Raw genomic sequence first — 230,686 nt, forward strand, 5'->3', positions numbered from 1 at the left:
TTACGGCTTTCGCTACTTGATTTCCTGGCGTCCGTTCTACTATCTGTCCTACCTGAGCCTGCTGAGTGAGCGTCACACCTAATTTTTGCTGAAATTCACTAACTGTGATGGTTTTCTTATTTTGAAATTTTGGCGATTTTTCGTCCCATTTACTTGAGACACTTTTCAAATATGGGATTTCGTTTTTCCAATAAGCTTCGGCATTTTCCGTTTTTCCGTTACTTGTTGAAAAGAATGAGGCATCAATTGGTTTCTCATCATAAGTCAGCACTTTTCCTTGTGTGCTGGCGACAGCTTCTGTGACTTTTTTTAACTTCCAATTGTACGCTTTCCCCCAAATTTTCTTGAGTTCCTGCTTGTTTTTATAAACTTGGAACATTTGGGTGTCATCTACAAGAGAGCCCTTTGGTGATTTGACAGTCTTATCGATGATCATTTGTCTGACGATATACGTTCTTGCAGCGAGTGCCTGTGCCTTGAGTGCTTCCATTTCAAAATCAGCTGGCATTTCAGACGCTACGACACCGATCACATACTCTTCTAAGGGGATGTTTTCTACCTGCTGATGAGCTGAACGATAGACGGGGATAGCGACGGGTGATTGCTTCAATTTGACTGTACCCTTCACTTCTTTTTTAACTGATGGCTCCGCTGATACATGCTGGCTTACCTCCGGTTTCCCTTGAAACGTCGGCAACACAAGTAAAGTTGGAATCATTAAAATAATGATGCATATTCCTGCGATTGTCCATATCATTGGTTTCATATTTGGCTGCCCCCATTTGTCATTGAATCTCTTTTATCCTATGGGCGGGGACAAGCTAATATGACAGCTTCTTTCATTCAGTGGACAAGTCTTTTGATGAAGATATGAGGCTGTTTATCAACTGATTTTACTGTTCGTCTTTATGAATAAAATTTAAGATGGTTGGATACACTAATGATAAGCTTTAAAAATAAAGCATTCTATGATTCTAAAAAAAATCAGCATGCCCCATGGACACACTGATTTCTTTATGATTACGCGTTCAGATCTGATACAACTTGTTCTTGTGTCACATCTGCTGTTTCATCGTTTACTCTTTCAATATCTGCACCGATTGCTGCAAGCTTCTGGTGGAAGTTCACATAACCACGATCGATATGCTTCAACTCAGTGACACGTGTATGACCTTCTGCTACTAATCCAGCAAGTACAAGTGCTGCTCCTGCTCTTAAATCAGTCGCTGATACTTCAGCACCTTGAAGTTGAACCGGCCCGTTGATAATCACAGAGCGACCCTCAATTTTAATATCGCCATTCATGCGGCGGAATTCTTCAGCATGCATAAAGCGGTTTTCAAACACCGTTTCTGTAATCATGCTTGTTCCGTTCGCACGAAGCAATAGCGCCATCATCTGAGATTGCATATCCGTTGGGAAACCAGGATGTGGCATTGTTTTTAGATCGATTGGCTTGAGCTCAGATGGTCCAATGACTCTTAAACCTTCTTCTTCTTCAATGATCTGAATACCCATTTCTTCCATTTTTGCTACAAGTGATGTCATGTGCTCTGGCACTGCGCCCTTTACAAGAACATTTCCTTCTGTAATAGCTGCTGCCACCATGAAAGTACCTGCTTCAATTCTGTCAGGGATGATGTTGTGTTTTGCACCGTGAAGTGTTTCCACACCTTCGATTTTGATTGTACCAGTACCAGCTCCGCGAACCTTACCGCCCATGGCATTGATGTAGTTTGCCAAATCAACAATTTCAGGTTCTTTTGCTACGTTTTCTAAAATCGTTGTTCCTTCAGCTAATGCTGCTGCCATGATGATGTTTTCAGTTGCACCGACACTTGGGAAATCCAAATAGATTTTCGCACCTTTTAAACGGCCTTTTACTTCAGCCTCGATGAAACCATTTCCTACTTGAATTTTAGCTCCCATTGCTTCAAAGCCTTTTAAATGCTGGTCAATTGGTCTTGAACCAATCGCACAGCCTCCAGGTAATGCAACTCTTGCATGACCTGTTCTTGCTAAAAGTGGTCCCATGACGAGCACAGACGCTCGCATTTTACGGACATACTCAAACGGAGCCTCAGTTTCTAGTGCATGAGATGCATCCACTGATACTTCGTTATTTTCAAAATGTACTTCTGCTCCTAAATGACGTAACACTTCATTGATTGTATATACATCGGAGAGCGTAGGTACATCACAAATTACGCTTTTTTCTGTACTTGCTAACAAAGATGCAGCGATAACTGGTAAAACGGCATTTTTTGCGCCTTCTACTTTAACTGTGCCGTTTAACTTTTGACCGCCGCGGACGATGATTTTTTCCAAGGTCTTCCCCTCCGCGTCCCAAATTCTCTATATTAATATTCAGTCGTTACGATTGGTGTGCCAACCGTAATCGTATGATTTTCGTTCATTTCCGAACTTCTGATGGCAATTTGAACATTCATTTTATCATTTGAAGTCATAATGAACTGTTCCCACTTATCTGTGTAAGCGGAAAGCGACACAAAATTAGACTCAACGAGATACTCAACTGGTTTTGCTTGAAATTCATTTGCTAACGTTTCAGCTTTTTTTTGCAAAACAACATCCATCATACCATTTACATGACCATCGAGACAAGTAAAAATTACAAATTTCTCTTGTAATATGCTTTTTGCATGACGTACGAACTGATCATATGTATGCTCCCAGGTATTCAGTGGGCGAGCACCTTTTTGCTCATATAATAAATACGACTTTTGATTGGATTTTGTGTCGGTCTTCACGAGTAAAATTTTCGATAAAGTATCATTTTTTTCATCTTTGTAAATTCCTGTGACTTTGGTGACATGTTTCTCTTCTTTTTCGGTCCACTCATACTGTCGTAGTTCGTCTTTCAAACGTTGCACTTTTTTTGAAAATTGTTCGGATGAAATGTCTACATTTGTTTTGGCGTGAAGGGACCATCCATCTACTTCAATTTGCTGGTTTTTCAGACCTTCTGCTATTTGGGCGAGCGGAGAAGATTCTTCCGCACGAACACCTTGAATCATCAGAACAAAAAAAAGAATAAACGCAAATAATGGCCAACCTTTTACATACTTTCTCACTTGTCATTCCCCCTTGCTACAAGTGTTGCCGCAAGGAGGTCTATGCATACGTGGAAAAGTCATCAAAGACCATACTTTTGACGCTTCTTTTTACGTTCCCGCATAAGGCAGTGACCAAACCTTTTATGTTAGAACATATAAGGAATTTGTCTAGAGAAATTTAAGTAATCAAGGAAGAAATTGCTGACTGCAGATGCGATGGCAATGGTAATGAGCATCATCAGCAATCTTGCCTGAACGATTTTCCCTTTTTTAATCAGTGGATCAATATTTACGGCAAGCAATGCCCACCATGTTACCGCAATAAAAAACAGGTGGATCACAATACTCACGATGGCTTGTTGTCCTACGTCTTCCATACAGTTGAATCCTCCTTTTATTTATTTCTGTAAAGGAAAACTCCCTTTCATTATATCCTCGAAAATCGGAAAGATGAATCATTTGGAAAAAAGAGCTATATTTAGAGTGAATCCCCTCTTATCCTGGTGCCAGGGAGATGATATACTGCGTGTGGAAGGAGCTGAACACATTGAAAGATTCTTTTCCTGACTTTGTTGATTTGTACGGAGAACTGGTTCCCTCATTTGATCATGAATGGGAGGCCATTGCTTTCTACTTTGATTATAGACAGACACAGCTAGAAGAATTAGCGCAATTGTGTCATTTTCATAACATTTCTTTGGATTATTCTGAGGAAAGCCTGTATCAGTTAGAATCACTATACTTTGATGCATTTACCAAGCAGCTGTTTGCTGAGTGGAAAATGCCAATAGATGCATTAGAAGCGATGATGAGTGTGTATATGGGAGAGGTTGTCCTCCGTCATCATTCAGATGCTGACTGGGTAGTACGGCCTTATATGGACTCTCCGCATCAATATACGCTTGGTTTGCGCCGGCACAATAAAACGTGGCATAGTACGCAGTTTTGCGAGCACTTATATCTTGAAAAACAGGATTCTCACCCGTATGTGTCGATGTACCAATCTCTCATGTCATTCTAAAAAAATCCTTCTTATCACAATGATAAGAAGGATTTTCTGTTTTATTTCCCTGCTACATTTAAACGGTTTAACGCCCGTTTTAATGCGAGTTCCGCCCGGCGTACATCACTTTCATTCGGGTGGTTCAAATGCTCTTCAGCACGCTGTTTCGCTGATTTAGCACGATCGACATCAACTTTATCTGATGTTTCAGCGGCCTGAGCAAGAATGGTTACTTGTTCAGGGCGAACTTCAACAAATCCGCCACTTACTGCAACCAATTCAGTTGATCCACTATGTTTTAAGCGAACTGCACCGATTTTTAGCGGAGCAACCATTGGAACGTGGCCAGCTAAAATACCAAGCTCACCGCTTTCTGCTCTGACACTGACCATTTCCACATCCGCTTCATACACTGGGCCGTCGGGAGTAACGATATTGACTTGAACGGTCTTCATGCTTTTACCCTCCTAAGGACCAGATTAGGCCTCTACACCCATCTCTTTGGCTTTTTCAACCACTTCTTCAATGCGTCCAACTAAGCGGAATGCATCTTCTGGAAGGTGATCGTATTTACCAGATAAGATTTCCTTGAAGCCTTTAACAGTTTCTTTCAATGGCACATAAGAACCCTTTTGGCCAGTGAACTGCTCTGCTACGTGGAAGTTTTGAGATAGGAAGAATTGAACACGACGTGCTCTGTGTACCACAAGCTTATCGTCCTCAGATAATTCATCCATACCTAAAATGGCAATGATATCTTGTAGTTCTTTATAACGCTGCAATGTTTGCTGCACTTCACGCGCAATGGCATAATGCTCTTCGCCAACGATCTCAGGTGCAAGTGCACGAGATGTTGAAGCAAGAGGATCAACCGCTGGGTAAATACCCATTTCAGTCAGCTTACGCTCAAGGTTTGTCGTTGCATCAAGGTGAGCGAACGTTGTTGCTGGAGCTGGATCCGTATAGTCATCCGCAGGTACATAGATCGCTTGAATCGATGTAACCGATCCTACGTTTGTAGACGTGATACGCTCTTGCAGCTGACCCATTTCTGTTGCAAGTGTCGGCTGATAACCTACCGCTGAAGGCATACGTCCAAGAAGGGCTGATACTTCAGAACCTGCTTGGGTAAAACGATAGATGTTATCGATGAAGAACAATACGTCTTGACCTAGTTCATCACGGAAATGCTCTGCCATTGTCAAACCAGTTAGGGCAACACGCATACGCGCACCTGGCGGCTCGTTCATTTGGCCGAAGACCATGGCTGTTTTTTCGATAACGCCAGAATCTTTCATTTCGTAGTAAAGGTCGTTTCCTTCACGTGTACGCTCTCCAACACCAGCGAATACAGAAATACCGCCGTGTTCTTGTGCGATGTTGTTGATCAATTCTTGAATCAGAACGGTTTTACCTACACCGGCTCCACCGAATAGACCGATCTTTCCACCCTTGATGTAAGGAGCAAGAAGGTCAACAACTTTAATACCCGTTTCAAGAATTTCAACTTCTGTAGAAAGTTGATCAAAAGAAGGCGCTTGTCTGTGGATTGGATCTCTTTGAGCTTCCACACCAAGTGGCTCATCTAAGTCAATGTTATCTCCCAGTACGTTGAATACACGTCCAAGTGTTACGTTACCAACTGGTACTGAAATTGGTTTTCCAAGGTCTACAGCTTCCATACCGCGCTTCACACCGTCTGTTGATGCCATTGCGATGGTTCTGACTGTATTATCACCTAAATGTAGTGCTACTTCTAAAGTTAAGTCGATAGTAACTTCACTTTCGCTTTCCGCTTTATGCGAAACTCTGATCGCATTATAAATCTCAGGCAAGTGACCGTCTTCAAAATGAACGTCTACGACTGGTCCCATGATCTGACTGATGCGTCCTGTTTTCATTGCATTCCCTCCTGACAATTATTTCTATTCTAAGGCAGCTGCTCCGCCGACAATTTCTGTAATCTCTTGTGTAATCGCTGCTTGACGAGCACGGTTATAAGAGAGTGTCAGGTTGTCGATCAATTCTTTTGCGTTGTCTGTTGCACTCTTCATTGCTGTCATCCTTGCAGCATGTTCACTTGCTTTGCTGTCAAGAAGCGCACCGAAAATCAAACTCTCTGCATATTGAGGAAGGAGAACTTCAAGAATTTCTTCTTCAGAAGGCTCAAACTCATAAGATGCGGAACGTTTATTTGGTGTCGCTGCGGCCGAAAGGTCCGTTAGCGGCAATAATTTCTTCTCTGTTACTTCTTGTGAAATGGCACTGACAAAGTGGTTGTAGAACATGTAAAGTTCGTCAAACGCTTCATCAGAGAACATTTGAACTGTACTGCTTGCTAATTCTTTAATATCAGCAAACGCTACTTCGTCTCCAAGCCCTGTTACTTCAGAAATAACTGGAATACCGCGCTTTTTGAAGAAGTCGCGTCCGATTTTACCAATCACAATCACCGCATATTCATCAGCGGATTGATGACGAGATTGAATGGTTTGGTAAGCGGCACGCAAAATCGAGCTGTTAAAAGGTCCTGCAAGCCCCCGATCAGATGTAATGACGAGATACCCTGTTTTCTTGACAGGTCTTGAAAGAAGCATTGGGTGCTTAGCACTTGTTCCAGTTGCGATTGCAGCAACCACTTCCTGGATTTTCTCCATGTAAGGAACAAAAGACTTCGCATTGTTTTCAGCACGATTCAGTTTCGCAGCTGATACCATTTGCATCGCTTTTGTGATCTGACTCGATTTTTTCGTTGACGTGATCCTTGACTTTATATCGCGTAATGAGGCCAAAGATTTCACCACCTTTTTTCAGGAATCCGTGTTCATTTACGTGAAAAGAGAGAAAAAGAGAATCTTTTTCTCTCGGAAAGATTACTAATTAGTTGCTTGGTGCAAACGTACGTTTAAAGCCTTCGATTGCTGTATTCCACTCTTCATCAGCAGGCATGTTTCCTGTTTGAGAGATGGTGTCAAACAAGTCTTTATGGTTTTCTTCAATGTACATGAATAACTCAGCTTCAAAACGTTTGACATCAGCAATCGCGACATCGTCTAAGTATCCTCTTGTAAGTGCATAAAGAATCGCTACTTGTTTTTCAACTTTAAGCGGTTTGTTCAAGTCTTGTTTTAAGACTTCAACTGTTCTAGCACCACGGTTTAATTTTGCTTGAGTCGCTTGGTCTAGATCAGATCCAAACTGAGCGAATGCTTCAAGCTCACGATAAGAAGCAAGATCCAGACGAAGTGTACCTGCTACCTTTTTCATCGCTTTGATTTGTGCAGAACCACCTACACGAGATACAGACAATCCTGCGTTTACTGCTGGACGTACGCCTGAGAAGAAGAGATCAGATTGTAAGAAAATCTGTCCATCTGTGATTGAAATAACGTTTGTTGGGATATATGCAGAGATATCGCCAGCTTGCGTTTCTACGAAAGGCAATGCTGTGATAGAACCGCCACCCTTTTCGTCACTAAGCTTCGCTGCACGCTCTAATAAACGAGAGTGAAGATAGAAAACATCACCAGGGAATGCCTCACGACCTGGAGGACGGCGAAGCAATAATGAAAGCTCACGGTAAGCTGCCGCTTGTTTAGAAAGGTCATCATATACAACAAGTACGTGCTTGCCGTTATACATGAATTCCTCACCCATCGTTACACCTGCATAAGGAGCAAGGTAAAGAAGCGGGGCTGGCTGTGATGCAGAAGCTGTGACTACGATTGTGTAATCAAGCGCACCATGCTTACGAAGTGTTTCAACAACACCACGAACCGTTGATTCTTTTTGTCCGATCGCTACATAAATACAGATCATGTCTTGATCTTTTTGGTTTAGGATCGTATCAATTGCAACAGATGTTTTACCTGTTTGACGGTCACCAATGATCAATTCACGCTGTCCGCGTCCGATTGGAATCAAGGCATCAATTGCTTTAATCCCTGTTTGAAGCGGCTCATGTACAGATTTACGATCCATAACGCCTGGTGCTTCACTTTCGATTGGACGAGTTTTGCTCGTTAAGATTGGACCTAGTCCATCAACAGGCTGACCAAGTGGGTTCACAATACGTCCGATTAATTCTTCACCTACTGGAACCTCCATGATACGACCTGTACGTTTTACATCGTCACCTTCACGGATATCTTTGTAAGGTCCTAAAATCACGATACCTACGTTAGACTCCTCAAGGTTTTGAGCCATACCCATTACACCATTAGAGAACTCAACCAGCTCTCCTGCCATAATGTTGTCAAGGCCATGTACACGCGCGATACCGTCCCCTACTTGAATGACTGTACCGACATCTTTTACTTCAATTTCAGATTGATAGTTTTGGATTTGCTGCTTTATCAGCGCGCTAATCTCTTCAGCTTTGATACTCACTAAGGTTTCACCCCTTCTAACGATTTTCGCCTGCAAGCTGACGTTCAATGCGGGAAAGCTTTCCGCTGACACTGCCGTCATAAATGCGGTTTCCGATACGGATTTTCACTCCGCCTATTAGATCCTTGTCAATCACATTTTCAACACGCAGTGATGTGACTCCGGCTTTTTTGGCAAATACTTCAGATAAAGATTGAATTTCAGCGCCGCTCAGCGGTTTCACTGAATACACGACCGCATCGTCTATTTGTTTCGTGCGGTTTGCAAGTTTCACAAACTCAGACGTCATTTCAGAGAAAATATTCGTGCGTCCGCGGTCAATCAATAAATACATTGTGTGCAATACATGTGTCGAAACACCTTTGAAAGCTTCTGCAATCAAATGTTTCTTTTTATCTGCCGTAATCTTTGGATGAACAAGAAAGTCATTCAATTCTTGGTCAGCCTTTAGAACTTTTTTGATCTCATTCAGCTCTTTTTCAGTTTCGTCTACTGCCGAAGAAGCAAGAACGATGTCAAAAAGAGCAGAAGCGTAACGCTTAGAGACAATAGTCACGCTCATCGGCTTTCGCCTGCCTCTTTAAGATACTCTTGAATCAATTTCTCTTGTGCTTGCTCATCAAGTTCTCTTTCAATCACTTTAGATGCAATGAGTACAGATAGTGATGCAACCTGCTCGCGCAGTGCAGCCACAGCTTGTTCTTTTTCTTTCACGATTTCAGTTCTAGCAGACTCTTTCAAGCGCTCTGACTCTTGACGTGCTGCTTGAATGATCTCTTCTTTTTGTTTCTCACCAATCTTTTTCGCATTTTCGATGAGTGTATGTGATTCTTCGCGTGCTTCTTTCAATAAGACACGTTGTTCTTCAAGAAGCTTTTCAGCTTGAACGTGCTTTTGTTCAGCACTTGAAATTTCATTTCCTATATAATCTTCACGCTGCTTCATAATACCTAATAAAGGTTTAAGCGCAAATTTCTTTAAAAGTGCAAGCAGGATGAGCATAGCGATAAGCTGGAATAACATATCCCCGGCGTTGAAACTTAAGCCACCTGCTCCTAAAACCACTGGTAACTGAGACATTTAGTACGGCAACTCCCTTCTTTAAATAATATGTTAAGAAACAAAACATAAAGGAATGGCGAAGTTTCGAACTAATCTGATCTTCGCCATTAAAATTCATATTAGAACGCTTCTCACATATTAACCAAAGAATGCCAAGAATGCGATAACGACAGCGATAATTGGAAGTGCCTCAACTAAAGCGACCCCGATGAACATAAGTGTTCTTAGTTCTCTACCAGCTTCTGGCTGACGAGCGATTCCTTCAACTGTTTTAGATACGATTAGACCGTTACCAATACCTGCTCCTAGTGCTCCCAAACCGATTGCAATTGCTGCTGCTATTAAATTCATTAAAAAGCTCCTCCTTTAAAATAACGTCCTTTTTGGACTCTCAATTTTTTAGTGTTCATCGCTGACTTTATGGGAAATGTACACCATTGTCAGCATGGTGAAGATAAATGCTTGGATTGTTCCGACAAACAAACTGAATGCCTGCCATACAATCATCGGCACGATGGCACCTAATGTACCAACGATACCAAGCGCAATGTTTTGCGTGTAGAAATTGGTCGCAAGTCCTGCAAGCAAACCAAGAAGAATCTCTCCAGCAAAAATGTTTCCATAAAGACGCAAACCAAGTGTTAGCGTGTTTGCAAATTCTTCAATAAGTTTCAATGGTACTAAAAGCGGAATTGGTCTAAAGTAGTCTTTCGTATATTCCTTGACTCCTTTTGCCTTGACACCGTAGTAATGTGTCAATCCCATGACCATAATCGCTAGTGTCATTGTGATTGCAGGGTCTGCTGTTGGTGATTTCCACCACAAGTTGTGATCGACCGTAATCGAGAATGGCAGTCCAAGCATGTTTGAAACAAATATGTACATGAGTAATGTAACGCCAAGCGCTAGAAATGGGGCTCCTGTTTTCATGTCCATCGAACTACCTATGATATTTCGAACAAAATCAACAATCCATTCCATGAAGTTCTGCGCCTTTGTCGGACGAATAGACAGAACACGAGTAGTCAGCACCGCTATGAGAAGAACGATGATACTAGCAATCGTAATCATGAGAACATTGGATAAGTTGAACGTTAACCCTAAAAATTCTGTAGTTTTTGAACTGTGACCCAAAGAGTATTCACCTCTCTTCCATAGTAGAACGTTTAAGTTGAATGAAGGAATCTATCATAATGACAGGATATATTGTCATTAATCCTATAACAACACCTGCCAGATGAACTTCATTAGGGTAACGCCAAGCAATCGCTACTGCGAGAATTGCGTTGGCCCACCTGGCTGTACTTCCCATTGAACGAATGGATTTTCCTTTTTTAACCGCTCGATCAAAAGCGTGCATTCTCCGTATAAGTAGGAATAAATTAAAGAAAGCAAAAATTGTGCCGATAATGAAACCAAGAAACAGTGGTTTAAAACCAGGCATGGCATAGCCAAACACAAAAATTGCCAATAGATAGAACATATATTTACTCTGTCTGCGGAAAATCGCGTTTGGATCGTTCATTCATCTGACTCCCGATGAAAAATATTGTAAAAAAGGTGATAAATGGTGATGAAAACTGCGTAGAAGACGCTTATGATAAGCAGTCCTGTTCGAAAAAAATCAATCACCCATCGGTCTAATTGCACAATCAGACTTGAAATCTAAAGATCTATGGGATGCTGCTTCATTCGCTGATACAAACCCTGATAATTAAAGGGTTCACAATGAGGATTAGTAGAGTGCTATAGGCTATGAAAACCTTACCATAATACCCTCGTTTAGCATACAATAGCGTCTATGATGTGTCAATCCGTTGAAAGTTAAAAAACTTTTCTATAGTGATAGAGCACACAAAATGTTCACAATTTCATCAAACTTTAGGAGACACGTGACATTCATTCAAAAAAACAGCTAATGTTCAGTATACATTGATTTTTCTAAGAACGATATCAACCGTTTGTCATATATTTCAAAAAGCCCACATGCACGTTTGCATGTGGGCTTTTATTAAAACATGTTATTTCGTTCCATACATGCGGTCACCAGCATCACCAAGACCTGGGATAATGTAGCCTTTTTCGTTCAATTTCTCATCTAATGCTGCAATGTAGATATCAACGTCAGGATGATGCTTTTGCATTTCTTCTACACCTTCAGGGGCAGCAATCAGACACATGAAGCGAATGTTTTTCGCCCCGCGTTTTTTCAAGCTGTTCAATGCTTCGACTGCTGAACCGCCAGTTGCAAGCATTGGATCTACTACGATAAATTCACGCTCTTCCACATCAGATGGAAGCTTCACATAATATTCAACAGGCTTTAATGTTTTCGGATCACGGTATAAACCGACATGTCCCACTTTAGCAGCTGGAATGAGTTTCAAAATCCCGTCCACCATTCCAAGACCTGCTCTTAAAATTGGCACAACACCGAGTTTCTTCCCAGAGATCACGTTTGATTTCGCTACTTGTACAGGTGTTTCTACATCCACCTCTTCAAGCGGTAAGTCTCTTGTGATTTCAAATGCCATTAATGTTGCGACTTCATCCACTAGCTCTCTAAATTCTTTTGTTCCTGTATGAACGTCACGAATATATGTAAGTTTGTGCTGAATAAGCGGGTGATCAAATACATAAACCTTTGCCATTGCTTGCTACAACTCCTTTTCTGTCATCTTCCGGTGAACTTTGCACACTTCCTACAATTCTACATAAAAAGACGTCATCTTTCAATATGATTCGCAAATCCTACAAAAAAAAACCCACATGCCAATAATAGGCAAATGGGTCTGCTTTTTAATAATCTAATTCGTTATATAGAGGGAAGCGGGCAGTTAGATCAGATACACGCTTTTTCGCTTCTTCTAATTTCGCTTCATCTTCATGATGTTTTAGAGCAAGCGCAATAATGGAACCGACTTCTTTCATCGCCTCTTGATCGAAACCGCGGCTTGTCACTGCTGCTGTACCAACACGTACACCACTTGTGACAAAAGGTTTTTCTGGATCATAAGGAATCGCATTTTTGTTCACTGTAATACCGATTTCATCAAGAACATTTTCTGCAATTTTTCCTGTGATGCCAAGAGAACGCAAGTCGATGAGAACAAGATGGTTATCCGTTCCACCAGATACAAGCTGAATATTTTCAGATAACAGAGTTTCAGCTAGCTGCTTTGCATTATCAATAACGTTTTGTGCATAAGTTTTGAAATCTCCGTTCAATACTTCACCGAAAGAAACAGCTTTTGCAGAGATGACATGCATCAGTGGTCCACCTTGAATACCAGGGAAGATCGATTTGTCGATCTTTTTACCAAACTCTTCACGGCATAGGATCATTCCGCCGCGAGGTCCACGCAATGTTTTGTGAGTTGTCGTTGTCACAAAATCTGCATAAGGAACTGGATTTGGATGAAGACCTACTGCAACAAGACCCGCAATGTGAGCCATGTCGACCATAAAGTAAGCACCGACTTCATCCGCAATCTCACGGAACTTTTTGAAATCAATTTGACGTGGGTATGCACTTGCACCCGCTACAATTAGCTTTGGCTTATGTTCACGTGCTTTTTCAAGTACATCTTGGTAGTCGATATGCTGCGTTTCTTTATCGACACCATATTCTACAAAGTTGTACTGTACACCACTAAAGTTGACAGGGCTTCCATGCGTTAAATGCCCGCCATGTGATAAGTTCATGCCTAGCACTGTATCGCCATGCTCAAGAATGGTAAAGTATACGGCCATATTCGCTTGAGCACCTGAGTGAGGCTGTACGTTCACATACTCAGCGCCAAAAATTTCTTTTGCGCGGTCACGTGCGATATCTTCTACAACGTCTACATGTTCACAGCCGCCATAGTAGCGTTTACCAGGGTAGCCCTCTGCATATTTGTTTGTTAATACAGAGCCCTGTGCTTCCATGACTGCTTCGCTTACAAAGTTTTCTGATGCAATTAATTCGATTTTGTCCTGCTGGCGTTTCCGCTCTAGTTGAATTGCCTTGAATACTTGTGCGTCTTGCTCAGGTAAATGTTTCATCAGCGAAATCCTCTCCAATCTATTTCCATTCGATGTTTTCACCATCTCATTGTACACGGTTTTTGAGTGAAATGTAAAAGTTTTTTTGGGAAATCGACTTCTTTTTTTACGAAAAACCGAATATTCAAGCGGTGAAGCGTCTTCATCATTCAACATTATATTAGAAATATGTCTAAGCTATGATCTTGTATAAACCGCTCGTTCTCCGCCAATCAGCTTCGGACGCGTTTTCGCAAAAGTCACATGTGCATGTCCTAATTGATGACGACTGAGGCGAACAGGTACAGCGACTCTCTTTAGATGCATCCCAATTAATGTATCACCGATATCGATTCCAGCATGCGCCTTGATGGATTCAACTAACACAGGATGTTCCATGTGCTGATACGCATGAGCCGCCATCGAACCACCCGCCTTTCGGACAGGTACTGCCGCTACAATCTCTAGGTTAAGCCGGAAAGCCACTTCTTCTTCCACAACAAGAGCACGATTCAGATGCTCACAGCACTGGAAAGCGAGCTCAATGCCAGTCTCTCGTCTTAGCTGATCCAATTCTTGATAGATAGACGCAGCTATTTGCTCACTTCCTGCTGTCCCAATATGCTCACCAGCCACTTCTGATGTACTGCAGCCGATCACTAAGATTTGCCCAGCACGCAGTTCGACCATTTGATGAAACTCTTTTAACATTTCAAGCCAATCTTGACCAATGTTCATGTTAAGCGCTCCTTATAGGTGCTTTTCTTCGTAATCAGCGATCTTACCAATCCGTACAGCATGTCGTCCTGCCGTAAATTCTGTTGTCAGCCAAATGTGCGCAATCTCACGTGCTAATCCAGGGCCAATGACTCGCTCTCCCATCGCAAGGACGTTTGTATCATTATGTTCTCTAGTCGCTTTCGCACTAAATGTATCATGCACCAGCGCACAGCGAATTCCTTTCACTTTGTTTGCTGAGATGCTCATACCGATGCCTGTCCCGCAAATTAAAATGCCGCGGTCGACTTCTCCGTTTGCCACCATGTTAGCTACAGGAAAAGCATAATCTGGGTAGTCTACAGAACCTGATCCACATTCACAACCCATATCAATGTATTCAATCTTCAATTCATCCATCAGTTGTTTGATTTCTTCACGAATATTCGTTCCGCCGTGATCGGATGCAATGGCTACTTTCATCGGGCAATTCCTCCTAAGGGTGAGTTGATCTGTCATGCCTTACATTTATTCTTTATTTATAGTTATATTTTAACCTCTGCCTAGTCATTTGCAAACAAAAGCAGAAAAACCGTTGACGCAACGGTTTTACAGGTTGTCCATTATGAGCATGTCTGATCTTTTTTCAATCTCTCAGCCAGTTGATAGAGCAATGCTTCAAGTTCATCACGTGTTTCCTGATAAACAGACAGACTTCCTCCAAACGGATCGGATACATCGCCTTCTGTTCCTGTCGCAAATTCCTTTAGAGTGAAGATCTTGTCTTTTGCATGCGCATATTGCTCCACAATCAACTGTTTATGCTGCATGGTCATGGTGAAGACGTAATCTGCTTCTCGCAGAAGATCCTCTGTCAGTTTTGAAGAAGAGTGATTCAGTGGAATGCTTTTCTCAAATAATGCTTCGACCGCTTGAGGAGAAGCCTTCCCAGCATCTGAGGCAAAAATGCCCGCTGATTTAACAGTGACCTCTAAACCTTTATCATGTGCAATTGAAGCAAAAAGGGCTTGAGCCATCGGACTTCTGCATGTATTTCCCGTACAAACAAATAAGATTTTCATCTTTCGCCCTCCTTTTCTTCTATTATATAGCATTTCATTCTACATGTTATGTAAGGAGACTGACTAGAGCGGAAATAATAATTTGATACCAAAGGCTAGTAAAATGATTCCGCCAAGCGCCCCGCTATATGATCCAACCCATGATCGAACCTGTTTACCGAGTAATAATCCAAGCCATGTGAGGATCATACTAAAAATACCAAACAATAAAATGGTCATCCACACGTGAGAACCGTAAATTCCGAGACTTAAACCAACGGAAAAACTGTCTAAGCTGACACTTGTTGCAAAAAGAACGAGACCAGCCCCAACAGGTGCGATAAATGGTTTATCCTCTTTGCGAATAGACGCAACGATCATTTGCAGCCCGAGCACCAAAAGCAGCGCCCCGCCGATATAGGTGGCAAGGAGACCGAGCCAGCCTGATAGGAGCTGACCTGTCAGCATACCAAAAAGCGGCATAAACATATGAAATATCCCAATGACAAGTCCAATATAAATGATCTGGCGGAACCTCAGCTGAACCATCCCCATGCCAAGTCCAACCGAAAAAGCATCCATTCCCAGTGCAAAAGCCATGATGCTGAGCGTCAGCAATTCGCCAGCTAGTTCGTACATGTAAATCCCCCTTGGACACGCATTCTCCTTTAACCTATGTTTGTCCAAGAAGGGTTAGAACTATTTGAATGAAGAGAGGGTACGCCCTCCTGCCGCTTTTTGCAGACGGTTCATGATCGCTGAACCCACTCCCTGCTCTGAAAAGGCTTCTGAAATAATGACATCTACATCTGTCTCATCAAATTGTCTCAGTACACGATATAAGTTTGCCGCAATCGTTTCAGGTTTCCCTCTCCATCCACAGCTGAAAACAACATCTGCCGCAAACAACGATTTCTTTTCTTCTGTTGTCAGCACGCCCACTTTTAGACCTTCTGCCTGGTATGTTTGAATGTGATGCTGCATCTCTTCATCACTTCCAGAAAAAAGATACATTTGAGCTTCAGGTGCATAGTGTGTGTATTTCATTCCTGGCGATACAGGCGCTTCGTCCTTTTTTGTCAGCCCCGGGTCGATACTGACCGTTCCAACTACCTCTTCTAAAGCTTCTTTTGTAATCCCGCCAGGCCTTAAGATCACTGGAATCTCGTCGACACAGGATACAACCGTTGACTCAACGCCAATTCCAGTTGAACCGCCATCGACAATTCCAGCGATTCTTCCATCGAGATCACTCGCTACATGGTCAGCTTGTGTCGGTGAAGGTTTCCCTGAACGGTTGGCACTTGGTGCGGCAATCGGCAGACCAGCTGCTCGGATGAGCTCAAGCGCAATCGGATGGTCAGGCATTCTCACACCGACCGTGGATAAACCTGCTGTGACCTGCTTTGATAAAGCACCCGGCTTACATGGAAGAACAATGGTTAAAGCGCCCGGCCAAAAGGCTTCCATCAGCGCCTTTGCTTTTTCACTTTCTATTTGCGCAAATTCGTGAAGCTGCTGAACCTCCGCAATGTGGACAATCAATGGATTATCACTTGGACGCCCTTTCGCTTCATATATTTTCATGACAGCTTCTGTCTCTTTCGCATTTGCCCCTAGTCCGTAAACAGTCTCAGTCGGAAAAGCGACCACTTCGTTTTGCTGCAATAACACAGCTGCCTGTTCAATTTGTGGATAGTATGTGGATAAACTCTTTTCTAAATCCACAGACCACCTTTTTGTATTTAACATCATACAAACTCCTTTTAAAAAAGATAAAACTGTTGATATATCTCAATTATCCTTTTGAAAGTATAAAAGATGATGATCAATAAAACAAGCGTTGTCCACAATTTGTGGATAACGCTTGTTTAACAGTGGATAAGTATGTGTATAAGTCCAGTATGTTGTGATTAACTTCCTTTTTTATGAAGAACCACAGCTTGTTCTTTCGCCAATATCTCTTTTGCATGTGCAGATACCCACATGCTTTCTGGAATGTCCTCTAATGGCGTGAAGCCCATCAATGCCAAAAAGTCATGTGAGGAGGAGTGGTTTGCGACGACATAAAAAGTATCCACACCTATTTTTCCTCCGAGCGTTTGAACACTTTGGAACAAAGACACGATGTGTCCCTGACCTAGTTTATCTGATATGACAAGGGACCGCAGCAAGCCCTCTTGTTCACTAAGCTGTTCAAGACCTAAACACCCCGCCAGCTGACCGTCCGCATCTTCCATGACAACAAATGTCGTACGCTCTGCAAGCGTGACGCCGCCTTTCGCTTGTCCCTTTTCAAGAAAAGCATTGATCGCTGGGGCATCTTCTTCTGTGGCTATTCTTAATTGATAATACATGCTTTCACCTCTTTTTGATCTCTTACTTCAACTCTATGAGGCAAAAACAGATTTATACCTTTTTTAGGAGAAAAGACTAGAGACCCATTCGAATAAAAAGAATTTCACTTCACCGGACTCTTCTTTCTCTTCTTTCACCACTTCATTAACAGACTCATCTGTTTGCTGCGCTGTCACTTGGTTATCCTCATCCCCCTCTGGCGATGCGATGGCTTCTCCATTTGAAAAATCGATAAAGCAGAGCGGCGGGAATAACACACACCACCAATTGGCTCCATCCCCTTCTCCAAGTGTAATTAAAATGGCTTCATATTCCCCTGCAGGATAGACGAAATTCCCATATAGCTTTGTTGGAAATGAGGCTTTTTGAAAGCTGACTGAGACGGATTGATCAATGTGCTGTTCCTTCAATTTCGCTTTGGCAATACGATTGATTTCTGGCAGCTTGGTCCGAATTACACGTCTTGCTTCTTCAATGGATGTGAGGTCTTTAACCCACTCTGTCATATTGGCATTGACCTCGTCACGAATGCTTCTTTTCACATCCTGATCCGCTGAACGATCACTATTTGCTAAAATGCGTAAACGGATCGCTTCGTCTGGTATTACAACAGGCTGATTTGCAGAAGCAGCCGCTGTCTCCTCCCTTCCAAGGTTTGCAAAAGCACCGCATAATAATAGAAACATATAAAGACAAATCATCATTTTACTTTTAAACATGATGTGTTCCCCCCACTTTTTCTCTTCGCTACAAACATTGTGTCCAGGAAACCCATCTCATAAACAGACAAAATGATTTTTTTAATAGATTATAAGTCAAATCAAAAAAGCCGTCTCATTAAGAACGGCTTTGAAGTGAGGATTGGTAATCGGAAGGGTACAGTCTCCCATCCCAATCTCGGCTGATTTTTAACCCTGATTCTGTTTTGATGACAGTCATTGCTCCTTTTTTCTTGATTTCTTTTTTAACCTTTCCTTTTTGATCAATAAATTGAATCATCATTTCATAGTCAAATTCAATTCTGTCATCGCTTTCATCTGAAGGCGTAAACGTAATTTTCTTCAGCTTAATTTGACAATCTTGATCCTTTGCTGCTTCTAACACGCTCGGGAACATGCTGTCTTGTGTATATTCTTGATATTCATGCTCAGTTAAATAAAACTTCAGCTTCTCCTTCATGTCAGTTAGGTCATCTGTTCGATTCACTGTGTATTGTGCTTTTTTATAGCTTTCTCCAAATGCTGCTGCTTCTTTTTTAAAGCTCGGTTTACCACAAGCACTCACAATCAATAGTACACTGACGATGACCAACACCATCGCATACCTTCTGTTCACACCATTCGCTCCTTCAAAACAAATTTATGTAAAAAAATCATGATCAGAATGTTCATTCTTCTATATATACGTTTCTCTTTTACCATAAGTTTCATCTTTACATAATAAAATAGTCCGACTTTTTTCAGCCGGACTTTCCGTTTTGAATGTGTGCGCAAACAGCTCGGTCTTTCCCGTTTATGTCCTTGACGATGCGGACATCTGCCGCGGGAAATGACTGCAAGAGATGTGCTTTTACATCTTGCCCTTGCGTATGTCCAATTTCAAAGACAACGACCGCCTGCTCATGAAGTACACAGTGAAGATCACGAATGAGACGCTTGTAAAACCACAGACCATCACGTCCATCTGTCAGCGCATTCACTGGCTCATGCTTTGTAACCACCTCTGACAAACTGTCCATTTCTTCTGCTGCAATATAAGGTGGATTGGAAATAAACAGATCCACTTTGATGCCTTGATCCATGACTGGTTCAAGTAAATCTCCTTGTAAAAAATCAACGTCTGCACCAAGCGCTTGTTGATTCCGCTTTGCTACGGCAAGTGCTTCATGAGAAATATCCGTTGCTGTGACAGATAATGTTTCTTTTTCAAGAGCCAGCGTAATCGCAATTGCCCCGCTTCCTGTGCCAACGTCCACTGCTTTGAGCGGCTGATCGTGCGGGAAGACGTCACTCACCAGATTCAGCGCCGCCAAAACGACCTCTTCCGTTTCAGGACGAGGAATGAGAACATGTTTGTTCACCTCGAAGGGACGGCCGTAAAAGAATTCAATACCCGTTAGATGCTGAACAGGCACGCCTTTCTTATGCTGCGTGACAAACTCGCTGAACAACCGATCTTGCTCCTCTGGCAGCAGATCATGAAAACGTGCAAGAAGTTCACTTCTGCTTAGGCCCATTACATGCATCAAAAGGAGCTCTGCTGCGTTTTGGTCTCTACCGGCTTCCGTTAACAAAGAAGAAGCCCATTTAAGGGCTTCAAAGATGGTTCGCTGATTATTTTGCATTTTGAAGCTTTCTTGCTTGGTCTTCCATAATTAATGCATCTATGACCTCGTCAAGTTTTCCTTCTAAAATTTGATCAAGCTTTTGAATCGTCAATCCGATGCGGTGGTCCGTTACACGGTTTTGCGGGAAATTGTACGTACGGATACGCTCTGAACGATCCCCTGTTCCAACAGCAGATTTACGCGTTTGATCATATTCAGCCTGTGCTTCACGCTGGAATTTATCATAAATTCTCGCACGTAACACTTTCATGGCTTTTTCTTTGTTTTTGATTTGCGACTTCTCATCCTGACAGGATACAACCACACCTGTTGGAAGGTGAGTTAATCGAACAGCAGACATGGTCGTATTGACACTTTGTCCGCCAGGTCCGCTTGATGTGAAAGTATCTACACGGATGTCTTTTTCATGGATATCAATTTCAACTTCTTCAGCCTCAGGCAAGACAGCAACTGTCGCTGTTGATGTATGAATCCGTCCGCCTGATTCTGTTTCCGGAACACGCTGCACGCGGTGTGCGCCGTTTTCAAACTTTAGTTTGGAGTATGCGCCTTTCCCGCTGATCATAAAGATAATCTCTTTATAACCGCCAGTTCCAGTCACGCTCGCTTCCATCACTTCCGTTTTCCAGCCTTGCATTTCAGCATAACGGCTGTACATACGGTAAAGATTTCCAGCAAAAAGCGCGGCCTCTTCTCCTCCCGCTGCACCACGAACCTCCACAATAACGTTTTTGTTGTCATTTGGATCTTTCGGGATCAGCAAGATTTTCAGCTCGTCTTCTAAACGTTCCGTTTCCTCTGTGAGCTCTGAAATTTCTTCTTTGACCATGTCGCGCATCTCGGCATCCAGCTTCTCTTCCAGCATTGCTTTCGCTTCGCTCAACTGGTCGTATGCCGCACGATATTGTCTATATACCTCAACAGTTTCTTGAATATCAGATTGTTCCTTCGAATATTCACGAAGCTTCTTAGGGTCATTCACCACTTCAGGGTCACTTAAATATTCATTTAGCTTTTCATAGCGTTCTTCAATTGATTTTAAACGGTCTAACATGGTCTTCACCTCTGTTTTGTGCGTAACAGTCTAATTATAGTATAGCGGGGTATGACAGTCAAAAAAATTTCCAAAACAATTGATTTTCTGCAATTTTTCGCTAGAAAACACGATCTTTGGCGATTGGTTACTTGTTTTGTCTAACGTGAAGGAACAGTTCCTCCTTGAAGAGAATGGTACTTATAATTGAAAAAAGGGAGGGCATTTGGTTTGAATACAAATGAGGTTGCAAAAGAAATTGGCGTTTCTTCAAAAACGATTCAGCGTTGGGTCAAACAGCTCAACATCCCTGTCGCCCGGAATGAACTTGGACATTATGAATTTCATGAAGATATTGTACAGCTGCTCAAAGAAGTCAAACACCAAATGAGTGAGGGTGTGATTCTTCAAGACATTCGACTGCCAATCCACACAGAAACCGTTCAACAGTTATCACCTGCTGTAGAATCAGATGCCTCCACAAAGCGGATTGAAGCATTAGAAAAGCAAGTGAATCAGCTCATTCAGCAGCAATTGCGCAGCACTGATGTAGAAAAACGACTGCAAGAACTCGAACGGAAACTGGCTAAAAAAGCGGATGAAGGTGTATCATACCAGCTGCTCCAGCACCGGAGAGAAATTGAAGATCTGACCACTAAACTTGAGCTTCTTACCGAAAGATTAAAACAACCCTCTCAAATAGAAGAAAAAAAGGAAATCACGCACCCTGACATCAAAAAAAAGCGTGTGCTCTTCCCTCTGTTTCATTCATTTCGCTAAGAAAGGCTGCCTCAAGAGGCAGCCTTCTACTATATTATACGGTAAGCGCAATAATGATCGGTAATGTAATGAGTGACATGATGGCACTGATCACAAATGCGGATGCAGTTTCTGCCTCTTGTTTCTCAAATCGTGTGGCGATCATCGCTGCAACAGCTGAACCTGGGAAGGCAACAAGCAATACAGCTTTTGTAATTTCATCCGCCGAAAGGCCCATAAGAATGGCGATAAGATACATAAGAAGCGGTTGTACAGCTACTTTTAATAGTGCAATACTAAATGCTGGTAAGCTCAGTTTAATTTTTCGAATACCTACAGTGACACCGACTGCGAATAGTGCAACCCCTGATGTCACACTTCCGATTTCCTCTAACATTTCATGTCCGATTTCAGGAAGTTTAAATCCTAAAAGTACAAGAATGATACTTGCTAGCGGTGCAAGTGCAAGCGGCTCTGATAAACCGTGCAAAATCGCTTTTGTTGTCATTTTTAGGAAACTTTCGCCGTCTTTGGCTTTTCCTTTTGTTTTTTCACCGACAGTTGACACAATAATGGCAATTGGATCAAGCAATGCATTTACAACTATTCCGGTAATAGCAATCGGAATTGCAACTTCTTGAGCCCCAAATAAACTGCCCAAGACCGGAATCCCCATAAATGCAAAGGTCGGTTGTGCTGAGTTTAACGAGAAAACAGATGAATCTGTTAAATCATATTTAAAAGCAAATTTCGTAACTAAAAGGATAATGATATAAAAACCAACGATTCCGAAAATCAATGCAATGAAAAATGGAATTTGACTATAGAATTTATCTTTTGGTGTTGACAGAATGCTGGCGATAAAGTGCGCTGGCAAAGCATACTTTGTAACAAGTGTACTTACACCTTTTGCAGATTTAGCGTCATAGCTGCCGAAGTTCCCTGCGAACCAACCCAGCGCGATAACGAAAAAAATCGGTGCTAGGAGGATCAAAATATTTAAAAAGTCCATCTTACTATTCCTCCTTGAATCTTTTACATGTCTCTTATTTTATTTATTGCGGCATTGCTTAGATTACTCGAAACAATGCCGCGTTACACTTTTTATTATGCTCTTACAATTTTTTTATATTCAGGAATCCACATTGCATCTTTCACAGCTTGTTCGATGTTGTCAGGCGTTTTTCTTGCGACACCATCTTCAATAGCTGCTTTCGCTACTTCAACAGCCACATGGATTGACACTTCTTGCAATTTATCAATGCTTGGCAGTAGACCAGCACCTGGTTTCTCATGATCAACCATTTCAGCAATTGCATTCGCAGAAGCGACGAACATGGCTTTTGTGATGATTTTTGATTCTGTTACGATCGAACCAAGACCAAGTCCAGGGAAAACGAACGCATTGTTTGATTGTCCGATTTCATATTCGATTCCGTTATACTCAACGTTTTCGAACGGGCTTCCTGTCGCAATCAGTGCACGGCCGTCTGTCCATTTGAATAGATCCTCTGGCACTGCTTCAGCAAGTGGTGTTGGATTAGACATTGGCATGATCACTGGACGCTCTGTATGAGCTGCCATTTCTTTAATGATTTGTTCAGTGAATGCACCGCCTTGACCTGATGTACCGATAAGGATTGTTGGCTTCGCTTGGCGAACAGTTTCAGCAAATGAGATTTGTCCTTTTTCATCGCGTGCCCAGCCTTCTACTTCAGCAGAAGAACGAAGGTATGGTTTTTGGAAATCAAGCACTTCATCTTCAAATTGATCTGTTAGCAAACCTCTGTAGTCTAATGTCCAGAATGCATTGTTTGCTTCTTCTTCCGTTAGACCTTCAAGGACCATTGCGTCACGAACTTGATCTGCGATTCCGATACCAGCTGATCCAGCTCCGAAAATGACAACACGGTGATCTTTCAATTGAGTACCAGTTTTCTTGACAGCTGCAAGAACACCCGCTAAAGTAATGGCACCAGTACCTTGAATATCATCATTGAACGTTAAGATGTTATCATTGTATTTTTTCATGATGTTACGCGCATTTTTGTTTCCAAGGTCTTCCCAGTGAAGTAAGGCTTTCGGGAAGAATTTAAGCGCTGCTTTTACATAAGCATCAATGAATTCTTCGTATTTTTCACCTTGTACACGTTTGTGATGGTTTCCGATGTATAATGGATCATTCAATAATTTTTCATTGTTTGTGCCAACATCTAATACGACTGGAATCACGCGGCTTGGATCAATACCTGCTGCAGCCGTGTAAACAGCTAATTTACCGATTGCGATGTTGATACCACCAACACCCCAGTCACCAATTCCAAGAATGCTCTCAGAGTCAGTTGCAACGATAAGGTCAATATCTCCTGCTGTTGCATGTAAGTTTTCAAATGCTTTCTCAATGCCGTCAATGTTGTCGATTGAAAGATAGACACCATGAGGTCTTCTGTATTCATGGCTGTATTCTTGAATCGCTTCACCAACAGTTGGTGTGTACACAACAGGAAGCATTTCACGAAGCTTGTCTGTTAGAAGCTTATAGAACAATACTTCGTTACGGTTTTGCAAATCACTTAAGTATACGTTTTGACGAAGACGATCTGGCTGTGCCAGAAATTGCTTGTACGCTCTCTCCGCTTGTTGTTCTAAAGTGAGAACAGTTGGAGGAAGTAAGCCTTCTAGACCAAGCTCTTGTCTTTCTTCTTCAGAGAAAGCAACGCCTTTGTTCAACGTTGGAATCGATAATACATCTTTACCTGTCAAAGTGGTTTCGAGGTACCCTTCTTTTGTTTTCTTCACGTTGTTCATCAAAAACTACCCTCTTTCTAAAATATAAATAAAGTGAACTATTAATTTAAAGAACGATTAAGGAGAAAAATCCTTAATCAAAAAAATTATGACAAGAAATCGAACTTTTCGTTAAAATGCTTTACACTACAGTTAGTCATTTTATGCCTGCTTATGCTAAAACGCAAGCGTTGAAAATTAGATAATTTTTTCGTAGCGTTATTTAATTTATTTAAGTACAAATGATGGGTGTTCAGCCAAAATCTCGAAAAACGAAACACAGCGGCATTTGCTATTTTTTTAATTGTCAAGTGTTGTACCAACGTCAAGTCTTGGTACTTCATGGTGATGTCTGCATCGTGCTTCGTATGATTCCTGCGCACCTACTAAAATAATGGGATCATCATAGGATGCGGGTTTACCGTCGATCAAGCGTTGTGTTCTACTCGCTGGGGAGCCGCATACCGAACAAACTGCTTGAAGTTTTGTTACAAGCTCTGCACATGCCATTAAATGCGGAACAACACCAAATGGCTCTCCTCTGAAATCTTGATCAAGGCCTGCAACAATGACTCGGTAACCTTTATCAGCCAATTGAGTGACAATGTCAATGATTGTCTCATCAAAAAATTGCACCTCATCAATGCCAATGACATCGGTTCTTTCTGATATGTGCGTTATTATGTCTTTTGGTGAGGCTACTGCAATCCCATCGACTGATGAACCGTTATGTGAGACAACTGAGCTTGTACTATATCGGTTATCAATCGCTGGTTTGAATATTTTTACTTCTTGTTTGGCAAAGGTGGCTCTTTTGGCTCTCCGAATCAATTCTTCCGACTTTCCAGAAAACATACTTCCGCAGATGACTTCAAGCCAACCGCTTTGTTTCATCACATACATAAGGTCTTCTCCCCCGTTTTAAAGTTCCATCAATCCACGTAAAAAAACAGGCAAGAACGGATTCCTGCCTGTTTATTGTATCTATTATTACTTAAGACCGTATTTTTTGTTAAAGCGGTCAACACGTCCATCAGCAGAAGCGAATTTTTGACGGCCTGTATAGAAAGGATGGCACTCAGAGCAAATCTCGATGCGTACCTCTTCTTTTACTGATCCAGTTTCAAACTCATTTCCACAAGCGCATTTGACTGTAGCTTTTTTGTAGTTAGGATGAATTCCTGTTTTCATCTACTGTCATCTCCTTCCGCCCTGAATCCAATTCGGAAACAGAGTTAATATCTCAGAATAAATTCTGAAACGCACATGATGAAATTATAACAGTGTGAGTCTATGATTGCAAATTTATTTTTTCAACAAGCTATCTTCTTGATGCAGACATGTTCGCTTGTTTCCATTCTTGCGTTAAAATATCGAAAAATTCTTGGTTTGTCTTTGTTTTTCTCATTTTGCGCATGAACTTCTCAGCAAAGTCAGGTGTATCTGACATTGATTTTCTCATCGCCCATAGACGGTCAAGATGCTCTTTTGGTACAAGCAGTTCTTCTTTTCTCGTACCAGAACGACGAATGTCGATCGCTGGGAAAATTCTTCTTTCTGCAAGAGATCGGTCCAAATGAAGCTCCATGTTCCCCGTTCCCTTAAACTCCTCATAAATCACATCATCCATACGTGATCCCGTATCCACAAGCGCAGTGGCTAAAATCGTCAAGCTTCCTCCTTCTTCAATGTTACGCGCAGCACCAAAGAAGCGTTTTGGACGGTGGAAAGCCGCTGGATCAATACCGCCGGAAAGCGTTCGGCCGCTTGGCGGGATGACAAGGTTGTATGCACGAGCAAGCCTTGTGATGCTGTCCATTAAGATGATGACATCTTTCTTATGTTCAACAAGACGCATGGCACGCTCTAATACAAGCTCTGCTACTTTAATGTGGTTTTCCGGTACTTCGTCAAAGGTTGAACTAACAACATCCCCTGCAACAGAACGTTCGATATCTGTTACTTCCTCCGGGCGTTCGTCAATCAAAAGGACAATCAGCTCTGACTCTGGGTGATTTTCAGAAATGCTGTTGGCAATTTCTTTGAGCAAAATGGTTTTCCCAGCCTTAGGCGGTGCAACAATTAAACCACGCTGCCCAAATCCAACTGGCGCCATCATATCCATAATTCTAGTAGACAGGTGATTAGGCTGTGTTTCAAGAATCATTTGACGATCAGGGAATAGCGGCGTGAGTGCAGGAAAGTGAACACGTTCCTTAGCTGATTCTGGGTCGTCCCCATTTACCGCTTCTACATGAAGGAGGCCATAGTAGCGTTCATTCTCTTTTGGAGGTCGTACCTTTCCAGACACCTTATCTCCGTTTCGTAAATCAAAGCGTCTGATTTGTGAAGCTGAAATATAAATGTCTTCAGAACTTGGAGAGTAGTTAATTGGTCTTAAGAAACCAAATCCCTCAGACTGAATAATTTCAAGAACCCCTTCCATAAATAAGAGATCCTCTTGCTCAGCGTTCGCCTTTAAGATGGCAAAAATTAATTCTTTTTTTGTTAGTTTGCTGTAATAAGAGATTTTGTATTTTTTTGCTAACTCATACAGCTCTTTTAATTTCATATTTTCCAAAGATGAAATCGAAACATCTTTCAATATGGACACCACACTTTTCTAGTCAATGTATTTCATTACAAATGCATGACCAATGTATTTGATTAGCTTTTAATTCCGTTTTTGTTGGAATGACCTCGCTCTCATGGTAACGCTCCCACTCGTTTTATCTTAAAAGATAGGAACAATGTGAAATTGAGCTTTGTCAACATAGAGAAGGATAATGAGTATATCGTCATGATGCGGCAGTTTTAAACTTGTTGAAGCTTAAAAGAAGTAAATTCGCAGAAAATTTCGCAGCACTCTTTAGTTTTACCTCATTTGCAGAGAATATTCAACTTTAAAAAGAAAATGATATACATTTGACACCTATATGAAAAGCGGGTAATGAATACCCGCTTTCAGATTACGGACGAATGACAAGATTCGGTTTTTTCTTTAAGCTGTGTCTGCCGTCTACGAAACGAACTGTACCCGATTTCGCACGCATAACAACACTATGTGTTGTTCCAACAGAGCCTTTGAATTGAACACCTTTTAATAGCTCGCCGTCTGTTACACCAGTCGCTGCAAAAATGGCATCATCACCTTTTACAAGGTCTTCCATTCTTAGGACTTTGCCAACATCCAGCCCCATTTTCTCACAGCGTCTTAGTTCTTCTTCACTTTGAGGAAGAAGCTTTCCGTGGATTTCACCACCAAGTGCCTTTAACGCAACAGCAGAAAGGACACCTTCTGGCGCTCCGCCTGAACCAAATAGAATATCAACACCTGTGTGATCAAATGCTGTATTAATAGCTCCTGCAACGTCACCATCATCGATCAGTTTAATTCTTGCTCCTGCTTCTCTCAGTTCAGCAATAATTTTCTCATGTCGATCTCTGTTTAAAATCGTTGCAACGACATCTTCAATATCTTTGTTTTTTGCTTTTGCCACAGCGCGAAGATTATCAATGACAGGCGCTTCGATGTCGATGCAGCCTACCGCTTCTGGACCTACTGCGATCTTATCCATGTACATATCAGGTGCATTCAGCAGGTTGCCATGATCTGCAACCGCAATAACAGCTAAGGCATTCCAGCCGCCGCTTGCCACAATATTTGTTCCTTCTAACGGATCAACAGCAACATCCACGCGGGGTCCGTATCCGTTCCCAAGCTTTTCCCCAATATAAAGCATTGGTGCTTCGTCCATTTCTCCCTCGCCAATGACCACTGTTCCTTTCATCGGAATGGTATCAAATACATCACGCATTGCACTTGTTGCAGCATCATCTGCTTCGTCTTTTAATCCTCTTCCCATCCAACGGGCAGATTTTAATGCGGCTGCTTCTGTCACCCGTACTAGTTCCATCGATAAACTTCTTTCCATTTTTGTCCAAATCTCCTCTCACAGTCAAAGCCTTACGAATTTTGAAGTTCTTCTATTTCTTGGTCATTCAGCTTTTCACGCCAGATGGTTGCACCCAAGCCTTCAAGCTTCTTCTCAAGCAAACTATATCCTCTGTCTATATGTTCAAGCCCTGTGATTTCGGTCACACCGTCTGCCATTAACCCTGCAACGACGAGACAAGCACCTGCACGAAGGTCACTTGCTTTGACCTTTGCTCCTTGAAGCTGCGTTTGCCCAGTTATAATGGCAGATCTACCTTCGACCTTCATGTTTGCACCCATTCGACGCAATTCGTCAATGTGTTTAAAGCGGGCTGAGTAGATCGTATCTGTGACCACACTCGTGCCTTTCGCCTTTGTTAAGAGCGCCGTCATCGGCTGCTGAAGGTCAGTCGGAAAGCCCGGATACACAAGGGTTTTGATATCGACAGGCTTGAGTCCTTCGTTTCTGCCAACGATCAGCATCTGATCGTTGCTCGTTTCAATGGTGAACCCCATTTCTCTAAGTTTCGCCGTAATTGATTCTAAATGAGTTGGGATCACATTATCAAGAACAACTTCATCTCCCATCGCAGCACCAGCAATTAAAAATGTGCCTGCTTCTATGCGGTCAGGGATGATGGAATGCTTACAGCCATGAAGAGATTCTACACCTTCGATTCGAATCACATCAGTACCCGCACCTTTGATTTTGGCTCCCATGCTTGCAAGCAGTGTCGCTACATCAATAATTTCGGGTTCTTTTGCGGCATTTTCAATCACCGTTTTTCCTTCAGCCAGTACGGCTGCCAGCATGATATTGATGGTCGCACCTACACTGACAACATCAAGGTAAATACGAGCTCCGACTAATTTTTCAGCGCGCAAATAAATCGCACCCTGCTCGTTTGTCACCTCGGCACCAAGTGCTTCAAAGCCTTTGATATGCTGATCGATCGGCCTAGGTCCTAAGTGACATCCTCCTGGCAGTCCGATGACAGCCTGCTTGAACCTGCCGAGCATGGCTCCCATTAAATAATAGGATGCACGCAGTTTCTTCACCTTTCCATTAGGAAGCGGCATACTGATCATGGAAGAAGGATTGACGATCATTTCACCTTTTTCAAACGTAACCTTTCCGCCAATCTCTTCTAACAGATCTCGTAATGTGTCAATATCTGAAATATGCGGAAGGCCCTCAATGGTTACTGGAGAATCAGCGAGAATCGTGGCAGGAATCAGTGCCACTGCACTATTTTTCGCACCACTAATATGTACGGTCCCGCGCAAAGGGTCACCGCCGGCAATGTTTAACTTTTCCATATTTGTCTCCCTTCTTAAAGAAGATCACTGTTGGAGTTATACTGTTTGTGGATGTCGCGCTTTAAAAGGTCTTGTCCAAAATTTAGCCAATATCAAGAGAAAGAATACAGGTTAAACGAAATTTGTCGGAAGAAAAATAATCGAAGCTTTGCGAGGCTGTGATGTTCTCTTCTTTGCACAAAACATTTCTTAGCGTTTTTAAGGAAAACTGCGGCAAACGGGAGACAATCCCGCCTGCCACAATCACTTATTTATTCCAGTCTGCTAAAAATTGCTCAATGCCTGCATCCGTTAACGGGTGTTTTGTCAGCTGCTTGATGACTTTCAGCGGCATTGTGCCGATATGAGCACCTCTAAGCGCAGCTTCTGTCACGTGCTGCGGGTGACGAATGGATGCAGCAATGATTTGTGTATCTAATCCGTGAACATCAAAAATGGTTTTCACTTCGCTGATGAGATCGAGACCATTTTGGCCAATGTCATCTAAGCGGCCGAGGAATGGAGAGACATACGTTGCACCAGCTCTAGCTGCAAGCAATGCCTGGTTTGCACTAAAAATCAAAGTGACGTTTGTTTTAATACCAAGGTCTGTTAACGCTTTGACAGCTTTAAGGCCATCTGTTGTCATCGGTACTTTGACCGTGATATTTGGTGCGATGGCAGCAAGCTCTTTTCCTTCTTCAATCATTTCCTCTGCTTTAAGGGAAATCACTTCTGCACTGACAGAACCTGATACGACGTCAGTGATTTCGCGAAGACGGTCGTGGAATGATACGTCCTTTTCTTTCGCTACTAAACTAGGGTTTGTTGTGACGCCTGCTAAAATGCCAAGCTCGTGCGCCTCTTTGATGTCTGCGATATTCGCTGTATCTACGAAAAATAACATAACCGTGCCACTCTCCTATCAATAAATTGTCTGAAATGTAAATTTTGATTGCGCTTTCTCAAGATATGGAGAAAACCGCCTGTGACTCAGGCGGCTTTCGGTTCTCATCAAATTATGCTTGGTTAGAAGAACCAAATTCGCGCATTTTGCCGATAACAGTCGCTTTAATTGCGTCACGAGCTGGTCCAAGATATTTACGTGGATCATACTCTTCTGTTTTTGCAGCAAGTGTTTCGCGTACTGCTTTCGCAGAAGCAATTTGGTTTTCAGTGTTTACATTTATTTTTGCTGTACCAAGTGAAATTGAACGCTTGATGTCAGCAGTTGGGATACCTGTTCCGCCATGAAGAACAAGTGGAAGGCCTGTCATTTTACCAATTTCTTCCATTTCAGCGAAACCAAGGTTTGGTTCACCTTTGTATGGACCATGAACTGAACCTAGTGCAGGTGCAAGGCAGTCAATGCCAGTGCGTTCTACAAGCTCTTGGCATTCTTTTGGATCAGCATAAATAACGCCCTCAGCGATGACGTCGTCTTCTTGTCCGCCAACAGTCCCAAGCTCAGCTTCTACAGATACACCATGGAAATGTGCAAGCTCAACTACTTTCGCAGTTGTTGCTACGTTCTCATCGAATGGGTGGTGAGAAGCGTCGATCATGACAGAAGTAAATCCTGCATGGATTGCTTTTGCACAAGATTCAAAGCTTGAACCGTGATCTAAATGAATCGCAACAGGAACTGTTACATTATATTCTTCGATTAACGCTTTAACCATTGCGACAACTGTTTTGAAGCCGCCCATGTAGCGTCCTGCCCCTTCAGATACTCCTAAGATAACTGGAGATTTCTCTTCTTCAGCAGCTTGTAAAATCGCTTGCGTGAATTCTAAATTATTTAAGTTAAACTGTCCAACAGCGTAACCTTTTTCCTTTGCGTCTTTCAACATTTCTGTCATTGAAACTAAAGGCATGATGAAAAATCCTCCCTATGTAGCTAATTTGCTTACTAAAAAAAGCTCTCCACCCTAGCATGACCAGAATTTCTCGCCATATGTAAACTTTCAAAGTCAGATCGCTTTCTTCTTCTTATCTAGGATACCAATTATTCGACAAATCGGCAACAGAATGACTCGATTCAATCATTTCCATCTAACCATTTGTTTCGAGCGGCAAGTATTCTTTGACAGCATCTCGGATTTCATCAATATCAAATGGTTTCGCAAAGTGAGTCAATGCACCGAGTTCTTTTGATTCTTGGATCATGTCTAATTCGCCATAGGCTGTCATAATGATGACACGGATGTCTTCATCAATTAATTTCATGCGTTTTAAAATTTCAATACCATCCATTCCGGGAATCTTCATATCAAGCAGGACAAGGTTTGGTCTATGATTTTTCACAATATCTAACGCCTGAAGTCCATTGGCTGCTTGGAAGGTTTGATAGCCTTCTTTATGAAACACTTCATTCAATAATATTCTAATACCGTATTGATCATCGACAATTAAAATTTTCTCATTCATCTGTTACACCCCATTGCTTTCATTTTTCGCCATAAAAAGAGCTGTTGTTAAATAATTCTGTTTGATTTTCACATTTCCTTTATTTATAATAGTTTACTTTACGACATTTTCTGAGCATTTTTCCTAATATTCTCTTTATATTCTATTATAAAATGATCTGACCGAAGGAGGAAATCAGTCTTGTTAAAAATTTTCACGACCCAGTTATCAGGTATTTTTTCACGTATTGGAGAAAAGCAGGCTGAAGCGATCGAGGATGGTGCACGCCTTCTTGCACAAGCCGTTGTCAGTGGACATGCTGTTTATTTTCACGGAAAGAATGAACTGGCTGCTGTAGCCCTAGAGGCAACTGAAAGCAAGGAGCCATTTCCAGGTGCGAAAGTACTGCCGCTTGATCAAACGGAGCGCAGCTTGCTTCATCCAAGTGACAGGGTGCTGCTATTTTATTCAGACCCAGAAGACGAGGAGATTCAATCTCTTGTAAAAGAGCTGCACGCTCAAGGTACGCCCATTGTTGGTGTCGGTCCAGCACAAAAGGAGCCGTCCATGATTGAAGAGCATTGTGATGTCCACATTGATTTTCAGCTCAAGAAACCGCTTGTGCCCGCTGATGACGGAACAAGGTTCGGTTATCCTGCTTTAATGACATGCTTATACGTCTACCACGCTCTATCGTTTACTGTGAAAGAAATCGTTGAGGAATATGAATAAAAAAACTGCCGAGAAGATCATATTCTCGGCAGTTTTTGATTTATTTTGATTCAGATGCTTGCAGTGAAGCACCAACGAAATCTCTAAATAATGGCTGTGGTCTTGTCGGTCTTGAGACGAATTCTGGGTGGAACTGAGAAGCAAGGAACCAAGGATGATCCTTCAGCTCGATAATTTCAACAAGACGTCCGTCTGGGCTTGTACCAGAGAAGACAAAGCCTGCGGCTTCCATTTGCTGTCTGAATTCATTATTAAACTCATAGCGATGACGGTGGCGTTCGTAGACCACTTCGTCATTGTATGCAGCAAATGCTTTTGAGTCTTCATTTAATTTACATGGATACAGACCAAGACGAAGTGTTCCGCCTAGATCATCTACATCCTTCTGTTCTGGGAGAAGGTCAATGATTGGGAATGCTGTTTCAGGATCAATTTCCGCTGAATGAGCTCCCTCAAGGCCTAGTACGTTTCTCGCATATTCGATCGACGCAACTTGCATTCCTAAGCAGATTCCGAAGAATGGCACTTTGTTTTCACGGGCATATTGTGTAGCAATGATTTTCCCTTCCACTCCGCGGTCTCCGAAGCCTCCAGGAACGATGATGCCGTCTACATCTTGCGCGAAATCAGCCATATTTTCTGCTGTCACTTCTTCTGCATTGATCCATTTGATTTGAACGTCTGCATCAAATGCATAACCAGCATGGCGAAGTGATTCAACGACAGAAATGTATGCATCTTGCAGTTCAACATATTTTCCTACTAGACCAATTGTGACTTGTTTTGAGAGATTTTGTACTTTATCGACTAGCGCTGTCCACTCCGTCATGTCTGCATCTTGGCAGTCAAGTTTCATATGTTCACATACAAGCTTGTCTAGTCCTTGTTTTTGTAAATCAAGCGGAATAGAGTACAGCGTGTCTGCATCCTGACATTCGATAACAGCTTTTGTATCAATATCACAGAATAACGCAATTTTGTCCTTCATGTCTTGGGTCATTGGCATTTCAGTTCTGACCACAATAACGTTTGGCTGGATACCAAGGCTGCGGAGTTCTTTTACACTATGCTGTGTTGGTTTTGTTTTCAGTTCACCTGCTGCTCGGATGTAAGGAACAAGGGTACAATGAATGTACATCACGTTTTCACGGCCAATGTCACTCTTCATTTGACGAATCGCTTCAAGGAAAGGAAGGGATTCGATGTCTCCTACTGTTCCGCCGATTTCTGTAATGACCACATCTGCACCTGTTTCTTTTCCGGCACGGTACACGCGATCTTTGATTTCATTTGTAATATGAGGAATAACCTGTACGGTTCCGCCTAAATAGTCGCCTCGGCGCTCTTTCTTCAGAACAGTAGAGTAGATTTTACCCGTTGTGACGTTGCTGTACTTATTTAAGTTAATATCAATGAAGCGCTCGTAGTGACCTAAGTCAAGGTCTGTTTCAGCACCGTCATCTGTGACGAAGACCTCACCGTGCTGATATGGACTCATCGTCCCTGGGTCTACGTTGATATATGGATCGAATTTTTGAATGGTGACATCCATCCCTCTATTTTTCAGAAGGCGGCCTAACGATGCAGCCGTGATCCCTTTTCCAAGTGAGGAAACAACTCCTCCTGTTACAAAAATATACTTTGTCATTTCGTATGCTCCTCTCTTTTTTACCCTTGCATGACTAGACATGCACAGCTTCATCCTTTTTAGAGTGTATCCCTAAATCTCTTGAAAAATAAGAAAGCTCCCTTTCAAATAAATGAAAGGGAGCGTAAATGAACGTATCTTTACGTACTCTTTTTAGAGAGCCCAAAATACATACTACATAGTTCGCTCTCGAAAGTCAAGACGGTTTTGTCCTGTTTTGAGGACCGGTTTGTGAGGGTTATTTTTCTTCCTTATTATCGTCTAAATCGTCTTCGTCAATTTCTGTTAAGCCGTCATCATCTTCGTCGTCATCGTCTTCGTCGAAGTCTTCTATATCTTCGTCAATTTCCTCATCATCGTCTAGGTCGAGATCATCGTCGTCTTCAACAAGATCAAGATCTTCTTCAAGCTCTTCGATTTCTTCTTCCTCTTCAATTTCATCGAAGTCTTCTTCAACGACAGCTGCTTTTGTTTTTTTCTTTTTCGCTTTTGTTTTCACAGCTGGCTGAACTTCTTCTTCGATTTGATCAACTGGATACCAGCTGCGAAGTCCCCATCTCTGATCACCTAACGAAATAAAGCGGCCATCTATATTTAAGTCTGTATAAAATTGAGCAAGTCGATCATCAAGATCAGATTTTTGTATCCCTTGTAAACGGACCATTTCATCTATTAACTCGGAAAACGTAATCGGTGTTTTGCTGTCTCTGAAAATTTCATATGCAAGTTCAACTAAAGACATGTGCTTGAGCTGCTCCTGTGAGTATTCTTTCAAACTCAAGGTCAGACACTCCCTTTCTATTACATGTATGTATCCATTTATCAGTGAAATAATAAGTGTTTATCCCTTATTTTTACGACAAACCATACCTCTCATTATAAACAAATTAGAGGAGTTTATGCCACCTTTAATCATGTTAATTTTTGATTTTTTCTCATGGGGCGCACCATCTGCGTGAAATTGGTCTGGCTTTTGTGTACGGTATGCTTTTTGTCTTTTAGTTTGTCCATCTCTATTTTAAAACTGGATTCTCTGAATGAATAAGATAACGATAGCAATCGTACATACCATTCCCGCAGGCATGAGGACAAATAGTTTTCTGCGGCTGTTTTCTTTTTCTTCCTTCTTTTTTGGAGACTTTGAAAGCTCTGTGGAGACCATAATCCATATGATCATCGTGACTAATCCTAAAATACCCATAAATGTTGTGTTCATTATGATAACCTCCATATTGATACTTTTGCACATTTTATCATATTGATAAGGTAGCATGGGACAATATTGGAAATGATTTCACATTTAAGAACTGATTATCGCACCAAAACAGACCACCTCACGTCAGGTGGTCTTTGCTTGGTTTCTACATATCTAGCAGTTTGCGCGAGATGACTAGGCGCTGGATTTCTTGTGTGCCTTCATAAATTTGAGTGATTTTCGCATCTCGCATGTATCGTTCGACTGGGTAATCCTTTGTATAACCGTAGCCGCCGAAGATTTGAACGGCTTCTGTTGTTACTTTCATGGCTGTATCTCCAGCAAAGAGCTTTGACATAGCTGATTCCTTTCCATACGGAAACCCTTTCGTTTCAAGCCATGCTGCCTGATAAGTAAGCAGCCTGGAGGCTTCAATTGCAGTTGCCATATCTGCCAGCTTAAAAGCGATCCCTTGCTGCTGTATGATTGGTTTGCCAAATTGCTTGCGCTCCTTCGCATAATGGACCGCCGCATCAAGAGCGCCTTGTGCAATCCCAACAGCCTGAGCAGCAATACCGTTTCTACCGCCATCGAGCGTCATCATGGCTATTTTGAATCCTTCTCCTTCTTGTCCGAGCCGGTTCCTTTCATGAATCCGGCAATCTTCAAATCGAATTTCAGTCGTTGGCGATGAGCGGATGCCCAGTTTGCTTTCCTTTTTGCCAACCGAGAACCCGGGGGTCTCTTTTTCTACAATAAAGGCGGTTGTATTTCGAGATGCAGCTTCTTGGTCTGTCACGGCAAACACAATATAATAATCCGCAATGCCGCCATTTGTAATAAAGATTTTCGCACCGTTCAGGACGTATTCACTGCCTGCCTTTACTGCCGTTGTCTTCATTCCACCGGCATCTGAACCTGAACCGCTCTCAGTGAGTGCATATGCCCCTACCTTCTGTCCTTCTGCAAGCGGCTTTAAATAGGTCTCCTTTTGTTCATCTGTTCCGAAAGTATAGATGGGCCACGAGGCGAGAGAGGTGTGAGCGGAGAGGGTGACACCTGTAGAGGCGCACACTCTTGAAAGCTCCTCAACTGCGATGACGTATGCTAAATAGTCACTGCCGATCCCGCCTACCTCTTCCGGCCAAGGGATACCCGTTAAACCGAGCTCCGCCATCTGGCGAAAAATAGCTGGATCATACGTTTCTGTCTCGTCCCGCTCTGCTGCTGTTGGCTCTACTTCATTTTTCGCAAAATCTCTCACCATTTTTCGGATCATTTCATGTTCATCACTTAATTGAAACTGCATCATGAGCCACCTCGTTTCATATTAGCTGTTTACAAATGACCAGCCTTTGAATTTCACTTGTTCCTTCGTAGATTTCACAAACTTTCGCATCACGAAAGTAACGTTCTGTTTGATAGCGATTCGTATAACCGTCCATGCCGAGCAATTGGATCGCTTCTGTACTGATCTCAACTGCCGTTTTAGACGCAAATAGCTTTGCCATTGATGCTTCCTTTGTGACCGGACGATTCGCCTCTTTATAAGAAGCCGCTTGATAAACGAGCAGCTTGGCTGCTTCAAGCTTCGCCGCCAAATCACCCAGCCGAATGGTCGTTTCTAGACCTGCTGGGTGCTGCTTTAAATACGTCACTGCTTCAGTTAAAGCGGCTTCTGCAATGCCGAGGCTTTGAGCCGAGATACCGATTCTCCCCGCATTTAAACTAGACATGGCTATGTGAAAGCCCTCTCCTTCTGCACCGAGCAGCTGCTGCTTTGGAATCCGCACACCATCAAAATGAAGCGTTACTGTTTTTGACCCGTGCAGTCCCATCTTTTTCTCATCTTTTCCGATCGTAAATCCTGGTGTATCTTTTTCGACAATGAACGCCGATATATTTTTTTTCGCAGAGGCAGGGTCTGTCACTGCAAAGACAAGATACAGTTCTGCTTCCCCGCCGCTTGTAATAAACATTTTCGTACCATTTAACACATAGTGGTCATCTGCCCGCTCCGCTCTTAACTGAATACTGGAGGCATCTGAGCCAGCCTTGGGTTCAGTCAGGCAAAATGCCCCCAGTTTCTGCCCGGATGCAAGCAGCGGAACATAGGATTTTTTTTGCTCATTCGTTCCAAAAACCAAAATAGGCATCGTCACAACAGATGTATGAACGGACACAATGACACCGATAGTCGCACTCACTTTGGATAATTCATGAATCGCAATGATATATGTTGTAAAATCTGCTCCTAAGCCTTGATACGAAGCTGGTATTGGAATTCCTAGAAAGCCTTGGCGTCCCATTTCAGCTAAAAGTGTTCTTGGGAACTGACCTTGTTCCATGGCTTCCACTTCAGGGAATACACGCTGTCTTGCAAATTCTGCTGCCTGTTCTCTCCAGAGACGCTGTTGATCCGTAAGCAAAACATCCATCTTGACTCCCCCTATGAGTGGTCGTGGTATGTGTAAAAACCTCTCATTGTCTTTTTGCCCAGCCAGCCTGCATTTACGTATTTTTTCAAAAGAGGACAAGGTCGGTATTTGCTATCCCCAAGTCCTTCATGAAGGGTATTCATAATAAATAAACATGTATCTAGTCCGATGAAATCAGCGAGACGAAGCGGCCCCATTGGGTGATTCATTCCAAGCGTCATGACCCCGTCAATGCTCTCTGCATCTGCCACGCCTTCATAAAGGGTGTAAATGGCTTCATTGATCATTGGCATCAATATGCGATTTGATACAAACCCTGGGAAGTCTTCCACTTCAATTGGGGTTTTATTTAATGTCTTTGCTGTTTCATAAACGATTTGATACGTGTCGTCACTTGTTTGCAGCGCTCGAATGACCTCAACCAGTTTCATGACAGGCACCGGATTCATAAAATGCATGCCAATCACTTGCTCCGGTCTCCCCGTAACAGCTGCTAATTCTGTGATTGACAAGGAAGATGTGTTTGTTGCAAATATCGTCTTCGCCTCTGCAAATTGATCAAGTGTTTCAAAGATTTGTTTCTTCACACTCATTTGTTCAGATACAGCTTCAATCACTAAATGAGCCTGCTGCACGTCCTTTAAATCTGTGGAAACGGCAAGCCGCTGCGTAATATCTCGGACTGCCTGATGGGCCAGCTTTCCTTTTTCTGCTCGTTTCGTCAGTTGTTTGGTCATGGAGGAAATGGCTCGATGAATCTGCTTTTCAGATGCATCATGCAGCAGGACTGTGTAGCCTGACTGAGCAAAAACTTGGGCAATGCCTGATCCCATTTGACCTGCTCCAACGACCATGACGGTCTCTTCTGTACTCATGACGATGAACGCCTCCCTTTTAATCTACCTTTATCATGATGGCATCTCCTTGACCGCCTCCACTGCAAATCGCCGCGATGCCAATGCCTCCGCCTCTTTGTTTCAATGCATGAATCAAGGTCAAGATGATACGTGTTCCGCTTGCCCCAATGGGATGACCAAGCGCAACTGCACCACCGTTGATATTCATTTTCCGCCGGTCCAGCCCGGTTATTTTTTCACATGCCAGCGCAACTGCTGAGAAGGCTTCATTGATTTCAAATAGATCGATATCTTCTAGACGCTTGCCTGTTTTCTGTAAAATTTTCTCGATGGCAAAGGCTGGTGTTTTCGGAAAATCCTTTGCCTCTACGGCTACCTGCGTATGCCCAAGCACGACTGCCATTGGCTTTACGTCATGCTGCTCCGCATATGTGTCTTTCATTAAAAGAAGCGTACTTGCTCCATCATTGACACCTGGTGCATTTCCAGCGGTAATGGTACCCGTTTGATCAAAAACAGGCATGAGCTTTGACAGTCGTTCATATGACGTATCACGCCGCGGGGATTCATCTTCTGTGATCAGCCGCTCTCCCGTTTTCGTCTTGACGGTGACTGGGGTGATTTCCTGTTGAAAAAAGCCGTTTTTCTGCGCTTCGATGGCCCGTTCATGACTTCTTAGTGCCCAAAGGTCTTGCTCTTCCCGCGTGATACCAAGCTCCTTTGCAGCCATGCTCCCATACTCACCCATATGAACGCCTGTAAATGAACAGGTTAATCCATCTAAAATCATCGCATCTTGTACCGCACCATCTCCCATTTTGTAGCCCCATCGCGCTTTTTTTAGCAAATAAGGTGCGTGTGACATGGACTCCATACCGCCTGCTACGATGACCTCAGCATCTCCAGCTCGAATGATTTGATCTGCTGTGCTCACACTGCGCATTCCTGATGCACAGACTTTATTGATAGTTTGCGTCGGAACGGACCATGGAAGATCAGCATTTCTTGCTGCTTGCCTTGAAGGAATCTGACCTTGTCCTCCCTGCAAAACACTTCCCATGATGACCTCATCCACAAAATGTGAATCCCGTACTCTTTCCAGCGCAGCTTTGATCGCTATTCCGCCTAGTTCTGCGGCAGTCAACCCACTGAAAGCACCGCCTAGTTTTCCAAATGGTGTTCTTGCTCCAGATACAATGACCGTCTTACTCATGTATGTCCCCTCCCGTTTGTTACCGCTTACATATTATCTAGGCAGCTGATGTACAGCGCCATGTATAAGCCGATGAATATCCTATTCATCGGCCTGTTTTGTTTACGAAACCTGCTTTCCAGCCTCACCAAACACTGATTTTTCAAGAAGTTCTGCGACATCAAATGTGCCTACCTGCTCCTCTACTTCCTTCGCCTTCGTGCCATCTCCCAGCATGGTGAGGCAATAAGGGCATCCTGAGCTGATGATGGACGGCTGCACCTGTAACGCCTGCTCCGTTCGGGCAGTGTTAATCCGGGTACCTGTCTCTTCTTCCATCCACATTAAGCCCCCGCCTGCACCGCAGCACATACCGGTTTCACGATGACGCTTCATTTCTCTCAGCGTCACACCAGGGATGGCTTTTAAAATGTCTCTCGGCGGATCATACACTTCGTTATATCTGCCTAGGTAGCAAGAGTCGTGGAAGGTAATCACTTCGTTCACTTCATGTACAGGCGTTATTTTCCCTTCTTTCACTAGCTCTGCCAGTAATTCTGTATGATGGTACACTTCTGCCTCAAGTCCGAAGTCTGGATACTCATTTTTAAATAAATTGTAGGCGTGCGGATCAATCGTGACGATCTTTGTGACCCCGTTTTTCTGGAATTCTTCAATATTTTTTGCAGCAAGCTCTTGGAATAAAAATTCGTTTCCAAGTCTTCTTGGTGTATCGCCTGAGTTTTTCTCTTTATTGCCTAGGATGGCAAAGGAGACCCCTGCTTCGTTGAGGAGCTTTGCAAAGGCAAGCGCAATTTTTTGGCTTCGATTGTCATATGCCCCCATTGAACCAACCCAGAATAAATAATCGAAGGTTTGATCTGCTTTTTTCAGCTCTTTTACTGTCGGCACATGCACATCTTCTCTCAGTTCACGCCAATTTTCTCTTTCTTTCCGGTTCAATCCCCACGGGTTCCCTTGGCGCTCAATGCTTGTCATGGCACGCTGTGCATCTGCATCCATTTTCCCTTCGGTCAGCACAAGATATCTGCGCATATCAATAATCTTGTCGACGTGTTCATTCATGACAGGGCATTGGTCTTCACAGTTTCGGCACGTCGTACATGCCCAAATTTCTTCTTCTGTAATGACCTCACCAATGAGAGAAGGATGATACATTGAGCTGGCCGCCGATTCCTCTGCACCTGCTCCTCTCGCCTGCAGCGCCAGCTGATTTCCTGTTGTCTGCCTGAAGGCAAGCTGCGGGACCCATGGTGTCTTCGATGTAATGGCGGCCCCTTTATTTGTTAAATGATCTCTTAACCTTAAAATTAAATCCATTGGAGACAGCATCTTCCCTGTTCCTGTTGCCGGGCACATATTTGTGCAGCGCCCGCATTCCACACAGGCGTAAAGGTCGATCAGCTGTGACTGACGGAAGTCTTCAATTTTTCCCACACCGAAGGTCTCTTGTGTCTCATCTTCAAAATCAATTTTTTGCAGCTTGCCTGGCGGGTCTAATCTGCTGGCAAATACATTCACCGGTCCTGCAATGAGGTGAGCGTGCTTTGACTGCGGGACATATACTAAGAATGTCAGCAAAATAAGGAGATGCACCCACCATGCGACATAAAAAACGACCGTTGCTGCAAGAGGTGAAATTCCGCCCAGCAAGAAAGCAATACTGGAGGCGATTGGCTCAGTTGGTGATAGAGAGTGTCCATGCCAAATGATGTTCATCCCGTTCCCCAGTAAGACTGTCAGCATCAAGCCGCCAATAAATAAAAGCACTAGACCTGATTTAAAGCCTCGTTTTAAACGGACAAGCTTCTCCACATACCTTCTATGGAATGCCCAAACAACAGCTACTAAAATGAGAAGTGTGACCACCTCTTGGAAAAAGGTAAAGACACCGTAAAGCGGACCTAAAGGGAGTCCGCTGCCCGGAACGAGTCCCTTCATAATAAAATCAAGGGCTCCGAACTGTACAAGAATAAACCCGTAGAAAAACAGCACATGAATGATGCCGCTCTTCTTGTCCTTTAACAGCTTCTTTTGCCCAAACACATTGACCCAAACACGCTCTAAGCGTCTCTTCATGTCTTGTTGAAATTCTTCTTTTTTACCAAGACGAATATACGCCGCTCGTGTTCGAATGAGATAAATAAACAAATACACAGCGTAAGCGGTCACCGCCGCAAATGCGATCAAGTTCATTATTAAAAGGCTATTCATCTTGCTCCCCCTTTCATTCCCCAAAAACCACTTTGTTCCGTTTCTATGTTGTACCTCTATCATAAATAATGAATGAGCATTCAGTCAATATTTTTTACACGTTTGGGTACACTATTGAAATATGCAAAAAAGGAGGAAGCTTCATGATCGCATTGATCATCCTACTCGTACTCATTGCCATCGTTTTTCTCGTGATGGTAGACCTTTATATGGGAAAGAAATATTTTTCTACCCGCGCTTTTGAACGGTCTTTTGATAAAACAAGCGGTGATGCAGCTTTTTATCATGATGGCGAACCATTTTTTGATCAGCTGCTCGCGGATATTCAACAGGCCTCTTCTTCTATTCATATGATGTTCTTTATTGTAAAGAACGACAAGATTGGCCAAAGGGTCTTACAAGCACTGAAAGCCAAAGCGGAACAAGGGGTTTCAGTCTTTTTGCTGACCGATCGACTAGGGTCCTATCCGTTTGATCAAAAGTCCATTGATATGCTAGAAAAAAGCGGCATCCAATTTTACTTTTTAAATAAGCCTCGTTTCCCTTTTTTGATTTATCGGTTAAACATGAGAAATCATCGTAAAATTACGGTGATTGATGGAAAGATTGGCTATATTGGCGGGTTTAATATTGGCGATGAATATGTTGGAAAAAATGGCCAGTTTGGCATTTGGAAAGATTATCATTTGCGCATGACAGGGCAAGTTGTCGCAGATCTCCAGCATGTGTTTTTGAATGATTTATACCGGTCATCTGGCATTCATCAGCTGCAATATGAGGTTTTTCCTGCTTTGGAACCGGGAACACTACAATGCACAACACGCGCGACTGCTGGTTTTTCTTTAGAAGCTTTGTTTCTCAAAGATATTCAGCAGGCGAGAAAGCAGATCATCATCTGTACGCCTTACTTTATTCCATCTGCCCCTCTTCTGAGTGCACTGCTTGATGCACGAGAGCGAGGTGTCACGGTTGAAATCATCATCCCAATGAAAGCGGATCATCCACTTGTCAAAGAGGCTGGATTTCATTATTTGAAGGACCTCATTGCCTCTGGCTGCCTTGTGTATCGTTTTTATAAAGGATTTTATCATGCGAAAGCCATTCTAATTGACCAGAGACGCTGTATGATTAGCACGGCAAATTTTGATAAACGCAGCTTGTTTCTAAATGAGGAAGTAGACGTGGCCATTGATGATGCCGGCTTTACTGCACACGTAGAGGAAAAAATTCGAGAGCACATGGAAGTGTCTGAGCTTATGACAGAGGAGAAATTGACCCAGCGTCCGCTTTTGTCACGTCCGCTGGAATGGGTTGGCGCCATGTTCTCGTACTTTTTATAAAGGAGATGACCTATGCGTTATCGATTTGGTTATGTATCCAATGCCGTCACCTTGTGGGAAGCTTCTCCTGCCAAGTCGCTGACCTTTGCAAGATACAGTAAGCTCTCAAAGGAAGAGAGAGAAGAGGCTTTATTGCGAATAACGAAAGCCAATCTCGTGAATACATTAAGAACGCTCTATTTCGCCATTGCCCATGATATCCCGCTTTACCGTTTTTCAAGTTCGATCGTCCCGCTCGCGACCCATCCCGATGTGCGCTGGGACTTTGTGACACCTTTTCAAAAGGAGTTTCTTGAAATTGGCGAGTTGGTGAAACGGCATGGGCTACGTGTGAGCTTTCACCCTAATCAATTTACCTTGTTTACTAGCCCAAAGCCTTCAATCACAGAAAATGCCGTGATCGATATGGCGTACCATTATCAAATGCTTGAAGCGATGAAGCTCGAAAAGGAAGGCTATATGAACATTCATGTGGGCGGTGCGTACGGTGATAAAGAATCGGCGCTTCAACGTTTTGATGACAATATCCAAAAGCTTCCGGCGCATATCAAGGCGAGAATGACGCTTGAGAATGATGACAAAACGTATACGTCGTTAGAAACCCTTGGTGTATGTGAAAAGCACGGTATTCCATTTGTTTTTGATTACCATCATCACGTTGCCAATAAAGATGACGATGCCGCGCTTGAAGACATCCTGCCAAGAATGTTCGACACTTGGACGAGCACTGGCATTCCGCCTAAAATCCATTTATCCTCACCTAAATCAGAAAAAGCCATACGCAGTCATGCAGATGGTGTAGATATGTCCTTTGTCTTACCGCTTTTTCATGCATTAAAACCGTATGGGCGTGATGTAGATTTTATGATTGAGGCGAAGTTAAAGGATCAGGCACTGCTCCGACTTGTCGAAGAGCTGTCTGCGATAAGAGGCAATAAGCGAACGGGCGGAGGAACCTTTGAGTGGAAATCATAGAGAAAGGTTTATCCCTGTGCAAACAGGGGTAACAAAGCTATTGTGAGAAAGTAATTAACAGGAGGATATGAAGATGTCTCAAATCTATTCAATCCAAATCGCTGCGAAAGCATTGAATTTACATAAGCTTATTTCTCTTTATCAAAAATGCCACCAGGCTCAACATCGTCTATATGTGTATTCTAAAAAAACAATGTGCAACATCAAGAACATCGTAGAGCTTGAAACCTTCAGGCTCACTCATTTAGAGTCTGACTACTTAATTGTCGTAGAGGGAAAAAAAGCGCAAGATCTCTTGCAGCCATTTGAAAAAGAGCAGGTTTCATAAAAAAGAGCAGCCCTCAGGCCGCTCTTTTGTTATATCCACTCTTTTGTCAACCAAACTTGTTTTGAAGCTGCATCCATTTTCACTTGTGCCCCGATTGGCATCGTAAGCATCGGGTGTGTATGGGCACAGTCAAAATCTGCGATGAGCGGTCTCTTTGTCTCTCCAAGCACCTCAAGTAAAATCTCGTAAGGTTCTTTTCCCGTTCCCTCATCATCAAACAGCTCATGTTTTCCCAAAAGAATACCTGATACCCGCTCAAACACTCCATTTACTTTCAATAAAGAGAAGTTTTTTTCTACAACCGAAGCGGTTTTCATGCAATCTTCAATAAGGAGGACGTCTCCGTTTTGAATGGCTGGCATGAACTCACTTCCCCATATGCCGTACATGGCATTCAGATTCCCGCCGATCAATCTGCCTTCTGCCTGTCCCTCTATGACGCACAGCCAATCGTTTGGACGCTGCTTTTTATCACGCGTCTTTTCTTCCCAATTGATTCGTTCATCCGTCCAAAAAGGTGGTTTTTTGACCTGATAAGGAATGGTTTGAGGCTGCATCAGGATGTCTTCGAACGACTGATATGTATAAGCGGCGAACGGTTCAAACTCTCCAAAAGATGGGACAAGCGCCGGTCCGTAGAATACAGGCAGTCCCGTTTTTTCGTAAGCGGCTAAAAGAATTGCTGTCGCATCTGAATAACCGATCATGATTTTCGGATGTTGCTTCAGCAGCGCAAAATCAAGATAAGGCAGCAAACTATTTGAATTTGTCCCGCCAATCATTGACATGACACACGCCAAGTCCTCTCTAGCCATTAGCTCATTCAGCTCATCGGCTCGTTCTTTAATTGTACCTGAACGGTAGTGATCCTCTTTCCCTGTTAATGATCCTGGTACCACAATGAATCCTTTTTGCTCAAGCCACTTCTTCGCCCGCTGATACCTAAGAGGCGAGGTCGCTGATGCAGGACTTGAAGGTGAAAAAATACCGATCTTATCTCCCTTTTGTAATCGCCGAAGCCCCTTCATTCCATCAGATCCTTCCTACACGAGTTTTTTCTATCCTAACAAAAAAAGCCCTTTATCAAAAGGGCTTTCAGATTTTTGACAAAGGGCTATAATGATCTTTATTTTAGTCCTTTATCTTTTTTCAGCGTGATAGAAAACCTTTGCAGTCTAGGAAGGACGAGCACTGGAGCGGAGCGAATTGAACATTCGTGAGCACCAGAGCGCAGGATTGACAACGAATGCGAGGGTTTGTCTACACGCTGAAAGCCCTTTATCAAAAGGGCTTTCTCTTTCTTCTTAATGACCAAACTGCGCTTCGTGCAGTCTGCTGTATACGCCGCCCATTTGGATTAAGTCTTGGTGGCGGCCTTGTTCTTGAATGCCTTCCTCTGTCACGACGATGATACGGTCGGCGTGTTTAATTGTCGCAAGGCGGTGGGCAATGACGAGCGTTGTCCGTCCGACAGCTAGTTCGCTCAGTGCATCCTGTATGGCTTTTTCTGTTTCTGTATCAAGTGCTGATGTGGCTTCATCTAGAATGAGAATGGACGGGTTTTTCAGGAACATCCGCGCAATCGACAGACGCTGCTTTTGACCACCTGACAGTTTGACGCCGCGCTCACCTATCACGGTATTTAACCCTTCTGGGAAACGCTGAACGAGTTCCTCTAAATGCGCACTTCTTACAGCCTCCCAAATCTCTGCATCACTGGCTTCTAGGTTACCGTACGCAATGTTTTCACGAATGGTGCCCGAGAATAAAAAGACATCCTGCTGCACAATACCGATCTGCTGCCTTAAAGAAGACAATGTCATAGACTTTGTGCTTACACCATCAATCGTGATCTCCCCTTCATCCACATCATAAAAACGAGGCAGCAGACTGCAAATGGTCGATTTCCCCGCTCCTGAAGGCCCGACAAACGCAACCGTTTCTCCTTGTTTGATCTTTAAATCGATATCCTTTAGCACATGGCTGTGTTCATCGTAGCCAAATGTCACGTTTCGATATTCAATTTCACCTTTCAGTCCGTATACATCACGTGCTCCCTCTGTATCCTTCACATCCGGCTCTGTTTCTAGTAAATCGACATAGCTTTTAAAGCCCGCAATGCCTTTTGGATACATTTCAATGACCGTGTTGATTTTATCAATCGGTCTAAATAAAACATTTGTGATCAGAACAAACGCGATAAAGCCACCTGCCGTTAATTGACCTTGCAGGACAAACCATGTACCTGCGAGAAGGACAAACAGTGTCACAAGACGTGTGAGAATGTAACTGATCGATCCATTGACCGACATAATTTTATAAGAAAGAAGCTTCGCTTTCCGAAAACGGTTGTTGTTTTCAGCAAAACGCTTTTTCTCGAAATGTTCATTGGCAAAGGCTTGAACAAGTCGAATGCCCCCGATATTGTTTTCAACCCTTGCATGAAAGTCTCCAATGTCATTATTGAGCTGTGTAATCGCCTTCGTCATCTTCTTATTAAAATGAAGGGCGAGCCAAATGATGACAGGCATGATGAGAAAGGTTAAAATGGCCAGCTGCCAGTTAATCATCAGCATGACTGCAAAGGCACCGAGAATCGTCATAATCGCTATAAACAAATCTTCAGGACCATGATGCGCCACTTCTCCAATGTACATGAGGTCGTTTGTCATCCGTGACATGAGCTTACCTGTTTTGTTGTTGTCAAAGAATTTAAAGGATAGGCGCTGGAAGTGATCAAACAGCTTCTTCCTCATATCTGTTTCAATATTAATGCCAAGCATATGCCCCCAATACGACACAATAAATTGCATAACTGAGCTGAGGGCATAAATGACAAACAGTGCAAGTGCCGTCCAGACAATGACTGTCCAGTTCCCTGTTGGCAACAAAGTATCAATGAAGTAGTTCACGATAAGCGGGAATCCCAGTTCCATCAATCCAACGGCAACAGCGCAAAAGAAATCTAAAAAGAACAGACCTCGATAGGGCCTGTAATAGGCGAAAAAGCGTTTTAGCATATGTAAAAGAACCTCATTTCCTCTATAATTGATAACCATTTTCAATTATAGAGGAATCCTCTTCAAAATACTAGATTAGGAAATGATTTCTTCGACTGGAAAGCCTCATAGCACACCAGAAAACAACCGAGCAAATGATTCCTTTAATCGCTCTTTTAAGCCTCTTTTATAAAAATGAACAGGCCCCATTTGCTCACATTCTTTCATATCTTCTTCATAATGGGCCATCAGCTGCTCAATGGGCTTTTTCGCGGCTGTAAAGACATTGACCTCAAAATTGAGCTGAAAGCTTCTCATATCCACATTTGCGGTACCGACAGAGGCAAGTTCTCCATCTGCGATCATCACTTTTTGATGCATGAAGCCCTTTTGATAGTGATACACTTTGATGCCCTCTTTTAGGAGCTCAGAAAAATAGGATCGTGTGGCGTATTGTGTGAGAAAGCCGTCATTGATCTCCGGAACCATCACCCGGACATCCACTCCTCTTGTCGCAGCAATTTTTAATGCTGTACGAAGGGATTCATTTGGGACAAAATAAGGTGTCGCAATCCAGACAAATTGTTTCGCATTTGAGATGAGTGCATCATATAAATCACTCATACTTTCTTTCATATCGGGTCCAGTCGGTACAACCTGAATGACATCCTCTCCCGTCACAGAGTGCGGCGTATGATACTTCGGATCATCAATTAATACTTCATCTGATACATACTCCCAGTCGAGCATAAAAACAGAGTGAAGGGTTTGAACAGCCTCACCCTTTAACATGGTATGCGTATCACGCCAAAAACCGATATTTTCATCACGTCCGACATATTCTTTTCCGACATTTAACCCGCCGACAAACCCTGTCTTCCCATCAATGATCACGATTTTGCGGTGATTTCGGAAATTGAATTTTTGATTAAAAAAACCATATTTTAAAGGCAGAAAAGGAGCGACCTTTACTCCTTCCTGCTTCAAGCGTTTAATATCTTTTCGGGAGAAGCGAATGCTGCCAGCCGCATCATAGATGAAGCGAACCTCTACCCCTTCTTTCGCTTTTTCTATCAGAATCTCCATCATCCGGTGCCCGAGGAAATCTGATTTGAACATGTAGTATTCTATATGGATGAACGATTTTGCCTTTTTTAATTCTTCAAATATACGGGGAAAAGTCTCCTCCCCATTCTTTAAAATGTCCATATCACTATTTGTGTTCACATGCATGCCTGTTGCTTTTTCTGTGTAATGAAAAAAAGTCCGCTGATTTTCGGTTAGACGCGATTCATCCGGCTTGCTCTCAAGCTCAGATATTCTGCGTAACTTTTCACGGTTGTACATTCTCTTTGATTTGAATAAATGACCTTTCACATAGAGCTGTCCTGAGAACAAATAAAACATATAGCCAATGATCGGGAAAAAGATCAGCACATACATCCATAACAACGTGTGCTGTGATGTACGGTTTTCTAGCATGAGTGAGATGATACTAAATAAAATAATGGCGATATAAACTGCCGCGTACAGCTGAATGCTCCACGCTGGCACAGGCCACCAATATACCACATATGCCCCGAATATCATAAAATATAAAAATAAAAATTCCAGTCTCCTCTTTTTCACATTCTCCGCCCTCATTCGTTTCTGTCTTTTTCTCTTCCATACCCTTTGCACAGCTTGTATGAAACGCACGGCCTATGCCTTTCTCCTAGCTTTTACAGACTTGGACCATTTGATCCGATATAATGGAGAAATATGTGATGGAAAGGAAGATTTGTTTATGCATACACCCTCTCCTTTAAAAAAGGGCGATCATATTCGTGTCATTGCTCCAAGCCGAAGTGCCAGCATTTTATCAGAAGATGGAATCTCTCAATCAAAAAAACGTTTAGAGACCTTAGGTTTCACTGTCTCTTTTGGAAAACACGCGTTTGAATGTGATCTTCATTCCTCGTTATCCATTGAACACCGCTTGTCTGATCTGCATGAGGCGTTCACAGATGATGAAGTCGACGGTATTTTGACAGCCATCGGAGGCTTCAATTGCAATGAACTCTTGCCTTACATTGATTACGACTTAATTCGTCAGCATCCTAAAGTTCTTTGCGGCTACAGTGATATCACCGCACTCGCAAGCGCCATTACCGCCAAATGTGATATGGTGACATACTCTGGACCCCATTTCTCCAGCTTCCAAATGGAGCAGGGGCAAGAGGAGCAGTCCGCTATGTTTCAAGCCTGCTTGATGAGCGGCGGTGAGCCATTTGATGTGATCCCTTCGACAAAGTGGAGTGATGATGCGTGGTATCTCGATCAAGCGAACAGGCAGTTTCATCCGACGAAATGGGGAATATATCAGGAAGGAACAGCTGAAGGCACCTTGTTTGGCGGAAACCTTTGTACACTGAACTTACTGCAAGGGACATCGTTTATGCCTCAAATCAAGGATGCCATCTTATTTGTAGAGGATGATGAGTTGGTCTTCCCTGAAATGTTCGCCAGAGACCTCACCTCCCTCATGCAGCATGCAGAATCAATCAAAGGGTTGATCATCGGACGCTTCCAAAAGAAATCCGAGATGACAGAGGAACATTTGAGGTTCATTTTAGATAAACATCCAATGCTCAAACACATCCCAGTGATCTACGATGTCGATATCGGACATACGCAGCCGGTCTTCACCTTACCGATTGGCGGAGACGTGAAGCTAGCGTGTAAAGATGGAGCCGTGCAGCTGCGCATTCTATCATAAAACAGAGCCAAAAAAGCACCCAAATAAACGGTGCTTTTTTCTATGCCACGATCTTTTATAAAATTTTTTCAGAAAAAAGTGATCCAACCCTCCATCCCCTTCGTTAAGTAGATGTAAAAAGAAAAGAGAGGAGGCAAAAACATGTTTTCTGATGTACTTAGTCAATTATTCGATTCTATTTCTAACATTATTAATACGCTTGGGTAATGTTCAACACCTGCTGTCCTTAGAAGATAGCGGGTGTTTTCTTATAAAAAAGCCCCACTCCTATAGTAGAGCGGGGCTTTTTTGTATTACATCTTTTCCGGTGCAGATACGCCAATTAGTTTTAATGCATTAGCAAGCGTGATTTGTGTTGCTTTCATGAGTGAAAGACGTGCTGTTGTTTTTGTTTCGTTTTCTACATCAATAACCTTCTCGGCATTGTAGAAGCTGTGAAGGGCTGATGCAAGGTCATAAATATAGTTCGTCACGCGGTGCGGAATGCGCTTTTCAGCTGCTTCTGCTACAACTTCTGGGAAGCTGCCAATGATTTTGAGAAGATCGTATTCTTTTTCCGATTGAATGTGAGAGAAATCTGCTTTTTCAAGGCTCGGCTTGTAGCCTTTTTCTTCACCTTGACGCAGCATGCTGCAAATTCTCGCATGCGCATATTGTGCGTAGTACACAGGGTTTTCGTTAGACGTAGAAATCGCTAAGTCTAGGTCAAAGTCCATGTGTGTCGCCGCACTTCTCATCGCAAAGAAATAACGAGTGGCATCTAGGCCTACTTCTTCAATCAGGTCACGCATGGTGACAGCTTTTCCTGTACGCTTACTCATTTTCATCTTTTCACCGTTTTTGTAAAGGTGAACGAGTTGAATGATTTCTACTTCGAGCTTGCCAGCTGGATATCCAAGTGCTTGAATCGCCGCTTTCATTCGGGGGATATAGCCGTGATGGTCCGCTCCCCAAATGTTAATGAGCTGGTCAAAGCCTCTGTCTAGTTTGTCTTTATGGTATGCGATGTCTGGAAGCAGGTAAGTGAAGCTGCCGTCTTTTTTAATCAGCACACGGTCCTTGTCATCACCAAAATCAGTTGAACGCAGCCATGTTGCACCGTCTTCTTCAAAGACATAGCCTTTTTCACGAAGTGTTTCCAGCGCTGGTTCGATTTTTCCGTTTTCATATAAAGAGGTTTCTGAATACCATACATCAAATGGAACACGGAAATTCTCAAGGTCTACACGCAATTTCTCTAATTCGTATTTTAATCCGTATTCACGGAAGAACTTCATCCGCTCTTCTTCTGGCTCATGCACGAAACGGTCACCAAATTCATACGCAAGCTTTTGCCCGATGCCTTTGATGTCTTCTCCTCTGTAGCCGTCTTCAGGCATCTCTTTTTCAAGACCGAGTGCCTCAAAGTAACGTACTTCTACAGATAAAGCGAGATTATTGATTTGATTCCCTGCATCGTTGATATAGTATTCACGGCTCACATCGAACCCTGCTTTATCAAGGATGTTGCAAAGGGAATCACCTACAGCTGCTCCGCGGGCATGTCCAAGGTGAAGGTCACCTGTTGGGTTGGCTGAGACGAATTCGACTTGCACCTTTTGACCGCCGCCTGTATTCGTTTCGCCATATGCCTCTTTTGCTTCAAGGACAGCTGGGATGAGCTTTGTTAAATACTGATTGTTCATATAAAAGTTAATGAATCCTGGACCTGCGATATCCACTTTTTCAATAGAAGCTTTCCCTTTATCAAACGCTTTGACAATGTCCTCTGCGATTTGGCGAGGTGCTTTTTTCGCAATGCGGGCAAGCTGCATCGCCATGTTGGTGGAGTAATCACCGTGAGTTTTGTCTTTCGGCACTTCTAAAAGGACATCTGGTACCTGGCTTTCATCAGCAAGTCCTGCTTTGACGACTGCCGCAATGATTTCTTCTTTTAACGCATCTTTGACCTGTTCTGCGATATTCATGAACGTAAATCCTCCTTATACGAAATCGATAATGTATGTAAATGCTTTTGATCTTCCCCTGTCAGCATATCGTACGTAATGTGCAGCAGTCCCTTGTCCACATCTAGATCAATGCCATGTGTGTGTACATCAAGCTGTAGTGTACCGAAGGGCATCGTGTAATGTGTGACGGTCGTTTCTCCGATGAGAAAGCGCTGCTTCATTTGAATGGCACCTGATCTCATGACAAAAATTTCTTTTTCACTCATTTTCACAACGGTTTTTACTTGACCCATTTCATGTTCTTCATGGTAAGTGAGATACGTTTTGTCATCCTTCTCTTGATACGTTCCAGTCGTGCGGAATTCGATCGTTTCAGCCGGCTCCGTCTCTGGTTTCATCACTGACTTGACATGAATTGAAATTTGGTTTTGTGTCATTTTGCACTTCCTTTGCTAAGACCCGTTTAACTAAAATAGTATACCATATTCATGATCGCCTATCATACCATCATTTCTCTTCTTCACGGCGATTAAACTTCGTTTTTGATCTTCCGCCATCCCTTTAGAAAAAAAGAAACAGGACACTCACTAATACCACCAATCCAGCCTTTACGCCCAAGTCTTTTCTGTTGATTAAATAAAAAAGAGCTTGTACGCCTGAACTTGCCAAAAATACCTGAAAAAAATCAAATGGCACGATTTGCGTCTGCTTACATACCACCTGCATGAATAACGCAATGGCCGTCAGATAGAAAAAGCCTCGATCCTGAAACAGCCCCATCATCTCTTCCTTTGCTTCCTTTTTCGAAGCAAAAACGGGCGGCTCAGCTTTGAGCTCTCGTTTCAGCGTGAGAATGCCTGCCGCTAACACACATAAAGCGAGAAGCACCATCAATATAGAAGAAAACATGAACTGCCTCCTTTTCCATGTAAAAAAAGAGCTTGTCCACATGAGATGACAAGCTCCTCTATCAAGGTGTTATTTCACAAATCCAAGCAGCATTTCGCGTAAAAGCTTGCTCGCTGTATTCGCTGTTTGGTCAGAATGATCATATACAGGTGCTACCTCAACAAGGTCTGCACCGACTACTTGGACATCAGAACCTGCAATCGCATGAATAGATGCAAGCAGCTCTTTTGATGTAATACCGCCAGCATCCACCGTGCCTGTACCAGGTGCATGAGCCGGGTCTAATACATCAATGTCGATCGTCACATAAACTGGACGCCCCTTCAGCTTTGGCAATACTTGCTTCAATGGCTCCAGCACTTCAAATTTAGAAATGTGCATGCCCGCTTCTTTTGCCCATTCAAATTCTTCCTTCATCCCAGAACGAATCCCGAAAGAGAACACATTCTCAGGTCCAATAAGTCCTGCTACTTTACGAATCGGTGTTGAATGAGACAGAGGCTCACCCTCATATTCCTCACGAAGATCCGTATGTGCGTCCATATGAATAATCGCCAAATCAGGGTATTTCTTATGCATCGCACGGAAAACCGGCCAAGACACAAGATGCTCACCGCCCATTCCTAATGGAAACTTCCCTTTTTCTAAAATGCTGTCGACATACTCTTCAATTAAGTCTAAGCTTTTCTGTGCATTTCCAAAAGGAAGCGGAATGTCACCGGCATCAAAGAATGGTACCTCGTGCAGTTCACGATCTAAATAAGGGCTGTATTCCTCTAATCCAATCGAAACTTCACGAATACGGTTTGGGCCAAAACGTGAGCCCGGTCTATAACTGACGGTCCAATCCATCGGCATACCGTATAAAATGACTTTTGCATCTTCCCATGTCGGATGACTTCCAATAAACACTTTTCCTGAATAAGCCTCGTCGAATCTCAAACAAGATTCCTCCTTTTACGCTTCAAAAAATGCGCAAACTGTCATTTGCGCATTTCCACTTCGCTTGATTTATTTGATTAAGTCACTCACAAATTTCGGCAGAACGAATGCCGCTTTGTGCAATTCTTTTGTGTAATATTTAGTCTCAATATCAAAGAAACGGCTGTCTTCTACAGCAAGTGGATCATATTTTTTTGAACCGATGGTAAATGTCCAAAGACCACTTGGATACGTTGGAATATTCGCTGTGTAAAGCTTCGTGATTGGGAAAATTTCTTTCACATCACGCTGTACATTTGTAATCAGCTCAGGTGTGAACCAAGGGTTGTCCGTTTGTGCCACGAAAATACCGTCTTCTTTAAGTGCTTTTGAGATTCCTGCGTAAAATCCTTTAGAGAACAGATTCACAGCTGGACCAACTGGTTCAGTTGAGTCCACCATGATGACATCATATTCGTTGTCAGCTTCGGCAATGTGCATAAAGCCGTCTCCGACTTTGACATCCACACGAGGATCGTCTAGTTTTCCAGCAATAGAAGGAAGGAATTTCTTCGAGTATTCGATGACTTTTCCATCAATATCAACAAGTGTCGCTTTCTTCACACTTGGGTGTTTGAGGATTTCACGAATGACACCGCCGTCTCCTCCGCCTACGACAAGAACATTTTCCGGGTTTGGATGAGTGAAAAGAGGAACATGTGCCACCATTTCGTGGTATACAAACTCATCTTTCTCAGATGTCATCACCATACCGTCTAAAAACAGCATATTGCCAAACTCTTCTGTTTCCACCATTTCTAAATGCTGAAAATCTGTTTGTTCTGTGTGAAGGGTTTTGTTCACCTTCAATGTAATACCAAAATTCTTCGTTTGCTTCTCTGTATACCAAAGTTCGCTCATTGTCCATCTTCCTCTCATCCAATAATAAACAAACATCTATTGTTAGCGCCTTTATCGGCTATGACTATATCGATTGTCCAAGAAAAAAGTATAGTGGATTCATATCAAATTGTAAAGAACCGCATGAGTTCTCTTCAATTTTAATGCACGCTCTTGCAATCATTTGTTTAAAACGGTTTTCTTTGTTCCATACTGATAAAAAACCGTCAAAATGGGGGCTTTGCATGGACACAATCATGAGTAATAAAAAAATCCGCATGACCGTGAAAACGATTCGAGCCTGTTTTTTTATCGGCTTGCTCGCTTTTCTATTTGCAGGCACTGTCTTTTTGACGATTCTTTTACTTGCCAAATGGCAAGGTGCCCCTTCCGTTCAAGTTCCCCAATCCACGACCATTTATGCAGCCGATGGTTCAAAGCTTGGAGAATCCAACTTTGGAGAAAAGAGATATTGGGTGCCATTAAAGGACATGTCCCCTCATATCAGGCAGGCAGCTGTAGCTGTAGAGGATAAAACCTTTTATGAGCATCATGGTTTTGATGTGAAACGGATGGCGGGTGCTGCAGTGGCTGATATTCGTGCCATGGCTAAGGTACAAGGAGCCAGCACGATCACCCAGCAATATGCACGAAACCTGTATTTAGATCATGATAAAACGTGGAAGCGGAAGTGGAATGAAGCCTTTTACACGATCCGCTTAGAGCAAAACTATACAAAAGATGAGATTTTAGAAGGATACTTGAACACCATTTATTATGGTCACGGAGCGTATGGCGTGGAAGCGGCGTCCCGTCTGTATTTCGGGAAAAAAGCGAAGAATTTGACCCTCGCCGAATCTGCCTTACTTGCCGGTATCCCAAAGGGCCCTTCTCTCTATTCGCCTTATGTGAATGAAGAGAAAGCCGGTGCAAGAAAGAATATGATTCTGAGGCAAATGCAAGATGACGGCATGATTACGAAAAAGGCAGCCGCTGAAGCTTCGAAAGAAAAACTGTCCTATCGCCCTTTGCAGCAGAAGCAGCTGCAAGCAAAGCAAGCCCCGTATTTTTATGATGATGTGATTCGTGAGTTGAAACAAAGCTTGGGGTTAACTGAGGAACAGATTGAAACCTATGGACTTCATATCCAAACGACTTTAAATCCAGAGTTACAGAAAATCGCAGAGAAGACGTTAAAAAACACGATGTATTCGAAATCAGACATCCAAATCGGCTTTACCGCTATCCATCCCCAAACAGGTCATGTACTCGCCCTCATCGGGGGAAGAGATTATGAGAAAAGTCCATTCAATCGGGTGACACAAGCGAAAAGACAGCCCGGTTCAACAATGAAACCTCTCCTCTATTACATTGCCTTGCAGAATGGGTTTACACCAGCAACCGTCATGCGCAGTGAAGAAACGGTTTTTGAGCTCGATGATCAAGGAAGCGGTGCTGCTTATTCACCAAGCAATTATCATGGCTATTACGCCAATGACGGCATTACCATGCTTCAAGCCTTGGCGCTGTCTGATAATATTTATGCCGTGAAAACCCATCTATTTTTAGGAATGGAGCAGCTTGTACGTGCTGGCAAAACATTTGGAATCAACGAAAAACTAGATCAAGTGCCATCACTTGCCCTTGGCACGTCCCCTGTCAAACCAATTGAAATGACCAATGCTTACGCCATGCTGGTCAACGGCGGAAAACGTGTCAAACCAACCTTTATTACGAAAGTAACGGACGCAAAAGGCAACGTGCTTTATGAAGAAAAACAAAAACGAGAGCAAGTCCTAGATGAAAAAGCAGCATTTATTACCACCGATATGATGTCAGGAATGTTCAATGATCAGTTAAACGGCTATACGAGTGTCACTGGCCGCACCATTATGAAGGATCTAACGCGAACATACGGAGGAAAATCGGGAACGACAGGAGCCGACAGCTGGATGATCGGCTTCTCTCCCCAGCTCGTCGCGGGTGTGTGGACGGGCTATGATAAAGGGCGCACCATTGACTCGGTCGAAGAAACAGCCTATGCAAAAAAGATATGGGCATCCTTTATGGAATCAGCCCTCTCGAAGCAGCCAGCCTCCTCCTTCATGCCGCCAGACGGTGTAAAAGGTGTGTATATCAATCCAAAAACCGGCGATCTCGCAGGCCCAGGATGTGAATCAAAGGTATTCACCTATTTTATAGAAGGAACGGAGCCGACAGGTGTCTGCTACGGTGCTGAGGACAAAGCCTCTGAACAAGATCCGGTTCAAGATCAAAAACCAAAGAAATGGTGGGAAAAGTGGCTGAAACGTTAAAAAAGGACATGAAAAACCCCGAGATCTGCATCTCGGGATTCTCCATGTCCTAGCTTTAACACCAGTTTACTCAAAAAACAGCTGGAATTGGTAGCGATCCGCCATTCTTCACAAAAATTTCACAATTATTCAGAGACAGACAATCCTTCTTTTAATTCATCTGTGGATGCTTCCCATAGTGCTTTATTATGACTCTTCAAGAAATCAGCCAGCACCTTTTTCGATACGTCATCCATATGACTGACGACGATTTTTCGCTTCATCGATTTATCCATTAAATTCACATGCTCTGGAAGCGACTTATACCCGCGGCGGATTGAACGGTCGACGGTCATTTCACAAGCCGTCACACCCGCATAATAAGGGCCATCTTCTCTGCGGTCAATGGTCACCCATACGAGCCAATACGGCTTTCCGTTCGGCACCTCTTCTTTGCTTTTCAAGAATTTAATTCCTTTTTCCACGGCACTTCTTGCATGCATCGCACCAATATCAATGACAGCTTCCTTTTCCTCTACGTCAATGATCACTGGCGAAATGTTATCAAGGCTGAGCGCACCCGCTCCAAAGCCCCCGTGTCCGTCGGTTGCATCTGTTTTTTTAATGATGTTAAAACCAATTGGTTTCTTTTTTTTACCTTCCATTCATTAGACCTCCTAAAGCAGCGGTTTCAAAATAAGATTAAACCAGTATATGATTTGATCCCGCATTCCGATCAATGGACCAAAAACAAACTGTCCTAGCGGCGTAATCACGAATATGAGAAAAATAATGATCCCATATTGTTCGAATTGCGTCATTTTCGCCCGGATACGGGGACTGACGACGTCCTCAATAATACGATACCCATCCAGCGGCGGAAGTGGCAATAGGTTAAATAGGAACAAAATGACATTCAAGTTAATAAAGATTAAGAAAAAATTATCGACGCCCGGCTCAAAGCGCATGAGCGACTCCCCGCCAAATTTCTGAAGAAGCACGTACACGAAAAAGCCTAGAAACGCCAACACCAAGTTACTTAATGGGCCAGCAATCGAGACGCAGATTCCTGCTAAGCGCGGTTTTTTAAAATGGTATCGATTCACCGGCACAGGTTTCGCCCAGCCAAACCCAGCGACAAAGATTAAAATCGTCCCGAATATATCGAGATGCTTCAGTGGATTTAGCGTGAGTCTCCCTTGGTTCTTAGCTGTCGGGTCTCCGAAACGATACGCAACATATGCATGCGCCAGCTCGTGCATCGTAAATGCAACAACAAGCGTAATAGCGACATATGGAATAAGTTCTAATGGATACACAAGAAATTGGTCCAAAGGCATGAATCCCTCTTTCTTTCTATACAATGATTTACTCCATTCAGTATACTATAAGAAGTCCCTTAAACTAAAGGGAAGCGTAGCACGAAAAGGAAAAAGGAGGTTTTCGCATTGCCGATTGTCACCGTTCAAATGCTAGAAGGAAGAACAGACGAGCAGAAAAGAGCTCTTGTGGAGAAAGTCACTGATGCTGTTGTTGAAACAACAGGCGCAGGTGCAGAAAAAGTCTCTGTCATTATTGAAGAAATGAAAAAAGAACACTATGCCGTAGCAGGAAAACGCATCAGCGACCTGTAAGCATAAAAAAGGACAAGCACATAGGTGTTTGTCCTTTTGTCTCTTATTTTATCTGTACCACGCTTTGTTACGGTTCACTTGATTTTTATGAGCCGCATCAAAGAAATCGACTGTGTAGGAATAATCATAGTTCATTAAGCAGACAATGCCGCTGCCTTGAGGGTCATGCGGTAAGCCAAAGTTATGACCGTATTCATGCGTAGCCGCTTTTGCGGTGTTCGCTGTTCCTTGATCAAGGTTAACGGCGAATGCACTTCCGCTCGGTGCACTATTGTATACATAAGCGATTCCGCCCGCATCAAAGTTTGGATTTGCTGTAAATCCAGTGACAAAATCGTATCCTCTGCCATCAAAGCTGCGCGAAAGGTTAGATAAAATTTGCTCTGCATTTGATCCTGAAGACGTCCAAGATCCTACGGCTTGTACGACAAAGTCCACATCATGATCACGGTTAAAGGTCACGTCCGCTTGCTCAATGATGCTGACAATCCGCGTCTGCCAGTCACTATATTTCGCACGATACTGCGCATCTGCTACAGCATAGACCGTTACTTTCTGACTGCCTGTACTTGCCTTTGTTGAAATAGAATCTCCTGTATTCGCCTTAAAGGTTCTAGAGCCTACCTGCTTACCAGACTCATCTAATACCTTTGTTTTCACATCTCGTTCAATTGGAGGTGCTTTCGTCAAATCTTTAAAATCGTTTGCCTTTGGCAACCCCTCACTAATATGTGTTTCGAACGGCGCATGACCATGATCATGCCCATGACCAGCACTCGCGACTGGTGCTGAAGCTGAACTTACTCCCGGTAACAAACTACCTACCAATAAAAATGACAAAAAGACTGAACGCTTTTTCATTCCTATCCCTCCTTTGATTTTCACAAGGTTATATATTCACTGAAAATTCACCATTTTCCTTCTATTCAGTCAAAAACAGGGAATTGGATACACAGAAAAAAAGTCGAAATACGTCATATTCACTAATTTTCCGGATATTTCAGCACACATTTCATCGGAAAATAGCGCTTTTGGTCTGGGTCTTACAAAACAAAAAAAGCCCTAAATGCTGGGCTTTTGCGAAACTAGTTCAATTCCTTCAATTGTTCAATATAAGCAAGAGCATCCTCAAATTCTTCGTCCGTATAGCGCTGCTTGCTTTTAATAGTGAAGACCTTTTCCTTTACCTCATCTTCTGGCAGGTCATCAAAGTATAAAATTGTGGAGACGAGCTCTAGGAAACGAGACGACTGCTCGTTCATCTGCTGCGTCAGTACTTTGAGGTCAGGCATGTCCACTTCACACTGATCGAGAAACTCTTTCCCATTGTCCGTCAGCGAATAGCGATATTGATAGTATCCGCCCTTTTTTTCCTTCATTTCGTCCAAGAATCCAAGGTTGCACAGCTCTTCAATTCTGAGTGTCAACTCCTCTGAATAGGGGCCATAAAAATGAAAATCGTATTTCTCATAAAAAGGCAAATCTAGCTTTTTTGCTATGTAAATCATCTTTTGCAGCTTCTTCCGTCCAACGATTTCCCCTGATTCAGAGAATACCTTCATCAACTTTGCATGCTCTTTCAACAAATTCCCGACATCTCCTTTTTCAGTACTTCCTTATCCCAATCCAAGCAGCTTCATGATCGCCTTCTTTTCTTCAGCTTTTTCCGACATATCTACAATTAAGTCCATCGGGAAATAAAGTTTATGATCGGTTCTTCGTTTACCGGAAATGGCGTCAACAATATCTGATTGTCTCGACAGCTCTTTAATATGACCACTTTGCGTCAAAAGGTGGATCGGCAGTCTCTCTTCTTCCTCCCCTGGTCTGTAGAAGTCGTAGGGCAAGTCAGAGGAAGAGTCGACGACTAAATAATAGTCAGGATCAATGCCTGCCTCCTTGAACAAGGCGGTCAGCTTGAAATATTTCGTCATTTCTTCATTCGGATTAAACTCTGTATATTGGAACAATCGGCGGTTCATAAAACGGCGGCACAAATCAGCCAGCACGTGATCTTCTTCGTCTTCCCACGCCTGAAAATAAAATAAGACAATGGATTCATCCAGCTTAATATAGTCCTCTGTGGTGACATTCCCCTCAAAGATCGAATAAAAATGAACAGGGGCATGTGTGAAAATATAGCCCGTTTCATGCAGCTCTTTTGCACGATGGAGAATTTTCGTTAAAATGACTTCCGCACTGCGTGTCACTGGGTGGAAATAAACTTGCCAGTACATTTGATAGCGGCTCATAATATAATCCTCGACCGCATGCATCCCGCTCTGCTTCATCACAATCTGATCTTCTCTCGGACGCATCACGCGCAAAATACGTTCCATATCAAAATGGCCGTAGCTGACGCCTGTATAGTAGGCATCACGCTGCAAATAGTCCATACGGTCGGCATCAATTTGACTTGAGATCAAACTGACCACCTGCTTGTTTTGATACGTTTTGGCAATCACTTCTGCCACATGCTTCGGGAAATCATCACTAACCCGGCGAAGCACTTCATTGACTTCGGTTTGCCCTAAAATAATATCTCTTGTAAACGATTCATGGTCTAAGTGGAAGACCTTTTCAAAGGAATGAGAAAATGGACCATGTCCGAGGTCATGAAGCAAGGCTGCACTCAGTACCAGCTCGCGTTCTCCCTCATCCCATTCCGGCCGACCTTTGAATACATCATCCACAATCCGTCTCACAATCTCGTATACACCGAGTGAATGATTGAAACGGCTGTGTTCTGCACCATGAAACGTCAAGTAAGTGGTTCCTAGCTGTTTAATTCGTCGCAGGCGCTGAAATTCTCTTGTTCCTATTAAATCCCATATTAATGCGTCCCGTACGTGAACATAACGGTGCACAGGATCTTTAAATACCTTTTCCTCAGATAATTTCCCTTTTGGATACGCCATCGTTTCGTCCCTCTTTTTTTAAGACGTGTTTCTATTATATCGGGTAACTTTCCCCGAAAACATCCTTGAATTTGCTGGTGAATGTGTTCTCAAAGATTGCACGGACGTAAAAAGCCCGACCTGACAGGGACGGACCTCTTTTTAGGTCGACTGAACACATTCAGTGACATTTATTTGACTTTTTTTTGAACCTTTTCGAGTAACTCATCTTCTGTTGGTGCGGATAATGGGCGATTGTTTACAAACGCAAAAGCCTTTTTTCGTCCTGGACCACAATAGGATTGACAGCCAATCTCAATTTTTGCATCAGGGTCAACCGATTTGAGTCGAGGCAGCAACGTCTTTAGGTTCGTCGCATCACAATCGTCACATACGCGAAACTCATTAGCCATGGTCTTACGCTTCCTTTCAATGATGAACTTCATTCTATATGAAACAGTTGGACAACCAAGAGTCATAATATACCACCCAACATTGTACATCGAAGCGGCTGGACTTGCAAGACGCATTGTAACCGCCGATACGCGCTTACATAAAAGCTAGTATTTTCCACTATCCTTTTAGCAAACTTGTATAAACTTTCTTGAACTTGGCTAATCTAATACCATCAAATCATATGGGGGTTTAAACATGTCAAAACAAAGACAAGATGCTTGGTCAGAGGAAGATGATCTCCTTTTGGCAGAAACCGTCTTACGTCACGTCAGAGAGGGCAGCACACAGCTGAATGCGTTTGAAGAAGTAGGAGACAAGCTGAACCGTACCTCAGCGGCATGCGGTTTTAGATGGAATGCTGTTGTGAGGCATCAATATGAAAAAGCGTTAGCCCTTGCCAAAAAGCAGCGAAAACAACGGATGCGCGCACTCGGCAATGGCCAGCCTGCAAAGAAACGATTACTCTATCAGCCGCAAGTAGAAGAAACGGTCACGCAAGAGGAATTCTCACAGGAGCTGGAACCAGCGCAGGAAGAAACGTTTGCACCAGCATCTGAAACAGCCGAGCAGCTTCAGTTTGTGGATCAAAGCTACAATGAAGAGTTAGCTAGTTTATCACATTTATTGTCACAAGCTTCTCATGTCGTAGAGAAAAAGCCAGAAGCCAATCCTTTTAGGCAGCAACAGGATTTAACCATCGAAGATGTCATTGATTTCTTGCGCCGCTATGAAGGTGATGGCCAGCAATCGTCTGCCTTACGCATGGAAAACAGCCGGTTAAAACGAGAAAACAACGAACTTTCACATAAAGTCACACAGCTAGAAGCGGAAGTGAAAAAGCTTGAAAAGGATCAGCTCACCATTCAAGAAGATTATGAAACACTTGTCAAAATCATGAACCGTGCAAGAAAACTAGTTTTGTTTGAAGAGGACGACACTGCCGCTCCAACCTTTAAAATGGACCGGAACGGCAACCTCGAAAAAATGGCAGAATAACAAAAAGTGCTCCCCATCTGCGGGAAGCACTTTTTTAAATGCCCAAAAATAGCATCACACTAAAAAGGACATTAATCAAAAAGACGAACATAAAAATATACCTGACTTGTCTCACCTGAAAATCACCAAATATAAAAAGATAAAGACCTGCGATGCCAAGTGTCAGTACAGGCTGAAGAAACGGCACCAAAAGCGAAATGCCGTAGCCGGCTCCCATGATGACAGGAAGCCATAGTAAATAGAGGTAACCGCCGTTTTTGGATTTCACCAGAACCCTTCCTTTCTTTTTACGAAAACACCTTTTCATTCCGCTCAATCATCCGCGTCATGTTTTTCTCAAATTCCAGTTGTTCTTCTGCGTTCAGTCCTGACGCTGTCAGCTGATCACTGAGCTTTTGAAGCTCTTCTAGTAAAAGACGCATAAGAAGCGCGCAATCAATTGGTTCTCCAGTTAATTCTGATAAAGACGCCATCGTATCTGGCTGTATATCAGGAAATACGGCCTTCACTTCTTCTCGTTTGTCTTTTAAGGCGGCGTCATAAAAACGGCGGATCAAGTCGGCACGTTCCCGCCCGCTTCCATCTGCACACAAATAAATTTGCACAGCGACTCCACCGCGTAATCTACGCTGAGAAATGCCTGCAAATTTCTTTCCATTGATGCTTAGATCATAACTGCCCGGACAATAAGAGCCGACAATCTCATAAGCTTCAATGTCCACCTCATACTTAGACAGCATCCGGCGGACCAATTCCACCATCGCATCATACCCGCGGTCAATATCAATGCCCTTCTTTTGTTCTGCAAAGATTAATGACACATTCAAGACACCTTCATCCAGCACCACAGCAAGGCCGCCTGAATTGCGTACAATGACGCGATAGCCCTCTTCCTCAAGCAGTTTCACGCCATCTTGCAGAAATGGAAGTCTTGTATCCTGAATCCCAAGCACAATCGTATTGTGATGTACCCAAGAACGCGCTGTCGCTGGTGAGAGACCCTTCCCAACCGACGCACAAAGCGTATCATCCATCGCAAAGGATTGCTTCGGGTCCACATAAAGACCGAGGCTCGATTGATCTATGATTCGCCATTTCGGCTGTGTCAGTAACTCAATAGGTTCATTTTTCATGTCCTGCATATCCTCTCGTTCATAAACTGTGTTTATTATAACATGGGATGAATGGAGGGAGAATGAGAGAGATATCATCAAAATAGCTCCATGACATTTGGCGTCACAGAGCGTTTCAGTTGGATGATTTGGTTTTACTTTTCAGTGATTCATGCATTCAAGCAGTGTGATCATTCAATGATACATCCCTCACTCACCCATTTCAGCAAGTTTCCAGTCATCAACTCAGCATGCTGAGGGTCCATTACACCAGCATCAACAATCCATACCTTTTTCTCATCTTCAACCAGCCGCATGAGAAGTACTTGTCCGCCGCCATCGTCGCCAATCGCCACATAGCCGCTTGCATATTGCTGGACTTCCCACGTTGCATTGCGTTCCGTAATGTCTTCAGTGCCGTATAGTAGGACATCGCCGCCAACGGAACATCCATTTGTCTGTTTCAGCAAGTTCTTATAAGCATCGGGCAGCACCATGTTTAGTTGGGATTCTGCCTCTTTGATGTGTTTTTCACTTGCTGGTTCGTTCATGTGCAGATGTGGGATTTGAGGTAAATTGATCATGTTGAAGAGCCTCCTCTATTTTAAGCTGCTGATTTTTCCATCACCCTTTTATACAAACGAAGGAGCATTTTTAAAAGAAAATAGAAAATGACCACATCAAGTATAAAACCCAACCATAGAAATTCAAAAGTATGATGTCCGTGCAGGACTAGCCAATCAATAGGGAAACCTCGATAATCAGCATCTGAGAAACAAACTCCTCTCATCAAAGCTGTTCCCATAACAATAAGAATACTGATACTTAATAACCAATTGGATGTTTTTATTTTTTCTAGTCTGTACACCCTTTCTATACAAAATTTGTAGATTATATCCTACCAATTAGTTAGTTTTTGTTCTTAAAAATTCTATGCTAATTCTATCAACTTTTATTTCAACAGTTTTATTCATTAATTCAGGGAAATCGATGAAATACTCATCTTCGTCAGTAAAAATTAAACCCGCATCAATTTTATCCTCTTTTAGCAAACCTCTTAAATAATATTCATATCCCGAATCAATACGTTCAATCTCTTTCTTCTCTATCGGAATTTCATGAATATTAAGCTCGTCTAATATAGTAAATCCTATTGAAACTGGATAACTTTTTCCTACTTCAATTTCATACGGACAAACATCAGCAAATCCTGTAAATTCTATTCCATTAATCTCAATTGTTGTTTCCTCCTCAATCTGAGGATCGAGTCTTTTAACAAAACAGTCGTATACCATAATAGCCCTCACTCTCTACTCTGATGGATTGATGACTGGAATATTTTCACCATTTATTGTCTTCCATATCTTTTTTCCACTTTGGGTATGGTAAGTCGTAATTTCATTTTTATTATTTGTACCTACAAATTCAAACTTAGCCTTACCACTTTTATTATTCCCCATAAATTTGACATACCCTGTCCTTATTTCACCTTTATATTGATACTTAACTTTGATGCCACTATTAATGACCACTTTTGCACCTTCAAGGTACTCGTTAGCATTTCTATATAGTCCTGAGAACTCTTTTCCATGTTTATCAAAATGCCCTTCTAATTTAGCACGATCCGCAAAAGCTGAAGGCAGCTTTTTTATATCCTTAGCCGTCTTTTCAACCCTCTTCACCGCATTCTTCCCTTGATCTATCTTAAAAACATATTTCCCAACCTTCACTATTTTCGTGATTGGGATAATAGAAGCTGCGGACAGAGCTTGGTCTGTGCTGCTGATGTTTTGGCTGGTTTCGGGGTCTTTGCCGGTGAAGGCTCGATAACCGTCGTAGATTCCGCTGTATTCTAGGATGATGTTTTCGGTGGTTGAGACGACTTCACCGTCTAATATGCGTTTGGCGTTTCCGCAGCTGCGGATTTGATTTTTTCTGTATCAGTTCCTTCAAAATATCCAATCACTTTATCGATTTGTATTGTGCCATCATAAAACTAACTTAGATAGAAAAAAGATGAGCGACATCTCTGTAAACTCACCTTTTCTATCACTTATTCTCATTTATTTTGAAAAGAATCTGGTCTGTCCAACTCATATTAGAGGTTTATTTAACGATACATTCAGGTGAAAATTTCACAAAAACAGAGTTTGAACCATCATCCATCATTCTTTTCAATTCCTTACCTAATGAATAATTAGAATTTGGTTCTGTTTGCAATATACAAACAATATTTCCACCCTCCCCTTGAGTTAGGCAGGTTAATTGTAAATATTCATTGTTATCATAAATAAAAGAAACGATGTAATCATAGAAATTATCTTCTATGTTGTCCTTATTTATTTCCTCCTTAAAAACTCTGATTATAGTTCCAGCCCAAATTCGAGTATCGTCTTCAATTTCACGAACAGATATCCAATCATTCCCAATCATTTCTATTACATCCTCTCTACTTAATTTTTAAATTATGACCACCAGATGCATCAGCAGGTTTAGTTTGTTTGAAATCAAAATCAACTTCTCCTTGATGCTTCCCCTTGTTATTTGTTTTTTCAAAACGACCATGCTGCGTATCTACTGAATATAAATCTCCAGTTTTAGGGTCTTTATATACATCCCTACTATTAATCTTACTTAATTTTGAATCTTTTATTAAGCCATTACTTTTAGCAACTTCTTGTACTTTTATTTTTACAGCTGCAACGCGCTCTGCTGGAGGCAATTTCACTAACGACTTTTCAAAATCTTTAGCCCCATTCCTCGCACTTCCAGCACTCTTCTCAACCCTCTTAGCTACCTTCTCCCCTTTAATAATTTTAAAAACATATTTCCCCACTTTAACAATGTTGGCACTTGGAACCATGTACACCCCGGATACTAAACGATCCATATCAGCGACTTTATCACCTGTTACAGGATCTCTTCCTGTAATCGCTCGAATGGCGTCGTTTATTCCTGTAAATTCAACCGCTGTATTTAAGATGTTTTGGGGTTGATCGCCTGTTTTTACATCTGACATCGGTTTAACGCTCTCAATTGTTACTTTGTTCTTTTCAGATATTCGTAACCGATACAGCATTCCGTCTCGCATGACCTCAACCGTTTTGGCATTTTCGAAGTTGATCTTTTTGTACTCATTTATATGATATACTTTTCCATTTAAGGTCACGGTCGTTTGATTGATTTTACTAGACGGCTTTTCGTGGACAACCGTCTCCACATTCGCCCGTTCTTTCTCACTCAGTTTCTTCAGCATGATCATCATCGGATTGTCTTTCGGGTTATCTATTTTGTCATTCAATCCACTGATGGTGCTGCTCACTTTTTCTTCTTTTCCATCTTTGAAAATAGACCCCTTTTGATAGGTGGTGATATCGATTTTTGGGCCGGTGAACATGGTGCTCAAGGTGTTTATGTATTGTTTTATTGTTTGAAGGGAGCTTTTTGTTTCTTGTAAAGCGCTTGTCTGCTCTCTGTCAAATGCATGAAGCAGGCCAATGGTTCTTGAGGTCTCGAGCCATGCTTTTTGATAGTTTTGCTGAAAAGCTGATTCTTCTACATTTGGCAAATGAACAATATGACCAATTCTGCCGATGGCATGGTTTACATCCGTTACAATCTCAGATATCGTGCCTCCGCTTTTTTTAGTCCTTGATCTAGTTCGTGTTCAATAAATGATTGTGAGATCAAGCCGTGCTGATTTGATTCAAGCGCATGAAGCGCCTGTTTTGTGCTTTTCAGCGCAGTGCTGTATTCCTCAATGACGACCTGAAAAAATTGCAGGAAGGGAATATGACATTCTGTATAAAAGGTGCGGATGGCTTGTCCCGCCTCTCCCTTTAGTGCACCATCGAGTGAAATGATATGATGAATTTGTTTTTCTAAAGAGCTGATTTGTTGTGACTGCTGCTTTAATATATTCAGCGTTTGGTCAATTCCGTTTATTAGCGCAAAGACGTCAAGGGTTTTCATTGCGTTCTCCTTTATTTTCTTTTACTGCTGGAGGCAAGCGCCTTGTCCGTTTCAATCATGGTGTTCACCGCTTGTTCTGTTTGTACAAGCTGTTTCTGAAGAATGCCTATGTAGGATGTACTTAATTCGTTCAACTGTTGGTTGATTTTTTCTAATGTGTCTGCTGCCAGGAGCTGGTTTCTCCCTTTGATGGTTGTTGGAAGTTTTGCATTCATTTGAGCGCCTGATTGTTTGGCCTGTTGTAAAACTCGATTGATTTCACTGGCATCTATTTTGATTTCTCTACTCATGTGACTTCCCTCTTTTTTCTTCCAATTGTTTCTGCTTTTCTTTCTCTATTTTTCTTTCAACAGAATGAATCTCATGTTCTAACGAATGGATCTCCGATTTTAGGTCACTGATTTTCTCATCAATTCGATTCACTAAATTGGTCAGCTGTACACTTTTTATCTCTTGACTGGCGGATGCCATCTCGTCTCGAATGTCATCAAACGTATCTGCAAGACGGCCAAACCATGTATGTGATGTCAGATCAGGATGAGTGATTTTCTTGTTAGCATCTGCCAGAACCGATTTTGCTTCTTTTATTTCTTTTCGACACATGTTGAGTTCGATGATTTGTTCTTTTTTTATGGATATGTCTGCCTTTAACGAATACAAGGCTGTTGTATAACCGATGACAGCTCCAGACATCGTCAAACACCTCTATTCCTCAAATAGTCCTCCGTTATGTTACCATTTCCTAGCACAAGAGGCATATGATTGAAAACGAATTCAACGAAAAATGAATCGTAGGTATTGGGTTTTTATACCTATTTCACACGCGCAAAAAAAGCTAGCTTCGTGTGAAAACGAAACTAGCTTTTTTGATCGTTACTATTATCGTGCTTGAGCTGCTGTGATAAGCGCAAGGTTGTAAACGTCTTCGGCATTACAGCCTCTTGAAAGATCGTTTACTGGCTGGTTTAAGCCTTGTAAGATTGGACCTACAGCTTCAAAGTTACCTAAGCGCTGTGCAATTTTGTAGCCGATGTTTCCAGCTTCTAGGCTAGGGAAAACAAATACGCTCGCATCACCTTTGATGACGGAATCTGGCGCTTTTTTCGCTGCTACTGAAGGAACGAAAGCTGCATCGAATTGAAATTCTCCATCAAGTACAAGCTCAGGTGCCTTTTCTTTTGCAATGCGAACTGCTTCAGATACTTTTTCTGTTTCGTCTGATTTTGCTGAGCCTTTTGTAGAGAAGCTAAGCATTGCCACACGTGGTTCGATGTCAAACATTTTGGCTGTGTTTGCACTTTCGATCGCAATTTCAGCTAGATCTTGGCTGTCTGGTGCAATGTTGATCGCACAATCAGCAAACACATATTGCTCTTCGCCGCGAGCCATGATGAAGACGCCAGATGTTTTCTTTACGCCTTCTTTTGTTTTAATGATTTGAAGTGCTGGGCGCACTGTGTCAGCAGTTGAGTGTGCTGCACCGCTCACAAGTCCGTCTGCAAGACCTTTGTACACAAGCATTGTACCGAAGTAGTTTTCATCTAGTAATGCTTTTCTTGCCTGCTCTTCTGTTGCTTTGCCTTTACGTCTTTCTACGAAAGCTTGTACAAGCTCTTCAAAACCTTCATATGTATGAGGATCATACACGTCAACACCATCAAGTGTAAGACCTAATTCTTTTGCTTTTGCTTCAACTTCTTGTTTTTTACCTACAACAATTGGCTGCAATACTTTGCCATCTGCTAGTTTTTGAACGGCTGTTAGAATGCGTTCGTCCATTCCCTCAGGAAAAACGATCTTTACTCCTTTACCTGCAACCTTTTCCTGAACTGTTGAAAAAATATCTGCCACTTATATACCCTCCTTGATTTTACAAAAAAAGCGTTCTCTTTTAAGCATACTCTTCTTCTACATAAATTCAAACTACCAACTTACATTATAGCGCTTACAAATTAAATTCTTATTTTTCAAACTAATTTAATCAATTTCCATAATAGCTGTTTTCGTCGTTCAAGTTTTGATCACATCTTCATTTGGACAAACTATGTTATAGTTGGAACAGATGGAAAACTGTAAATAGGAGTGAAATAAATGAGCGAACAACATACAACCAATGAAGCAGCTCAAACACTAGACGGCTGGTATGCACTGCATGATTTTAGAACCTTTGACTGGACAGCTTGGAAGCTGCTGACAAGTGATGAGCGCCAAGCGATTCTTCATGAGTTCACAGGTCTATTAGAAAAATGGAAAACAGCTGAGCACGATAAGGCTGGAAGCCAAACAATCTATAGTATTGTCGGCCAAAAAGCAGATATTATGCTCATGATTTTGCGTCCAACCATGGAAGAACTGGGTGAAATTGAACTTGAATTCAATAAAACACGACTAGCAGAGTTTACAATCCCAGCTTATTCGTACGTTTCAGTTGTGGAACTCAGCAACTACTTAGCTGGAGGCGGAGATGGCGGAGATCCTTACGAGAACCCGCATGTACGTGCGCGTCTATACCCAGAGCTCCCTTCTTCTCAATACGTGTGCTTCTATCCAATGGATAAAAGACGTTCTGGCAATGACAACTGGTACATGCTCTCCATGGATGAGCGTAAATCACTCATGAGAAGCCACGGCTTAATTGGCCGCAGTTATGCTGGGAAAGTAAAGCAGATCATTACAGGCTCCGTCGGTTTTGATGATTATGAGTGGGGCGTCACTCTTTTCGCTGACGATGTGCTTCAATTTAAAAAATTGGTTTATGAAATGCGCTTTGATGAAGTCAGTGCACGCTACGGCGAATTTGGTTCCTTCTTTGTCGGAAACCGATTAGCAAACGAGCAGCTGGCGTCTTATTTTCATGTATGATAAACTCTTAAGGCTTCGGATCTTTCCGAAGCCTTTTTATGTATTTTTTTTTAGAAAGGTGATCACATCATGAAAAACTTCCCCATCGCTATTTTCGCTTTAACGCTCGGTGCGTTTTCGATTGGCATGACTGAATTTGTCATTATGGGACTTTTGCCAAACGTCGCAAATGATCTCCATGTATCTATTTCTGCTTCAGGGCAGCTGATTACTGGATATGCACTTGGTGTCGCAGTTGGCGGACCTATTATAACATTATCAACTGGGAAAATGTTGAGGAAACGTCTTCTCATTCTATTAATGATCCTGTTCGTGGCGGGAAATGCTGTTGCCGCTGTATCGACCACTTACGGTCTATTAATGGCCTCACGTATTTTGACGTCATTTGCTCATGGAACCTTCTTTGGCGTCGGAGCCATAATGGCTGCGCGGCTTGTGCCTAAGGAGAAAAGTGCAAGTGCGATCAGCTTCATGTTTACAGGACTGACGGTCGCCAATGTACTGGGTGTGCCGTTTGGTACCTTCATCGGAAATCAATTTGGCTGGCGTATGTCGTTTCTTGTCATTGCCGTCATTGGTCTCATTTCCTTAATCGGTATCATCAGCTTAGTACCCAATCAATCGAAGGAAGAAGTACTGGATATTCGAAATGAAGTGTCTGTTTTGAAAAAGCCACAGGTACTCGTTTCTTTTGCAATGACGATCTTTGGTTTTGCAGGTGTGTTTACCGCCTTTACGTATATCAGCCCGATCCTGCTGCAAGTGACTGGTTTTCAGGAAAATGGGGTGACGCTCATCCTTGTTCTCTTCGGGCTTGGGGTCACTATTGGAAATTTAGTTGGCGGAAAGCTTGCCGATTGGAAGCTGATGCCGAGTATTATGGTGACACTGATCCTGCTGATGGCTGTCCTGTTATTGTTTACAATCACTTCCGAATTCAAAGTACCTGCTGTGCTGACCATTTTTGTTTGGGGAATCATTTCATTTATTCTTGTTCCTACCTTGCAATACCGCACGATGAACATGGCACATGAAGCACCGACACTCGCATCGACGCTTAGTCATTCTGCCTTTAATATTGGGAATGCTGGCGGTGCAGCGCTTGGCGGTCTCGCCATCGAACTTACACATTTACAGCTTGTACCGTTATTTGCTGCAGCTGTAACCTTCATTGGGCTCATCATCACGATCATGAGCTATCAGTCAGATAGACGAACAAAAAGGACCTGAGTTAGGTCCTTTTAGCGTGCAGACAAATCCTCACATTCGTTGTCAGGTCCTTTTTTATTTCATCACGGTCATTTCTGGCTCTTCTATTTGTTTCACACGTTCCTGTACTGGATGAGAAAAGGCGTGCTCGGACAAGACGATATGAGATACGGTTTTTGTAAACCCAGACACTGCCTGAATAAAGGCTTCAATTTCTTCAAGAGAAGCGACTGACAGCTTAATGAAAAAGCATGACTGTCCTGCCACTCGATAAGCAAAAAAAGCGCGTGGGTGCTGATTCATAAAAGCCACAAAACGTTGATACTCCCCGTTTAGCACTGTGACTTCCAGCAGGCAGTCAATCATAAGCCCTAATTTTTTATAATTGACCTGAACCGAATACCCTTCGATAATCCCTGCATCCTCTAATTTACGCACTCTTTCTGCTACCGCAGGTGCGGATAAATTGACTCGTTTGGACAATTCCCTCATAGACAAGCGGGCATCTTCTTTCAATTCATTTAAAATATGCACATCAACATCGGTGATTTTCATTCGTACCTCTCCTATCCGAAAGTCGTTCCATTTGAAAAGTATTTTATGATAATACTTATGATTCGAAATGTAAAATAAAACTAAATAATGGTAGAATTTATTTTAACGGAATTGAATGAAAAAGCAAGTATGGAGGGATCACCTGATGAAAGAATCTTTAGACAGCAAGGCTTCTAAAACGTTTCCCATCACACTTGCCATCGCGCTCACACTTGGCGTCTTTGCGGCGGGATCGGAAGAACTGGTGATTTCACCACTGCTGCCTGATTTATCAAACTCCTTTCAGCACTCTCTTGATATTCTCGCCCTTTCCATCAGCATTTATGGGTTAGCTGTGCTGGTTGGAGCCCCGCTGCTCGTTCCTTTAGGGGACCGGTATTCAAGGGAACTGTGTTTGATCATCGGGCTTTCTTTCTTTTTGATTGGAACCGTGATGTGTGCGGCTGCCCCGAATTTGGCAGTGTTTTTTGCTGGCCGTGCCATTTCTGGGCTGGCGACCGGTGTATTTGTGCCAACAGCCTATGCTCTTGTAGGCGACCGGGTTCCTTACGAATATCGAGGCAAGGTGATGGGACTCATTGTGTCGAGCTGGTCTCTTTCTCTTGTCCTTGGTGTACCAATTGGCGCCTTTATCGGTCAGAGTTTGAACTGGCGCTGGACATTTTGGATCTTCGCCATCATGAGTCTCGTTGTCCTGCTGCTCGTCATCCTTGAATCACGCAAACAAACCGCCACAGCGAATACAGGAACACCTCAAGCTAGGGAGAAAACTGGCTCTTTATGGGGAGCTTTGAAAATTGATCGTGTCCCCGCCTATTTGACCGTGACATTTTGTAATATGCTTGGATTTTATGGCATGTACTCGTTCTTAGGAGCTTATCTGCAAAGTTTGTTTTCTGGAGGACAATCGACGGCAGGACTTCTGATCATGGCTTACGGCGTCGGTTTTTCCATGAGTGTATTTACAGGAAAATTAGCTGACTGGTTTGGCAAAACTCGTTCTCTTTTCTTAGTGCTGGGCGGCATTACGCTCGTTCTCGCCTTACTTCCTTATGCTCCTTTCTCATGGACATTGCTGATTTTTGCCCTATTTATTTGGGGTGCCATGCAAAGTTTATCCGTCACGCTTTTGAGCACTGTTCTAAGTGACTGCTCCCAAACCCACCGAGGCAAAGTGATGGCTTTTTACAGTCTTGCGTCCAACCTTGCCGTTATGCTTGGTTCCGCTCTTATGGGACCTGTCTATGTCCATTTCGGCTATCATACGGTAGGGCTTGTATGTGCACTTATTACGCTTGTTGGTTTTCTCATTAGCTTCGCCAGCTATAAACGTGAACGAACCTTACAGCAGAAACATAAAAACACATTTGAAACGTAAGCTCAATTCACTGCACATCTAGGTATGTGCAGTTTTTTAGATCAATTTTTAATATCATCATAAAATACATTTTTTATAAATTTTGTTGACAATTGCCAATTTTATTTTTTATAATCTAGTAAAAATTTGAAAAAGATTGGATGGTAAACATGATCTTAAAGAATGATGTTTTTCATTTCAAAGAAGAGCCCATCGTTTCACCTAAGATGTTTACAGTCAATACACTAGGCCCTGAGGGGACAAGCAGTGAATATGCAGCAAAACATTTCATCTCTCATTCCACCACTACACTCGGCACTCATACGAAACTATCCCTTTACGACACGTTCGAAACTTGCATTGAACATACTCTCTCTAACGCACTCCAATACACTCTCGTTCCACACGCATACGAAGGAATCAAACACTTTTACATGAGACCTGACCTGCAGCTTTTACAAATTTTCAGATGTGACACACCCATGTATGGTTTGGCTGTCAGACCAGATTTCCCATTTCAAGAACAAATGCTCCACCATTTAAAAATTGTCTCTCACCCTGCACCTGTCAATTTGATTCAATATTTCATTCACCAAAATGCTGAATTTGAGCTGGTCAATTCTACAAGTACTGCCGCACAAAAAGTAAGAGACGGCGAATTTGATTTCGCTTTAACTAATGAGGTAGCCAGAGCCACATACGGCCTCACCTTCATTCGAACGTTTAAAAGCATCCCAATGAGCTGGTCCATATTCGGAAAAGGAGAGATATAATATGCAAACTGAACAAAAGACGCAAGAACGATATTTTCCTCAAGCCAAAAAAGTAGAATGGGAGAATGGTGTCACACAATATTCCACGGTCAGAGGTGATACGGAAGTGTTAATTTCATACGTCCCTCCTCACACGATCATAGAACCTCACGAGCATCACGAAGCACAAATCGGTATCGTATTAAAAGGCGAGCTTCAAATGACGGTCGGCCCATCGACCCAATTGCTCACCCCTTTAGAATTAGCCTATATCGCACCACCTTTTGTCCCTCACGGCGCATCTAACCTGACAGATGAAGAAGTGATTGCCATTGATATTAAGAGATTAAAAGATGGCGAGGAATATACGGCCCCTCCTACTTATTTCTTAGATATTTTCAAAACACGGGATTTACTCCCTGGCATGGAAGTCACCTTTTTTGTTGAGGATTGGATGGAGCTCATGATTGCCAACATTCCTGGAAATGGCGGTGAAATGCCTTTTCATAAACACCGCAATGAACAAATCGGCATTTGCATCAGCGGAGGTTATGATATGACCATTGAAGGCTTTACAGAGAAAATGGAATTTGGCACCACTTATTTCTGTGATCCAAAGGAAGATCATGGTGCGATAAATCCAAAGCCGGAAGCATCAAAGTCTATTAATCTCTTCTTCCCTCCCCGCTATAATCGGTTGAAGCCAAAAGCGTCTAAGGTGAAGAAATGAACCTCGACGGAAAAGTCGTCCTGATTACAGGAGGTGCATCAGGGATTGGGCTTGCCGCAGTCAAGCTTTTCCTTGAGCATGGAGCAAAAGTAGCAGTGGCTGACATCAATGAACAGAGCGGCAAACAACTCGTCGAATCATTGCCGCACGAGCATCTTGCGTTTTTCAAAACAGATATTACGAATGAGTCTGACTGTCAAAAAACCGTTCAGTTCGTGCTGAACCGTTTTGGAACAATTGATGTTTTGATTAACAATGCAGGCATCGAAATTGTCTCCCCCGTTCACGAGATGACGCTGGAGGATTGGAACCACATTGTACAGGTCAACCTGACGGGTGTATTTCTTATGAGTAAGCATGCATTGCCGCATATGCTTGAAAAGAAAAGCGGAAGTATTATCAATACAGGATCTGTCGGGGGTCTTGTCGGCTGGCCTGACATTCCTGCCTATAACGCAACAAAGGGCGGTGTCATCCAGCTAACCAAATCCATGGCGGTCGACTATGCCGCCCATCAAATCAGGGTGAACTGTATCGCCCCGGGCATTATTGATACGCCATTAAATGAAAAATCATTTTTAGACAATCATTCAGAAAGTCTTGAGGTTGTCAAAAAAGAAAAAGCAAAGGTGAACCCATTACTTCGTCTCGGAAAACCCGAAGAAATTGCGGGCGTCATGCTGTTTCTCGCCTCTGATCTATCCAGTTATATGACTGGAAGTGTTGTCACAGCAGATGGCGGTTACACCGCTAGATAAAAAGGAGTGCTTTCATTGAGTAAAAAAACCGTACTTGTCATTGCTGATCTGGGAGGATGCCCGCCCCATATGTTTTACGAAAGCGTGGCTGCATCGTATCATATCGTTTCTTATATCCCGAGACCCTTTGCTATTACAAAGGGACACGCTGAGCTAATCGAAAAATACTCCATTGCCGTCATCAAAGATCGAGATTATTTTGACACAAACCCTTCTTTTGAACACCCAGATTCTATTTACTGGGCACATGACGATTATCTGAAATCCGAGGAAGAGGTGGTGGACGACCTAGTTCGTGTGGCTTCCTTTTTCAAAGCGGATGCGATCACCACCAATAATGAATTATTCATTGCACCAATGGCAAAAGCCGCTGAGCGTCTTGGACTGCGCGGCGCTGGGGTAAAGGCAGCTGAATTAGCGCGTGATAAAAGTCAAATGAGGGCTGCATTCAACGCGGCTGGGGTCAAAGCAGTAAAAACTCAGCCTGTCACTACTTTAGCTGATTTCCAGCAAGCCATTGAACATATCGGGACACCGCTTATTTTAAAGCCTACATATTTAGCAAGCTCCATTGGCGTGACCCTTTTTCATGACCGAGCCGGCAGTGATGATCTCTTTTTAAACGTACAATCCTATTTGCAAACCATTCCCGTTCCAAACGCTGTGACGTATGAAGCTCCGTTTGTCGCTGAAACATACTTAGAGGGTGCTTACGAGGATTGGTATCAAGAGGACGGCTACGCTGATTATGTCAGTGTTGAAGGGTTAGTCGTTGAGGGTGAATATATCCCTTTTGTCATTCATGATAAGACCCCTCAAATCGGTTTTACAGAAACGGCTCATATTACTCCGTCGATCCTAGACAATGAAGCCCAGCAACTCATCATTGAGGCAGCAAAGAAGGCAAATGAAGGGCTAGGTCTTGAAAACTGTGCCACTCATACAGAAATCAAGCTCATGAAAAATCGAGAAACCGGATTAATCGAATCAGCAGCTAGATTTGCTGGCTGGAATATGATTCCGAATATCAAAAAGGTCTTTGGGGTAGATATGGCCAAGCTGCTGATTGATGTATTAGTCGATGGAAAAAAGGCTGATTTGCCAAAAGAACTGCTTTCTGGACATACGCATTATTTAGCAGACTGTCATTTATACCCTCAGCATTTCAAAGAGAGCGGACACATTCCGCCTGAGGTCACACACATCACCATTGATCATGTGCATATTCAGCAGGCCACTTTGGTTGGAGATACTGTCATCATCAGTGAATCCGTCCCACCTAAAGGGACCTTTGTGGACCTATCTTTATTTGAAGCATTTAATGGCATCGTGTCTCTTGAATTAAAAGGCTCGTCTTCTCAGGATGTTGCCGCATCCATCCGTAACATTCAGAAGCAGGCAGCCATTCAGTTAATGGATGAACTAGTGAAGGGATAGAAAGAGAGGGTAACGTGGTGAAGATCTTACCATCTAACATGATTGAACGGCTGCCAGAACAAAAATTTGGAACCGTATTTGAGAAAATTGCACATAAAACACAAAACGGAGCGAACATTGTGAACCTTGGTCAGGGAAATCCCGATCTTCCTACTCCTGCCCATATTGTGAGCGCCCTTCAAGAGGCAGCAGGCACTTTGCAATTTCAGCAATATGCTCCTTTTAGAGGCTTTGACTTTTTCAAGCAAGCCATTGCAGATTTCTACAGAAAGGAATTCGGCATTGAGGTTGACCCGCAGAAGGAGATTGCCCTTTTCAATGGGGGAAAAACAGGCCTTTATGTGATGAGTCAGTGCCTGCTTGATCCAGGGGACATTGCCCTTGTCCCCGATCCTGGATACCCAGAATATCATTCAGGCATCTTGATGGCGGACGCAAAGCCATACTGCATCCGACTGGAAGAGGAAAATGGCTATTTGCCGAATTTCCCGTCAATTGATCCAGACGTGTTAAAAAAGGCAAAGGTTCTTTTCTTAAATTATCCGAATAACCCTACAGGTGCTGTGGCAAGTGAAGCATTTTTTGAAGAGGCTGCGGAATTTGCCTCAGCTCACGGTCTGCATGTGATTCATGATTTTGCCTATGGTTCATTTCATTATGAGCAAAAACCAGTAAGCTTTCTAAAGGCACCTCTTGGAAAAAAAGTAGGCGTGGAATTATATTCTTTATCCAAAACATTCAATATGGCAGGATGGAGAGTCGCTTTTGCTGTAGGGAATGAGGACATCATTCATGCCATAAACGCCTTCCAAGATCATGTGTTTGTCAGTATGTATGGCGGATTTCAACAAGCCGCCACCATTGCCTTACAAAGTGATGACTGTCATATTCAATCCTTGAAAGAAGTCTACCTTGAACGAATGAATTTCTTCATCCGTCAAGCGGAGAAGCAGCTTGGATGGACCATTGAACGTCCAGCCGGCGCCTTTTATTTATGGGCTTCGATCCCTGATGATTTCGAGGATTCTCATGCTTTTGCCGACTATTTACTCGAGCATGCAGATGTCGTCGTGACGCCTGGGGGTGTATTTGGAGCACATGGAAGACGTCATGTCCGCATCTCAATGGTGGCGCCAATTGAACAGCTTGCCCTTTTTATCAATCGGCTCCATATACTGCCGATTCGCTTTCATCAAAAAACCCGCATATAGCGGGTTTTTCATATTTATATACTTTTCATCGAACCACCATCGACAGATATTTGCTGTCCGGTGACATAGGAGGCTTCCTCTGATGCGATAAAAGCGGCTAATGAAGCCATTTCACTCGCTGAACCTACTCTTTGCATCGGGATTCCTGACGCAACAGCTTTTACAGCTTCTTCGCGTGATAATGACTGTTGACGCATCATGTTTCCGATAAATTGTTCATACCGATCTGTAGCAATAAATCCTGGGTTTAAACAATTCACTGTGATTCCTGAGGGCGCAAGCTGTGTGGCTGCATTTTTACTAGCATTGATAATCGCTGCATTCATCATACTGTTCGTAAACATTTGGTCACCAGGTTCCTTCCAGAGGTTCCCGACAATTTGAATGATCCGGCCGTATTCATGTCTTTTCATCATCGCTGCCGCACGTTTCATCGTATCAATGTACGCAATGGCTTTCTGAGAAAATGCTGCCAGCATCTGCTCACTTTCACATGAATCAAAAGTATCTGGCTTCCCTCCTGGAATGTTATTAATCAACACATCCAGTCTGCCAAACTCGTTTTCTATTGCCGCAAAGGCCTCAGCCCGCACTCCTTCATGGGACATATCTCCACAGAAAAGAGACACCGGCTCTTTTGTTTCTGCCATACGCCCAATGTGCTGCTGCGCATCTTCTAGTGAGGATTGATTTCTAGAATTGATGATGACTTTTACATGGTCCTGGGCGGCAAGCTTTATGGCGATTGCCTTTCCAATCCCTGTACTTGCCCCTGTGACAAATGCAATTCTTTTAGACAAACTCATCCACATCCCTTTTCTACTCAACTTAGTAAACATACATAAAATGACACATATAGAATGTATTTCAACAAAAAAAGACCTTTCTCCTGCGAAAGGCCTCTGTTCTTTATTTAAATGTCGTTTCCCAATTAAATCCGATCGTCTCGTCATTCCATGCGATTCTCTTTTCATCTGGGTTTTTCGGGTCATAAGACTCTGTCGTGAAATACACAATTTGCAGCGGCGTCTCGCCTAGTACCCGGTAGCCATGTGCGACACCCTTTGGGATGAGGAGCAGCATTGGATTGTCTTCCCCCATATAATACACGTCGGTTTGACCCTTTGTAGGAGAATCCTCACGCAAATCGTATAAAACGACTTGGGCATGACCTGCTGGGAAAAACCAAACATCGTCTTGCTTTTCATGATAATGAAAGGCTTTGATCACTCCTGGAAAGCTTTTCGACCACGATGCCTGCCCAAAGCGTTTCAGCATCGGCTCATCATCTCGAATGAGCTCTGCAAAAAAGCCGCGATCATCACAATGTTTCATGAGTCTTTTCGTTTGTACACCATCAATCATGCTGATGCCATCTCCCTTCTTTCTGCAAATATTCGTGAAGTGCATCCTTCCAATGTCTTGGTTGCCAGCCTGTGGCTTCAATCGCTTGAAGGTCTAACACAGAATAGGCTGGACGAGGCGTTTGGAAGCCGTACTCTTCCGTGGAAATTGGCTCAATGGTCGTAGACAGGCCGCTTTTTGCGACAATTTCTGACGCAAAGTCAAACCAGGAACAGCTGTCTCGGTTACTGACATGGTAAATCCCTGCCTTCTGATCAAACAAATGAATGATTGCCTCTGCGACATCCTTTGTATAAGTAGGTGATCCTACTTGATCGTTCACGATGCGCAAATGATCCTTTGTTTCTGCGAGCCTAAGAATGGTATTCACAAAGTTATGTCCCTCATGTCCGTATAGCCACGATGTACGGATGATTTTCACTTCGTCTGACACGAGATGAATCAATTCCTCACCAAGCTTTTTACTTTTTCCATAAATGGTTTGAGGATCTGCTTGTGCATCGACTTGGTAAGGGCTGTCTGCTTGCCCGTCAAATACATAATCTGTACTGACATGTAACACATCAGCCCCCACGTTCTTTGCCTCCAGCGCTGTATAATAGGCGCCAATGCCATTGACAAGATACGCCTTTTCCGTTTCTGTTTCACATTGATCAACAGATGTATATGCTGCTGCACTGACAACAATATCAGGCTGAAAGTGTCTCATTGCGTGTCTGACTGCTTGCTGGTCTGCGATATTGAGCATACTCCTCGTTAAGGCAATGACGGTGATATCTTTTTCCTTGAGCTGTCTGCTCAATTCTTTCCCTAGTTGCCCGCCTGCACCGGTGATTAAAACTTTCATCCGTCACCCTTCTTCGCCCTGATCAAATTTGGCACAATACCAATTGATCGTTTTTTCAATACCTGCTTCAAATGACGTCTCCTGCGTCCAGCCGAGCTCCCGTTTCAGCTTACTGGCATCAATGGCATACCGTCTGTCATGCCCTTTTCGATCTTGAACAAACGCAATACGGTCATGACTGATCCCGAGCTGCGTCAGAATGGTCTGGGTCAAATCGAGATTCGTTTTCTCGTTGCCGCCGCCAATATTGTACACCTGCCCAGCTGTTCCGTTTTCAAGGACCCGCTTTACAGCTCTCGCATGATCCTCTACATACAGCCAATCGCGAATCTGCTGGCCGTCTCCATAAATCGGGATCTTTTCACCATTGATCGCTTTTCTAATAATAGTCGGTATTAATTTTTCTTCATGCTGATACGGTCCGTAGTTGTTGCTGCATCGTGTGATCATCGCGGGTAATTGGTGAGTGTGGATATAAGATTTCACAAGCAGATCTGAACTCGCCTTGCTTGCTGAATAAGGATTATTCGGTGAAAGTGGTGTTAGTTCTGTGAAAGCAGGATCATCCAGCTCCAAATCTCCATATACTTCGTCTGTTGAAATATGAATGAGTTTTTTCGCCTTTCCTTTTAAGACTGCCTCCAGCATACGATAGGTGCCGAGCACATTGGTTTGAATAAAGGGCTCAGCCGATTCAATACTGCGATCAACATGGGATTCCGCTGCAAAATGAATGATGGCATCATAGACTTCATCAAATGCTTGATCCAACTCATGCTGAAGGGTGATATCCCCTTGAATAAAACGAAAATGAGACAGCTTTAATAATTCATCCATCTCCTCTGGATGACTGGCATATGTTAACTTGTCAAAAACAGTGAGCCGGACATCGGTTTCCTGAAGCAGCAGCTTCACAAAATTTAGTCCAATAAATCCCGCTCCGCCTGTAATTAAATAAGACTTCGTCATTCGTATCCCTCTTTTTTCTTCATCGTTTCAAACATTTTCGTAGATGCTTGGTGGAGAGATTCATGTGTTCCTGCATCAATCCACCACCCTTTTAACATATCATAGGTCAGCTGGCTATTTGAGATATAGAGATTGTTTACATCTGTAATCTCTAATTCGCCTCGATCTGACGGCGAGATTTTCTCTATATATTGAAAGACTTCTTGATCATAAAAATAGATGCCTGTGACGCAGTAAGATGAACGCGGATGCTCCGGTTTTTCCTCAATTGATAATATCCGGTGGTGAGCGGCATCAATTTCTGCAATGCCAAACCGCTTTGGATCTGCCACTTCTTTCAACAGAACCTTCGCTCCGCTTTCTTGCTGCTGAAAGGCTTCAACAAAAGGGCTTAGCGAATCCTCAAATACATTATCACCTAGCATCAGCACAAATTTCTCCTCTTCTACAAAGGGCTTTGCATAGGATAAACCGTCCGAAATTCCAGAAGCTTCAGGCTGTACCTGATAGACAATGTTCATCCCGAGTTCCTGATCGCCTTCAAGTAGCTTTTGAAACAGCGGGATTTGTTCTTCTTGTGATATGACCATCACATCTAAAATCCCTGCTTCTTTCAGTTTGAACAAAGACCAATAAATCATTGGATATGGACCAACCGGCAATAAATGTTTATTGAAAATCTTCGTTAAAGGTGCCAGTCGTGATCCCTTTCCTCCTGCTAAAATAACTCCCTTCACATCTACACATCCTTATGTTCTTTTTGGTGATGATTCATGAGGTGTATAAGAATGTTTTTCACTCGTTCGGTTCCTTTTCCATCAATGAGTGACCGTCCATTGAGATGAATGCTCCTGCGGAGAAAGTAACTGGCGGATAGTCTTTCAACAGCACGCCATATATCCTTTTCATCCACAAGGTCACCTAATCCAAGATGGTGGCAGGCTCCCTTTTGTGCAAAACGAGTGGCTGTCACTGCTTGGTGGTCTACTTGCGAAAGGACAATGCTGGGCACCCCGATACAAACTGCCTCATATAACGTCATCCCGCCAGCAACAATCGCCAGATCGGCTTCTGCAAGACGGGCAGGTAATTGATCCGTATGGCGAATGAATTGAATATGCGCAGCCTCGATTTGTTCTTCGATGCGAGAGGCTTTTCCTGTAACCGCTAGAATGTGTAAATGGCCAGCTTCGAAGAGTGCTGATACAGCCTTTGATAACAATCCGCCTGGATCACTGCCTCCAAGGCTGATAACCACCTTTTTGCATTCTTTTCGAACCTCATATGTGTCTTTTAATCTGCTGATCTCGTGATCTAACAATAAATAAGGTGTTCCATAAAAATAGTCCGTTCCATTTACTTGCAGACGCTTTTCGTCCAGACCACCATAAATGCCGTTCACGACAGCATCAGCAAGCTGACAGGCTTCTGCTCTTTCTTCTTCAAATAAGACCAGCCTTGCAGAGCCGGAGGACGCTTTGATCGATCGAAGAAACTGGAGGTCACAATCAAGCACATCAATCAGCAGAAGATCAGGATTCAGCTCTTTTATGTCCTGCTCCATTTGAAGGAATACGTTTGGTTCCTGCACTAAATGAACGTGCCAAGCTGGATGCGAGAGCATTTCTACACAAATCTGTTCATTTGTATAGAAATATAAGTCGTTTCCTTCTTGAAACAATTCTTTTGCCAGCCGTCTCATTCTGGCGACATGCCCCATCCCTCTTAAAAAACCACCGTACACAACAATCATGATTTTTTTATTCATTCAGCATCCTTCTGTCTCACAAATTGATTCAACCGAACAATATCAGGATCTTGTTCACAAATGGAGATAAGCTCAGCCGTAGGCACAGCAATAGATCCACCAGCTTTCTCAAGTAAACGGGTGGCAAATACATAATCTTCTTCTGTATCAATCGTGAATCGATAAGCAGGATATGCGAGTTCTTTGGGCGGTGTGAATAATTGCAGTTGAAATCGCTCAGGATGCTTTCGGATATACAGAGTGACATGCTCACGCTCCGGCTGCGTAAGGGGAAAATTGTCGATTTCACGTAAAATTGATGCGTCGATCATTTCCCCGGAAATACCGAGTGGCGTTCCAGTCGTATACGTGTAATCAGCCTTCTTCTGTCTATGTTCTTCAACCATTTTCGACAAAAGCGCTGGATCTATAAATGGATTATCTCCCGTTAAACGGACAATGGTTTGCGGTTCAAAATGACGGACAATCTGCGCAAATCGCTGCAGTACATCTATCTCACTACCGCGAAATACCTTATAGCCCTTTGATAAACAATATTGAGCCAACAGATCATCCTCTGCCTCGACTGTTGTGGCAATCATGAGGTTCTGGGTTTTGTGATTGTAATGATCTGATTGCTTTACCCGTTCAACAATGAAATCGATCAGTGCCATACCGCCGATCGGTTTCATCACCTTTTTTGGCAGCCTTGTTGAGCCCATTCTAGCTTGTATGACAAAGAGCACATCATTGATCATGCTCGGACTCCTGCATGAGCACATCTTTCCACGAAACGCCTGTATGGGCTGGGATGTCTCTCACAGCCTTGGCACCAAGTAAAATCTCCATGTACCGCGGATGCAGACCTTGGCTTTTTTGTCCTGGACGTAATACGGCTATGTTTTGTGCTGTCAAAGTCTCGCCCTTTGCAATACCTTTTGTTGTAAAAATCCCTCGATACGCAAATTTACGAATCTGCCCTTCAATGGCTGCTGTCGTTTTATAAGAACTGCCAAGGAGCTCCTCTGACACAGAATGAGTGTCTGCTTCTGATTGATTTCGTTCCTTTTCCGCCGCTCGAATATGCTGAACCATTTCCTTTAATTCCTCTGGATCGAGCGCAAAGGAATGATCGGCCCCAGGCAGCGTCTTATCTACCGTGAAATGCTTTTCAATCATGGCTGCCCCAAGCTTCACAGCGGCAACAGGGGCTTCAGTTGGATGCTCACTATGATCAGAAAAGCCAATGACTGCCTCAGGAAAAGCCGAGGCTAAGGTTTGAAGCACACGAAGATTCGTATAAGCTCTAGGTGCTGGATACTTTGCTACGCAATGCATAATGGCGACTTGATGGTTTTGCTCGCTTGTAATCGCCTCATATGCTTCATGAACATCTGCAATAGTGGCTCCGGCTGTTGAGAAAATGATGGGCTTTTGAAAAGAAGCCGTGTGACGCAAAAGAGGCAAATGATTGATTTCATAGGATGCCAGTTTGAAAGCCGGCGGATCGGTTTGATTCAATAGATCCGCAGATTCTTCGTCACACACTGTGCTTAAAAACATCAGCCCTTTTTCCTCGCAGCGCGTCAATAAAGCTGGCAGCCATTCTGGCGGCAGCTCCATTTGTTCGACTAAAGAAAAAATGGATACCTCTTCTCCCTTGGCTGTTTCGTATAAACCCGGTTCCTTTTGATACATCCGATCAGCTTGAAACATTTGAAACTTCACTGCATCGGCACCTGCTTCTTTTGCCACATCAATTAAAGCAAGCGCCTGATCCAGCTTTCCATCATGGTTAATGCCTGCCTCTGCAATGATAAAAACAGGCTCACCATCCCCCACTTTGCGATCTCCAATATAGAAATGCGCCATCTTATCTCTCTCCTTTTTTCGGCCATACATGGTAATACAAGAAGGCATTTGTTGTTCTAAAGCCCATCTTTTCGTAAAGCTGAATGGCGGTTGTGTTATGCAGCTGTGTTCCGGCAGAAATAAAACGATGCCCTCTCTCATAAGAGACCTTCATCATCTCGATAAACAGTTTTTTCCCAATCCCTTTTCCTTGTACATCCGGTCTAATCGCAAACAGCTCAAGCGCCATCTCATCGCCCTTGGTCATCCCTTGTATCAAGCCCACGACTTCATCGTTCACCTTTGCCACGAGATTGATATCTGCACGTCCGAGCAAATTGTTTCTCATCCATTCTTGATAGAAATGCTGGACGACATTCTGGTCTAAAAATGGATCGAGTGCATACCGGCTTTTCACAAAAGCCTGATGACCAAGTGAAACCGCCTCATCGTATTCCTTTTCATCCGGCAGACTTATCACCACATCTTCACCTGTTAATGGCACCTCCATGTGAACCGGCGGCGCCTCAAGCCGAGTGAGACCGCCCACATAGTACACATGTAACAGCCTTTGGACGATGCGGTTTTTTTCAAGATCAGCCGCTTCAAGACGTAAAAAGAAAAAATCGCATTTTTCTGTTCTCATCCAATTGATGAAGCGCTCCATCAATTCTTGAAAAGCAGATGATGACTCAGCTTCCGCAAACTTCACATGAAAAATATGCTGATCAAATATGCCGCTTTCCCATTTTGACCAGTCGAATAACAGCACCGCTTTGAGCTGGGCGCCACTGACAAGACCAAACTGCTTGAAGCCTTTCATTTGTTCAGCTTGTTGGCCGTATTTCTCCAGCCAAGCGGACAGCACCTGATCGTCTATTGCATGAACGGCCTTCATGAAGATGCCTTCTGATCTTTTAAAATAGACAACACCGCAGTGATGACATCCTGCACATCTTCATCGGTCATACTTGGATAAAGAGGCAGTGAGAGTGTCCGCTTGTAGTAAGCGAGTGACTCAGGGAAATCCTCTGGTGAATAGTGGTAGGTTTGTTGATAGTATGGATGCAAATGAACAGGGATAAAGTGAACACTCGTGCCGATTTTATACTCCTTTTGCAGCTGATCAATCAGCTCATCGCGTGTGATGAATGCTTCTTTTGGATCCACTTGCAGTACATACAAATGCCATGCATGTCTTCCCTCATGATGGACAGGCGGCAGGATCAGCCCTGCTTCTTTTTGAAATGCCTGATTGTATGTTTTCGCAATTTGTTCTCTCCGTGCCTGCATATCATCCAGACGACTTAGCTGGACAAGCCCTAATGATGCCTGCACATCAAACATGTTCATTTTATAGCCAGGTTCCTCGACCTCGTAGTACCACGTTCCTTTTTCTCCATAACGATTCCACGCTCCCTTGCTCATCCCATGGAGTGCTAGTCTTCTGATTCGTGCGGCAAGTGCATCATCATTTGTCGTCAGCATGCCGCCTTCTCCAGTCGCTATGTTTTTCGTCGCATAAAAACTAAAGGCAGTCGCATCACCAATCGCTCCAATGGGCTGGCCATGGTACGTTGTATACAGAGCATGAGCGGCATCCTCGAGCACAAATAGATCGTACTTTTTGGCAATGGCTAAAATCCGGTCCATATCGCACGATTGACCAGCAAAATGAACAGGGACAATCGCTTTTGTATGTGGTGTAATCTCCGCTTCTAGTTTCTCTGCATCGAGATTGAGAGTCGCTGGGTCAATATCGACAAATACAGGTGCTGCCCCTGTATGAATGATCGTATTGGCTGTTGCGCAGAATGTCAGAGGCGTTGTAATCACCTCATCCCCATTCCCAACCCCTCTAGCCTTTAAGGCTAAAAATAAAGCAGCCGTACATGAATTGACAGCGATCGCATGTTTTGCACCGGTCAGCTGCCGAAACTCTTCTTCAAACTGTCTTACTTTTGGTCCGGTTGACAGCCAGCCGGATTTTAATGTTCCAATGACTTCGTCAATTTCTTCCTGCTCAATCAACGGCAGGGCATAAGGAAGAAATTGCGCTCTCTTTTTTTCCATATCGCTTGCACACCCCTATCTTCATCTCTGAAAATCCACACCTGTTTTTGTTTTAAGCAGAGAAAGCAGAACATCGGTCGATCGCGCATGCGGATAATGTTGTTTAATGAATTGAGCTCCTTGCTGCTTTGCCAGCTTCATCTCTTGATCATCCGACAAAATACGAATGGCTTTCTCAGCCAGTTCAACAGGGTTTTCCATATGATAGCTGCCAAGCGACTCGTAATAAGGGTATCTTCTGCCTTCTGTCATTTTCCCGATCAGCACACTCTTTTCAAAGAGCATTGCTTCAAGACCGACGGTTGATGTGAGCGTAATGACCATATCCATATATGGCAGCAGGTCATATAAGTCGATATCTTTTTTAATCAATCTCACATGATTTCCAGCTCGTTCAATGGACACATACTCATTTAATCGGTTTCGGGCAATTTCCCACGGATGCGGCTTCATGATCAACTGAATGTCTTTCCGTTTTGCAATCGTTTTAAGAACATCACCATAGAAGGCTTCTGAGAACGGCTGCGTTGCCACAAGCACGGTCTTTTTGGCAGGATTGAAGTTCAATTTACGAAAGATGAGTTCCTGTTGAAGCGGCGTTCGATCCTTCACCAAATCAAACCTCGGATGACCTGTGATCTCCACCTGTTCCGGCTGACAGCCTTTGTCTACATACCAGTCCTTTTCATACTTTCCAAACACCCCATGACACGTCGTGAAAATCGGCAAAAAGGCTTCGTCTCCCATAAGTGCGCCGTGCTGAAGACAGATGCTCGTGAGCTGGCGTTTCACTGTTTGCAGTGCCAGTACGCGGCTGTAAGCATCCTCCGTCGTCCCCACAATGACGGCTGCAATTGGCTCCATCTGAAAGAGAACTTCTGTCTGGTCAATCACATCAATAAATTGCACAATGTCCTTCCGAAGCTTTTCTCTAAAAAAGACATTGCCAAAGACGGGGTGCTTTGCGTAAGGTTTAAGGAGAGCATTTGCTTTTTCAATATATTCAGCATGGGCTTCTTTATTAACCTCTCCGGCTAATTCCGGCTTGCTGATGACGGGTAAACCGAAATAATCTGCCTTCTTCCAGCGAGCGAGTACCACCGTTTGACTCGTATGGAACCGCGTGTAATTTTGTTCAGTAAAACGCAGATGTTCAAAGTGAAGCAATACCTTTCCATTCGCCGGACGATAAGCAATTCGCTTGATCTGCTGCTTATGTTGATCAAAAAATGGCTGAATCTCTTCCGGTAATGGACAATCGGTTGTCAATTCTTGACCGAATGCTTCCTCCTCCATGCGTTCCCTCACTTCAGGACTGATATATTGATAGAAATTGCTGATCAACCCAAGAGGAATTTGTTTATAGGACAAATCCTTCATGAGATTCACATACTCAAAGTACACCTGCCAATAATGATGAATATAGTGCGACACTTCAGGTCACCTCCCATGTCTTTGTTTTAATATGTGGCGGAGCTCCCAGCAGGTAGACTGCTCAGGAAGTGCTTGAATAAAGGCACTTTTCTCTTCTTCTGCCAGCTGATAGTGAATCGACTGTTCTGTGATGTAATTTGTATCTAAAACTTCATCAAAGGGATAGAACGGATAAAAATGATTTAATCGAAAAAAGAACCGGGCATCTCCTATTCGATAAAAATGCGGACTCTCGTCCCAGTAAGACCCAAATTCAGCTTGAATCTTTGATAAAATAGATGCACGATGAACGACTGAGCAATGATCAATGGCACAGGGTGCATTCCATTGCACCGTTTGCGCAGGTCGAATCGTTTCCTTTACTGGCTCTTTTTTGCTATTTAAATAGATTACTTTCGATGCAGAATAGACAATATCCTCACCTGGTCGTGCATCTAGATAATGAGTGAGCTTCTCTAAACGGTCCGGGGCATAGACATTGTCATCTGTGGCATAGGAAATATACTCGCCCTTTGCCAGTTCTAATGCTTGATTAATCAGGACGGCGTATCGGGTTTTCACTGTTCTCTCCTCCAGCGATTTGACACCGCTTTGGATAAAATGAACACGGGGATCTTTGCGAAAGGGCTCAATCGCAGCAAGGGTTTTTTCGTTTGAACCATCATCCATGATAAATAGTTCAAAGTCTGACAGCGTCTGCTGCAGGACCGCTTCAATCGATTTGCCGACGTAAGCCGCCTTGTTGTAGCTCGTCATAATGACAGTTACTTTTGTCAAAGTTTTCACCTCGGTCTCTTTCAAACTATGTTTATCATATGTGTCTCCTCTCAAAGAGACTGTAGAATGACCTATTTTTTATAAAATTGTATTTTTTTATCGATCTACCTTTGAAAATTGCAAACTTTTTGGTAATATAAGTAATCATTTATGTGTATTAAAGGAGTAAAGAACATTGGAAGCTATGAAGAATGATCACTCCCAAGAAGAGGAAGCAAAAGGTTTTTTTCGATTTTTTAAAATTTTCGTCGCAACAAAAACGATTATTCGCTCATATCAACGTTCCTCTATTCCAATTTGGCTGATGATGCTCCTTGCAAGTATCGCTGGTACAGGCTGGGTCTACGAAGGTTATTTTAGCGAGTATATGGGCAATCATATTCCGTTCCCTTTTATTCTGTTACAAGGAGCGGGATATGGTATTCTTGCAGGCAATCTGGTTCTATTTTTCGGTGTACTCATCCTAAAGTGGTTAGGGCGTCTTTTTTTCGGCAGTCAACCGGCGTATCGAGATGTGCTCAAAGCCTGCACGCTGACGATCTTTTTCCCTTCCGCTTTATTTTCACTCAGTTGGATTTTCACTATTGGAATGCTTGGTCCGTATACGTTTGTCAAAATCTCACCTTATTTAGATCAGCATTATGAAGTTTGGTATTATCTCGATCTTTTGACACTGATTGATGCTTATGCAAAGACGTGGATATTTGGAATGACTGTTTTAGGCATTGCCGCTGTGATGAAGCTCAGATTATGGCAAGCCTTTTTCATTGTGATCACACCGCTTGCGGTATGTTTTGTCATCATCACACTTTTATTTGATGTCCAGCACGCTGTAAATTGGATGATGTAAGGAAGGTTGAGCATCATATTCGTGAGCAACGAAACGCAGACCTGACAAAGAACGCGAGGGTTTGCCCACGCCTAAGGAACTGCACCGCAGTTCCTTTTTTTCGTTCAATGTACATATTCTGCCCTCCTGTCTCATAGTGTGAAAGAGAGAAAGAATGCTATGGAAACAACAGGTGCTTAAGCGCCTTCTGTTTAGAACACCATGAGGAAAGAGGAGGAACGTTATGAAATTGAAAAATCAATTTGGGCAAGGTTCGGGTTTCGAAGGTCAAGATTTTCGCCAGCAGCAATATGGAGCAAATCCGTATCCTGCGCAGCAGATGGGTTATTCAGTCCCTCCCCAAACGCAGGGTCAAATACAAGGACAAATGCAGCAGGGGTTTTCGCCAATGCCATCTACCGGCACTTCACAAGGAGGCCAAGGAACGCAGGGCGGCGGGCAGCCATATCAAATTCCTTCTGGACCGATTTATCAGCAGAATGTCACCGGACAGCTGCCTATTGAGCAGTCCTATATTGAAAATATTTTACGATTGAACCGCGGCAAGGTAGCCACGATTTATATGACATTTGAGGCAAGTAAGGAATGGAACTCGAAGATTTTTAGAGGCGTCATTGAAGCTGCAGGACGTGACCACATTATCATTAGTGATAACAAGACAGGAACACGATACTTACTATTAACGATCTACCTTGATTACATTACATTTGATGGGGAAATTCAATACGACTATCCATACTCCATGTCCACGTATTCTCCGAGATAGATAACGCCACATATAGCAAAAGCAAGGAGCAGGCGCCCTTGCTTTTTTTTGACTAGGTTTTTGACACACCTCTAGGGCGCTGGTCATAAGATGCCTAGTAGTTTTTATCAAACGCCTAGAGGTGACATCAATGACTGTTGAGCTGGATTATACATCACCAAACGTTAAATATTCATACGATCTGAATCAAAGCCCCCTTGTGAAATACGATCAGCATAATCTGATTAACGTTTTAGGAAAAAAACAATTAAACTCGTTGGATCAAGTATCCCTGCTGGATATATATTTGAGTAAAAGCAAAGTCGTAGAGCCTCATTATCATCAAAATGCCGCAGAGCTTGTTTATTGTATAGCCGGTTCTGCTGCTGTCTCGATGCTGAATCCTTTTACAAAAAAACTGCACACCTATACCATCACCCCTGGACAGGTGGCAAACGTACCTCAAGGCTGGTGGCACTACGAAGTTGCCCTTCAAGACAGAACTCATTTGTTAGCCATTTTTAACGCATCTACGCCAGAAGTGATCCTAGGCTCAGACCTTCTCACCCTCACCCCTGCTCACATCATGGCACATACGTATTGCATGAACGAAACACAGTGGAAACAGGCGACGCAGCCTGTGAAGCCGAGTGTGTTTATCGGACCATTTTGCCACAGAGAAGAGGAGGCACAAACGCATCCTGTCCCTCCGTCTCACTACATCCCTTATTATCAAGCCCCGCCAAACTATGCCCCTTACTGGAATTAAGAAAAAAACCGGTGCCCCTCTCAGAGCATCGGTTTTTTGGCTTATAAATTTTTTGCTGCTGCAATGACAAGCATGATCCAAGAAGCGATAAACGCCACTCCGCCAATTGGGGTAATGGCACCTAGAATCTTCACCTGTGTCAATGCCAGCACGTAAAGGCTTCCTGAGAAGAAAAGGATGCCTGCAAGCATCACCCAGCCAGCGGTTGGAACTAGAGAAACACCTGACAGCTTATCTGCAAGAAAGGCGACAATAAATAATCCAATCGCATGGAACATCTGATATTGAACTCCTTTGTTCCATATCTCTATATACTTTTCAGGGATTTTCCCTTCCAGACCGTGCGCACCGAAGGCTCCGAGTCCAACAGCTAGCATGGCATTAATCGCACCTAAAATGAAAAATAGTTTCATTCGTCATTCTCCTTATCTCGTCAATTATGTTTATCATAGCGCGGGTGACAGACGACAATCAACTTTCCCTTTACGTTGACACGAGATTGTCGGATTTCTTTTTCTTTCGTAACAGGACTTGATCGACCGCGATCGCAATGAGTGTACCTAGAACAAGACCATTGCTTAATAATGAAATGAGCACAGGATGCATGCCTTTCAAGGCTCCCTGCGGTACAAACATCGCCCCTACACCTGCTAAAACGGCAATCCCTAGGACAAAGCGAATCCGCGGAATTTCTTCTTTCTCATACTGATCAAACTCTGACATCGCAATCCCAATCATCGAGGAGAACACCACAAAGTTTACAGCAAGCCCCACAGGTGATGGCAGTGCGGAGAAAAAGCTCATGAGCAGCGGGAACAAACTAATGAGTACAATGAGCAGACTTCCTATGAAAAATGGCTTTCTCGATGGAATTTTCGTTGTCTGGATAAATCCTGCTGCTCCGGAAATAGGTACAGGCGCAATGGCACCGATCAATCCGCTCAGTAAGTGACCAAATGCTGCGACAAAACCAGCCGGCCGAGCTCTCTTCCGCTCACGCAGTTCACCAAATGCCTTCACTGAACTTTCCACAATTCGAATACTTGCCAGCATGTTCACAATGAGTAAGATCGTAATGAAAAAGGACGTGACAAGCAATCCACTGTCAAAGACTGGCATGCCGAATGGGAACAGCTTCGGAAACTCGATGATTTTTTCTGGAATTCGAACCGGCTTTGCCAACCCGAGTAGAGCGAATAACAGCCAGCCTCCTGCAAGGGCAAATAACACAGAAAACTGCCTTAAGTAATGCCATTTTGAGCGGCTGATCATGAAGGTAAGGATAATAATCAAGATCGATAAGCAAAAGACAAGCCCGTCCACCTGATTTCCTCGATAGCCGATGCCCATCAGCCCTTTCATGATCGGCTGACTTAACTGCACAACTAGCAGCAGCAAGTAAATGCCTGTGACGACTGGCGTAAATAAAGACGCGAGCCAATTAATGATTTTAAATAAACTAAAAATAAAAAAGAAAGCGGCACTAAAAATTAAAGCCCCCTGTAAGGCTTGCAGGGTTTCAGGATACGTCGCAAAAATTGTTCCTGTCATGCCTGCATAAAGGGTATACACACCCCACCAAAGCCCTGCTGGACTTTCATTGATCGGCAGCATATGGCCGCATAAACACTGCACCATCGCCACAAGACCAAGTGAAAAGAATGTACTTTGAATCAGCTCCGCTGACTGCACTTGGTTCAATTCAAACGCTTGTGCAATCGCAATAGGTACGGCAATAGAAGCTGCGATAAAAAATGCCATCCACTGAATGGCGCCCAAAAATAGTTTCAAACCGATCACCTTCCCTTTGTCGTGACAAGACCATTAAAAATCAAAAATAGAGTCGCCGTTCCCATCCTTCTCTTTTTGCCCCTCTTCTTGATGCTGAAATTTCTTCGCACCACTCGCACCCATCAGTTTCTCAAGCATGGCTTGATCTGAGGATACGGGCGGCGCGGACGGTGTCTGTATCGAAGAAGGTGGCGAGATAACCGGCGACTGCGGCATTTGCACTTGTGAGGGTGCATCGAGAATGACCTCACATAGTGAAGAAATCGCTGCCACATGACGTTTCACCTCTTCATCATTTCCACTTTGTTTCGCCTTTTGAACCGCTTCCTCCATTTTTTGAAGCAGGCTTGATATATGAATATTCAAGGGTAGACCCTCCAATCTAAAAAAGTCTCTTTTCAACATTATTTTACCAAATGAACAAACCAAATGGGTTCATTTTTTCAAAGCAGTGCGCTCCCGCCTCTCTTATTTGACCCGTCATAGCCCTTCACACATAATAAAAGGAACAAAATCGTCTATGAAAGGATTGAATAATGGACAAACTCACTTCTCTTTTTCAGAAACAAAAAGTCTTTCAAAAGCCGCCGGTTCAAGAACGCATCCGCCTCCTTAAAGACTTAAAAGCAGAAATCAAACAGCATGAAAAGGATATTTTACAAGCCTTAGCCCATGATTTACATAAATCCGAACAAGAAGCCTATACAACAGAGATTGGGATGGTATATGAAGAAATCAATCATACCATCAAGCACCTTCACAAATGGGCAAAGCCAACACGCGCGCGAACACCTCTGACTCATATCGGATCGAAAAGCATGATCATCAAAGAACCTTACGGCAGTGTGCTCATCATTGCTCCTTGGAACTATCCTTTCCAATTGGCTCTTTCTCCATTAGTCGGAGCTATTGCTGCGGGTAATGCCGTCATCTTAAAACCGTCTGAGCTGACGCCGCAAGTCTCACAAATAATCAGCGCAATGGTGGAACGTGTATTTCAAGAAGACCATGCAGCTGTCGTAGAAGGCGGTGTAGATGTCAGTACAGAGCTGCTGAAACTGCCCTTTGATTATATCTTCTTTACAGGAAGTGTGGCAGTCGGCAAAATCGTCATGGAAGCCGCCGCAAAGCATTTGACACCTGTCACACTTGAGCTTGGCGGAAAAAGCCCTTGCATCGTCATGCCTGATGCAGACATCAAACTAGCGGCGAAGCGAATCACTTTCGGCAAATTCACCAATGCAGGGCAAACATGCATTGCGCCAGACTATTTGCTCGTTCATGAGTCCATTAAAGAGGACCTTTTGCGGGAAATGACAGCTTGTATCCGGGACTTTTATGGTGAACACCCTGAAACACATCCGCACTTTGGGAAAAATGTCAGCCAGCGTCATTTTGACAGACTCTCACAATTCCTCTCAAATGGAACGATTGTCACGGGTGGACAGCGCAATGAACACGAGCTCAAAATCGCTCCGACCATTTTAGACCACATCACATGGGAAGATCCCGTCATGCAGGAGGAAATTTTCGGACCGATTCTGCCTGTCATGACCTTTGATTCTCTGCATGAGGCAGCGCATATGATCAAAACAAGGCCGAAGCCGCTTGCTCTTTACTTATTTACAACAAGTAAAGAAACAGAAGCCTATATCCTAGACCATCTCTCATTTGGCGGAGGATGTATCAATGACACGCTCATGCATGTCGCTACTCCTTACCTGCCATTCGGAGGCGTGGGCGAAAGCGGCATGGGACGATATCACGGGAAAGAAAGCTTCTTTACTTTTACACATGAAAAAAGCGTCCTGCGCCAAACCAATCGCTTCGATTTTTCCTTCCGTTATCCAAATGCGAAAAACGGACTCGACTTGGTTCGTAAATTTTTAAAATAAACAAGACGAAGGGGCTCTCCCCTCGTCCTCTTTTCACTCAATACCTTGGATACACCAGTTGATTTCTTCGATCCCCATTTGCTTTAAATACGCGTTTACCTTTGAAAACGGACGACTGCCAAAAAAGCCGTTTCTTGCAGAAAAAGGACTTGGATGAGGTGACTCAATGATGTAATGCTTGTTTTGATCAATGCGTTCTTTCTTATTTTGAGCATGTCTTCCCCATAACACAAAAACGACGGGCTGATCACGTTCATTCAGCACATCAATGACACGGTCTGTCACACGTTCCCAGCCCTTGCCTTTATGCGAGTTCGCCTCGCCCTTTCTCACGGTCAGCACAGTGTTTAAGAGCAACACACCCTGCTCTGCCCAGCTCACAAGTGAGCCATGATTTGGAACAGGACAGCCAAGATCATCCTTTAGCTCCTGAAAAATATTTCTCAATGATGGCGGATGCTTCACGCCAGGCTGAACAGAAAAGCTTAATCCATGTGCCTGACCTGGGCCATGATAAGGGTCTTGTCCCAAAATCACCACTTTGACCTCTTCATAAGACGTCAAATGAAGCGCACGATAAACGTCATCCGGTTTCGGAAAAACGGTCTGCGTGCGATATTCTTCCTTCATCCATTCACGTAATTCCTGATAATACGGCTGTTCAAATTCACTTTTCATCACAGCCCACCAACTATCATTTAAAAATGGCTTCATTGGGGTTCTCCTCCTTCTATCTGCTGCGTTAGTCTGGAGATCATCGGTTTTCCGTCCCACACAATATCACTCTCTGATTCTCGTTTTTTCATCGCTGGTTCTTCTAATAAGACAGCAAAGTTAGCTGTCGGCAGGTCACCCAGCTCATGCTTTTCACTTAGATCATCTAAGTAGTTCTTCCTTGTTTCACCAAGATCACTAGACTGATTCCCACCGCCGTCAAAAAACGCATAGATCACGCTGGCAGCTGGCACTCGTTTGACACGGGCATGCTGTGATACACGCAAAAAGAAGTCCCAGTCCCAATAATGATGCATCGCTGGATCAAAATAGCCAATCTCATCGTGTATACAGCGTTTGTACATACTGCCGGAAGGAACATAGGTAGAAAAAACACGCATATCCTCAATAGCTGCTGTATAAGCAAATAAACGTCTCGACACCGGGAAACGGGTCGCGCCTTTTTCTTCAAATGACACAATTTCTGCATCAGAAAAGACAAAATCGGCGTCCTCCAGCGCCTTACTCATACGTTCAATATGACAAGGTGTAAAATAATCATCGTCGTCACTCAGCATGATGACATCGCCTGTCAGCTCCCGCACCCCCACGTTTCTAGCATTCACATGCTGGACATTCTCATCTAAATGGATCAAGCGGATCGGAAGTTCAGAGTAGAGTTCCTGGATGATGTCGACTCGCTCTCCTGCATCATTCACAACCACAATTTCAAAAGGCTGTACAGTTTGTCTCGTAATGGATTCAAGCAGCTCACACAGTGCGCTGAGCCGGTTATGTGTCACAATTAATAAGGAAATCTTCATATTCAGCTTACTCCTTTAATAAATTCGTCTTTTTCCATTAAAACATAAAATGACGTTCTTCTCATGATATAAAAGGCGGTTTGATGTGACGGGAAAATGGGAATTTTTGATGAAAAGGAGTGATCACGATGGAATATTTCACAGTAGAAAATAGCAAAGAAGCCAAACAGACCATTGAACAAATACGTTCAGCAAAGGATGATATTTTTGTTTTTGCGTACGATCCAGAACGCTCTGATACCGTCACAGAGCATACGAATGCCAAAAGCATGACAGCGGTCGATCAAGGGATTTTAGATCAAATCGCCAATGTCATCCGCACCCGGGATGACGAGCTCATGGCCAAAATGATGTCAGTTGGCGCCGATCAGGAATTAGCTTTAACTCTTTTAGACGAACTCAAAAAGGGGAAATTGGTGATTTGTAAAAGGTAAGGGGAAAGGCGTTCTTCCTAGGGTGGAACGCTTTTTTATGTCGTTTCATTGTGATAAACGGAAAAGCTGATTATAATAAGGGATAGAACAGTAACTGTTACACATCACATTGGAGGTTCAGCAACTATGTCTATGAATAAAGCACTCACCATCGCAGGGTCGGATTCAAGCGGCGGTGCAGGTATCCAAGCAGATTTAAAAACGTTTCAAGAAAAAAACGTCTACGGGATGACAGCTTTAACCGTTGTCGTTGCAATGGACCCTCATAACCATTGGGATCATCAGGTGTTTCCAATTGATACGGCGACGATTCGTGCGCAGCTCTCTACCATTGTAGAAGGCATTGGGGTAGATGCACTGAAAACGGGTATGCTCCCAACAGTCGACGTGATCGAACTTGCAGCTGACACTATCAAAACATACGACCTAAAAAATGTCGTCATTGATCCTGTTATGGTTTGTAAGGGTGCGAACGAAGTCCTTTACCCAGAGCACGCTGAAGCACTGCGCGAAAAACTCACACCACTGGCAACCGTCATCACGCCTAACCTTTTCGAAGCAGGTCAATTAAGCGGAATCGGTGAGATCAAAACGATTGAACAAATGGAAGAAGCGGCAAAACGCATTCACGAACTTGGTGCCAAGTATGTGGTCATCACGGGAGGCGGTAAGCTAAGCCAAGATAAAGCGATCGATTTGCTTTATGATGGACAAACCTTCGAACGCCTTGAAACAGATAAGATCGACACAGAATACACACACGGCGCAGGCTGCACATTCTCAGCAGCAGTCACAGCTGAACTAGCAAACGGCTCAGACGTGAAAGAAGCCATTTATGCAGCAAAAAAATTCATCACAGCTGCCATCAAAGGCTCTTTCCAGCTAAATGAATACATCGGACCAACAAAGCATTCTGCTCATCGTGTTGACAAATAGAACAGAAAAACCCGATTCGCCTTGTTAATGGGCGAATCGGGTTTTGTTTGTACTTACAAGCTCTTGTATACCTTCTCTATTCTCTCAAATTCATCACGTAAATCACTATCATCAGGTCTTCCCGTAATCACTTTTAAAAACTCGATAAATTGATGACCTGATTCAATGAGTTGATATACAAACTCTTTAAAGTCGGCCACCAATATCTGATTTTCAAGTGATAACATAATTTCTCGATCGGATTTTCTCTCCAACTGTATTTCTAGAGGTAAACTTGGATAATAAATCTTTCCGTACCCTTCTTCCATGTAATCTACTAATACATTTTTATAATAATGCCACAACTCTTCAATAGAATCTGGATTTTCGAAATCCTCTATTTTCCCCTTTTTCCCATGATCGAACGTAATTGTTCCTTCAAGGTTTGTAAACCCCTGTTCCATAAAATCTCCTTTCGTAGCAACGAATGTTTTGATCTTTTCAATATCATCAATGGGTACAAACTTCTTCTTGTCCTCCAAATAAATATACGTTTCTATCTTCAATTGACGTCACCCTTTCATTTCATGAAAAAAAGCATACCCGCGTCTGGGTACACTCTTTTATCCATACAGGAATACCTACTTTTGCTGATCAGATTCTTTCGCCATTTTTCGAATAAAGGCTTCAATGGATTCAACAAATAAGGCATATTCTTTCATTTGTTTATACGTATCTGACAGCTTCTCTTTTAATTCTTCCTGCTCTAGAGAAGGTTCACCGAGAATAGATTGGACTTGAATGAGCAATTCTTTATATTCTTCACGTTTATCTTCAACATGATCTGCCATTGTCTCCAAGCGTTTTCTAGTCGTCGGCTGCTGTTTTGAATTCAAGTAAACAACCCCTTTTTGTCCTACCGCATTTGGATAAACGTCAGCCTCAGCTGTATATATTTTAAAATGATACCATAATTCCACTTGTTATCATATATGTAAAACGTCATCAAACCGCTTCAGACCACCCTTGTATATACATGTTATAGGTTCTAAGATACGGGCGGATTTCACTAGAAAAAGCAGATCAATGGATGATCTGCTCAGATTGTAGAGAAACTCATGTTTTTCTATAATCAACTGTAAGACAAAGTATAATTAACGATTACCACAGTTTTAACAACGTTAAGAAAGTTTTAGTGGTCTTAGAGAATCTAACGCAACCATTTTTTTAGAATTAGGTACTCTCCTAGTAAATTGATATGCTCCCAGCCTAAGGAGAAATATGATATAAGAATGGATTAAGCAGTTCAGCTTTATAAAGAGTGAGATAAGACTGTAAATCAAATTTGTGAAATCACAATGTCTAGGGCATCATTGTATAGAAAGCTATCGGAAAGGAACAGTTGATGAGTTATACTAAAAAATCAGAAATGTATAACAGAAAATAAATTTCATATAGAGGTGAAATCATATGCCTAAAATTGACAATATGTTAGCAATTCTATGGATGCTTCATTCTGGTGAGAAAATTACTGCGAAACAAATTTCAGAAAAGTTAGAAATTAATATAAGGACTGTGTATCGTTATATTGATACAATTTCAACAAGTGGCGTACCTATAATTTCAGAACCAGGACATAACGGTGGATACACTTTAATGAACAATTTCATTGAGGCTCCTCTTTTTTTTGATTTTGAGGAACAAACTTCACTAATTCACGCTGCTGTTTTTGCAGAAGAAGCCGGATATTACGGAGGTGAGGCCCTAAATAGGGCCATTTCAAAACTAAGTAAATATTCAAATCAAGAGCAGGAATCAAAGATAAACCAACATGTAACTAGTCTTGAAGTAATAAGTCGATTAAGTTCTTTCTCTATGGAATCTTTTTTGAAGGAGTTGGAGCAGGCCTTAGCTCACAGATACTCAGTAAAAATTCTTTACCAAAAAATTGGAGAAAAGCAATTAAATTATAGATTGGTCGATCCGTACAGAATTATCTATTGGAATAATAAGTGGTATGTGATTGGATTTTGTCATCTAAGGAATGATATCCGTAGTTTTAGAGTAGATCGAATTGAAAGTCTTATGCTAACTGAAAATCATTTTAACAGGCCAGAAAATTTTTCAGCACGTGACTTTTTTATAAAAAACCTCCTTCCAACTATAGAAGATAAAGAAGGGATTATTTCATTTGTTATTAATGGGGATAAAAGTGTATTGGCTGATATTTGCCAACATTGGTTTTTAGGACATTATTTACAAGAACGGACTTCAAATCAAGCAGTTTTTCTTCTTGAAAAAGACATGATACATACATATGTACCTTATTTACTTATACCGTACAATAAATCTATTAAAGTTATTGAGCCAATAAGTCTTAAGAAAAGACTTATTGAAGTTCTGTCGGAATTAATAAAATTTCATCAAGTATGATAACTTCCCTGACGTTAACTGTCAGGGAAGTTATTTTATAATAGCTATATCAATTGTGATTGGAGTGTTATTGGATGCAAACAAAAAAAGTTTTTCTATATGTATTTAACACAATGTCAGACTGGGAATATGGATATTTAATTGCTGAACTAAACTCAGGAAGATATTTCAAAAAAGGTTTAGTACCTTTAAAAGTAATTACAGTAGGAGCTAATAAAGAAATGATTACTACTATGGGAGGACTGAGCATAAAACCAGATATTTCTGTTGATGAATGTATTCTTGAGAGTAAAGATCTTTTAATTTTACCAGGAGGGACTACTTGGAATGAAGAAATTCATCAACCCATATTAGAAATAATTGGCAAATCCTTAAAGAATAGCACTATTGTTGCTGCAATTTGTGGTGCCACTGAGGCTCTTGCGAACATGGGATACTTAGATACTAGAAAGCATACAAGTAATAATTTAGAATACACTAAAATGGTATGTCCTAACTATAAAGGGGAAAAGTTCCACGAGGCGGGATCTGCGATATCTGATGCGAATTTAGTTACTGCATCAGGAATAGCTCCTCTGGAATTTGCGATGGAAGTATTGAAAAAATTAGATGTATTTGCACCAGATACATTACATTTATGGTTTAACCTAAATAAGACTCATAAACCTGAATACTTCTTCAAGTTAATGAATTCAATAAACAGCTGAGCTAAAAAATCAACTTAGCAGTTTTATGTTAGTTCAAAAAAAAAGAATGAAGTAACTGAAAAGCTTACTTTCTCTATTTTGTTTTGCAGATAAGTTGGGCTTTTTAATTTGGAATTTCCTTATCTTTTAAAAAAGAATGAAACATCACATGTTCCAAAATCCTATTTTAACAAGTTATACACTCTCTTGAAATTAGGACAGGTTGTTCCAGCAGCCGAAACTTTTGAGAAAGGGGTCTCGGCGGCCCAACAACTGGATGACATACTTTATGAAGCAGAAATGAAATTTTTATATTTCCTTTATTTTCAATCTAAGACACCAAATGCGATCACAGAGTTAAAACATTGGCTTGATACTCTACAAAGCAAAAATCTTTACGAAGATGTGTATCAACTAGCTTTTGAAGCTGCACGATACTATAATAGAAGTGGGCAGTTGGAAATTGCTGTCGTTTTTTATGAAAGAGCTCTTGAAGCAAAGTCGTTAATTCAAGGAGGGGAATTGTTATATGTTGAAGAGTAAAATTTTTGTTCCCATCATGCTTGTAACTGTAGCATTAGCGTTACCAATTTTTCATTCTGCTGCTGTCTCACATGAAGTGGCTGACAAAGTGATTACATCAAGTGTAGGTGGTAAAGAAGCTGGAAATCAAATATAAGAGCAAAGAAAAGACTATGTGATATCCATTGTCACATAGTCTTTGGATTCGATTTAGCAAATGAAACATTTGAGGTCATTTGCCTTTTCATGTTCTTCTCCTTAAAATTACCTAATTATATACAAACATACCAAAAATTCGTTTATAATATAAGAGTAAGATTCTTACAAGCTGCTTTGAAAAAACTATAAAGGGGAATGAACAGTTGAAAAAAATTCTGATTTTATCTTTGATGTGTTTTTTGTTAATTCCAAGTTTTGCTTCGGCAAAATCAACGTCATCTGTAGACCAAGAAAAGGGATATCCTACTGCTAAAGAAATTGCAGAAATAAATGAAGCCCTTGATGAATTGGTCGTTGAAGCAAATAAAAAACTCGAAACTGGCCAAACTGAAATTTCTCTTAAAAAAGAAATTGGTAAAACTAATGAAACAGTATCATTGTTTTTCAAAAGTGAAAATGTTCTAAGTAATTCATTAGGTATTCAACCTTATGATGCATCTTCAAGTAAAAGTAAGTATCCTTCAGGTAAAAAAATTTATAAAGCGTATGTAAAAAATACTGCTGGATTTGATTTTCAACACAGACTAGCTGGTGAATTTCAATTTAAGGGTGGAAAAGTGACTGGAGCAACAACAGATGTTAATTTGACAGGAGCTATGTATAGTGAATCTCACAAGACTTGGATAGATAAACTTGATCCTAGTGTTTGGGTTGTACAAAGTCATGGTACATTTAAAGCTTTTAAATTTCTTTTTGAATACAATACTTATCTAACTGTTAAATTATTAGGCAGTGGGGATTACAGAATAGAAAGAGCAAGTATAGGTTTCTAAAGAAGAAGGTTGAGGTTGAGTATTTTATGCTCAACCTTCTTGTTTAAAAACCTAAAATTTTAATTGGAGGGAGAATATATGGTAGTAGTAACATCACCCTTTATTTTTACTTTTTTAATAGTATTAATAATAGTATTAATTATTAATCTTATATCTTGGACATATCTATCAAAAAGAAGCATCAATAAAAAGGAATGGAAATTGTTAGCGCTGTTAGTAGTAATTCAAAGTGTTGTAATAACTTTATTGTTGAAGTGGTTTTAAATCCAGGGCATCAACAACATATTGAAAAGGTGTGATGATCTTATGTTGACTGTAATATAGTATTGATGATGTTAACTGGTGTTTCTTATTTTGCTGTTTATATGCAAAAACGTAAGAATAATAAGGAAAAAGAGATGGGATATAAATTTGTTTTTCTCGTCGTTTTCTTTTTACTGTGTGTGCCATTTGTCAATATGGTCATCACTGGACAATAAAGAACAGGCTGAAGAGCCTGTTTTTTGTTTCTTAATATCCGTATAAAAATAAATCTCACTTTGTTGGGAAAAAGAAGATAGTTCGATATTGAAAAACATATAATTATTCATTAGGGTTCTTTTATCATTTCTTTCAAGGGGGCAAGACAAATGTCTTTCTGGATACTGACAACCATCCTTACAGTTATTATACTAGGTATTTCTTTAATCTTTTAAAAAAAGAAGTCTAGCAGTTTTAATGATGGTAAGTATCATCTTATTGCTCATAAGCTTTTTTGTGGGAGGATGGGAAGGTTTAGGGTTAGGAGCGATCAGCATTTCTTTGCTGATTGCGTCAGTTATCGCTTTAATTATTACAAGCATTTTGAGTTATTTTAGTGGTATGAAACAAAAATAAAGCTTATGCTTGTAAACATAAGCTTGTTGATTATGCTTTTTTATAGCGATTATACATATACCGTATGATTTTTGTGATGACAGAGGTACACATGCATAGAAAGGTCATAGCCACTACCCAATACATATTCGACATGTCGAACCCGGTGTAGGCAAATATGAAAATGGTTGATGTTATAAATGTGATAATTAGAACCACATAAAACCTTTCTAAAGATTAAATAGCCAATAATCCCCCAAGCCAAATACAATAATGGCAATGTGAATAAAACAAGAGTCATGGGTTGAAGATAATGTAAGTTAATTTACTCCATGCTCCTCGTCAGTTATTTTACAACTTCCAAGCTTGTCATTTCCCAATCTCTATCAGATTTTAGAGATATCTCTTTAGAGTCTTTGCTTTCAATATTATATTCAATAATTCTGCCAATAACTCCATCCTTATCTCTATCAAACATTCTTACCAATGCATAAATTTTGCCGTCTAAAATCTTGACTTCTTCTAAACGTTCGTCATCTGATTTAAAATTAAGTGGAATTTTTTCAGATGATATCTCTTTGAGGTCTTTGTTGAATGTCTTGACTTCTCCTTCATAGGAAACTATCGTGACTCTATCCTTGTCTACATTGATCTTGTAGATAATGAATCCTTTATCCATTACTATTTCTCTCTTCTTATCGAGAGTTTTTTTGTCGAGTACAACCAACATCGATTCTTTCTTACTGTCAACGCCATCGTTTACGGCAAGAATTAATTCTTCATTGTTTAATGACTTCAAAGATTCATTATTGTCAGGAAAGAAGACTGAGTCGACGTCTAACTTTTTTCGTTTTTCTTTATGAGTTTTAGGGTCTATTGAAGACACTGTGACACTTTCATCATTACTGAGAATGGCATAGATTTTTTTGTCTTCAAATATAGCTGTTGTTAATTCTCCGTCTAATTCAACTTGATTTTTATCGTTGTCATCTTCATTCCAATATACTAATTCTCCTACTAAACCATCCTCTGTAAAGCCAACGTTAATGTCGTGTATAACATACCCATTAGAGTAGTTAATAAAGAATGCACCCTCGTCATCTGTAGACTTTGAATGTGATTTTGTATTCAAAGGCTCTACCTTCCCAGTCTTCTTATTTAGAGATACATGATAATTAGACCTATTAGATGAAAAGTACATATTATTATCGCTCTGAGTAGATGAGGTAAATCCCACACAGTCTTTCATTATAATACTCGACAATTTCTTTCCTTCGTTGTTATAGTTGACCACCTCGCATCCTCTATCCATTACCTGCGAATAAATGATAGCAAATTTACTATCTTTCATATTGCTCAATTCTCCCTTAGGAGAATCCCCCACAGCCTCCTCTTTCTTTGAACATGCTGTACATATTAATGCTATGGCGCAAGCTGATAAAAGTAACTTAAAGTATTTCATTCAATCATCTCCTTTCAATTTTAAACAAACAAAGCAATCGGGGGAAATCCCCGACTGCTTATTAACTTACTTTTTATGATAAAAGACCTCCGTGTTGTTAGAGCTAACTAATTCCATCGGTGACACAACTGAATCTTTTTTATTATTGTCAATATCATGACCTTGATTTTTCCAAGCCCACCAAGCTAATTGAGAGCAATAGAATTTTTTTGTAGTTTTCTTGTCAAAGAAGTTCAAATTGTATGGCTTCTTATCTTTAGCTTGTTTCTCGGCATACTTAGCTGCATTTACATATTTGGTATTATTAGACTTCTTCACCCATAGCCCATATACCTTCTTTCTAGCACCCCATGTATTATTGTACTTTCTGACTCCATGCTGTTTAATTGGACTCCAAAGCTTATGCCAAGATTCTACTGTCTGTTTTTTTTCATTAGAGACAATTGCGGCATGTCCCAAGCCAATTACTTTATTTTTGTCTACTCGATCCAACATCTTGATGACTCGCTTGTAATAGCAACCTGTTTTCTCTACTTCTTCTCTTGAAACAACAATTACTAGGACTGGCTTCTTTTTGTCTTAGAAAACCAAGACAATGTCACCCTGTTGCATCTATCCTATTAGTCTTTTTAGAATATGTCACTTGAAAGGTTTGGGTTTAACCTTCAATTCCCCGTTCCTTTTCCAACAATGGAACGCTGTAATTGTATTTCTTTCATTGGTCATGTACAAACACTTCCTCTGCGCTTTTAAGGAAAATAGAGGTTTACTCACTGCACAAAATAAAAAGAAGCAGGCTATCCCTTCCTGCTTCTTTTTCGCTCTTCTTTAGCTTTAGTAATAATATTTCAACAGGTTGATTTCTACCTATACAACCTCATGATTCATCTCTTTTTTCTTGTTTGACATTCCCTATTTTTAATCGGCACCTTCTCTATCAACCGTGCAGGCGGCTGAAGCTCCCTTATTTATAGCATTGCGCTGTTTCTGGATGCTTATCAACTGGAAAATTCAATTTCACATCATACTGATCATCACTTGTAGAAGACGTAGACGTTTTCTCTACTTGTTGAGCAGATCAACGACCTGCTTCTCTTTGTAAATGCCATGTTTTCAGTTTCAGCTTTGTTTCATTTCTGCCACTGATCGAGATTGATTTATTTCCCGGGGAAGGAAAGTAACGTGCAGTAAATACTTCTCGGCCTCCGTTTACAAAAATCTCAATCGACGATGCATCGATAAAGATGTGAAGATCGTGTAATTCCTCTATTGCTACTTCACGAACTTCTTTTGATCGATCTTCAAATCGATCTCGCTCTAATGTCAGTTTCCCTTCATCTTTATCATAAATAATACGGGCTGCCGCTCGAATACAGCATTCAAACCCTTTTTGTGTGTCAATTTGATCAATGAATACCTCTGCGCTTGTAATATCATCTACAGGAATCGATTGGACGGAGCGTTTGATATGAAAAACATTCTCTTGTTCATTGGTTCTCATCGCCTGGAGTTCAGTGACTGGTTTTTGAATCAGATGTCCGTTATCATCTAAACGCAGCTCTCTCGGGATCGTGAGGCAGTGTATCCATTGATACGAAATCGTTGGATGATGCTCTTCTCCTTGATCAGGCACCCCCATCCATCCGATTAAAAGACGTCTGCCTGATTCGTCTAGAAAGGTTTGCTGCGCATAGAAGTCAAAGCCGCGGTCCAGCTCCTCAAACGCTCCGTGCGTATATTGATAGGTATGATCATCCAATCTCCCAACAAAATAGCCTGATTGATGTGTATTATGATATTTTAAGCCATCCGGCTTGAGCCCTTGCGGCGACACAATCAATACATCCCGGCCATCTAATTCAAATAGATCTGGACATTCCCACATATAACCGAAATCCTCTAATCCATTTTTTCCACTGCCAGCAATCATGCCTTGAAACGTCCAATTGTCTAAAGTATCAGAGGTAAACAAGACGAGATTCCCTTTCAGGTCCAGGCTTTGTGCACCAAGAACCATGTACCACTGGCCATTTCGCTTCCATACTTTCGGATCACGAAAATGGGCGGTGAATCCTTCTGGCAGCGTCGCCACGACACCTTTTTTCTGAAAATGAATGCCATCTTCTGAAACAGCTAAACATTGATATGTCTCACGGTTTCCTTGTTCATCGCGAACGTTTCCAGTGTACATCACATACATCTGTCCATCGTCAATGACTGCGCTGCCAGAATAACAGCCGTTTTGATCAAACCAATCACTTGGGGCAAGGGCGGCTTCCTCGTGCTGCCAATTCACTAGATCTGTCGATGTGTAATGGCCCCAAAATTTTGCGCCGTGTCCCGTTTTGAATGGCTGCCACTGATAAAAAACGTGGTAAACCCCTTTCCACTGAATCAACCCATTCGGGTCATTTAAAAGACCAACTGGCGGCATTAAATGAAAATGCTGACGGTACACATCTTTTTTCACCAAATGCTCATAGTTTCGAATACGGTCTGCTACCTTTTGACGAAGTGCTGCGTCAGTTGTTGTCATGACTGTGACCACTCCTTGATTATTTTTCTACTTCTTTTACTTTAAAGATGATGGTGAGAGTAAATGAAACAGCAACAGCGATTAACATACCAATCACATAATTCACCACATTCTGCACACCGTATGGCGCGGCAATCGCAATCATCGGAATACCCGTTAAACCATAGGCGTTGGCTGCAACCTTCGTGAAGACAACAAATGCCCCGCCTAATGCGCCTCCGATCATCGCGGCAATAAACGGCTTACGATAGCGGAGGTTGACACCGAATATGACAGGCTCGGTAATACCTAGGAAAGCTGAGAAAGCTGCAGGAAGTGCGATTTCTTTTGTTTTCGCGCGTTTCGCTAAGAAAAAGACAGCCAATCCCGCCCCGCCTTGAGCTACGTTGGACATGGCCCAAATTGGCAGCAAATAGTTACGCCCAATATCATTCAGCAGTCCTGCTTCAATCGCATGGAAGCTATGATGAACCCCTGTAAGAACAATGAGAGAGTAGGCACCTCCGAAAATGAGTCCTGCTAAGAAGCCTGCATGATCATAAATAAATGTCAATGCATTCGAAATTCCAGTACCGAGCATTCTTCCAAGCGGTCCAACTGCAATAAACGTCACAAATCCAGTCACAATCACCGTCACAAACGGGGTCACAAGTAAATCAATACTGTTCGGAACCACTTTTCTTAAATTCTTTTCTACAATGCACATGATGTACACAGTCAATAATACTGGAATGACTGTTCCTTGGTAACCAAGAAGAGCAATATCAAAATTGAATAAATGCATATACTCTGGTTTCGCATCCGTCAGCCCCCACGGGTTGAGCAGGTTCGGGTGAATCATAATCCCCCCAATAACGGCTCCTAAATACGAATTTCCACCAAACTCTTTCGCTGCACTGACCCCAATTAAAATCGGCAAAATGATAAAGGCTGCACTTGAGAACATATCAAGCATTTGGAAGATCGCAGAGCTTGGGTCAGCCCATTTGAAGGCTTTCATCATGCCTAATAGGCCCATTAATAAACCGCTTGCAACAATTGCTGGAATGATCGGTACAAAAATATTTGATAACGTCTTTGCAAAACGTGCAAGTGGATTCATTTTTTGTTTCACTGCTTCATCATGGCTGACAGGCTTTTGTTTCTCGTCTCCTGTCTCAAGACCAGTCTCACGAGCAAATGGTTCATATACTTTGTTGACTGCCCCCGTTCCAAAAATGATTTGGAATTGTCCCGAGCTTGAGAAAGCCCCCTTCACCCCTTCAAGTTCCTCAATGGCTTCTTTGTCAATCAGTTCCTCATCTTTTATCACCAATCTGAGTCTTGTTGCACAATGCGTGGCACTGATGACATTTTCTTTGCCGCCTAATCGTTTTGTTAATTCTTTGGCTGCTTTTTGATAATCCATGTTGTCTCCTCCTTTTTTAAAGCAAAAAAGACCTAAAATTCACCAACGATAAAAGGACATACACGTCCCCTCGTTACGCAAATTTTAGGTCTTGCCTGCCTGGCAGTCACAATCCCACGATATCAAATTTTGATTACGCTTTCATCATAGTATAAGAGTGAGACGTGCGTCAACCTCTTTTTTCGAATCAATTGACCCATATACACTAATAAGAGTAGTGTGCATAAAAAAAGCATGCATGCAGGCACAACCACTAAACCAATTCGGCATCCTGCAGACGCTGGACATGCAGCGTGATGTAGCCGATCTCCGATTCAGGGAGATGAAGTTCATATTCATTTTTTAACAAATCAGCGAGTCCACGTGCACACTGGTAAGCCAAATCATACTTTGTTTGGATAAAACTCAGCATGTCATCGTCCATGATTTGAAATGCCTCATTTGATTCCAACCTGCCTAATGCATACCTCAAATGTGTCACAAGCCGCTGATAGGAAATACTATCCTCATCAATTGAATGCTGAAAATAGCTTTCTATATGCTCGATCATTTCTTTGATCATCGTTGTATATTTCACGGTCTTTTTCATAGACTCCGTATTCATTTTGGCCGTATGAATATGGAGTGCCACATACCCTGCCTCATCGTCCGGCAGTTCAACCCCAAGCCGATCCTTTACATAACGAATGGCATACTTTCCAATATCATATTCCTGCTTATATAAGACTTTGATCTCACCAAGCAATTTATTATATAGCACAATGCCCTTTTGAATGCGCTCTATAGCAAAGGATAAATGGTCAGTCAGTGATATATGGATATGATCACTAAGCGGCATCATCAGTTTACCCTCTGCATAACTGATGATATGCTCTGCCACCTCAATATGCGCTTCGGGCAATGTCGCAAGAATTTGTTTGAATTTCTCATTTTCTTCACGCACAACAAAGATTTTCTCTATTTTTTGAACGGGAACGACGTCATTTTTCCCCTTCTGAAAAGCAATTCCAGGCCCCATCACAATTTTCTCCTGATCACCTTCCTTTACAACCACTGCATTGTTATTCAATATTTTATATATCTTCAAGGGGTATCCTCTCCCACCAGATAACGTTTCTTATGTGGGATTTTACCCTGTTTCATCTCCCATGTAAAGGTAAGAGCGGGCCAGCACGCGCCTCTCTCGTCGTCTTCTCATCAAGCATCATCAGACTTTGCTTAAACGGTTTCTCTGACCTGCGCTTCTTGTTCTTTTCTTCTGCCAGCTTCTCTAGCTCTCTCTCGTTCACAACTTGAAAGAAACGATTATCCACCGCAGCCGCCTGAAACCGTTGCTGCTTCATCATCACACCAGGATTCACAAGCACATTCATCATGAAACCAAACCATACACTCAACCAGTTTTTGAATTTCTTCACTGAACATCCCTCCGCTTTTCTTAGAATCTAGCAGTTCTAGCAAAACAACTGCTCCTATCATATCCCGAGAAAAAAGAGAGGTTTGTCACAATCTGGGTGAAAAAACAAACTAGTTTTCAGAAGTTTTGTTGAAAAGTGGAGAAGATGATCATGTATGAGGGTGTTTGAATAAAAATTTTATACACACTATATCCAAAAGATAAGCACACCTTATCAACAGGGTTTATCCACATATCAACACCCCATTACTAGATTTTGTGTATGAGATTTTTTTATTTTCCATATATATATCTAAATAAATGAGTTATCAACAGGAGTTTGTGCATAAGTGAGACTTTATAAACAAAATAGTTCTTTATAACTATGTAAAATAAGACCATTTTAGTAAAGGAATTGTTTTCATCGTATTGAATACTTAATAACGGGCAGTGAATCTTTCCTATTTATCCACAAAAAGAAAGGCTATCTCCCTAAAAACACAGCTAGAAAGGGGAAAATTAATGAAAAAGGTCATCTCTCGTTCTTCTGTTCTATTGTTCTCCACTATTTTTATTTTATCCACATTCTTTACAGGTCAACAGGCTGCTGCCGCTCCATCGAACAAACAGGTGGAACTAGAAAAAGCAGAAATCTTCGGTGAAATCAATGTCAACTCTAGAAAACACACCACTGTCATTGTTGAATTAAAGGAAAAATCCTTGGTTGAAGCAAAGCAAGAAGGCAAAGCTCAAACAAAGGCCTCCCTCAAAAAATCTCGAACAAAAGTAAAAAATGCAGCACTCAAAGAAATTGATAAAGCGAGTGTTCGTCAAGAATATGAAAAAGTCTTCTCTGGTTTCTCTATGAAACTTCCTGCAAACGAAATTCCGAAGCTGCTCGCAGTTGACGGAGTAAAAGCCGTTTATCCGGATGTTACATATCAAACAGATGAAGTGAAAAAGGAAAGTATTCAGCTTCCAAATGAAGATGTCTCCCCTCTTATGGATAAAAGCGCTCCATTTATCGGTGCACCAAAAGCTTGGGATGCCGGCTACTCTGGAAAAGGGGTAAAAGTCGCTGTCATTGATACTGGAGTAGACTATACCCACCCTGATTTAAAAGGAAACTTTGGTTTATACAAAGGCTATGATTTTGTTGATAACGATTATTCTCCGCAAGAGACGCCTAAAGGAGACCCTAGAGGCGAATCGACAGACCACGGCACACACGTCGCAGGGACAATTGCTGCCAATGGACAAATTAAAGGTGTCGCAAAGGATGCCGCACTTCTTGCGTACCGTGTACTTGGACCAGGCGGGTCTGGGACAACTGAGAACGTTCTTGCAGGCATCGACCGCGCTGTTACTGATGGAGCAGATGTCATGAACCTCTCTCTCGGAAACAGTGTGAATAACCCTGATTATGCCACAAGCATCGCACTCGACTGGGCCATGTCTGAAGGCGTTGTCGCTGTCACATCGAATGGAAACAGCGGACCGAACAGCTGGACAGTCGGTTCTCCCGGCACGTCAAGAGATGCCATTTCTGTCGGAGCAACACAGCTTCCGTACAGCCTTTACAATGTGAAATTCCCGAACTATTCTACTGCAAAAGTGATGGGCTACTACCAAGAGAGTGATTTAAAAGCACTTGACCAAAAACAAGTCACACTCGTCCATGCAGGTATCGGTGACGAAAAAGCATTTGAAGACATCGATGTGAAAGGAAAGGTTGCCGTGATCGAACGAGGAGCCATTGCCTTTGTTGATAAAGTAGACAATGCAAAAGCTGCTGGTGCAATCGGCGTTGTGATGTATAACAACACCGATGGAGAAATTCCAGTCGATGTACCGGGTCTCGCTCTTCCTACGATTAAGCTTTCAAAAGCTGAAGGAACAGCACTTGTTAAAACTATTGAGACTGGTAATAATACAACGACTTTCTCCATTCAATTTGTCAAAGAACTTAGTGAGCAAGTCGCTGACTTCTCATCTCGCGGACCAGTTGTGGATACGTGGATGATTAAGCCTGATTTATCAGCACCTGGCGTCAGCATTGTGAGTACGATTCCAACGCATAACCCTTCTCAGCCTTACGGATATGGCTCAAAGCAAGGAACAAGCATGGCTTCACCGCATGTGGCAGGGGTCGCAGCGATCATCAAGCAAGCAAAACCATCGTACACAACTGAACAGATCAAAGCACTGATGATGAATACAGCAGAAAAACTATTTGACGCAAATGGCAGCCCATTCCCTCATAACACACAAGGGACAGGCAGTGTTCGAATCATCGAATCACTCCAAGCGTCATCTATCGTTTCTGATGCCAGCTATTCTTACGGCACTTTCTTGAAAGAAAAAGGCGTTCAAATCAAAACGAAGAAATTCAAGGTAGAAAACCTTTCAAAAGCACCGAAAACGTATACCATTGATTACAAATTTAATGGCAGCGGCATCAGCACAAACGGAACGAAAAAAATCACTGTCAAAGGGAATTCCACTGGGTCCTTTACTTCCGCGGTACAAGTGAAATACGGTAAAACCAAAAAAGGAACGTACCAAGGCAGCATTACCCTTCGTGAAAATGGCAGAAAGGTCACAGAGATTCCTACTTTATTGATTGTAAAAGAGCCTGATTATCCGCGCGTCACTTCGGTTTCCGTCGAGCCGGATAACCGTGCTGGAAGCTATGTTATTAGCAGCTATCTGCCTGGCGGCGCTGAGAACCTTGCATTTCTCGTCTACTCGACAGATGGAGAGTATTTAGGTGAAGCAGGTGTTTATCATCATGTTGATAAAGGAGAACACCGCGTAAAATGGAATGGCACGATCAATCAAGGTCAAAAGCTGGAACCTGGTGAGTATACAATGCTTGCGTATGCAAGTTTGAAAGGGAAATCAGACACTGTTCAAACGAAGGAACCCTTCGATATTTATCCTGAATAAACGTGAATCACAAGAAAAGCCTTGTATGAGCGGATTAGCTCATCAAGGCTTTTCGATTATATATAGAGGAAAGAGAGACTGATGTTGATATTGCTATGGATCGTTTCTTTTTTGACTGCTTTTTTTCTAACGATCACTTTGGTGTATTTTCACCCTTTTACACGCGAAACATCCTCGTCCTTTTCATCAAGCATGCGAGCTGACGGTCTATGTGTCCTTCATTTACCCGCTTAGTTTGGCGTTTATTTTCATCATGATGCTCCTTTTCCCCCTCTATTGGCTGCGTGGACGGTTAACAGAATTACATATGTTATGCATCAAAGACTTCTTTTAATAAACGATACGATGTGAGCCGGTCTTGCATGTGGTGAGTGATCGTCACAGCGATTACTTCATTTGTACGATACGCTTTCGCTAGTGCCGTCAGCTGCTTTTTCACAGAAGATGGCGTTCCAACCACCATCCTTTGACGATTGGCAGCCACTCGTTTTTGTTCATATGGACTGTAGGAATAAGCTTGTGCCTTTTCATATGAAGGAAAGCCCCCGAGGTTTTGCCCCTGTTCATTGGCGAGTAAGGATAAATCTAAGCTGACTGCCAGTTTTTCTGCCTGTTCCTCTGTTTCAGCACATAAAACGAAGACCGCAAGACTGACGCGCGGCTCATCACCGAATGCTGAAGGTTCGAACCGGTTGATGTATTGCTCCACAGAATCTTCTCCGCCTTCGCCATTGATAAATAGAGCAAACGTATAGCCTGCACCTGCTTTCGCCGCAAGTCTTGCACTCCCTCCAGAGGAACCAAGCATCCATACCTCTGGTGCAGTCTCTACCTTCGGAGAAGCGGTTAAATGGGGCAGCGGGTAAAATTCATCCGCTAGGTCGTGTAAATAGACCTTCAATTCTTCTACCTGCTCAGGATATTGATCACCTAGTCGTTTTCGTTCACCATGATGAAGGGCAATGGAGGAAATGGGCATACCACCAGGAGCACGTCCAATCCCAAGATCAATTCTCCCAGGAGCCAGTGCTTCGAGAACCCTGAAGTTCTCTGCTACTTTATAGGCACTATAGTGAGGCAGCATCACACCGCCTGAGCCAATACGTATATGTGACGTAACGGCTGATAAATGACCGAGAAGCACCTCTGGACTCGACCCTGCAAGCCGGTTTGAAAAGTGATGCTCTGATACCCAAAAACGGTGATAGCCCCACTTCTCTGCCTGCTTTGCCAATTCAACCGTTTGCTTCAATGCTTCAGCAGGTGTTGCATCTCCGATCAAAGGAGATTGATCCAGTATACTTAATTTCATCATGCTGCACCTCTTACAGAAATCCCCCTCTCTCAATCGAAAGGGGGGATGTCTTATTTATTTTCGATTAAAGCCCTTCTCTTTAACAAATTCTCCAAGGAAGGCACGCTTTGGCTGACTAAAGCCGCGAAGCATCTGCTTAGACCAAGTATCTTTTCTCTCTCCGTTTGTTCGTTCTTCATAATATGATGAAATACGATCATCGTATTCTTTTAAATAACGATCCACATGCGCTTCATCTTGCTGATAAGCATTTTCATGATAAATGAGTTCAACTGGCAGCCGTTCCTTTTGTGACGATTGACTCGCTGGATGTCCGACAGCCAGACCAAATAACGGCAGCACATAAGATGGCGTTTCAAGTAATTCAGACACTTCTTTCAGTTGATTACGCAGACCGCCAATATAGCAGATCCCAAGTCCCATTGATTCTGCGGCTACACTCATATTTTGCGCAGCGAGCGCCGTATCAATGACGCTAATGAGAAAGGCTTCCGTATTCTCAAGCGCCTCTTGATGATTTTCCCCTGCTTTTTTTGCAATATCATCATGGCGTTTCAAGTCTGCACAGAAGACAAAGAAATGCCCATTCTTCTCAACGTATGGCTGATTCCCAGCCAGTTCAGCAAGCTTGGCCTTCTTCTCTTGATCTGTCACACCAATAATACTGTACGCCTGTACATAGCTTGATGTCGAAGCAGCCTGTGCACTTTTAATGAGTGTCAGCACCTCTTCTTCGGACAAACGCTCGTCTGTAAACGAACGGATGGACCGATGATTTAATATCGTTTCTATCGTTTTGTTCAATTCGAAGACCTCCTTCACTTGTACTATCATATGACAAAGACATATGGCTTTTCAAAAATTAAAACTCGCATGAAAAAAGACAGTCTATACTTAGACTGCCCTTACCCGTTTTATTTAAATAAATAACTTTGGTATTTCGTTAATTGAACACTTGCGTTATAAGCAATCCCGAATCCAATAAGGACAGATAAGACAGAGCTTCCTCCGAAGCTGATAAATAGGAGCGGAATCCCTGTTACAGGCATCACGCCTATATTCATCCCAATGTTCTGGAACGTATGGATCACAATCAGTGCTGTATATCCTACACAGAAGAATGACGCAAACCGGCTATATGGATGGATACGGTCGATCAGCACGACAAGCCGGTAGATCAAGAAGAAGAACATGATCACAACAAACGCACATCCGACAAAGCCAAAGGCTTCTCCTATAATGGAGAAAATCATATCTGTTTGTGCTTCTGGGACATAGACTTTTAAGTTTTTAACCCCATTCCCAAAAATCTGTCCAGCACCGATGGCCATTATGGCCTGGTCTACTTGATATTTATCAGACCCAGACGCATCCTGAGTCTGCGCTTGGTTGGCTGACGTAGAACTATCAGGCAGCCAAGCGGTAATCCGGTTAATCTGATACTGCTGAATGCCAATTGTTTTCGCAACATCAGGGAAGAGAATGATCACAGTTAACACAGCGGCAACTAAAAGCACAACTACGGAACCGATGAGAGAGATCAGTTTCCAATTGACTCCTGATAAAAACACCATCACAACGACAATAAACATACAGACAGCTGCCGTACCTGCATCCTGTAAGAAAATCAGTCCAACTGGAACAGCTGCCACCCCGGCAATTTTTAATAGAAGGAAGATATCATCTTCTAATGTCCGTTTTCCTCTAGGGCTTGACTTGCCAATAACAGATGCGAGCATCATAATCAAACCAATTTTCATGAACTCTGAGGGCTGAAGTGTTCCGATCCCCGGTATCACAAACCAGCTTTTTGCACCATTTTTAATTGGAGCAAAATCATGACCTCCGATTTGTGCAGGAGCGATTTTCAGAAAAATTAACAGCATAATGCCGCCTATAAAAATATAGAGGCTTAGCTTTTCTAATTGCTCCAAGTCAAAGTAATTTATGGCTACAATACATATAACTCCGACCATATAGTAAATGATCTGTCTGGTCCATGCATTAGATCCATACTGCCCAAATTGACCCGCAGCATAAATCGCAATGACACTGATGGCAAAGAAGGCTAAAAATATAAAAATTAAATCCCCTTGATAGTACGGAGATGTATTCTGCTTGTTCATGAACTAACCACCCTTATTACAAAACATAAAAGCCCTTATTTATATTAGATTGAAATTTTCACAAAAGCAACTCACCTTAAATATGACGGAAGATACATCCGAAAGGTTCCAATCATTTTTCAAAAAATGAAATACTTTTCATTCTAACAATAGGAAAAAATTCCTCTATACTTTTTCCATTCAACCGATCATGAGTCCTTTAAAAAGATTATTTTACAGATTTTAAGGGGAAAATTCAATGACCTATGTGGCGATATGACAAGCAATTATCATGCCAGCATAAGCTGTACGGAGAGAAAAGGAAAAACCACTTTCTACGGAATAAGGCCCATTTTCCAATTATTGAGTTTACTTCAAAGTCAATTGTGGTATAATACTTGTAACAAAATGTTCACAATATCTCCTAAAAACAGACACAATTGCATCCTGACCTCTTATTTGATTTGGATATCAACTTACAAAGGAGTTGGATACGATGGATATGTTCTTTGCGTACCTATGTATTGCAACGGCTACACCCCTGTTTTTATGGCTTGAAAACAGAAAAATTGCACTAGCTTCTATTCCACCCATTATGATTATGTGGATTTTCTTCGGTCTTTACATGACGAGCAGTTTATCTCCAGCAGGACATACCTTCATGATCGCATTCTTTGCCATTAACGTCATTTTGGCACACATTGCAGCGTTTCTCATTTATGGACTTCCATTCATTCGCAAAAGATTCAGCAGCACCAGATAAATCACGCACCACCTATTGGAGGCGTAATCAACATCATGATAAAAACCACTCACCTTTGAGGGATGAGTGGTTTTTTATTATTTCTCTGAATGCTCAGACTGCTTTGGCGCAGAAGGCGAATAACCGTCTTTGCTGTTCTCTCCGTGGCTGTAGTGAGCCGCAAAGATCCAAACAGATCCGATAACGAAGATAATCGCACAAAACAGACCAAACAATGTATTTCCGACTTGAACAGTTCCGTTCTCGCTTTCTGTCATGTGCATAAACATGAATAGCTGCAAGAACGCTTGAATGAAGGCAAAACCAAAGATAATCCATAGTTTTGCAGAACTGCCAATTTCAGCTCCAATGGCAATCCAGAATGCTAAGATTGTTAGCACAATGGATAGGATGAAGCCAACTACGTGTTTCCAAGGGAAGTGTTCGTGCTCTGCTGAGGAATGTGTTTTTCCAGCCATATCACAAAAGCCCCCCTAATCCGATCAAGTAAACAGCTGTGAAGATGAAAATCCATACAACATCAAGGAAATGCCAGTATAGACTTGAGATAAAAATCTTCGCTGCTGTTTGTGGAGTTAATCCACGTTTTTTAATTTGGAACAAGACCCCGGTAATCCAGAAGATACCGATGGATACGTGTAGTCCGTGAGTTCCTAAGAGTACAAAGAATGCAGACCAATACGCACTTGTATGGATGCTCGCACCCTCATGTACATAATGGAAGAACTCGAAAATCTCAAAGCCAACGAAGCCTGCACCTAGAAGCAGTGTCAGAATCGTCCAAATGACAACCCCTTTGGTACTTCCACGGCGCATTTCATGAACAGCAATCCCGCATGTAAATGAACTAACCAATAGCAGGAATGTCATGATCAATACAAGCTTCATATCAAACAGTTCAGCTGGTAAAACGCCGCCAGCTGTTCTGCCATGAAGAACAAAGTAGGTCGCAAAAAGTGTTGAGAATAACACGATTTCCGCGCCAAGGAATATCCAGAAACCAAGGATGTTTAAACGTCCTGTTTCAGACTGATATTCAAGCGGTGCATTTGCATAGCTGCTATCATTATGTCCCATTACTTCTGCGCCTCCTTATTCTTTTTCTCTGTTTCAATCACTTCTTCAACAGGAATATAATAGCCATCGTCATATTCAAATGAGCGTAAAATCATTGTTGCGAATACACCGATTAAGCCAATAACGCCAATCCAGTACCATTCAAATACAAGACCGAATGCACCAAGTCCGAAGAATGCAGACATGATGAGTGGTCTGCCTGAATTGTGCGGCATGTGAATTTTCTTGAATTCTTTTTCAGGATGAACGTCTACGTTGTTTTGCTTCCAATGATGGAATGCATCTGGTGTTGTCACTTCTGGAAGTGCTGCAAAGTTATAATGCGGCGGAATTGCAGAAGATGTCGCCCAGTCAAGAGTACGTCCATCTCCCCAGCTGTCTCCAGACACTTCACGTTTCGCGTGTCTCCAGCTGTAGTAGATGTTGTAGCAAAGGATGATGAATCCGATACCCATCATAAATGCACCAATTGTTGAAATAAAGTTTAGTGCAGTCCAGCCATCTTCTGGTCCATACGTATAAATACGTCTTGGCATTCCTTGCAGTCCTAAGAAGTACTGCGGGAAGAAACAGATGTTAAATCCGATCATGAATACCCAGAAGAACCATTTGCCGATTCTTTCGTTTAACTTGTAACCAAACATTTTTGGATACCAGAAAACAAGGCCAGCAAAACAAGCAAAAACAGTACCTGCGATTAATACATAGTGGAAGTGGGATACAAGGAAGTACGTGTTATGGTACTGGTAATCCGCAGCTGCCATCGCAAGCATAACCCCAGTGACACCACCGATAACGAAGTTCGGGATGAAACCAAGTGCCCAAAGCATTGGTGAAGTAAAGCTGATACGGCCTCGATACATCGTAAAGAGCCAGTTAAAGATTTTCACACCTGTTGGTACAGAAATCGCCATTGTTGTAATCGAGAAGAATGAGTTAACCGCTGCACTGTTCCCCATTGTAAAGAAGTGGTGAACCCACACAAGGAAACTAAGAACAGAGATTGCCACAATCGATACAACCATCGCTTTGTAACCAAACAGCTGTTTTCTTGAGAACGTCGCAAAGATTTCTGAGAAAATACCGAAAGCCGGCAGGATGACGATATATACCTCAGGATGTCCCCAAATCCAGAAAAGGTTCGCCCAAAGCATTGGCATACCGCCTGCTTCGAGTGTAAAGAATGCAGAACCGAATAAACGATCAAATGTCATAAGTGCTAAAGCAACTGTTAATACAGGGAATGCGAATACGATGATGACAGACGTAATCAATGTTGTCCATGTAAACATTGGCATACGCATAAGCGTCATACCTTTTGTACGCATTTTTAAGATGGTCACCATGAAGTTAATACCTGTCATAAGTGTACCAATACCTGCAATTTGGAGCCCGAGCAAGTAATAGTTCTGTCCAGGTCCTGGTGAGAAATCATTTCCGGCGAGCGGCATGTAACTCGTCCAGCCTGCACTTGGTGATCCTCCAATGACGAAGGAAATGTTGAACAGCATCGCTCCAACCATGAATGTCCAGAAGCTAAGGTTGTTCAAATAAGGGAATGCAACGTCACGTGCACCAATTTGAAGAGGCACAACGACGTTGATTAAACCAATTAAAAATGGCATCGCCATGAATAGAATCATGATCGTACCATGCGTTGTGAAAATTTCATTATAGTGGTTGGAATCTAAAAACGTATTATTAGGAAGCGCCAGCTGCGCGCGCATCATCAGTCCGTCTACCCCACCGCGGAAGAACATAATCACAGCAGCAAGGATATACATGATCCCAAGCTTTTTATGATCAACTGATGTTAGCCATTCTTTCCAGAGCCATTTCCACTTTTTAAAGTAGGTTAAAACAAACACGATGGCAATGGAAGTAAGAGCGATAGAAATTTGCGCACCAAGAATTAATGGGTCTCCAGTTACAAAAAACTCATCCCATTTCAAATGCATAACGGCCTCCTCCTTTCCTTAGTCAGTTTATTCATTATCTAGTTTTCTTTTATAGTTCTTCACATTCTCGAAAGGATCTGTTTTGGAATGCGGAGAAACTGATTGGTAACCTAAACGTTTGCGTGCTTGGAGTGCGTATTCAGAATCCTCTCCATGCTTCGCAAAGGATAAATGTGTTGATGAGAATGTCTGCACATCTGCAGCATCCGGAAGCATCAAGTAGTCATACTTTTTCTTCGTTAACTTTGGTGCTTCTTTCTTCGTTTTGCTTACCCATTTATCATAGTCAGACTGCGTCATCGCATTGACTTTGAATTTTTGCTGAGCAAAGCCCTCGCCTGTGAAGTTGGCGTTTCTTCCTTCATATGTGCCAACTTGATCAGCTTGAAGATATTGTTCCATCTCCATTCCAGCCATCGCATACTTCTCCCCGCCTAGCTGAGGAATCCATAGTGATGCCATTGTATCAGCGGAAGTGATTTTGAATAAAACCGGCTGATCTTTTGGAATGTTTAAGTAGTTCACTGTCTCAATATTTTCCTCTGGATAGCTAAAGATCCATTTCCAATCAACAGCTGTAGCATAAACGACAAGTGGATCTTTATGGCTTGTTGCTTGAGGTGCCTCTTCCAAAGAGTAAATTGTTTTTACAGTTGGAACCGAAAGGGCAGCAACGATTAATATTGGGATCACTGTCCAGATAACTTCTAGAAGCGTATTCCCGTGTAGTTCTGGGTTATAAGAGGCGTTTCCAACGTCCTTACGCTCACGGTATTTAACCAAAATGATGGTAAACAGTACAAATACCGCACCAACGATAAAGAGCATGAATCCGATGGATAAAAGGATCAAGTCTTTTTGTTGTGCTGCGACAGGTCCTTTAGGATCTAAAACAGCGATATTGCTGCAACCTCCTAATAAAAAAACACTCACGAGCATCGCTAATAAAAGCATAGGTTTAATGGCTCTGAACAAGAAGATCACCATCCTTCCTTAAGATAATATATAAATTGCTGAATAATTGTGAAAAGCCATCTGCCTTCGAAAACTTTTCTTCCCTTTGTAATGCTATCAAAATCTGTTAGAGTTAGCTTCCCTTTTTTCAAAAGTTCATTTATTTTTCAACAGATTTCTATTAAAATGTCATAAATTCGACATAAATTTATATTATTGCACACACAATAAATTTCTAGGATTTTGAAAAGTTGAGAGTTGAAGGCAAAGGACAAACAATCAAGCACTTTGTCAAATTTAGGTTTACCACAATAAAAAAGTTTGGTCAAATTTCAATTTAACTTAATGAAATTTTATCTAGGTAAACAATTTCAAAATAGGTATCCCCACATTTAACAAAAACCTTACTCATTTTAACGCAAGTTCACAAGAAAAGAAAGTATCGATTCTCTGCGATACGCTGTAAGAATTGGTAATGATGCTGAATTAGTGGAATCTCGCTAAAGACTTCCAGCAAAAAACCGGCTCAGCGCCGGCACTCTGCATTTATTCATCTCTCACTAAGATGTCAGGTCGTCTATAGATCTCCCCTTCATGTTCAATGTCCATGTACGTCCACTTGCCTGTATAGGTTAAAAAGCGGTTGCCCTCTTTTTCTACTACTATCGTATCCTCTGATTTCAGTCCAGGCAATGAAGGATTCCACGTAAACACTTGATGCAGCTGAATTTCTTCCTTCGATGAGGGAACGGCAATGATTTCCCTAGATACAAATCCCGTCTTTCCCCCTTGATGAAGCTTTTTCCAGCTATCAGGGAAGCCCTCTTTTTCATACTGAGCAATACCTGCTTTCAGTACATCTCCTAATGTTTTACCAGGACGTGTGGCGGCATTCATGACTGTATCAATTCGTGCAAGCCGCTCTTTGTTCTCTTCAAGCTCCTTTGGAAGCTGACCAAAGTAAACAGACCTTGTGACATTCGCTACGAGCCCGTGCCGTTCTGCACAGAGGACAACAAGCGCGTGCTTTTGAAGTGCTTTCTCTGTTGGAATCGGGTGACGGTATTGATGGATCCGGTCATCCGTTGCCACAAGCAGGACTTCTATCGTCATCCCTTGTGCAATGGCTCTTTGAGCAACAAGCGAAGCAATTTCGTGTTCGGTCTGCCCTGGCACGATTTCTTGACAGACACTTTCTACAATGACCGCTGTTTCATGACAAAGGATTTCATATTGACTGAGCTGCGAGGCGGTAAGAATCGATCGAACATGTGACAAATCCGGCTCGATCCATTCGAATCCATCCATTTGAATGTCCGCCCCAATTCGTTTACCTTTTGTGAGTTCTTGAATGTAGGGGGTCTCATCCTCATACCAATCCATTGTGACCACCTGAAAGGGATGATCGACATACGCCATTTCCTCTTCAATGATCCGCTTTTCTTCCATTTGATTCACAATGAGGACGAGGTCGTCTTTTAAGACGAGCAGCTGGCACACGCCCTCTGGCGTATTTAACACAATGTGATTCCTTCTTCCGCCTGTCAGCCAGGAGAAGTTATTTCGCTTTTGAATCAAGACACCATCAAGCTGCTTTTCTTCCATTAGCTCTCTTACTTGTTCAATCATCTAATCACCTGCCTGTATGAAGTGTTTGAATGAAACGGTTAAAAGCTGTTTTCCCTTGCTCAGTTCTTTTAAACACACCCGCCTGCGAGAGAATTCGAGAAAAAATAGAGCCAATTTCTTGTTGTAAAATGGTTTCGGTATTGTCCTCTGTAAAGGTGTTCTCTTCAAGCAGCCGCTTTGCCCATGTTTCGTGTTTCATGATAGCAGGACGGGCTTTGATTTCTTCAAGAGGACTTTCGGATAGCAATGCCTCTTTTAATTGGCTTAACTCCTCTGCTAATCTGCCAGGAAGGACAGCAAGGCCCATGACTTCAATTAATCCGATATTCTCTTTTTTAATATGGTGGACTTCTTCGTGCGGATGGAAAATGCCGTCTGGGTGCCGCTTGTCTGTACGGTTATTACGCAGCACTAAATCTAATTCATAGTCATCCCCGTGGCGCCGTGCAATAGGTGTAATGGTATTGTGCGGAGTCTCTCCTGTATGAGCGATCAGCCCCACCTCTTCATCTGAATACAATTTCCACTCATGTAAGATAAAGTCTGCTGCGTCCGCGAGCGGCTGCCGCTCGCTGCTTCGAAGGCGGATCACAGACATCGGCCATTTCACAATGCCAGCTCGCACATCCGGAAAGGCTTTGAGAGAAAAGATTTCTTCCATCTCTGCTTTCGCCATCGGAAATTCATGTGCACCGCCCTGAAAATGGTCATGACTTAATATACTGCCTCCGACAATCGGAAGGTCGGCGTTCGACCCGATGAAATAGTGCGGGTATATAGATATGAAGGAAAGCAGTCGTTCAAAGGTTTTTTTGGTGATGCTCATTGGCTCATGTTTACCTTTGAACACTATGCAGTGCTCGTTGTAATACACATAAGGTGAAAATTGCAGAAACCACGATTCACCTGAGAGTGTCACAGGAATAATCCGGTGATTCTGTCTCGCTGGATGGTTGATCCGCCCCTCGAAGCCAACGTTTTCTTTACAAAGGAGACAAAGAGGATATTGCTTTTGACTGAGCTTCTTGGCTTCAGCGATGGCTTTGGGGTCCTTTTCCGGTTTTGATAGATTAATGGTGATCTCCAGCACACCATCGTCTGTTGGTGTAAACCACTGTACATTTTTGGCGATCCTGCCTGTATGAATATAGTGGGCATGCTGCTGCATCGCATAGAACCAGCTTGTAGCTGCCTCTGGTCCCTCATGCTGGCGTTTTTCTTCAAACTTCGCATAGATGACACTTGGAGGTGCCACCAAGCAGCCCATGATTTTCGCATCTAGTAAATCACGATACGTATCCGTCCCCTCAGGAATAAGGCCTGTTTCTACTGCCCAATCCAGCATCGGCATTAAAATGTCTTCAAGGTCTCCTTCTCCTGAGACTGTTCTTGCTTCAGCGTCATCGAGCCCGAGCACCTCAAGCAGCCGATTTCTCGTATAATCGATATCTAGTGATGTCATCAGCTCTTTATTGATCCCGTATTGAATCAGCTGTTCCAATTTTTCAAAAATATCAATCGCCATTCCCTCTGTCCCCTCTCTTGCCTGCCTGTTACGCTTTATTCACTTCGGTAGCCATCTGGATGCTTCTGAAACCAATCCCACGCGCTCTGAATGATCGTGTGAAGGTCAGCATATTGAGGTGTCCATCCCAATTCTTGCAGCGCTTTTTCAGAAGAAGCAATCAGCTTTGCTGGATCTCCCGCGCGTCTTTTTGCCACTTGTGCCGGGATGGCATGCCCCGTGACTTTTCTGACAGCTTCTACGACCTGCTTCACGGAGAAACCTGTTCCATTCCCTAAGTTGTAGGTAGCACTGCCTTTTCCAGCACGCAGCCGATCAACGGCTAAGATGTGTGCCTCTACTAAGTCCATCACATGAATGTAATCTCTAATACACGTGCCGTCCTCTGTCTCATAATCATCACCGTAAATCATGATCTGATCCCGTTTTCCTAAAGCAACTTGCAGAATAATTGGAATGAGATGTGTCTCAGGCTGATGATCCTCTCCGACAAGTCCTTCTGTATGGGCACCAGCTACATTAAAGTACCGAAGCACCACGTATTCTATTCCATACGCTTGCTCAGACCACTTCAGCATTTTTTCAATCGCTAATTTTGTTTCTCCATAAGGATTCGTTGGGTTCGTTTCATCCGTTTCAACAATCGGCACGCGCTTCGGTTCACCGTATGCAGCAGCAGTTGAAGAAAAGACGATGTGTTTCACATCAAATTCATTCATTATTTGTAGTAAAGCGGTTGCTCCTCCGACGTTGTTGTCATAGTACTTAAGCGGGTCTGTCACACTCTCCCCGACAAGTGAATCTGCCGCAAAGTGCATGACCGCTTCTATTTGATGCGTTTTGAAAACCTGTCTTAAAAAGACGTGATCCCGTAAATCTCCCTCTTCTAAGACAGCTCCTTCCAAAACAGCTTCTTTGTGGCCTGTCTGCAAATTATCTACTACCACTACTCGTTCGCCTTTCGCTAGAAGAGCCGCCACCGCATGACTGCCTATGTACCCTGCTCCTCCACAAACTAAAATTGTCATCAACCTTCCCCCTTTGTGAGTTCTCTTGCGCCGCCTCCAATTCCAGCTGTGTAAAAAGAGGCTTGAATGCCTGTTTTCTCTTGATATATCGCACCAGTTTCTTCTATAAATGAACTCAGCAGCTCTTCTTTCACAATGCTGATCGTGCATCCGCCAAAGCCTGCACCTGTCATACGGGAGCCAATCGTCCCCGGGTGCCCCCAAGCTGCTTCAGCCAGTGCATCTAGTTCAAGTCCTGTTACTTCATAATCATTCTTTAAAGAAAGATGAGAAGCCTTCATGAGCCCACCTAGTTCTTCCATTTTATCATCTTTCAGAAAATTTACTGCTTTCATCGTCCGCTCGTTTTCCGTCACGACATGTCTTGCCCGTTTGCGGCATATGTCATCTTCAATCAAGTGGGCATGTGCTGCAAATTCATCCGCAGTGAGCTCACATAAGTGGGTGATGTCGATTTTTTTCCGAAAATCATTTAAAGCTGATTGACACTCTGCCCGGCGCTCATTGTATTTGGAATCAGCCAGTGTCCGCTTTTTATTTGTATTGGCGATGACAAGCGCTAGTCCCTCTTGCCGAAACGGACTGTATTCAAAGGCAAGGGTGTCACAATTGAGCAAAATGGCGTGATCTTCTTTTCCAAGGGAAATCGAAAACTGATCCATGATCCCGCAATTGACGCCAATAAATTCATTTTCTGCACGCTGTGAAAGGAGGGCAAGACGGGCATTTGAAACGCTGAATGAATGCCATTCGTTGATGAGAACAGCGGTGACAAGCTCAATGGAGGCAGAGGAAGACAGACCTGCGCCATTTGGAATATTGCCGCTGTACACAATGTCAAAGCCTTCTTCTATCTTCATCCCTGCTTCTATAAACTGATTGAACACACCCTTCGGATAATTCGCCCAGCCGTCCGATTCCACGTAAGCGATTTCATAAAGGTTGAATTCTTTCACACCATCGCTATCAAAGTTCAAGGAATACATTCTCACGCGGCCATCTGAACGCTTTGCACAAGCAGCATACGTTCCGAGAGTAAGTGCGCATGGAAACACATGGCCTCCATTGTAATCTGTATGTTCACCAATCAAGTTCACTCTTCCTGGGGCAAAAAAATAGCGAAGTTCTTCTCTATCTCCAAATTGCTGGTGAAATGCCGCGTGTAACGTCTCGATCATATCCATTCCCCTTTTCTCTTCTGATACTTTTATTTTAGTTGTCCCAGCAGCATCAGTTCAATGGTAAAAAAACCGTTAAAAAATACCCTTTTTTTGCTGTGAATGGTACGATGTGATATGAGGTGTAACATGATTCTAAATAGAAAAAGGTTGTTTTTTGCTGTGAAGGAGGGTTTCCAATTTGAAGAAGGAAGCATTTGCATTTCGTTTTCACCATTCTGATGTGACATTGCCGGCGCAAATATGGTCTGTTGGCTGGGAAGTACAATCATCTTCGTTATATAGCTGGAATGGCGTGGAGCGGAAAGATCAGGGCAAGTGCATCTTTCAGCTCACACTGTCTGGACATGGCATGATTGAAATCGGAGAGAAACGTTTCAAAGTGTTGCCGGGTCAGGCCTTTCTCGTGAAAAGCCCAAGTGCCTATCAATATTATTTTCCAGAGGACAGTGAGCATTGGGAATTCCTTTATTTAACGCTTTACGGGGAAGCCTGCGATCTTTGCTTTGACCAATTTATTGACCAAGGAAAGCAGGTCATGCGTTTTCATCCAAATTCCAGACCGATCCGCCTGCTCAAGAACATTTATGATGAAGCCAGTGAAAGACGGATTACCAATCCATTTGAGGGGTCTAGCCTTGCTTATCAATTTGTCATGGAACTATATTCATATTTGCCAAAGCTTGAGGGACAAATGGAGAAATGGCCCGAGCCCATCGTTCAAGCTGCCTTGTTTGCCAGCCATCATTTTCACGAGGAAATTGGCCCAGACGATATGGCAGCTGCGGCACGTTTATCCAAAAGTCATTTTACGAGGGAATTCAAAAAGGCCACTGGCTTCACACCTATTCACTATCTAACCAATATCCGGTTAGAAAAGGCGGAAACGTTACTGAAAACAACAAAATACTCGATTGAAGAAATCGCCATACAGTGCGGCTACCGAAATGCGAATTACTTGAATAAAGTCTTTCGAAAGAAAATCGGCATGTCTCCAAAGCAACTGCGGGAAACAAGCGATGCATAATAAAAAGCAGCCGCTTTCTCAATTGGCTGCTTCTTTTACGCTTTCATCAGGTCAACATGAATTCTCCCTTGTCTTAAAACAATGGTCATTTGCGTGTCAGGTGTCATTAAGTTTTCTAAAATGTCCGTTGCCGTTTGAAGCGCAATGTCCATTCGGTTGATCTTTTCCTTTTCTTGTTCCGAAAACGCTTCTGGATGTGCGGTCATTTCTTTGACTAGCCTCAGCACTTGTTCATGCTGCTTTTCTGTTTGCTGATATATGACATCATATAATTCGTCTGGCCTGCTGCTCATTTCACATCACCTATCTTTTTTCATGTGTTAAATCGCATCTTCTTTTGTTTTCTTGAAGACGAACCATTTACTGGCGACATAATTCACGACCACAATCACAAAGTTGACAAGAATTTTTGCGACAGTTTCATTGAGCGCCATTTGGCTCACAAATAAAATCATCAGCCCCAGATCTACACCTAGAGACATGAGACGAACACTAAAAAATGAAGAAAGCTCACGCATAAGGCTTTTCGTATCACGAGCCTTTTGCTTGAAGACATACTTCTTATTGGTGATATAAGCAAAGAGAACAGCAAATACCCATGAAACAACTGTAGCTGTTTTATAATCCATGGAAAACATCTCAACGAATAAGTAGAAGCTGACTATGTTGACAATGGTTGTACACACACCCATCACAAGATACATGACAACTTCTTGATACTTTTGAAAAAGGCTATACATGTCTTTCTTCATTCCTTCTTGGTGGTTTCTGTTTCTTTTAGAATACCATCTTGAGAAGAACTTCCCAAACGAACAATATGTACGTCCTGCACAGATGAAATTTGTTCTACTTGATGGCAAATGTCAACCTAATTGGTTTATATAAGCCAAATGATTTAGGTCTTTTTCATTATTTTAATTTATAATCTTTTAACTGACTTTACAATTGTTTATTATTAGAAGTAAGAAATCAATATTTATGGGTTTTTTAGTCATTTTTTTAGGAACGTGGTAGGTGATAGATTTTACAAAATAGGTTAAATGTCATCATTTTTCGACAAAATCTATTTTGCGCTGTTTTCATCCACACGTACAGTTACTAGACGGTTTGTTCAAGTCATTGGTTGCAGATGAATATGTCTTATTGAACTGGAGGATATTATGGATACGCAAGTGAAAAGAAGAGTTGACGAAGAGTGGGTTTATTTGATTCAGGAAGCGAAAAAAATTGGACTAGGCATCGAAGAAATACAAGCTTTTTTAACATCCAACGGTGATCAGAAGATGATAAACAAACCGTAAATCAACGCCGTTATCCTTTGTCTTTCAGACTGCTTTGGCTAAAAGTTCTGACTTGTCAATTGACCTTTTGAAAATCCTTTCATGACGATACGCTACAGTAATTGAACACCCCTTCATACCAATCCCTTCCACTCATGGGGTTCTGTCTTTCTATATTAGGAGGACAGTCCGTTTCCCGTTCTTTATATGATCCCTTTATAGCCGCTATTCATGAAAATTGTCATTCTCACGTTATAAAACCAAGCTCCCCACCCATATATTAAGCATGAAAACAATGAGAAAGCAGAAAGGTGGGTAGAGCGTGAGTTCAGATTCCCTTTCCTATTATCACCAAAAAAAGGATCAGTATTATCATGGCGTGAACCCGGTCATTGTCAGCCGTATTCGTGAGGAATGGACGTCTTTATTGGATATCGGATGCGGCACAGGCAAACTTGGAAAAGTCCTGAAACAAAAGGGCCGGACCATTTATGGAATTGAATCGTTTGAGGATGCAGCAAAAGAGGCTGAGCAAGAGCTAGATCATGTTCTATGCGGAAATATTGAACAGATGACTCTCCCTTACGAACATGAACACTTTGACTGCATCATTTTCGGAGATGTCCTTGAACATTTATTGGATCCGTGGGCCGTTTTAAAGAAGGTCAAACCCTTCCTTAAAAAAGAAGGAGTCATCCTGTCATCCATTCCGAATATCGGTCACATATCAACAGTTTTAGAATTACTAGCCGGCAGATTCACTTATACAGATGCAGGATTAATGGATCAAACACATTTACGTTTCTTCACCCTTCACGAAATTCATGCACTCTTTCATTCAGCAGGCTTTCGTATTCGCGAACTCGAAACCATTCGCGTAAAGCATCCTTCCTATGCAAGCGTGATGAGTGATTTACATGAATTACTCATGAAGCATGGCATTCGTTCAGATTTTCACGAGGCCGCTACCGCCTATCAGTATGTGGTTGAGGCGGTTCAGTTTCATGAGTAACCCCACCATCCTGTTTGTTTTATGTGTAAATGATGAATCGATGTTTCAGGCTTGCTTTCGGCAGCTCGCTTCACTTCCTGCTCCCCATGGATATCATGTGGAGGTTTTGCCGATTAGACATGCATCCAGTATGACCTCTGCTTATAATGAAGCGATCACCCATCCAGCTCAGTTTAAAATTTATCTTCATCAAGATACCTTGATTGTCAAACAGCATATGCTGCTTGAGCTGATCCCGCTTTTTTTACAGCATCCATCACTTGGGATGGTTGGGGTCATAGGTGCAGAAAGCGTGCCTGACAATGGGATTTGGTGGGAGAGTTCTCATTGCAGGGGGAAAGTCATTGAATATCGTCACGACACCTATCAGCTGCTTTCGTTTGAAAGAGGTCGTCAACAACAGGCGGAAACACAAGATTATATCAACGCTTCGGCGATTGATGGTCTTTTCATGGCGACGCAGTATGATGTGAAGTGGCGTGAGGATCTCTTTGATGGCTTTCATTTTTATGATGTTTCGCAGTCCTTTGAATTCGTCCAGCAGGGCTATGAGGTTGGAATTGCGAGGCAAGAAGAGCCTTGGTGTATCCACAAATGCGGAGATCATTTTGATGCAGAAACATATGAAAAAGCGAGACAAACATTTCTTGCGAATTATCGGTAGAAAGCACCCTTTTCGGGTGCCTTTTTTATGATATACTGTCATAAACAACCAGATCGTCTCATATGCATTGGAGTACCTTGTCCCTAATTCGTACAAAGGAGGAAACAATGGCAGACAAAAAAGTTCATTATAAGAAGGTTGCCGCTTCAGAGGATTTTCGAAAACTTCTCGAGGAAAAACGCAGATTTATCGTACCGATGACGATTTTCTTTTTTCTCTTTTACTTTTCACTTCCGGTTGCTACATCCTACTTCACCTTTTTGAACACGCCGGCAATTGGCGCGATCTCATGGGCTTGGTTATTCGCCCTCACACAATTTGTCATGACTTGGGTATTATGTGGACTTTATGCGAGAAAAGCAGCACAGTTTGACAAATATGTAAGCGCTTTAAAAACTGAATCAAGAGGTGATGACGAATGAGCATGACCGCTTTTATTTTATTCATAGCGATCGTAGGGCTCACATTGGTCATCACATATTTTGCTGCGAAAAAAACGAGCAATGCGAGCGATTTTTACACGGCAGGCGGAGGTTTGACTGGGTTTCAGAACGGCCTTGCCATCGCCGGGGACTATATGTCTGCCGCATCATTTTTAGGGATCGCTGGAATGATCGCGTTAAATGGATTTGACGGATTTTTCTATAGCATTGGCTTTCTAGTGGCGTATCTTGTCGTTCTTTACGTTGTGGCCGAACCGCTTCGAAATCTAGGGAAATATACGATGGCCGATATGATTGCTGCACGATTTAAGCGTCCTGCCATTCGAGGGGTTGCCGCGTTTAACACAATCACAGTCTCTACTTTTTATATGATTGCACAGCTTGTTGGGGCAGGTGCATTAATCAAACTGCTTCTTGGCATTGATTACTGGATTGCTGTGCTGGTCGTAGGTGTCTTGATGACCATTTATGTCGTGTTTGGCGGCATGATCGCTACCAGCTGGGTACAGATCACAAAGGCTGTGCTTCTCATGCTTGGGACCCTGATTATTTCACTGCTTGTATTTGCAAAGTTTGATTTTAGTCTGCTGAAGATGTTTGAGGAGATGAAAACAGCGACCCCGCTTGGTGGGGCATTTCTTCACCCGGGAAATAAATATGATGTGCCTTTAGAGACCCTGTCTTTGAACCTTGCTTTAGTGCTTGGGACAGCAGGTTTGCCGCACATTTTGATTCGGTTTTATACGGTAAAGGATGCCATTTCTGCGCGTAAATCTGTTCTATCCGCTACGTGGATCATCGGTATTTTTTATTTAATGACGGTTTTCCTTGGCTTCGGTGCTGCTGCCTTTGTTGGAACAGAAGCGATCACAGCAGCAGATGCAGCAGGAAATATGGCCGCTCCTCTGCTCGCACAAGCCCTTGGAGGTGATTTATTATTTGCCTTTGTTTCCGCTATTGCCTTTGCGACCATTTTGGCAGTGGTAACTGGTCTCGTCTTATCCGCAGCGTCTGCCTTTGCCCATGACTTTTATAGTCAGATCATCCGCAAAGGGAAAGCGAGTGAACGGGAACAGGTGAAGGCGGCACGCTTTGCTTCCATCGGCGTGGCCATTCTTTCCATCATTCTTGCATTATTTGCCCAATCCTTAAACGTCGCTTTTCTTGTGTCACTTGCCTTCGCCGTGGCAGCAAGTGCAAATTTACCATTGATTATCTTCACTGTCTTTTGGAAACGATTTAATTCTACGGGTGCCATTGCAGGGAGCTTAGTAGGACTGCTGAGCGCACTGATCATCGTCTCGCTCAGTCCAAGCGTCTGGGACCCATCGGGAGCAGCCATCTTTACAGGAGATCCGCTCATCCCGCTGTCGAACCCTGGAATTATCTCGATCCCACTCGGATTCCTTGCCGCTTACTTAGGCACGATATTCTCCTCTGAAAAAGCAGATGAAGATACCTTTACGGAAATTCAAGTAAAGGCACATACAGGCATGCATATGGATACTGATTCATAAGGAAAAGCCGGCTGCTCTGCCGGCTTTTTAATAGCGCTGAAATAACTCTGGATTTTTCGGTACGTTTTCTAAATAAACGATCTTTCCTTTGTCGTCCAGTTCTGCAATGTCAATTCCTTCAGCTGTATAGACACGGCCATCCGAAAGTTTCCCGCAAACGGCCCAGTTCGTTTCATATTTTCCGTCTTCTCTTTTTTTCCATCCATCCCACATATGCTTGATGTCTTCATGCACGTGGAAAAATGTGTTTAAAAACTGTGTAAACGCTTGGATGCCAGGCTTCTCGGCACCATTTAAGACAATCATCACATCGTCAGAAAACAATGCCAGCAATTCATTCAGTTGCTCCTGTCCTTTTCCTGCTTCATCGTAGCGGCGAAAATACGTATCGAGCACTTCCATTGTTCATTCTCCTTTATTTACCTGTCATTTCGAAAATAATCGAACAATTTAATTGTACACAATTGTTTCTCACCTGTCTATTTTCCCTGAAATCAGAAAAGACATGAATTGAGTCAATCCATGTCTCCTACAGGTTAAAGAGATGCTTTTTCTGATGCAACAAGTGCTTTCAATTCTTCTGCTGCTTTTTTTGGATCAGTGCTCTGGCTAATGGCGCTAATGATGCTAATACCATCTGCCCCTGCTTGGATGACTGGTGCAGCATTGTCGTATGTGATACCCCCGATGCCAACAATTGGAATATGAAGACCATGACGACGTACTTCAGTGATCAAAGATACTCCTTGGACACTGCGTGTATCCTTTTTCGTTTCTGTTGGATAAACTGGGCCCATGCCGACATAATCTGCGCCGTCCTTCATGGCTTGTTTCACTTCATCAAGGTTATGCGTAGACACACCTAATATTTTATTCCCGATTTTTTGTCTGACGTCTTCTGCATTTGTGTCTTCCTGTCCAACATGAACGCCGTCTGCATCAAGATCCATCGCTAGCTGTACATCATCATTCACAATAAAAGGAACATTTGCTTCTTGGCAAAGCACTTGAAGTTGACGAGCCAATTGTTTCTTCTCTTCTCCTTGCAAAGCTCCATCACCCTTTTCACGGAATTGGAACATGGTGATCCCGCCTTGAATGGCTTCCTTTACGACATCAAGCGGCTGCCTGCTTGTATTCGCTGTTCCCATAATAAAATAAACCGATAATTGCTGTTTGATTTGCTGTTGATCAGCCTTTGTCATGTGAAATTCCCCCTATTCTCCCCATAGTCACCACATCATCGCCAGTTGTGTGTGTGAGTGCATTTAACAATTCCATTTGAAACGTCCCTGGCCCTTTATCCTGAGTGTAATGAGCTGCCCTTTCAGCTGCGACGCCATAAAACAGTAATGCAGCTGCTGACGCATGAATAGGCCGTTCACCCACTGCACAAAATGCCCCGATGACAGACGTCAGTAAACAGCCGGTTCCCGTCACCTTGGTGAGCCATTCATGTCCATTATGAATAGACAACACGTCCTCTCCATCTGACACCACATCGACTTTTCCTGTGATCACCACAACAGTCTGAAGTGTCCTTGCCGCTTGTTTGGCTAGTGCCGATACATCTCCGTTCGCTGCTTTCGCATCAACGCCTTTTGACTCCCAGCCATCCACTCCAAGTAAATGAGCCATTTCTGCAGCATTTCCTCTGACAACGGTCATGTTCACTTGCTCTAACAGCTGTTTTGCCGCTTTCGTTCGAAACGTTGTCGCACCGACGCCGACAGGATCTAATAGAACAGGTACACCATTTTCATTGGCAGCTTGTCCAGCCAGAACCATGGCCTCCACCGTGTCCTTTGTCAATGTGCCGATATTGAGCACAAGTGCATCCGCCAACTGCGCCATTTCAGCCACTTCTTCTTTGGCATTTGCCATGACTGGCGAAGCGCCTAAAGCAAGCAGACCATTCGCTGTAAAATTCGTCACGACTTGATTGGTGATATTATGAACGAGTGGATTTTCCGCTCGAACCCTCTCCAATAAATGAGACACGCAGCTTGTTTTCATCCGTATCGTCCTCCCTTTTACTCTGCTCCCCACACATAGGATTTAGTATGCTTTAACCATTCTCTTGCCGCAAACGACAAATAGCGATCCTTTCGCCAAATGACTCCTAAATGCCACGGGATCGACGTGTTTAAGGAAATGACTTTCACCTTTTCAGGATCAAGATCACGGCAGATCCGCTCAGGCAGAAGACCAATTCCCAAGTTCTCGGCTACCATCTCACTAATGAAATCCCATTGAGACGTTTCATAAATGACATTGGGCCGGAAGCCCGCATTCATACATTCATTCAATATCCGGCTATGCAGAACAAAATCTTCTCGAAAGAAAATAAAAGACTCTTCCTTTAAATCAGCTAAATCAACCTTATCACGACCTGCCATCGGATGTGATGGATGCGTCACGAGCTTCATGTCTTCTTTAATAATGGTGTACGTATGAAAAATTTTATCATTTGCAGGCAGAACAATGACACCAATATCTAACGAACCATCTTCGACCCCTTCCTCTACTTTAATAGAGCCGTGCTCCACCAATTGAAATGTGACATCTGGATACTGCTGGCGGAATTCTCCCATGACATTCGGGAAAAAACTCGATCCAATCATCGGCGGCAGCCCGATGCGAATATGTCCTTTTTTGACATTCATTAAATCATTTAGCTCGCTCGTTAAATTCTGAAATGATTGTGTGATTTCACTCGCCTGTGTATACATCGTTTGTCCAGCATCTGTCATTTCAACCTGCCGGCCATTTCGATAAAACAACTGCACCCCCAGCTCATCCTCGAGATTTTTGACCATCTTGGAAATGGTAGGCTGCGACACATAAAGAGATTGTGATGCTTTTGTGAAGCTTTTTAACCTCGCCACTTCTAAGAAATATGTTAAATGTCTAATGTCCACATGACTCACCCTTCCTATAGACAAAAGGAATACTAACTATTCGATATATGTATTTTACCTATAACTGAACGTGCTGTACACTTTAAAGTAAGCTAATCAATTGGAACGTTGTCATGTTTTTGTGAAACAGTGAACAATTTATATAGAAAAAGGAGTGAACAGAAAGTGAGATTGCTCAAAACGCCGCTGATTGCTGTCCTTCAGATTATGGCTTTGTTTGTTTTTGCGAAATTGATGAATGTGCTCGCGGCCTTTTTGCATTTAAGAATTCCGGGCACGATTTTAGGCATTCTGGTCATTTTCTTATTACTTCATTTTAAAATTATTCAATTAAAATGGATTGAACTTGGCGCCGTATGGCTGCTTGGAGAACTGCTGCTATTCTTTATCCCGTCAGCAGTTGGTGTCATTGATTATGGAACATTGCTTTCTCAATCTGGCACAAGTATTGTCCTTGTCGTCTTACTTAGTACCTTTGTCGTCATGCTCTCGACTGGTATCATGACGCAAATGATTGCAAAAAGAAAGGAGCGAAAAAAGCTATGTTAGTTGGCGCATTATTTCTGATCTTAACGGTTCTTTTATATCTCGGATCAAAAGCGGTGTATAAACGGCATCCGAAGGTCTATGTCTCCCCATTACTTGTAACGCCGCTTGTCCTTGTCGTCTTGCTGTTAATCGTCAACATTCCTTACGATGCATACAATCAAGGCGGTAAATGGCTCACGAATATGCTTCAGCCTGCGACTGTTGCTTTTGCCATTCCTTTATATAAGTATTTTCACATTCTGAAGAAGCATGCAGTGGAAATTATTTTGAATGTGGCTTGCGGTTCTGTCATTGCGATCCTATCAACAGCATTTATCGCCAAGTTGTTTCATTTGGATACAGGACTTATTGAAAGTCTTGTCCCAAGGTCGGTCACAACACCAGTGGCGATGAGTGTGTCAGAAATGATTGGCGGCATGCCGTCCGTTACGGCTGTATTCGTCATTTTAACCGCACTGTTTGGGTCAATCATCGGTCCAATGGTCATTCGTTATTTCCGTATTGATAATGACATTGCCATGGGCGTCCTGCTTGGAACAGGTGCACACGGGGCAGGAACATCGAAGGCATTTGAAATGAGCTCCGTCTCAGGGACGATCTCAAGTGTGTCGATGATTCTTTCAGCTATTATTACATTATGTGCAGCGCCTCTCCTCATGTCGTTTGCCTTATAAAAAAGCCATTTCCTTTATCGGAAAATGGCTTTTTCTTATGCTTGTATAAAGACAACCTTTAAATAATTTCCTTCAGGATAATTCTTCGTTGTACGGAAATCCTCAGGAAGTGTATATTCTTCAAGGATACGATAGGTTTGCCCTGTTTCTTTAAAGGCCTGCGCAATAAATCCTTTGAATTTCTTCATACCAAATGCACTGCTATTCGTTGATGCCACAATGACGCCGTTCTCAGCTGTGATTTGGATGGCTTCTTTTAATAGCTTCTTATAATCCTTCGCCGCACTGAATGTGTGCTTTTTCGTGCGTGCAAAGGATGGCGGGTCTAAGATGACAAGATCATAAGTCCATCCTTTTTTCGCTGCAAACGGAAAATATTTAAAGACGTCCATGACTTTCATATCCTGCCCGTCCACATCTATATCGTTGATTTCAAACTGTTCAGCTGTTTTTTTCAAACTGCGGTTTGCGACATCTACACTTGTCGTCCGGCTCGCTCCGCCAAGCGCTGCTGCCACTGAGAATGCGCCTGTGTAAGAAAATGTATTAAGCACGGTCTTTCCTTTTGCATAACGATCTCGAATCGCTTTTCTCACATGACGTTGATCAAGAAAAATGCCTGTCATCGCACCATCATTTAAGTAAACCGCTACGTTCATGCCATTTTCTTTCACGATGAGAGGAAATTCACCTTTCTCTCCCTTCACAAAATCATCATCTTCTATATACTGTCCAGACGTATCAAATCGTTTCTTTTCATAAATGCCTTTATAGTCTGGATATACGTGCTCAAGTGCAGCCAATACTTCCGCCTTGAATGTATAAACTCCTTCGCTATACCATTGGATGAGATAGAAACCGTCATAATGATCAATCGTGAAGCCGCCAATGCCATCTCCCTCTCCGTTGAACACACGGAAAGCAGTCGTCTGCGCATCACGAAATAAATGCGTTCTGCTTTTCGCTGCCTGCTCAAGCTTGGAGACAAAAAAGGCTTGGTCTATTTTTTCGTTGGCATCAAATGTGAGTACCCAGCCGATTCCTTTATTTTGTACACCATAATATCCTTTTCCTAAAAAGGCGCCTCGCTCATCCACCCATTCAATCAGCTCGCCTTCTTTCACACCGCTTACATGAGATACAGCATCTTTGGAAATGAGCGGATATCCCTTTTTCACTTGTTCTGCAAATGTTTGTTTTAATGAGATTTTTTTCATTTGTGTCATCCTTATCCTAAATTGACTCTCTCTATCCTATCATATGAATGTATACGTTACTTCTATTATGATAAGATGAGGAGAAAAATATCAACACACCATAGAGGAGGCTCTTTTTTTGACGACATTACGATTAGATCATACAGGTATTATGGTCACAAATATTGATCAGTCCATTGATTTTTATGAAAAGGTCGTGGGCATGAAATTAAAGGATCGCATCACTCATACAAACGGAGTCATTGAACTTGCATTTCTCGGCTTTAAAGATGAGACAGAAACGGAAATTGAGCTCATCCAAGGGTACAGCAGCGACCTGCCATCTGAAGGAAAGGTCCATCATCTTGCCTTTACAACAGACAATATTCATGCTGAATTCAATCGTATTCAAAAGCTGCAAATTGAATTAATTGATGAAGAAATTACGACGTTACCAAATGGATACTGCTACTTCTTTTTCAGAGGCCCAGACCAAGAATGGATCGAATTCTTCCAGCGCTAATATTTCCTAGGAAATGGGGCCAGTTACCTTTATCATCATATAAACTGCGATATTTCTTAGGCTCCATAAAAGAAAAAGAGTAAGAGCATCCATATGCCCTTACTCTTTTTTTATAACACCTTACTAAGAAATGATTTTGTCCGCTCATGCTGCGGGTTTCCAAAGAGAGCCTCCGGTTTGTCTTCTTCGACAATATATCCGCCATCCATAAAGATCACGCGGTCTCCTACCTCTCTCGCAAAACCCATTTCATGTGTGACCACAATCATTGTCATGCCTTCGACGGCTAATTGTTTCATAACTGCTAATACATCCCCGACGACTTCAGGGTCAAGAGCAGAGGTCGGTTCATCGAATAATAACACTTTCGGGTCCATTGCCAAGGCTCTTGCAATGGCGACACGCTGTTTTTGTCCACCAGATAATTGGTTAGGGTAGCTTTTGGCTTTGTCTTTTAAGCCGACCTTTTCAAGCAGGTCTATTGCTTTATCGACTGCCGCCTTCTTGTCGGCGCCTTTTACCTTCATCGGTGCGATCGTGATGTTTTCTAAAACGGTTTTATGAGGAAATAAATTAAAGTGCTGAAACACCATCCCCACTTCTTGTCGTACTTTATTGATATTCACCTTTGGATCTGTAATCGTATGTCCGTGGACAACGACTTCGCCAGCCGTAATATCTTCTAATTTATTGAGACATCTTAGAAACGTGCTTTTGCCTGATCCAGAAGGACCAATCACACACACTACTTCCTTTTCCTCGATGACTGCATTAATGTCCTTTAACACTTCGTGATCGCCAAAGGATTTCTTTAAATTTTTCACCGTAATCATACTCATTTGATATCAAATCTCCTTTCTGCATAGCTAGCCAGTAGAGAAAGTAAATAAATGATCACGAAATAAATGATACCGACAATGAGCCAGACATTCAAAGGATCAAATGTTGCCGATGCCTGTACTTGTCCCCGCTGCATAATATCGGCGATTCCGATAATCGATAAGAGAGACGTGTCCTTCAAGCTGATGATGGCTTGGTTTGTAATCGCTGGAAGCATGCGGCGGAATGCCTGCGGAAGGACGATAAAGCGCATGTTTTGTCCCCCTGTAAAGCCTAAAGAGCGCGCAGCTTCTGTTTGTCCTTTATCAATGGACTGAATCCCTGCACGAATAATTTCTGAGAAATAAGCCCCTGCATTAATCGCTACTGTAATAATCCCTGCCGGCACTCGATCAAGCGATATGAATTCAAGTGTATTCAAACCAAAGTAAATGAAGAATAGCTGTACGATAAATGGTGTGCCTCGAATGGCATTGACAAAGACAAGTGCGATGAAATTTAAGATTTTAAAAGGTGACAGACGGAATAATGCCACTATTAAACCGATAATAAATCCTAAAATGATGGCAACAACAAAGATATATAAAGTGGTTTGCAAACCATCCATTAAATATGGAAATGCATTAATAATCGTGTCCATGTTTCTCCCTCCCTAATTCACATACGGTGCCACATAAAGAAAGCGCGCACGGAGCGCGCCTCGCTTGTGTTATGACTTCAAATATTTATCAATAATTTTGTCATATTCACCGTTTTTCTTTAGGTTCTCTAGACCTTTATTGATCTTCTTCAATAGGTCTTGGTTTTTCCCCTTCATCACAGAAATACCATACTGGTCTCCATTCAATCGGTCTCCAACTGTTTTCAATTTTAAATCTTGTTGTGCGATTGCATACGTAATGACAGGATAATCCTCAATTAAGGCATCTGCATTTCCGTTTGAAACTTCCTGGAACATCGATGGGCTGTCATTAAATTGAACAACTTCATACCCATATTTATCTGCGTTATCTGATGCAAATTTTGCACCTGTCGTCCCATTTTTAACAGCTAGCTTTTTCCCCTTTAAATCATCAATTGATTTGATGCTGCTGTCCTTTTTCACAACAACTGTCAGTCCAGCGTCGAAGTATGGATCTGAGAAATCTACCTTCTTCTTACGTTCATCTGTAATACTCATCCCGCCCATTCCTACATCAAGCTGGCCTGCCTGCATTGCTGGAATAATGCCTGAGAAGTCCATAGCTTCAAGTTTCACTTTGAAGTCTTGGTCTTTCGCGATTGCGTTAATCAGATCAACGTCTATTCCTTCATATTTACCGCCCTTTTCAAATTCAAACGGCGGATATGTTGTATCTATCCCTATTTTATATGTGCCTTTGCCTTCTCCCGAACCGCTGTCCGATTTTGATCCACAGGCTGCCATGACGAGCACAACAATGAGTACCATGATCAGTAACATCGATTTTTTCATAAAACACGACCCCCTATTGTCAGTTTTGTCTAAATATTCGCAATACCAATAATACTATACCACGCTAAATCTATAGCGTGTGATATTTTTTATCAATACCAAAGATCCATACTATACTAGATCAATAATCTCTTTAAATTTTACTTTTTTGCGAATAACTCATTTTATTCTAAAAGAAGAGTGATTCACAATTATGATGTGAGATAATCTTACAAAAAAACGAGACATCACCTTGAAAATCTCCGTTTTTTCTAACATACGAAAACAGACTCTTGAATTACCTTCTTCTCTCTATTGATATCGTAATATATTTTTTCCAAAACCCTCTTTTTACCTAAAAATATGTAAAAGCATACAAAAAGGTGGATGGTCCCTATTTCTTTCACAACTGGTTGAATTTACATCAAAAAACATGTTTTACAAATTGCAAGAGAGCGCTTAAAATATAAGAAGATACTGAATATGGAAAGTGAATTCAGATGAATGGAAATCGAACTAGATGGATAGATGAAGAAAGGAGGATATAAATTGGCCGAAACAGGTGTTTTGTCGTCCGTTGATGTAGCGAATATGTTAAATGACTGGTATGTCATGATGAAAAAAAGAGAAATACAAGGTGCGATCCAGCTAAAAGAAGAGATTCTTCAAGCGTTTGATCGAATGGAAGAGAATCAAGACGTCTTACTTTACTATCAATTGCTAGAGTACCGTTTTAAGGATCTCATCGAAGATACAGCTTCGTTGGATCATAGTCTTTTTGTTGATGAAAATGCGATCCGTACAGATGACATGCTCAGTTACTATTTCTATTTCTTTAAAGGGATGTATGAAATGCGCAGAGGCAATCAGGATACGGCATTTCACCTTTTAAAATTGGCCGAGGATAAATTAGATCTCGTGCACGATGACATTGAAAAAGCAGAATTTCATTATAAAACAGGGTGTCTTTACTATAATATAAGGTCCACGCTTCTCTCCATACACCACTTAAAGATGGCTTCATCTATTTATGACGCAGATCCATGTTATGTGAAAAAATCAATCAGCTGTCAAATGATGCTCGCTTTGAATTATGCTGATCAATCGAAATATGATGAGGCAGAGTCATTATTTGAAGAAGTGATTCATTCACTAGAACAAATGGAAGACCCAGATTTACTTGGTCACGCGTATTGCAATGCAGCTTTTATTAAAAGTCTTAGAAATGAATACAGTGAAGCTGTGCCGCTCCTAGAAAAAGCTTTATTGATCGAGACATTTGAAACGTCTTCTCCAGGCGGCTACTTACTTGCCATGTATGCCTATACAAAAGCACTATTCAAGCTGAAAAAGCCTGGTTTGTTCCACTATTATGTACAGCTTTCACTACAAAAAGCAGAAAATTTAAAACAACGAAACATTTCACTTAAATTATCCATTTTAGAAACACTTATGCTTCAGCCAGACAACATGATGGAGCAAATCAAATCTTATTGTGATCAATTAGAATCTATGAATTTCCTTGTCGATCTTGAAGCCATCTGTCAGGATGCAGCTGCTTACTTAACGGATCTTGGACTTCATGAAGAATCCACTTATTTCTGGAACAAGGCGTTGTCCTTAAAAACTTGTTAAGAATATGGAGTGATGTATGATGAAAAAATGGTTTATCACAACTGCGATTTTGACACTCTTGATAACAGGTGTTTCCATTGGCGCTTCTATCCAAAAAGACAGCCAATCTGCACAATCTCAAGATATCATTCAAAAGAGAGACCGCGGCACCAATCCTTAAAAATGAAAAAGAGCAGCTGTGAATATAACAGCTGCTCTTTTCTATGCGCTAATCAATTTCTCGTTTAATATTTTGCATTTTTTCATCTAAGTAATGGGCGATATCTGCCGCTTCCTTCAATTCATCGGTCAGCTGATGAGGGACATCGTTTTGCAGTTTATAATAGATTTTATGTTCAAGGCTCGCCCAAAAATCCATCGCTATGGTCCGCACCTGAATCTCAACCTTCACATGCTCCACACGATTCGTTAAGTACACAGGGATTTCCACAATTAAATGAAGACTTCTGTAGCCATTTGGTTTTGGATGTTGAATGTAATCCTTCACTTCAAGGATTTTTAGATCCTCTCTTTGCCTCAATACATCCATAATATTATAGATATCTTGAATAAAGGAGCAGATGATACGGACACCTGCGATATCATGGATATACTCCTTGGCACATTGTGTTGTGATGTCGCATCCTTTTCTTGCTAATTTATTTACAATGCTTTCAAAGGATTTGATTCGTGATTTTGTATGCTCTATTGGATTGTGTCCATGGATTAAATTATATTCCTGGCTGATAATTGAAAACTTTGTATCCATTTCATCTAATGCAAATTTATATACTAATAATTCATTTTTCCAGTCTTCCATGACGTTTTTCAAATCTTCTACATGAGTTGCTGACATATTCATTTCTTTTTGTCATCTCCTTTTGGGAAACGGCGGCTGCACCGCTTTCCGTTTACTAGACGGAGAAAGGACTCAAAAGGTTTTAAAAAATACGTCGTCAGCCTCGCTGTTTGTAATACGTTAACGCCAGCGCAAGCGCGAGTACAGAGCCTTTCACAATATCCATCGCGTAATAAGGGACAGACATCATCACAAGTCCATTTTGCAAAATACCGATGAGCACAGCCCCAATAAACGTACCAAATGCATTTGGCTTTCCTGCTCCCATGACGGAAAAACCGATAAAAGCTGCCGCTACGCCATCCATTAAATAAGGTGCGCCAGCATTTATTTCCGCTGTCATCACCCTTGATGCCAGCACAATACCACCGATTGCTGCAAATAAAGCCGAGAGCAGATATGCTGCGATTTTATATTTGTTTACATGAATACCGGACAATCGAGCCGCTTCCTTATTCCCTCCAATAATGTACATAAATCGGCCGTGCTTTGTGTAGGTCATGAAAACATGTGCAAATAGCACAATGGCTGCCATTAAGAGAATGATATATGGCACCTGGCCGATTTTGCTGAAAAAGGCGGGGATTGTACCCGTTGAGAATGTACCGTCAGGCAGCACCATGTTTTCAGAAATGGTCGCCCCTTTCGTATACGTTTGAGCCAGTCCTTGAATGATAAACATCATAGCTAATGTCATGAGCATATCTGGAATTTTCATTTTGACAATCATCAAGGCATTGAGTAAACCAACAATAAGGGCAGCCGCTAGCGCAGAGAGGATCGCAATCAGCGGGTTTTGCGAAAACCACACGAACATAGAAATCACAATTGCATTCGATAACGTTGCGACTGATCCGACTGATAAATCAAAGCCGTTTACTGCCAATGAGATGGTAAGGCCCACCGCAATAATGGTCACAATGGAGATAGACCGTAAAATATTGATGATATTCCCTGATTGCAAAAACGCTGGATTCGCTGCCGCAAATACCACAATCAATACGACAATGGTTAAGATCGTGCCATATCGATAAAAGAAATCAAATAGATGAAAGGATGGCCGCTGTTTTTTCATTTGCTGCACAGGGGCTGGAATTTGTCGTTCACTCATGATTGTCCTCCTGTTGAATGATATAAAAGCTCTTCCTCAGTCGTTGGCGCAGTCATTTCCCGGGCAATGCTGCCATCATACAGCACGTAGACTCGGTCTGCGATACCTGCAATCTCCGACAGCTCACTTGACGCATAAATCACAGATTTCCCGCGGGCGGCAAGCTCTGCAATCAGGGTAAAAATATCTTTTTTCGCTCCAACGTCAACGCCTTTTGTTGGTTCATCAAAGAGATAGACATCCGCCTCAGCCAGCAGCCATTTTCCAATGGCAATCTTCTGTTGATTTCCACCGGATAGATGCTTCACCTTTGCTTCAAGAGAAGGCGTTTTGACACCAAGCCGTTTGACGATTACGTCTGCTTCCCGCTTTTCCTTCGAACGATGTAAGAAGCTGAACACCCGTGAGAATGAACGAAGACTTGCAGCCGTTAAGTTCCACCCCACGCTCTCTTCTGTTAGAACTCCTTCCTTCCTCCGCTCTTCCGGCACAAGGGCCATTCCAGCTCTCACGGCTTGATAAGGCGATGTGATGCGAACGGTTTGACCATGAAGCTGCACAGTTCCCGTCTTTTTTTCTGAGGCGCCGAAAAGGGCTTTACACAATTCCGTTTTTCCAGCACCGACAAGGCCAGCAATTCCGAGAATTTCTCCCTTTTTCACATGAAGATGAATGTTGCGTAATTTATGCTGGTCGTTTAGTTGCTTCACTTCAAGCACAATGGGTGCATCCTTCAAAGGTGTACGGAGCGGGAATTGCTCCTCTAATGGCGCACCTAGCATTTCTTCAATGATCTGCTGCGGATTTGTATCTTGAACGAGGTGAGCTGCGACATCGGTTCCATTTCGCATCACTGTCAGTTCATCACAGATGGTGAAAATTTCAGGCATGCGATGGGAGATAAACACAATGCCCGTTCCATTCTGTTTCAGCCGATCAATCATTGAGAATAACTTGCTTGTTTCTGTATGACTAAGAGGAGCCGTTGGTTCATCTAAGATTAAAATGCTGCATTTAATCGAAACGGCCTTGGCAATGAGCACCATCTGTTTTTCTGCAAGGGTCAGATCACTCACAAGGCGTTTTGTGGAGATGTCGATGTCCATTTCTTTTAATAGTTGAGCTGCCTTACGGTGCAGCTCTTTCCAGCCGACAAATGTTTTTTTCTCAATCTGATGCATCATCATATTCTCACCAACACTTAAGTAGGGAACTAGCGCCGTATCCACTTCTTGATGGACCGTCTGCACACCATATGAGGCCGCATTCTTTGGGGTTTGAATGGATGCCGCCTGACCATTGATATGGATGCTTCCTTCATAGTGCGAATGAGCGCCAGAAAGAACTTTCATTAACGTGGACTTCCCAGCACCATTCGCTCCAATCAGCGCATGAACCGTCCCTTTTTTTAATGTAAAATTCACTTGATCTAACGCTTTTACTCCTGGGAATTCAATCGAAATATGTTTCATACAAACAAGCGGCGAAGTCATAGGTGTCCTCCTTCTCATGATCATCATCTGAAAAACGAAACACCCTCTATGGAAGAGAGTGCACGGTGTTTATTTTGTATAATGTTTCTTCAAGGTCTTCATCCAATCTTCTTCAAAAGCAGTCGATGAGCCGAAACCCTTCACTTCGTCTGCAAGATTGACCATATTGATGGCTTTTCCTGCTTGTTGAAGCTGATTTTGCGAGATGAGAGAGGCCTCAAGGTCATAGGAAGATGGCGTTTTCTCACCCGCTATTTTCTTCGCAAGAATTCTCACGTCAACAGCGCCGATGAGCTTCGGATCAACCGCTGCTGTGTACTTCCATGGACTTTCTTTCGCTGTCATTTCTTGAAGATCAGCATTTGACACATCAATCCCGTAAATCTTCACTTCTGTTCTTCCTGCTTCCTTTAGCGCTCTTGCTGCGCCAATGGCAAAGGCATCCCACGTGGCAAAAATAGCGTCAAGTTTACCCTTTGGATATTTATTCAGCATCGCTGCCACTGCATTTTGCGTTTGAACAGACGTATCAGAGGAAGCAATGCCAAAGCGGTCAAGTTCCTTGATCCCTGAATGTTGGTTGAGCGTTTCTTGATAGACCTTGTTTCGTCTCACCATTGGCGGGAACCCATCTACCCAGAGGTATGCAATATTTGCTTTTCCTTTAAAATCAGACACGAGTGCGTCTAGTGATTTTTTCGCTAATTGTTCGTCATCTTGAGACGTCACTGTGACCCCTTTGATGTCCTTCAGCTTAGGATTCGAATCAAACGCTACGACTGGAATGCCCTTCGCTGTGATCTTTTTCACGTCAGCGACGGTCGCCTCGTCGTCCCCATGAGAGATGATAAAGCCATCATAATTTTCTTCCAGCGCCTGAGAGATCGCATCATGGAATTTCGCTGTATCCCCGTTTGCGGTGTAGACATCTACCGTAAAGCCAAGCGCTTCACCTTCTGCCTTCGTCCCAGCTAAAAACTGCGCTGTATGATCATCTCCTCCGATTTTACGGATGACTTTAATTTTTGCTCCCTGTCCCTTTGCAAATCGCTTCGGTACATTGTCAAAGGAGACCTTTTCGTTCGCATTTGCCTTTGAGCCTGCACTTGATCCAGTGCCGCAGCCCGTTAATAGGATCGTCAATACCATTAATAATATAAGACATGATGTAAAATGCTTACGCTTCATTGCTGTTCCTCCTCAAGTTGTTTTTATTTTTCTCATCGGAAAACTAGGTAAAACAGTGGGAAAACGCCAGTAAACTTTTCTTTCATTTGAAAAAGAGACGAAAAAAAGCCTCTCCTGGAAAGAGAGGCTTGATCACCGTTGCATGAAACATGTATCGGGAAGTCTTCCTCTCTTATCTGTCAAAGCTGTAACAGCTTTGCAGGAATTAGCACCAATTTCTATAGTAGAAACGGTTGCCGGGCGTCATAGGGCCAGTCCCTCTGCCTCTCTTGATAAGAGATCCGTTATGAAATTTTGTTTTAGTTAAAATGTCTTCTTTACTTTAATGTGATGTGACAACAATGTCAATGATTTTTTTGAAAATTTAAAACAATACATTTGTGGTTCATACATGCTTAACTTCCGATGATTTTCTTAGCAGGTGATGATTTCTTCAGGCGAAAGTCATATTTTTTCTCATTCACAAATTGTGGATTGAGGTGTGCTGATCCTTTATCTTGGCCGCTTTTCAAGAGATACGTTTTGTAGCCTTCCATCCATTTCCCGCGCCATACCCACTGTGATGCCTTCGCACCTTTTCGGTCGTCATACACGTTCTTCTGGAAGGTATTCTTTTGATTCACTCCATAAAGATTCACGACTAAGTAATGCGACGCACTCGCTGTCATAATATTATTCGTGATTCGATTGTTCACGGCTTGATATTGCATCAACAATTGACCGCCTTCTAAGCCGGCTGTGTCATTTTTGTACAAAATATTATGTGAGATCGTCGTATTTGTTGTTCCGCCTCGCTTTTTATCATAGCCGCCAATTGAAATACCTGTATAACGGTTCAAATACACTTGATTGTGTTCGATGCGAATGCGATCTGCCATTTTTCCTTTATGTTCACTTGTGACTTCAATCCCCAGGTCATTGTGATGTGTGATGTTATGATCAATCACAATGTCCTTTCCGCCATCAACATAAATTCCGCCAGCGGAGATGTCTTTGCCATAGGCTGGATTCCCTGCACTCGTAATCTCATATACTTTGTTTTTAGATACGACACCATTTCTGACTTGATCGTACTTTTTAGAAGGTGCTACGTTCTCAAAACCAATTAAATCAATGCCTATATTATCTGTGTGGCGAACCGTGTTATGTGTCACACGGAACTTGTTGACGTTCCCATTTAGCACAAGCGCTTCACTGAAGCCAAGCTTTAATTTTTCAACAGTGTTTCCTTTGATTTCAATGTCTTCAATGGCCGCAGGAGCTTTTGTTCCATAGACCGCAATACCGTGCGCATTCCCATTTTTGTGTGTCGTCTGAATGTCATACACTCGGTTGTTGAGCAGTTTGACGCCTTTGCCGCTTCCTTTGATGAAAATACCGACTGGTGTCACATCTTCCTTATTCGTCTTGAGATGTCCCACCGTCAGACCTTTGAGGGTGATGTAGCTTTTTTGATCGATCGTGACAAGACCGCCATCTGCTTGATTTCCCTTAAGAGAAGCCCCGCTAATGACAGGTTTTTCTTTTCCGTAAGCTTGAAAGATAACGGGTGCTTTCTTTGTACCTGAATGGCGGACAATCAATTTCTCTTTGTATGTGCCGCCTCTCATGTAAATAGCTGCCCCGGCTTTCGCCATACTTGCCGCTTTTTTCAGCGTGCGAAAAGGTTTTTGCTTCGTTCCCGGGTTTTTGTCGTTTCCGTTTGGCGCCACGTAATAGGCTGTGCTTTGCTTAGCGCCAGCCTCCTCTGTCATCGCTTGACAGCCGAAGCTGATCACGGTCATGAATAAAATAAGTAAAATGCCTAGTATCGCTCGTTTCATCTTGTTGTTTGCTCCTTTCACTTCTCTTCTTCCTTTATCGGTTAAAAAAAAGAGGATTAAAATATGAGAATGCCCCTTGCAATGTACTGGTCAAAAGGTGTATGGTTGAAAGAATATCTTACAGGAAATTCACCCGCTTTTAAATTGTCAGATTAATCAGTTAATAATGCATTTGGATTTTATTTCTTTATTAAAAAGGGGTGACATGAGGCAGACTGACGGCAGAGAGAAGGAAAGCGCTTTAACAGATTTTTCTTATCTGAATTCCAGAAAACCTATTGCTAATATTTTGTGAAGGTATAGAATAGAATCATAATTATTTCATATTATTAGAATTTTCAAATAATCAAACAGCAAGGAGATTTACGATGCCAAAACAACCCATCCGCGTTGAACTTAGTTCAACAAAAAAACCAAAACCTCAATCTGATCAACTTGAATTCGGAAAAATCTTCACAGATCACATGTTTGTGATGGATTATTCCATTGATCAAGGCTGGTACGATCCCAGAATTATACCTTATCAGGCCATTCCAATGGACCCAGCTTCGATGGTCTACCATTATGGGCAATCTGTTTTTGAAGGCTTAAAAGCTTATGTTTCTGAGGATCAGAAAATTCTCTTATTCCGTCCGGAAAAGAACATGGAACGCTTAAACAGATCCAATGACCGCCTGTGTATCCCACAAATTGATACAGAAACGGTTTTAGAGGGCTTAAATGAACTCATTCGCATTGATAAGGATTGGGTACCTGATGCAGAGGGCACTTCCTTGTATATCCGTCCATTCATTATTTCCACTGAGCCGTATTTAGGCGTTGCGCCGTCAAGCACGTATAAGCTGCTGATTATCTTATCTCCAGTGGGATCTTACTATAAAGAAGGCATCCACCCGGTCAAAATTGCAGTTGAAAACGAATTTGTCCGTGCCGTTAAGGGCGGGACAGGAAATGCCAAAACAGCTGGAAACTATGCCTCAAGCCTCAAGGCACAGCAAGTCGCTGAAACCAAAGGCTTTTCACAGGTTCTTTGGCTTGATGGAGTCGAGAAAAAGTACATTGAAGAAGTCGGGAGTATGAATATCTTCTTTAAAATCAATGGAGAAATCGTGACGCCTGAATTGAACGGCAGCATTTTAGAAGGCATCACCCGTAACTCTGTACTTGAGCTGTTAAAACATTGGGGTATTCCAGTGACAGAGCGTAAAATTTCGATTGATGAGTTAATTGAAGCACATCAATCAGGTGAGCTTGAAGAAATTTTTGGAACTGGAACGGCGGCCGTCATCTCTCCTGTCGGGGAATTAATTTATCACGATCAGCCATATGTGATTCAAGATGGTCAAACAGGTGAAGTATCGAAGAAATTGTATGAGGCCATTACCGGTATTCAAAAAGGAACACAGCCAGATATCTTCGGCTGGACAGTAGAAGTCGACTCGGTCGTTAAGCAGACATAAGCATGTAAAAGAACCTTTCAGTCATGAAGGGTTCTTTTTTTGTTTATTTACCCCTCCAATATACCTTATAATGGTAATCATACGTATAAGGAGTGATGGTATTTTTTTTACTTATCTACTAGCGTTCTTAGGTATTTGCATCGGATCGATGATCATAGCTACAGGTTTCGACGATTCACCGTTCCTCACCCGGTTTCTATTTAAGGTTCTCGGGATTTTTATCCTTGTTCTTTCCATTACTTTTGTAAAGGTTAGACGAAAGAGGCTACACAACAAAAAGGCGAAATAGACTTAGATGTCCAGTCAGCCGCCCATCAAATCGTGCACCAAAACAAGACCGATACCCCCACAATCGCCCCTGCATATATCCACTGTTTCCTTTTTATGCTCCGCTTTCTTTCGATCAGTAAAAAGATCTCTGGTAAAAAGACGATGATGATTTCTAGGATAAAGACAAGATAATAAACAAGCGGCATGGGCTGGAAATCAAAGTCTCTTTCATCTCCACCAATCGTTGCGAAATACATCAACAGGTTGGTCACTGGAATGGTAAAACAAACGAGCAGGCGGAGAACATAAATCCACACATACTGTCTATGACGAATAAGACCAATAAATGAAGCAATGATGCCATACAAAAACAAGACCACTGTGCCGTAACTCATCAGTGGTTGAACGATAAAGCCGTAAAGCATTAAACCAATTGCAACCATATTCAAACCGTCCTTTCTTTGAAGCCATACATGCTGTTTTTTTCTATCATACACTTCTTTCTCGAATTTCCATATGGGGCAATGATAAAAAACGACCCCATAAAGGGGCCATTTTGTTTTACGCTTTGACTGATTTGAAGAATTGCGGTAAATATTCACGATGCGCTTCGAGCATTTCATCTAAAATTTGCTTTGCAATTTCATCAGATGGGACAAGCGGATTAATCGTCATCGCCACAAGAGCCGTCTCGTAATCTCCTGTTACAGCCGCTTCTGCTGCCACACGCTCGAATGATTTGATTTGTTGAACGAGCCCTCTCACAGCTACAGGCAGATCGCCCGTCGCAATTGGTTTTGGTCCGTCCTTCGTAATGATACAGTTCACTTCAACCGCTGATTCAGCCGGAATGCTGGCAATCGCCCCTCTGTTCACTGTATTGACAGGTTGGATGTCATGCTTATCATTATAGATGGAGCTGATTAAGTTACATGCCGCATCACTGTAATACGCCCCGCCTCTTTTTTCGAGCTGCGGTGGTTTAATCGATAAATCAGGATTTTTATAGAGCTCAAATAATTCTTGCTCGACCTGCTGTACAACCTCTGCTCTTGTTCCTTTTTCTTGGGCCGCTTTTTGCTCTTCTTCCAGCATATCTTTCGTTTTATAGTAATAGCGATGATACGGACATGGGATCACCCCTAAGCCTTTCACAAAAGAAGGTTCCCAGTTTTTCGCTTCAATGTTCTTCATAGACCACTGACTATTCGGATTTCCCAATTCATCGAGCACTTGATCCATGATGCTGACCCCGTCTAAATACACGTCTAACCCATAGACCATGTGATTGAGGCCCGCAAACTGTACCTCGATTCGCTCAACATCCACATCAAGCGCCTTGGCAATCCCCATTTTGATCCCAATTGGTACATTGCATAGACCGACTACTTTTTTTAGATTTGTGTAGCGCAGCACAGCTTCTGTGACCATGCCTGCCGGATTTGTAAAGTTCACAAGCCATGCATCTGGACAAAGTTCTTCCATATCCTTCACGATGTCTAGAATGACCGGGATGGTCCGAAGACCTTTAAATAAACCGCCTGGTCCGTTCGTTTCCTGACCGATGACGCCGTATTTAAGCGGGATTCTCTCATCTTTTGCCCGTGCTTCCAGCAGTCCTACACGAAATTGTGTCGTCACGAAATCTGCGTCCTTCAGGGCTTCCCGGCGGTCAAGCGTCAGGTGTACCTCAATCGGCAGACCGGCTTTTTCAACCATGCGTTTCGCGAGAGCGCCCACGATGTTTAACTTTTCCTGACCCGCTTCAATATCCACTAGCCATAATTCCTTTACAGGCAATTCATGATATCGTTTGATAAACCCTTCGACAAGCTCAGGCGTATAGCTCGATCCTCCGCCTATTGTGACAATTTTGATTCCATCTTTCATGAATTGACACCTCCGAGTTGCTTCATTTTTTCATGGAGCTCGATGATTTCCGCCGCGAGTTCCTTGACGGTCATTGCGTTCATGAGATGATCCTGTGCATGGATCATTAAGAGACTGATGTCGGTCTTTTCTCCTCTAATTTCTCCTTGGATCAGCTCTGTCTGTGCGTGATGCGCCTCATTTAACGCGTCTTGTGCTTCCTGCAATTTTTGCTTCGCCTCATCAAAGTTTCCTTGCTTTGCACTTGTAATGGCCTCCATCGCAGAGCTTCTGCCATTCCCGCCATGTAAGATGAGTTGAAACACAATTTGTTCCATTTCCATCGGCCGCATCCCCCTTGTTTCCTCTATTACATGCTGACGACATTTTCATCAGTTGATGCTTTTGTTTCTAGCTCACTTTCTTCTTTTAATTTCTGCTTATCCCACATTCTAAAGAATGGGTAGTATAAAGCGAATGACAACGCCAGGTTAATCAGCTGCATGACAGCACCAGAGATTTTGCCTCCTGTGGCGAGATAGCCTGAAATGATGGGCGGCATCGTCCATGGAACAGCAATCCCCGCTGGTTTTGCTACAAGTCCTGTGCTCATTCCGATATATGTGGTGATGATCATCATGATTGGCGTAAGAATAAACGGAATGAGAAGCATTGGGTTCATGACAATCGGCATTCCAAAAATGATCGGTTCGTTGATGTTAAAGATGGCTGGCCCAATGGCAAGTCGGCCAAGCTGTTTCATTTGTTTACTTCTGGCACGTAAGATCATCGTCAGCACTAAAGCAAGCGTTGCACCGCTTCCGCCGACATTGATGAAGATTTCAAAGAACTGCGCTGTGAAGATATTTGGCAGCACTTCTCCTGCTTGGAATGCGAGACGGTTCTCATCCATCGCACCGAGCCAAATTGGGCCCATGACGCCGCCGACAATGGTTGCTCCGTGAATACCACATGCCCAGAGGAGCATTTGCACACCAATGGCGACAATACTTCCGCCTAAGCTTCCACCAAGAATGGAAAGCGGTGTGCCAATTAAGACCGTGATGATATTATGAATACTCTCAAATGGTGTCATCTCAATCACAAGTCTAACGACCCAGATCAGCGTGATGACCACAAAACCTGGAATAAGTGCGATAAACGATTTACTCACTGCTGGCGGTACACCATCAGGCATCCTAATGACGATATTCCGCTGGACAATGAATCGGTAAATTTCAGTTGAAAGCATGGCAATAATCATGGCAACGAATAACCCTTTACTGCCCATCAATGTGACTGGAATTCCCCCACCTACTAGGATGGCTTCTGTTGAACCTTCAGGTGTGAAAGGAACTTGATATGGTGTCGCCAAAAGGAAAGCTGCAACAGCGATCGCACCAGATGATAGGGCATCCACTGCATACTTTTCAGCAAGCCTGTAGGCAATCCCGAAGGTGGCAACAAGTGCCATAATGTCAAAGGTTGCATTAACAGGATAGGATAGTTTCGTGGCCCATTCAGCTCCGAAGATACTTGCCATAAAATCGCTGTATCCTGGGATCGGAAGGTTGGCTAAAATGAGAAACAGTGAACCGACAATAATGAGAGGCATGGTTAAAACAATTCCGTCACGCAATGCTTGTAAATGTCTTTGAGCGGCAATCTTCCCTGCAAACGGCATGACCTTCTCTTCTAGAAATCGGTTGAATCCATTCATCCCTTCCGCCTCCTTTATCCGTTCACTAACTGTTCAGCAGATTTTAAAACCTCAGCCCCATTACATACGCCATAATGCACGGTATTAATGACGTCGACTGGAATTCCTTTTTCTTCTCCGAGCTTTTTCATTTGTGGTAATAAATATCGAACCTGTGGTCCTAATAAAAGCACATCGGCTTGATCAATATGACTTTTTGCTGAATCTCCAGATACTGCCCAAATACGATAGTCTTTTCCTTGTTCTTGTGCGCTTTTCTCCATTTTTGTGACTAGTAAGCTTGTTGACATACCTGCTGCACAAACCAATAAGATGTTCATGTGTAAACGCCCCCTTTTGAAAGTGTGAAGCTTTTCTTTACACATTCATCATATTATGAAACCGCTTTCATAAACACCTATACTTTTTCCTTTAGGAAGCGGAAAAAGTTAAGATCACACTGTTAGTTCTTGTACGAAGGGACCTTTTTATACATGGTATCCAGCATGTCTTCAAATGTATCACAGGCGATGAGATGCTGAATGAATTTCACATTATGCACAAGCTCGCCCAGCAGACGGTACATCCCTTTTAAATCTTTGGCATTCTCTTTTTCGACACAAAGCAAGCAGACAAATTGAACTTTTTTCTCTCCCCATATGATCGGTTTTTCTAATGTACATATCGCCCAAAACGTCTCTTCTGTCAGCGGCGTCATAGGGTGCGGAATGGCTGTATAATGCCCGAAGGATGTAGGAGCAGCCTCTTCTCTTTCCATCACAGAAGGTGTAAGCTCTGCTGGTGCTAAACCCATATCGATGATTTTTTCCGTGAGAAAGGTGATGACCTCTTCCTTTGTTTGAAAGGCGCATTTTGTAAAGACCAATTCCTTTTTCATATATTGAGAGGCCAATGTCACCCTTGTTTCACTCGTCAGGGCTTCTTCAATTTTTAAAAAGTCGCCGCCTCCTAAAATGGTGTTTACTTGTATGACTGGAATCGGTAAATCCATCTGAATCGGGACCGTTGTAATAATCAAATCCAGGGCATGTAAAGACACATGCGGAAACGAATAAAGCTCTGCTGTTCCTAAAATGGTCAGTTTTGACCCAAATTGTGACCGCAAACGATCCTGAAGCAGCCTTGCACTCCCTGCACCAGATGCACAGACAATGAGACATCGCTTCGGCGGAATCTCCATTTTCCTCCGCTCTAAAGCCGCACCAAAATGAAGCGCCATATATCCGATTTCATTCTCATGAATACTCAGCCCCTCCTCTTCTTCTAGGACCCTGCTGGCGATAATACCTGCTTCAAAAGCAAGTGGATACCCCGCCTTTATTTCATCAAGCATCGGATTTCTTAAGTTCATTCCATATTTACACCGGGTCATGGCTGGCTTTAAGTGCAGACTCAGTCCAATCATTAATTCCGCATCGCCGGCTAAATCAAGCTGCAGTTTTTGATCAATGGCTTGGAGCATAAGCTGAACAAGACGGCTCGTGTCATCATCCACAATTTGTTTTTGACCACTCGATGAAAAGGACTGTACCATTTTGGCTGTTCCTAATAAATGAATGGCGATATAGACGATCTCCTCTTGTGGAAAAGAGACGTCCAGCAGTCCTTCAAGGCATTCCACCATTTTTTTAGCGACCTTATATTCCTTTGCCTGTGGTATCTCATTGATTTCCTCTGGCAAAACAGATACATAGTTTCCGTGTCTAATCCGTTTGCAGGCAATCGCAACATGAACGATTAAATTATTCATGCAAATGTCTGATAGATTCATTCTTTCTTCATTGATATAATCAATCATTGTTTTCTGAATCAATTCCAATTCATGTTTTGGCAAAATGGTGACTGCTGTGTTCAGCATCGTTTGGCAGGAACGGCGTTCATTGAATAAATATTCTGACATACAATAACGAATTTTCATCTCCGATCCTTTGATTCGGCAGCCTTTATTCGGCTTCGCATCCAGCTTCAGATCAAATGGCTCAAGCTTGCGTTTGACCCATTTCATATCGTTACTCATCGTCGATTTACTAATAAACAGCTGGTCCTGTAAGTCTTCCAGTTTCACATAAGACTCTGCGAGAAGCAGCTTCTTTAAAATAAACCGAACGCGCTCCTCCGGCAGAACAGCCAGTGGCTCTTCCTGTTCGACCTCCTCTTTCATAAAACGGCGAAAGGCATTCTCATCGTTGATCAACAGCTCATAGCCAGCTCCTCGAACAGCTGATACAGCCGCTTGATAAGGAGCGAGACGGTCGTTCAGTTCCTTGATGTCTGTACGAATGGTGCGGCTTGTCACTTGTAAGCTGACAGAAAGCGCAGCGCTTGTGATCGGGGTCTCCGCTGCCATGAGCTGACTTAAGATGTGCGCCAGTCTTTTACTCAGCATCAGATCGGCCTCCTTATGTAAGGGTGGAGAATCTGCCTTGTCTGGACAGGGTGTATACGCTTGCAGTTCTCTTCATTACTCATATTCTACTGAAAAGAAATAAAAATTGCCAACTCATTTATATGACAAACGCCCCTATTTATACAACAAACCATATCTAATGACCTATGAATCTTTTTGTAGGACTCTGGCAGAAACCATCAAAAAAGGCGCTACACCTCCGTGTCATCGCCTTTTTTATGAAGGGATCAGCTGGGTAAAGACAACCAGTCTCTTTTCATGAGTCCCTGCTGCATGATCAAATGTCCCTGTACACGTAATGAAATTGAGATTCCGTGTAAAAGCGTACCCGAAAAACGCATTCGGCTTTTCTTCACGCGGATAGCTTTGCACTTTGATCACTTCAAAAGTTCGCTTTTTTCCTGACGAGGACGTCACGATTACCTTGTTTCCCTTTTTTAGCTCCTTTAATCGATAAAAAACAGAAGGTCCCCATTTATTATCAACATGGCCATTCATGACGGCATTTCCTTTATCTACTGGCTTTGGACCATCTTTAAACCAAGCTGTGTTGTCCGTATTTTTTGGGACGCCCATACTGCCATCCTTTGATAAAGTTGTTTTCTCCACTAATCGCCGGAATCGCAATTTCAGCCGGGACAATACCAGACGGTTCGTCTTTTAACATGTCTTGTGAATGAGACTGTTTTGCGGCTTGGTTTGTTGTCATTTTTTCAGGAGATGAGGTTGTTTTAGAGGATGACGAATCATCCATAGATTGTGATGCGCAGCCCGTGATGATGAGAAGCATCAGAAGACCAAACAACCACCTTATCAAGTCAGTCTGCCTCCTTTTAAAGAAAGGAACGGCACGATTGTGCACGTTCCCCTTTCCTTTTTATACGAGCTTAATTTGATGTCTTAGGGCGAGTAAGGAAGAACGCACCCGCTGCACCGCCGGCTAGGATCAAACTTGCGATCATTCCCGCAAATGCTTCATATGACATACCTAAAGGACCGGCTGTACCTCCCATACCTGTTTTAGGCATTTCATTAGGCATCTTGGATTTGAACATTTCAGGATGCTGATCAACAATTGCTGCTGTGACATCTTGACCGACCATGAACATATGACCGTACGCCTCTCTCACTGTTGGATAAAGCTGATCATATTCGCCATTATGGTATGACGTATATGTTTTGATCAGCTCATCAATATGCATTTTCAAGCCAGCCTCTAAATCTGCTGCCTTCAAACGTCCATTTGTCGCTTGATCTAAAAATTTCGCTTGCTTCATTCGATACGCATCTAAGTTTTTCCCCGCTTTTTCTTTCGCTTCTTTGTCTCCTGATGCATCCGCTTTGACATAATCAACTAAGTAACCGATATGGCTTGACCAAATGTCTTTGAATTGTTTTCCTGCATCCTTGCCATAAAAAGAGGCAATCGCATCTGATAAATCATTTGTGTTTTCGTTCAAAGCTGCCGCTGCTTGATCAAAGTCCTTGCTGCCATCATTTCCTTTTTGCATAGCAACGACCGCAAGCGCCAAATGCTCTGAGAACAAGTAGTTTAAATCTTCACGAAGGTCTGCTGCTGGTGTGTCGACTGATTTGTGATCAAATTTCCCAGGAAATTGATCTGTGATCGCCCACGATACGCCTTTACCGACTTCAAACATATGATGAATGGATTTTCTAACCGTTTCATAGGTCGTATCAAAATCCTTTTCAGTGTAGCTATCAAACGCTTTTAACAGTTCATTGACGTGCATTTTTAAGCCTTCTTCTAGTTCGCTAGCTTTCAATCTGCCGTCTGTTGCTTGATCGAGCATATCAGCTTGTTTCATGCGATATTGGTCAAGCTGCTTAACTGCTTTCTTTTTACCTGCTTCATCTTTCTTTGCCGTTGCTTGTACATAATCAACAAAGTAGCCGATATGACTTGACCAAATGTCTTTGAATTGTTTCCCTGCTTTTTTTCCGTACACAGAAGCGATGGCTTCCGATAAGTCATTTGTGTTGTCATTTAGCGCTGCCGCTGCTTGTTTAAAATCTTTGCTACCGTCAATTCCCTTTTGCATTGTGATGACTGCTAAGTAGGCATGCTCCGAAAATAACTGGTCTAGTGCTGCTCGAAGATCGGTTGCTTTGTTTGACACCTCTTGTGACGAAGATGTCTTCTTTGCCTCTCCATGCATATGTCCTTCGTGTGCACTTGCGCTATGAGCTGCCGGAAATAGTAATGCTGCGCTAAGTGGAATGGTTAAAATCGCTTTTTTCATGTTCATCTGTTTTTCCTCCTCTTTCCGTTTGTTATGTACTTAACGGAGTGAGGCATGACTTGGATCATTCAAATCTATTATTTTTTCGTTCAGGACACAATCGGTAATGCTTGCATAAAAAAAGCCGGATTATCCGGCTGATACGTTACGACTTTTAGATGCTTTTCGCTCTTTATATATTTTCCTCACCACTGGATAAATCACTGGTGCCCATTTGACAATTTGTTTCAGCCATTTTTTCATTTCTCCCGCGCCTCCTTATTGTCATTCTTACAAGGACGATTCCCCATCTTGTCATGAAATAAACAGGTGCGGGAGAGCAGGAGTTAAATCACGCCTTGTGCGATCATCGCATCTGCCACTTTGCGAAATCCTGCAATATTTGCTCCTACGATTAAGTTTCCAGAGTGTCCATATTCGTCTGCTGTCTCTGTACACCGACGATAAATCGTCTGCATCATTTGTTTCAGCTGATCATCTACTTCTTCAAATGTCCAAGACATTCTTGCACTATTTTGTGCCATTTCCAGTGCTGAGACACCTACCCCGCCAGCATTCGCCGCTTTTGCCGGCGCAAATAGAATATCATTCTGTTCAAACACTTTGACTGCCTGAAGAGTAGAGGGCATATTAGCTCCTTCTCCTACCGCAATGACACCATTTTCCACGAGCTGCTGCGCTTGCATCTCAGATATTTCATTTTGCGTTGCACATGGAAGCGCAATATCACAAGGAACAGACCAAATTTGTTCACAATCTTCAATCAATTCGGCATGCGGGTGAATGTCTATGTATGCCCCAATCCGTTGATTGCTCACTTCCTTTAGCTGCTTCACGGTCTCAAGTGAAATGCCTTGAGGATCATAAATCGCTCCGCTTGAATCACTGCAAGCAACGACCTTACCGCCTAGCTCCATGACCTTTTCCATCGCATAAATAGACACATTCCCTGATCCAGACACAACAACTGAATGCCCTTCAAATTGCAGTCCATGCGCTTTTAACATTTCTTCCATAAAGTACACCAGTCCATAGCCTGTCGCTTCTTTTCTCGCTAAGCTGCCTCCAAATCCAGGACTTTTCCCTGTGAGCACACCCGCCTCATAAGCACCGCGCATTTTCTTGTACTGTCCGAACATATAGCCAATTTCGCGTGCCCCTACGCCAATATCACCTGCTGGTACATCTTGATCAGGTCCAATATATCGGCTGAGTTCACTCATAAAGCTTTGGACGAAACGCATGATTTCTCCATCAGATTTCCCTTTAGGGTCAAAATCTGATCCACCTTTTCCCCCGCCGATCGGCATACCAGTCAGTGCGTTTTTAAAGATTTGTTCAAATCCTAAAAACTTAATAATGCTTGCATTGACAGATGGGTGGAAACGGATGCCTCCTTTATAAGGACCGATGGCACTATTGAATTGAACCCTGAACCCCCGATTGACTTGTACTTTCCCCTCATCATCTACCCAAGGTACACGAAATACCACAAGCCGCTCAGGCTCAATGAGTCGTTCTAAAATGCCCTGTTTTTCATACTCTGGGTGTTTTGCAAAAACAGGAACGAGTGATTCTAGAATTTCTTTTACGGCTTGCTGAAATTCCTCCTCACCAGGATTTCGTTTTTCCACCTCCTCTAACACACGGTCGATGTAGCTTTGTGCTGTTTGTGCTGCTCGATCTAAGGTCAACATGTCTCATCTGCCTCCTTTGTATATCTTCACACATTTATCCTGTTAGATTTTCTAACGCATATTGAGATTAATTTAACACCATTTGTAAAATCTGATCAATACTGATAACAGATGAAAATGATGCCGATTTGAGATGGATCAAGCAGCCGCAGCAATCGTTTTTAGAAAGTATCTCTTGCAGAATGACTATTGTGCTAGAAATGATGATTTAGACGTTATATATCCCGCACTCTTTAACAAATAGATGAATCATGAATGATTTCTAGTTGATCTTCAACCCGAAAAAAAGGCCTAAAGTTTTATAGGCCGTCCGCTCAATCTTTTCGGATCTTCTCATCTTTCTTTCGATCAGGGTACACGACACAAAGCCAATATAAAATAGAAGATGATGGGAAATTAATTAAACCGACAATGCCCCAAAACCACTTATAGCGCCCTCTTTTCTTTGCATCCATAAATAAAAGAAGCCCCTGCGCAAACAATAACGGCAATGCGCACAATAAGATGATCATCTCCGTCTGACTCATAAGGAAGACCCTCCTTTAATGTGTTGATATTCCTTGATGCCGACAACGACGCAGAGCGGCACACTCACTACTTGAAGAAGAATGAAGATGATAGGCAAATGGGTGATGGCAGCGACAAATAGTGCCAGAATGGTCAGACTGATGAGAACGTACGCCAGTACTTCTTGTTTAAAACGCCTTTTCTCTTGTTCCTTTGCCTGCTTCAGCATCATCATGACAGCCTGCTCACTTGGCTCTTTCACTTCAATTTGTTCATCTAGCTGCTGTAACTCTTCCTTTAAACGTTCGGTGAACTGATCTTCCTTCATTGAGACCACTCCTTTCGAATTTTCTTTAATCCATGATGAACCCTCGACTTCACAGTGCCTTCTCTCATACCGAGCATTGAAGCAATCTCTGGATAAGTAAAGCCATAATAATAGTGCAAAATAATCGGTGCTCTCTCCTGTGCCTTCAATTCGTTTAGAGCATCCCACATCTCATGCCATGTGCGGCCCTTTTGCTGAATGTCCCATTTGAAGCGGCGTATGGTCTCTTGATTCGCCTTCCCTTCTCTTAATTGTTCACGTTTTCTTTTCTTCTGGTGATCTAAAAATTGTCTAGATGCAATGGAAATGAGCCATGTTGAAAATAAGGAATCTCCTCTAAATGAAGAAAGTTTCATGTACGCTTTCAGCATCGTTTCTTGCATGATTTCTTCTGCCAGCTCTTCTTGAAGGGTGAGCTTCATTATATAACGGTAAAGAAAGGAATAATGATGACGATAAAGGGCTGTAAATGCAGCATCGTCTCCCTGTTTTGCCCGCTGAATCAATAATGTCTCTTCTGTCTGCTCCAAACACACCCCTCCTTCCTTTTCTTCTCTTATTCATGTGACGACACGGATGACGACATCGTTCAAAATAGACTTAATTTTTTTAACTTGGCTCCTTTTCTCCCTGTTGATCCAGTATTTGATTCATTTTATATCCAATTTTTTCTTATGTAATGATTATGACATTCTTTCGTCCCTAACAAAATGGTGCGTTCGTAATCATCTTGATTTTCTATCAAGCGAAGAGCCTCTCCCTCATAATCACTAGGTCATCCCAATACCTATCGTCAATGATCCTTGTCTCATTTAGATGAAAATAAAATAATCATGGCCTTAGTTTCCTAGAAAATCATGGAATACACAGCGCCAATTCTTAGCCGATGATACCTTTTTGCGTGCTATGCTCTTCCTACATTCCGAAAAAGGCGATACTGGCGAAGAAAGGGGGAGCAGTTGAATTGCAGCTTATTTTTGGAAACGTTTACATTAAAACAAAATAGAATGGAGATGTTGACTTTGAAGAAAAAAGTTCCAATGTTAGCTGGTGTGTTAGCGGTTGGCCTCGTGACTTCATTATTTGCACCTAATGGGGAGGCAAAAGCGGCAGCCAAGTATCCAGAAAGCCCTTCTATTATGGCCAATTTTAATCAACAAGGATTCTCCACATTAAATGGCGGTACAACAGGCGGTGAAGGCGGTAGAACCGTCACAGTCAAAACTGGAAATGAACTATTGGCTGCCCTCAAAAGTAAAGGAACAAACGAAAAATTAAAAATTGTTGTCGACGGGACGATTGCCCCTTCTAATACATCTGCCAATAAAATCGATGTGAAAGATACAAACAATGTCTCGATCGTCGGCAAAGGCACGAAAGGTGAATTTAATGGAATTGGTATCAAAGTATGGCGTTCCAATAACGTCATTATCCGCAACCTGAAAATCCATCACAGTAACATCGGTGACAAGGATGCCATCGGAATCGAAGGCGCTTCTAAAAACGTATGGGTCGATCATAATGAGCTGTACAACACATTAAACTCTGGGAAAGATGATTATGATGGATTATTTGATGTGAAAACAGACTCCGACTATATTACCTTCTCATGGAACTATGTACATGACAGCTGGAAAACGATGCTCATGGGCAGCTCTGATAACGACAACTACAACCGAAAAATCACGTTCCATAACAACCGTTTTGAAAACCTGAATTCTCGTGTACCTTCTATGCGCTACGGGGAAGGTCATGTGTATAACAACTACTATAAAGGCATTCATACCACAGCGATCAACTCTCGTATGGGCGCGAAGATGAGAATTGAGCACAACGTATTTGAAAATACAAATAATGCGATCGGCAGCTGGGACAGCCGTCAAGTCGGTACATGGCATGTCATCAACAACTCATTTATTAACAGCACAGGCAGTCTGCCAACGTCTTCAACAGGTACGTACAACCCTCCTTATAACTACTCTTTGCTTAACGTAAACAATGTCAAATCAGAAGTGGTATCAAATGCTGGTGTTGGAAAGGTAAACCCTTAAAACCACAAAACGTTCGGGCAGAGATCTCTGTCCGAACGTTCTTGTTATTTCGTTTATTTATATTTTAGAAAATGGACGATCCATCTCATACAATTTTTGATAGCGCAGGTTTTCTCTCAGTAAATCCTGATGCTCCCCCTGCATCTCAATTTGTCCATCTTCAATAAACATAATGCGGTCACATGCCTCACAGCCAGTGAGATGATGGGTAATCCAAATGACCGTTTTTCCTTTTAACACACGGAAGATGGTTTCAAGCAGCTCACGCTCTGTGCGCGGATCAAGTCCGACGGTGGGCTCATCTAATACAACAATCGGGGTGTTTTGCAGCAAAATCCGGGCTAACGCCATCCGTTGTCTTTCTCCACCTGAGAAACGAATCCCTGTCTCCTGCACACCGGTGTGATAACCCTCTGGCAAAGATTCGATGGTATCGTGCAGCTGCACTTGTCTCGCTGCTTCTTTTACTTGCTCTTCTGTCGCATCTGGAGAGCCTAAGCGAATATTGTTTAAAACAGAGGTATCGAATAAATACGGCTGTTGATTGAGCACTGACACATAGGTGGACACGGTTTCTCGAATGCTTTCTACCGGTTTCCCCTGGATACTGACAGCTCCTTGATTTGGCACGACAGCTCCTTCTAACAATTTCAAAATAGTCGATTTTCCTGCACCACTTTTTCCTAAGAGAGCAAGTGATTCCCCTTGCTTCAGTGAAAATGAGAGGTGCTTTAGCACGTATTGGTGCGAATCATACCGAAAGGACACTTGATCAAAACAGACAGCTTCACCTTGAGAAATAGCTGAATGATCCACTGTCTTGCGCTCTGATTCTCCTTCATACGAAAGCTTTTCATAATGATTTAATCTGCTGACAGCATGCTGATAGACTGGAATATCACCTGCTGCATCTGAGAGTGGAAGAAAGGCTTCTGTTAACGGAAACAGCACAAGCACGAAGGCTGCAATTAGTGTGTGTGACATCGAGCCTGACTGAACGACCGAACCGCTCCAATACACGACAAACACGACAGCTCCTCCAATCATAAGCTGGGCAAAAAACTGGCGCAGACGGATAAACCGGTGCTTGGCTGCTTCAAGCGCTAACAGCTGCGCTTCTTTCTGTTCATATTCATCAACAAAATCTTTCTGCCTGCCGCTAAACAGCCAGTCACTAACGCCCATGACTGCATCTGTTAAATGGCTGTACAGTTCATTTCTGCCTTTTTTCATTTGAATTTGTCTCGCCCGGTTCACTAGCACTGTGACGTATGGAAAAACGAATACGAGAAGTGCCATATAAAGCAGCATCAGTCCAGCAAAGGGCCACGAGAATAGACCAAGTGCCCCAATCGATGCGGCATATAAAAGCAGCGCACCGATGGATGGAAAGATGGTTTTTAAATAGGCGTCCTGCAGTCTCTCGACATCATCTGACAAGAGTCCAAGCATTTCACCTGTACCCAGCTTTGTCTGTTTCGCACTTCGTTCAGCCATGTCATACAGACGCACACGCATTTTTTCAATCATTGTCAAAATGAGCTGGTGGCTCGCCAGTCTTTCTGCATAGCGGGCAGCTGAGCGTGAAATACCAAAGGTCCGTACAGCTACAATTGGGACGTAGACCATGAGTATATTCTCAGGTCTTGTGGCAGCTTTTGAAATGAGAAATCCTGACGTAAACATCAGCATAGAAGCAGAGAATACTGCAATTGCCCCTAGAAATAAAACCAGCGCAAACAGCTTTTGATTCTCCTTGATATAAGGTATAAACCAGCCCTTACTGACCATGTGTGACCGCCCCCATCTGCTCCTGTACCAATTGATAATACACGCCTTTTCTTTGCATCAATGATTCATGTGTACCCATTTCTGCAATCGTTCCTTGATCCATGACAATGATCTCATCCATGTCTGGCATCCAATGAAGCCTATGTGTCGCTAAGAACACAAGTTTATCTTCAAACAGCGGAAGCATTGTTTTCTTCAATTCATGCTCTGTCTCAATATCGAGATGCGCCGTTGGTTCATCTAACAGCATAATTGACCGCTGGCCCAGCACCGTTCGCGCAAGCGCAATTCTTTGCGCCTGTCCGCCGCTTAGTCCTCTTCCCTGTTCTCCAATGACCTCATCGAGACCATTTGGTAGCTGCGCTACGAGCTGAGATAAGCCAGCTTCACAAACAGCTCTTTCCACTTCTTCATCTGTGGCATGCGGTTCATAAAAACGAATGTTTTCTCTCAATGTCATGTGAAATAAATAAGGGTGCTGCGGCATATAGACGACTTCCTTTTGCCATTCCTTCATCTGTAAATGAACAAGCGGCTTGCCGTTTAACGTGATTTGACCTGAGGTCGGTTCAACAAAGCCGCCGAGCACATCGGTTAACGTCGATTTCCCTGAACCACTGGCACCAATGATTCCGATTTTTTTCTTCCCTTTGACAGTGAGGTCTACATCCTGAATCGAATAAGGGGCATGTTCGTCATGCTGGACACTAACATCTTGCAGGGTGAGCGCAGACTGTTCATTCCACTCATCTAGTTGCACTGATTGTGTCTCCTGCGCGCGGAAGCCCTTTTCTTCTAAAATGACCTGCATCGCCTCATTCGCTTCTTTTCCATTTAGCGTCGCATGATAATCATTTCCCACTTCACGTACTGGCAGGAAATATTCCGGTGCCAGCATGAGCGCGGTCAGAGCCGGCAATAACAGAAGCTCTCCTTCAATTAATCGCAAGCCAAGAAAGACAGCGACAGTTGCAATCGACAGCATGGAAAAGAAATCAAGCGCAAATGATGAAAGAAATGCAACCTTCAGCGTACTCATGGTCGCCTTTCGATATCGCTTTGACACTTCCCCGATATTGCGGGAATGTTTTTTGCTAATGCCTAAGTAACGAAGCGTTTCAAGGCCGCGGAGAGAATCAGTAAAATGATTGGATAATTTCTCATACGATCTCCATTGTTTGGCCGCTTTACGCTGAGCGACAAGGCCTAGCAAAATCATAAAAATAATTAAAATCGGCAGCGTCACGATTAAAATGACAGCAGATGTTTCGTCTAACGTCCAAACATAGATGAGGACCATTGCCGGTATCACTGCCATGTTCACCATTTTCGGTAAAAATAGCTGTAAATACTGACGATATTGAGCAATCCCCTCCATCGCTAATGTGACAAGCTTTCCTGTACCTTTTTTCTTTGTGAAAGCTGGACCTAAACGAAAGAGTTGGTCTAACAGCTGTTTTCTGACGTCTGCTCCAATTCGGGAAGAGTAGGTAAACATGACCTTCTCCCGAATCAAGGTGAGACCGTGCCGCACCAGAAAGGCAGCAAGAAACAGCAGGACATAAGGCGCTGCCTGCGAAAGGCTTTTCCCGTCAAACAGCGTAGTAATGGCATGTGCCAGCCACTGTGCTTGGAAAATAATACTTGCTCCTTGGATGAGTGACACAATACCTAAGAGGGCGAGAAGCCCCCTCATTCCTTTTAATTGAAGCAAACGTTTATCCATTAGTAGGTCATTGGCTCCTTACCGCTTACACGTTTACGGAAGACGTAATAGCTCCAAATTTGATACCCAAGCACAAAGGGCAGCAAAGAAATGGCAACAATCGTCATCACCGTCAGTGAATATGATCCGGATGCAGCGTTTTGAATGGTAAGATCAAACGCATGGTTGATTGAACTAATCATGACGCGCGGGAACAATGCAGTGAAAAGCATCGTCACTGTCACCATGATGCCTGCACCTGTGAATAAGAATGTCCAGCCATCACGTTCTTTTCTCATAAAGAATAGAGCCGCGACGTAACAAACCACAATTAGGACAGTTAACGGAATGGTGATGATCGGGCGTACCGTATAAATGTCTGTTTCCATGATAGATACACCGACAAATAGGACAAGAACTGGCAGCGCAATAAACAGGACACGCTTGCCAAGCTTTCTTGCACGATCTCTTAAATCACCCTCTGTACGTAGTGTGACGAAAATCAATCCGTGCAGAAGGCAAAGAACCGTCACAGCTAACCCGCCAATCACTGAATAAAGGTTCACAAAATCCGTAAAACCAGCATACATATTCATGTCTTGATCAATTGGCATCCCGCGTAAAATACTTGTGAATAGCACACCGAGTAAAAACGGCGGCAGCAGACTGCCAAAGAAGATGACCCAGTCCCATGCTTTGATCCAAGAGGCTTTCTCAACCTTCCCTCGGAATTCAAAGGCGACTCCGCGCCCAATGAGCGCTAAGAGGAGAACCGCAAATGGTATATAGTATCCACTGAACATCGTGGCATACCAGTGAGGGAATGCAGCGAAAATAGCGCCCCCAGCAGTAATCAGCCAGACCTCATTCGCATCCCAGAAAGGGCCAATCGTATTAATTAAAATGCGGCGCTCGTGCGCATCCTTTCCAAGCAGCTGCATGGACATCCCAACACCAAAATCAAATCCCTCTAAGAAGAAAAATCCAACAAACAATACTGCGACAAGAATAAACCAAATCTCGTTAAGATATGCCATGATATGCGCCTCCATCAAATGGATCTGTAGACAGGTCCGTTTCATCCTTTTGATCTGTATCCTCTTCCGAATGTGCACCTTTTTTAATTTCTCGAATGAATAGGTAGGCAAGCAAGATGGCAAGGATCAGATAAATCGTCGTAAAGCTAATGACTGAGAATAACAGCATGCCATACGATACGTTTGGCGAAATCGATTGAGCCGTCGTCATCATACCAAAGACAGTCCACGGCTGACGCCCAATTTCAGTCATGATCCAGCCAGCTGAGTTCGCAATAAACGGGAACGCAATCATCCCTACCATGAAGCGTAAAAACCATTTGTTCGTTTCGAGTTTCTTTCTAAAGCTCAAGTACAAGCCAATCATACTGGCAAAAATCATCAGCATTCCGGCACCAACCATGATTCTAAAGCTCCAGAAGGTTGTTTTCACTGGCGGAATGTAGTCTCCAGGGCCAAACTTTGCTTCATATTCTTTTTGAAGTGTCAGCATGCCTGGCACATCTCCACTGAACTTCTGATAAGCCAAGTAACTTAAAGCAAACGGAATATTGATCTCCGCAGAGTTTTCTTTTTTATCTGTGTCAATATTGGCAAATAGTGTCCAAGCCGCTGGATCTCCACTATCCTTCCAAAGGGCTTCACTTGCTGCCATCTTCATCGGCTGTGATTTCATTAAGTGCTTCGCTTGATCATGTCCAGAGAACGCCACACCTAAGCCAGAAATTAAAGCGAGGACCATGGCAATCTGGAATGATTTTTTGAAAAAGGCGATTTCTTGTTTTTTGATCATTTTATAGGCACTAACTCCTGCAATAAAGAATGCACCTGTAGCCAGCGCACCAAACAGAACGTGCGGGAATTCAACCCAAAGCTGCGGATTCGTTACAAGAGCGCCAAAATCATTCATTTCTGCGCGGCCATTTTTAATGACAAATCCAACTGGCTCTTGCATAAATGAGTTGGCGAGTAGAATCCAAAACGCCGAAAAGATCGTACCAAGAGAAACAAGCCAAATACACAATAAATGAATCTTCTTCGGCAGACGATCCCAGCCGAATATCCAAAGTCCAATAAATGTAGATTCAAGGAAAAAGGCCAACAGCGCTTCAATGGCAAGCGGTGCACCAAACACATCACCGACAAACCTTGAATAATCTGACCAGTTCATCCCAAACTGGAATTCCTGCAAAATCCCTGTCACCACACCTACTGCAAAATTGAGTAAGAATAGATGACCCCAAAACTTCGCCATTTTTTTATAAATCTCTTTTTTCTTGACGACATAAAGGGTCTGCATCAAGGCGACGATAAACACCAAACCTATTGACATAGGAACAAAAATAAAATGAAATAATGTCGTTGAAGCAAATTGAAATCTTGCTAAAAACAGCTCACTCACAGCCTTACATCCTCCCTTACTTTCACATGCCGAATGATTCGAAACATCTATGCTCACACTTCACAAAATATTCACTATTTGTTCAATGATTCACAAATAATAGCCTGTTTGAAATGGTTTACTCGGTGAAATTTTACTCTTGCTTTTCATTCGGTTAGTTATTTATACCTGTACTTTACACCCATGCGCTTCAAAAATAAAGTAAATTTTACCTAAAAATTGGATGGTATTGTGTCAGTTGTTTGAATACTTTGTCAAAGATATGTGACAGAAAGTAAAAAAACGCATAAAAATAGCGCTACACATGAACCGCAGCGCTATGTTTCTTTTTTAGGCTTTTTTCTGTAAAGCTGGTCTAGTGACTTGCACTTCGTAGTACGTAATTTTGTTTTTTAATAGTCCTTCAGGTTTCGCTTTCCCATGAGCGTGCGCATCACCAAATGCCTGAGATTTTGTCCAGTTCACAAAGTCTTCTTTTCGATTCCAGCGGGTATGAATGGTCACTTCATCGTAATCGGTTGTCTGCTGTGTGACCCATACTTCCATGCCTAAAAATCCTTCCATGAATTCTACTTGTCCCTGCTTGTTAAAACGCTTGACGAGGTGGTCAGCACTGCCTTTTTCTACTCTTACCTGGTTGTTGACAATGATCATTTTCTGTTCATCTCCCTTTTGTTGTTGGATTGAAGCGATTGGGATAATGAGCGGATGCTCACCGTCTAAGTGAACCTCAGCCTGAATCCCAAAGACCTCTTTGAAAAAGCTTTCTGTTAATACTTCGTTTGGTGTCCCTATTTGATAAACCTGACCACCCTTCATCGCAATGAGGCGGTCACAATATTTTGCTGCCTGCTGCAGGTCGTGAAGAACCATTAAAATGGTGATTCCATGCGTCTTATTCAGCTGTTTGAGCAGCTCTAGTAAATCAAGCTGATGTGCAATATCTAGGTAAGTCGTCGGCTCATCCAGAATCAAGGTCTCTGTCTTCTGAGCGAGCGCCATCGCAATATACGCCTTTTGTCTTTCTCCGCCTGACAATGTATGCAGCATTCTGTTTTCATTGATGCGGCTATTGGTCACATCAAGCGCCCACTCAATCGCTTCTTGATCTGTCTTCGAGCTCTTTTTCCAGATCGAACGATGCGGACTGCGTCCAAGTGCGACCAGCTCCCGCACGGTCATAGAAGGGATGGCTGTTCTCGTCTGCATGAGAACGGCGATTTCCTTTGCAATCTCCTGAGCTGTCATCTCTTTTTGCGGTATATCGTGAATGTATATCATGCCGCTTTCGATCGATGTAAGACGTGCGGCTGCTTTAATAAAAGTCGACTTCCCTGATCCATTTGGTCCAATAATTCCTGTCACACTTCCTTTAGGAACAGCTGCTGAAATAGACGACATCCGAAAGCCTCCTTGACTGAGACTCACGTCATCCATAGCTATCACTTCCAACTTAACCCCTCCCTTTCTTTTTTAATAAATAGAGGAAGAAAGGTGCACCGATGCAGGCAAGCAGGATACCGACAGGCAGTTCAACCGGTGTAAACCATACCCGTGCCGCTGTATCTGCAAAAACCACAAGTACGCCTCCGCCCAGCATTGAGATCGGCAGCAGGTACCGGTAGTCATCTCCAATTAAAAGACGGATAAAATGAGGAACGACCAGGCCGACAAATCCAATTAAGCCGCTCACACTTACAGCTGCACCAGCTAAAAGCGCCGCCAGCGCAATTAAGAAAAACCGGGTGCGCTCTACTCTAAGGCCGAGTAACTGCGCCGATTCATCACCAAGCAAAAGAAGGTTTGCCGGCTTGATGGCAAAAAAACAAAGGCACAACCCAGCGAGTGCATATGGCGACACGAAGCTTAGATGATGCCAGCTCCGTCCATTTAATCCTCCGGATAAAAAAGGCAGAACAGCCTGCACACGCTCACTATAAAGCACCATAAACCCATTCATAACCGCCCCAAGGAGGGCATTGACTGCCACTCCCGCCAAAATCAATTTCAGCGGTGAAACACCTTGATCAAATGAGAGCATATACACCACGAGTGCCGCTAATAAAGCGCCAAGGAAAGCAGCAGCTGGCAGCAAATACGTGAATTGCGGAAACACAATCATGCTGAGCACAGCAGCCAATCCGCCGCCAGCAGTCACACCGATGATGCCAGGGTCAGCGAGTGGATTTCGGACGACTCCTTGTAAAATCGCCCCTGATGCTGCGAGACAGGCTCCGACAATAAAACCGATCAAAACACGCGGCAGACGTAAATCCATCACAATTTTCTCATGGACAGGCTGGCCTGATCCCGTCAAAGCGGCGAGTAGGTCTTGCAGCGATAATTGAACGGAACCTAATGCAAGCCCTAAGCATGCGCCTACAACTAACGAGATGAATAGTCCGGGTATCAGCCATTTTCGTCTCGACTGTCTTTTTTGAAAATCTAACTCTGCATTCATTTTCATGATGACAATCGCTTCAATCTTTTCTCTAGCTCATCAATCGCTCTCATCACTTCCGCGCCTGGGTTCGTCCCAAATAGATCACTAGGCAGAATCTCGACGTGTCCATTTTTCACAGCTGACACATCGTGCCAAGCGGCATTCTGTTTCATTTCACTCATAAAGCCCGCTTTCACATCTTCAGGATTGCTGTGAGTCATAAGCAGAATAAGATCAGGATCGGCTTCGATGACCTTTTCTGCATTGATTTGAGCGTATTGAGGGAATTTCTCGAGTGCCGGTTCATTTTCAGCGATGTTCGTCCCTCCTGCGATGTGCAGTAAATCTCCGCTTAAGGATTGAGGAAGTGCCGCCATATATGTGCCAGGTGCCCCGTATACAACGAGTGTCTTCACTTTTTTCTGAGGCTGCTTGACCTGCTTTTTCCTCTGATCGATTTGCTCATTGAGGGCTTTGGCCTTTTGCTGCTTTCCGAGCAAATCCCCGAATAACGTTATTTGACGCTGAATATCCTTCACTGAATTGGCACTTGTCAAAAGAAGCTGTGAACCAATTCCTTCTATTGTAGAGATGTCCTTGCTGTTTAATTGTTCATTCCCAAGCACAACATCGGGCTTTAAGCTTGTGATGAGCTCTACATCAAATTGATGCGTTGTGCCAATTGTTTGGACGGACTTTGCCTGTTGTAAGCTGTCTGGTAATTCGGCGGCCGGACGGCCAACTACCTCACCGCCTAATGCATACAGGATGCTCATGTCTCCAGTCGATAATGCGACGATACGCTGAGGGGATTCTTCAAATGACAGCGTTCTGCCAGTAAAATCCTTTATCTTCAGCGCACCTTGCCCGCTTCCTTTCTCTACAGGTGCTGCCTGACTGCATCCGCCGAGGAGAAGCATCAAGACGAGTCCAGCTAAGATCACATGTGAAAATTTCAACCGTCTGTCTCTCCTTTTCTAGTAAACTTTCTGTAGCTTTGCCTGTACGACGAGACGCCCATTTTTAGGTGCAAGCACATGATCACAGGTCGATAGAGTGAGGATGAGGTCATCTGTGGACACGTCTGTCTTCGTTTGATAGATTGATTTTTTCCGCACAGCTTGCAAGTAGTGCGCATATTCGCCAAGATCTTGAAAATCGGTTTGAATATAATCGAAATCCACCGTTGTTTCATACACGGCAAAAATCTCCGCCTCATAGCTTTGATACAGCGTATCGTACTGAAATGTCCGGTGCTCATGGAAAAAATCCTTTTTTAAATAGTTTGTGAGTCCAGCGAACATGGATCCGTCTCTCATCCGATGCCCGTACACCACAGTATTCGGGCTCTCGTGCAAGACGTCATTGCGATAATCCATAAAGATACTGCCTGCCCGGGTGTCGTTTTTTAAGTAATTACGGGTTAAGTAGAATGCATTATCACGAGATTGAACGATTGGGTACTGAATCATCGTGTCCTTCATATTGATCCAGCCGACAATGTCGTTGTTCACCTTCCGCAGCTCATCAAATGACGTACGGGTGGTTCCCGGTTCCCGGCTTTCAGTCATTCCTTGCTCTTGACCATACATCGTCTGAGCCTTTGCAAGCACCTGACGATTTTGATAATAGCCGAACAGTTCTAAGCCAATGGCTGTACCGCTATAAATGAATACTCCTAAACAGACGATCGTCAGCATACGCTGCCAGACCCGTTTTCCTCTTTTCACACTGTCTCACCTGCTTTTATATGCCAACAGGCACGATGTACATTCCTGTTTCTGCATCCTGTCTAATCGTGACGGACACATCATAAATGTGCCGCACATTCTCTTCTGTTAACACATCGTTTGGCTGTCCTTCACTGATAATTCGTCCATCCTTCATCGCAATGATGACGTCACTGTAGCGGACAGCCTGATTCATGTCGTGCAGCACCATGACAATCGTGAGTCCATGCACGTCATTGAGCTCACGGATCAGCTCAAGAATGTCAAATTGATAGTAGATATCCAAATAGGTTGTCGGTTCATCTAAGAAAAGGATCGGTGTTTTTTGCGCAAGTGCCATCGCAATCCATACACGCTGACGCTCACCACCTGACAGTGAGGCGAGCGGCACCTTTCGTTTTTCCGTTAGTTTTGTACTGGACAGTGCCCACTCTATCGCTCTCTCATCCTCTTCCTTGTCACCCCCGCGCATCGTCTGGTACGGCGTTCTACCGAATGCCACGACCCGTTCGATCGTTAAATCAAGCGGCGCTTCATTTTGCTGATGGACGACAGCCAGCTTTTTTGCCAGCTCCTTTGGCTTAAATGCATTCAGCGCTTGTCCGTCTAAGTGAATTTGCCCTTTGTTTGGACAATGATTATTCGCCATCAAGGAAAGCAGTGTGGATTTCCCCGAGCCATTTGGACCGATAATGGTTGTGATTTTCCCCTTTTCAATCTGTGTTGTGACCGATTGAACGATGTCCTTCTGCTGGTCATATGAGAATGACACCTCACGAATGTCCATGGAGACGGTCCCCCCTTCTTAATAAAAAGATCAGAAACGGCCCGCCAATCACGGCCATGATCGTAGAAGCAGGAATCTCATTTGGCGCGACAAGCGTCCTGCCGAGCGTATCAGCCGTCAAAATCAGCAAAGCCCCGCTTAACGCAGAAAATGGAATGAGTACCCGATGATCCGAGCCAACAAGCCTTCTTGAAATGTGCGGAATGAGCAAACCGACAAAGGCAATCACGCCCGCTACCGCAGCTGTCACCGCCGCGAGTAATACCGCTGTGATGGAAATCAAAAGGCGCATTCTGGTCACACGCAACCCTAAATTTTTCGCTGTCTTGTCCTGAAGAGCCAAGAGGTTACACCATCTGCTGAAGAAAAGTGCTACGACAAGACCGGCGACGCCATAGACTCCGATTAAACGGACATCTCCCCACGTTTTCATCGTGAGATTTGACTGTCCTGACTGATTGATCGTGATATTGAAATAGCTGCAAATGGTCACAAATGCTTCAGCCATTCCAGTAAACATGGCATTGATGGCGATCCCAACCAAAATCATACGGATTGGGCTTAAACCGCCCTTCCAAGACAGAACGTACACGAGGAAACATGCAATGGCTCCGCCAAACACCGAAAATAAAGGAGAGTAGAAATAAAATTGAGGAAGCGCTGTAATCGCCATTAAAGAAAAGAAGCTGGCTCCTGATGAAATTCCAATGACGCCGGCATCAGCTAATGGATTTCTCATGACCGACTGCAGCAGTACACCGGAGACAGATAAGGCGGCCCCTGTAAACATTGCGATGAGCATGCGGGGAATTCTCAAATCTTTAATGATGTCTACCTGTGCATGTTGACCGGTGATGAGCCCTTCCAATAATTCAATCGGGGTGACATGAATACTCCCAGTAATGGCGGAATAAATAAACACGCACACCAGTAAGAGACTAACTATCAGAAATAAAATCCCTGTTTTTTTCATCTTGAACGTCCTTTTATCATTAAGATTCGCCGCTTATGACGGGTAGAGCATACGCGTTAGTTCATCTAATGCTTCTGCTGCCTTTAAATTGCCCGTTGTCCCGAATAAGCTTTCTTCGAGGTCATACACCCGGTCTTGCTTGACCGCATGAAAATGCTTCCAGATGTCATTTGTTTTAAATTCTTGATCAAACATGCGGACAACTTCATCTGGCATCCCATGTGCGGCCCGGAGTATGATATCTGGATTGGCTTTTTGTAAATACTCCGTATTAGATGCCAAATACTCCATTTTCTCACCTTTGACAATGTTCTTTCCGCCTGCGATACGTACAAGATCACCAATATATGAATTCTCTGTTGCCACCAAATAACTGCCCGGTACACCAAGCAAAATCAGAACGGACGGCTTGCGCTTTCCCTTCGTCTTCTCTTGTATGTCTTTCTTTTTTTGTTCAAAGTCAGACACGATGCGCTCGGCTTGTTTCTTTCTGTCATACTGAGCTCCGAGCTTCGTGATCGCCTTCTCCATGCTGCCAAGGCTCTCGAGATTTAAGTATGTGGCAGGAACACCTGCTTGCTGAAAGGGTGTCTCTAAATCATATTGAAGGGTTGTGACAGACAGGACATCTGTTGGTTGAAGTGATTGGATGATTTCCATGTCCGGGCTCATTGGATTACCGACTTCCGGCAGTCCTTTATAACGAGCTGGCAAGGATTTTTGACTTGTTGGCACCCCGACAAGATCCACCTCTAAAGCATCCATAATCTCCACAGCAGCTACAGTCGTTGCCACAATGCGCGCACTTGATTCTGCGCTTTTTTTGCCTTTCGCTGAACTTTCGGCTGACTGTGAGCAGCCCGATAAGATCACGCACACACTAAGAGCAGCGATCAGGGTACATAACATTCGATGCTTCAAAAACAGAAGCCTCCTTTCGAAAAAAGAGAGTGGATGCGCCGAGAGAAATTGCGCATCTCACTTAAACTAATCCATCTACCTTGTTCTTGTTTGATACTTTCTTACGAGTACGAATAACGACCCGCCGAATAAAAGAATATACACCCAAAGAAGAGAGGTATCTCCTGTTTTCGGATTCAACTGTCCAGTCTCAGACTTGGTTTGGTCATCTGATGGAGTAAATGTCATCTGCTCTGCGCCTGTTTCCTCTGGCGCTAGATTTTCAAGCTGATTTGTTTGAGAATCGCGATCATTTGGATTTTTGACAAAGCCGATACTCTCATCGTTTCCGATTACCGTAGCAATGCCGCTTCCTTCACCAAGAGTGATTCCTTTTGTGTCATAGACAAGTTTGACATCGTACTGCTCATGATAATTCGCAGCCGGAATATCAATTTTTACGCGTGCTGCTTGAGCTGTGCTTAAACTTTTGGCTTCATATTGAATCACTCGTGTGTCTGCTTTTTGATCTGTTTTTGCGACAAGAGTCTCTTCATATTTCCCGCCTGTCCCTACTTGGAAGGATGTGATGGCTGAGCTGTTCTTCACTGTATATGAAACGAAATGGCGGCCATTTTTCACGACCAATGTCGCAGGGCTCACGACGTAATCGTTCATACGAGAAGGCTCATCCTTGTCTGCTTTCTTCATTGAGAAAGGCAGCTTGTATACACCATCTTTAAGCTTAGCCGTCTCTTGAGCAGCTCCGCCGTTATTTGTTTCTGGTGATGGTGTGTTTGGTTTTGGTGTTTCTGGTGCAGCCGGTGTTTCTTCCTCTACCTGCCCGTTCTTAAGTGGAGCGATACTCTTTGCATCGAATTGAAAACGAATATCGTAGGTTTGGTCATAGTTAGCAGCTGCTACCACGATGTGTACTTTTCCTTTGACCGCTTTTTTCAGATCAGCGACATCAAATGACACCACTCTTGTGTTCTTTGCTTTATCTGTGCTGACAGTCTTCACTTCTTGATAAGATCCGTTTTTCTCTGTTTTCAAGGAAGCGACAGACGTATGATCCTTCACCGTAAAGGAAATGGTTTGTTTTCCATTTTTGATGGTTAAGGATGCAGGATGTGAGAAGTATTGGTTCATCCGAGATGCCTCGTTCTCATCCCCTTTTAGTACACTGTAATTGATGCGGTACTCGCCATCTTTTAAGTGATTTTGCGCAGAATCATCTGGTTTTGATCCATTGTTATTGCCAGGTGTTGCCTGATGATCATCTGGTTTTGTCCCATTTTGATCATCCGGCTTTGTTTCATTATCGTCTGGCTTTGTGCCATTTTGGTCATCCGGTTTTGTTTCGTTATCGTCTGGCTTTGTGCCATTTTGGTCATCCGGTTTTGTTTCGTTATCGTCTGGCTTTGCAGGTGTAACGAGTGTTAGGCTGCTTTGATCGAATGCAAGCTGTACGTCATACGCTTCGTCATAAATAAAGCCGCCTAAATCCCAGTAAATTTTCACCCAGCCGTTTAATTTGGCTGATAAGTCGGCTACATCAAATTTGATCACACGTGTATTGGCTGTTTCATCCTCACTGACGGTTTCAGTGGTGACAAGAGCACCATTTTGTTCAACCTTGAAATCTGTAATCTCTTTGCTTTGCTTCAGCGTGACATAGGCTGTTGTCTTGCCATTTTCCACAATCAGCTTAGCTGGCTTTTCTGTATAGGTATCCATCATGGACGCTTCTGTGCTGCCATTCTTTAAAATGGTGAATCCGGCCGTGTATTCACCATCAACAAATGATGCCGCTTGAGCCGTTCCTTGAGGAATCTGAAACGCAGTCAATAAACTGAATAAAACGAGCAGAATAGCTGCCTTTAGATGAAAAAGACGTTTCAAATGGTGACACTTCCTTCCTTAATGCTTGATGATCCACTTTCTTGCTAAAAACCCGCCTGAGCATAGAGCAAGCACAAGGAGCCACCCTGTCTGGTTTGTATCACCAGTTTGAGGATTCTCTTCTTGTTTTGTCGTGGATGAATCAGATGTTTTCGTTGATTCTTTTGATGGCTGCTGATCTTCTGCTGCACCCGCTGATTTGTTTGTGCTGTTAGACGAAAGCGATTTCATGCTGCTCTCATCGAATTTCAGCTGAATGGTATAATCATGATCATAATCAGCAGATTTAACAGTGACATGAATTTTTGACTTGATTGGCTTAGACAAGCTCTGAGCTTGGAACTGAACAAGCCTTGTGTTGGCTTTTTTATTAGTTGAGAGAACCGTTGTATCGACATAGCCGCCATTTCCCGGCACTTTAAATTCCGTCACCCAGCTGCTATTTTTAATGGTCATTTGTACAGTCAGCTTCCCATTTTTTGCAATCACTTTTGCTGGCTTCAGCCAGTAATCATTTGCCATGGAAACCGCATTTCCTTCAGCCTTCAGCACAGTATAGTTGACGGAGTATGTACCATCCTTTAACGTGGCAGCCTGTGCGTTTGAAAAAGGCAGCATAAGTGCCAATAATAAAGCGGTCATGAAGACTGATAGCCTCATCATTTTTTTCATCAAGCGAATTTCCTCCCTTTCTATTGAACAGATGCTGCATCAAACTTGAGACGGATGTCGTAATTGCCTGTATATCCGATGACCGGTACAGTCACGCTCACTTTTGCTGGTACGACTTCTGTCAGGCTGTTCATGTTGAATTCAACCGTTCTCTTATTTGCAGCTGTATTTGTACTGATCACCTTCGCATCTTTGTAGACACCTTGATCAAGTGTTTTAAAGCTTGTGATCCAAGAGCTATTCGTTAACGTGACTTGTGCTTTGATTTTTCCATTCTTCACGACAAGCTTGGCTGGTTTTTCAAAATACGTATTCGCTGTTGAAGTCGAATCGCTATCTGCCTTCCATACCACATATTGTGCTGAATATTGACCATCTGCTAAGCCTGCTGCTGAGGCTGAGCTAACCGGAGCTAGAGCAAATAATAGAACAAAACTAAAGAACAATAATACGTGTGATGTTGAACGAATGACTTTCATGTGAACCCTCCTAAATGATATTGATAATTATTCTCAATAGATAATAAAAAAAATAACCTTCATAAGCGCTGGATCACACTTATAGATGATTATGATAATCATTATCAATTGAGTTGAAAAAATAAATCTTTGCTTCCTAAAAGCCAAAGATGTCTGTTTCTAAATGATGGTTTGAAACGTGTTTTAGGTAATCTGTCCCATTCATGATACCATGGCATAACCTCCATTCCATTACAGGGAAAAGAACCCTCTTCTCCTTGATATTATATGATGAATGAATTTATTGTCAACATCATTTTTCATACTATTGACTTAGATTTCTGGAAAATCGCACAAAAAAATTTCGATCAGACAGACTGATCGAAATCGTTTAGGAAGAGACTTGTTCCCCTTTTTTGCTGTTATTACGTTCTAAAGACCAAGCATACATTTCACGAATAATCGGCTCAATTTTCTTCCCTTGCGCTGTTAATTCGTATTCAATCCGTACTGGAATGTCAGGGTATACGTTTTTCTCAACGAGTCCTTCAGCCTCTAAATCCTTCAGCCTTTCTGATAATAATCGTCCGCTGATGTCCATTTCATTTTCAAGCTGACAGAAACGCTTAGGGCCTGTCAGAAGCTGATTGATGATGAGAATGACCCACTTCTTGCCTAGAATCTCCATGGCATCTGTGATTGGACAGCCATCTACTTGAGCCATACCTTACTCCCTCCCGCTTTTCTCTCTTTTTTTTCATTATAGCACAATTAATTACTTGAAATAAGTCACTAACTATTATATAGTTTAGTTACTTTAAGTAACAAGGTATTCATTTTTATAGATTTTCAAAAACATTTGAACATGCCGATGCATATATCATGAAGGAGCTGACCGAGCTTGAAGACAATTGAGGAGCTAAGATTGGGTGTAACAGAGTTACATGTGTCCAGCTTTGAGCGTTCTTTACCTTTTTATACAGACATTTTAGGATTTACAATAGTAGAACAGACGGAATCCACCATCACTCTTGGAAGCAATGCAAAGGAACCCATTCTTTTGTTAAAAGAGGATGCACAGCTCAAGGAGAAGCCTGATCATGAGCCAGGACTTTATCATTTTGCTGTTTTATTACCTACCAGAAAAAACCTGGGCACATGGCTGGCACATGTGATCAAAAAAGGCTATCCTTTAATTGGAGCAAGCGATCACTTTTTCAGTGAAGCCATTTATTTAAGTGACCCTGACGGCATTGGCGTAGAAATATATGCTGATCGCCCTGAGGACGTTTGGGTAGGTGAGCATGGAGAACTGAAAGGTGGCGGAAATGCACCTCTTGATGGAGATGGTCTCCTGCAAGAAGCCGCTGATACAACTTGGGAAGGACTTCCCGCTGGTACAGTGATGGGACACTTACATTTCCATCTTAACCCAGAAGAAGCTGATTCCTTTTATGTCAATACGCTCGGTTTTCACATCAGAATGGCTCCACCAGCAAGCCTGTTTATCGCCGCTGGTGTGTACCACCATCACCTTGCCTTTAATGCATGGGGACGGGGACGAAAAGGAGCCATTGATCCACGTTTTTCAGGAATTAGAAGCTATACACTGGTATTCCCACAAGAAGCAGACAGACAGTCCGTTGTCGAGCGTCTGACAAAAGCAGGCACTCAAGTGAAAACAACAGGGAAAAGTAACGAATTTGTTGATCCATTTGGCGTTCTCGTTCGTTTACAGATTGAAGAAACAGACAAAAAAGAAGGTGCAGAATATGGACAAACACACAGATCTTAAAACAGCCATTTTAAAAGATAAAATCAAACGAGTACAGCAAGAAGACGGGTATATATATATCACTGGACCCATTAAATTGCCAGTGAATTTAGACGGCAGAACCGTGATGTTCAACTGGTATTCATGGTTAAAAGACGATGGAAAAGAGCCATTGTCAGATGAAGCTTTAATTGAAAGCCTCTCGTCCCGCCAGCTTGCCGATCATCAGCAGTCAAGCGTTCTAGTGTATGGGGAGTTCGAGCACGCTGACGAAGCCCTTATCCGCATGCATTCCATTTGCCACACTGGTGATATTTTCGGAAGCAAGCGCTGCGACTGCGGGTTCCAATTGAAGCAGTCCATGCGGATGATTGAAGACAATGGTGCAGGTGCACTGTTCTATTTAGCCAATCATGAAGGCCGCGGTATTGGACTTTTCAGTAAAGCCATGGCTTATATTCTTCAAGAAAACGGCTACGATACAGTAGAAGCGAACGAAGCACTCGGCTTTGAAGATGACACGCGTCAATATGAAGAAGCCATCGCCGTTCTTCAAACACTTCGTACAAAGCCGGTCAGACTCATTACCAATAATCCGAAAAAGACAGATGCCATCAGCCATGCAGGTCTATCTCTTTCTGGACGCATTCCGCTTTGGGGTGATGTCTCGGAGTTTAACGAAAAATACTTGCAGACAAAAATCAACCGCTCAGGTCACATGAAGGCGGAGCAAGAGGTGCGTACGATTGCCACATCATGAGCGATATATGAATCTAGCCCTTGAAAATGCACGGGCAATGAAAGGTCAGACCTCTCCAAACCCGCTCGTCGGGGCTGTGATTGTGCGAGAGAATGAAATTGTTGGTGTCGGTGCTCACATGAAAGCCGGTGAACCGCATGCTGAAATTCATGCACTTAAAATGGCTGGAGACAAGGCAAAAAGAGCCACCATTTATGTGACCCTCGAGCCTTGTTCCCATCACGGCCGCACAGGCCCTTGCGCGGAAGCACTTGTGAAAGCAGGCGTCGAAACCGTTGTCGTGGCAGCGCTTGACCCGAACCCGCTTGTCGCAGGCCGCGGGATTGCCATCTTACAAGATGCTGGCATCCAAGTGATTACAGGCGTACTGGAACAGGAATCCATTCTCATGAATGAAGTGTTTAATCATTTTATTACGAAAAAAACACCTTTCGTGACGCTCAAGGCAGGTATTACCTTAGACGGAAAAATTGCGTCTGCTACGTCTGACAGCAAATGGATTACATCTGAGACATCCCGTTATGATGCTCATCATATCCGCAGTATCAATGATGCGATTTTGGTCGGTGCTCAAACGGTTATTCATGACGACCCTTCACTAACTGCACGGATTCCAAATGGGAATCATCCGATTCGAATTGTTTTAGACTCTAAGCTGTCAACACCGCTGACAGCAAAGATCGTCACTGATCAGACGGCACCTACATGGATCTTTACGACAAAGCAAGCCAATGAGGGAAAACGAGCCGCTTTAGAAGCAGCTGGCGTCAGTGTCTTTATAACAGATAGCGACACGCGGGTGCCCCTGCAAGAAGTGCTTCAAGTGCTGGGAGAAAGAAATGTCTCCTCCCTCATGATTGAAGGCGGCGGCCAGATCAATGCCTCATTTTTAGAACAGCAGCTTGTAGATAAATTGGTCATCTATATGGCACCTAAACTCATTGGCGGTCGGCTGTCCCCTTCCTTTTTTGGAGGCGAAGGCATACGCCTCATGAGTGATGCCATCGAATTGGATCAACTCTCAGTAGAACCACTAGGGAAAGATATCAAAATAACGGGCTATCCTGTTTATCAATAAACAAGCTTGTAGACCCCATCTACAGGCTTTTTTTCAAATATGTTTTGAGGTGAATGTGATGTCGATAAAAGGAATCAATCATTTGTTATTTTCTGTCTCTGATTTAGAAACCTCTATTGATTTTTACACAAACGTATTTGACGCCACTTTATTAGTAAAAGGAAAAAAGACAGCTTACTTTGATTTGAACGGGCTATGGCTTGCCCTGAATGTGGAAAAAGACATTCCTCGTCAAGACATTCAGCACTCTTACACGCACATCGCTTTTTCAATTGATGAAGAGGATGTAGATCACATGTACAACAAGCTAAAACATTTGAACGTCAACATCTTGCCAGGCCGTCCGAGAGATGAAAAAGATCATCAGTCGATCTACTTTACGGACCCTGATGGACATAAATTTGAGTTTCATACCGGGGCCATGAAAGATCGAATCGATTATTACAAGCAAGAAAAAGCTCATATGGAATTTTTTGATGAATGATAAAAAAACAGAACTTCCATCTTCATGAAAGTTCTGTTTCGCCTTTGAACCACCCAAATGTCGATTCACCAATCATCACCGTGAAACTTGTCGTAAAATGTTTCATGTGAAACATTTGTGATTTGATCTCTATCGATTCCCCTCTACCAGTCTGCCAAAGCTTTCGGGTGAAAGTCCCGGTGACACGCGGATACGATGCAAGGACATCATGCCTTGTTCCTTTTTCGCATGTCCTGGTTCAGTGGTGACAGCCATTTGATAACCGGCTTCCTTCGCTAGCTTTAGCGTATCTTCGTTATAGCGCCCGACAGGATAGCTGACCATTCTCGTACGCTGAGAAAAACGTTGATCAAAGAATGTCTTTGACCCTTTTAATTCCTCTTTCTGCTGCTCCCTTGATAAACGATTGAGCTCTAAATGATGAATGGTATGACTCTCAATCGATAGTCCATTTGCTATCATTTCATCCATCTGTTCATCCGTTAAGTGGTTCGGGCGGCCAATGGATTGCGCAATCATGAAAATCGTTGCCTTCATTCTATACTGCTTTAAAATCGGGAATGCCTTTGTATAGTTATCGGTATATCCATCATCGAATGTAATGAGGACACACTTTTCACTTGGCTTCGTATTTGTTGTGAAGACGCGGTACGCTTCTTCTGGCGACAGCGTGACATAGCCGTTGTCCTTCAGCCATTTCATATGAGCCGCAAACTCGCTCTTTGGTACACGAAGCGAGCTGCCGCTGGAGATGCTGTGATACATCAAAATCGGAAGCTCTACCGGCTCCTTTTGCACAATCCAGCTTTGTGTATCAATCACTTCCGCTTCTGTCTGCTGAATCTCTTCTGTTTCTTTTAATCGTAATGGACCCTTTTCCTCTTTGACTACTTGCTGGTTTCCTATCGTTTGCTCCTTCGTTCCCATACAGCCCGAAATGAGCAGCACCAAAAGACCAACCGCAATCAACATACATGTTTTTTTCATTCACCAATCCTGCTTTCTCTCTATCTACCGAATGATTATAACAGAAATTGGTTAATAGCTGATATCTATTTTGACAGGGCGTTCATTTTTTTACACATTTCGATCATTTCGATGGCGAGCAGATGAATGGTCTCTGTTGTGAGCATTTGATCTTCTGCGTGTATCAGCAGTAAAGAAAAGGGAAGCTGCTCACCTGCCGCCTCTTTTTGGATCAGCGACAAGTGCAGGTTGTGGATGCTTCGAAACGCTTCCTCCCCTTTTTCAATCAACTGCTGTGCTTTTTCAAAATCATCTGCTCTTGCTAGACGAATCGCTTCGACATAATGACTTCTTGCCTCGCCTGCATGAGCAATGATTTGAAAGGCTGCTCCCTGCATTTCCTCTAATACCGTCATCTGCTTCTCCTCCAATTACTTAAGATTCATTTGCTAGTTTCAGAGCATGCTCTAGTATTTTTTCCCCGTTCGCTGTTCCGTATAATCTCACATTGATGACATCGACAGGTATTTGATAAGGTGCCGCTGTTTTTTCTGCTGCCTTTTTCATAAAGCTTACTTGCGGTCCAAGTAAAATCACCTGCACATCTTCTCCATGCTCTTCTAATTCATCCGCAATGGCCCCTTCAGGTATGGCGTAGATATCATAATCCAGCTCTTTAGCTTCTGCAGCAGCCTTCATTTTGGACACTACAATGGACGTCGACATTCCTGCGGCACAAGCGAGAATGATTCGTTTCATATTCCATCACTCCTATCGATAGATGACTTCTGTTTCAACCTTCAGTTCCCTTGTTTTGATTAATGTCTGGTACCAATACGCTGATGATTTCAACTGGCGATTCCGTTCATTTTCCAGCTGGATTTCGACTAATCCGTAGCGGTTTTTAAAGGCATTCATCGGTGAGACATTATCCGTAAAAGCCCACAGCATATAGCCCGTGCAATTTGATCCTTCTGCTTTCGCTTGAAGTGCCCGCTTCAAATGCTGGCTGATAAATGAAATGCGATACTGATCATCAATGATACCGTCTTCATTTTTAAACCGTTCTTCCTTTTCTACACCCATCCCGTTTTCGGCTACAAACCACTCGATATTTCCGTATTCTTCTTTTATTCTCATCCCCATATCATAGACAATATTTGGGTAGATTTCCCAGCCTCTGAATGGATTCATTTTTCTCCCTGGCAGCTCAAACATATCGTAATAATAAGACGGATGAAATGGCGTCCCTTCGTTCCACGCCTTACTCGGTGCCTTGACACGATGCGGATAGTATAAGTTGAGCCCGACGACATCGACCGTATGATTCTTGATGACCTGAAGCTCTTCCTCTGTCGAATCAAAAAGAATATCATGCTTTTTCAACACATCGAGCAATTCCTCTGGATACTCCCCTTTGATGGAGGGATCTAAGAACATTCGATTGAAAAACAAATCATACATCCGTGCCGCTTCTTGATCATGCGGGGCAGAGGATCTTGCATACGTCACTTCTGGATTGAGAATCACCCCGATTTTTGCACCTGTCGATTCCTTCAATCCCATCTCCCGAAACAGCTTCACCACTTTTGCTGTTGCCAGCGCTTTATGATAGTTCCACTGCATCCATTTTTTCGTATTTTGCTCAAAGGGATAACGGATGGCATCTAGATAAACACGTGTTTGGACAACAATTGGTTCATTAAAGCTAAACCAATGTTTGACCCTGTCCCCGTAGCGCTCAAACACTTTTTCCGCATAGAGAACAAACAGCTCGACGACATGCTTTGATGACCATCCGCCATACTTCTCAAGCAAAACGGCAGGAAGCTCATAATGCTCTAAGCAAAACATTGGCTCTACACCTGCTGCAATTAATCCATTGATCAAGTCATCAATGTAACGGGCATAGGTCTCATCCACAATCCCCTTCTCGTAATCTATGAGAAACCTCGACCAATTGATCGATGTCCTATAATGTGTCAGTCCAATCTCACTCATTAAGGCCACATCTTCAGGATAGCGCTCGTAAAAGTTCGTCGCACCAGCCGGACCATATCCTTCGTGCCACACGTGATATCCTTCCTTATACCATGAATCAATGTACGAATCCTGATGCACCTGCTTTCCCTTCCATCCCTCTGTTTGCCAAGCAGAAGCCGCTGCACCTAGGATAAAATCACTTGGAATCTCGATTCTGTTCATGTCGCCACCTTCCCTTTCCTCGATTGAACGTGAAGTCCTTCCCAAATTCCTTGCAAATACATAGCCCCAAGCGCTCGATCATATAAACCGTAGCCAGGTCTGCCTGTCTCGCCAAAAATCATACGCCCATGATCCGGACGGACATAACCAGCAAATCCCTCTTCATACAAAGCCTTCATAATTGCCCCCATATCGAGACTACCTGCTGATGAAAGGTGTGCTGACTCTTCAAAATCACCGTTTTCATGCACGAGAACATTGCGCAAATGAGCAAAGTGGATACGTCCTTTTTTCGCATATTTACGCGCAAGTGACGGTATATCGTTCTGCGCATGACAGCCGAGTGAACCAGAGCAAAAGGTAAGACCGTGTTGAGAGCGTCCATCGATTTGAAGAATACGATCCAACTGCTTTTCATTACTGACAATACGAGGCAGTCCGAATATATCCCAAGGAGGGTCATCTGGATGGAGTGCCATGTTGATCTTTTCTTCCGCTGCCACCGGAATGATATGTTGTAGAAAATAAGACAGGTTCTCGAATAGCCTTTCTGCCCCAAGCTTCCTGTAATCAGTCATCAATTGTTTCATTTCCTCCTGTGTATAAGAGATATCCCATCCTGGCAGCGAAAATGGATCTGTCTCTATATCCATGTGTTCTAGTTGATGCTGAAAATAGGCAAGGGTCGTGGATTGATCAGCTAATGGAAGGTCTAGCTGCGTTCGTGTCCAATCGAGGACAGGCATGAAGTTATAACAAATGACCTTCACACCGTGCTTCGCTAATCGTCGGATATTTTCTTGATAATGCTTGATATAGACGTCTCTGCTCGGCTTTCCAAGTTTAATATCTTCATGGACAGGAAGACTTTCCACGACCTCAAAGGAAAGTTCATGTCTCTCAATCTGTGCTTTTACATGAGCAATCCTTTCCTCAGGCCACAGGTCACCAGCTGGGACATCATAGACGGCACTCACAATGCCTTTCATGCCTGGAATTTGACGTATATGTGCGAGTGAAACAGGATCGTCCTCTCCGTACCACCTAAATTGCATGTTCATTCATGCCCCTCCTTTTATTCTGAATCTGGTGCCGCTTCTGGTTTGCGGTTAGACAAGAGAACAAATGGCAAATAGATGAAGACTGCTACTACAATACAGATGAGCTGTGTAATGACAGCTCCCATACTGCCAGCGGTTGACAGCCATGCATTCACAATCGGCGGTGTCGTCCACGGCACCATCACGACTGCTTTTCCAGCAAACCCTGTAGCTGTCGCAATGTAACCAATCGTCCCTGTCACAAGCGGTGTGACGATAAATGGGATTGCCATCACAGGGTTTAACATAACGGGTAATCCAAAAATAACGGGTTCATTGATGTTGAAGAGGCCCGGCCCAGATGAGAGCTTGGCAATGCTTCGCATCTCTTCCCTTCTTCCAGCAATAAAAATCGCAATCAAAAGCCCAATGGTCACACCTGAACCACCAATACTCATATACACATCCCAAAATGGCATCGTGATGATATTCGGAATCTCTTTTCCCTCTTGAAATGCTGTCATATTCACTGCAATCGACCCTAATAAGAGCGGCTCCCGGATCGGTTTGATCATCTGGTTGCCATGGATGCCGATCACCCAGAAAAATTGCGCCACAAACATCAACGTTAAAATCCCCGGCAGACCCTGTACAACACTTTCTAGCGGGCGCTGCACCACGTTATACACTGCTTCATGCAAATAAATGCCTGTCAAACGGTGAAATGCAAAGCCGAATGAACTAATGATCGTAATCGTAATGATCGAAGGAAAAAGTGACGAAAAAGATGTCGCAACATTCGATGGAACAGAATCTGGCATCTTGATTTGAAGCCATTTCACCTCGGTCAGCTTACAAAAGATTTCCACAGATATGATCGCAATGATCATCCCTAAAAATAAGCTTTTTGGATCAGAAAATTGCCTTGCCAGTACATCTACAACCTCACGCATCGATCCATCAACTTCAAGAAGAAGTGTCGTTGGAATAACAGATATAAATGAAATCAATGCCATCAGCCCTGGGAACAGGGACTTGTGCCCGTTGATTTTCCCAAGCTCTATCCCGATGAGGAACACAGCCCCAATCGTTAAAAAGTTCAGCGTGGCATAATTGATTGCCTTCATAATTGGCTGAAGCTCCGCTAAAAATCTGAATATCTCAAAATGAGCAAGCCCTGTTTCCGGGCTCATGATCATATTTGCCACCAATACAGCAAAAGCGCCTGTAATGATGATTGGCATCAATGTGACAAATGCCTGTTTAATCGCCATAATATACTTCTGATTCGTGATGCGATAAGCCACATTCCCCATGACGTCTGCCGCTTTCTCCTTGAAGCTCATGATCCGTCTCCCCCTTTGCAAAAACTCGTGATCATCCTCCTTTTTGATGTTATTTTAAAAGCGCTTTCATTAACATCTAATCTTTTTCCTCACAGATGCGGAAATGGGTGTCCCGTTTTTTCATTCGGATGCTCCAATATTTGAAGCGCCGCCGTCAGTTCCTCAAATGAAGCGGCCTTGATGAGTTGTTCCACCACTTCCTTCCGCTCTGTCAGCCGCACAAGAAATTGATAAAGCGACTGTAATTCTTTTTGATACGTCTTCTGGATACTCAACAAACAAACGACTTGTACTCGATCTTCACCCCACAGCACCGGTTTTTTCAACGTGCAGATCGCACAAAACGTGTCATCTGTTGCCGGCTTCATCGGATGAGGAATCGCGACCAAATGACCGAACGATGTCGGGGACACTTGCTCTCTTTCCAGCAATAATTGTTCAAACTCGTCCGGGATGCGATGTTGTTCCTTTAGCACGTTCACAAAAAATTGAAGAACCTCTTCTCTTGATTGAAGGTCTTGCTGATAAAATGCCAGCGCCGGACTGACATACCGCAAAACCCCTGTATCCTGTGGATCCTGCACAAAACGTTTCAGCCGTACAATATCATCGTCACTTAAAATCGTATGTACATCAATCACTGGCACCGGCAATGTGTTCTGAAGCGGAATGGTACTAATAATAAAATCAATGCTTCTCAAATCATACGAAGGAAGATCCCCAACACTTGCAGTTCCAGCGATCTCCAGCCTTCCGCTAAAAGCCGCCGTCAGCTTATGAAGAAGGAGCTGACTGCTGGCGACACCCGTTGCACACACAATAAGACATCTCTTTCTCACATGCTGTGATTTTGTCCGCTCGATTGCAGCACCGATATGGAGCGCCAAATACCCAATCTCATCCTCATGGATCTCGACCCCCTCTTTTTCCTTCAGCCATCTCCCCATATAGACACCCGCTTCAAATGCAATGGGATAATGCCTTTTAATGTCCGGTAAATAGGGGTTACGAATGTTCATATCGTACTTAAAACGATGAATAGCGGAACGCAAATGAAGACTTAATCCAACGATCAACTCCTTATCAAATTGAATATCAAGTGACATGTGCTCCTCTACATAAGCAAGTAATTGGTGAGTGAAGCGAAAGTGATCTTCGTCTAGAAGGTGAAATAGCGTATGGCCGTCATCTCCATATGCCATCATCTTGGCTCCCATCAAGTGAATCGCAATGTACGCCATTTCAGATAACGGAAAATCAATAGCTAATACATGCCGAATATCTTCTGCCATTTGTTGAGCCACTTGAAAAACAGGCTGCACTTGAATGTCTTTCAATTCCGCTTCTGGCATCATGACTAGTTTTTTCTCTTCAATTCGTTTGCATGCAATGGCGATGTGGGTGACTAAATTACTTAAACCGATCTCTGACAGATGAAGTCCGCTTGCTTTTGTACGTGAACGCACAATGTCCTGAACCAATTGATACGTTTCTTCAGGTAACAGCGCAGAGTTCGCATGCTCTTGCTGAAACACATGCTCAGCCATACAATATCTTAATTTCATTTCATCCCCTGTCAGCCGCAATCCATATTTAGGGCGATGTGCTACAGAAAGTCCATGTAATGAAAACAAATGTCTGACAGCTTTCAAATCATTCTTCACTGTCGATTCACTCACAAATAGTTCCTCTGCCAACCCATCTAATTTGATATAGTCTTCAGACAGAAGCAGCCTTTTCAATAGATACGCCACACGGTCTTTAGGCTGATTGGGAATGACCTGTTCCTTTTTTTCGTTTCTTTCTCTCAGCGACTTTTTCAAAAATGTACGAAATGCCCCATAATCCTCGACGGTCAATGTATACCCTGCCCCGCGTTTGATATGTAGTGCGGCTCCATGTTCATCTATTATAGATTTAAGCGCTTTCATATCTGTTCGGATGGTTCGTGATGTGACGCCAATCATGCGGGCAATTTCTTCACTTGTCAGTTCCTGCTCCGCTTGCATCAAGCGTTTCAGGAGCTCCTCCTGACGTAAAGATAGCATGGGCTCTCCTCCCTTGGCATTTACTTTTGCCTATCATCATAAACGAAAATAGAACTCTTTGCCCAGTTTTTCTTACAAATCGGGAACCTCAATATGGCTCAATCGTATGATGATGAAACAAGAGGAGGGATACATCATGGATTCTTTTATGTTTGTTGTTATGATCATATTGGCTTCTTTAGGAGCAATCATTGCCCACCTGTTCACATCAAAGGATAAACGTACATCTGCTAAGCGTTCTTCACATCACAGTTCAACGACAAGTACCTATACTGATTCATATACTCATCACGCTTCTGATGCCTCCTGCGGGGGAGATTCAGGCGATAGCGGTGGTGGATGTGACTAAACAAAAAAACAGCCGCTCGCTTATGAGACGACTGTTTTATATTTTATTTTAAAGAGCTTTCCAGCCCCGTTCAATCAAATGTTTAACATCCTTTGCAAAATCCTCGCCCTTTTCCATCACGTCCTGGGCTCTTCCGGCAAAATTACTGGCAACAGCCAGCTCCATTTTTTTTAATTCAAAGTGCAAGATTTTTTGATCAAGCTCGGTTATATATTTTTCATACTCATTGTTCACGATGTCGTGCATTACATGGTAGGCGTCTTTTCGGTGGCGATGAAAGTCGGTTCCTCTCTCACCTTTCCATGACGAATCTAGAGCAGGCTTCTTAATTTCCTTTATGTCTGACTGCGCAAGATCTTGTTCTGTTCGAATATTGCTTTTGGCTGTCTTTAACCGAGAGATCATTTCATCAAATTCTGCACGTCTGTTTTCAATTCCCATATGCAGATGGTGTAGCATCTCGGATAAACTCATGTCATCCACCTCTATCGGACCTCATACGAAAGCACAGCGTCAGAGCCTTGGAAGCTATCGACTCACTTGATTTTTCCAATCCTGACATTTCTATCGTTTCGCTTTCATTAAGTATAGTATAAGGTGAAAAGCCTCAGTCTTAAATAGGGAAAAGGTGTCCTTTTAGTGACGCGTTTGGAAGAAAAACGGAATAATACAAGGTCGTACATCCTGAATTTTATATGATTCCATTGAACTATATTTCTTATCATGCAAATGTAATCCATAAATAAAAGCGATTGTGCTGATTATTTTACAGCAATCGCTTCGTCCTGTTCTTTTAAGGTTTTCACATTCGAGCGCGTGTCCTGGACATTTTTAATTAAGGCTTCTTTAAAGTTTGAGACCATTTCGTTCACCTCTGCCTCACGTGCCGTCCATTTGGTCACAAATTCAAGGCTGTTTTCACCCGCTTTATCTGCTGCTTTTTTCATCATTAAAGCTTCGACTGCTTGGGAGACTTCATCTAGTTGATTCATAACTGTTTGGTAGTTTAACTTAATTTGTCCCATCGTGATATCCTCCAGATTTGTTCAGCATGAAAGCAGCTTTACAAGCTGCTCCATGCTTTTGAGATCAAGCGTTTGGCGTCCTCTACTGCGTCTTCTCCTTTTTCAGCAAGACGTGCGGCGTCTCCAGCTAAAGAACTGGCAAAAGATAACGCAGCCTGTTCAGCTTCTAATGTACTGATTTTGAATTCGATGCGGCTCACGTAGCGTGGGTATTTGTCGTTCACAATCGTTTGCAGCGCATCATGTGCTTCATTCCGCTCTGATTTGAAATCCTTGCTTCGCTCACCATTCCAAGAGGTCCCAAGCTTTGGCTGCTTGATTTGCTTCAGATCTGTTTCTGCCGCATCTTGTTCACGTTCGACCTTACTTTTCGCCTTCTTCAGTCGAGCGATTTTCTCTTCGATTTCTGCTTTTTTACTTGTAATGCCACCGTTTAGGGCAGACAGCATATCCGATAAGCTCATTATGGGTTCCTCCTCCTGACAAAAAATAAAAACGCTGCTTAGAGTTCCTCTAAACGAGCGTAAGGTGAATAGCACTTTTTCCATTATTGTTATTATAAGGTTCAAAGACTCATGTTTGAATAGGGATTTGTACCCTTTTTATGGGATAAATATGCTTTCGTTCTGCTTCACATTACCTCTTTAGACCTCTTTTATAAAGGGTCTAAACTCCCGATCATCTTCTTTATATCATATGTAGTCTCTCGGTCCTAGGACAAGCAAAAGCCGCCTAATTGAGGCGGCTTTTGTAAACGGCTTATGAAGCCGATTCTTCTGATTCTTGTGGATTCTTAACGTACCAGATGAATTTCCCTGTATATCCATAAATAATAGCAAGACCAATGGCAACAAAGCTCAACCACATAAATGGTAAATAAGAGAATGTGGATACGCCTAGAATTCCCGCCATATAAATCCCGTTATCTGACCAAGGGACCATACCAGACGTCATTGTTCCACCGACCTCAGCGTTTCTAGATAGAACGCGTCTGTCTATTTTCAATTTATCGTAGCTTTTTTCCATAATTTTCGGTGTAAGAATTAATGAAACGTACATTGCACATCCAAAAATATTTGCAAAGAATGCTACAACAAGTGTAGATAGGGTTACATTTCCTGCATTATATAATTTCTTCTCGAAAGTAGCGACAATCACTTTTAGAACGCCTAGATATTCAAGCACGCCACCAAACCCAAGCCCGAGAATAATGACCACTAAAGATCCAAGCATATTCACAATACCACCACGATTTAACAGCGTATTTAAGAAATCTACATCTGAATTAATAGAGAAGCCATTGTATGCTGAACCAATCGCATCTGCCGGATTCATTCCTTGGAAAGCCATCGCCCAAATAGATCCTAAAAGAGCACCAATGGCAATAACAGGCATTGAAGGTTTCTTAAATACGAGCAGTAATACAACCACTACTGCTGGGATGACCATCCAAATGTTAATGGTAAATGTATCATGCAGGGCATTTTTCAAAAATTCTACCTTATTTTGATCAATGTTGCGTCCACCATACATAAAGCCTGTAACCGTAAACATAATGGCCGTAATGACAAAGGCTGGTATGGATAAAACCATCATCGCTCGAACATGTGCCAGCACGTCCACTTTTGAAAGAGAGGAAGCGAGCACTGTACTATCTGATAATGGGGATAATTTATCTCCAAAATAAGCACCAGATAAGACGGCACCTGCCACGATCGGAAGTGGAATACCTAGCCCTTCACCAATTGCGATCATCGCAATCCCTGCCGTTCCAACCGTCCCCCAAGAGGTTCCTGTTGCAATGGACATGAGTGCACAGATGACAAGTGTAGCTAATAAGAAGATATTAGGATGAATAAACTCTAAACCATAATAGATTAACGTAGGTACAACCCCACCTGCAATCCATGTACCAACAAGTGCACCTACTGCAATTAAGATTAAAATGGCTTCTAAACCATTCGATATCCCTTTTGTGATCGCATTTTGAAGATCCTTATAGGAGTGCCCCAATCGAATACCTAATGCGATAACCATAAACCATGAGATAAACAATGCTAGTTGAATATCCAATTTGAAATAAAGAGTAAAAGATAAAACAATTGCTAAAAACAAGCCAAGTACAGACACGACTTCTAACATAGACGGCAGACGTGGTGATTTCATTGTGTTTCCTCCCTTTGTGTACGCGTTAAGCGTTTTCAAAATATTGTGAAAAAAGTGTGTCAATTCGAAAGAAAGTGAATTGCCTGTTTTTCTCTATTTCACAGGCAATTCTACATATTAATAAAATAAAATTTTTGATATTATTATCGCTCTAGGAGCTCTGCACCCGCAATACCAGGCTTTGTCATCTCATATGGATTCAAAATAATATCAAGTTCTTCTTCTGTTAACACATCATTTTGCAAGCAAAGATCTCTAATGGATTCTCCACTTAAAATGGCTTCCCTTGCGATTCTAGCCGCGGCTTCATAGCCTAAGTGAGGGTTTACCGCAGTAATGACGCCTGCACTTTTTTCCACATATTCTTTCAAACGTTTTTCATTTGCTTCAATGTCCACTAAACAATGATCTGTGAATGAGCGGAATCCGTTATTCATTATACTAATAGATTGAAGCAAGTTAAAGACCAAAACAGGCTCCATCACATTTAACTCAAGCTGGCCTGCTTCAGAAGCAAGACAGATGGTATGGTCGTTCCCAATGACCTGGAATGCGATTTGGTTAATGAGCTCTGCCATGACTGGATTGACTTTCCCAGGCATAATGGATGATCCTGGCTGACGAGCTGGCAATGCAATTTCAGCAAGACCTGCACGCGGTCCAGAAGCCATTAGGCGAAGGTCATTGGCAATCTTAGACATGTTCATCATGCATACTTTTAATGCGGCGGACACTTCTGTGTAAGCATCTGTATTTTGCGTCGCATCCACGAGATGCTCTGCGCCTACAAGCGGAAGACCAGAAATATCTGCTAGCTTCTTCACAACGATCTCAATATAACGAGGATCTGCGTTTAAGCCTGTCCCAACAGCTGTTGCACCCATATTCACTTCATATAAATGCTGCTTTGATTGGTTGATCCGTTTAATATCACGGCTGAGCACGCGGCTGTATGCCTCAAATTCCTGTCCTAAACGAATTGGAACAGCATCCTGCAGATGCGTACGTCCCATTTTGATCACATGATCAAATTCTTTTGCTTTCTTTTGGAATACGTCCTGCATCGTTTGCATTGTCTCAAGCAGAATGTCTAACTGCTTCAATACAGCAATGTGGATAGCTGTTGGAAACGAGTCATTCGTCGATTGTGACATGTTTACATGTGTGTTTGGGCTTAAATGGATGTATTCACCCTTTTGATGCCCCATGATTTCTAGCGCTCTGTTTCCAATCACTTCATTGGCATTCATATTCATCGACGTTCCTGCGCCGCCTTGGATTGGGTCTACAATAAAGTATTCATGCAGCTTGCCTTCAATAACTTCATCAGAGGCTTGTACGATGGCATTTCCAATTCCTTTATATAAACGTCCAACTTCCATATTGGCTTGAGCTGCTGCTTTTTTCACGATGGCAAAGGCTCTGATCAGTTCCTCGTGCATGCGATATCCTGTAATCGGGAAATTTTCTTTTGCACGAAGGGTTTGAACCCCATAATACACGTCTGCCGGAATTTCTTTTTCACCAAGAAAATCCTTCTCATAGCGATAAGTTGCTTGAACCATCTGATATGACCTGCTTTCTATAGAATAGTTAAATCACTAAATCTTCTGCGATTGGCGTTTCCATAATCTTCTTCACTTCTCTTGGGTCTGTTGTTTTACCTAATGCCCACATAAGTTTCGGCACGATGGCTTCTGTGTTCATGTTTCGTGAACGTGCCACCAGTTCTTGATTGATTTTGCGTCCTACTTCATACACGCTCATGTCTTCTCCTTCTTCAAGACACTGAGTTGTGATGACAACAGAAATTCCTTCTTCAAGCAATTCGTTGATTTTCTCTAAAAGGTTTCTTCCTTCGAAAGGAATACCGCCGCTGCCGTAGCTTTCGATCACGACTCCTTTGTAGACGCCTTTGATTGCATCTAAGAACTCAGGCTTTAGACCTGGGTGCAATTTCAAGAGACAAACGTCGGTGTTTAAAGATGCGTCTAATTTAAGCGGTTTCATTGACGATCTTTTTACTTTGCTATTGTATTCAATTTGATGGTTTTCAATCGATGCAATATATGGGTAGTTAATACTTTCAAATGCATCATAGCTTTTCGTTCTTAGTTTGATTGCGCGTGTTCCTTGAATGACTCTGCCATCAAAGACAACATACACGCCGCCTACGCCGTCACATGCAAAGCGAATCGCATCGGTGATGTTTTTCTTCGCATCTGTTTTCTTAAACGTAATCGGGATTTGTGAGCCTGTAATGACAATTGGCTTATCCGGATTTTGCAGCATATAAGAAAGAGCTGCTGATGTATAGGCCATCGTGTCTGTACCATGCGTGACAACAAAACCGTCATATTGATCATAATTTTCATAAATGGCTGTTGCAATATCCACCCAGTATTCAGGCTGCATATTTGTACTATCTATACTCATTAGGGACTTTGTGTCCATTGTATACTCTGCATTAATTTCGTTTAAATAGCTTAAAAGGTCCTCAGCTTTAACACCTGGAGCCAAACCGTTTTCACTCTCTACAGATGCAATCGTCCCACCAGTGGTTAAAAGCAATAATTTCTTCAACAGGTCCACCTCTTTCAATAAAATTACTTCGTTTGTCACACATATTATAAGCTAGCTTGTGCTATTCTATAATATACGCTTTACGCGTACCTTCATTGCCATTATAGTCACATAACGCGAATTAATCAAGAAATTATTACGCATAACGCGTACATTCCATGTCAAAATATGATATACTGTTGTTGTATATAAAGGAGCGTTCATGTAATGATACTCGATCGTTTAACCACCCTTAGAAAAAAGAAAAAATGGTCTCTCCAGCATACGGCAGATCGCCTAGGTATCGCCAAAAGCACCTATGCCGGTTACGAATCTGGGTACCGACGACCTTCGCTTGAAGCAGTGAAGCGGCTGGCTGATTTGTATGATACGTCCATTGATTTTTTACTTGGTAGAACGGACGAGCCAGAGATACAACGCAAAATCTCTGATATCAAAATTGAACTGACGGAAGCAAAAGAAGGAACCATCCTTGTCGACGGCGTTCCCCTAAATGATGAAGAAATCAAACAGCTTGTTGCCTTTATTCGGGCGAAAAACACTCTAAAAGTATAAACACAGAAAAGAGAGGCCCCTATCAATCGGGTGCCTCTCTTTCCTTTTTCCTATCAGCTGCTTATGAATAAGGAGAAGAAAGCTGACTTAATTCCTCTAACCGCCGCTTCGCTTCATCTTTATTAAACGAACTATAATAGCGATAATTCTCATCATCTAAGATGCGGTAATGCTGACTAAGCACATTTTGCTGAAGACGAAATGTGCCTTTTTTGATAGACGTCCGCCACCAAACCTTTCCGCCAATCGTACGTTCCACCGATAGATGCAATTCATCATGTGCCACGACTTCCAGAATCTCAAGCGGATCATCCCCAAGTGTCCCTTTTAAAATGTCACTATCCCTGAATAATGCACATACGGCCGCAGTTTGCGTCCAGTTGAGGCGCAGCCTATTTTTTTCAACCTGCTGCAAATGCCGTTTCGATAGACCAAGTACCTCAGCCATGCGGTCCTGCGTATAATTCTTTTCTTTTCGAATCCGTGCCATTTGTTCTGTGACGAGGTCGATTACCATCTCTTTATCCATCTCTCATCACCTTCCCGAGTGTTCAGTCTTTACTGACATCATACACGATTTCTTCGAAAAAGTGGCACCTCATCCTTCGGAATCATGGAAAATACATCCTAGTCGATCTGCTCTTCGACCTGACCATGCTGCTGTCTCCAGTTCTCTTGGGCTGACTGATTTAAATATGGGTAGATCTCTTGTTTGACGGCTTGCTCGAATACTTCTTCATCTAAAATACTGTACGCTGGAATCTTGATCAATTTCCCGTCTATTTTCCGAATCAACACATCCATGAAGAGAAAACCCCGTACACTGTACCGATGCCTGCGCATATCGATGGATTGAATGTCTTGAAAAGGGATCGCTTGCCCGCGATGTAAAACCGCGCCATTCTTCCCGCGCTGAATGCGAAAAATCACATTTCCTCTCTTCGTAAAAGCCGGTAAAATCATCAAGAAAGAGATCCAGCCATAAACAATGCCTAGTAGTCCGCCTAAAAATAAAAACAATGTATAATTCGATTCAAATGTAAGAGCTTCTGAAAACAACCAAATACCGATGATACCGAAGCCGCCTGTTGCTAAGAATGCCCATACCCTTAAAAAGGTCCTGCTCCTCACTTCTATTACTTCACTTGGATTCAAGCGTCATTCTCCTTTTCTCCATTAGAATATAGAACGTAATCCGTCTCTATGAGCCGTCTCAATGCGAAATTCATTTTCTTTTATTCCCGACACAAGCCACGACTGTTCCTCACCTGGAATGACAAATAACATGGACTCCACATCAGGCGTATTGTTTTTGTCGTAGACGACCTTCATCAGGGAGTCCATCTTTCCTTTTCTCGTCTTTACATCAGAAACAAATGCCTGCACGAGTTCTTCGTTCTCTGCTCGATGAAGGAAGGAAGGCCACTCATTCTTCGCCTCACTTGCTTGCTCTAATAGCATTTCAAATTCCTCTGCTTGCAAGGTGATGACAGGTGCAGGGTGATCACTCATCTGTATGTTGAAAAAGGCAGTCACTTGTTCCTCTGCCTGCTGATCGTCTTTCAGTTTTTGAATCTGATGGACTTGTTGATCATAAAGCGTGTGGTGCGCATATACGCCCGTCTGTGTCGTATGAAAGGAGGTACTGACTTCTTCATCTACATCCCCAAATCGAGACGCTTTGACGGTGTGAGATGCATCATTCATCGCCTGGATGAAATGACGGTATTCCCCTTTATAACGGTATTGTCTGTTTCGAAATTCAAGTACACCTTTTGCGAGCAAAGAGCGGCACGCAATTTCAAATAAAAACCCAAGGCGTTCGTCCTCTACATCAGGATAATAGGCTTCCTTTAAGGACATGCCCTGTTCAAAATAGCCTTCACTGTAAAAACTAAAGATGAGTTCCTCAATACTTAGACTTAGCTGATCCAACTTGATCTCTCCTTATCCAAAAGAAAATGCACCCTTAAAGAAATCGCCAGCACCTTTTATGAGCGAATCAGCGGTTTCTTTTGTTTTTTCTATCCCTTTATGTATCACCTGATTTGCCTGATCAATGGTGTCATTGACTGCTTTCACACCTTGACCCGCCAGCTCGAATGCTTGTTTCCCTTTATCCACGACCGCATGAATAGGGTCCTTTAATTTCACTGCAACCTGTTCAGCAAAGCCTGATGTCAGCTTGGCGACTTTTTCTCCTATAAATCCACCGACTGCGGAACCAATGGCTCCTCCAACGACGGTTCCAATCGGTCCTGCAAAACTTCCAAGAGCTCCTCCGACAACGGCACCTGCGACAGACCCGCCAGCGATAAAGACCGTATTGTTCACTGCATTTCCAACAGCCTTCGCATTTTCACGCTTAAGGACTTCTGGCTGATCACCGAATTCTGCATAGTTCTCGGCAATTTTCAATCCACAGCCGACCGTTTCCGTTGCACCAGTGACAACCGTTGCAATGATGGCATTTCCTTTCGCGAATCTTGACCCATTTTTCAGAACAGACTTGATAGCAGCCGTGTCCTTCCAATTGATACTTCCTTTTGTAAAATCACGAACGCTATTCGTAAAGGCAACCGTATCGTCAGGATAAAATTTTGTGAATTTCTTATGGACCAAGTCAGCCATCGACCAGTTTGATCGTTTTAATAATTCTTTTTTACTCAGCCAAATCCTTGCTAGCCGGTCAAATCTCGTTCCTTCTACCCGGCTGGTCAGATCAAGCAGCAGCTTTGAATGCTGCGCTGCATACCGGCCATTGTCTTTAATGAAGGTCGTCATCCCAAGCCCATAGTATTTCGCCTGCATCATCACAATACCAGCTAAGCTCGTGATTGTACCATATTGATCATAGATGCTGTACATTTTCCGTAAAATATCGTCTGCTTCGACCATTTTATCTTTTGCATGACGAATCGCAATATCATCACTGCTCAATTTACTGATCAATGCTTGTCCTGCTCCCCATGCATCCCCGACACCTGAAAAACAGCTTCTATACCGAGGATCACAGCCTAAAATGAGACCATCCAGTTCACTATGTAAATCGCGGTGCTTCGTTTCAATGACAGACAATTCGCCTACAACATCATTCGCCAGTCCTGTCAGCTGATCTGGATCAACCACAATGTCACGTGCCATCACATCATCTCCCTTCTCGATTTCTTTCTCTCCGTTCTTCTCGTCTCTTTCGCTCAAGCTCTTCCATTCTGGCAATTTCAGCTTTCCGTTCCTCGATTTTGACCGCTGCGTCGCGCAGTTCCTGACTTGTTTCAAGCAAGTCCTTTTCAAATTGATCATAGCGTGACGTTGTTTCCTCAAAGCTTTGATCAAATTTATCCCTTGCTTCTCCCTGCCAGCCTGATCCTACTGCCTTCAGCCGATTCTCCAGCAGCTGTTTTGACTGCCGAATCTCATCAGCTGCTTCCTGAAACTTTTGAGCGAGTGCCAGCGTTTGACTAGAATCCAACTTTCGCACCCCTTTCTCCCAATTTAACGTACAAATGGATGATTTTATATGTCCTCATTATAAATAAAAAGACACCCAAAAAAATCACCCTAAAGAACCATTCAACACACCATCTAATGAAAGTAGGTCTTTTTCCTCTCTAATTGCCAAAGAAAACCTTTCTTGTTATGAAGCGCATTCAAGACGTGATAAAATGGACGTATTCTACAAAAGGAGTGACGTATAGATGAAAAAGGAAATGATTCAGCGTTTCACAAATTATGTGAAGGTAGATACGCAGTCAGATGCAGAAAAGGAAAGCTGCCCATCTACTGAAGGACAGTTGAACCTAGCGAGACAGCTAGTTGAAGAGATGAAGTCCATCGGGATTCAAGAAGTGACAATGGATGAAAACGGCTATGTCATGGGAACGATCCCGTCTAACACTGACAAAGAAGTGCCGACCATTGGCTTCCTGGCTCATATCGACACAGCCACTGACTTCACCGGCAAGAATGTGAAACCGCAGCTTCATGAAAACTATCAAGGCGGCGACATCACCTTAAATGAAAATCTACATATCGTTTTATCTCCAGCACAGTTTCCAAATTTACAAAAATATCAAGGACATACGCTGATCACAACAGATGGCACGACCCTGCTTGGTGCAGATAACAAAGCAGGTATCGCAGAAATTATGACCGCTATGCATTACTTGATTGAGCATCCAGAAATCAAGCATGGAAAAATTCGCGTCGCCTTTACACCAGATGAAGAAATTGGCAGAGGGCCGCACAAATTTGATGTTGATGCCTTTGGCGCTTCCTATGCTTATACAATTGACGGAGGACCGCTCGGGGAGCTGCAATATGAAAGCTTCAACGCAGCAGGTGCGAAAGTATCAATTAAAGGAAACAACGTCCACCCAGGGACAGCAAAAGACAAAATGGTTAGTGCTGCGAAGATTGGGATGCTCTTCCATAACAAACTTCCTTCTGATGAATCTCCGGAATATACAGAAGGCTACGAAGGATTTTTCCATCTCACGAAGTTTGTAGGAGAAGTCGAAGAAGCAGAGCTGCAATATATTATTCGTGATTTTGATAAAGACAAATTTAACGATCGCAAAGCACTATTTGAAAAAATAGCAAATGACTTAAAAGCCATCTACGGAGAAAACAGCATAAATCTCAGCATTCAAGATCAATATTATAATATGAGAGAAAAAATTGAGCCGGTGAAACATATTGTGGATATTGCCCATGAAGCAATGGAAAACCGCTCAGTGACACCTGTGATCGAACCCATCCGCGGCGGTACAGATGGCTCCCAGCTTTCATATAAAGGTCTTCCAACGCCAAACATCTTTACTGGCGGGGAAAACTTCCACGGTAAATATGAATTTATTTCTGTCGAGAACATGGTGAAAGCAACAGAAGTCATCGTTGAAATCGCACGTTTATTTGAAGAAAAAGCATAGATATGTTTAAAACCGTTCCTGTTCGGGAACGGTTTTTTAATAAAAGTTTACAATTTTCTGAAACTTTTATGACACTTTTTCGTACTAATAGAGACAACACCAGAAAAATTCTTCTTGACGAGTGCAATAACTGGAAATATAATAGTTAAAAACAACCAGTATTTTAGACCTAAATTAGCAGATCGACTAAACCTTAAGAACTAAACCGATTCTGCTGCTTATTTTCAGTTATAAACATCACTCACCCTGTCTACACTAAAGAATAGGATGAATTGGAGGAATGTCATATGATGATTTTATTGATTATCGCTTCACTTTGCTGCTACTTACTATTCTCTTTCAAAAAAGATAACCGCACACCAAAACGAAAAAGCGCAGAGCTTTCGGAGTTTGAAATCTTTCGTATGCGCCGCCACTACAACGGAAAACGCCGTCATCCACTAAATGATGCACCTAAACAAGTATAAATCTAAAGAGAGAGCCTCATGAGGGGCTCTTTTTGTTTGAGTAAATAACAAAAAACGACCAGATTCATTGGCCGTTTTTCTTTTTATTTATATACCTTCGCAGGAACTTGAATCATAGGAATTCCTACATAATAAGGTGAAATTTCATATGGCTGGAAGACAACAGCAATTCCCTTTTTCGTGAAGTAATACTGCGTGTTGTAGTTGATTTCAATGTCACTTTTTTTCAGGTTCGCATAGAATTTGCTTTTATGTTTCTTTGTGTAGTTATAAATATAATCTCTTACTTTCGTACGTTTTTTCTTTGTTTTCACAACGTCTGTCAAGAACAGCTGCTTTGTCTTTTTCTTTGTTAACACATAGTTCATGCTGGAAACCATCGTATCCCCATGCATTCCACCATCATTCATGTAGTCATAGTTTAAGATACTGAGCTTCTTCCCATTGTTAAATTTCGTTTTAAACGATCTTTCGTACGTGATCTTCCCAAAGCCTTCCTTTTTCGCTTCGTCCTTTAAGAACAAGTACGTAGAATAGGAGAAGGAAATATCTTCTTTCAAATCACGATTGATGGTTTTCATATGCGCCTTGCTTAGGTTTTTCACCTGTGCATATTTGAACGTTTTTTTCTTTTTATAATAGTGTGTGCTTACTTTTGCTTTTTTTGCTTGTTTGGCATCCGCCGATCCAACTGGCGCAAACAACGAAACAATCAGCGAAAAAATAAGCAGACTGATCGTTAGGCCTTTTTTCATCGTCATAGTAAAAACCCCCATTTTTGTCTATTACCAATTGAGTATACCATGACAAAAGAACCAAAAGAAGCGCTATTTCCATATTATTCTTCCTTTTTCCACATCGGGTTTGTTTACCGTTATTTGTTTATGTAGAAAATTAAACAGTAAAAACCATTGACTTTTTCTCGAAAAGGTTGAATAATTGTGTATATTAAGAAAATTGAATCAAAAGGTAACCTTATTAAGAGTGGTGGAGGGACTGGCCCTGTGAAACCCGGCAACCGCTGTTCCTAGGAACAGAATGGTGCTAATTCCTTAGGCAAGCAGATGCTTGTTTGAAGATAAGGCAGAGTTCTCTCAGTATATGATGCTCTTCCTTATCCAAGGAAGAGCTTTTTTATTTGATTTTTAACCTGTAGAAAGAAGGGATTCAGCATGACACAAGTACAAACCATTGGAAAGAAAACAACGAAACCGCCATTTCGCGCAGATCAAGTAGGCAGCTTACTTCGTTCAGAACGTATCAAGGAAGCACGCAAGCAAAAAGCAGACGGCACACTGACAGCAGAGCAGCTCCGACAAATTGAAAATGAAGAAATTACACGCATTGTGGAGAAGCAAAAAGAAATTGGATTAGAGGTTGTCACAGATGGAGAATTCAGACGTGCATGGTGGCATTTTGACTTTCTTGAGGGATTAGATGGAGTCGAAGGATTTGAAGCGGATCAAGGTATTCAATTCCACAATACGACGACAAAAGCGCGTGGCATCAAGGTAACAGGCAAGATTGATTTTACAGATCATCCAATGCTGGAGGATTATCGATTCCTTCACAGCATCGCTGGTGATCATACAGCTAAAATGACGATTCCAAGTCCGAATATGCTCTTTTTCCGTGGAAAGCTTGAAGAAGGAGTATACGACAGCCTAGAGGCATTCCACCATGATGTGGCACAGGCGTATAAGAAAGCCATCCGTGCTTTTTATGATGCAGGCTGCCGTTATCTACAGCTCGATGATACCGCATGGGCCGTGTTCTTTTCTGAAAAAGGTCATGAACAAATCAAAGCCTTTGGCCGAGAAGAAGATGAACTTCGTGAGTCATTTGCGAAAACAATCAATGAAGCGGTTGCCGATCGTCCAGAGGATTTGGTGATCACCATGCACATTTGCCGTGGTAACTTTAAATCGACGTGGGCAGCTGAAGGCGGTTATGAAGCAGCGGCAGAAACGATTTTTGCCGGCTTAGATCTGGATGGTCTCTTTTTAGAGTTCGACGACGATCGTTCTGGCGGTTTTGAACCCCTTCGCTATGTGAAGAACCCTAACCTACAAATCGTACTAGGCCTTGTCACTTCAAAATACGGTGAGCTTGAGCCTGTTGAACAGATTAAAAAGCGGATCGAGGAAGCGGCTCAATACGTGGACATTAATCAAATTTGTTTGAGTCCACAATGCGGGTTCGCCTCAACGGAGGAAGGCAATCTGTTAACAGAAGAGCAGCAATGGGAAAAGCTTCGTCATGTAATTGAGATTGCGGATCAAGTGTGGACTTCGTAGTCTCTTTGACGAAAAAAAGACAAACCGTAGTTTGAGCGGTTTGTCTTTTTCTTTTAAGCATCTAAATGCTCACCATTCGTAGCAATCACTTGTTTATACCAATCAAAGCTTTTCTTTTTCTTTCTATCTAATGTACCGTTTCCTTCATTATCACGGTCGACATAAATGAAGCCGTAGCGTTTTTTCATTTCAGCTGTTGATGCGCTGACAAGGTCAATTGGGCCCCAGCTTGTATAACCAATCAGGTCTACTCCGTCTGCGATGGCTTCTTTCGCCTCTAGCAAATGGCTTCTGAGGTAATCAATTCGGTAATCGTCTTGAATGGACCCGTCTTCTTCTACTTGATCGACAGCTCCCAGTCCATTTTCTACGATAAACAATGGTTTTTGGTAACGGTCATATAGCTGGTTTAGTGTTGTACGAAGTCCTTTTGGATCAATTTGCCAGCCCCAATCACTTGCTTCTAGATAAGGGTTTTTCACGCCTTCAAATAGGTTACCACCAATCACTTGTCCAAGAATCTCTGGATCTGTACTTGTCACAAAGCTCATGTAATAGCTGAAGCCAATATAGTCCACTGTATGGTTTCTTAGGATGTCTTCATCACCATCTTGGATCTCAATATGAATTCCATTTTCGCGGAAGTATCGTTTCATGTAACCTGGGTAGTAGCCTCTTGCCTGTACATCTGAGAAGAACAATGTTTTACGATCCTGATCCATTGCAGAAAACATATCTTCTGGTCTTGAGCTGTACGGATAAGTCGTCATCGCTGCAATCATACAGCCGATTTTCGCATCAGGAATGATTTCGTGTCCTGCTTTGACAGCTAAAGCACTTGCAACAAATTGGTGATGCGCTGCTTGATATTGAATGCTTTTCTCGTCATCACCCTCTTCAAATACAAGTCCGCCGCCAGTGAAAGGCGCATGTAACACGACGTTGATTTCATTAAAGGTCATCCAATATTTCACTTTGTCTTTATAGCGAGTAAACAACGTTTTCGCATATGTTTCATAAAGATCGACAAGCTTACGGTTTCTCCAACCGCCGTAGTTTTTCACAAGTGCAAGCGGCATTTCATAATGAGAAATCGTGACAACTGGTTCAATTCCATGTTTATGCAGTTCATCAAATACTCTGTCATAAAAAGCAAGGCCTGCTTCATTTGGTTCAGCATCGTCGCCATTTGGGAAAATACGCGGCCAAGAAATGGATAGTCTGAAGCACTTGAATCCCATTTCTGCAAAGAGTGCAATATCTTCTTTATAGCGATGATAGAAGTCGATTGCATCATGATATAAATTAAGATCTTTCATTGATTCATCAAATGGATGCATAATACCATGCGGTGATACATCAGCTGTCGATAAGCCTTTTCCATCTTTATTATAAGCACCTTCAATTTGGTTGCCTGCAACAGCGCCGCCCCATAAGAAACCTTTAGGAAATGTTTTTTCTAACTTGTTCATGTTGAATGCCCTCCTCATTTTCTTCTACACTGACTGTGAGCAGTGTCTCTTTCACTGTAATCGTGCCATCTGTTTTCGCATCAATCTGTGCGAAATCATTTGTATTGGTGACGATAATTGGTGTCGTGACATCATAGCCTTCTTGCTGAATGCCCTCGATATCAAATTCAACGAGCACATCTCCTGCTTGAACAAGATCACCTGACTGCACATGACTTGTGAAATGCTTTCCGCCAAGCTTCACTGTATCAATTCCAACATGGATGAGAAGCTCTGTGCCTTGGTCACTCTTTAAGCCAATGGCATGTTTCGTTTGAAAAATGGTTTCAACCTTACCGTTGAACGGTGCTACAACACGTCCAACTGTTGGGACAATGGCTGCACCTTTACCCATGATTTCATTAGAGAATGTTGCATCATTCACTTGATTTAGCGGCTTTAGTTGACCTTCAAGCGGGCTTTGTACCACTTCATTTTGAAGTGCTGCTGTATCTTTCTTTTCTTCTGGTTTGTCTGCCTTTGTATCATCTTTCACTGGTACATCTTTGAACCCTAGAACAAGTGTCATGATGGTTGCTACGACAAAGCCGATCACTAAACCGATGATTGAGTAGACAAATGTTGGGCCAACGAATGTTGGGATTCCTGGAATACCTGCTGATCCCGACACAACATATGATTTTACTTTAAAGATCGACATGAACACGCCGCCTGCTGCTGCACCAATGAGGGCTGCAAAGAACGGTTTTTTCAATCGCATGTTCACACCATACATAGCAGGTTCAGTAATACCCATTAATGCTGTGATACTTGTAGACATCGCCAATGATTTGAATGTTTTGTTTTTTGATCTTAAGAAGACACCGAATGCTGCGCCTGCTTGGGCCATATTCGCTACAAACATCATTGGGAGAATGTAGTCAAAACCGTTTAACGTAATGTTGTTGATCATGATTGGAAGTAGTGCATAGTGCATACCCGTAATGATCAATGGTGACATGAAGCCGCCGATCAAGAGTCCGGCCAAAATACCTGCATGTTTAAACAATAAATCAATTCCACCTGAAAGACCATTTCCGATAATCCCACCAAGCGGTCCAACAGCGATGAGCATAATTGGTACAACGACAAGAAGTGTAACCGTTGGAACAAGGATGATCTTTAATGATTTCGGACTATATTTTTCTGCGAATCTTTCAACATATGAGCCAAGCCAGATGGTGAGTAGAATTGGAATCACCGATGAAGAGTACACAACGGCAACCACTGGCAAGCCTAGAAATTCTGTATTTCCCGCGCCTAGTAAAGCAGTTAACTGCGGGTGCAGTGCTGCTGCTGCAATGGCAGCGGCAATATACTGATTTGTGCCAAGTTTTTTGGCTACGCTTACAGCTAGTAGAATCGGTAAGAAGTAAAAGGCTCCGTCTCCGATGGCTGTTAAAATTGCATACGTACTGCTTTTATCTGATATCCACTGGAACGTAAGCATGAGTGCCAATATTCCTTTGATCATACCGGCTCCAGCGATGGCTGGAAGAATCGGCGTGAAGACACCAGAGATAAAATCGAAAAGCTTTGATATCACATTTTGTTTTGATGCTTCTTCTGTACCGCCTGACTTTACATCTGTTGACAGTCCTGAGTCAGCAATCATCGCTTGATAGACATTTGAAACATCATTGCCGATAATGACATGATATTGGCCTCCGCTTTGATTCACACCCATGACGCCGTCTGTTGATTGCAGCTTCTCTTTATCCGCTTTGCCTTCATCGTATAAGTTGAAGCGAAGTCTTGTCATACAATGCGTGACGTGCTTGACGTTCTTTTCACCGCCGACAAGCTCTAGAACTTCTTTTGCTGTTTGTTTGTGGTTCATTGTATTACCCTCCAATCGTTGATTAAATCATGATATAGAAAAAACCTAAACATCCATTAATGTCCGAGAAATAGCAATTCAGACATTAATCGATATTTAGGTTTTGCCTGCTTAACCAGTAACAATCCTTCATAGCGATTGATCGTTATTTAATTTTTATAAGTCTTTAGATATAAAAAAACCTAAATCACGCCTTATCAAAGATAGGGACAATGATTTAGGTTTTGCCTGCTTGACCAGTAACAATCCTAAAAGATTGTGGGTTATTTTGTTTATAGTTATAAATTATCATGTTAATTTTATGATGTCAACGCTTTCTTTTTGAATTTATTTTCTTTTTACCACTCTGTCGATATGCAAAGTTAAATATAGCATCTCATCTTCTATGAGACTTCGGTTGTATTCTTTTTGAACATAATCATTAATTTTCTCAGCACATTGAAAAGCCGCGGTGTTTTTCTCTTTTACTACTTCATACAGGAATTCATTTTGATTTTCCATTTGTGTTTCGTTAAACAGACGCTGTCCAAAAAACTTCAAATGCGTGACAAAACGGAAATAATTTAATGATTCCTCGTCTAAATCAATTTGAAAGTGATACTTGACGATATTTAAAATATCTTGAATGAGTTTGGTAATTTGGATCACGTTCGGCATTTCTTCATTGAGCTCTGCATTGACAATATGCATGGCAATAAAACCGGCTTCATCCTCAGGAAGATGAATGTTAAGCTTGTCCTGAATAATCCGGATCGCTTCTACACCACACATGAACTCTTCTTTGTACAACCGTTTGATTTCCCAGAGCAAAGCATTTTTGATGTCCATTCCTTTTTGATGACGTTCAATAGCAAAGGTGATATGATCCGTCAGTGTCACATAGATGCTGTCATTCAAATTTTTATTAAGGGTTGTTCTCGCATGATCAATAATCGCCTCACACACTTGCATATACTCGATCGGAATATCATAAAGCAGGGTTTTGAATTTTTCTGATATATCTTTATTTTGAATGGAAAATACTTTTTCAATACGTTCTTCGTCAATCGGATCTCCACTTTTCTTTTGAAAAGCGATCCCTCTGCCCATAATGACCAGCTCATGCTGCTCGTCATCATACGCACTGACCACATTATTATTGATTACTTTCGAAATGATCAATTGATACCCCCCAGTACATTCCGCTTTTTCGAGCATCTCATTGTAGATTGATATGTCATTTTATTATTATCTTCAAAAAAGAGGACTTTAAGATGATTTTACATTTTTTTTTGATACGGTCAACTAGAAAGAATGACATATTACCTCTCAAAAATGACGAAATAGGGGCAAAAAAGTCTAAAAACATACATAAAAACACTCTAAAAAGAGTGCTTAAAGAGTGTTTTTTACAAAATTAGGAGCAATCCCAATTATAGACGACATTCTCGAAATTTTTTCGTTTGAGGTCTTCTGGTTTGATAAAAAAGTTGGCGATTCCGCAATCTCCCCACAACAGATCTACTTCATCATCTGAGTCGATTTGTAATAACAGAACGGTATGTTCCTGGTCTTCATAGGTACGTGGGTCCTCTTGTGTAAAGCCTGGATATCCGCCCAATTTGTGACCAAAGCCACTCGCTGCATCATGAAATTCATCTAGCAAGGCATCAGCTTCATCTCCATCAATGCCTTTTACATCTTCGAATAGGTCCCAGCTTCGCTTACCTGTGACTTTTTCAAAGCGAAAATCTCCTACACTGACCGTTTCGCTTGCCAGTTCACCTGTAATTGCGCCTTCCTTCGTCACAGGAAAATAAAAGTCGTCTGGAATTTTCACAAAAGAAAAATCAGTCAACAGCTCTTCTTCTGCCAAGAAAGGTTCCTCAATAAATTTGATCCGAAAATCTTTTTGCTCTGTTTTATGGTCAATATTCATCCCATAAAGATCATCATGCACAGAAATAAAGACTTGCAAAAGTCCTGTTTCTGGATAATCCTTCAGCTTCGGCAGCTGTCCAAAATTTATTTGTGCCAAAAGCTTCATAGGGTGTCCTTCACCATCAACTGGATATTCGTCGTTTTTTGGGAAGTAAGGATCGCCTGCAATTTTGCTGTCGTATGGTCCTGTTTTTCCTTGTTTCATCTGTAATTGAATCATTGGTTGTTCAGTTTGATCTAACATTGTACGGTAAGGTGCTATTATTTCTTGCAGCTTCGCTGATTGTGTCACGATGGTCTTCCTCCTTATGAATAGGTCTACTGACCAGACTAGTATCTCTTTTTCTATCATACAGAAGTGTACCCTGCCTGTCAGCGATAAATCGGTCATTATCCGAACAACTTGCCCACCTTAAAACGTAAAAAAACCTCCGATTCATCTGGAGGTTTTGGTCGGTATTTTTTATTTCACTTGATAGTTCACTAAGTCTTCTGCCAGTGATTTCATCGTTTCATTTGTTTCATGAAGACCTTCAATAATTTTTGTGAACGTGCCTACAAGCTCTGCTTGATGCTCAGAGGAAGCGACAATTTGTGCTATTTCTTCTTCCATTCCTTTAATCGATCCCTGCACATCTTTTAGCGCTGTTTCAATATCCGTCGTCGCTTGTTTGGCGTGAGTTGACAGCTTTCTTACTTCCGTTGCGACCACTCCGAAGCCTGCTCCTGCTTCACCTACTCTTGCAGCTTCAATTGATGCGTTGAGTCCAAGTAAGTTCGTTTGATCAGAGATACCTTTTATAAGATTGGACACTTGATTGATTTTAGAGGAATTTTCTACAGTGGTTTTCGTGTTTTGTAGAATTTGTTCACTTGTCGCTTGTAGTTCCTCTGAATGTGCGGCAACTTGCTGTACCATTGCGACTAGTTTTTCGGAAGCTTGGTTGCTCTCCGTCATGATGTGATCTAATCGTTGTTGATTGGTCTGGTCATAGGCCACGCAGAAAGCAGCGACTACTTGACCCGTCTCATCTTTAATTGGAACGGCTACAATATCCATTGGAATCCCGTATACCTCTTTCGGAATTTGGATAAACGATGGCTCTCTCCCATTTTTCAACATAGAAAAGTTTTCGAACCCTGGAGCTACTATGTCCCCAGCTTTAAACCCTAAGTCAATGTTCCCATGTTGCTGATAATAAAGAACCTTCTCTTTCCCTAAAACAGAAAAGGTTAGTTGCTCTCTCATAGCTAGTCCAATGATTGGTAAAGCGTCTATTATGTTATCAATTCTCTGTGACATTCGCTCACGTTCATCCTCTCTTTTTCTCAGTACATCCTCTTTATCGGTTCGTTATAAGGTCTATTACAGCCTGTAATGTGCACTAATATCAATCAAATGACCTAAGACATATAAAAAGCCCACATTCTATCAAGAGAATGTGGGTATTTTTAAAAAAAGGACATGCACATCAAGACACTGATACCGATGAGCAAAAGATACATATAGTCGATCCACGAAGTGCTGATGACATGATAATACGTCCGCTCCCTCGCCCCCGTGAAACCTCGTGCTTCCATCGCAATCGCTAAGCGCTCTGATTTTCGTACGCCCTGCGTAAAAAGAGGAAGTGCATAACGCATAAAGGCTTTCCAGCTGTTTTTTTGCTTATAGCCTCTGATTTTATGTGCTGCCTTCATTTGCTTTAATTCACTTTGAAATAACGGGATAAACCGGAAGCCGGCAAGCATCCCATATGCCCATTTTGGGGACATTCGGCATTGATGTATTAAGCTCATCATAAAGGCCGTCAAATCTGTTGTGGACGTAAAAAGGAGACCGAATGTCACAAAGCCAAGCATTCTGAAAGAAATGGTAAGGCCATTTTTCAAACTCTCCTCTGTGATATGAAACCATGCCCACTTCCAAACAGTATGATCCCCCTTGCCAAAGGCCGCCATCATCCAAAATACGAGAATAAAAAAGAGCAGATAAGGGACAAGTCTTGTGAAAAGATACTTCATATTCCATCCGCCTAAGACAAGTCCAATACCAAGTGCAAACAGCCAGATGATGAAGGTTGTTTTAGGGTCAGATATCGCCATGAGACAACACATCGCAAGCAGATGAGCGAGTAATTTGATGACTGGATTCACAGTGGAAAGAAAGGAGTGATTACTTTGCAATCGTCAGCACGTCCTTTCTTTCAGCCACATAGCGATAATGCAAAGGGGCTCTCAGCTGATAAGCATCGACAAGTTCCTGATTTGAAAATAAATCATAAGGCGTGCCATCATACACATGCTTTCCTTGGTGAAAAAGAAGCACTTGATCGGCACACTTATCGACGAGGTCCATATCATGTGTGACCATCAAAATGGTGGTGCCTTGGCATTGACGCTCTTTCAAACGCCTCATTAATTCCTTCGCCGTTCTTTCATCCTGCCCGAAAGTCGGTTCGTCTAACAATAGTACATCCTGATCAAAAAGGAGCATTGTGGCCACACTCAATCTTCTTTTTTGACCTAAGCTTAAGGTGAAAGGATGCGCTTTTGCATGCTTCTCTAAACCGAACTCTTCCAATAGCTGAACTGTTTTTTCTTGCACAACGGATTCTGGCCAATTTCGCTGTCTTCCACCAAATGCGATTTCATCGAACACTGTATCTTGTATGAATTGAAGCTCCGGATTTTGAAACACAAAGCCTGCTTTTTCATATAGTCGTCGGTCAGACCACTTTTTGAGGGGTGTCTCTTTTAAGAAAATGCTGCCTTTTTTCGTTGGCTCTAAACGGACTAAATGTTTGAGACATGTGCTTTTCCCGCTTCCATTTTCCCCAATTATCGCCACCCAATCCCCTGCTTTGATATCCAGCTGAAGGTCACTCATAATCCTTTTTTTCCCGTAGCTTAATTGAAGATCTTCTGTGCGAATGATGGTCTCTCGCTCAGTCGACGGCACTTTTTTACGCTGCTCTTTTCTTGTTTCAAAGGTTTGCATAAGCGTTTGACTCATTGGATGAAATGGGTCTTGAATAATTGCGGACCATTTCTCGGGAAATAATTTAGGCCGCCAAATCCCTGCCTCTTTCATTTCTTCTTCATATGTCGCGAGCACATCTTTTGGAGGCCCCTCTGCTAAAATGCTGCCTTGATCGTCTAATAAAATCACCCGGTCCATCCATTCGATGACACCATCTAGCACATGCTCTACAAAAATCATGGTTTGTCGCTGCTCACCTGCAAGCTGCTGTAGCAGCTGGAAAACCTCCATTCTGCCTGCTGGGTCAAGCTGTGCGGTCGGTTCATCAAAGAACAGCACATCTGGCTCTAACGCTAGTAAACAAGCAAGTGCCAATCGCTGCTTCATGCCGCCAGATAATGTATGAATGTCTGTATTCGGATCGACATCGAGTTGGACTTTTTGCATGAGCTGCTGAATGATGTCATCCATCTCTTCACGAGGGACGGAACGGTTCTCTAAGCTAAAGGCAATTTCTTCATTGACGCGGTGCATACAAAACTGGGAATCAGGATCTTGAAACATGACGCCTGTATGTCTTTGCAATATCACTTCGCCCTGCATGTCAGCTTCCATATGTTCTGGAATAATCCCAGCCAGAACTGAAATGAGTGTGGATTTACCGCTTCCGCTTGGTCCTAAAATAAGCACCTTTTCTCCTTTTTGAATGGAAAGAGAGATTTGATGCAAAACAGGCTGAGGCTGTTCATAAAAACGGACAGTGAGATTATTGCACGCGAGAAATGAATCCATGCTGTTCACCTTTGTTTCGTTTTTCTTTCATGATGGCATATTGATTCAGTACACCGGTTTTGGATAATGCGTCCACCACAACTTTCGCTAAGCATCCGCCCAGTATCATCCCGCTGATGATTTGAGTCATCAGTGTGATAAGTAAAACTTGAGGCGTGTAATAACCAAAGCCATTTGCAACGAGGCTATATGCCATTGCTCCAACAGCTGCAAAGGCACCTGACAGCATTAGTGTCCACATGCGATAACGTTTATAACCAAAAAGAGCAAAGGCGATTTCTGCCCCAAGCCCTTGGCATACACCAATCAGCAGGGCTGAAAGACCAAAGTGGCTGCCTGTCAGTAATTCCACAGCGGCAGCGGCTGTTTCTGCAATCAGGGCAGCTCCCGGCTTTTGGATGATATACGCGACGATTGGACTGGCAATCACCCAAATGCCAAACATGATGTTGCCTCCTGCTGGGCCAACTAATGCTGTAATTGGTAAGTAAAGTGTGGACCATCCTAAATAGATGACACCGCACGCAACGGATAAAATGACAGCAAGGACGACTTCTTTCATCTTCCATGTCATGATGAATGCACCTGCAATGGAACTGGCCACTCTTCCACCGTAAACGCCATTTCCCAAAACTTGTACTCAAGCTGACAGCTTAAGATAAAGTGCTGTTTCATTTTTTCCTTTTCCTTCTCACTTGCTCCTTCCGCCAGCTGATCGAGCCGCTTGCAAAGCTCCACTGTAATAGAGTCGGTTAACCCTCCATAAAACGTGATCCACTCATAAAACGGATGTGACGGGTCAGGCTGCACGTCTGAGAGCATTCGTTTTCCAATTTCCCAATATGTCCAAGGACATGGAAGCAGGACAGCAATGATTTCCCCAAGCGTGCCTTCCTGGGCGACTTGCAGCATGTGATGAATATAGTGATGAGCACTCGGAGCCAATGAAGCACCTTGTAGCTCATCATACGATACACCTGCCACTCGGCAAAGATTTTGATGAGGGTGCGTCTCACTATCTAGTACAAACGCAATTTGTTGATGGAAAAAGGCAATATCTTCTTTGTCTGTACATCTGCTTAGAGCCGCTGCATAAATTTTAATAAATGCATGTAAGTATTCTGCATCTTGTTTGACGTAATGAATGATCTGTTCCTTTTCCAGCTTTCCTGCTGCCAGGCCTCTGACAAACGGATGCTGATAAATGGCTTCAAATAATGGTTCTGTTTCTTTTCTTAATTGCGCTGAAAATGTCATAAAAAAGCCTCCTCTTCTTCAGTTGAATAAATGAAAAAGCCACCCCAAATGGAGCGGCCTTCTTATCGATTCAATCATGAATAAGACAAGGTCCAGCTCCACTTCCCTCCGCTAGTACGAACTAGATCAGGTTCAAAGGGTCCAAGATTTCCTCTTGTCTCAGTCATACATGACTCCCCTAGTGGACTTTTATCATTTAATTATCTTTACTCTACACATGTGGTGATTTGATGTCAACCGCCTTTCTTAATTCAATGTTTTGATCGTTGGCAGCTTCTCGATCCCTGCGGCATAGTAAAAATTAAGGACACTGAAGAAATCAATTGGCTTTCCTGTTTTCAAATCAACAGCTAAAATATGATCACCGTAATTTGTCATATCATCAATATCTAAATACCTTGGCGTTTTCTTGCCAAGTGTATCTACAAAGGTATCGTGGTAATATTGACCGCTTGCATATGAAGATTGATGGTACATAAACAATGTCTCAACATCTAAGTAGACGAGAATGGCCTCTGAGGAGCTTGCATAAGGCGCTGAGTACGACACTGGAGCGGAAATGCTTTTCACTTTTACACTTGAAATTGAGTGGGTTCTTTGTTCGTATTTACCATCATAAGAGAAATAAAATACACGCTCCCATTCATAATCTGCTGTCTTCGATTGCTTGTTGTATACTTTTGCGCCATTTGCAAATACATCCCCATTTGCATACTCAGCTACAAAGTATTGTAAGGTTGACGATAGGGACACAGCCCCTGTGAAATTGGGCGGGTTTTTTGCATTCACTTGTAACGTGTAAGAGTCTCCGAAATCTCCACCGCTTGTGATACCGAATGCGTAGTCACCTGCTGGTAAGTTGGTCAAACCAAGGAGACTGCCTGCGGGCTGAATCAGGTCTGTTGGGTACGCTTGTCCTGTTTCATAATCAACAACAAATAATTGAACGAAATAATCGGGATTTGAAGAGGTAATCCGGCTGATGAGTGCCTGGGGTGAAGATGTGCTTAAAAACCATAAATCAACTGGGTCGTCCTCTGATAAGACAACAGATTGGTTGATTGCTAGTCCATCAATGGAGCGAATGGCAGATGTACGCATCTTGCCATCTTTAGCGGCTTTTCGTTTGATACTGATTCCATTTTTCTTATCTACTTTAAAAGATTTTTTCAGTTGCTTCTGTTGGATAGCGGTTCCTTCATCCTGCTTCAAAAACGACTCTTGCACTTGCTGAATGGCTTTTTCCGTCAGTGGTGACAATTTCCCATCTGATTTCGGTGCTTCTTCTGCTTTTAATGCTGGTGAAAATAAACCTGTTGTGACAAGTAAAATAGACAATAAAGCTGCAGTGATTTTCACATAAAATGCTCTCACAGGAACATCCCCTTTTTCCTTAATTGGGTTTTTTGCCCTGTTAATATTTTACCATTATTCTATTCATTGTTTTGGTCTTTTTTAGGGCATCTTTATGACAAAAAAACCAGCCGCATATATTACGACTGGTTTTTGATCATTTTATGAAATGGTTTTAACAAACAGGCGTGCTGTTTCTGCGCTGGAACCTGGGTTTTGTCCAGTAATGATTTGCCCGTCAACTACAGCGAATGGTGCAAAGGCATCTCCTTTTTCAAACGCTGCCCCTTGCTCACGAAGTTTTGTTTCCAATAAAAATGGAACCTTTGATGTCAGCTGAACAGCTTCCTCTTCTTCGTTTGTGAAGCCTGTGATTTTTTTGCCTTCGATAAAAGATTTGCCATTTTGATCCTTCACATCAACGAATGCTGAAACGCCGTGACAAACAGCTCCGACTGCACCATTTTTGTCTGAAATGGCTAAGATTGCATCGGCTACCAGTTGATTAGATGCAAAGTCGATCATTGGGCCGTGTCCTCCCGCAAAGAAGATGCCATCATAATCGGCTGGGTTCACATCTGTAAGCGCCTTTGTGTCTTGAAGTAATTCATATACATCTTCATATTGCGCTGGAACACCTTCTGGAATGGAATTTTTATCAATAGGCACAGTGCCTCCTTGAATAGAGACAATTTGGACATCTAGTTCATTTTCTTTAAAAATATGAAATGGCTCTGCCAATTCTTCTAGCCATAAGCCTGTTGGATGTCCGTTCATTTCCGAACTGCTTGTCGATACTAATAACACTTTCTTACTCATCTTGATCATCCTTTCGATATATCATATGGTTATTTTATATTTTGCACAATTAAATATCAAGCAATTAAACTTCAATGCAGCTCTTTATGGTATACCCGATTGTCTAAAAAATATGGCATGACATCAAATCTAATCAATATGTCACATTCTATTGGTAGGGAATTTCATGTAAAATTGTCATTGAGTGATATCATATGAGGTAAGATGGATAGACCTCTCGGATGTGAGGGGACTTTAAAAGGAGTGGAAAAGAGATGAAAACCTATTCGATTGTGATGATCATCATCACGCTCTGTATCATATTGGCCGTCTTTTTGATGAACCTAACAGGGGTCATGTATGGAAAAATTATTTTGGCTGTTGCCGTTGCTCTTTGTCTGACATCCATTATTCGTCTGATGGGTCTTCGAAAAAGATAAAAGCCGCCCTCACTAGGGCGGCTTTATTTATGGTTAAATTGCCAGGATAAGCGCAATTAATGCAAGCAGCGCTGGTACTCCTTGCTTGATGATGATTGATTTATTAGAGGTCACACCGCCAAATACCGCAGCGATGATCACACAAAGAATGAAAAATAGCTGAATCATATATCCAACAGTATTCGATCCGAGAATGAGCCCCCAAATGAGTCCTGCAGCTAAAAACCCGTTATAAAGCCCCTGATTGGCAAACATCACTTTTACATTTGGATCCTTTTGCAAGTGTTCTGGCAGCTTAAAGGATCTCTTTGCCATCTTTGATTCCATAAAAAACATTTCTAATAACATAATGACAATGTGTTCTAATGCGACAATTCCTACTAATATCATTGCTAAAATATTCAATTTAGTTATTCCTTTCTGATAGACGATCACGAATCTCTATTTTATCCGTGTATAAATCAAAGTCTTGTATTAATTCAAGCGCTTCAATAAACCGGCTTTGTGGAATGTCTTTCATTTTTCTCACACCGAATTCCTTTTTAATAAAAGCCATGATGGTATTGATATGAAGCTTACCGTGACCATCATACTCCAAATGGCTGCAAAAAGTCTGCATCGTCCCTCTAATCACCTTTAATTGCTTAGCAGTGACACAACTCATTGGTAACGCTCATCCTTTCCTTTGTTTTAACAGCTAAAAAAGAACCATGAATGAAAGAAAAACCTTCCAGTCTCTATTATATAATGGTTTCATTCGGATATCAAAATAAAAAAGAACAGACATTCGACCAAAAAGCCGTCCTTTTCATCAAAAACAGTTTATTACCATATCAAAAAGCCGGATTCAATGGTAAAATCCGGCTTTCTGTTTAGTTACTTTTAGAAATTAATACCTTTCCAACAGAACGATCCTTACTTTGTCCAACGACTTTAAAGGATAGACCATATGTTGGTACATCACGTCCTGCATCTGGGTTATTTGGATTCACATAATTCTTTTTATCACTAAATGTACGAGTCGGGCGAATATAGCGATCTGCCAACGTTAAGCCTGTTGTCGCTGTATAATCAATATTCAGCTTCGTACTTGGATTCAAAGAAAATGCTGCATCATGTACTTGGAAGCCTGTGGCAGCAATGGAGCCGTCACTCCATTTCAATACTTGCTGATCTGCATCTACTACCCCAAGGAAACCGTTCCCTGGGTGATTTCCTACCCAGTTATCACTATAGGATTGGTCGACATACCACACGACCAAACCGTTATTATAGCTCATGAGGCTTGCCCCACGTTTGATATGCTTTAAGCCTTTATCAACGTCAGCATAAGAGCGCCACTCTAGCAAATAATATTGGGGTGCATATTGTTTTCCATTAGATTTTGAGAATCCGTTAAAGGTGAACTTAGACGTGCCCTCGGCATCATCTGACCACACTTTCGTCCCATCTGCTGTGATGTTTAAATCATCTACAAATAAGCCTGGCAGTGAATAGCCTGCATCGGTTGTATAGCGGAATTGCAGGTCGATTTTCTTCCCTGCATAAGCAGAAAGATCAAAGGCTGCATCTACCCATCCGTCCGATTTTCCGTCAATTCCATTGCCTTCGTTCGCACCTGCTTCATTTCGATCATTCGTGATGTTACCAGAAATGGTCTTCCACTGATCAGTTCCTTTTTCACGTACTTCTACATACGCATAATCATAATCTTCTTCGATATCGTACCATGCTTTAAATGTAAGCTCTGCTTTGCTCCCCTTCGACAAATCGATACCTGTTGTCGTCATGGTCGCATTCAAATTGTCACCTGTTCCGCTGAAGTACGAATATTGTCCTTGAGCAGGTTTTGTGACCACAATCTCTTTATCTGGTAAATCCACTCGAACCGCATCATGGTTCGTTCCTTTTGTTGCTGCTTCATCAATTAGCACTGTTTTGCTTTTCTTTAATGTTTTACCATCAATGGTTTGTCCAGTAAGCCAGTTACCGCCATGCAAGTTTTGAAGCATTTCTTTCGCATATGGACTAAAGCCTGTTGGTTCCGTTCCAGGGACTTTACCTGCCCAGCTTCCGCTTGACATGATCGACCAGTATGAAACAGGCTCGCCTCCGCCTGTGTACTGTGTATCGTACTCATCAGGAAGACCAAGATCATGTCCGAATTCATGTGTGAACACGCCTGCCGCGCCATCTTCAGGCTCGATAGTGTAATCTAACGCACCTAATTTTCCGCCTTGCCCGACTTCAGATTCAGTGTTTGGAATTTCAAATACATCACCAAGTGACCAGCGGTGCGACCAAATCGCATTAGAGCCAAGTTGTCCGCCGCCAGCTTCTTCACCTACGCCAGCATGAACGACCATCAGATGGTCAATGATGCCGTCTGGTTCGTTATAAACGCCGTCTCCATCCATATCATAGCGGTCCCATTGATCATATTCACCGAGATCAATGTTCGGGTCTTTTGCTGCTGCTTCGAGTGCTTCTTTCACCAATTCACGCGGTTTGCCGTCACTGCCTGATTCGTCTGGTACGTTTCCACCGTAATAGGCTGCTTCATGCTTAGCTGTATACCATCCTGCAACTGTTCCACTGATTGTGTAACTACCGCCGGACTGCTTTTCATAATATTGCTTCATGGATACTTTGCGTTTACCATCTGGACCGATGTAGCCATTTTTTCCGAAAAGCATATCTTGATAGTGCTGTTGATTGTACTTGTCATAGTACATATCAGTCTCTTCTTTTTTAATACTATTATGCTTATAATCTTTAAAATCTACTAATAAAACCAATACCTTATCATTGCGAACATCGCCTTTATACTTTTCCCTTTTGACCGGTTTTACATGATTCCCTTCTTTTCCTTTATGCTTCTTTAACTTTTTCTTGTTGGCTAATTTGTTATGTACCTCTTGTTTGTATTCTTTCAGAAATTCAGGCTCTTCTGTTAAGGTGCTTGCACTTTGTTTCATGGCAGATTCTTCTTTTTTCTTTAGATATTTCTTTAATGCTTTTTGGGTTTCTGCCTCATTGGCATTCTTTTTGATCTTTCCTTGTTTTTTCAAGGCTTTGATGAGACGGTCTTCATTCACGACACTTGCGTCAAATGGAATACCTGAATAATGACCGCCATCTGAGGATGTTGATTTCTCTGTGGTGTGGGCAGATAGAGGGGTGCTGAAAGCTGCCAATGTGCCTAAACTGAGGACAGCCGTTAGTGCAATGCTCGTCCATTTCCCTTTTTTCATATTAGTTCCTCCCTAATTTGGTAATAAATAATATCTCATTCTAGCATATTCCAATATACTTAAGTCGAAAAACATTTTATTTTCAGAAACTTTGTGGAAAATGCACAATACGGGAATGAAATGGGTGGAACAAGGTGTCGAAAATAAAAGAACCCTAGACGATAACCGCCTAGGGTGTTTGTTGTTTTACTATGAAAGCTGCTGGCCTTGAAATGCAACAACATCAAGTGGAGCGGCTAAGAATTCTTTTGCCTTCGCTACGAAAGCTTGGAAATGTGCACTTGCATTATGGCTCTGAACCGCAGCGTCATCTTTCCACACTTCTACCATTAAAAAGGTATTTTCCTTTTCTGTATCCTTGAACAGCTTGTAGGATACATTGCCTTCTTCCGCTTGTGAAGCTTTCATTAATGCGTTGATTTCTTCTAGAAATACGTTTTCTTTTTCTGGATGAATGGTCATCCCTGCATGAATAATAATCATATGATCGTCTCCTTTTGAAAAGATATTATTTCCACTCTGTAATGCGTTCAATCGGTAAGCGGTAAGATGCATAACCTTCGTCAGCAGCTTTCCCAATTGATAACAGCATCACTGGTACATAACGTTCTTTATCCCAGCCAAATGTTTCAGCGATGACTTCTTTATCAAATCCGCCGATTGGATTTGTATCATAGCCGTGTGCACGTGCTGCAAGCATAAGCTGCATAGACACAATTCCACCGTCAATTAAGATTGTTTCGCGATTGACTTGCTCTGGAAGAACCTCAAAGTGTGCAGTTAGTGCAGCAATTTGTCTTTCTTTCACTTCTTGCGGCATGTAGCCATGCTCTACTGCTTTTGAATAAATTTCATCTAAGTATTCATTGCTTTTCATATCTGCAAATACTGCAATGACAGCTGCTGATGTTGACACTTGTGTTTGGTTAAATTTTGCAAGTGGTGCAAGCTTTTCTTTTCCTTCTGGGCTGTCAATGACCATAAAGCGCCAAGGCTGTGCATTCACTGATGATGGTGCCGTTGTTGCTTCTTCTAAAATCTCTGCCATTTCTTCTTTGCTGATTTTCACAGCTGGGTCATAGTTACGAATGGAGCGGCGCCCTTTCATAATTTCCATAAAATCGTTTGTTTTTAATGTTGCAGCCATGTTGAAACACTCCTTTAGGTTGTTTGAATCTTTTCGATGTTTTGTTGTATTCGCATGAGCACATCAGTGAGAAGCTTTCGTTCTTCGTCACTTACGTTTTCAAGCATTTCTGAGATAAATCGTTCTTTTTCTTTTTTAGAAGCTTCGATTCTCGTTCTGCCTTCTTCTGTCAGACGAACAAGTGTGACTCGATTATCTTCTGGCTTTCTTCTGCGCGTAACCATTCCTTTTGTTTCTAACTGTTTTAAGTGACGCGTCACAGCCGCACTGTCAATATTCACTTTTTTCTGCAAATCTGACTGGCTGATTTCGTCGGCTTGGAATAACAGTGATAGCAACTCTAGTCTTGATTGGCTGATGCCCGTGCATGCTTCGAACTTCACACCCATCATACGGTTCACGCACTGCAAACGGTATAATACCTCTGCTTTTTCAGAGCAAAATGCAGTCAATGCCATCCCCTCTTTTCTATTCAGATCAATTAGTTGATATATCAATCATTGACTCGTCAACTAATATACACCCATTATTTGATGATTGCAAGTGGTTTGTTTCATAAAGTGAAATTTTTTATCTCAATAGAAAAAGAAATGAACAAAAAAAGGACAAAAGCGACGAAGCACTTTTGTCCTTTTTCCTTTATTCTGTGATCACAGTGTGAATGAGAGTTGGTGCATCAGCATGATCTGCGATGCGGATGTTGTTATAAATTTTTTCCATGACATTCGCAACATCTTCACGATTTGCATGAAGTGTCACGAGTGAATCTCCTTTTTCAACACGATCGCCGACTTTTTTGTTCAGCATGATACCGACAGATAGGTCGATCTCGTCCTCTTTTGTTGCACGTCCTGCTCCAAGAATCATCGCTGCAACACCGATTTCGTCTGCGACGATTTCAGCAACCACACCTGATTCCTTTGCAGGAACTTCGATTTGGTAAGGGGCTTGCGGCAGTTTTTCCGGCTGATCCACAATCGAGCCGTCTCCACCTTGATTTTCTAAGAATTCCTTGAATTTCTCAAGTGCTTTGCCGTTTTTCATGACTTCAATTAGCTTTTCTCTTGCTTCATCAAGTGTCTCTGCTTTTTTCGCAAGAACAACCATTTGACTTCCTAATGTGAGCACAAGCTCGTTTAAGTCTTCAGGACCTTCGCCTCGGAGTGTATCAATCGCTTCTTTCACTTCAAGGGAATTTCCAATCGCTAATCCTAGCGGCTGAGACATATCAGAGATGACAGCCATCGTTTGTCTGCCTACGTTGTTTCCGATGCGAACCATTGCTTTTGCAAGTTTCTCAGAGTCTTCAGGGGTTTTCATGAAAGCACCTGCGCCTGTTTTCACATCTAGTACGATTGCATCTGCACCAGCAGCAATCTTCTTACTCATAATAGAGCTTGCAATGAGCGGGATCGAGTTAACGGTACCTGTCACATCACGAAGGGCATAAAGCTTTTTATCCGCTGGTGTCAGGTTGCCTGATTGCCCAATGACCGCTACTTTATGACGGTTCACGAGCTCGATGAATTCGTCTTTTGTAATTTCTACGTGGAAGCCTTTTACCGCTTCAAGCTTGTCCACTGTACCGCCTGTATGTCCAAGGCCGCGGCCAGACATTTTCGCAACAGGTACATCAAGTGCAGCCACAAGAGGAGCGAGTACAAGCGTTGTTGTATCACCTACACCGCCTGTTGAGTGCTTGTCTACTTTAATGCCCTCAATGGCAGACAGGTCAATCGTGTCTCCTGAGTTCGCCATAGCGAGCGTTAAGTCTGCACGTTCTTGATCCGTCATATCTTGGAAGAAAATTGCCATAGCCAAGGCACTTGCTTGGTAGTCAGGAATTGTTCCGTCCGTATATTCTTTGACAAAGAAAGAAATTTCCTCTGAAGATAATTCTTTTCCGTCACGTTTTTTCGCAATGATATCTACCATTCTCATTGTTTTCACCATTCCTTTTTTTAAATTAGTAAATCAAACCGACAACGCCTGCTGTTAAGAAGCTGACAAGTGTTGCACCGAATAACAGCTTTAATCCAAAGCGTGCGACAACGTTCCCTTGTTTTTCGTTTAAGCCTTTGACTGCTCCAGCAATGATACCGATAGATGAGAAGTTCGCAAATGACACAAGGAATACAGAAATGATTGCTTCTGTACGAGCTGTGAAATGCAAGCCATCTCCAGTTAGAGCCAGCATCGCCACAAATTCGTTGGATACCATTTTCGTTGCCATAATACTTCCTGCCTGTACCGCCTCACTCCAAGGAACACCGACAAGGAAAGCAAATGGGGCAAAGACATATCCAAGTACATCTTGGAAAGAAACACCGATGACAGCTGTAAAGATTCCATTAATCATCGCAATTAATGCAACGAATCCAATCAACATCGCAGCGACAACAATCGCTACTTTGAAACCATCCATAATATATTCGCCAAGCATTTCAAAGAAGGATTGCTTTTCTTCTTCAACGACTTCGAGCATGTCTTCGTCCTTAGCCACTTCATATGGATTGATAATAGACGCGATAATAAATCCACCAAATAGGTTCAGCACAAGTGCTGTGACCACGTACTCTGGTTTAATCATTTGCATGTACGCACCGACAATAGACATCGATACTGTCGACATCGCAGATGCACATAATGTATAAAGACGCTGCTGAGGTAACAATCCAAGTTGCTTTTTAATAGAAATAAACACTTCTGATTGTCCTAAAATCGCAGACGCTACTGCGTTGTAAGATTCTAGTTTCCCCATACCGTTTACTTTGCTAAGCAAATAACCGATTCCGCGTACGATAAGCGGAAGGATACGCCAATGCTGCAAAATACCGATCAATGCCGAAATAAAGACGATCGGCAGTAAGACGTTGATGAAGAAAGTTGACGCATTATCATTCATTAACCCGCCAAATACGAAGTTGATTCCTTCACCGGCATAGCCTAGAAGCATTTGGAATCCTTTTGCAAAGCCTCCGACTAGGAAGTTCCCAACACCTGTATTGAGCAGAATATAACCTAAAATAAATTGCAGTACAATCATGACAATTACTGGACGGAATTTTACTCGTTTTTTCCCGTTACTAGCCAGCCATGCAATGGCGAGAATCACCAGCAAACCGATGATACCAATCACGTATTTCATGTTTTTCCTCCTCGAATGAATTCGTTTACATTAATGCGCTTGTATGGAACAAACCATATTTCGCAAACAAAGAGCGGAAGAAATTCCCAGAAGTGAGATCCTTCCGCTTATGACTTTTTCATCATTTATGAGTCACGAATGTTATCCTACCATAGGATCGTATGAATTAATAGTCTTTCGAAGGAGCTGATTGATCCCCATTGATAATGGAAACGCCTGCACTGGCACCAATGCGGGTAGCGCCTGCAGCTGTCATGGCTTCAACGTCTTCTTTTGTTCTCACGCCGCCTGATGCTTTTACACCAATGTCAGGTCCAACTGTTTTACGCATTAATGCGATATCCTCAACTGTTGCACCGCCTGTACTAAATCCAGTCGATGTTTTCACAAAATCAGCGCCAGCTTTTACTGAAAGCTCACAAGCTTTGACTTTCTCTTCATCTGTTAATAAACAAGTTTCAATGATGACTTTCACTAAGGCTTTGCCTTTTGCTGCGTCTACAACTGCACGAATATCTTGTTCAACTGCATCATATTCGCCGTCTTTCAATGCCGCGATATTGATGACCATGTCCACTTCAGTTGCACCGTTTTCAATTGCATCATTTGTTTCGAATGCTTTCACTGCTGTTGTGTTTGCGCCTAACGGGAAACCGATGACTGTACATACATCAACGCCTGTTCCTGCTAGTTCCTTCGCTGCAAGAGATACCCAAGTTGGATTCACACAAACGGATGCAAATTGATGAGTTTTTGCTTCTTCAAGTAACTGCATAATGGCAGCTCTAGATGTATCTGGTTTTAGTGCTGTATGATCAATGAGCTTTGCTATCGTCATGCTTACACTTCCTTTTAATTATGATACTTTCATCATATATGACCGATGAACATTTGTAAACATAGTTATGAAATTTTGTTCATCTATTTTGTGACATTTAAAAGAGCCTTTGCTGTATGCTGATCAATAATCAATACGTTCGCATATTTTCCTCTTAGTGCCCCGTGGATAGAAGCAACCTTGCGATGTCCACCAGCGACAAGAATGGAGCGTTCTTTAGTCCTTAAATCATCAAGCTCCACACCAATAGTGCGGTTGTTAATCGCTTCACTGCAAACGCGCCCTTCCTGATCATAAAAGCGCGAACAGATGTCTCCGACGCTGGATGCTTTGAGCAGCGCTTTTTCTTCTTCACAGAAATAACCAAGTCTAAACAAAAGTGCTTCATCTCTTACCGTTCCAACAGTAAACACAGCAATATTCGCCTGTTTCCCCATTTCAATGATGCGCTGAATATGTCTGTCCTGCTCAACCATCTCCTTGACGGCAGCACTGTCAAATACAACAGGAAGCGGTAAATAGCGCGGTGCTGTTTGAAAGGCCTCAGCAAACAGCTGGATGGTTTCCGCAGAATATGTATTCACATGGGAGTGGCTGATCCCACCCTTCAGCTGGACAACCTCCACACCTTTGACCTGTTTAGGTTGCATCTTTTGGGCAATTTGATACATGGTGGTTCCCCAGCTCACACCAACGATATCACCGTCTTTCACTGTGTCTTGCAAGTACTCGGCACCAAATTGGCTCAAGTATTCGGTAATCGTTGGATAATCATCTTTGGGCGAAAACACCACATGAGCTTCGAGCAGGTCATATTTTTCCTTGAGCAATGAAGATAGCTCATTTAAGTCTTCAAATGGGTCCATTACCGTTATCTGGACGTACCCCTTCTCCTTCGCATATTGAAGCAGCCGAGACACAGTTGGTCTCGACAGGTCGAGTTGTTTGGCAATTTCCTGCTGGCTGTAATCCGATAAATAATAAAGCCTTGCCGCTTCAATACTCAGTTGTTGTTTCTCCCGATCCATTCGTACGCCTCCTTTTTTCTTCTATCATAACAAAATGTTCATCTTATCATGCACAAATGTTCATTTGAAGAAAATCGTATAGGCGGCTTGGAAGGTTTCATTCTTCTCTAAAGTTTGAATACCGAACTTTTCCTTGTACTGGCCATTCGCCCCTTCAACATCGGCAATACCGTACCAAGGCTCAATACATACAAATGGAGCCATTGTGCCTTTTTCTTTATTATAAGGTGACCAAATACCAACAAACGGAAAACCAGTGAGATCAACCTCAACCCCGTGACCTGCCTGAGAAATCAATGACACTCGATTGATATGACTATAGATCATCGCATCATGCTGAAAAAGCTCTGGTCGAAGCTGAATCGGTTCAAGTTGAATGCCTTTTTCTTTCTCCCTGACAAGTGAATTTTTTAGTTCATATTGGACAGGAAGATACTCATTGGAAGGGGTCAATGTCAGGTAGTAATCTGCTGTGCGCTCACCTTCAACAAGCGGGACATGAAATGCGGGGTGCCCTCCAATGGAGAAATACATCGTGTCATCTCCGTCATGATCAATTTCCCAGGAAATCGTCAGACCATTTTCCGACAGCTCGTATCGAATACGGGCGGTAAATTCATAAGGATACTGCTCGATGTGGCGGCCTTTTGATTCATATTGAAAGGTCACCGTATGTTTCGTTTCTTCATATAAATCAAAATCAACATCTCGCAAAAATCCATGCTGCGCGAGCTCATAGGTTTGATCACCTATCTTGTATTGGTCATTCTTTAATCGTCCGACAATTGGAAATAAGACTGGCGACACCCTGCCCCAATAAGCAGGATCGCCAGACCACATATAGTGACGTCCGCTTTCCTTGTGAAGCACCTCTGTGACCTCGGCACCTCTCTCATTGACCTGAATCAATAACTGATCATTTTCAATCGTTCTCATTCCACACATCCCCTTTCCTTCTTCTTTTATTATGACAGGGATTTTGGTTTTGAGTATAAAAATAAGGCAGCCTTCCAGGCCATCAATTCTTTCTTTATATAAAAATTTTAAAAAAAGACAGAAATTCGCCAACAAAATGTGATGCTGATCCGTCTAATCTT

Annotated in this window: 241 protein-coding genes, 4 pseudogenes and 3 riboswitches (1 of these 248 running past the window's edge); of the genes and pseudogenes, 56 read left to right on the forward strand and 189 right to left on the reverse strand. The window is 42.5% G+C overall.

The genetic code is table 11. From position 1 onward, the window contains the following. The 4 genes from spoIID to GKC25_RS16400 all read right to left on the reverse strand — a co-directional run. Positions 1 to 766 carry the 5' portion of a stage II sporulation protein D gene (gene spoIID, locus GKC25_RS16385; protein WP_034660277.1) on the reverse strand. It extends 260 nt beyond the left edge of the window, so 766 of the gene's 1,026 nt are visible here — the first part of the coding sequence; its start codon is at positions 764 to 766; its stop codon lies off the left edge, out of view. Positions 767 to 1,020: 254 nt separating this feature from the next. Beyond that, positions 1,021 to 2,328, reverse strand: coding sequence for a UDP-N-acetylglucosamine 1-carboxyvinyltransferase (gene murA / locus GKC25_RS16390; RefSeq protein ID WP_034660278.1), 1,308 nt, complete (start codon positions 2,326 to 2,328; stop codon positions 1,021 to 1,023). 32 nt (positions 2,329 to 2,360) lie between these two features. Next, a complete protein-coding gene (locus tag GKC25_RS16395; protein WP_095285682.1) occupies positions 2,361 to 3,095 on the reverse strand; it encodes a YwmB family TATA-box binding protein in 735 nt (244 codons plus the stop codon). Between the two features lie 128 nt (positions 3,096 to 3,223). Further along, on the reverse strand, positions 3,224 to 3,454 hold the full coding sequence (locus GKC25_RS16400) for a DUF1146 family protein (protein WP_034660280.1): 231 nt from the start codon (positions 3,452 to 3,454) through the stop codon (positions 3,224 to 3,226). Positions 3,455 to 3,591: 137 nt separating this feature from the next. Between GKC25_RS16400 and GKC25_RS16405 the strand changes: the two genes are divergently transcribed. After that, on the forward strand, positions 3,592 to 4,098 hold the full coding sequence (locus tag GKC25_RS16405; protein ID WP_374955720.1) for a hypothetical protein: 507 nt from the start codon (positions 3,592 to 3,594) through the stop codon (positions 4,096 to 4,098). A gap of 41 nt (positions 4,099 to 4,139) precedes the next feature. Here GKC25_RS16405 and GKC25_RS16410 read toward each other — a convergent pair whose 3' ends face one another. The 21 genes from GKC25_RS16410 to prfA all read right to left on the reverse strand — a co-directional run bounded on the left by GKC25_RS16410 (position 4,140) and on the right by prfA (position 21,094). Further along, the gene (locus GKC25_RS16410) at positions 4,140 to 4,535 is read right to left on the reverse strand and encodes a F0F1 ATP synthase subunit epsilon (RefSeq protein WP_034660282.1); all 396 of its coding nucleotides are present in this window, start codon (positions 4,533 to 4,535) and stop codon (positions 4,140 to 4,142) included. A gap of 24 nt (positions 4,536 to 4,559) precedes the next feature. After that, on the reverse strand, positions 4,560 to 5,981 hold the full coding sequence (atpD, locus tag GKC25_RS16415) for a F0F1 ATP synthase subunit beta (RefSeq protein ID WP_034660283.1): 1,422 nt from the start codon (positions 5,979 to 5,981) through the stop codon (positions 4,560 to 4,562). A 24-nt stretch (positions 5,982 to 6,005) separates the two neighbouring features. Then, positions 6,006 to 6,872: a F0F1 ATP synthase subunit gamma gene (locus tag GKC25_RS16420; RefSeq protein WP_034660284.1), complete on the reverse strand. Its 867-nt coding sequence runs from the start codon at positions 6,870 to 6,872 to the stop codon at positions 6,006 to 6,008. An 88-nt stretch (positions 6,873 to 6,960) separates the two neighbouring features. Beyond that, entirely contained in the window at positions 6,961 to 8,469 is a 1,509-nt protein-coding gene (atpA, locus tag GKC25_RS16425; RefSeq protein ID WP_034660286.1) for a F0F1 ATP synthase subunit alpha, read from the reverse strand. A gap of 16 nt (positions 8,470 to 8,485) precedes the next feature. Beyond that, positions 8,486 to 9,031, reverse strand: a complete 546-nt coding sequence (locus GKC25_RS16430) for a F0F1 ATP synthase subunit delta (protein ID WP_034660287.1) — start codon at positions 9,029 to 9,031, stop codon at positions 8,486 to 8,488. Continuing rightward, positions 9,028 to 9,549, reverse strand: coding sequence for a F0F1 ATP synthase subunit B (gene atpF, locus GKC25_RS16435; RefSeq protein WP_034660288.1), 522 nt, complete (start codon positions 9,547 to 9,549; stop codon positions 9,028 to 9,030). The genes GKC25_RS16430 and atpF overlap by 4 nt, the downstream gene beginning before the upstream one ends. 120 nt (positions 9,550 to 9,669) lie before the next feature. Continuing rightward, positions 9,670 to 9,882 carry a F0F1 ATP synthase subunit C gene (gene atpE / locus GKC25_RS16440; RefSeq protein WP_003214968.1) on the reverse strand — a complete coding sequence of 71 codons (213 nt, stop codon included), beginning with the start codon at positions 9,880 to 9,882 and terminating at the stop codon, positions 9,670 to 9,672. 48 nt (positions 9,883 to 9,930) lie between these two features. After that, a complete protein-coding gene (gene atpB, locus GKC25_RS16445) occupies positions 9,931 to 10,665 on the reverse strand; it encodes a F0F1 ATP synthase subunit A (protein WP_003215198.1) in 735 nt (244 codons plus the stop codon). Positions 10,666 to 10,672: 7 nt separating this feature from the next. Then, a complete protein-coding gene (locus tag GKC25_RS16450) occupies positions 10,673 to 11,056 on the reverse strand; it encodes an ATP synthase subunit I (RefSeq protein ID WP_024423731.1) in 384 nt (127 codons plus the stop codon). A gap of 496 nt (positions 11,057 to 11,552) precedes the next feature. Further along, the gene (upp, locus tag GKC25_RS16455) at positions 11,553 to 12,182 is read right to left on the reverse strand and encodes a uracil phosphoribosyltransferase (protein ID WP_003214553.1); all 630 of its coding nucleotides are present in this window, start codon (positions 12,180 to 12,182) and stop codon (positions 11,553 to 11,555) included. A 148-nt stretch (positions 12,183 to 12,330) separates the two neighbouring features. After that, entirely contained in the window at positions 12,331 to 13,578 is a 1,248-nt protein-coding gene (gene glyA, locus GKC25_RS16460; protein ID WP_034660289.1) for a serine hydroxymethyltransferase, read from the reverse strand. A 177-nt stretch (positions 13,579 to 13,755) separates the two neighbouring features. Beyond that, positions 13,756 to 14,295, reverse strand: coding sequence for a TIGR01440 family protein (locus tag GKC25_RS16465; protein ID WP_034660290.1), 540 nt, complete (start codon positions 14,293 to 14,295; stop codon positions 13,756 to 13,758). A gap of 12 nt (positions 14,296 to 14,307) precedes the next feature. Continuing rightward, a complete protein-coding gene (rpiB, locus tag GKC25_RS16470; RefSeq protein ID WP_187704210.1) occupies positions 14,308 to 14,757 on the reverse strand; it encodes a ribose 5-phosphate isomerase B in 450 nt (149 codons plus the stop codon). A 140-nt stretch (positions 14,758 to 14,897) separates the two neighbouring features. After that, a complete protein-coding gene (locus GKC25_RS16475) occupies positions 14,898 to 15,356 on the reverse strand; it encodes a low molecular weight protein arginine phosphatase (RefSeq protein WP_342689858.1) in 459 nt (152 codons plus the stop codon). 63 nt (positions 15,357 to 15,419) lie between these two features. Further along, entirely contained in the window at positions 15,420 to 15,974 is a 555-nt protein-coding gene (locus GKC25_RS16480) for a manganese efflux pump MntP family protein (protein ID WP_342689859.1), read from the reverse strand. A gap of 60 nt (positions 15,975 to 16,034) precedes the next feature. Next, a complete protein-coding gene (locus GKC25_RS16485; protein WP_080869558.1) occupies positions 16,035 to 17,087 on the reverse strand; it encodes an L-threonylcarbamoyladenylate synthase in 1,053 nt (350 codons plus the stop codon). A gap of 161 nt (positions 17,088 to 17,248) precedes the next feature. Then, on the reverse strand, positions 17,249 to 17,692 hold the full coding sequence (locus tag GKC25_RS16490; RefSeq protein ID WP_034660294.1) for a GNAT family N-acetyltransferase: 444 nt from the start codon (positions 17,690 to 17,692) through the stop codon (positions 17,249 to 17,251). 63 nt (positions 17,693 to 17,755) lie between these two features. Next, on the reverse strand, positions 17,756 to 18,412 hold the full coding sequence (gene spoIIR / locus GKC25_RS16495; protein ID WP_342689860.1) for a stage II sporulation protein R: 657 nt from the start codon (positions 18,410 to 18,412) through the stop codon (positions 17,756 to 17,758). A 118-nt stretch (positions 18,413 to 18,530) separates the two neighbouring features. Then, positions 18,531 to 19,010, reverse strand: a complete 480-nt coding sequence (locus GKC25_RS16500) for a hypothetical protein (protein WP_034660296.1) — start codon at positions 19,008 to 19,010, stop codon at positions 18,531 to 18,533. Between the two features lie 142 nt (positions 19,011 to 19,152). Next, positions 19,153 to 20,037, reverse strand: a complete 885-nt coding sequence (prmC, locus tag GKC25_RS16505) for a peptide chain release factor N(5)-glutamine methyltransferase (protein WP_095285678.1) — start codon at positions 20,035 to 20,037, stop codon at positions 19,153 to 19,155. Beyond that, complete coding sequence (gene prfA, locus GKC25_RS16510; protein WP_034660298.1) at positions 20,027 to 21,094, reverse strand: peptide chain release factor 1; 1,068 nt, start codon at positions 21,092 to 21,094, stop codon at positions 20,027 to 20,029. The genes prmC and prfA overlap by 11 nt, the downstream gene beginning before the upstream one ends. A 210-nt stretch (positions 21,095 to 21,304) precedes the next feature. Between prfA and racA the strand changes: the two genes are divergently transcribed. After that, positions 21,305 to 21,853: a chromosome-anchoring protein RacA gene (racA, locus tag GKC25_RS16515; protein ID WP_034660299.1), complete on the forward strand. Its 549-nt coding sequence runs from the start codon at positions 21,305 to 21,307 to the stop codon at positions 21,851 to 21,853. A 34-nt stretch (positions 21,854 to 21,887) separates the two neighbouring features. Here the strand turns inward: racA and GKC25_RS16520 are convergent, their stop codons facing one another. The 10 genes from GKC25_RS16520 to GKC25_RS16565 form a co-directional block, all read right to left on the reverse strand. Next, positions 21,888 to 22,844 carry an AEC family transporter gene (locus GKC25_RS16520; protein ID WP_034666496.1) on the reverse strand — a complete coding sequence of 319 codons (957 nt, stop codon included), beginning with the start codon at positions 22,842 to 22,844 and terminating at the stop codon, positions 21,888 to 21,890. A gap of 95 nt (positions 22,845 to 22,939) precedes the next feature. Further along, positions 22,940 to 24,640 (reverse strand): oxaloacetate-decarboxylating malate dehydrogenase, encoded by a 1,701-nt coding sequence (gene malS, locus GKC25_RS16525; RefSeq protein ID WP_106030613.1) that lies wholly within the window; start codon positions 24,638 to 24,640, stop codon positions 22,940 to 22,942. 279 nt (positions 24,641 to 24,919) lie between these two features. After that, entirely contained in the window at positions 24,920 to 25,522 is a 603-nt protein-coding gene (locus GKC25_RS16530) for a thymidine kinase (RefSeq protein WP_003214626.1), read from the reverse strand. An 87-nt stretch (positions 25,523 to 25,609) separates the two neighbouring features. After that, positions 25,610 to 25,810, reverse strand: a complete 201-nt coding sequence (rpmE, locus tag GKC25_RS16535; protein WP_003215407.1) for a 50S ribosomal protein L31 — start codon at positions 25,808 to 25,810, stop codon at positions 25,610 to 25,612. A gap of 130 nt (positions 25,811 to 25,940) precedes the next feature. Then, positions 25,941 to 27,224 (reverse strand): transcription termination factor Rho, encoded by a 1,284-nt coding sequence (gene rho / locus GKC25_RS16540; RefSeq protein WP_003215202.1) that lies wholly within the window; start codon positions 27,222 to 27,224, stop codon positions 25,941 to 25,943. 364 nt (positions 27,225 to 27,588) lie between these two features. Next, positions 27,589 to 28,554, reverse strand: coding sequence for a class II fructose-bisphosphatase (gene glpX / locus GKC25_RS16545; RefSeq protein ID WP_012011567.1), 966 nt, complete (start codon positions 28,552 to 28,554; stop codon positions 27,589 to 27,591). A gap of 32 nt (positions 28,555 to 28,586) precedes the next feature. Then, positions 28,587 to 29,876, reverse strand: a complete 1,290-nt coding sequence (locus tag GKC25_RS16550; RefSeq protein WP_034660302.1) for a UDP-N-acetylglucosamine 1-carboxyvinyltransferase — start codon at positions 29,874 to 29,876, stop codon at positions 28,587 to 28,589. A gap of 247 nt (positions 29,877 to 30,123) precedes the next feature. After that, complete coding sequence (gene fsa, locus GKC25_RS16555) at positions 30,124 to 30,762, reverse strand: fructose-6-phosphate aldolase (protein WP_034660303.1); 639 nt, start codon at positions 30,760 to 30,762, stop codon at positions 30,124 to 30,126. Between the two features lie 112 nt (positions 30,763 to 30,874). Further along, complete coding sequence (locus GKC25_RS16560; RefSeq protein WP_034660304.1) at positions 30,875 to 31,732, reverse strand: class II fructose-bisphosphate aldolase; 858 nt, start codon at positions 31,730 to 31,732, stop codon at positions 30,875 to 30,877. Between the two features lie 178 nt (positions 31,733 to 31,910). Then, the gene (locus GKC25_RS16565; RefSeq protein ID WP_003214681.1) at positions 31,911 to 32,285 is read right to left on the reverse strand and encodes a response regulator; all 375 of its coding nucleotides are present in this window, start codon (positions 32,283 to 32,285) and stop codon (positions 31,911 to 31,913) included. 180 nt (positions 32,286 to 32,465) lie between these two features. Between GKC25_RS16565 and GKC25_RS16570 the strand changes: the two genes are divergently transcribed. Next, on the forward strand, positions 32,466 to 32,996 hold the full coding sequence (locus GKC25_RS16570) for a DUF2529 domain-containing protein (protein WP_187704211.1): 531 nt from the start codon (positions 32,466 to 32,468) through the stop codon (positions 32,994 to 32,996). A gap of 40 nt (positions 32,997 to 33,036) precedes the next feature. Here GKC25_RS16570 and pyrG read toward each other — a convergent pair whose 3' ends face one another. The 8 genes from pyrG to GKC25_RS16610 form a co-directional block, all read right to left on the reverse strand. Further along, positions 33,037 to 34,644 carry a glutamine hydrolyzing CTP synthase gene (gene pyrG, locus GKC25_RS16575; protein WP_003215143.1) on the reverse strand — a complete coding sequence of 536 codons (1,608 nt, stop codon included), beginning with the start codon at positions 34,642 to 34,644 and terminating at the stop codon, positions 33,037 to 33,039. Between the two features lie 238 nt (positions 34,645 to 34,882). Then, positions 34,883 to 35,425: a DNA-directed RNA polymerase subunit delta gene (gene rpoE / locus GKC25_RS16580; RefSeq protein ID WP_034660308.1), complete on the reverse strand. Its 543-nt coding sequence runs from the start codon at positions 35,423 to 35,425 to the stop codon at positions 34,883 to 34,885. A 237-nt stretch (positions 35,426 to 35,662) separates the two neighbouring features. Beyond that, a complete protein-coding gene (locus GKC25_RS16585; RefSeq protein ID WP_034660309.1) occupies positions 35,663 to 35,860 on the reverse strand; it encodes a hypothetical protein in 198 nt (65 codons plus the stop codon). A 145-nt stretch (positions 35,861 to 36,005) separates the two neighbouring features. Next, on the reverse strand, positions 36,006 to 37,148 hold the full coding sequence (locus tag GKC25_RS16590; protein WP_034660310.1) for an acyl-CoA dehydrogenase: 1,143 nt from the start codon (positions 37,146 to 37,148) through the stop codon (positions 36,006 to 36,008). 16 nt (positions 37,149 to 37,164) lie between these two features. Continuing rightward, a complete protein-coding gene (locus tag GKC25_RS16595; RefSeq protein ID WP_342689274.1) occupies positions 37,165 to 38,277 on the reverse strand; it encodes an acyl-CoA dehydrogenase family protein in 1,113 nt (370 codons plus the stop codon). An 11-nt stretch (positions 38,278 to 38,288) separates the two neighbouring features. Further along, positions 38,289 to 39,152 (reverse strand): 3-hydroxybutyryl-CoA dehydrogenase, encoded by an 864-nt coding sequence (locus GKC25_RS16600; protein ID WP_034660312.1) that lies wholly within the window; start codon positions 39,150 to 39,152, stop codon positions 38,289 to 38,291. A 19-nt stretch (positions 39,153 to 39,171) separates the two neighbouring features. Continuing rightward, the gene (locus GKC25_RS16605) at positions 39,172 to 40,347 is read right to left on the reverse strand and encodes an acetyl-CoA C-acetyltransferase (RefSeq protein ID WP_034660314.1); all 1,176 of its coding nucleotides are present in this window, start codon (positions 40,345 to 40,347) and stop codon (positions 39,172 to 39,174) included. 102 nt (positions 40,348 to 40,449) lie between these two features. Then, on the reverse strand, positions 40,450 to 42,561 hold the full coding sequence (locus tag GKC25_RS16610; protein ID WP_034660316.1) for a heterodisulfide reductase-related iron-sulfur binding cluster: 2,112 nt from the start codon (positions 42,559 to 42,561) through the stop codon (positions 40,450 to 40,452). A gap of 143 nt (positions 42,562 to 42,704) precedes the next feature. On the opposite strand from GKC25_RS16610, the gene cls (GKC25_RS16615) reads away from it, so the two are divergent. From cls (GKC25_RS16615) to GKC25_RS16625, 3 genes are all read left to right on the forward strand, one after another. Continuing rightward, positions 42,705 to 43,901, forward strand: a complete 1,197-nt coding sequence (gene cls, locus GKC25_RS16615; RefSeq protein ID WP_034660318.1) for a cardiolipin synthase — start codon at positions 42,705 to 42,707, stop codon at positions 43,899 to 43,901. A 12-nt stretch (positions 43,902 to 43,913) separates the two neighbouring features. Then, positions 43,914 to 44,876 (forward strand): UV DNA damage repair endonuclease UvsE, encoded by a 963-nt coding sequence (gene uvsE, locus GKC25_RS16620; protein ID WP_095285674.1) that lies wholly within the window; start codon positions 43,914 to 43,916, stop codon positions 44,874 to 44,876. A gap of 73 nt (positions 44,877 to 44,949) precedes the next feature. Beyond that, positions 44,950 to 45,204: a general stress protein gene (locus GKC25_RS16625; RefSeq protein WP_095285673.1), complete on the forward strand. Its 255-nt coding sequence runs from the start codon at positions 44,950 to 44,952 to the stop codon at positions 45,202 to 45,204. Between the two features lie 29 nt (positions 45,205 to 45,233). Here GKC25_RS16625 and GKC25_RS16630 read toward each other — a convergent pair whose 3' ends face one another. From GKC25_RS16630 to cls (GKC25_RS16640), 3 genes are all read right to left on the reverse strand, one after another. Further along, positions 45,234 to 46,232, reverse strand: a complete 999-nt coding sequence (locus tag GKC25_RS16630) for a S66 family peptidase (protein ID WP_095285672.1) — start codon at positions 46,230 to 46,232, stop codon at positions 45,234 to 45,236. 276 nt (positions 46,233 to 46,508) lie between these two features. Then, entirely contained in the window at positions 46,509 to 48,224 is a 1,716-nt protein-coding gene (locus GKC25_RS16635) for an ABC transporter ATP-binding protein (RefSeq protein WP_034660728.1), read from the reverse strand. A gap of 105 nt (positions 48,225 to 48,329) precedes the next feature. Beyond that, entirely contained in the window at positions 48,330 to 49,832 is a 1,503-nt protein-coding gene (gene cls / locus GKC25_RS16640) for a cardiolipin synthase (protein ID WP_223249923.1), read from the reverse strand. A gap of 157 nt (positions 49,833 to 49,989) precedes the next feature. Here cls (GKC25_RS16640) and GKC25_RS16645 point away from each other — a divergent pair, with 157 nt between their 5' ends. Next, a complete protein-coding gene (locus GKC25_RS16645; protein WP_187704213.1) occupies positions 49,990 to 50,961 on the forward strand; it encodes a S66 family peptidase in 972 nt (323 codons plus the stop codon). Between the two features lie 293 nt (positions 50,962 to 51,254). Here GKC25_RS16645 and argS read toward each other — a convergent pair whose 3' ends face one another. From argS to speE, 5 genes are all read right to left on the reverse strand, one after another. Continuing rightward, entirely contained in the window at positions 51,255 to 52,928 is a 1,674-nt protein-coding gene (gene argS / locus GKC25_RS16650; RefSeq protein ID WP_034660325.1) for an arginine--tRNA ligase, read from the reverse strand. Next, on the reverse strand, positions 52,925 to 53,347 hold the full coding sequence (locus GKC25_RS16655; protein WP_034660326.1) for a DUF1934 domain-containing protein: 423 nt from the start codon (positions 53,345 to 53,347) through the stop codon (positions 52,925 to 52,927). The genes argS and GKC25_RS16655 overlap by 4 nt, the downstream gene beginning before the upstream one ends. Before the next feature lie 124 nt (positions 53,348 to 53,471). Then, a complete protein-coding gene (locus tag GKC25_RS16660) occupies positions 53,472 to 53,819 on the reverse strand; it encodes a hypothetical protein (protein ID WP_034660328.1) in 348 nt (115 codons plus the stop codon). 69 nt (positions 53,820 to 53,888) lie between these two features. After that, on the reverse strand, positions 53,889 to 54,761 hold the full coding sequence (gene speB, locus GKC25_RS16665; RefSeq protein WP_088003052.1) for an agmatinase: 873 nt from the start codon (positions 54,759 to 54,761) through the stop codon (positions 53,889 to 53,891). A 69-nt stretch (positions 54,762 to 54,830) separates the two neighbouring features. Next, entirely contained in the window at positions 54,831 to 55,661 is an 831-nt protein-coding gene (speE, locus tag GKC25_RS16670; protein WP_012011597.1) for a spermidine synthase, read from the reverse strand. Between the two features lie 224 nt (positions 55,662 to 55,885). Here speE and GKC25_RS16675 point away from each other — a divergent pair, with 224 nt between their 5' ends. Next, positions 55,886 to 57,955, forward strand: coding sequence for a transglycosylase domain-containing protein (locus tag GKC25_RS16675; protein ID WP_034660331.1), 2,070 nt, complete (start codon positions 55,886 to 55,888; stop codon positions 57,953 to 57,955). Between the two features lie 125 nt (positions 57,956 to 58,080). On the opposite strand, the gene GKC25_RS16680 is transcribed toward GKC25_RS16675, so the two are convergent. Both GKC25_RS16680 and GKC25_RS16685 read right to left on the reverse strand, forming a co-directional pair. After that, complete coding sequence (locus tag GKC25_RS16680) at positions 58,081 to 58,599, reverse strand: YwhD family protein (RefSeq protein ID WP_034660332.1); 519 nt, start codon at positions 58,597 to 58,599, stop codon at positions 58,081 to 58,083. Between the two features lie 12 nt (positions 58,600 to 58,611). After that, complete coding sequence (locus tag GKC25_RS16685) at positions 58,612 to 59,268, reverse strand: site-2 protease family protein (RefSeq protein WP_252067798.1); 657 nt, start codon at positions 59,266 to 59,268, stop codon at positions 58,612 to 58,614. A 114-nt stretch (positions 59,269 to 59,382) separates the two neighbouring features. Here GKC25_RS16685 and GKC25_RS16690 point away from each other — a divergent pair, with 114 nt between their 5' ends. Beyond that, positions 59,383 to 59,568 carry a 2-hydroxymuconate tautomerase gene (locus tag GKC25_RS16690; protein ID WP_012011601.1) on the forward strand — a complete coding sequence of 62 codons (186 nt, stop codon included), beginning with the start codon at positions 59,383 to 59,385 and terminating at the stop codon, positions 59,566 to 59,568. 48 nt (positions 59,569 to 59,616) lie between these two features. On the opposite strand, the gene GKC25_RS16695 is transcribed toward GKC25_RS16690, so the two are convergent. The 4 genes from GKC25_RS16695 to GKC25_RS16710 form a co-directional block, all read right to left on the reverse strand. Next, a complete protein-coding gene (locus GKC25_RS16695; RefSeq protein ID WP_034660335.1) occupies positions 59,617 to 60,429 on the reverse strand; it encodes a zinc-dependent metalloprotease in 813 nt (270 codons plus the stop codon). 224 nt (positions 60,430 to 60,653) lie between these two features. Next, positions 60,654 to 61,154: a YwgA family protein gene (locus GKC25_RS16700; protein ID WP_034660337.1), complete on the reverse strand. Its 501-nt coding sequence runs from the start codon at positions 61,152 to 61,154 to the stop codon at positions 60,654 to 60,656. Positions 61,155 to 61,184: 30 nt separating this feature from the next. Further along, a complete protein-coding gene (locus GKC25_RS16705) occupies positions 61,185 to 62,486 on the reverse strand; it encodes an HD domain-containing protein (protein ID WP_007497716.1) in 1,302 nt (433 codons plus the stop codon). A 170-nt stretch (positions 62,487 to 62,656) separates the two neighbouring features. Next, a complete protein-coding gene (locus GKC25_RS16710) occupies positions 62,657 to 62,878 on the reverse strand; it encodes a DUF1450 domain-containing protein (protein WP_003215259.1) in 222 nt (73 codons plus the stop codon). A gap of 238 nt (positions 62,879 to 63,116) precedes the next feature. On the opposite strand from GKC25_RS16710, the gene GKC25_RS16715 reads away from it, so the two are divergent. Continuing rightward, entirely contained in the window at positions 63,117 to 63,917 is an 801-nt protein-coding gene (locus GKC25_RS16715) for an RsfA family transcriptional regulator (RefSeq protein WP_034660339.1), read from the forward strand. A gap of 34 nt (positions 63,918 to 63,951) precedes the next feature. Here the strand turns inward: GKC25_RS16715 and GKC25_RS16720 are convergent, their stop codons facing one another. From GKC25_RS16720 to pta, 10 genes and pseudogenes are all read right to left on the reverse strand, one after another. Beyond that, positions 63,952 to 64,185 (reverse strand): DUF5970 family protein, encoded by a 234-nt coding sequence (locus tag GKC25_RS16720; protein WP_034660341.1) that lies wholly within the window; start codon positions 64,183 to 64,185, stop codon positions 63,952 to 63,954. A 19-nt stretch (positions 64,186 to 64,204) separates the two neighbouring features. Then, on the reverse strand, positions 64,205 to 65,050 hold the full coding sequence (locus GKC25_RS16725; RefSeq protein WP_034660343.1) for a lipoate--protein ligase family protein: 846 nt from the start codon (positions 65,048 to 65,050) through the stop codon (positions 64,205 to 64,207). 170 nt (positions 65,051 to 65,220) lie between these two features. Beyond that, positions 65,221 to 65,613 (reverse strand): SMI1/KNR4 family protein, encoded by a 393-nt coding sequence (locus GKC25_RS16730; RefSeq protein WP_187704216.1) that lies wholly within the window; start codon positions 65,611 to 65,613, stop codon positions 65,221 to 65,223. A 321-nt stretch (positions 65,614 to 65,934) separates the two neighbouring features. After that, positions 65,935 to 66,324 (reverse strand): hypothetical protein, encoded by a 390-nt coding sequence (locus GKC25_RS16735; RefSeq protein ID WP_187704217.1) that lies wholly within the window; start codon positions 66,322 to 66,324, stop codon positions 65,935 to 65,937. 15 nt (positions 66,325 to 66,339) lie between these two features. Beyond that, positions 66,340 to 66,951: pseudogene (locus GKC25_RS16740) on the reverse strand (pre-toxin TG domain-containing protein); the annotation flags it as partial. A 184-nt stretch (positions 66,952 to 67,135) separates the two neighbouring features. Next, positions 67,136 to 67,462 (reverse strand): hypothetical protein, encoded by a 327-nt coding sequence (locus GKC25_RS16745; RefSeq protein WP_034660349.1) that lies wholly within the window; start codon positions 67,460 to 67,462, stop codon positions 67,136 to 67,138. Positions 67,463 to 67,478: 16 nt separating this feature from the next. Further along, positions 67,479 to 69,001, reverse strand: a pseudogene (locus GKC25_RS16750) (T7SS effector LXG polymorphic toxin). Positions 69,002 to 69,012: 11 nt separating this feature from the next. Then, on the reverse strand, positions 69,013 to 69,291 hold the full coding sequence (locus GKC25_RS16755) for a YwqI/YxiC family protein (protein ID WP_106030627.1): 279 nt from the start codon (positions 69,289 to 69,291) through the stop codon (positions 69,013 to 69,015). After that, positions 69,284 to 69,694: a YwqH-like family protein gene (locus GKC25_RS16760; protein ID WP_187704219.1), complete on the reverse strand. Its 411-nt coding sequence runs from the start codon at positions 69,692 to 69,694 to the stop codon at positions 69,284 to 69,286. Before GKC25_RS16760 ends, GKC25_RS16755 begins: the two co-directional genes overlap by 8 nt. A 186-nt stretch (positions 69,695 to 69,880) precedes the next feature. Next, a complete protein-coding gene (gene pta / locus GKC25_RS16765; RefSeq protein ID WP_034660357.1) occupies positions 69,881 to 70,852 on the reverse strand; it encodes a phosphate acetyltransferase in 972 nt (323 codons plus the stop codon). 240 nt (positions 70,853 to 71,092) lie between these two features. Between pta and hemQ the strand changes: the two genes are divergently transcribed. Together hemQ and GKC25_RS16775 are read left to right on the forward strand one after the other, a co-directional pair. Beyond that, complete coding sequence (gene hemQ, locus GKC25_RS16770) at positions 71,093 to 71,863, forward strand: hydrogen peroxide-dependent heme synthase (protein WP_034660358.1); 771 nt, start codon at positions 71,093 to 71,095, stop codon at positions 71,861 to 71,863. Between the two features lie 69 nt (positions 71,864 to 71,932). Further along, positions 71,933 to 73,093 (forward strand): MFS transporter, encoded by a 1,161-nt coding sequence (locus tag GKC25_RS16775; protein ID WP_034660359.1) that lies wholly within the window; start codon positions 71,933 to 71,935, stop codon positions 73,091 to 73,093. A gap of 54 nt (positions 73,094 to 73,147) precedes the next feature. Here the strand turns inward: GKC25_RS16775 and GKC25_RS16780 are convergent, their stop codons facing one another. After that, on the reverse strand, positions 73,148 to 73,627 hold the full coding sequence (locus GKC25_RS16780) for an Lrp/AsnC family transcriptional regulator (protein WP_034660361.1): 480 nt from the start codon (positions 73,625 to 73,627) through the stop codon (positions 73,148 to 73,150). Positions 73,628 to 73,772: 145 nt separating this feature from the next. On the opposite strand from GKC25_RS16780, the gene GKC25_RS16785 reads away from it, so the two are divergent. The 6 genes from GKC25_RS16785 (at position 73,773) to GKC25_RS16810 (ending at position 79,872) form a co-directional block, all read left to right on the forward strand. Beyond that, on the forward strand, positions 73,773 to 75,005 hold the full coding sequence (locus tag GKC25_RS16785; protein ID WP_034660363.1) for an MFS transporter: 1,233 nt from the start codon (positions 73,773 to 73,775) through the stop codon (positions 75,003 to 75,005). Positions 75,006 to 75,154: 149 nt separating this feature from the next. Next, entirely contained in the window at positions 75,155 to 75,757 is a 603-nt protein-coding gene (locus GKC25_RS16790) for a bacilysin biosynthesis protein BacA (RefSeq protein WP_034660365.1), read from the forward strand. 1 nt (position 75,758) lies between these two features. After that, on the forward strand, positions 75,759 to 76,466 hold the full coding sequence (locus GKC25_RS16795; RefSeq protein WP_034660366.1) for a cupin domain-containing protein: 708 nt from the start codon (positions 75,759 to 75,761) through the stop codon (positions 76,464 to 76,466). Next, on the forward strand, positions 76,463 to 77,224 hold the full coding sequence (locus GKC25_RS16800; RefSeq protein WP_034660368.1) for an SDR family NAD(P)-dependent oxidoreductase: 762 nt from the start codon (positions 76,463 to 76,465) through the stop codon (positions 77,222 to 77,224). Before GKC25_RS16795 ends, GKC25_RS16800 begins: the two co-directional genes overlap by 4 nt. A 15-nt stretch (positions 77,225 to 77,239) precedes the next feature. After that, positions 77,240 to 78,661 carry an ATP-grasp domain-containing protein gene (locus tag GKC25_RS16805; RefSeq protein ID WP_034660369.1) on the forward strand — a complete coding sequence of 474 codons (1,422 nt, stop codon included), beginning with the start codon at positions 77,240 to 77,242 and terminating at the stop codon, positions 78,659 to 78,661. 17 nt (positions 78,662 to 78,678) lie between these two features. Further along, positions 78,679 to 79,872 (forward strand): aminotransferase class I/II-fold pyridoxal phosphate-dependent enzyme, encoded by a 1,194-nt coding sequence (locus GKC25_RS16810; protein WP_034660730.1) that lies wholly within the window; start codon positions 78,679 to 78,681, stop codon positions 79,870 to 79,872. A gap of 14 nt (positions 79,873 to 79,886) precedes the next feature. Here GKC25_RS16810 and GKC25_RS16815 read toward each other — a convergent pair whose 3' ends face one another. The 12 genes from GKC25_RS16815 to GKC25_RS16870 all read right to left on the reverse strand — a co-directional run bounded on the left by GKC25_RS16815 (position 79,887) and on the right by GKC25_RS16870 (position 90,935). Next, the gene (locus GKC25_RS16815) at positions 79,887 to 80,678 is read right to left on the reverse strand and encodes an SDR family oxidoreductase (RefSeq protein ID WP_286203252.1); all 792 of its coding nucleotides are present in this window, start codon (positions 80,676 to 80,678) and stop codon (positions 79,887 to 79,889) included. Positions 80,679 to 80,781: 103 nt separating this feature from the next. Then, positions 80,782 to 81,237 (reverse strand): dTDP-4-dehydrorhamnose 3,5-epimerase family protein, encoded by a 456-nt coding sequence (locus tag GKC25_RS16820; protein ID WP_034660371.1) that lies wholly within the window; start codon positions 81,235 to 81,237, stop codon positions 80,782 to 80,784. Beyond that, the gene (gene rfbD / locus GKC25_RS16825; protein WP_060597528.1) at positions 81,230 to 82,084 is read right to left on the reverse strand and encodes a dTDP-4-dehydrorhamnose reductase; all 855 of its coding nucleotides are present in this window, start codon (positions 82,082 to 82,084) and stop codon (positions 81,230 to 81,232) included. Before rfbD ends, GKC25_RS16820 begins: the two co-directional genes overlap by 8 nt. A gap of 3 nt (positions 82,085 to 82,087) precedes the next feature. Further along, positions 82,088 to 83,053, reverse strand: a complete 966-nt coding sequence (gene rfbB, locus GKC25_RS16830) for a dTDP-glucose 4,6-dehydratase (RefSeq protein ID WP_034660376.1) — start codon at positions 83,051 to 83,053, stop codon at positions 82,088 to 82,090. Further along, positions 83,050 to 83,790: a sugar phosphate nucleotidyltransferase gene (locus GKC25_RS16835; RefSeq protein ID WP_034660377.1), complete on the reverse strand. Its 741-nt coding sequence runs from the start codon at positions 83,788 to 83,790 to the stop codon at positions 83,050 to 83,052. Before GKC25_RS16835 ends, rfbB begins: the two co-directional genes overlap by 4 nt. A 2-nt stretch (positions 83,791 to 83,792) precedes the next feature. Next, entirely contained in the window at positions 83,793 to 84,821 is a 1,029-nt protein-coding gene (locus GKC25_RS16840) for a PseG/SpsG family protein (protein WP_187704220.1), read from the reverse strand. Next, positions 84,818 to 85,558 carry a cytidylyltransferase domain-containing protein gene (locus GKC25_RS16845; RefSeq protein WP_034660381.1) on the reverse strand — a complete coding sequence of 247 codons (741 nt, stop codon included), beginning with the start codon at positions 85,556 to 85,558 and terminating at the stop codon, positions 84,818 to 84,820. The genes GKC25_RS16840 and GKC25_RS16845 overlap by 4 nt, the downstream gene beginning before the upstream one ends. Continuing rightward, the gene (locus GKC25_RS16850; protein WP_034660383.1) at positions 85,548 to 86,672 is read right to left on the reverse strand and encodes an N-acetylneuraminate synthase family protein; all 1,125 of its coding nucleotides are present in this window, start codon (positions 86,670 to 86,672) and stop codon (positions 85,548 to 85,550) included. The genes GKC25_RS16845 and GKC25_RS16850 overlap by 11 nt, the downstream gene beginning before the upstream one ends. A 1-nt stretch (position 86,673) precedes the next feature. Then, positions 86,674 to 87,549, reverse strand: coding sequence for a GNAT family N-acetyltransferase (locus tag GKC25_RS16855; protein ID WP_034660384.1), 876 nt, complete (start codon positions 87,547 to 87,549; stop codon positions 86,674 to 86,676). Then, positions 87,546 to 88,724: a DegT/DnrJ/EryC1/StrS family aminotransferase gene (locus GKC25_RS16860; RefSeq protein WP_187704221.1), complete on the reverse strand. Its 1,179-nt coding sequence runs from the start codon at positions 88,722 to 88,724 to the stop codon at positions 87,546 to 87,548. The genes GKC25_RS16855 and GKC25_RS16860 overlap by 4 nt, the downstream gene beginning before the upstream one ends. 21 nt (positions 88,725 to 88,745) lie before the next feature. Beyond that, on the reverse strand, positions 88,746 to 90,158 hold the full coding sequence (locus tag GKC25_RS16865) for a spore coat protein (RefSeq protein ID WP_034660386.1): 1,413 nt from the start codon (positions 90,156 to 90,158) through the stop codon (positions 88,746 to 88,748). A gap of 6 nt (positions 90,159 to 90,164) precedes the next feature. Continuing rightward, complete coding sequence (locus GKC25_RS16870; RefSeq protein WP_034660732.1) at positions 90,165 to 90,935, reverse strand: glycosyltransferase family 2 protein; 771 nt, start codon at positions 90,933 to 90,935, stop codon at positions 90,165 to 90,167. Positions 90,936 to 91,119: 184 nt separating this feature from the next. Between GKC25_RS16870 and GKC25_RS16875 the strand changes: the two genes are divergently transcribed. The 3 genes from GKC25_RS16875 to GKC25_RS16885 all read left to right on the forward strand — a co-directional run bounded on the left by GKC25_RS16875 (position 91,120) and on the right by GKC25_RS16885 (position 93,299). After that, on the forward strand, positions 91,120 to 91,785 hold the full coding sequence (locus GKC25_RS16875) for a YIP1 family protein (protein WP_223249932.1): 666 nt from the start codon (positions 91,120 to 91,122) through the stop codon (positions 91,783 to 91,785). Between the two features lie 223 nt (positions 91,786 to 92,008). After that, positions 92,009 to 92,551, forward strand: a complete 543-nt coding sequence (gerQ, locus tag GKC25_RS16880; RefSeq protein ID WP_187704222.1) for a spore coat protein GerQ — start codon at positions 92,009 to 92,011, stop codon at positions 92,549 to 92,551. A 130-nt stretch (positions 92,552 to 92,681) separates the two neighbouring features. Beyond that, positions 92,682 to 93,299, forward strand: coding sequence for a cupin domain-containing protein (locus GKC25_RS16885; RefSeq protein WP_106038295.1), 618 nt, complete (start codon positions 92,682 to 92,684; stop codon positions 93,297 to 93,299). Positions 93,300 to 93,340: 41 nt separating this feature from the next. Here the strand turns inward: GKC25_RS16885 and GKC25_RS16890 are convergent, their stop codons facing one another. The 3 genes from GKC25_RS16890 to GKC25_RS16900 all read right to left on the reverse strand — a co-directional run bounded on the left by GKC25_RS16890 (position 93,341) and on the right by GKC25_RS16900 (position 95,456). Beyond that, entirely contained in the window at positions 93,341 to 93,712 is a 372-nt protein-coding gene (locus tag GKC25_RS16890) for a DUF423 domain-containing protein (RefSeq protein ID WP_003215282.1), read from the reverse strand. 70 nt (positions 93,713 to 93,782) lie between these two features. Continuing rightward, positions 93,783 to 95,090 (reverse strand): purine/pyrimidine permease, encoded by a 1,308-nt coding sequence (locus GKC25_RS16895; RefSeq protein WP_034660390.1) that lies wholly within the window; start codon positions 95,088 to 95,090, stop codon positions 93,783 to 93,785. Positions 95,091 to 95,123: 33 nt separating this feature from the next. Next, positions 95,124 to 95,456 carry a YwdI family protein gene (locus GKC25_RS16900; protein ID WP_034660391.1) on the reverse strand — a complete coding sequence of 111 codons (333 nt, stop codon included), beginning with the start codon at positions 95,454 to 95,456 and terminating at the stop codon, positions 95,124 to 95,126. Between the two features lie 170 nt (positions 95,457 to 95,626). Between GKC25_RS16900 and GKC25_RS16905 the strand changes: the two genes are divergently transcribed. Next, complete coding sequence (locus GKC25_RS16905) at positions 95,627 to 96,985, forward strand: aldehyde dehydrogenase (protein ID WP_034660392.1); 1,359 nt, start codon at positions 95,627 to 95,629, stop codon at positions 96,983 to 96,985. 33 nt (positions 96,986 to 97,018) lie between these two features. Here GKC25_RS16905 and GKC25_RS16910 read toward each other — a convergent pair whose 3' ends face one another. Beyond that, the gene (locus GKC25_RS16910) at positions 97,019 to 97,699 is read right to left on the reverse strand and encodes a uracil-DNA glycosylase (RefSeq protein ID WP_034660393.1); all 681 of its coding nucleotides are present in this window, start codon (positions 97,697 to 97,699) and stop codon (positions 97,019 to 97,021) included. Then, a complete protein-coding gene (locus GKC25_RS16915) occupies positions 97,696 to 98,523 on the reverse strand; it encodes a glycosyltransferase family 2 protein (RefSeq protein WP_034660394.1) in 828 nt (275 codons plus the stop codon). Before GKC25_RS16915 ends, GKC25_RS16910 begins: the two co-directional genes overlap by 4 nt. Positions 98,524 to 98,651: 128 nt before the next feature. Here GKC25_RS16915 and GKC25_RS16920 point away from each other — a divergent pair, with 128 nt between their 5' ends. Both GKC25_RS16920 and GKC25_RS16925 read left to right on the forward strand, forming a co-directional pair. Then, positions 98,652 to 98,957: a general stress protein gene (locus GKC25_RS16920; protein ID WP_003214888.1), complete on the forward strand. Its 306-nt coding sequence runs from the start codon at positions 98,652 to 98,654 to the stop codon at positions 98,955 to 98,957. 126 nt (positions 98,958 to 99,083) lie between these two features. Next, entirely contained in the window at positions 99,084 to 99,893 is an 810-nt protein-coding gene (locus GKC25_RS16925; RefSeq protein ID WP_095285653.1) for a bifunctional hydroxymethylpyrimidine kinase/phosphomethylpyrimidine kinase, read from the forward strand. A gap of 53 nt (positions 99,894 to 99,946) precedes the next feature. On the opposite strand, the gene GKC25_RS16930 is transcribed toward GKC25_RS16925, so the two are convergent. Both GKC25_RS16930 and GKC25_RS16935 read right to left on the reverse strand, forming a co-directional pair. After that, a complete protein-coding gene (locus GKC25_RS16930) occupies positions 99,947 to 100,438 on the reverse strand; it encodes a hypothetical protein (RefSeq protein WP_095285652.1) in 492 nt (163 codons plus the stop codon). 75 nt (positions 100,439 to 100,513) lie between these two features. Further along, positions 100,514 to 100,768, reverse strand: coding sequence for a hypothetical protein (locus GKC25_RS16935; RefSeq protein WP_008359596.1), 255 nt, complete (start codon positions 100,766 to 100,768; stop codon positions 100,514 to 100,516). A gap of 405 nt (positions 100,769 to 101,173) precedes the next feature. Here GKC25_RS16935 and GKC25_RS16940 point away from each other — a divergent pair. The 7 genes and pseudogenes from GKC25_RS16940 to GKC25_RS16970 all read left to right on the forward strand — a co-directional run. Beyond that, a pseudogene (locus tag GKC25_RS16940) lies at positions 101,174 to 101,278 on the forward strand (recombinase family protein); the annotation flags it as partial. Positions 101,279 to 101,342: 64 nt separating this feature from the next. Beyond that, a complete protein-coding gene (locus tag GKC25_RS16945) occupies positions 101,343 to 102,305 on the forward strand; it encodes a helix-turn-helix transcriptional regulator (RefSeq protein WP_187704224.1) in 963 nt (320 codons plus the stop codon). Positions 102,306 to 102,379: 74 nt separating this feature from the next. Then, the gene (locus GKC25_RS16950; RefSeq protein ID WP_187704225.1) at positions 102,380 to 103,012 is read left to right on the forward strand and encodes a type 1 glutamine amidotransferase family protein; all 633 of its coding nucleotides are present in this window, start codon (positions 102,380 to 102,382) and stop codon (positions 103,010 to 103,012) included. Positions 103,013 to 103,120: 108 nt separating this feature from the next. Further along, positions 103,121 to 103,534 carry a hypothetical protein gene (locus GKC25_RS16955; protein WP_187704226.1) on the forward strand — a complete coding sequence of 138 codons (414 nt, stop codon included), beginning with the start codon at positions 103,121 to 103,123 and terminating at the stop codon, positions 103,532 to 103,534. Continuing rightward, positions 103,521 to 103,670: a hypothetical protein gene (locus GKC25_RS16960; protein WP_170938411.1), complete on the forward strand. Its 150-nt coding sequence runs from the start codon at positions 103,521 to 103,523 to the stop codon at positions 103,668 to 103,670. Before GKC25_RS16955 ends, GKC25_RS16960 begins: the two co-directional genes overlap by 14 nt. Before the next feature lie 205 nt (positions 103,671 to 103,875). Continuing rightward, on the forward strand, positions 103,876 to 104,505 hold the full coding sequence (locus tag GKC25_RS16965) for a hypothetical protein (RefSeq protein ID WP_095285648.1): 630 nt from the start codon (positions 103,876 to 103,878) through the stop codon (positions 104,503 to 104,505). Between the two features lie 720 nt (positions 104,506 to 105,225). Then, a complete protein-coding gene (locus tag GKC25_RS16970) occupies positions 105,226 to 105,381 on the forward strand; it encodes a YesK family protein (RefSeq protein WP_252067795.1) in 156 nt (51 codons plus the stop codon). A 325-nt stretch (positions 105,382 to 105,706) separates the two neighbouring features. Here the strand turns inward: GKC25_RS16970 and GKC25_RS16980 are convergent, their stop codons facing one another. The 6 genes and pseudogenes from GKC25_RS16980 to GKC25_RS17005 all read right to left on the reverse strand — a co-directional run bounded on the left by GKC25_RS16980 (position 105,707) and on the right by GKC25_RS17005 (position 112,184). Further along, the gene (locus GKC25_RS16980; RefSeq protein WP_187704227.1) at positions 105,707 to 106,822 is read right to left on the reverse strand and encodes a hypothetical protein; all 1,116 of its coding nucleotides are present in this window, start codon (positions 106,820 to 106,822) and stop codon (positions 105,707 to 105,709) included. Positions 106,823 to 106,888: 66 nt separating this feature from the next. Then, positions 106,889 to 107,287: pseudogene (locus tag GKC25_RS16985) on the reverse strand (septation ring formation regulator EzrA); the annotation flags it as partial. Between the two features lie 613 nt (positions 107,288 to 107,900). Next, entirely contained in the window at positions 107,901 to 109,358 is a 1,458-nt protein-coding gene (locus GKC25_RS16990; RefSeq protein WP_095285645.1) for a sucrose-6-phosphate hydrolase, read from the reverse strand. 19 nt (positions 109,359 to 109,377) lie between these two features. Then, the gene (locus GKC25_RS16995; protein ID WP_034660399.1) at positions 109,378 to 110,766 is read right to left on the reverse strand and encodes a sucrose-specific PTS transporter subunit IIBC; all 1,389 of its coding nucleotides are present in this window, start codon (positions 110,764 to 110,766) and stop codon (positions 109,378 to 109,380) included. A 253-nt stretch (positions 110,767 to 111,019) separates the two neighbouring features. Then, positions 111,020 to 111,853, reverse strand: coding sequence for a PRD domain-containing protein (locus tag GKC25_RS17000; protein ID WP_034660400.1), 834 nt, complete (start codon positions 111,851 to 111,853; stop codon positions 111,020 to 111,022). Between the two features lie 52 nt (positions 111,854 to 111,905). Then, positions 111,906 to 112,184 carry a hypothetical protein gene (locus GKC25_RS17005; protein WP_034660401.1) on the reverse strand — a complete coding sequence of 93 codons (279 nt, stop codon included), beginning with the start codon at positions 112,182 to 112,184 and terminating at the stop codon, positions 111,906 to 111,908. Positions 112,185 to 112,684: 500 nt separating this feature from the next. On the opposite strand from GKC25_RS17005, the gene GKC25_RS17010 reads away from it, so the two are divergent. After that, entirely contained in the window at positions 112,685 to 115,111 is a 2,427-nt protein-coding gene (locus GKC25_RS17010; protein WP_034660402.1) for a S8 family peptidase, read from the forward strand. Positions 115,112 to 115,421: 310 nt separating this feature from the next. Here GKC25_RS17010 and GKC25_RS17015 read toward each other — a convergent pair whose 3' ends face one another. The 3 genes from GKC25_RS17015 to GKC25_RS17025 form a co-directional block, all read right to left on the reverse strand. Continuing rightward, positions 115,422 to 116,426 carry an LLM class flavin-dependent oxidoreductase gene (locus GKC25_RS17015; RefSeq protein WP_034660403.1) on the reverse strand — a complete coding sequence of 335 codons (1,005 nt, stop codon included), beginning with the start codon at positions 116,424 to 116,426 and terminating at the stop codon, positions 115,422 to 115,424. Between the two features lie 54 nt (positions 116,427 to 116,480). Beyond that, complete coding sequence (gene nfsA, locus GKC25_RS17020) at positions 116,481 to 117,230, reverse strand: oxygen-insensitive NADPH nitroreductase (RefSeq protein ID WP_034660404.1); 750 nt, start codon at positions 117,228 to 117,230, stop codon at positions 116,481 to 116,483. 110 nt (positions 117,231 to 117,340) lie between these two features. Next, a complete protein-coding gene (locus tag GKC25_RS17025; RefSeq protein WP_034660405.1) occupies positions 117,341 to 118,552 on the reverse strand; it encodes an FtsW/RodA/SpoVE family cell cycle protein in 1,212 nt (403 codons plus the stop codon). Positions 118,553 to 119,027: 475 nt separating this feature from the next. Here GKC25_RS17025 and GKC25_RS17030 point away from each other — a divergent pair, with 475 nt between their 5' ends. Next, positions 119,028 to 119,294, forward strand: coding sequence for a spore morphogenesis/germination protein YwcE (locus tag GKC25_RS17030; RefSeq protein WP_003215279.1), 267 nt, complete (start codon positions 119,028 to 119,030; stop codon positions 119,292 to 119,294). Positions 119,295 to 119,371: 77 nt separating this feature from the next. Here GKC25_RS17030 and qoxD read toward each other — a convergent pair whose 3' ends face one another. The 8 genes from qoxD to GKC25_RS17070 all read right to left on the reverse strand — a co-directional run bounded on the left by qoxD (position 119,372) and on the right by GKC25_RS17070 (position 128,643). Beyond that, the gene (gene qoxD, locus GKC25_RS17035) at positions 119,372 to 119,752 is read right to left on the reverse strand and encodes a cytochrome aa3 quinol oxidase subunit IV (RefSeq protein ID WP_007497818.1); all 381 of its coding nucleotides are present in this window, start codon (positions 119,750 to 119,752) and stop codon (positions 119,372 to 119,374) included. A gap of 1 nt (position 119,753) precedes the next feature. Further along, on the reverse strand, positions 119,754 to 120,371 hold the full coding sequence (gene qoxC, locus GKC25_RS17040) for a cytochrome aa3 quinol oxidase subunit III (protein WP_007497820.1): 618 nt from the start codon (positions 120,369 to 120,371) through the stop codon (positions 119,754 to 119,756). Next, complete coding sequence (gene qoxB / locus GKC25_RS17045; RefSeq protein ID WP_034660406.1) at positions 120,371 to 122,329, reverse strand: cytochrome aa3 quinol oxidase subunit I; 1,959 nt, start codon at positions 122,327 to 122,329, stop codon at positions 120,371 to 120,373. The genes qoxC and qoxB overlap by 1 nt, the downstream gene beginning before the upstream one ends. Positions 122,330 to 122,356: 27 nt before the next feature. Beyond that, complete coding sequence (gene qoxA, locus GKC25_RS17050; protein ID WP_187704228.1) at positions 122,357 to 123,313, reverse strand: cytochrome aa3 quinol oxidase subunit II; 957 nt, start codon at positions 123,311 to 123,313, stop codon at positions 122,357 to 122,359. A 516-nt stretch (positions 123,314 to 123,829) separates the two neighbouring features. After that, a complete protein-coding gene (locus GKC25_RS17055; protein ID WP_034660408.1) occupies positions 123,830 to 124,912 on the reverse strand; it encodes a M24 family metallopeptidase in 1,083 nt (360 codons plus the stop codon). 4 nt (positions 124,913 to 124,916) lie between these two features. Continuing rightward, entirely contained in the window at positions 124,917 to 126,437 is a 1,521-nt protein-coding gene (galT, locus tag GKC25_RS17060) for a UDP-glucose--hexose-1-phosphate uridylyltransferase (protein ID WP_034660409.1), read from the reverse strand. Between the two features lie 35 nt (positions 126,438 to 126,472). Then, positions 126,473 to 127,465, reverse strand: coding sequence for a UDP-glucose 4-epimerase GalE (gene galE, locus GKC25_RS17065; protein ID WP_034660410.1), 993 nt, complete (start codon positions 127,463 to 127,465; stop codon positions 126,473 to 126,475). Then, entirely contained in the window at positions 127,465 to 128,643 is a 1,179-nt protein-coding gene (locus tag GKC25_RS17070) for a galactokinase (RefSeq protein ID WP_392387685.1), read from the reverse strand. The genes galE and GKC25_RS17070 overlap by 1 nt, the downstream gene beginning before the upstream one ends. Positions 128,644 to 128,824: 181 nt before the next feature. Between GKC25_RS17070 and GKC25_RS17075 the strand changes: the two genes are divergently transcribed. Further along, entirely contained in the window at positions 128,825 to 129,670 is an 846-nt protein-coding gene (locus GKC25_RS17075) for an AraC family transcriptional regulator (RefSeq protein ID WP_034660412.1), read from the forward strand. A gap of 35 nt (positions 129,671 to 129,705) precedes the next feature. On the opposite strand, the gene GKC25_RS17080 is transcribed toward GKC25_RS17075, so the two are convergent. Beyond that, complete coding sequence (locus GKC25_RS17080) at positions 129,706 to 129,963, reverse strand: hypothetical protein (protein WP_187704230.1); 258 nt, start codon at positions 129,961 to 129,963, stop codon at positions 129,706 to 129,708. Between the two features lie 27 nt (positions 129,964 to 129,990). Beyond that, positions 129,991 to 130,374: a GtrA family protein gene (locus GKC25_RS17085; protein WP_012011676.1), complete on the reverse strand. Its 384-nt coding sequence runs from the start codon at positions 130,372 to 130,374 to the stop codon at positions 129,991 to 129,993. A 456-nt stretch (positions 130,375 to 130,830) separates the two neighbouring features. On the opposite strand from GKC25_RS17085, the gene GKC25_RS17090 reads away from it, so the two are divergent. The 5 genes from GKC25_RS17090 to GKC25_RS17110 all read left to right on the forward strand — a co-directional run bounded on the left by GKC25_RS17090 (position 130,831) and on the right by GKC25_RS17110 (position 134,586). Continuing rightward, positions 130,831 to 130,971 (forward strand): anti-repressor SinI family protein, encoded by a 141-nt coding sequence (locus GKC25_RS17090; RefSeq protein ID WP_008345506.1) that lies wholly within the window; start codon positions 130,831 to 130,833, stop codon positions 130,969 to 130,971. Positions 130,972 to 131,272: 301 nt separating this feature from the next. Then, positions 131,273 to 131,962 carry a class I SAM-dependent methyltransferase gene (locus tag GKC25_RS17095; protein ID WP_034660413.1) on the forward strand — a complete coding sequence of 230 codons (690 nt, stop codon included), beginning with the start codon at positions 131,273 to 131,275 and terminating at the stop codon, positions 131,960 to 131,962. Next, entirely contained in the window at positions 131,955 to 132,626 is a 672-nt protein-coding gene (locus GKC25_RS17100; RefSeq protein ID WP_034660733.1) for a glycosyltransferase family protein, read from the forward strand. Before GKC25_RS17095 ends, GKC25_RS17100 begins: the two co-directional genes overlap by 8 nt. Positions 132,627 to 132,733: 107 nt before the next feature. Next, positions 132,734 to 133,048 carry a DUF485 domain-containing protein gene (locus tag GKC25_RS17105; RefSeq protein WP_034660734.1) on the forward strand — a complete coding sequence of 105 codons (315 nt, stop codon included), beginning with the start codon at positions 132,734 to 132,736 and terminating at the stop codon, positions 133,046 to 133,048. Next, the gene (locus tag GKC25_RS17110; protein ID WP_034660414.1) at positions 133,045 to 134,586 is read left to right on the forward strand and encodes a solute symporter family protein; all 1,542 of its coding nucleotides are present in this window, start codon (positions 133,045 to 133,047) and stop codon (positions 134,584 to 134,586) included. Before GKC25_RS17105 ends, GKC25_RS17110 begins: the two co-directional genes overlap by 4 nt. Before the next feature lie 27 nt (positions 134,587 to 134,613). Here the strand turns inward: GKC25_RS17110 and GKC25_RS17115 are convergent, their stop codons facing one another. The 4 genes from GKC25_RS17115 to cidR all read right to left on the reverse strand — a co-directional run bounded on the left by GKC25_RS17115 (position 134,614) and on the right by cidR (position 137,507). Then, the gene (locus tag GKC25_RS17115; protein ID WP_066031559.1) at positions 134,614 to 134,988 is read right to left on the reverse strand and encodes a nuclear transport factor 2 family protein; all 375 of its coding nucleotides are present in this window, start codon (positions 134,986 to 134,988) and stop codon (positions 134,614 to 134,616) included. 134 nt (positions 134,989 to 135,122) lie between these two features. Next, positions 135,123 to 135,791: a thiamine phosphate synthase gene (thiE, locus tag GKC25_RS17120; protein WP_187704232.1), complete on the reverse strand. Its 669-nt coding sequence runs from the start codon at positions 135,789 to 135,791 to the stop codon at positions 135,123 to 135,125. Beyond that, on the reverse strand, positions 135,778 to 136,602 hold the full coding sequence (gene thiM / locus GKC25_RS17125) for a hydroxyethylthiazole kinase (RefSeq protein ID WP_034660417.1): 825 nt from the start codon (positions 136,600 to 136,602) through the stop codon (positions 135,778 to 135,780). The genes thiE and thiM overlap by 14 nt, the downstream gene beginning before the upstream one ends. A 17-nt stretch (positions 136,603 to 136,619) precedes the next feature. Then, on the reverse strand, positions 136,620 to 137,507 hold the full coding sequence (cidR, locus tag GKC25_RS17130) for a cidABC operon transcriptional activator CidR (protein ID WP_003214744.1): 888 nt from the start codon (positions 137,505 to 137,507) through the stop codon (positions 136,620 to 136,622). Between the two features lie 165 nt (positions 137,508 to 137,672). On the opposite strand from cidR, the gene GKC25_RS17135 reads away from it, so the two are divergent. Both GKC25_RS17135 and GKC25_RS17140 read left to right on the forward strand, forming a co-directional pair. Beyond that, entirely contained in the window at positions 137,673 to 138,056 is a 384-nt protein-coding gene (locus tag GKC25_RS17135; protein ID WP_080869561.1) for a CidA/LrgA family holin-like protein, read from the forward strand. After that, positions 138,050 to 138,730, forward strand: coding sequence for a CidB/LrgB family autolysis modulator (locus GKC25_RS17140; RefSeq protein ID WP_034660418.1), 681 nt, complete (start codon positions 138,050 to 138,052; stop codon positions 138,728 to 138,730). Before GKC25_RS17135 ends, GKC25_RS17140 begins: the two co-directional genes overlap by 7 nt. A gap of 35 nt (positions 138,731 to 138,765) precedes the next feature. Here GKC25_RS17140 and GKC25_RS17145 read toward each other — a convergent pair whose 3' ends face one another. Further along, positions 138,766 to 139,947, reverse strand: a complete 1,182-nt coding sequence (locus GKC25_RS17145) for a class I SAM-dependent rRNA methyltransferase (RefSeq protein WP_034660420.1) — start codon at positions 139,945 to 139,947, stop codon at positions 138,766 to 138,768. 118 nt (positions 139,948 to 140,065) lie between these two features. Here GKC25_RS17145 and GKC25_RS17150 point away from each other — a divergent pair, with 118 nt between their 5' ends. Next, complete coding sequence (locus GKC25_RS17150; protein WP_034660421.1) at positions 140,066 to 140,449, forward strand: VOC family protein; 384 nt, start codon at positions 140,066 to 140,068, stop codon at positions 140,447 to 140,449. A gap of 110 nt (positions 140,450 to 140,559) precedes the next feature. On the opposite strand, the gene GKC25_RS17155 is transcribed toward GKC25_RS17150, so the two are convergent. The 3 genes from GKC25_RS17155 to GKC25_RS17165 form a co-directional block, all read right to left on the reverse strand. Continuing rightward, positions 140,560 to 141,288: an amino acid ABC transporter ATP-binding protein gene (locus GKC25_RS17155; RefSeq protein ID WP_106038309.1), complete on the reverse strand. Its 729-nt coding sequence runs from the start codon at positions 141,286 to 141,288 to the stop codon at positions 140,560 to 140,562. Next, on the reverse strand, positions 141,285 to 141,929 hold the full coding sequence (locus GKC25_RS17160) for an amino acid ABC transporter permease (protein WP_003215015.1): 645 nt from the start codon (positions 141,927 to 141,929) through the stop codon (positions 141,285 to 141,287). The genes GKC25_RS17155 and GKC25_RS17160 overlap by 4 nt, the downstream gene beginning before the upstream one ends. A gap of 69 nt (positions 141,930 to 141,998) precedes the next feature. Continuing rightward, positions 141,999 to 142,763: a transporter substrate-binding domain-containing protein gene (locus GKC25_RS17165; RefSeq protein WP_187704233.1), complete on the reverse strand. Its 765-nt coding sequence runs from the start codon at positions 142,761 to 142,763 to the stop codon at positions 141,999 to 142,001. 528 nt (positions 142,764 to 143,291) lie between these two features. Here GKC25_RS17165 and GKC25_RS17170 point away from each other — a divergent pair. Together GKC25_RS17170 and GKC25_RS17175 are read left to right on the forward strand one after the other, a co-directional pair. After that, positions 143,292 to 144,377 carry a Rap family tetratricopeptide repeat protein gene (locus GKC25_RS17170; RefSeq protein ID WP_060597562.1) on the forward strand — a complete coding sequence of 362 codons (1,086 nt, stop codon included), beginning with the start codon at positions 143,292 to 143,294 and terminating at the stop codon, positions 144,375 to 144,377. 19 nt (positions 144,378 to 144,396) lie between these two features. Next, positions 144,397 to 144,537: a hypothetical protein gene (locus GKC25_RS17175; RefSeq protein WP_162839379.1), complete on the forward strand. Its 141-nt coding sequence runs from the start codon at positions 144,397 to 144,399 to the stop codon at positions 144,535 to 144,537. A 48-nt stretch (positions 144,538 to 144,585) separates the two neighbouring features. Here the strand turns inward: GKC25_RS17175 and GKC25_RS17180 are convergent, their stop codons facing one another. The 5 genes from GKC25_RS17180 to GKC25_RS17200 all read right to left on the reverse strand — a co-directional run bounded on the left by GKC25_RS17180 (position 144,586) and on the right by GKC25_RS17200 (position 150,830). Then, positions 144,586 to 145,218 carry a GTP pyrophosphokinase gene (locus tag GKC25_RS17180; RefSeq protein WP_003215004.1) on the reverse strand — a complete coding sequence of 211 codons (633 nt, stop codon included), beginning with the start codon at positions 145,216 to 145,218 and terminating at the stop codon, positions 144,586 to 144,588. A gap of 94 nt (positions 145,219 to 145,312) precedes the next feature. Beyond that, complete coding sequence (locus tag GKC25_RS17185) at positions 145,313 to 146,326, reverse strand: ABC transporter permease (RefSeq protein WP_034660426.1); 1,014 nt, start codon at positions 146,324 to 146,326, stop codon at positions 145,313 to 145,315. Then, on the reverse strand, positions 146,323 to 147,819 hold the full coding sequence (locus tag GKC25_RS17190) for a sugar ABC transporter ATP-binding protein (protein WP_095285634.1): 1,497 nt from the start codon (positions 147,817 to 147,819) through the stop codon (positions 146,323 to 146,325). Before GKC25_RS17190 ends, GKC25_RS17185 begins: the two co-directional genes overlap by 4 nt. A 69-nt stretch (positions 147,820 to 147,888) precedes the next feature. Continuing rightward, entirely contained in the window at positions 147,889 to 149,007 is a 1,119-nt protein-coding gene (locus GKC25_RS17195; RefSeq protein WP_095285633.1) for a sugar ABC transporter substrate-binding protein, read from the reverse strand. Positions 149,008 to 149,176: 169 nt separating this feature from the next. Beyond that, a riboswitch (SAM riboswitch) is annotated at positions 149,177 to 149,286 on the reverse strand. 116 nt (positions 149,287 to 149,402) lie between these two features. Beyond that, positions 149,403 to 150,830, reverse strand: coding sequence for a right-handed parallel beta-helix repeat-containing protein (locus GKC25_RS17200; RefSeq protein ID WP_034660736.1), 1,428 nt, complete (start codon positions 150,828 to 150,830; stop codon positions 149,403 to 149,405). Positions 150,831 to 151,198: 368 nt separating this feature from the next. Between GKC25_RS17200 and GKC25_RS17205 the strand changes: the two genes are divergently transcribed. Then, complete coding sequence (locus GKC25_RS17205; protein WP_106038311.1) at positions 151,199 to 152,290, forward strand: branched-chain amino acid aminotransferase; 1,092 nt, start codon at positions 151,199 to 151,201, stop codon at positions 152,288 to 152,290. Positions 152,291 to 152,604: 314 nt separating this feature from the next. Here GKC25_RS17205 and GKC25_RS17210 read toward each other — a convergent pair whose 3' ends face one another. From GKC25_RS17210 to sigY, 14 genes are all read right to left on the reverse strand, one after another. After that, positions 152,605 to 153,003: a hypothetical protein gene (locus tag GKC25_RS17210; RefSeq protein ID WP_034660737.1), complete on the reverse strand. Its 399-nt coding sequence runs from the start codon at positions 153,001 to 153,003 to the stop codon at positions 152,605 to 152,607. A 118-nt stretch (positions 153,004 to 153,121) separates the two neighbouring features. Further along, positions 153,122 to 154,450, reverse strand: coding sequence for a 6-phospho-beta-glucosidase (locus GKC25_RS17215; RefSeq protein WP_034660430.1), 1,329 nt, complete (start codon positions 154,448 to 154,450; stop codon positions 153,122 to 153,124). After that, the gene (locus GKC25_RS17220) at positions 154,447 to 154,773 is read right to left on the reverse strand and encodes a PTS lactose/cellobiose transporter subunit IIA (RefSeq protein ID WP_034660431.1); all 327 of its coding nucleotides are present in this window, start codon (positions 154,771 to 154,773) and stop codon (positions 154,447 to 154,449) included. Before GKC25_RS17220 ends, GKC25_RS17215 begins: the two co-directional genes overlap by 4 nt. 26 nt (positions 154,774 to 154,799) lie before the next feature. Then, positions 154,800 to 156,149, reverse strand: coding sequence for a PTS cellobiose transporter subunit IIC (gene celB / locus GKC25_RS17225; RefSeq protein WP_060597567.1), 1,350 nt, complete (start codon positions 156,147 to 156,149; stop codon positions 154,800 to 154,802). A gap of 14 nt (positions 156,150 to 156,163) precedes the next feature. Beyond that, complete coding sequence (locus GKC25_RS17230; RefSeq protein WP_034660433.1) at positions 156,164 to 156,469, reverse strand: PTS sugar transporter subunit IIB; 306 nt, start codon at positions 156,467 to 156,469, stop codon at positions 156,164 to 156,166. 122 nt (positions 156,470 to 156,591) lie between these two features. Beyond that, positions 156,592 to 158,535: a BglG family transcription antiterminator gene (locus GKC25_RS17235; RefSeq protein ID WP_187704235.1), complete on the reverse strand. Its 1,944-nt coding sequence runs from the start codon at positions 158,533 to 158,535 to the stop codon at positions 156,592 to 156,594. Positions 158,536 to 158,772: 237 nt separating this feature from the next. Continuing rightward, on the reverse strand, positions 158,773 to 159,132 hold the full coding sequence (locus tag GKC25_RS17240) for a class F sortase (RefSeq protein WP_223249927.1): 360 nt from the start codon (positions 159,130 to 159,132) through the stop codon (positions 158,773 to 158,775). Beyond that, positions 159,092 to 159,373: a hypothetical protein gene (locus tag GKC25_RS17245; protein WP_223249928.1), complete on the reverse strand. Its 282-nt coding sequence runs from the start codon at positions 159,371 to 159,373 to the stop codon at positions 159,092 to 159,094. The genes GKC25_RS17240 and GKC25_RS17245 overlap by 41 nt, the downstream gene beginning before the upstream one ends. Before the next feature lie 70 nt (positions 159,374 to 159,443). Next, a complete protein-coding gene (locus GKC25_RS17250) occupies positions 159,444 to 160,826 on the reverse strand; it encodes a copper amine oxidase (protein ID WP_187704236.1) in 1,383 nt (460 codons plus the stop codon). A 123-nt stretch (positions 160,827 to 160,949) separates the two neighbouring features. Continuing rightward, on the reverse strand, positions 160,950 to 161,063 hold the full coding sequence (locus tag GKC25_RS17255; RefSeq protein WP_008345567.1) for a hypothetical protein: 114 nt from the start codon (positions 161,061 to 161,063) through the stop codon (positions 160,950 to 160,952). Positions 161,064 to 161,146: 83 nt separating this feature from the next. Then, positions 161,147 to 162,517, reverse strand: coding sequence for an NADP-specific glutamate dehydrogenase (gene gdhA, locus GKC25_RS17260; protein WP_095285627.1), 1,371 nt, complete (start codon positions 162,515 to 162,517; stop codon positions 161,147 to 161,149). Between the two features lie 314 nt (positions 162,518 to 162,831). Continuing rightward, on the reverse strand, positions 162,832 to 163,044 hold the full coding sequence (locus tag GKC25_RS17265) for a hypothetical protein (RefSeq protein WP_060597571.1): 213 nt from the start codon (positions 163,042 to 163,044) through the stop codon (positions 162,832 to 162,834). After that, entirely contained in the window at positions 163,041 to 163,352 is a 312-nt protein-coding gene (locus tag GKC25_RS17270; RefSeq protein ID WP_034660438.1) for a YxlC family protein, read from the reverse strand. The genes GKC25_RS17265 and GKC25_RS17270 overlap by 4 nt, the downstream gene beginning before the upstream one ends. Then, the gene (sigY, locus tag GKC25_RS17275; protein WP_034660439.1) at positions 163,349 to 163,882 is read right to left on the reverse strand and encodes an RNA polymerase sigma factor SigY; all 534 of its coding nucleotides are present in this window, start codon (positions 163,880 to 163,882) and stop codon (positions 163,349 to 163,351) included. The genes GKC25_RS17270 and sigY overlap by 4 nt, the downstream gene beginning before the upstream one ends. Positions 163,883 to 164,365: 483 nt before the next feature. Here sigY and GKC25_RS17280 point away from each other — a divergent pair, with 483 nt between their 5' ends. Then, on the forward strand, positions 164,366 to 165,403 hold the full coding sequence (locus tag GKC25_RS17280; RefSeq protein ID WP_262417246.1) for a pectate lyase family protein: 1,038 nt from the start codon (positions 164,366 to 164,368) through the stop codon (positions 165,401 to 165,403). A 57-nt stretch (positions 165,404 to 165,460) separates the two neighbouring features. On the opposite strand, the gene cydC is transcribed toward GKC25_RS17280, so the two are convergent. The 15 genes from cydC to GKC25_RS17355 all read right to left on the reverse strand — a co-directional run bounded on the left by cydC (position 165,461) and on the right by GKC25_RS17355 (position 181,930). Continuing rightward, positions 165,461 to 167,194: a thiol reductant ABC exporter subunit CydC gene (gene cydC / locus GKC25_RS17285; RefSeq protein WP_187704237.1), complete on the reverse strand. Its 1,734-nt coding sequence runs from the start codon at positions 167,192 to 167,194 to the stop codon at positions 165,461 to 165,463. Next, positions 167,184 to 168,920, reverse strand: coding sequence for a thiol reductant ABC exporter subunit CydD (cydD, locus tag GKC25_RS17290; protein WP_106038318.1), 1,737 nt, complete (start codon positions 168,918 to 168,920; stop codon positions 167,184 to 167,186). The genes cydC and cydD overlap by 11 nt, the downstream gene beginning before the upstream one ends. Beyond that, on the reverse strand, positions 168,920 to 169,936 hold the full coding sequence (gene cydB / locus GKC25_RS17295) for a cytochrome d ubiquinol oxidase subunit II (RefSeq protein ID WP_187704238.1): 1,017 nt from the start codon (positions 169,934 to 169,936) through the stop codon (positions 168,920 to 168,922). The genes cydD and cydB overlap by 1 nt, the downstream gene beginning before the upstream one ends. Next, positions 169,923 to 171,338 carry a cytochrome ubiquinol oxidase subunit I gene (locus GKC25_RS17300; protein WP_060597576.1) on the reverse strand — a complete coding sequence of 472 codons (1,416 nt, stop codon included), beginning with the start codon at positions 171,336 to 171,338 and terminating at the stop codon, positions 169,923 to 169,925. The genes cydB and GKC25_RS17300 overlap by 14 nt, the downstream gene beginning before the upstream one ends. A gap of 330 nt (positions 171,339 to 171,668) precedes the next feature. Next, positions 171,669 to 172,790 carry a heme oxygenase gene (gene isdG, locus GKC25_RS17305; RefSeq protein ID WP_034660443.1) on the reverse strand — a complete coding sequence of 374 codons (1,122 nt, stop codon included), beginning with the start codon at positions 172,788 to 172,790 and terminating at the stop codon, positions 171,669 to 171,671. Between the two features lies 1 nt (position 172,791). After that, a complete protein-coding gene (locus tag GKC25_RS17310; RefSeq protein ID WP_034660444.1) occupies positions 172,792 to 173,805 on the reverse strand; it encodes a FecCD family ABC transporter permease in 1,014 nt (337 codons plus the stop codon). Then, the gene (locus GKC25_RS17315) at positions 173,802 to 174,740 is read right to left on the reverse strand and encodes an ABC transporter substrate-binding protein (RefSeq protein ID WP_034660445.1); all 939 of its coding nucleotides are present in this window, start codon (positions 174,738 to 174,740) and stop codon (positions 173,802 to 173,804) included. The genes GKC25_RS17310 and GKC25_RS17315 overlap by 4 nt, the downstream gene beginning before the upstream one ends. Positions 174,741 to 174,758: 18 nt before the next feature. After that, positions 174,759 to 175,511, reverse strand: coding sequence for a class B sortase (gene srtB / locus GKC25_RS17320; RefSeq protein ID WP_034660446.1), 753 nt, complete (start codon positions 175,509 to 175,511; stop codon positions 174,759 to 174,761). A 16-nt stretch (positions 175,512 to 175,527) separates the two neighbouring features. Further along, positions 175,528 to 176,298, reverse strand: a complete 771-nt coding sequence (locus GKC25_RS17325) for an ABC transporter ATP-binding protein (protein WP_095285624.1) — start codon at positions 176,296 to 176,298, stop codon at positions 175,528 to 175,530. Then, a complete protein-coding gene (locus GKC25_RS17330; protein WP_034660449.1) occupies positions 176,285 to 177,271 on the reverse strand; it encodes a FecCD family ABC transporter permease in 987 nt (328 codons plus the stop codon). Before GKC25_RS17330 ends, GKC25_RS17325 begins: the two co-directional genes overlap by 14 nt. Before the next feature lie 33 nt (positions 177,272 to 177,304). Continuing rightward, complete coding sequence (gene isdE, locus GKC25_RS17335; protein WP_034660451.1) at positions 177,305 to 178,192, reverse strand: heme ABC transporter substrate-binding protein IsdE; 888 nt, start codon at positions 178,190 to 178,192, stop codon at positions 177,305 to 177,307. 75 nt (positions 178,193 to 178,267) lie between these two features. Beyond that, complete coding sequence (locus tag GKC25_RS17340; protein WP_034660452.1) at positions 178,268 to 180,076, reverse strand: NEAT domain-containing protein; 1,809 nt, start codon at positions 180,074 to 180,076, stop codon at positions 178,268 to 178,270. 18 nt (positions 180,077 to 180,094) lie between these two features. Continuing rightward, positions 180,095 to 180,748 carry a heme uptake protein IsdC gene (gene isdC / locus GKC25_RS17345; RefSeq protein WP_060597745.1) on the reverse strand — a complete coding sequence of 218 codons (654 nt, stop codon included), beginning with the start codon at positions 180,746 to 180,748 and terminating at the stop codon, positions 180,095 to 180,097. Positions 180,749 to 180,768: 20 nt separating this feature from the next. Further along, entirely contained in the window at positions 180,769 to 181,227 is a 459-nt protein-coding gene (locus tag GKC25_RS17350; RefSeq protein WP_034660453.1) for an NEAT domain-containing protein, read from the reverse strand. A 370-nt stretch (positions 181,228 to 181,597) separates the two neighbouring features. Then, positions 181,598 to 181,930 carry a winged helix-turn-helix transcriptional regulator gene (locus tag GKC25_RS17355; RefSeq protein ID WP_106036390.1) on the reverse strand — a complete coding sequence of 111 codons (333 nt, stop codon included), beginning with the start codon at positions 181,928 to 181,930 and terminating at the stop codon, positions 181,598 to 181,600. A 177-nt stretch (positions 181,931 to 182,107) separates the two neighbouring features. Here GKC25_RS17355 and GKC25_RS17360 point away from each other — a divergent pair, with 177 nt between their 5' ends. From GKC25_RS17360 to fosM, 4 genes are read left to right on the forward strand one after another with little or no spacing between them, the layout of a single operon-like run. Then, a complete protein-coding gene (locus GKC25_RS17360) occupies positions 182,108 to 183,001 on the forward strand; it encodes a VOC family protein (RefSeq protein ID WP_187704239.1) in 894 nt (297 codons plus the stop codon). Beyond that, positions 182,979 to 183,740 (forward strand): GTP cyclohydrolase II, encoded by a 762-nt coding sequence (locus GKC25_RS17365; RefSeq protein WP_095285622.1) that lies wholly within the window; start codon positions 182,979 to 182,981, stop codon positions 183,738 to 183,740. Before GKC25_RS17360 ends, GKC25_RS17365 begins: the two co-directional genes overlap by 23 nt. Next, positions 183,727 to 184,818: a bifunctional diaminohydroxyphosphoribosylaminopyrimidine deaminase/5-amino-6-(5-phosphoribosylamino)uracil reductase RibD gene (gene ribD / locus GKC25_RS17370; protein WP_187704240.1), complete on the forward strand. Its 1,092-nt coding sequence runs from the start codon at positions 183,727 to 183,729 to the stop codon at positions 184,816 to 184,818. The genes GKC25_RS17365 and ribD overlap by 14 nt, the downstream gene beginning before the upstream one ends. Positions 184,819 to 184,876: 58 nt before the next feature. Next, the gene (gene fosM / locus GKC25_RS17375; protein ID WP_187704241.1) at positions 184,877 to 185,302 is read left to right on the forward strand and encodes a FosM family fosfomycin resistance protein; all 426 of its coding nucleotides are present in this window, start codon (positions 184,877 to 184,879) and stop codon (positions 185,300 to 185,302) included. A 129-nt stretch (positions 185,303 to 185,431) separates the two neighbouring features. Here fosM and GKC25_RS17380 read toward each other — a convergent pair whose 3' ends face one another. The 7 genes from GKC25_RS17380 to GKC25_RS17410 form a co-directional block, all read right to left on the reverse strand. After that, positions 185,432 to 186,289, reverse strand: coding sequence for a polysaccharide deacetylase family protein (locus GKC25_RS17380; RefSeq protein ID WP_187704242.1), 858 nt, complete (start codon positions 186,287 to 186,289; stop codon positions 185,432 to 185,434). Positions 186,290 to 186,354: 65 nt separating this feature from the next. Next, a complete protein-coding gene (locus GKC25_RS17385) occupies positions 186,355 to 186,684 on the reverse strand; it encodes a PTS lactose/cellobiose transporter subunit IIA (RefSeq protein WP_034660460.1) in 330 nt (109 codons plus the stop codon). Positions 186,685 to 186,703: 19 nt separating this feature from the next. After that, entirely contained in the window at positions 186,704 to 187,027 is a 324-nt protein-coding gene (locus GKC25_RS17390; RefSeq protein WP_034660461.1) for a PTS sugar transporter subunit IIB, read from the reverse strand. Between the two features lie 12 nt (positions 187,028 to 187,039). Further along, positions 187,040 to 188,473: a glycoside hydrolase family 1 protein gene (locus GKC25_RS17395; RefSeq protein WP_342689861.1), complete on the reverse strand. Its 1,434-nt coding sequence runs from the start codon at positions 188,471 to 188,473 to the stop codon at positions 187,040 to 187,042. Continuing rightward, the gene (locus GKC25_RS17400) at positions 188,470 to 189,534 is read right to left on the reverse strand and encodes a mannonate dehydratase (protein WP_187704243.1); all 1,065 of its coding nucleotides are present in this window, start codon (positions 189,532 to 189,534) and stop codon (positions 188,470 to 188,472) included. Before GKC25_RS17400 ends, GKC25_RS17395 begins: the two co-directional genes overlap by 4 nt. A gap of 14 nt (positions 189,535 to 189,548) precedes the next feature. After that, positions 189,549 to 190,859 (reverse strand): PTS sugar transporter subunit IIC, encoded by a 1,311-nt coding sequence (locus tag GKC25_RS17405; protein ID WP_034660464.1) that lies wholly within the window; start codon positions 190,857 to 190,859, stop codon positions 189,549 to 189,551. A gap of 89 nt (positions 190,860 to 190,948) precedes the next feature. Beyond that, complete coding sequence (locus GKC25_RS17410) at positions 190,949 to 192,907, reverse strand: BglG family transcription antiterminator (protein ID WP_034660465.1); 1,959 nt, start codon at positions 192,905 to 192,907, stop codon at positions 190,949 to 190,951. Between the two features lie 136 nt (positions 192,908 to 193,043). Here GKC25_RS17410 and GKC25_RS17415 point away from each other — a divergent pair, with 136 nt between their 5' ends. Beyond that, positions 193,044 to 193,256: a hypothetical protein gene (locus GKC25_RS17415; RefSeq protein WP_223249929.1), complete on the forward strand. Its 213-nt coding sequence runs from the start codon at positions 193,044 to 193,046 to the stop codon at positions 193,254 to 193,256. A 48-nt stretch (positions 193,257 to 193,304) separates the two neighbouring features. Here GKC25_RS17415 and GKC25_RS17420 read toward each other — a convergent pair whose 3' ends face one another. From GKC25_RS17420 to GKC25_RS17445, 6 genes are all read right to left on the reverse strand, one after another. After that, the gene (locus GKC25_RS17420; RefSeq protein WP_034660466.1) at positions 193,305 to 193,730 is read right to left on the reverse strand and encodes a YwqH-like family protein; all 426 of its coding nucleotides are present in this window, start codon (positions 193,728 to 193,730) and stop codon (positions 193,305 to 193,307) included. Positions 193,731 to 194,017: 287 nt separating this feature from the next. Then, positions 194,018 to 194,281 carry a YwqI/YxiC family protein gene (locus tag GKC25_RS17425; protein ID WP_106036383.1) on the reverse strand — a complete coding sequence of 88 codons (264 nt, stop codon included), beginning with the start codon at positions 194,279 to 194,281 and terminating at the stop codon, positions 194,018 to 194,020. 38 nt (positions 194,282 to 194,319) lie between these two features. Further along, positions 194,320 to 194,745: a YwqH-like family protein gene (locus GKC25_RS17430; RefSeq protein WP_106036382.1), complete on the reverse strand. Its 426-nt coding sequence runs from the start codon at positions 194,743 to 194,745 to the stop codon at positions 194,320 to 194,322. Between the two features lie 295 nt (positions 194,746 to 195,040). After that, positions 195,041 to 196,447, reverse strand: a complete 1,407-nt coding sequence (gene nhaC / locus GKC25_RS17435) for a Na+/H+ antiporter NhaC (protein WP_095285615.1) — start codon at positions 196,445 to 196,447, stop codon at positions 195,041 to 195,043. A 143-nt stretch (positions 196,448 to 196,590) separates the two neighbouring features. Then, positions 196,591 to 198,012 (reverse strand): aspartate ammonia-lyase, encoded by a 1,422-nt coding sequence (gene aspA / locus GKC25_RS17440; protein ID WP_187704244.1) that lies wholly within the window; start codon positions 198,010 to 198,012, stop codon positions 196,591 to 196,593. Between the two features lie 28 nt (positions 198,013 to 198,040). Next, the gene (locus tag GKC25_RS17445) at positions 198,041 to 199,030 is read right to left on the reverse strand and encodes an asparaginase (RefSeq protein ID WP_003215391.1); all 990 of its coding nucleotides are present in this window, start codon (positions 199,028 to 199,030) and stop codon (positions 198,041 to 198,043) included. 207 nt (positions 199,031 to 199,237) lie between these two features. Here GKC25_RS17445 and GKC25_RS17450 point away from each other — a divergent pair, with 207 nt between their 5' ends. Beyond that, positions 199,238 to 199,585 carry a helix-turn-helix domain-containing protein gene (locus GKC25_RS17450; protein WP_003214932.1) on the forward strand — a complete coding sequence of 116 codons (348 nt, stop codon included), beginning with the start codon at positions 199,238 to 199,240 and terminating at the stop codon, positions 199,583 to 199,585. A 61-nt stretch (positions 199,586 to 199,646) separates the two neighbouring features. Here GKC25_RS17450 and GKC25_RS17455 read toward each other — a convergent pair whose 3' ends face one another. The 5 genes from GKC25_RS17455 to GKC25_RS17475 form a co-directional block, all read right to left on the reverse strand. Continuing rightward, the gene (locus tag GKC25_RS17455) at positions 199,647 to 200,114 is read right to left on the reverse strand and encodes a helix-turn-helix domain-containing protein (protein ID WP_034660471.1); all 468 of its coding nucleotides are present in this window, start codon (positions 200,112 to 200,114) and stop codon (positions 199,647 to 199,649) included. 98 nt (positions 200,115 to 200,212) lie between these two features. Beyond that, entirely contained in the window at positions 200,213 to 200,740 is a 528-nt protein-coding gene (locus GKC25_RS17460; protein ID WP_034660472.1) for a YfjD family protein, read from the reverse strand. Positions 200,741 to 200,761: 21 nt separating this feature from the next. Next, complete coding sequence (locus GKC25_RS17465) at positions 200,762 to 201,520, reverse strand: hypothetical protein (RefSeq protein WP_095285611.1); 759 nt, start codon at positions 201,518 to 201,520, stop codon at positions 200,762 to 200,764. A 12-nt stretch (positions 201,521 to 201,532) separates the two neighbouring features. Then, entirely contained in the window at positions 201,533 to 202,729 is a 1,197-nt protein-coding gene (locus tag GKC25_RS17470; RefSeq protein ID WP_187704589.1) for a DUF6861 domain-containing protein, read from the reverse strand. A gap of 4 nt (positions 202,730 to 202,733) precedes the next feature. Continuing rightward, complete coding sequence (locus GKC25_RS17475; protein ID WP_187704245.1) at positions 202,734 to 203,057, reverse strand: WXG100 family type VII secretion target; 324 nt, start codon at positions 203,055 to 203,057, stop codon at positions 202,734 to 202,736. Between the two features lie 226 nt (positions 203,058 to 203,283). Here GKC25_RS17475 and pepT point away from each other — a divergent pair, with 226 nt between their 5' ends. After that, positions 203,284 to 204,516, forward strand: a complete 1,233-nt coding sequence (pepT, locus tag GKC25_RS17480; protein ID WP_106042949.1) for a peptidase T — start codon at positions 203,284 to 203,286, stop codon at positions 204,514 to 204,516. 287 nt (positions 204,517 to 204,803) lie between these two features. Then, complete coding sequence (locus tag GKC25_RS17485; protein ID WP_003215411.1) at positions 204,804 to 204,983, forward strand: hypothetical protein; 180 nt, start codon at positions 204,804 to 204,806, stop codon at positions 204,981 to 204,983. 83 nt (positions 204,984 to 205,066) lie between these two features. Here the strand turns inward: GKC25_RS17485 and GKC25_RS17490 are convergent, their stop codons facing one another. Beyond that, positions 205,067 to 205,744 (reverse strand): DUF3298 and DUF4163 domain-containing protein, encoded by a 678-nt coding sequence (locus GKC25_RS17490; RefSeq protein ID WP_106038323.1) that lies wholly within the window; start codon positions 205,742 to 205,744, stop codon positions 205,067 to 205,069. A gap of 211 nt (positions 205,745 to 205,955) precedes the next feature. After that, a riboswitch (SAM riboswitch) is annotated at positions 205,956 to 206,068 on the forward strand. Between the two features lie 87 nt (positions 206,069 to 206,155). Between GKC25_RS17490 and GKC25_RS17495 the strand changes: the two genes are divergently transcribed. Further along, on the forward strand, positions 206,156 to 207,280 hold the full coding sequence (locus GKC25_RS17495; protein WP_034660478.1) for a 5-methyltetrahydropteroyltriglutamate--homocysteine S-methyltransferase: 1,125 nt from the start codon (positions 206,156 to 206,158) through the stop codon (positions 207,278 to 207,280). 53 nt (positions 207,281 to 207,333) lie between these two features. Here GKC25_RS17495 and GKC25_RS17500 read toward each other — a convergent pair whose 3' ends face one another. The 11 genes from GKC25_RS17500 to GKC25_RS17550 form a co-directional block, all read right to left on the reverse strand. Beyond that, the gene (locus tag GKC25_RS17500; protein WP_034660480.1) at positions 207,334 to 208,752 is read right to left on the reverse strand and encodes a glycoside hydrolase family 1 protein; all 1,419 of its coding nucleotides are present in this window, start codon (positions 208,750 to 208,752) and stop codon (positions 207,334 to 207,336) included. Beyond that, positions 208,724 to 210,631: a beta-glucoside-specific PTS transporter subunit IIABC gene (locus GKC25_RS17505; protein WP_187704246.1), complete on the reverse strand. Its 1,908-nt coding sequence runs from the start codon at positions 210,629 to 210,631 to the stop codon at positions 208,724 to 208,726. Before GKC25_RS17505 ends, GKC25_RS17500 begins: the two co-directional genes overlap by 29 nt. A 327-nt stretch (positions 210,632 to 210,958) precedes the next feature. Next, a complete protein-coding gene (licT, locus tag GKC25_RS17510) occupies positions 210,959 to 211,792 on the reverse strand; it encodes a BglG family transcription antiterminator LicT (protein ID WP_034660482.1) in 834 nt (277 codons plus the stop codon). Between the two features lie 235 nt (positions 211,793 to 212,027). Beyond that, positions 212,028 to 212,843: a YwqG family protein gene (locus GKC25_RS17515; protein WP_034660483.1), complete on the reverse strand. Its 816-nt coding sequence runs from the start codon at positions 212,841 to 212,843 to the stop codon at positions 212,028 to 212,030. 171 nt (positions 212,844 to 213,014) lie between these two features. Next, the gene (locus GKC25_RS17520; protein ID WP_034660484.1) at positions 213,015 to 213,854 is read right to left on the reverse strand and encodes a methyl-accepting chemotaxis protein; all 840 of its coding nucleotides are present in this window, start codon (positions 213,852 to 213,854) and stop codon (positions 213,015 to 213,017) included. 149 nt (positions 213,855 to 214,003) lie between these two features. Continuing rightward, the gene (locus tag GKC25_RS17525) at positions 214,004 to 214,738 is read right to left on the reverse strand and encodes an energy-coupling factor transporter transmembrane component T family protein (protein ID WP_034660485.1); all 735 of its coding nucleotides are present in this window, start codon (positions 214,736 to 214,738) and stop codon (positions 214,004 to 214,006) included. After that, positions 214,728 to 216,326, reverse strand: a complete 1,599-nt coding sequence (locus GKC25_RS17530) for an ABC transporter ATP-binding protein (protein WP_106036380.1) — start codon at positions 216,324 to 216,326, stop codon at positions 214,728 to 214,730. The genes GKC25_RS17525 and GKC25_RS17530 overlap by 11 nt, the downstream gene beginning before the upstream one ends. Continuing rightward, positions 216,301 to 216,900 carry an ECF transporter S component gene (locus GKC25_RS17535; RefSeq protein ID WP_034660488.1) on the reverse strand — a complete coding sequence of 200 codons (600 nt, stop codon included), beginning with the start codon at positions 216,898 to 216,900 and terminating at the stop codon, positions 216,301 to 216,303. The genes GKC25_RS17530 and GKC25_RS17535 overlap by 26 nt, the downstream gene beginning before the upstream one ends. Continuing rightward, positions 216,897 to 217,583 carry a thiaminase II gene (gene tenA / locus GKC25_RS17540; protein WP_034660490.1) on the reverse strand — a complete coding sequence of 229 codons (687 nt, stop codon included), beginning with the start codon at positions 217,581 to 217,583 and terminating at the stop codon, positions 216,897 to 216,899. The genes GKC25_RS17535 and tenA overlap by 4 nt, the downstream gene beginning before the upstream one ends. An 86-nt stretch (positions 217,584 to 217,669) precedes the next feature. After that, positions 217,670 to 217,773, reverse strand: a riboswitch (TPP riboswitch). A 56-nt stretch (positions 217,774 to 217,829) separates the two neighbouring features. Next, positions 217,830 to 218,957 carry a hypothetical protein gene (locus GKC25_RS17545; protein WP_034660491.1) on the reverse strand — a complete coding sequence of 376 codons (1,128 nt, stop codon included), beginning with the start codon at positions 218,955 to 218,957 and terminating at the stop codon, positions 217,830 to 217,832. Positions 218,958 to 219,098: 141 nt separating this feature from the next. Beyond that, a complete protein-coding gene (locus GKC25_RS17550; RefSeq protein WP_034660493.1) occupies positions 219,099 to 219,755 on the reverse strand; it encodes a type 1 glutamine amidotransferase domain-containing protein in 657 nt (218 codons plus the stop codon). Positions 219,756 to 220,009: 254 nt separating this feature from the next. Between GKC25_RS17550 and GKC25_RS17555 the strand changes: the two genes are divergently transcribed. Then, a complete protein-coding gene (locus tag GKC25_RS17555) occupies positions 220,010 to 220,174 on the forward strand; it encodes a hypothetical protein (protein ID WP_003214630.1) in 165 nt (54 codons plus the stop codon). Between the two features lie 33 nt (positions 220,175 to 220,207). On the opposite strand, the gene GKC25_RS17560 is transcribed toward GKC25_RS17555, so the two are convergent. The 11 genes from GKC25_RS17560 to GKC25_RS17610 all read right to left on the reverse strand — a co-directional run bounded on the left by GKC25_RS17560 (position 220,208) and on the right by GKC25_RS17610 (position 230,525). Continuing rightward, entirely contained in the window at positions 220,208 to 220,579 is a 372-nt protein-coding gene (locus tag GKC25_RS17560; protein WP_034660494.1) for a DUF1304 domain-containing protein, read from the reverse strand. A gap of 1 nt (position 220,580) precedes the next feature. Further along, positions 220,581 to 220,838 (reverse strand): ORF6C domain-containing protein, encoded by a 258-nt coding sequence (locus GKC25_RS17565; protein WP_187704247.1) that lies wholly within the window; start codon positions 220,836 to 220,838, stop codon positions 220,581 to 220,583. Between the two features lie 208 nt (positions 220,839 to 221,046). Beyond that, positions 221,047 to 223,428 carry an immune inhibitor A domain-containing protein gene (locus GKC25_RS17570; RefSeq protein ID WP_187704248.1) on the reverse strand — a complete coding sequence of 794 codons (2,382 nt, stop codon included), beginning with the start codon at positions 223,426 to 223,428 and terminating at the stop codon, positions 221,047 to 221,049. Positions 223,429 to 223,617: 189 nt separating this feature from the next. Continuing rightward, a complete protein-coding gene (locus tag GKC25_RS17575; protein ID WP_060597613.1) occupies positions 223,618 to 223,911 on the reverse strand; it encodes a putative quinol monooxygenase in 294 nt (97 codons plus the stop codon). A gap of 25 nt (positions 223,912 to 223,936) precedes the next feature. After that, positions 223,937 to 224,575 (reverse strand): nitroreductase family protein, encoded by a 639-nt coding sequence (locus GKC25_RS17580; protein WP_034660498.1) that lies wholly within the window; start codon positions 224,573 to 224,575, stop codon positions 223,937 to 223,939. A 14-nt stretch (positions 224,576 to 224,589) separates the two neighbouring features. Next, positions 224,590 to 225,033, reverse strand: a complete 444-nt coding sequence (locus tag GKC25_RS17585; protein ID WP_106036377.1) for a MarR family transcriptional regulator — start codon at positions 225,031 to 225,033, stop codon at positions 224,590 to 224,592. A gap of 181 nt (positions 225,034 to 225,214) precedes the next feature. After that, positions 225,215 to 226,516: a pyrimidine-nucleoside phosphorylase gene (locus GKC25_RS17590; RefSeq protein ID WP_106036376.1), complete on the reverse strand. Its 1,302-nt coding sequence runs from the start codon at positions 226,514 to 226,516 to the stop codon at positions 225,215 to 225,217. A gap of 25 nt (positions 226,517 to 226,541) precedes the next feature. After that, positions 226,542 to 227,723, reverse strand: a complete 1,182-nt coding sequence (locus GKC25_RS17595; RefSeq protein ID WP_034660501.1) for a NupC/NupG family nucleoside CNT transporter — start codon at positions 227,721 to 227,723, stop codon at positions 226,542 to 226,544. A gap of 166 nt (positions 227,724 to 227,889) precedes the next feature. After that, positions 227,890 to 228,561: a deoxyribose-phosphate aldolase gene (gene deoC, locus GKC25_RS17600; protein ID WP_034660502.1), complete on the reverse strand. Its 672-nt coding sequence runs from the start codon at positions 228,559 to 228,561 to the stop codon at positions 227,890 to 227,892. 83 nt (positions 228,562 to 228,644) lie between these two features. Next, positions 228,645 to 229,589: a sugar-binding transcriptional regulator gene (locus GKC25_RS17605; protein ID WP_095285602.1), complete on the reverse strand. Its 945-nt coding sequence runs from the start codon at positions 229,587 to 229,589 to the stop codon at positions 228,645 to 228,647. A gap of 60 nt (positions 229,590 to 229,649) precedes the next feature. Then, positions 229,650 to 230,525, reverse strand: coding sequence for an aldose 1-epimerase family protein (locus GKC25_RS17610; protein WP_034660504.1), 876 nt, complete (start codon positions 230,523 to 230,525; stop codon positions 229,650 to 229,652). Positions 230,526 to 230,686: the final 161 nt, after the last annotated feature.

Origin of the sequence: Bacillus pumilus (assembly GCF_038738535.1) — a bacterium.
Lineage (GTDB): Bacteria > Bacillota > Bacilli > Bacillales > Bacillaceae > Bacillus.

What these genes read in the sequence shown, in the direction of transcription:
- GKC25_RS16840 (WP_187704220.1), bottom strand. Translation starts at nt 84,821, where the DNA reads ATGAATAAAAAAATCATGATTGTTGTGTACGGTGGTTTTTTAAGAGGG.
- GKC25_RS16725 (WP_034660343.1), bottom strand. Translation starts at nt 65,050, where the DNA reads ATGAAAAATGAACCTATTGAGTTACTGACACAGCCGAAATGGCGAATC.
- nhaC (WP_095285615.1), bottom strand. Translation starts at nt 196,447, where the DNA reads ATGAAATCACCACGTCTGCCGTCTATGTTAGAAGTCGTGTCTGTACTT.
- glyA (WP_034660289.1), bottom strand. Translation starts at nt 13,578, where the DNA reads ATGAAACATTTACCTGAGCAAGACGCACAAGTATTCAAGGCAATTCAA.
- malS (WP_106030613.1), bottom strand. Translation starts at nt 24,640, where the DNA reads ATGAACAACGTGAAGAAAACAAAAGAAGGGTACCTCGAAACCACTTTG.
- GKC25_RS16465 (WP_034660290.1), bottom strand. Translation starts at nt 14,295, where the DNA reads ATGAACATTGGTCAAGATTGGCTTGAAATGTTAAAAGAGTTTCATCAA.
- GKC25_RS17160 (WP_003215015.1), bottom strand. Translation starts at nt 141,929, where the DNA reads ATGGACACGATTATTAATGCATTTCCATATTTAATGGATGGTTTGCAA.
- qoxD (WP_007497818.1), bottom strand. Translation starts at nt 119,752, where the DNA reads ATGGCTGGAAAAACACATTCCTCAGCAGAGCACGAACACTTCCCTTGG.
- GKC25_RS17205 (WP_106038311.1), top strand. Translation starts at nt 151,199, where the DNA reads ATGCCAAAACAACCCATCCGCGTTGAACTTAGTTCAACAAAAAAACCA.
- GKC25_RS17230 (WP_034660433.1), bottom strand. Translation starts at nt 156,469, where the DNA reads ATGAACATCTTATTGGTTTGTGCAGCAGGTATGTCAACAAGCTTACTA.
- speE (WP_012011597.1), bottom strand. Translation starts at nt 55,661, where the DNA reads ATGAGCGAACTTTGGTATACAGAGAAGCAAACGAAGAATTTTGGTATT.
- GKC25_RS16735 (WP_187704217.1), bottom strand. Translation starts at nt 66,324, where the DNA reads ATGGTATACGACTGTTTTGTTAAAAGACTCGATCCTCAGATTGAGGAG.
- GKC25_RS16785 (WP_034660363.1), top strand. Translation starts at nt 73,773, where the DNA reads ATGAAAGAATCTTTAGACAGCAAGGCTTCTAAAACGTTTCCCATCACA.
- GKC25_RS17330 (WP_034660449.1), bottom strand. Translation starts at nt 177,271, where the DNA reads ATGAAAAAAACAGGGATTTTATTTCTGATAGTTAGTCTCTTACTGGTG.
- GKC25_RS16655 (WP_034660326.1), bottom strand. Translation starts at nt 53,347, where the DNA reads ATGACACAAAACCAAATTTCAATTCATGTCAAGTCAGTGATGAAACCA.
- rfbD (WP_060597528.1), bottom strand. Translation starts at nt 82,084, where the DNA reads ATGAAAGTTTTAATCACCGGTGCAGGCGGGCAACTAGGGAAAGAATTG.
- GKC25_RS16645 (WP_187704213.1), top strand. Translation starts at nt 49,990, where the DNA reads ATGCATACACCCTCTCCTTTAAAAAAGGGCGATCATATTCGTGTCATT.
- GKC25_RS17175 (WP_162839379.1), top strand. Translation starts at nt 144,397, where the DNA reads ATGAAAAAATGGTTTATCACAACTGCGATTTTGACACTCTTGATAACA.
- GKC25_RS16780 (WP_034660361.1), bottom strand. Translation starts at nt 73,627, where the DNA reads ATGAAAATCACCGATGTTGATGTGCATATTTTAAATGAATTGAAAGAA.
- GKC25_RS17015 (WP_034660403.1), bottom strand. Translation starts at nt 116,426, where the DNA reads ATGATGAAATTAAGTATACTGGATCAATCTCCTTTGATCGGAGATGCA.
- tenA (WP_034660490.1), bottom strand. Translation starts at nt 217,583, where the DNA reads ATGACATTTTCAGCGCAATTAAGAAAAGAAACAGAACCATTATTTGAA.
- GKC25_RS16885 (WP_106038295.1), top strand. Translation starts at nt 92,682, where the DNA reads ATGACTGTTGAGCTGGATTATACATCACCAAACGTTAAATATTCATAC.
- GKC25_RS16790 (WP_034660365.1), top strand. Translation starts at nt 75,155, where the DNA reads ATGATCTTAAAGAATGATGTTTTTCATTTCAAAGAAGAGCCCATCGTT.
- fosM (WP_187704241.1), top strand. Translation starts at nt 184,877, where the DNA reads ATGTCGATAAAAGGAATCAATCATTTGTTATTTTCTGTCTCTGATTTA.
- GKC25_RS17115 (WP_066031559.1), bottom strand. Translation starts at nt 134,988, where the DNA reads ATGGAAGTGCTCGATACGTATTTTCGCCGCTACGATGAAGCAGGAAAA.
- GKC25_RS17585 (WP_106036377.1), bottom strand. Translation starts at nt 225,033, where the DNA reads ATGGCATTGACTGCATTTTGCTCTGAAAAAGCAGAGGTATTATACCGT.
- galT (WP_034660409.1), bottom strand. Translation starts at nt 126,437, where the DNA reads ATGGCGATTGATATTTTTGAAAAATTGGAACAGCTGATTCAATACGGG.
- GKC25_RS17405 (WP_034660464.1), bottom strand. Translation starts at nt 190,859, where the DNA reads ATGAGCTTCAAGGAGAAAGCGGCAGACGTCATGGGGAATGTGGCTTAT.
- GKC25_RS16530 (WP_003214626.1), bottom strand. Translation starts at nt 25,522, where the DNA reads ATGTATGTGATGAAACAAAGCGGTTGGCTTGAAGTCATCTGCGGAAGT.
- hemQ (WP_034660358.1), top strand. Translation starts at nt 71,093, where the DNA reads ATGAGCGAACAACATACAACCAATGAAGCAGCTCAAACACTAGACGGC.
- GKC25_RS16610 (WP_034660316.1), bottom strand. Translation starts at nt 42,561, where the DNA reads ATGAATAGCCTTTTAATAATGAACTTGATCGCATTTGCGGCGGTGACC.
- GKC25_RS16600 (WP_034660312.1), bottom strand. Translation starts at nt 39,152, where the DNA reads ATGAGTACAGAAGAGACCGTCATGGTCGTTGGAGCAGGTCAAATGGGA.
- GKC25_RS17580 (WP_034660498.1), bottom strand. Translation starts at nt 224,575, where the DNA reads ATGGCTGCAACATTAAAAACAAACGATTTTATGGAAATTATGAAAGGG.
- GKC25_RS17270 (WP_034660438.1), bottom strand. Translation starts at nt 163,352, where the DNA reads ATGAAGGAAGATCAGTTCACCGAACGTTTAAAGGAAGAGTTACAGCAG.
- deoC (WP_034660502.1), bottom strand. Translation starts at nt 228,561, where the DNA reads ATGACGATAGCAAAGCTCATTGATCATACAGCACTAAAACCAGATACA.
- GKC25_RS17395 (WP_342689861.1), bottom strand. Translation starts at nt 188,473, where the DNA reads ATGAACAGAATCGAGATTCCAAGTGATTTTATCCTAGGTGCAGCGGCT.
- GKC25_RS17455 (WP_034660471.1), bottom strand. Translation starts at nt 200,114, where the DNA reads ATGGATAAAGAGATGGTAATCGACCTCGTCACAGAACAAATGGCACGG.
- GKC25_RS16960 (WP_170938411.1), top strand. Translation starts at nt 103,521, where the DNA reads ATGTTGAAGAGTAAAATTTTTGTTCCCATCATGCTTGTAACTGTAGCA.
- GKC25_RS17080 (WP_187704230.1), bottom strand. Translation starts at nt 129,963, where the DNA reads ATGAGCAGCAGGCCAGACGAATTATATGATGTCATATATCAGCAAACA.
- GKC25_RS17210 (WP_034660737.1), bottom strand. Translation starts at nt 153,003, where the DNA reads ATGGTTGCAATTGGTTTAATGCTTTACGGCTTTATCGTTCAACCACTG.
- GKC25_RS16910 (WP_034660393.1), bottom strand. Translation starts at nt 97,699, where the DNA reads ATGAAGCCATTTTTAAATGATAGTTGGTGGGCTGTGATGAAAAGTGAA.
- GKC25_RS17025 (WP_034660405.1), bottom strand. Translation starts at nt 118,552, where the DNA reads ATGAACAAGCAGAATACATCTCCGTACTATCAAGGGGATTTAATTTTT.
- aspA (WP_187704244.1), bottom strand. Translation starts at nt 198,012, where the DNA reads ATGGTTCAAGCAACTTATCGCTATGAGAAGGATTTTCTTGGTGAAAAA.
- GKC25_RS16450 (WP_024423731.1), bottom strand. Translation starts at nt 11,056, where the DNA reads ATGAACGATCCAAACGCGATTTTCCGCAGACAGAGTAAATATATGTTC.
- GKC25_RS16925 (WP_095285653.1), top strand. Translation starts at nt 99,084, where the DNA reads ATGTCTATGAATAAAGCACTCACCATCGCAGGGTCGGATTCAAGCGGC.
- atpD (WP_034660283.1), bottom strand. Translation starts at nt 5,981, where the DNA reads ATGAAAACAGGACGCATCAGTCAGATCATGGGACCAGTCGTAGACGTT.
- GKC25_RS16845 (WP_034660381.1), bottom strand. Translation starts at nt 85,558, where the DNA reads ATGATCAATGATGTGCTCTTTGTCATACAAGCTAGAATGGGCTCAACA.
- GKC25_RS16660 (WP_034660328.1), bottom strand. Translation starts at nt 53,819, where the DNA reads ATGTTTTCTTCTATATTGATGGTGCTTCTCGCTTTATGTGTGTTAGCG.
- prfA (WP_034660298.1), bottom strand. Translation starts at nt 21,094, where the DNA reads ATGTTAGACCGTTTAAAATCAATTGAAGAACGCTATGAAAAGCTAAAT.
- GKC25_RS17100 (WP_034660733.1), top strand. Translation starts at nt 131,955, where the DNA reads ATGAGTAACCCCACCATCCTGTTTGTTTTATGTGTAAATGATGAATCG.
- rpmE (WP_003215407.1), bottom strand. Translation starts at nt 25,810, where the DNA reads ATGAAAACAGGAATTCATCCTAACTACAAAAAAGCTACAGTCAAATGC.
- GKC25_RS17155 (WP_106038309.1), bottom strand. Translation starts at nt 141,288, where the DNA reads ATGAGTATGATTACGGTGAAAAATTTAAAGAAATCCTTTGGCGATCAC.
- argS (WP_034660325.1), bottom strand. Translation starts at nt 52,928, where the DNA reads ATGAATATCGCAGAACAGGTCAAAGATGCGTTAAAAGAAGAAATCATT.
- GKC25_RS16890 (WP_003215282.1), bottom strand. Translation starts at nt 93,712, where the DNA reads ATGAAACTATTTTTCATTTTAGGTGCGATTAATGCCATGCTAGCTGTT.
- cydD (WP_106038318.1), bottom strand. Translation starts at nt 168,920, where the DNA reads ATGGATAAACGTTTGCTTCAATTAAAAGGAATGAGGGGGCTTCTCGCC.
- GKC25_RS16605 (WP_034660314.1), bottom strand. Translation starts at nt 40,347, where the DNA reads ATGAGTAAGACGGTCATTGTATCTGGAGCAAGAACACCATTTGGAAAA.
- GKC25_RS17385 (WP_034660460.1), bottom strand. Translation starts at nt 186,684, where the DNA reads ATGACGGTATTAGAGGAAATGCAGGGAGCAGCCTTTCAAATCATTGCT.
- GKC25_RS17610 (WP_034660504.1), bottom strand. Translation starts at nt 230,525, where the DNA reads ATGAGAACGATTGAAAATGATCAGTTATTGATTCAGGTCAATGAGAGA.
- GKC25_RS17255 (WP_008345567.1), bottom strand. Translation starts at nt 161,063, where the DNA reads ATGAAAAAATGGCTGAAACAAATTGTCAAATGGGCACCAGTGATTTAT.
- GKC25_RS17085 (WP_012011676.1), bottom strand. Translation starts at nt 130,374, where the DNA reads ATGTATCTTGTGATGGGTGTGTGTACAACCATTGTCAACATAGTCAGC.
- GKC25_RS16760 (WP_187704219.1), bottom strand. Translation starts at nt 69,694, where the DNA reads ATGTCTGGAGCTGTCATCGGTTATACAACAGCCTTGTATTCGTTAAAG.
- GKC25_RS16815 (WP_286203252.1), bottom strand. Translation starts at nt 80,678, where the DNA reads ATGAGTTTGTCTAAAAGAATTGCATTTGTCACAGGGGCAAGTACAGGG.
- GKC25_RS17380 (WP_187704242.1), bottom strand. Translation starts at nt 186,289, where the DNA reads ATGAAAAAAACATGTATGTTGATTGCGGTTGGTCTTTTGGTGCTGCTC.
- GKC25_RS16550 (WP_034660302.1), bottom strand. Translation starts at nt 29,876, where the DNA reads ATGGAAAAGTTAAACATTGCCGGCGGTGACCCTTTGCGCGGGACCGTA.
- GKC25_RS17090 (WP_008345506.1), top strand. Translation starts at nt 130,831, where the DNA reads ATGGATACGCAAGTGAAAAGAAGAGTTGACGAAGAGTGGGTTTATTTG.
- GKC25_RS16405 (WP_374955720.1), top strand. Translation starts at nt 3,592, where the DNA reads ATGATATACTGCGTGTGGAAGGAGCTGAACACATTGAAAGATTCTTTT.
- thiE (WP_187704232.1), bottom strand. Translation starts at nt 135,791, where the DNA reads ATGACAAAGGCTGATCAACAGCAAATCAAACAGCAATTATCGGTTTAT.
- GKC25_RS16695 (WP_034660335.1), bottom strand. Translation starts at nt 60,429, where the DNA reads ATGAAAAAGCGTTCAGTCTTTTTGTCATTTTTATTGGTAGGTAGTTTG.
- GKC25_RS16795 (WP_034660366.1), top strand. Translation starts at nt 75,759, where the DNA reads ATGCAAACTGAACAAAAGACGCAAGAACGATATTTTCCTCAAGCCAAA.
- GKC25_RS17030 (WP_003215279.1), top strand. Translation starts at nt 119,028, where the DNA reads ATGGATATGTTCTTTGCGTACCTATGTATTGCAACGGCTACACCCCTG.
- GKC25_RS17190 (WP_095285634.1), bottom strand. Translation starts at nt 147,819, where the DNA reads ATGACTTCGCCGCTTGTTTGTATGAAACATATTTCGATTGAATTCCCA.
- GKC25_RS17365 (WP_095285622.1), top strand. Translation starts at nt 182,979, where the DNA reads ATGGACAAACACACAGATCTTAAAACAGCCATTTTAAAAGATAAAATC.
- atpF (WP_034660288.1), bottom strand. Translation starts at nt 9,549, where the DNA reads ATGTCTCAGTTACCAGTGGTTTTAGGAGCAGGTGGCTTAAGTTTCAAC.
- GKC25_RS17070 (WP_392387685.1), bottom strand. Translation starts at nt 128,643, where the DNA reads ATGATCGAGACGTTACACGCGGCATTTCACCAGCAATTTGGAGATAGA.
- GKC25_RS16995 (WP_034660399.1), bottom strand. Translation starts at nt 110,766, where the DNA reads ATGGATTATCAAAAAGCAGCCAAAGAATTAACAAAACGATTAGGCGGC.
- GKC25_RS16475 (WP_342689858.1), bottom strand. Translation starts at nt 15,356, where the DNA reads ATGAAAATCTTATTTGTTTGTACGGGAAATACATGCAGAAGTCCGATG.
- GKC25_RS16800 (WP_034660368.1), top strand. Translation starts at nt 76,463, where the DNA reads ATGAACCTCGACGGAAAAGTCGTCCTGATTACAGGAGGTGCATCAGGG.
- GKC25_RS17595 (WP_034660501.1), bottom strand. Translation starts at nt 227,723, where the DNA reads ATGAAATACGTGATTGGTATCATCGGTTTGCTGGTGATTCTCGCCATT.
- GKC25_RS16490 (WP_034660294.1), bottom strand. Translation starts at nt 17,692, where the DNA reads ATGTATTATCAATTAAGAATAGCCACAGAAGAAGATGCCCCAGCGATC.
- GKC25_RS17310 (WP_034660444.1), bottom strand. Translation starts at nt 173,805, where the DNA reads ATGAAAATGAATGCAGAGTTAGATTTTCAAAAAAGACAGTCGAGACGA.
- qoxC (WP_007497820.1), bottom strand. Translation starts at nt 120,371, where the DNA reads ATGGGACATAATGATAGCAGCTATGCAAATGCACCGCTTGAATATCAG.
- GKC25_RS16625 (WP_095285673.1), top strand. Translation starts at nt 44,950, where the DNA reads ATGTCTCAAATCTATTCAATCCAAATCGCTGCGAAAGCATTGAATTTA.
- GKC25_RS17400 (WP_187704243.1), bottom strand. Translation starts at nt 189,534, where the DNA reads ATGAACATGCAATTTAGGTGGTACGGAGAGGACGATCCTGTTTCACTC.
- cydB (WP_187704238.1), bottom strand. Translation starts at nt 169,936, where the DNA reads ATGGCATATCTTAACGAGATTTGGTTTATTCTTGTCGCAGTATTGTTT.
- GKC25_RS17390 (WP_034660461.1), bottom strand. Translation starts at nt 187,027, where the DNA reads ATGAAACGAATCATTCTCGCTTGTGCCGCAGGAATGTCGACGTCCATT.
- GKC25_RS17605 (WP_095285602.1), bottom strand. Translation starts at nt 229,589, where the DNA reads ATGGATCGGGAGAAACAACAACTGAGTATTGAAGCGGCAAGGCTTTAT.
- GKC25_RS16500 (WP_034660296.1), bottom strand. Translation starts at nt 19,010, where the DNA reads ATGGTGTTGGTCATCGTCAGTGTACTATTGATTGTGAGTGCTTGTGGT.
- GKC25_RS16775 (WP_034660359.1), top strand. Translation starts at nt 71,933, where the DNA reads ATGAAAAACTTCCCCATCGCTATTTTCGCTTTAACGCTCGGTGCGTTT.
- GKC25_RS16565 (WP_003214681.1), bottom strand. Translation starts at nt 32,285, where the DNA reads ATGAATGAGAAAATTTTAATTGTCGATGATCAATACGGTATTAGAATA.
- GKC25_RS16520 (WP_034666496.1), bottom strand. Translation starts at nt 22,844, where the DNA reads ATGGACTTTTTAAATATTTTGATCCTCCTAGCACCGATTTTTTTCGTT.
- GKC25_RS17010 (WP_034660402.1), top strand. Translation starts at nt 112,685, where the DNA reads ATGAAAAAGGTCATCTCTCGTTCTTCTGTTCTATTGTTCTCCACTATT.
- GKC25_RS17265 (WP_060597571.1), bottom strand. Translation starts at nt 163,044, where the DNA reads ATGAGTCAGACGGAGATGATCATCTTATTGTGCGCATTGCCGTTATTG.
- GKC25_RS17280 (WP_262417246.1), top strand. Translation starts at nt 164,366, where the DNA reads ATGTTGACTTTGAAGAAAAAAGTTCCAATGTTAGCTGGTGTGTTAGCG.
- GKC25_RS17530 (WP_106036380.1), bottom strand. Translation starts at nt 216,326, where the DNA reads ATGGATTCATTTCTCGCGTGCAATAATCTCACTGTCCGTTTTTATGAA.
- rpiB (WP_187704210.1), bottom strand. Translation starts at nt 14,757, where the DNA reads ATGAAAGTAGCCATTGCATCCGATCACGGCGGAACGAATATTCGTGAA.
- GKC25_RS17590 (WP_106036376.1), bottom strand. Translation starts at nt 226,516, where the DNA reads ATGAGAATGGTAGATATCATTGCGAAAAAACGTGACGGAAAAGAATTA.
- GKC25_RS16855 (WP_034660384.1), bottom strand. Translation starts at nt 87,549, where the DNA reads ATGAAGGCCGTTCATGCAATAGACGATCAGGTGCTGTCCGCTTGGCTG.
- GKC25_RS17420 (WP_034660466.1), bottom strand. Translation starts at nt 193,730, where the DNA reads ATGAGTTTATCCGAGATGCTACACCATCTGCATATGGGAATTGAAAAC.
- uvsE (WP_095285674.1), top strand. Translation starts at nt 43,914, where the DNA reads ATGCGTTATCGATTTGGTTATGTATCCAATGCCGTCACCTTGTGGGAA.
- GKC25_RS16990 (WP_095285645.1), bottom strand. Translation starts at nt 109,358, where the DNA reads ATGACAACAACTGACGCAGCACTTCGTCAAAAGGTAGCAGACCGTATT.
- GKC25_RS17485 (WP_003215411.1), top strand. Translation starts at nt 204,804, where the DNA reads ATGATGATTTTATTGATTATCGCTTCACTTTGCTGCTACTTACTATTC.
- GKC25_RS17355 (WP_106036390.1), bottom strand. Translation starts at nt 181,930, where the DNA reads ATGGCTCAAGTAGATGGCTGTCCAATCACAGATGCCATGGAGATTCTA.
- GKC25_RS17555 (WP_003214630.1), top strand. Translation starts at nt 220,010, where the DNA reads ATGAAAACCTATTCGATTGTGATGATCATCATCACGCTCTGTATCATA.
- upp (WP_003214553.1), bottom strand. Translation starts at nt 12,182, where the DNA reads ATGGCAAAGGTTTATGTATTTGATCACCCGCTTATTCAGCACAAACTT.
- prmC (WP_095285678.1), bottom strand. Translation starts at nt 20,037, where the DNA reads ATGCAAAATAATCAGCGAACCATCTTTGAAGCCCTTAAATGGGCTTCT.
- fsa (WP_034660303.1), bottom strand. Translation starts at nt 30,762, where the DNA reads ATGTTATTTTTCGTAGATACAGCGAATATCGCAGACATCAAAGAGGCG.
- GKC25_RS16705 (WP_007497716.1), bottom strand. Translation starts at nt 62,486, where the DNA reads ATGGCGTATCCAAAAGGGAAATTATCTGAGGAAAAGGTATTTAAAGAT.
- gerQ (WP_187704222.1), top strand. Translation starts at nt 92,009, where the DNA reads ATGAAATTGAAAAATCAATTTGGGCAAGGTTCGGGTTTCGAAGGTCAA.
- GKC25_RS17105 (WP_034660734.1), top strand. Translation starts at nt 132,734, where the DNA reads ATGGCAGACAAAAAAGTTCATTATAAGAAGGTTGCCGCTTCAGAGGAT.
- GKC25_RS17140 (WP_034660418.1), top strand. Translation starts at nt 138,050, where the DNA reads ATGTTAGTTGGCGCATTATTTCTGATCTTAACGGTTCTTTTATATCTC.
- GKC25_RS17145 (WP_034660420.1), bottom strand. Translation starts at nt 139,947, where the DNA reads ATGAAAAAAATCTCATTAAAACAAACATTTGCAGAACAAGTGAAAAAG.
- GKC25_RS17250 (WP_187704236.1), bottom strand. Translation starts at nt 160,826, where the DNA reads ATGAACATGAAAAAAGCGATTTTAACCATTCCACTTAGCGCAGCATTA.
- GKC25_RS17470 (WP_187704589.1), bottom strand. Translation starts at nt 202,729, where the DNA reads ATGGCACGTGACATTGTGGTTGATCCAGATCAGCTGACAGGACTGGCG.
- GKC25_RS17185 (WP_034660426.1), bottom strand. Translation starts at nt 146,326, where the DNA reads ATGAGTGAACGACAAATTCCAGCCCCTGTGCAGCAAATGAAAAAACAG.
- GKC25_RS16400 (WP_034660280.1), bottom strand. Translation starts at nt 3,454, where the DNA reads ATGGAAGACGTAGGACAACAAGCCATCGTGAGTATTGTGATCCACCTG.
- GKC25_RS16715 (WP_034660339.1), top strand. Translation starts at nt 63,117, where the DNA reads ATGTCAAAACAAAGACAAGATGCTTGGTCAGAGGAAGATGATCTCCTT.
- GKC25_RS16410 (WP_034660282.1), bottom strand. Translation starts at nt 4,535, where the DNA reads ATGAAGACCGTTCAAGTCAATATCGTTACTCCCGACGGCCCAGTGTAT.
- GKC25_RS16590 (WP_034660310.1), bottom strand. Translation starts at nt 37,148, where the DNA reads ATGCAGTTTCAATTAAGTGATGAACATGAAATGATCCGAAAAATGGTG.
- galE (WP_034660410.1), bottom strand. Translation starts at nt 127,465, where the DNA reads ATGACAATTTTAGTTTGTGGAGGAGCAGGGTACATAGGCAGTCATGCG.
- GKC25_RS17195 (WP_095285633.1), bottom strand. Translation starts at nt 149,007, where the DNA reads ATGAAGCGTAAGCATTTTACATCATGTCTTATATTATTAATGGTATTG.
- GKC25_RS16710 (WP_003215259.1), bottom strand. Translation starts at nt 62,878, where the DNA reads ATGGCTAATGAGTTTCGCGTATGTGACGATTGTGATGCGACGAACCTA.
- GKC25_RS17575 (WP_060597613.1), bottom strand. Translation starts at nt 223,911, where the DNA reads ATGATTATTATTCATGCAGGGATGACCATTCATCCAGAAAAAGAAAAC.
- GKC25_RS17425 (WP_106036383.1), bottom strand. Translation starts at nt 194,281, where the DNA reads ATGGGACAAATTAAGTTAAACTACCAAACAGTTATGAATCAACTAGAT.
- GKC25_RS17415 (WP_223249929.1), top strand. Translation starts at nt 193,044, where the DNA reads ATGGATTCTTTTATGTTTGTTGTTATGATCATATTGGCTTCTTTAGGA.
- GKC25_RS17495 (WP_034660478.1), top strand. Translation starts at nt 206,156, where the DNA reads ATGACACAAGTACAAACCATTGGAAAGAAAACAACGAAACCGCCATTT.
- GKC25_RS17200 (WP_034660736.1), bottom strand. Translation starts at nt 150,830, where the DNA reads ATGAAACGAGCGATACTAGGCATTTTACTTATTTTATTCATGACCGTG.
- gdhA (WP_095285627.1), bottom strand. Translation starts at nt 162,517, where the DNA reads ATGTTGACCTTAGATCGAGCAGCACAAACAGCACAAAGCTACATCGAC.
- GKC25_RS16485 (WP_080869558.1), bottom strand. Translation starts at nt 17,087, where the DNA reads ATGTTAAATACAAAAAGGTGGTCTGTGGATTTAGAAAAGAGTTTATCC.
- GKC25_RS16875 (WP_223249932.1), top strand. Translation starts at nt 91,120, where the DNA reads ATGAAGAATGATCACTCCCAAGAAGAGGAAGCAAAAGGTTTTTTTCGA.
- GKC25_RS16585 (WP_034660309.1), bottom strand. Translation starts at nt 35,860, where the DNA reads ATGAACACAACATTTATGGGTATTTTAGGATTAGTCACGATGATCATA.
- GKC25_RS16850 (WP_034660383.1), bottom strand. Translation starts at nt 86,672, where the DNA reads ATGGCGCATTTCTATATTGGAGATCGCAAAGTGGGGGATGGTGAGCCT.
- GKC25_RS17180 (WP_003215004.1), bottom strand. Translation starts at nt 145,218, where the DNA reads ATGAATATGTCAGCAACTCATGTAGAAGATTTGAAAAACGTCATGGAA.
- celB (WP_060597567.1), bottom strand. Translation starts at nt 156,149, where the DNA reads ATGAATGGATTCAACCGATTTCTAGAAGAGAAGGTCATGCCGTTTGCA.
- GKC25_RS17215 (WP_034660430.1), bottom strand. Translation starts at nt 154,450, where the DNA reads ATGAAAGATGGAATCAAAATTGTCACAATAGGCGGAGGATCGAGCTAT.
- GKC25_RS17055 (WP_034660408.1), bottom strand. Translation starts at nt 124,912, where the DNA reads ATGATTGAACAAGTAAGAGAGCTAATGGAAGAAAAGCAGCTTGATGGT.
- GKC25_RS17500 (WP_034660480.1), bottom strand. Translation starts at nt 208,752, where the DNA reads ATGAACAAGTTAGAAAAAACATTTCCTAAAGGTTTCTTATGGGGCGGC.
- GKC25_RS17570 (WP_187704248.1), bottom strand. Translation starts at nt 223,428, where the DNA reads ATGAAAAAAGGGAAATGGACGAGCATTGCACTAACGGCTGTCCTCAGT.
- GKC25_RS17110 (WP_034660414.1), top strand. Translation starts at nt 133,045, where the DNA reads ATGAGCATGACCGCTTTTATTTTATTCATAGCGATCGTAGGGCTCACA.
- isdC (WP_060597745.1), bottom strand. Translation starts at nt 180,748, where the DNA reads ATGAAAAAAATGATGAGGCTATCAGTCTTCATGACCGCTTTATTATTG.
- GKC25_RS17240 (WP_223249927.1), bottom strand. Translation starts at nt 159,132, where the DNA reads ATGGGCGTCCCAAAAAATACGGACAACACAGCTTGGTTTAAAGATGGT.
- GKC25_RS17450 (WP_003214932.1), top strand. Translation starts at nt 199,238, where the DNA reads ATGATACTCGATCGTTTAACCACCCTTAGAAAAAAGAAAAAATGGTCT.
- GKC25_RS17535 (WP_034660488.1), bottom strand. Translation starts at nt 216,900, where the DNA reads ATGACATGGAAGATGAAAGAAGTCGTCCTTGCTGTCATTTTATCCGTT.
- GKC25_RS16745 (WP_034660349.1), bottom strand. Translation starts at nt 67,462, where the DNA reads ATGATTGGGAATGATTGGATATCTGTTCGTGAAATTGAAGACGATACT.
- GKC25_RS17410 (WP_034660465.1), bottom strand. Translation starts at nt 192,907, where the DNA reads ATGCTATCTTTACGTCAGGAGGAGCTCCTGAAACGCTTGATGCAAGCG.
- cls (WP_034660318.1), top strand. Translation starts at nt 42,705, where the DNA reads ATGATCGCATTGATCATCCTACTCGTACTCATTGCCATCGTTTTTCTC.
- GKC25_RS16820 (WP_034660371.1), bottom strand. Translation starts at nt 81,237, where the DNA reads ATGATTGATGGTGTACAAACGAAAAGACTCATGAAACATTGTGATGAT.
- GKC25_RS17325 (WP_095285624.1), bottom strand. Translation starts at nt 176,298, where the DNA reads ATGGACATTCGTGAGGTGTCATTCTCATATGACCAGCAGAAGGACATC.
- pyrG (WP_003215143.1), bottom strand. Translation starts at nt 34,644, where the DNA reads ATGACAAAGTATATTTTTGTAACAGGAGGAGTTGTTTCCTCACTTGGA.
- GKC25_RS17550 (WP_034660493.1), bottom strand. Translation starts at nt 219,755, where the DNA reads ATGAGTAAGAAAGTGTTATTAGTATCGACAAGCAGTTCGGAAATGAAC.
- atpE (WP_003214968.1), bottom strand. Translation starts at nt 9,882, where the DNA reads ATGAATTTAATAGCAGCAGCAATTGCAATCGGTTTGGGAGCACTAGGA.
- GKC25_RS16945 (WP_187704224.1), top strand. Translation starts at nt 101,343, where the DNA reads ATGCCTAAAATTGACAATATGTTAGCAATTCTATGGATGCTTCATTCT.
- GKC25_RS16730 (WP_187704216.1), bottom strand. Translation starts at nt 65,613, where the DNA reads ATGATCAATTTACCTCAAATCCCACATCTGCACATGAACGAACCAGCA.
- GKC25_RS17350 (WP_034660453.1), bottom strand. Translation starts at nt 181,227, where the DNA reads ATGAAAGTCATTCGTTCAACATCACACGTATTATTGTTCTTTAGTTTT.
- GKC25_RS17520 (WP_034660484.1), bottom strand. Translation starts at nt 213,854, where the DNA reads ATGTCACAGAGAATTGATAACATAATAGACGCTTTACCAATCATTGGA.
- GKC25_RS16595 (WP_342689274.1), bottom strand. Translation starts at nt 38,277, where the DNA reads ATGGATGTTTTGCTTACGGATCAACAGCGTCTCTGGAGAGAACAGGCA.
- GKC25_RS16950 (WP_187704225.1), top strand. Translation starts at nt 102,380, where the DNA reads ATGCAAACAAAAAAAGTTTTTCTATATGTATTTAACACAATGTCAGAC.
- GKC25_RS17235 (WP_187704235.1), bottom strand. Translation starts at nt 158,535, where the DNA reads ATGCTGAGTAAAAGACTGGCGCACATCTTAAGTCAGCTCATGGCAGCG.
- GKC25_RS16970 (WP_252067795.1), top strand. Translation starts at nt 105,226, where the DNA reads ATGGTAAGTATCATCTTATTGCTCATAAGCTTTTTTGTGGGAGGATGG.
- GKC25_RS16480 (WP_342689859.1), bottom strand. Translation starts at nt 15,974, where the DNA reads ATGTACGAACTAGCTGGCGAATTGCTGACGCTCAGCATCATGGCTTTT.
- GKC25_RS16860 (WP_187704221.1), bottom strand. Translation starts at nt 88,724, where the DNA reads ATGGAAAAAAAGAGAGCGCAATTTCTTCCTTATGCCCTGCCGTTGATT.
- GKC25_RS16755 (WP_106030627.1), bottom strand. Translation starts at nt 69,291, where the DNA reads ATGAGTAGAGAAATCAAAATAGATGCCAGTGAAATCAATCGAGTTTTA.
- GKC25_RS16430 (WP_034660287.1), bottom strand. Translation starts at nt 9,031, where the DNA reads ATGAGCGTGACTATTGTCTCTAAGCGTTACGCTTCTGCTCTTTTTGAC.
- GKC25_RS17220 (WP_034660431.1), bottom strand. Translation starts at nt 154,773, where the DNA reads ATGGAAATGGAACAAATTGTGTTTCAACTCATCTTACATGGCGGGAAT.
- GKC25_RS16635 (WP_034660728.1), bottom strand. Translation starts at nt 48,224, where the DNA reads ATGCTAAAACGCTTTTTCGCCTATTACAGGCCCTATCGAGGTCTGTTC.
- GKC25_RS16915 (WP_034660394.1), bottom strand. Translation starts at nt 98,523, where the DNA reads ATGAAGATTTCCTTATTAATTGTGACACATAACCGGCTCAGCGCACTG.
- glpX (WP_012011567.1), bottom strand. Translation starts at nt 28,554, where the DNA reads ATGGAAAGAAGTTTATCGATGGAACTAGTACGGGTGACAGAAGCAGCC.
- rfbB (WP_034660376.1), bottom strand. Translation starts at nt 83,053, where the DNA reads ATGACGAAGTCTTATTTAATTACAGGCGGAGCGGGATTTATTGGACTA.
- GKC25_RS17565 (WP_187704247.1), bottom strand. Translation starts at nt 220,838, where the DNA reads ATGAGTTGTGTCACTGCTAAGCAATTAAAGGTGATTAGAGGGACGATG.
- GKC25_RS16920 (WP_003214888.1), top strand. Translation starts at nt 98,652, where the DNA reads ATGGAATATTTCACAGTAGAAAATAGCAAAGAAGCCAAACAGACCATT.
- qoxB (WP_034660406.1), bottom strand. Translation starts at nt 122,329, where the DNA reads ATGCATTTGAAATGGGATGAGTTTTTTGTAACTGGAGACCCATTAATT.
- cydC (WP_187704237.1), bottom strand. Translation starts at nt 167,194, where the DNA reads ATGGTCAGTAAGGGCTGGTTTATACCTTATATCAAGGAGAATCAAAAG.
- GKC25_RS16980 (WP_187704227.1), bottom strand. Translation starts at nt 106,822, where the DNA reads ATGAAATACTTTAAGTTACTTTTATCAGCTTGCGCCATAGCATTAATA.
- GKC25_RS16675 (WP_034660331.1), top strand. Translation starts at nt 55,886, where the DNA reads ATGGACACAATCATGAGTAATAAAAAAATCCGCATGACCGTGAAAACG.
- GKC25_RS17165 (WP_187704233.1), bottom strand. Translation starts at nt 142,763, where the DNA reads ATGAAAAAATCGATGTTACTGATCATGGTACTCATTGTTGTGCTCGTC.
- GKC25_RS17505 (WP_187704246.1), bottom strand. Translation starts at nt 210,631, where the DNA reads ATGAACCACAAACAAACAGCAAAAGAAGTTCTAGAGCTTGTCGGCGGT.
- spoIIR (WP_342689860.1), bottom strand. Translation starts at nt 18,412, where the DNA reads ATGTTTAAAAGTAAAATGATGATTTGTCTTTATATGTTTCTATTATTA.
- GKC25_RS16905 (WP_034660392.1), top strand. Translation starts at nt 95,627, where the DNA reads ATGGACAAACTCACTTCTCTTTTTCAGAAACAAAAAGTCTTTCAAAAG.
- GKC25_RS16680 (WP_034660332.1), bottom strand. Translation starts at nt 58,599, where the DNA reads ATGGAAGGTAAAAAAAAGAAACCAATTGGTTTTAACATCATTAAAAAA.
- pepT (WP_106042949.1), top strand. Translation starts at nt 203,284, where the DNA reads ATGAAAAAGGAAATGATTCAGCGTTTCACAAATTATGTGAAGGTAGAT.
- GKC25_RS16630 (WP_095285672.1), bottom strand. Translation starts at nt 46,232, where the DNA reads ATGAAGGGGCTTCGGCGATTACAAAAGGGAGATAAGATCGGTATTTTT.
- GKC25_RS17490 (WP_106038323.1), bottom strand. Translation starts at nt 205,744, where the DNA reads ATGACGATGAAAAAAGGCCTAACGATCAGTCTGCTTATTTTTTCGCTG.
- GKC25_RS16560 (WP_034660304.1), bottom strand. Translation starts at nt 31,732, where the DNA reads ATGCCTTTAGTTTCAATGACAGAAATGTTGAAAGACGCAAAGGAAAAA.
- GKC25_RS17430 (WP_106036382.1), bottom strand. Translation starts at nt 194,745, where the DNA reads ATGAGCTTATCGGATATGCTGTCTGCCCTAAACGGTGGCATTACAAGT.
- thiM (WP_034660417.1), bottom strand. Translation starts at nt 136,602, where the DNA reads ATGAAAACAAGCTGCGTGTCTCATTTATTGGAGAGGGTTCGAGCGGAA.